This is a genomic window from Bacillus sp. OTU530 (genome assembly GCF_038440375.1).
Map to the genome: position 1 here is coordinate 1 of NZ_JASATP010000008.1, position 208913 is coordinate 208913.

Annotated in this window: 200 protein-coding genes, 3 tRNA genes, 11 pseudogenes and 3 other annotated features; of the genes and pseudogenes, 59 read left to right on the top strand and 155 right to left on the bottom strand. The window is 40.6% G+C overall.

The window, feature by feature from the left end:
- Positions 1–144: 144 nt before the first annotated feature.
- The 14 genes from rpmG to AAHB12_RS07935 form a co-directional block, all read right to left on the bottom strand.
- Complete coding sequence (gene rpmG / locus AAHB12_RS07870; protein ID WP_129727240.1) at positions 145–294, bottom strand: 50S ribosomal protein L33; 150 nt, start codon at positions 292–294, stop codon at positions 145–147.
- Positions 295–363: 69 nt separating this feature from the next.
- On the bottom strand, positions 364–2736 hold the full coding sequence (locus AAHB12_RS07875) for a sugar phosphate nucleotidyltransferase (protein ID WP_342044896.1): 2373 nt from the start codon (positions 2734–2736) through the stop codon (positions 364–366).
- A 5-nt stretch (positions 2737–2741) separates the two neighbouring features.
- Positions 2742–3923, bottom strand: a complete 1182-nt coding sequence (locus AAHB12_RS07880; protein ID WP_129727242.1) for a glycosyltransferase family 4 protein — start codon at positions 3921–3923, stop codon at positions 2742–2744.
- A gap of 268 nt (positions 3924–4191) precedes the next feature.
- Positions 4192–4848, bottom strand: coding sequence for a phosphate signaling complex protein PhoU (phoU, locus tag AAHB12_RS07885; protein ID WP_129727243.1), 657 nt, complete (start codon positions 4846–4848; stop codon positions 4192–4194).
- 28 nt (positions 4849–4876) lie between these two features.
- A complete protein-coding gene (pstB, locus tag AAHB12_RS07890; protein WP_129727244.1) occupies positions 4877–5692 on the bottom strand; it encodes a phosphate ABC transporter ATP-binding protein PstB in 816 nt (271 codons plus the stop codon).
- Between the two features lie 31 nt (positions 5693–5723).
- Positions 5724–6602 carry a phosphate ABC transporter permease PstA gene (pstA, locus tag AAHB12_RS07895; RefSeq protein WP_342044897.1) on the bottom strand — a complete coding sequence of 293 codons (879 nt, stop codon included), beginning with the start codon at positions 6600–6602 and terminating at the stop codon, positions 5724–5726.
- On the bottom strand, positions 6599–7555 hold the full coding sequence (pstC, locus tag AAHB12_RS07900) for a phosphate ABC transporter permease subunit PstC (protein WP_342044898.1): 957 nt from the start codon (positions 7553–7555) through the stop codon (positions 6599–6601). The genes pstA and pstC overlap by 4 nt, the downstream gene beginning before the upstream one ends.
- 165 nt (positions 7556–7720) lie before the next feature.
- The gene (locus AAHB12_RS07905; protein ID WP_129727248.1) at positions 7721–8638 is read right to left on the bottom strand and encodes a PstS family phosphate ABC transporter substrate-binding protein; all 918 of its coding nucleotides are present in this window, start codon (positions 8636–8638) and stop codon (positions 7721–7723) included.
- A 269-nt stretch (positions 8639–8907) separates the two neighbouring features.
- Positions 8908–11034, bottom strand: a complete 2127-nt coding sequence (locus tag AAHB12_RS07910; RefSeq protein ID WP_342045018.1) for a peptidoglycan D,D-transpeptidase FtsI family protein — start codon at positions 11032–11034, stop codon at positions 8908–8910.
- Positions 11035–11194: 160 nt separating this feature from the next.
- A complete protein-coding gene (locus tag AAHB12_RS07915; RefSeq protein WP_129727397.1) occupies positions 11195–12472 on the bottom strand; it encodes an MFS transporter in 1278 nt (425 codons plus the stop codon).
- 211 nt (positions 12473–12683) lie between these two features.
- On the bottom strand, positions 12684–13295 hold the full coding sequence (gene sodA / locus AAHB12_RS07920) for a superoxide dismutase [Mn] (RefSeq protein WP_129727252.1): 612 nt from the start codon (positions 13293–13295) through the stop codon (positions 12684–12686).
- Between the two features lie 340 nt (positions 13296–13635).
- Positions 13636–13721, bottom strand: a tRNA-Ser gene (locus tag AAHB12_RS07925).
- A 4-nt stretch (positions 13722–13725) separates the two neighbouring features.
- A tRNA-Ile gene (locus AAHB12_RS07930) sits at positions 13726–13799 on the bottom strand.
- A gap of 7 nt (positions 13800–13806) precedes the next feature.
- Positions 13807–13880: transfer RNA gene (locus tag AAHB12_RS07935), tRNA-Met, on the bottom strand.
- Between the two features lie 172 nt (positions 13881–14052).
- Here AAHB12_RS07935 and AAHB12_RS07940 point away from each other — a divergent pair.
- The 3 genes from AAHB12_RS07940 (at position 14053) to ispG (ending at position 16873) form a co-directional block, all read left to right on the top strand.
- Positions 14053–14829 (top strand): DUF1189 domain-containing protein, encoded by a 777-nt coding sequence (locus AAHB12_RS07940; protein ID WP_342044899.1) that lies wholly within the window; start codon positions 14053–14055, stop codon positions 14827–14829.
- A 69-nt stretch (positions 14830–14898) separates the two neighbouring features.
- Entirely contained in the window at positions 14899–15243 is a 345-nt protein-coding gene (locus AAHB12_RS07945) for a hypothetical protein (protein ID WP_129727256.1), read from the top strand.
- Between the two features lie 520 nt (positions 15244–15763).
- Entirely contained in the window at positions 15764–16873 is a 1110-nt protein-coding gene (gene ispG / locus AAHB12_RS07950; RefSeq protein ID WP_342044900.1) for a flavodoxin-dependent (E)-4-hydroxy-3-methylbut-2-enyl-diphosphate synthase, read from the top strand.
- 108 nt (positions 16874–16981) lie between these two features.
- On the opposite strand, the gene AAHB12_RS07955 is transcribed toward ispG, so the two are convergent.
- From AAHB12_RS07955 to AAHB12_RS07970, 4 genes are all read right to left on the bottom strand, one after another.
- Complete coding sequence (locus AAHB12_RS07955) at positions 16982–17395, bottom strand: Fur family transcriptional regulator (protein WP_342044901.1); 414 nt, start codon at positions 17393–17395, stop codon at positions 16982–16984.
- 13 nt (positions 17396–17408) lie between these two features.
- Entirely contained in the window at positions 17409–18242 is an 834-nt protein-coding gene (locus AAHB12_RS07960) for a metal ABC transporter permease (protein ID WP_342044902.1), read from the bottom strand.
- Positions 18239–19012 carry a metal ABC transporter ATP-binding protein gene (locus tag AAHB12_RS07965; RefSeq protein ID WP_129727262.1) on the bottom strand — a complete coding sequence of 258 codons (774 nt, stop codon included), beginning with the start codon at positions 19010–19012 and terminating at the stop codon, positions 18239–18241. The genes AAHB12_RS07960 and AAHB12_RS07965 overlap by 4 nt, the downstream gene beginning before the upstream one ends.
- 159 nt (positions 19013–19171) lie before the next feature.
- Complete coding sequence (locus AAHB12_RS07970; protein ID WP_129727264.1) at positions 19172–20053, bottom strand: YitT family protein; 882 nt, start codon at positions 20051–20053, stop codon at positions 19172–19174.
- A 178-nt stretch (positions 20054–20231) separates the two neighbouring features.
- Here AAHB12_RS07970 and AAHB12_RS07975 point away from each other — a divergent pair, with 178 nt between their 5' ends.
- Positions 20232–20486 (top strand): DUF2624 domain-containing protein, encoded by a 255-nt coding sequence (locus tag AAHB12_RS07975; protein ID WP_342044903.1) that lies wholly within the window; start codon positions 20232–20234, stop codon positions 20484–20486.
- A gap of 78 nt (positions 20487–20564) precedes the next feature.
- Here the strand turns inward: AAHB12_RS07975 and AAHB12_RS07980 are convergent, their stop codons facing one another.
- Together AAHB12_RS07980 and AAHB12_RS07985 are read right to left on the bottom strand one after the other, a co-directional pair.
- Positions 20565–21458 (bottom strand): deoxyribonuclease IV, encoded by an 894-nt coding sequence (locus tag AAHB12_RS07980; protein WP_342044904.1) that lies wholly within the window; start codon positions 21456–21458, stop codon positions 20565–20567.
- A 184-nt stretch (positions 21459–21642) separates the two neighbouring features.
- On the bottom strand, positions 21643–22947 hold the full coding sequence (locus tag AAHB12_RS07985) for a DEAD/DEAH box helicase (RefSeq protein WP_342045025.1): 1305 nt from the start codon (positions 22945–22947) through the stop codon (positions 21643–21645).
- 170 nt (positions 22948–23117) lie between these two features.
- On the opposite strand from AAHB12_RS07985, the gene vrrA reads away from it, so the two are divergent.
- Together vrrA and AAHB12_RS07995 are read left to right on the top strand one after the other, a co-directional pair.
- Positions 23118–24074, top strand: a complete 957-nt coding sequence (vrrA, locus tag AAHB12_RS07990) for a VrrA/YqfQ family protein (protein ID WP_342044905.1) — start codon at positions 23118–23120, stop codon at positions 24072–24074.
- A gap of 79 nt (positions 24075–24153) precedes the next feature.
- On the top strand, positions 24154–25095 hold the full coding sequence (locus tag AAHB12_RS07995) for a 4-hydroxy-3-methylbut-2-enyl diphosphate reductase (protein WP_129727274.1): 942 nt from the start codon (positions 24154–24156) through the stop codon (positions 25093–25095).
- A gap of 339 nt (positions 25096–25434) precedes the next feature.
- Here the strand turns inward: AAHB12_RS07995 and AAHB12_RS08000 are convergent, their stop codons facing one another.
- The 8 genes and pseudogenes from AAHB12_RS08000 to AAHB12_RS31695 all read right to left on the bottom strand — a co-directional run bounded on the left by AAHB12_RS08000 (position 25435) and on the right by AAHB12_RS31695 (position 32568).
- A complete protein-coding gene (locus AAHB12_RS08000; RefSeq protein WP_342045026.1) occupies positions 25435–25833 on the bottom strand; it encodes a DoxX family protein in 399 nt (132 codons plus the stop codon).
- Between the two features lie 291 nt (positions 25834–26124).
- Positions 26125–27246: a Nif3-like dinuclear metal center hexameric protein gene (locus tag AAHB12_RS08005; protein WP_129727276.1), complete on the bottom strand. Its 1122-nt coding sequence runs from the start codon at positions 27244–27246 to the stop codon at positions 26125–26127.
- Positions 27243–27950 (bottom strand): tRNA (adenine(22)-N(1))-methyltransferase, encoded by a 708-nt coding sequence (locus AAHB12_RS08010; RefSeq protein WP_129727278.1) that lies wholly within the window; start codon positions 27948–27950, stop codon positions 27243–27245. Before AAHB12_RS08010 ends, AAHB12_RS08005 begins: the two co-directional genes overlap by 4 nt.
- Positions 27951–28196: 246 nt before the next feature.
- Entirely contained in the window at positions 28197–28559 is a 363-nt protein-coding gene (gene cccA, locus AAHB12_RS08015) for a cytochrome c550 (protein ID WP_129727280.1), read from the bottom strand.
- 533 nt (positions 28560–29092) lie between these two features.
- Positions 29093–30211, bottom strand: a complete 1119-nt coding sequence (gene rpoD, locus AAHB12_RS08020) for an RNA polymerase sigma factor RpoD (RefSeq protein ID WP_129727282.1) — start codon at positions 30209–30211, stop codon at positions 29093–29095.
- Positions 30212–30270: 59 nt separating this feature from the next.
- Positions 30271–32070 carry a DNA primase gene (gene dnaG, locus AAHB12_RS08025; RefSeq protein ID WP_342044906.1) on the bottom strand — a complete coding sequence of 600 codons (1800 nt, stop codon included), beginning with the start codon at positions 32068–32070 and terminating at the stop codon, positions 30271–30273.
- 39 nt (positions 32071–32109) lie between these two features.
- Positions 32110–32391, bottom strand: a pseudogene (locus tag AAHB12_RS31690) (DUF188 domain-containing protein); the annotation flags it as partial.
- Positions 32392–32418: 27 nt separating this feature from the next.
- The gene (locus AAHB12_RS31695) at positions 32419–32568 is read right to left on the bottom strand and encodes a hypothetical protein (RefSeq protein WP_246040194.1); all 150 of its coding nucleotides are present in this window, start codon (positions 32566–32568) and stop codon (positions 32419–32421) included.
- A gap of 463 nt (positions 32569–33031) precedes the next feature.
- Between AAHB12_RS31695 and AAHB12_RS08035 the strand changes: the two genes are divergently transcribed.
- The 3 genes and pseudogenes from AAHB12_RS08035 to AAHB12_RS08045 all read left to right on the top strand — a co-directional run.
- Entirely contained in the window at positions 33032–33934 is a 903-nt protein-coding gene (locus AAHB12_RS08035; protein ID WP_342044907.1) for an ABC transporter ATP-binding protein, read from the top strand.
- Position 33935: 1 nt separating this feature from the next.
- Positions 33936–34211 (top strand): annotated as a pseudogene (locus AAHB12_RS08040) (ABC transporter permease); the annotation flags it as partial.
- Positions 34212–34213: 2 nt separating this feature from the next.
- Positions 34214–34591, top strand: a pseudogene (locus AAHB12_RS08045) (response regulator transcription factor); the annotation flags it as partial.
- A gap of 100 nt (positions 34592–34691) precedes the next feature.
- Here the strand turns inward: AAHB12_RS08045 and AAHB12_RS08050 are convergent.
- From AAHB12_RS08050 to AAHB12_RS08110, 13 genes are all read right to left on the bottom strand, one after another.
- Entirely contained in the window at positions 34692–35501 is an 810-nt protein-coding gene (locus tag AAHB12_RS08050) for a pyruvate, water dikinase regulatory protein (RefSeq protein WP_129727288.1), read from the bottom strand.
- Between the two features lie 26 nt (positions 35502–35527).
- Positions 35528–36166: a helix-turn-helix transcriptional regulator gene (locus AAHB12_RS08055; protein ID WP_205650895.1), complete on the bottom strand. Its 639-nt coding sequence runs from the start codon at positions 36164–36166 to the stop codon at positions 35528–35530.
- A gap of 266 nt (positions 36167–36432) precedes the next feature.
- Complete coding sequence (recO, locus tag AAHB12_RS08060) at positions 36433–37179, bottom strand: DNA repair protein RecO (RefSeq protein ID WP_129727290.1); 747 nt, start codon at positions 37177–37179, stop codon at positions 36433–36435.
- A 32-nt stretch (positions 37180–37211) separates the two neighbouring features.
- A complete protein-coding gene (locus tag AAHB12_RS08065; RefSeq protein ID WP_129727292.1) occupies positions 37212–37355 on the bottom strand; it encodes a YqzL family protein in 144 nt (47 codons plus the stop codon).
- A 258-nt stretch (positions 37356–37613) separates the two neighbouring features.
- Positions 37614–38522, bottom strand: a complete 909-nt coding sequence (era, locus tag AAHB12_RS08070) for a GTPase Era (protein ID WP_129727294.1) — start codon at positions 38520–38522, stop codon at positions 37614–37616.
- Positions 38515–38931 carry a cytidine deaminase gene (locus tag AAHB12_RS08075; protein ID WP_410776139.1) on the bottom strand — a complete coding sequence of 139 codons (417 nt, stop codon included), beginning with the start codon at positions 38929–38931 and terminating at the stop codon, positions 38515–38517. Before AAHB12_RS08075 ends, era begins: the two co-directional genes overlap by 8 nt.
- A 41-nt stretch (positions 38932–38972) precedes the next feature.
- On the bottom strand, positions 38973–39326 hold the full coding sequence (locus AAHB12_RS08080; protein WP_342044908.1) for a diacylglycerol kinase family protein: 354 nt from the start codon (positions 39324–39326) through the stop codon (positions 38973–38975).
- A complete protein-coding gene (gene ybeY / locus AAHB12_RS08085; protein WP_342044909.1) occupies positions 39323–39793 on the bottom strand; it encodes an rRNA maturation RNase YbeY in 471 nt (156 codons plus the stop codon). The genes AAHB12_RS08080 and ybeY overlap by 4 nt, the downstream gene beginning before the upstream one ends.
- Before the next feature lie 17 nt (positions 39794–39810).
- Complete coding sequence (locus AAHB12_RS08090; protein ID WP_342044910.1) at positions 39811–41949, bottom strand: HD family phosphohydrolase; 2139 nt, start codon at positions 41947–41949, stop codon at positions 39811–39813.
- A 421-nt stretch (positions 41950–42370) separates the two neighbouring features.
- Positions 42371–43330, bottom strand: a complete 960-nt coding sequence (locus AAHB12_RS08095) for a PhoH family protein (RefSeq protein ID WP_129727304.1) — start codon at positions 43328–43330, stop codon at positions 42371–42373.
- Between the two features lie 208 nt (positions 43331–43538).
- Entirely contained in the window at positions 43539–44762 is a 1224-nt protein-coding gene (gene yqfD / locus AAHB12_RS08100; protein ID WP_129727306.1) for a sporulation protein YqfD, read from the bottom strand.
- A 12-nt stretch (positions 44763–44774) separates the two neighbouring features.
- Complete coding sequence (gene yqfC / locus AAHB12_RS08105) at positions 44775–45077, bottom strand: sporulation protein YqfC (RefSeq protein WP_379952305.1); 303 nt, start codon at positions 45075–45077, stop codon at positions 44775–44777.
- 435 nt (positions 45078–45512) lie between these two features.
- The gene (locus AAHB12_RS08110) at positions 45513–46031 is read right to left on the bottom strand and encodes a DUF3231 family protein (RefSeq protein ID WP_129727310.1); all 519 of its coding nucleotides are present in this window, start codon (positions 46029–46031) and stop codon (positions 45513–45515) included.
- Between the two features lie 223 nt (positions 46032–46254).
- Here AAHB12_RS08110 and AAHB12_RS08115 point away from each other — a divergent pair, with 223 nt between their 5' ends.
- Together AAHB12_RS08115 and AAHB12_RS08120 are read left to right on the top strand one after the other, a co-directional pair.
- Positions 46255–46509: a WGxxGxxG family protein gene (locus AAHB12_RS08115; RefSeq protein WP_129727311.1), complete on the top strand. Its 255-nt coding sequence runs from the start codon at positions 46255–46257 to the stop codon at positions 46507–46509.
- Positions 46510–46877: 368 nt separating this feature from the next.
- Entirely contained in the window at positions 46878–47570 is a 693-nt protein-coding gene (locus AAHB12_RS08120) for a DUF421 domain-containing protein (RefSeq protein ID WP_246040195.1), read from the top strand.
- Between the two features lie 187 nt (positions 47571–47757).
- On the opposite strand, the gene AAHB12_RS08125 is transcribed toward AAHB12_RS08120, so the two are convergent.
- The 14 genes from AAHB12_RS08125 to gpr form a co-directional block, all read right to left on the bottom strand.
- Positions 47758–48204 carry a GatB/YqeY domain-containing protein gene (locus tag AAHB12_RS08125; RefSeq protein ID WP_129727312.1) on the bottom strand — a complete coding sequence of 149 codons (447 nt, stop codon included), beginning with the start codon at positions 48202–48204 and terminating at the stop codon, positions 47758–47760.
- Between the two features lie 14 nt (positions 48205–48218).
- Positions 48219–48392, bottom strand: coding sequence for a 30S ribosomal protein S21 (rpsU, locus tag AAHB12_RS08130; RefSeq protein ID WP_129727313.1), 174 nt, complete (start codon positions 48390–48392; stop codon positions 48219–48221).
- Between the two features lie 320 nt (positions 48393–48712).
- Positions 48713–49378 carry a deoxyribose-phosphate aldolase gene (deoC, locus tag AAHB12_RS08135; protein WP_342044911.1) on the bottom strand — a complete coding sequence of 222 codons (666 nt, stop codon included), beginning with the start codon at positions 49376–49378 and terminating at the stop codon, positions 48713–48715.
- 257 nt (positions 49379–49635) lie between these two features.
- Positions 49636–50988, bottom strand: coding sequence for a tRNA (N(6)-L-threonylcarbamoyladenosine(37)-C(2))-methylthiotransferase MtaB (mtaB, locus tag AAHB12_RS08140; protein ID WP_129727315.1), 1353 nt, complete (start codon positions 50986–50988; stop codon positions 49636–49638).
- 4 nt (positions 50989–50992) lie between these two features.
- Positions 50993–51742: a 16S rRNA (uracil(1498)-N(3))-methyltransferase gene (locus AAHB12_RS08145; protein ID WP_342044912.1), complete on the bottom strand. Its 750-nt coding sequence runs from the start codon at positions 51740–51742 to the stop codon at positions 50993–50995.
- Between the two features lie 12 nt (positions 51743–51754).
- Positions 51755–52696 (bottom strand): 50S ribosomal protein L11 methyltransferase, encoded by a 942-nt coding sequence (prmA, locus tag AAHB12_RS08150; RefSeq protein ID WP_342044913.1) that lies wholly within the window; start codon positions 52694–52696, stop codon positions 51755–51757.
- Between the two features lie 262 nt (positions 52697–52958).
- Complete coding sequence (gene dnaJ / locus AAHB12_RS08155) at positions 52959–54080, bottom strand: molecular chaperone DnaJ (RefSeq protein WP_342044914.1); 1122 nt, start codon at positions 54078–54080, stop codon at positions 52959–52961.
- 161 nt (positions 54081–54241) lie between these two features.
- Positions 54242–56077, bottom strand: a complete 1836-nt coding sequence (dnaK, locus tag AAHB12_RS08160) for a molecular chaperone DnaK (protein ID WP_129727319.1) — start codon at positions 56075–56077, stop codon at positions 54242–54244.
- Positions 56078–56099: 22 nt separating this feature from the next.
- Positions 56100–56642, bottom strand: a complete 543-nt coding sequence (gene grpE, locus AAHB12_RS08165; RefSeq protein WP_342044915.1) for a nucleotide exchange factor GrpE — start codon at positions 56640–56642, stop codon at positions 56100–56102.
- A 90-nt stretch (positions 56643–56732) separates the two neighbouring features.
- Positions 56733–57767 (bottom strand): heat-inducible transcriptional repressor HrcA, encoded by a 1035-nt coding sequence (gene hrcA, locus AAHB12_RS08170; protein ID WP_129727321.1) that lies wholly within the window; start codon positions 57765–57767, stop codon positions 56733–56735.
- Positions 57768–57860: 93 nt separating this feature from the next.
- Positions 57861–59006 (bottom strand): radical SAM family heme chaperone HemW, encoded by a 1146-nt coding sequence (gene hemW / locus AAHB12_RS08175; RefSeq protein ID WP_342044916.1) that lies wholly within the window; start codon positions 59004–59006, stop codon positions 57861–57863.
- Between the two features lie 207 nt (positions 59007–59213).
- Positions 59214–61037 (bottom strand): translation elongation factor 4, encoded by a 1824-nt coding sequence (gene lepA, locus AAHB12_RS08180; RefSeq protein WP_129727323.1) that lies wholly within the window; start codon positions 61035–61037, stop codon positions 59214–59216.
- 168 nt (positions 61038–61205) lie between these two features.
- Positions 61206–61562, bottom strand: a complete 357-nt coding sequence (locus tag AAHB12_RS08185) for a DUF3679 domain-containing protein (RefSeq protein WP_129727324.1) — start codon at positions 61560–61562, stop codon at positions 61206–61208.
- Positions 61563–61802: 240 nt separating this feature from the next.
- Positions 61803–62906, bottom strand: a complete 1104-nt coding sequence (gene gpr / locus AAHB12_RS08190; protein WP_129727325.1) for a GPR endopeptidase — start codon at positions 62904–62906, stop codon at positions 61803–61805.
- Positions 62907–63095: 189 nt separating this feature from the next.
- Between gpr and rpsT the strand changes: the two genes are divergently transcribed.
- A complete protein-coding gene (gene rpsT / locus AAHB12_RS08195) occupies positions 63096–63362 on the top strand; it encodes a 30S ribosomal protein S20 (RefSeq protein WP_129727326.1) in 267 nt (88 codons plus the stop codon).
- A gap of 156 nt (positions 63363–63518) precedes the next feature.
- On the opposite strand, the gene holA is transcribed toward rpsT, so the two are convergent.
- Positions 63519–64529 (bottom strand): DNA polymerase III subunit delta, encoded by a 1011-nt coding sequence (gene holA, locus AAHB12_RS08200; RefSeq protein ID WP_129727327.1) that lies wholly within the window; start codon positions 64527–64529, stop codon positions 63519–63521.
- 561 nt (positions 64530–65090) lie between these two features.
- Between holA and AAHB12_RS08205 the strand changes: the two genes are divergently transcribed.
- Positions 65091–65225: a YqzM family protein gene (locus AAHB12_RS08205; RefSeq protein ID WP_129727328.1), complete on the top strand. Its 135-nt coding sequence runs from the start codon at positions 65091–65093 to the stop codon at positions 65223–65225.
- Positions 65226–65306: 81 nt separating this feature from the next.
- On the opposite strand, the gene AAHB12_RS08210 is transcribed toward AAHB12_RS08205, so the two are convergent.
- The 3 genes from AAHB12_RS08210 to AAHB12_RS08220 all read right to left on the bottom strand — a co-directional run bounded on the left by AAHB12_RS08210 (position 65307) and on the right by AAHB12_RS08220 (position 68833).
- Positions 65307–67682 (bottom strand): DNA internalization-related competence protein ComEC/Rec2, encoded by a 2376-nt coding sequence (locus AAHB12_RS08210; RefSeq protein WP_342044917.1) that lies wholly within the window; start codon positions 67680–67682, stop codon positions 65307–65309.
- The gene (locus AAHB12_RS08215) at positions 67640–68200 is read right to left on the bottom strand and encodes a ComE operon protein 2 (protein ID WP_129727329.1); all 561 of its coding nucleotides are present in this window, start codon (positions 68198–68200) and stop codon (positions 67640–67642) included. The genes AAHB12_RS08210 and AAHB12_RS08215 overlap by 43 nt, the downstream gene beginning before the upstream one ends.
- A 66-nt stretch (positions 68201–68266) precedes the next feature.
- Entirely contained in the window at positions 68267–68833 is a 567-nt protein-coding gene (locus AAHB12_RS08220; protein WP_342044918.1) for a helix-hairpin-helix domain-containing protein, read from the bottom strand.
- A gap of 95 nt (positions 68834–68928) precedes the next feature.
- Here AAHB12_RS08220 and comER point away from each other — a divergent pair, with 95 nt between their 5' ends.
- The gene (gene comER / locus AAHB12_RS08225; RefSeq protein WP_129727331.1) at positions 68929–69753 is read left to right on the top strand and encodes a late competence protein ComER; all 825 of its coding nucleotides are present in this window, start codon (positions 68929–68931) and stop codon (positions 69751–69753) included.
- 134 nt (positions 69754–69887) lie between these two features.
- Here comER and AAHB12_RS08230 read toward each other — a convergent pair whose 3' ends face one another.
- The 8 genes from AAHB12_RS08230 to AAHB12_RS08265 form a co-directional block, all read right to left on the bottom strand.
- Entirely contained in the window at positions 69888–70640 is a 753-nt protein-coding gene (locus AAHB12_RS08230; RefSeq protein WP_342044919.1) for a class I SAM-dependent DNA methyltransferase, read from the bottom strand.
- Complete coding sequence (rsfS, locus tag AAHB12_RS08235) at positions 70637–70993, bottom strand: ribosome silencing factor (protein ID WP_342044920.1); 357 nt, start codon at positions 70991–70993, stop codon at positions 70637–70639. The genes AAHB12_RS08230 and rsfS overlap by 4 nt, the downstream gene beginning before the upstream one ends.
- On the bottom strand, positions 70990–71559 hold the full coding sequence (gene yqeK / locus AAHB12_RS08240) for a bis(5'-nucleosyl)-tetraphosphatase (symmetrical) YqeK (RefSeq protein WP_342044921.1): 570 nt from the start codon (positions 71557–71559) through the stop codon (positions 70990–70992). The genes rsfS and yqeK overlap by 4 nt, the downstream gene beginning before the upstream one ends.
- Positions 71513–72118 carry a nicotinate-nucleotide adenylyltransferase gene (locus AAHB12_RS08245; RefSeq protein WP_342044922.1) on the bottom strand — a complete coding sequence of 202 codons (606 nt, stop codon included), beginning with the start codon at positions 72116–72118 and terminating at the stop codon, positions 71513–71515. The genes yqeK and AAHB12_RS08245 overlap by 47 nt, the downstream gene beginning before the upstream one ends.
- Positions 72115–72405 (bottom strand): ribosome assembly RNA-binding protein YhbY, encoded by a 291-nt coding sequence (gene yhbY, locus AAHB12_RS08250; RefSeq protein ID WP_129727336.1) that lies wholly within the window; start codon positions 72403–72405, stop codon positions 72115–72117. The genes AAHB12_RS08245 and yhbY overlap by 4 nt, the downstream gene beginning before the upstream one ends.
- A 4-nt stretch (positions 72406–72409) precedes the next feature.
- The gene (gene aroE / locus AAHB12_RS08255; RefSeq protein WP_342044923.1) at positions 72410–73243 is read right to left on the bottom strand and encodes a shikimate dehydrogenase; all 834 of its coding nucleotides are present in this window, start codon (positions 73241–73243) and stop codon (positions 72410–72412) included.
- Positions 73244–73306: 63 nt separating this feature from the next.
- The gene (gene yqeH / locus AAHB12_RS08260) at positions 73307–74413 is read right to left on the bottom strand and encodes a ribosome biogenesis GTPase YqeH (RefSeq protein WP_342044924.1); all 1107 of its coding nucleotides are present in this window, start codon (positions 74411–74413) and stop codon (positions 73307–73309) included.
- Positions 74414–74416: 3 nt separating this feature from the next.
- Positions 74417–74932 (bottom strand): YqeG family HAD IIIA-type phosphatase, encoded by a 516-nt coding sequence (locus AAHB12_RS08265; RefSeq protein WP_129727339.1) that lies wholly within the window; start codon positions 74930–74932, stop codon positions 74417–74419.
- Between the two features lie 262 nt (positions 74933–75194).
- Between AAHB12_RS08265 and sda the strand changes: the two genes are divergently transcribed.
- A complete protein-coding gene (gene sda / locus AAHB12_RS08270; RefSeq protein ID WP_129727340.1) occupies positions 75195–75341 on the top strand; it encodes a sporulation histidine kinase inhibitor Sda in 147 nt (48 codons plus the stop codon).
- Between the two features lie 279 nt (positions 75342–75620).
- Here the strand turns inward: sda and AAHB12_RS08275 are convergent, their stop codons facing one another.
- Positions 75621–76406 (bottom strand): phosphatidylserine decarboxylase, encoded by a 786-nt coding sequence (locus AAHB12_RS08275; protein ID WP_342044925.1) that lies wholly within the window; start codon positions 76404–76406, stop codon positions 75621–75623.
- A gap of 105 nt (positions 76407–76511) precedes the next feature.
- Here AAHB12_RS08275 and pssA point away from each other — a divergent pair, with 105 nt between their 5' ends.
- Positions 76512–77051, top strand: coding sequence for a CDP-diacylglycerol--serine O-phosphatidyltransferase (pssA, locus tag AAHB12_RS08280; RefSeq protein WP_129727342.1), 540 nt, complete (start codon positions 76512–76514; stop codon positions 77049–77051).
- Positions 77052–77212: 161 nt separating this feature from the next.
- Here the strand turns inward: pssA and sigK are convergent, their stop codons facing one another.
- The 5 genes and pseudogenes from sigK to AAHB12_RS08305 form a co-directional block, all read right to left on the bottom strand.
- On the bottom strand, positions 77213–77926 hold the full coding sequence (gene sigK / locus AAHB12_RS08285) for an RNA polymerase sporulation sigma factor SigK (RefSeq protein WP_129727343.1): 714 nt from the start codon (positions 77924–77926) through the stop codon (positions 77213–77215).
- 304 nt (positions 77927–78230) lie between these two features.
- The gene (locus tag AAHB12_RS08290) at positions 78231–78641 is read right to left on the bottom strand and encodes a disulfide oxidoreductase (protein WP_129727344.1); all 411 of its coding nucleotides are present in this window, start codon (positions 78639–78641) and stop codon (positions 78231–78233) included.
- 2 nt (positions 78642–78643) lie between these two features.
- On the bottom strand, positions 78644–79336 hold the full coding sequence (locus tag AAHB12_RS08295) for a DsbA family protein (protein WP_342044926.1): 693 nt from the start codon (positions 79334–79336) through the stop codon (positions 78644–78646).
- A gap of 583 nt (positions 79337–79919) precedes the next feature.
- Positions 79920–79994 (bottom strand): annotated as a pseudogene (locus AAHB12_RS08300) (ABC transporter ATP-binding protein); the annotation flags it as partial.
- A gap of 132 nt (positions 79995–80126) precedes the next feature.
- A complete protein-coding gene (locus AAHB12_RS08305) occupies positions 80127–81161 on the bottom strand; it encodes a DUF3231 family protein (RefSeq protein WP_342044927.1) in 1035 nt (344 codons plus the stop codon).
- A 120-nt stretch (positions 81162–81281) separates the two neighbouring features.
- Between AAHB12_RS08305 and AAHB12_RS31700 the strand changes: the two are divergent.
- From AAHB12_RS31700 to AAHB12_RS08325, 5 genes and pseudogenes are all read left to right on the top strand, one after another.
- A pseudogene (locus tag AAHB12_RS31700) lies at positions 81282–81407 on the top strand (hypothetical protein); the annotation flags it as partial.
- A 155-nt stretch (positions 81408–81562) separates the two neighbouring features.
- A complete protein-coding gene (locus tag AAHB12_RS08310) occupies positions 81563–81715 on the top strand; it encodes a hypothetical protein (RefSeq protein ID WP_342044928.1) in 153 nt (50 codons plus the stop codon).
- 40 nt (positions 81716–81755) lie between these two features.
- The gene (locus tag AAHB12_RS08315; protein ID WP_342044929.1) at positions 81756–82025 is read left to right on the top strand and encodes a hypothetical protein; all 270 of its coding nucleotides are present in this window, start codon (positions 81756–81758) and stop codon (positions 82023–82025) included.
- Positions 82026–82527: 502 nt separating this feature from the next.
- Positions 82528–83241, top strand: coding sequence for a vanadium-dependent haloperoxidase (locus tag AAHB12_RS08320; RefSeq protein ID WP_342044930.1), 714 nt, complete (start codon positions 82528–82530; stop codon positions 83239–83241).
- A gap of 693 nt (positions 83242–83934) precedes the next feature.
- Positions 83935–84996 (top strand): LCP family protein, encoded by a 1062-nt coding sequence (locus tag AAHB12_RS08325; RefSeq protein WP_342044931.1) that lies wholly within the window; start codon positions 83935–83937, stop codon positions 84994–84996.
- A gap of 235 nt (positions 84997–85231) precedes the next feature.
- On the opposite strand, the gene ileS is transcribed toward AAHB12_RS08325, so the two are convergent.
- Positions 85232–88327 carry an isoleucine--tRNA ligase gene (gene ileS / locus AAHB12_RS08330; RefSeq protein ID WP_342044932.1) on the bottom strand — a complete coding sequence of 1032 codons (3096 nt, stop codon included), beginning with the start codon at positions 88325–88327 and terminating at the stop codon, positions 85232–85234.
- 55 nt (positions 88328–88382) lie between these two features.
- Positions 88383–88625, bottom strand: a binding site (T-box leader).
- A 771-nt stretch (positions 88626–89396) separates the two neighbouring features.
- Here ileS and AAHB12_RS08335 point away from each other — a divergent pair.
- The 3 genes from AAHB12_RS08335 (at position 89397) to AAHB12_RS08345 (ending at position 91683) form a co-directional block, all read left to right on the top strand.
- Complete coding sequence (locus tag AAHB12_RS08335; RefSeq protein ID WP_129727352.1) at positions 89397–90290, top strand: DMT family transporter; 894 nt, start codon at positions 89397–89399, stop codon at positions 90288–90290.
- Between the two features lie 314 nt (positions 90291–90604).
- Complete coding sequence (locus tag AAHB12_RS08340) at positions 90605–90895, top strand: hypothetical protein (RefSeq protein ID WP_342044933.1); 291 nt, start codon at positions 90605–90607, stop codon at positions 90893–90895.
- A 149-nt stretch (positions 90896–91044) separates the two neighbouring features.
- Positions 91045–91683 (top strand): hypothetical protein, encoded by a 639-nt coding sequence (locus AAHB12_RS08345; protein WP_342044934.1) that lies wholly within the window; start codon positions 91045–91047, stop codon positions 91681–91683.
- A gap of 136 nt (positions 91684–91819) precedes the next feature.
- On the opposite strand, the gene AAHB12_RS08350 is transcribed toward AAHB12_RS08345, so the two are convergent.
- Positions 91820–93235, bottom strand: coding sequence for an FMN-binding glutamate synthase family protein (locus AAHB12_RS08350; protein WP_129727354.1), 1416 nt, complete (start codon positions 93233–93235; stop codon positions 91820–91822).
- Between the two features lie 189 nt (positions 93236–93424).
- Between AAHB12_RS08350 and AAHB12_RS08355 the strand changes: the two genes are divergently transcribed.
- The 3 genes from AAHB12_RS08355 to AAHB12_RS31705 all read left to right on the top strand — a co-directional run bounded on the left by AAHB12_RS08355 (position 93425) and on the right by AAHB12_RS31705 (position 94970).
- A complete protein-coding gene (locus AAHB12_RS08355; RefSeq protein WP_342044935.1) occupies positions 93425–94171 on the top strand; it encodes a YqjF family protein in 747 nt (248 codons plus the stop codon).
- 249 nt (positions 94172–94420) lie between these two features.
- The gene (locus AAHB12_RS08360) at positions 94421–94603 is read left to right on the top strand and encodes a hypothetical protein (protein ID WP_129727356.1); all 183 of its coding nucleotides are present in this window, start codon (positions 94421–94423) and stop codon (positions 94601–94603) included.
- Positions 94542–94970 carry a CBO0543 family protein gene (locus tag AAHB12_RS31705; protein ID WP_425455865.1) on the top strand — a complete coding sequence of 143 codons (429 nt, stop codon included), beginning with the start codon at positions 94542–94544 and terminating at the stop codon, positions 94968–94970. Before AAHB12_RS08360 ends, AAHB12_RS31705 begins: the two co-directional genes overlap by 62 nt.
- Positions 94971–95042: 72 nt before the next feature.
- Here the strand turns inward: AAHB12_RS31705 and AAHB12_RS08365 are convergent, their stop codons facing one another.
- The 6 genes from AAHB12_RS08365 to AAHB12_RS08390 form a co-directional block, all read right to left on the bottom strand.
- Positions 95043–95552 carry a DoxX family protein gene (locus tag AAHB12_RS08365; RefSeq protein ID WP_342044936.1) on the bottom strand — a complete coding sequence of 170 codons (510 nt, stop codon included), beginning with the start codon at positions 95550–95552 and terminating at the stop codon, positions 95043–95045.
- 287 nt (positions 95553–95839) lie between these two features.
- The gene (locus AAHB12_RS08370; RefSeq protein ID WP_129727358.1) at positions 95840–95986 is read right to left on the bottom strand and encodes a cation transporter dimerization domain-containing protein; all 147 of its coding nucleotides are present in this window, start codon (positions 95984–95986) and stop codon (positions 95840–95842) included.
- Positions 95970–96758, bottom strand: coding sequence for an MBL fold metallo-hydrolase (locus AAHB12_RS08375; RefSeq protein WP_342044937.1), 789 nt, complete (start codon positions 96756–96758; stop codon positions 95970–95972). Before AAHB12_RS08375 ends, AAHB12_RS08370 begins: the two co-directional genes overlap by 17 nt.
- A 177-nt stretch (positions 96759–96935) precedes the next feature.
- Positions 96936–97310: a nuclear transport factor 2 family protein gene (locus AAHB12_RS08380; RefSeq protein ID WP_342044938.1), complete on the bottom strand. Its 375-nt coding sequence runs from the start codon at positions 97308–97310 to the stop codon at positions 96936–96938.
- A gap of 727 nt (positions 97311–98037) precedes the next feature.
- The gene (locus AAHB12_RS08385) at positions 98038–98472 is read right to left on the bottom strand and encodes an SRPBCC family protein (RefSeq protein ID WP_129727361.1); all 435 of its coding nucleotides are present in this window, start codon (positions 98470–98472) and stop codon (positions 98038–98040) included.
- Positions 98473–99022: 550 nt separating this feature from the next.
- Positions 99023–99136, bottom strand: coding sequence for a GNAT family N-acetyltransferase (locus tag AAHB12_RS08390; protein ID WP_342044939.1), 114 nt, complete (start codon positions 99134–99136; stop codon positions 99023–99025).
- A 363-nt stretch (positions 99137–99499) separates the two neighbouring features.
- On the opposite strand from AAHB12_RS08390, the gene AAHB12_RS08395 reads away from it, so the two are divergent.
- On the top strand, positions 99500–99694 hold the full coding sequence (locus AAHB12_RS08395; protein WP_129727362.1) for a DUF2187 family protein: 195 nt from the start codon (positions 99500–99502) through the stop codon (positions 99692–99694).
- A gap of 63 nt (positions 99695–99757) precedes the next feature.
- Here AAHB12_RS08395 and AAHB12_RS08400 read toward each other — a convergent pair whose 3' ends face one another.
- The 4 genes from AAHB12_RS08400 to AAHB12_RS08415 all read right to left on the bottom strand — a co-directional run bounded on the left by AAHB12_RS08400 (position 99758) and on the right by AAHB12_RS08415 (position 104175).
- The gene (locus AAHB12_RS08400) at positions 99758–100483 is read right to left on the bottom strand and encodes a MerR family transcriptional regulator (protein ID WP_342044940.1); all 726 of its coding nucleotides are present in this window, start codon (positions 100481–100483) and stop codon (positions 99758–99760) included.
- 540 nt (positions 100484–101023) lie between these two features.
- Entirely contained in the window at positions 101024–102040 is a 1017-nt protein-coding gene (locus AAHB12_RS08405; protein ID WP_342044941.1) for a Gfo/Idh/MocA family oxidoreductase, read from the bottom strand.
- Positions 102041–102118: 78 nt separating this feature from the next.
- Positions 102119–103030, bottom strand: coding sequence for a sugar phosphate isomerase/epimerase family protein (locus AAHB12_RS08410; protein WP_129727365.1), 912 nt, complete (start codon positions 103028–103030; stop codon positions 102119–102121).
- On the bottom strand, positions 103021–104175 hold the full coding sequence (locus tag AAHB12_RS08415; RefSeq protein ID WP_342044942.1) for a Gfo/Idh/MocA family protein: 1155 nt from the start codon (positions 104173–104175) through the stop codon (positions 103021–103023). Before AAHB12_RS08415 ends, AAHB12_RS08410 begins: the two co-directional genes overlap by 10 nt.
- Before the next feature lie 118 nt (positions 104176–104293).
- On the opposite strand from AAHB12_RS08415, the gene AAHB12_RS08420 reads away from it, so the two are divergent.
- The gene (locus AAHB12_RS08420) at positions 104294–105124 is read left to right on the top strand and encodes a helix-turn-helix transcriptional regulator (RefSeq protein WP_342044943.1); all 831 of its coding nucleotides are present in this window, start codon (positions 104294–104296) and stop codon (positions 105122–105124) included.
- 422 nt (positions 105125–105546) lie between these two features.
- Here AAHB12_RS08420 and AAHB12_RS08425 read toward each other — a convergent pair whose 3' ends face one another.
- From AAHB12_RS08425 to AAHB12_RS08435, 3 genes are all read right to left on the bottom strand, one after another.
- Entirely contained in the window at positions 105547–106209 is a 663-nt protein-coding gene (locus AAHB12_RS08425) for a VC0807 family protein (RefSeq protein ID WP_342044944.1), read from the bottom strand.
- 72 nt (positions 106210–106281) lie between these two features.
- A complete protein-coding gene (locus tag AAHB12_RS08430) occupies positions 106282–106782 on the bottom strand; it encodes a GNAT family N-acetyltransferase (protein WP_342044945.1) in 501 nt (166 codons plus the stop codon).
- A gap of 607 nt (positions 106783–107389) precedes the next feature.
- Positions 107390–107941: a DJ-1/PfpI family protein gene (locus AAHB12_RS08435; RefSeq protein WP_342045030.1), complete on the bottom strand. Its 552-nt coding sequence runs from the start codon at positions 107939–107941 to the stop codon at positions 107390–107392.
- Between the two features lie 355 nt (positions 107942–108296).
- Between AAHB12_RS08435 and AAHB12_RS08440 the strand changes: the two genes are divergently transcribed.
- Entirely contained in the window at positions 108297–109019 is a 723-nt protein-coding gene (locus tag AAHB12_RS08440) for a FadR/GntR family transcriptional regulator (RefSeq protein ID WP_129727371.1), read from the top strand.
- 190 nt (positions 109020–109209) lie between these two features.
- Positions 109210–109413: a hypothetical protein gene (locus tag AAHB12_RS08445; RefSeq protein ID WP_129727372.1), complete on the top strand. Its 204-nt coding sequence runs from the start codon at positions 109210–109212 to the stop codon at positions 109411–109413.
- Between the two features lie 291 nt (positions 109414–109704).
- Here the strand turns inward: AAHB12_RS08445 and AAHB12_RS08450 are convergent, their stop codons facing one another.
- Positions 109705–110121, bottom strand: a complete 417-nt coding sequence (locus tag AAHB12_RS08450) for a VOC family protein (protein ID WP_342044946.1) — start codon at positions 110119–110121, stop codon at positions 109705–109707.
- A gap of 439 nt (positions 110122–110560) precedes the next feature.
- On the opposite strand from AAHB12_RS08450, the gene AAHB12_RS08455 reads away from it, so the two are divergent.
- Complete coding sequence (locus tag AAHB12_RS08455; RefSeq protein ID WP_342044947.1) at positions 110561–110875, top strand: YolD-like family protein; 315 nt, start codon at positions 110561–110563, stop codon at positions 110873–110875.
- A 143-nt stretch (positions 110876–111018) separates the two neighbouring features.
- Here the strand turns inward: AAHB12_RS08455 and AAHB12_RS08460 are convergent.
- From AAHB12_RS08460 to AAHB12_RS08495, 8 genes and pseudogenes are all read right to left on the bottom strand, one after another.
- Positions 111019–111114: pseudogene (locus tag AAHB12_RS08460) on the bottom strand (winged helix-turn-helix transcriptional regulator); the annotation flags it as partial.
- A 166-nt stretch (positions 111115–111280) separates the two neighbouring features.
- The gene (locus tag AAHB12_RS08465; RefSeq protein WP_342044948.1) at positions 111281–112096 is read right to left on the bottom strand and encodes an SPL family radical SAM protein; all 816 of its coding nucleotides are present in this window, start codon (positions 112094–112096) and stop codon (positions 111281–111283) included.
- Between the two features lie 308 nt (positions 112097–112404).
- Positions 112405–113694, bottom strand: coding sequence for an MFS transporter (locus AAHB12_RS08470; protein WP_129727376.1), 1290 nt, complete (start codon positions 113692–113694; stop codon positions 112405–112407).
- A 350-nt stretch (positions 113695–114044) separates the two neighbouring features.
- Entirely contained in the window at positions 114045–115802 is a 1758-nt protein-coding gene (locus AAHB12_RS08475; protein ID WP_342044949.1) for a thiamine pyrophosphate-binding protein, read from the bottom strand.
- Positions 115799–116797: a zinc-dependent alcohol dehydrogenase gene (locus tag AAHB12_RS08480; RefSeq protein WP_446715529.1), complete on the bottom strand. Its 999-nt coding sequence runs from the start codon at positions 116795–116797 to the stop codon at positions 115799–115801. Before AAHB12_RS08480 ends, AAHB12_RS08475 begins: the two co-directional genes overlap by 4 nt.
- A gap of 114 nt (positions 116798–116911) precedes the next feature.
- Complete coding sequence (locus tag AAHB12_RS08485) at positions 116912–118351, bottom strand: aldehyde dehydrogenase family protein (RefSeq protein ID WP_342045032.1); 1440 nt, start codon at positions 118349–118351, stop codon at positions 116912–116914.
- A 1173-nt stretch (positions 118352–119524) separates the two neighbouring features.
- On the bottom strand, positions 119525–120556 hold the full coding sequence (locus AAHB12_RS08490; protein WP_342044951.1) for a LacI family DNA-binding transcriptional regulator: 1032 nt from the start codon (positions 120554–120556) through the stop codon (positions 119525–119527).
- Positions 120557–121259: 703 nt separating this feature from the next.
- Positions 121260–122132, bottom strand: a complete 873-nt coding sequence (locus AAHB12_RS08495; RefSeq protein WP_129727379.1) for a YitT family protein — start codon at positions 122130–122132, stop codon at positions 121260–121262.
- A gap of 97 nt (positions 122133–122229) precedes the next feature.
- Between AAHB12_RS08495 and AAHB12_RS08500 the strand changes: the two genes are divergently transcribed.
- Positions 122230–122625, top strand: coding sequence for a DUF4097 family beta strand repeat-containing protein (locus AAHB12_RS08500; RefSeq protein WP_342044952.1), 396 nt, complete (start codon positions 122230–122232; stop codon positions 122623–122625).
- Between the two features lie 131 nt (positions 122626–122756).
- On the opposite strand, the gene AAHB12_RS08505 is transcribed toward AAHB12_RS08500, so the two are convergent.
- Complete coding sequence (locus AAHB12_RS08505) at positions 122757–123797, bottom strand: NAD(P)-dependent alcohol dehydrogenase (protein ID WP_129727381.1); 1041 nt, start codon at positions 123795–123797, stop codon at positions 122757–122759.
- Positions 123798–124170: 373 nt separating this feature from the next.
- Here AAHB12_RS08505 and AAHB12_RS08510 point away from each other — a divergent pair, with 373 nt between their 5' ends.
- The 3 genes and pseudogenes from AAHB12_RS08510 to trmL all read left to right on the top strand — a co-directional run bounded on the left by AAHB12_RS08510 (position 124171) and on the right by trmL (position 125441).
- Positions 124171–124605 carry a MerR family transcriptional regulator gene (locus AAHB12_RS08510; RefSeq protein WP_129727382.1) on the top strand — a complete coding sequence of 145 codons (435 nt, stop codon included), beginning with the start codon at positions 124171–124173 and terminating at the stop codon, positions 124603–124605.
- Positions 124606–124727: 122 nt separating this feature from the next.
- A pseudogene (locus AAHB12_RS08515) lies at positions 124728–124829 on the top strand (integrase); the annotation flags it as partial.
- 141 nt (positions 124830–124970) lie between these two features.
- Positions 124971–125441, top strand: a complete 471-nt coding sequence (trmL, locus tag AAHB12_RS08520; RefSeq protein WP_129727383.1) for a tRNA (uridine(34)/cytosine(34)/5-carboxymethylaminomethyluridine(34)-2'-O)-methyltransferase TrmL — start codon at positions 124971–124973, stop codon at positions 125439–125441.
- 340 nt (positions 125442–125781) lie between these two features.
- On the opposite strand, the gene yeiL is transcribed toward trmL, so the two are convergent.
- Positions 125782–126453, bottom strand: coding sequence for a transcriptional regulator YeiL (yeiL, locus tag AAHB12_RS08525; RefSeq protein ID WP_129727384.1), 672 nt, complete (start codon positions 126451–126453; stop codon positions 125782–125784).
- Between the two features lie 85 nt (positions 126454–126538).
- On the opposite strand from yeiL, the gene AAHB12_RS08530 reads away from it, so the two are divergent.
- On the top strand, positions 126539–127711 hold the full coding sequence (locus tag AAHB12_RS08530; RefSeq protein ID WP_129727385.1) for an MFS transporter: 1173 nt from the start codon (positions 126539–126541) through the stop codon (positions 127709–127711).
- A gap of 205 nt (positions 127712–127916) precedes the next feature.
- Here AAHB12_RS08530 and AAHB12_RS08535 read toward each other — a convergent pair.
- Positions 127917–128233 (bottom strand): annotated as a pseudogene (locus AAHB12_RS08535) (family 1 glycosylhydrolase); the annotation flags it as partial.
- Between the two features lie 897 nt (positions 128234–129130).
- On the bottom strand, positions 129131–129985 hold the full coding sequence (locus AAHB12_RS08540) for a LysR family transcriptional regulator (protein ID WP_342044955.1): 855 nt from the start codon (positions 129983–129985) through the stop codon (positions 129131–129133).
- A 123-nt stretch (positions 129986–130108) separates the two neighbouring features.
- On the opposite strand from AAHB12_RS08540, the gene AAHB12_RS08545 reads away from it, so the two are divergent.
- Entirely contained in the window at positions 130109–130852 is a 744-nt protein-coding gene (locus AAHB12_RS08545) for an SDR family NAD(P)-dependent oxidoreductase (protein WP_129727387.1), read from the top strand.
- A gap of 2 nt (positions 130853–130854) precedes the next feature.
- Here the strand turns inward: AAHB12_RS08545 and AAHB12_RS08550 are convergent, their stop codons facing one another.
- From AAHB12_RS08550 to ilvB, 3 genes are read right to left on the bottom strand one after another with little or no spacing between them, the layout of a single operon-like run.
- Positions 130855–130998, bottom strand: coding sequence for a hypothetical protein (locus AAHB12_RS08550; RefSeq protein ID WP_342044956.1), 144 nt, complete (start codon positions 130996–130998; stop codon positions 130855–130857).
- Positions 130999–131026: 28 nt separating this feature from the next.
- Entirely contained in the window at positions 131027–131509 is a 483-nt protein-coding gene (ilvN, locus tag AAHB12_RS08555; protein ID WP_342044958.1) for an acetolactate synthase small subunit, read from the bottom strand.
- Between the two features lie 6 nt (positions 131510–131515).
- Positions 131516–133258 (bottom strand): biosynthetic-type acetolactate synthase large subunit, encoded by a 1743-nt coding sequence (gene ilvB / locus AAHB12_RS08560; RefSeq protein WP_342044959.1) that lies wholly within the window; start codon positions 133256–133258, stop codon positions 131516–131518.
- A gap of 203 nt (positions 133259–133461) precedes the next feature.
- Positions 133462–133731, bottom strand: a binding site (T-box leader).
- A gap of 86 nt (positions 133732–133817) precedes the next feature.
- Positions 133818–134087 (bottom strand) — a binding site (T-box leader).
- Between the two features lie 588 nt (positions 134088–134675).
- On the opposite strand from ilvB, the gene AAHB12_RS08565 reads away from it, so the two are divergent.
- Positions 134676–135923 carry an MFS transporter gene (locus tag AAHB12_RS08565; protein WP_342044961.1) on the top strand — a complete coding sequence of 416 codons (1248 nt, stop codon included), beginning with the start codon at positions 134676–134678 and terminating at the stop codon, positions 135921–135923.
- Between the two features lie 179 nt (positions 135924–136102).
- On the opposite strand, the gene argH is transcribed toward AAHB12_RS08565, so the two are convergent.
- Together argH and AAHB12_RS08575 are read right to left on the bottom strand one after the other, a co-directional pair.
- A complete protein-coding gene (gene argH, locus AAHB12_RS08570; protein WP_342045033.1) occupies positions 136103–137620 on the bottom strand; it encodes an argininosuccinate lyase in 1518 nt (505 codons plus the stop codon).
- 216 nt (positions 137621–137836) lie between these two features.
- The gene (locus AAHB12_RS08575; protein ID WP_342044962.1) at positions 137837–138916 is read right to left on the bottom strand and encodes a flavin-containing monooxygenase; all 1080 of its coding nucleotides are present in this window, start codon (positions 138914–138916) and stop codon (positions 137837–137839) included.
- Positions 138917–139484: 568 nt separating this feature from the next.
- On the opposite strand from AAHB12_RS08575, the gene AAHB12_RS08580 reads away from it, so the two are divergent.
- Positions 139485–140966 carry a SulP family inorganic anion transporter gene (locus AAHB12_RS08580; RefSeq protein WP_446715530.1) on the top strand — a complete coding sequence of 494 codons (1482 nt, stop codon included), beginning with the start codon at positions 139485–139487 and terminating at the stop codon, positions 140964–140966.
- A 38-nt stretch (positions 140967–141004) separates the two neighbouring features.
- Here AAHB12_RS08580 and AAHB12_RS08585 read toward each other — a convergent pair whose 3' ends face one another.
- On the bottom strand, positions 141005–141154 hold the full coding sequence (locus AAHB12_RS08585; RefSeq protein WP_342044964.1) for a hypothetical protein: 150 nt from the start codon (positions 141152–141154) through the stop codon (positions 141005–141007).
- Between the two features lie 260 nt (positions 141155–141414).
- On the opposite strand from AAHB12_RS08585, the gene AAHB12_RS08590 reads away from it, so the two are divergent.
- Positions 141415–142044: an NAD(P)-dependent oxidoreductase gene (locus AAHB12_RS08590; protein WP_342044966.1), complete on the top strand. Its 630-nt coding sequence runs from the start codon at positions 141415–141417 to the stop codon at positions 142042–142044.
- A gap of 217 nt (positions 142045–142261) precedes the next feature.
- Here AAHB12_RS08590 and AAHB12_RS08595 read toward each other — a convergent pair whose 3' ends face one another.
- The 3 genes from AAHB12_RS08595 to AAHB12_RS08605 form a co-directional block, all read right to left on the bottom strand.
- Positions 142262–142411, bottom strand: a complete 150-nt coding sequence (locus AAHB12_RS08595; protein WP_165350860.1) for a hypothetical protein — start codon at positions 142409–142411, stop codon at positions 142262–142264.
- Positions 142412–142527: 116 nt separating this feature from the next.
- Positions 142528–143151 carry a YcnI family copper-binding membrane protein gene (locus AAHB12_RS08600; RefSeq protein ID WP_129729933.1) on the bottom strand — a complete coding sequence of 208 codons (624 nt, stop codon included), beginning with the start codon at positions 143149–143151 and terminating at the stop codon, positions 142528–142530.
- 23 nt (positions 143152–143174) lie between these two features.
- The gene (locus tag AAHB12_RS08605) at positions 143175–144848 is read right to left on the bottom strand and encodes a copper resistance protein CopC (RefSeq protein ID WP_342045034.1); all 1674 of its coding nucleotides are present in this window, start codon (positions 144846–144848) and stop codon (positions 143175–143177) included.
- 973 nt (positions 144849–145821) lie between these two features.
- Between AAHB12_RS08605 and AAHB12_RS08610 the strand changes: the two genes are divergently transcribed.
- Positions 145822–146067, top strand: coding sequence for a glutaredoxin (locus AAHB12_RS08610; protein ID WP_342044968.1), 246 nt, complete (start codon positions 145822–145824; stop codon positions 146065–146067).
- A 123-nt stretch (positions 146068–146190) separates the two neighbouring features.
- Here AAHB12_RS08610 and AAHB12_RS08615 read toward each other — a convergent pair whose 3' ends face one another.
- Entirely contained in the window at positions 146191–146817 is a 627-nt protein-coding gene (locus AAHB12_RS08615) for a nitroreductase family protein (RefSeq protein WP_342044969.1), read from the bottom strand.
- Between the two features lie 123 nt (positions 146818–146940).
- On the opposite strand from AAHB12_RS08615, the gene AAHB12_RS08620 reads away from it, so the two are divergent.
- Positions 146941–147291 carry a winged helix-turn-helix transcriptional regulator gene (locus tag AAHB12_RS08620; RefSeq protein WP_129729929.1) on the top strand — a complete coding sequence of 117 codons (351 nt, stop codon included), beginning with the start codon at positions 146941–146943 and terminating at the stop codon, positions 147289–147291.
- Positions 147290–147394 (top strand): annotated as a pseudogene (locus AAHB12_RS08625) (VOC family protein); the annotation flags it as partial. The gene AAHB12_RS08620 and the pseudogene AAHB12_RS08625, both read left to right, overlap by 2 nt.
- Positions 147395–147511: 117 nt before the next feature.
- On the opposite strand, the gene AAHB12_RS08630 reads toward AAHB12_RS08625, so the two are convergent.
- The 6 genes from AAHB12_RS08630 to AAHB12_RS08655 all read right to left on the bottom strand — a co-directional run bounded on the left by AAHB12_RS08630 (position 147512) and on the right by AAHB12_RS08655 (position 154767).
- Positions 147512–148516, bottom strand: coding sequence for a DUF1835 domain-containing protein (locus AAHB12_RS08630; protein ID WP_342044970.1), 1005 nt, complete (start codon positions 148514–148516; stop codon positions 147512–147514).
- Positions 148517–148931: 415 nt separating this feature from the next.
- Complete coding sequence (locus AAHB12_RS08635) at positions 148932–149300, bottom strand: VOC family protein (protein ID WP_342044972.1); 369 nt, start codon at positions 149298–149300, stop codon at positions 148932–148934.
- Between the two features lie 228 nt (positions 149301–149528).
- A complete protein-coding gene (locus AAHB12_RS08640; protein WP_342044973.1) occupies positions 149529–150419 on the bottom strand; it encodes a YitT family protein in 891 nt (296 codons plus the stop codon).
- A gap of 1164 nt (positions 150420–151583) precedes the next feature.
- The gene (locus AAHB12_RS08645) at positions 151584–152942 is read right to left on the bottom strand and encodes an arsenic transporter (RefSeq protein ID WP_342044974.1); all 1359 of its coding nucleotides are present in this window, start codon (positions 152940–152942) and stop codon (positions 151584–151586) included.
- A gap of 360 nt (positions 152943–153302) precedes the next feature.
- A complete protein-coding gene (locus AAHB12_RS08650) occupies positions 153303–153659 on the bottom strand; it encodes an SET domain-containing protein (RefSeq protein WP_342045035.1) in 357 nt (118 codons plus the stop codon).
- Positions 153660–153681: 22 nt separating this feature from the next.
- Positions 153682–154767 carry a CotH kinase family protein gene (locus tag AAHB12_RS08655; RefSeq protein ID WP_342044976.1) on the bottom strand — a complete coding sequence of 362 codons (1086 nt, stop codon included), beginning with the start codon at positions 154765–154767 and terminating at the stop codon, positions 153682–153684.
- A gap of 282 nt (positions 154768–155049) precedes the next feature.
- Here AAHB12_RS08655 and AAHB12_RS08660 point away from each other — a divergent pair, with 282 nt between their 5' ends.
- The gene (locus AAHB12_RS08660; protein WP_342044977.1) at positions 155050–155265 is read left to right on the top strand and encodes a hypothetical protein; all 216 of its coding nucleotides are present in this window, start codon (positions 155050–155052) and stop codon (positions 155263–155265) included.
- Positions 155266–155691: 426 nt separating this feature from the next.
- Here the strand turns inward: AAHB12_RS08660 and AAHB12_RS08665 are convergent, their stop codons facing one another.
- Positions 155692–156354 (bottom strand): DUF2642 domain-containing protein, encoded by a 663-nt coding sequence (locus AAHB12_RS08665; protein WP_342044979.1) that lies wholly within the window; start codon positions 156352–156354, stop codon positions 155692–155694.
- A 527-nt stretch (positions 156355–156881) separates the two neighbouring features.
- Between AAHB12_RS08665 and AAHB12_RS08670 the strand changes: the two genes are divergently transcribed.
- The 3 genes from AAHB12_RS08670 (at position 156882) to AAHB12_RS08680 (ending at position 161233) form a co-directional block, all read left to right on the top strand.
- A complete protein-coding gene (locus AAHB12_RS08670; protein ID WP_129729916.1) occupies positions 156882–158210 on the top strand; it encodes an amino acid permease in 1329 nt (442 codons plus the stop codon).
- Between the two features lie 678 nt (positions 158211–158888).
- Positions 158889–159722 carry an undecaprenyl-diphosphate phosphatase gene (locus AAHB12_RS08675; RefSeq protein ID WP_342044982.1) on the top strand — a complete coding sequence of 278 codons (834 nt, stop codon included), beginning with the start codon at positions 158889–158891 and terminating at the stop codon, positions 159720–159722.
- Positions 159723–159937: 215 nt separating this feature from the next.
- Positions 159938–161233, top strand: coding sequence for a hemolysin family protein (locus AAHB12_RS08680; protein ID WP_342044983.1), 1296 nt, complete (start codon positions 159938–159940; stop codon positions 161231–161233).
- A gap of 154 nt (positions 161234–161387) precedes the next feature.
- Here the strand turns inward: AAHB12_RS08680 and AAHB12_RS08685 are convergent, their stop codons facing one another.
- Together AAHB12_RS08685 and AAHB12_RS08690 are read right to left on the bottom strand one after the other, a co-directional pair.
- The gene (locus tag AAHB12_RS08685; RefSeq protein ID WP_342044985.1) at positions 161388–161993 is read right to left on the bottom strand and encodes a DUF2238 domain-containing protein; all 606 of its coding nucleotides are present in this window, start codon (positions 161991–161993) and stop codon (positions 161388–161390) included.
- 430 nt (positions 161994–162423) lie between these two features.
- A complete protein-coding gene (locus AAHB12_RS08690; protein WP_342044987.1) occupies positions 162424–163281 on the bottom strand; it encodes a manganese catalase family protein in 858 nt (285 codons plus the stop codon).
- 218 nt (positions 163282–163499) lie between these two features.
- Between AAHB12_RS08690 and AAHB12_RS08695 the strand changes: the two genes are divergently transcribed.
- A complete protein-coding gene (locus tag AAHB12_RS08695; protein WP_129729906.1) occupies positions 163500–163925 on the top strand; it encodes a MarR family winged helix-turn-helix transcriptional regulator in 426 nt (141 codons plus the stop codon).
- Between the two features lie 133 nt (positions 163926–164058).
- On the top strand, positions 164059–164685 hold the full coding sequence (locus AAHB12_RS08700) for an FMN-dependent NADH-azoreductase (protein WP_342044989.1): 627 nt from the start codon (positions 164059–164061) through the stop codon (positions 164683–164685).
- Between the two features lie 81 nt (positions 164686–164766).
- Here AAHB12_RS08700 and AAHB12_RS08705 read toward each other — a convergent pair whose 3' ends face one another.
- The 13 genes from AAHB12_RS08705 to AAHB12_RS08765 all read right to left on the bottom strand — a co-directional run bounded on the left by AAHB12_RS08705 (position 164767) and on the right by AAHB12_RS08765 (position 177900).
- The gene (locus tag AAHB12_RS08705; RefSeq protein ID WP_129729902.1) at positions 164767–165519 is read right to left on the bottom strand and encodes a sulfite exporter TauE/SafE family protein; all 753 of its coding nucleotides are present in this window, start codon (positions 165517–165519) and stop codon (positions 164767–164769) included.
- A 230-nt stretch (positions 165520–165749) separates the two neighbouring features.
- On the bottom strand, positions 165750–166943 hold the full coding sequence (locus AAHB12_RS08710; protein ID WP_342044990.1) for an NAD(P)-dependent malic enzyme: 1194 nt from the start codon (positions 166941–166943) through the stop codon (positions 165750–165752).
- 64 nt (positions 166944–167007) lie between these two features.
- Positions 167008–168369 carry a 2-hydroxycarboxylate transporter family protein gene (locus tag AAHB12_RS08715; RefSeq protein WP_410776219.1) on the bottom strand — a complete coding sequence of 454 codons (1362 nt, stop codon included), beginning with the start codon at positions 168367–168369 and terminating at the stop codon, positions 167008–167010.
- A gap of 91 nt (positions 168370–168460) precedes the next feature.
- Positions 168461–169168, bottom strand: a complete 708-nt coding sequence (locus AAHB12_RS08720) for a response regulator (RefSeq protein ID WP_342044992.1) — start codon at positions 169166–169168, stop codon at positions 168461–168463.
- Positions 169165–170760, bottom strand: coding sequence for a DcuS/MalK family sensor histidine kinase (gene dcuS / locus AAHB12_RS08725; protein ID WP_342044993.1), 1596 nt, complete (start codon positions 170758–170760; stop codon positions 169165–169167). Before dcuS ends, AAHB12_RS08720 begins: the two co-directional genes overlap by 4 nt.
- 225 nt (positions 170761–170985) lie before the next feature.
- Positions 170986–171477, bottom strand: a complete 492-nt coding sequence (locus tag AAHB12_RS08730) for an HPP family protein (RefSeq protein WP_129729892.1) — start codon at positions 171475–171477, stop codon at positions 170986–170988.
- Positions 171478–171751: 274 nt separating this feature from the next.
- A complete protein-coding gene (gene cls / locus AAHB12_RS08735; RefSeq protein WP_342044995.1) occupies positions 171752–172975 on the bottom strand; it encodes a cardiolipin synthase in 1224 nt (407 codons plus the stop codon).
- Between the two features lie 382 nt (positions 172976–173357).
- Positions 173358–174155 (bottom strand): ABC transporter permease subunit, encoded by a 798-nt coding sequence (locus tag AAHB12_RS08740; protein WP_342044996.1) that lies wholly within the window; start codon positions 174153–174155, stop codon positions 173358–173360.
- Positions 174156–174172: 17 nt separating this feature from the next.
- Positions 174173–174970, bottom strand: coding sequence for an ABC transporter permease subunit (locus AAHB12_RS08745; RefSeq protein WP_342044997.1), 798 nt, complete (start codon positions 174968–174970; stop codon positions 174173–174175).
- Between the two features lie 4 nt (positions 174971–174974).
- On the bottom strand, positions 174975–175859 hold the full coding sequence (locus tag AAHB12_RS08750; RefSeq protein WP_342044999.1) for an ABC transporter ATP-binding protein: 885 nt from the start codon (positions 175857–175859) through the stop codon (positions 174975–174977).
- 15 nt (positions 175860–175874) lie between these two features.
- Positions 175875–176498 carry a TetR/AcrR family transcriptional regulator gene (locus AAHB12_RS08755; protein ID WP_129729882.1) on the bottom strand — a complete coding sequence of 208 codons (624 nt, stop codon included), beginning with the start codon at positions 176496–176498 and terminating at the stop codon, positions 175875–175877.
- Positions 176499–176840: 342 nt separating this feature from the next.
- A complete protein-coding gene (locus AAHB12_RS08760; RefSeq protein ID WP_342045000.1) occupies positions 176841–177299 on the bottom strand; it encodes a hypothetical protein in 459 nt (152 codons plus the stop codon).
- A 361-nt stretch (positions 177300–177660) separates the two neighbouring features.
- On the bottom strand, positions 177661–177900 hold the full coding sequence (locus AAHB12_RS08765; protein WP_129729879.1) for a spore germination protein: 240 nt from the start codon (positions 177898–177900) through the stop codon (positions 177661–177663).
- A gap of 172 nt (positions 177901–178072) precedes the next feature.
- Here AAHB12_RS08765 and AAHB12_RS08770 point away from each other — a divergent pair, with 172 nt between their 5' ends.
- Positions 178073–178501 (top strand): cell wall hydrolase, encoded by a 429-nt coding sequence (locus AAHB12_RS08770; RefSeq protein WP_129729877.1) that lies wholly within the window; start codon positions 178073–178075, stop codon positions 178499–178501.
- A gap of 106 nt (positions 178502–178607) precedes the next feature.
- On the opposite strand, the gene AAHB12_RS08775 is transcribed toward AAHB12_RS08770, so the two are convergent.
- The 3 genes from AAHB12_RS08775 to AAHB12_RS08785 all read right to left on the bottom strand — a co-directional run bounded on the left by AAHB12_RS08775 (position 178608) and on the right by AAHB12_RS08785 (position 181252).
- Positions 178608–179357 (bottom strand): SDR family oxidoreductase, encoded by a 750-nt coding sequence (locus AAHB12_RS08775; RefSeq protein ID WP_342045002.1) that lies wholly within the window; start codon positions 179355–179357, stop codon positions 178608–178610.
- Between the two features lie 194 nt (positions 179358–179551).
- Positions 179552–180994 (bottom strand): MDR family MFS transporter, encoded by a 1443-nt coding sequence (locus tag AAHB12_RS08780; RefSeq protein ID WP_342045003.1) that lies wholly within the window; start codon positions 180992–180994, stop codon positions 179552–179554.
- Between the two features lie 75 nt (positions 180995–181069).
- Positions 181070–181252, bottom strand: a complete 183-nt coding sequence (locus AAHB12_RS08785; RefSeq protein ID WP_342045005.1) for a hypothetical protein — start codon at positions 181250–181252, stop codon at positions 181070–181072.
- Between the two features lie 635 nt (positions 181253–181887).
- Here AAHB12_RS08785 and rhaD point away from each other — a divergent pair.
- Positions 181888–182337: pseudogene (gene rhaD / locus AAHB12_RS08790) on the top strand (rhamnulose-1-phosphate aldolase); the annotation flags it as partial.
- A gap of 43 nt (positions 182338–182380) precedes the next feature.
- Here rhaD and AAHB12_RS08795 read toward each other — a convergent pair.
- From AAHB12_RS08795 to AAHB12_RS08815, 5 genes are all read right to left on the bottom strand, one after another.
- Positions 182381–183988: an AraC family transcriptional regulator gene (locus AAHB12_RS08795; protein WP_342045006.1), complete on the bottom strand. Its 1608-nt coding sequence runs from the start codon at positions 183986–183988 to the stop codon at positions 182381–182383.
- Positions 183975–185792, bottom strand: coding sequence for a cache domain-containing sensor histidine kinase (locus tag AAHB12_RS08800; protein WP_342045008.1), 1818 nt, complete (start codon positions 185790–185792; stop codon positions 183975–183977). Before AAHB12_RS08800 ends, AAHB12_RS08795 begins: the two co-directional genes overlap by 14 nt.
- Before the next feature lie 8 nt (positions 185793–185800).
- A complete protein-coding gene (locus tag AAHB12_RS08805) occupies positions 185801–186850 on the bottom strand; it encodes an autoinducer 2 ABC transporter substrate-binding protein (RefSeq protein WP_342045009.1) in 1050 nt (349 codons plus the stop codon).
- A gap of 120 nt (positions 186851–186970) precedes the next feature.
- Positions 186971–187339, bottom strand: coding sequence for a sensory rhodopsin transducer (locus tag AAHB12_RS08810; RefSeq protein ID WP_129729861.1), 369 nt, complete (start codon positions 187337–187339; stop codon positions 186971–186973).
- 21 nt (positions 187340–187360) lie between these two features.
- The gene (locus AAHB12_RS08815) at positions 187361–188674 is read right to left on the bottom strand and encodes an MFS transporter (RefSeq protein ID WP_342045010.1); all 1314 of its coding nucleotides are present in this window, start codon (positions 188672–188674) and stop codon (positions 187361–187363) included.
- A gap of 283 nt (positions 188675–188957) precedes the next feature.
- On the opposite strand from AAHB12_RS08815, the gene AAHB12_RS08820 reads away from it, so the two are divergent.
- Positions 188958–189740: a DeoR/GlpR family DNA-binding transcription regulator gene (locus AAHB12_RS08820; RefSeq protein ID WP_129729857.1), complete on the top strand. Its 783-nt coding sequence runs from the start codon at positions 188958–188960 to the stop codon at positions 189738–189740.
- 161 nt (positions 189741–189901) lie between these two features.
- The gene (locus tag AAHB12_RS08825; RefSeq protein WP_342045011.1) at positions 189902–190066 is read left to right on the top strand and encodes a hypothetical protein; all 165 of its coding nucleotides are present in this window, start codon (positions 189902–189904) and stop codon (positions 190064–190066) included.
- 76 nt (positions 190067–190142) lie between these two features.
- Here AAHB12_RS08825 and rhaA read toward each other — a convergent pair whose 3' ends face one another.
- The 6 genes from rhaA to AAHB12_RS08855 form a co-directional block, all read right to left on the bottom strand.
- Positions 190143–191399 (bottom strand): L-rhamnose isomerase, encoded by a 1257-nt coding sequence (gene rhaA / locus AAHB12_RS08830; protein ID WP_129729855.1) that lies wholly within the window; start codon positions 191397–191399, stop codon positions 190143–190145.
- Positions 191400–191423: 24 nt separating this feature from the next.
- Positions 191424–192842 carry a rhamnulokinase gene (gene rhaB / locus AAHB12_RS08835; protein ID WP_342045012.1) on the bottom strand — a complete coding sequence of 473 codons (1419 nt, stop codon included), beginning with the start codon at positions 192840–192842 and terminating at the stop codon, positions 191424–191426.
- 242 nt (positions 192843–193084) lie between these two features.
- Positions 193085–194053 (bottom strand): AraC family transcriptional regulator, encoded by a 969-nt coding sequence (locus AAHB12_RS08840; protein ID WP_129729851.1) that lies wholly within the window; start codon positions 194051–194053, stop codon positions 193085–193087.
- A 66-nt stretch (positions 194054–194119) separates the two neighbouring features.
- On the bottom strand, positions 194120–194878 hold the full coding sequence (yidC, locus tag AAHB12_RS08845) for a membrane protein insertase YidC (RefSeq protein ID WP_129729849.1): 759 nt from the start codon (positions 194876–194878) through the stop codon (positions 194120–194122).
- A 24-nt stretch (positions 194879–194902) separates the two neighbouring features.
- Positions 194903–195187 carry a hypothetical protein gene (locus tag AAHB12_RS08850; protein ID WP_129729847.1) on the bottom strand — a complete coding sequence of 95 codons (285 nt, stop codon included), beginning with the start codon at positions 195185–195187 and terminating at the stop codon, positions 194903–194905.
- A 543-nt stretch (positions 195188–195730) separates the two neighbouring features.
- A complete protein-coding gene (locus AAHB12_RS08855; protein WP_129729845.1) occupies positions 195731–197800 on the bottom strand; it encodes a bifunctional aldolase/short-chain dehydrogenase in 2070 nt (689 codons plus the stop codon).
- Between the two features lie 735 nt (positions 197801–198535).
- Between AAHB12_RS08855 and AAHB12_RS08860 the strand changes: the two genes are divergently transcribed.
- Both AAHB12_RS08860 and AAHB12_RS08865 read left to right on the top strand, forming a co-directional pair.
- Positions 198536–198997 carry a hypothetical protein gene (locus tag AAHB12_RS08860; protein ID WP_129729843.1) on the top strand — a complete coding sequence of 154 codons (462 nt, stop codon included), beginning with the start codon at positions 198536–198538 and terminating at the stop codon, positions 198995–198997.
- Positions 198998–199002: 5 nt separating this feature from the next.
- Entirely contained in the window at positions 199003–199149 is a 147-nt protein-coding gene (locus tag AAHB12_RS08865; protein ID WP_165350859.1) for a hypothetical protein, read from the top strand.
- Between the two features lie 177 nt (positions 199150–199326).
- On the opposite strand, the gene AAHB12_RS08870 is transcribed toward AAHB12_RS08865, so the two are convergent.
- Both AAHB12_RS08870 and AAHB12_RS08875 read right to left on the bottom strand, forming a co-directional pair.
- Entirely contained in the window at positions 199327–199926 is a 600-nt protein-coding gene (locus tag AAHB12_RS08870) for a nucleotidyltransferase family protein (protein ID WP_342045013.1), read from the bottom strand.
- Positions 199862–200881, bottom strand: coding sequence for an XdhC family protein (locus tag AAHB12_RS08875; RefSeq protein ID WP_342045014.1), 1020 nt, complete (start codon positions 200879–200881; stop codon positions 199862–199864). The genes AAHB12_RS08870 and AAHB12_RS08875 overlap by 65 nt, the downstream gene beginning before the upstream one ends.
- A gap of 273 nt (positions 200882–201154) precedes the next feature.
- On the opposite strand from AAHB12_RS08875, the gene AAHB12_RS08880 reads away from it, so the two are divergent.
- Together AAHB12_RS08880 and AAHB12_RS08885 are read left to right on the top strand one after the other, a co-directional pair.
- Complete coding sequence (locus tag AAHB12_RS08880; protein WP_246040304.1) at positions 201155–201403, top strand: spore germination protein; 249 nt, start codon at positions 201155–201157, stop codon at positions 201401–201403.
- 22 nt (positions 201404–201425) lie between these two features.
- Entirely contained in the window at positions 201426–201668 is a 243-nt protein-coding gene (locus AAHB12_RS08885) for a spore germination protein (protein ID WP_129729835.1), read from the top strand.
- A gap of 119 nt (positions 201669–201787) precedes the next feature.
- On the opposite strand, the gene AAHB12_RS08890 is transcribed toward AAHB12_RS08885, so the two are convergent.
- The 5 genes from AAHB12_RS08890 to AAHB12_RS08910 form a co-directional block, all read right to left on the bottom strand.
- Positions 201788–203026 carry a multidrug effflux MFS transporter gene (locus tag AAHB12_RS08890; protein ID WP_129729833.1) on the bottom strand — a complete coding sequence of 413 codons (1239 nt, stop codon included), beginning with the start codon at positions 203024–203026 and terminating at the stop codon, positions 201788–201790.
- A gap of 58 nt (positions 203027–203084) precedes the next feature.
- Positions 203085–203474 carry a hypothetical protein gene (locus AAHB12_RS08895; RefSeq protein ID WP_342045015.1) on the bottom strand — a complete coding sequence of 130 codons (390 nt, stop codon included), beginning with the start codon at positions 203472–203474 and terminating at the stop codon, positions 203085–203087.
- 390 nt (positions 203475–203864) lie between these two features.
- Positions 203865–205028: an ROK family protein gene (locus AAHB12_RS08900; protein WP_342045016.1), complete on the bottom strand. Its 1164-nt coding sequence runs from the start codon at positions 205026–205028 to the stop codon at positions 203865–203867.
- A gap of 32 nt (positions 205029–205060) precedes the next feature.
- Entirely contained in the window at positions 205061–205600 is a 540-nt protein-coding gene (locus AAHB12_RS08905; protein ID WP_129729827.1) for a chromate transporter, read from the bottom strand.
- Positions 205601–205623: 23 nt separating this feature from the next.
- Positions 205624–206250 (bottom strand): chromate transporter, encoded by a 627-nt coding sequence (locus AAHB12_RS08910; protein WP_342045017.1) that lies wholly within the window; start codon positions 206248–206250, stop codon positions 205624–205626.
- Positions 206251–206642: 392 nt separating this feature from the next.
- Between AAHB12_RS08910 and AAHB12_RS08915 the strand changes: the two genes are divergently transcribed.
- The gene (locus AAHB12_RS08915) at positions 206643–207617 is read left to right on the top strand and encodes a ring-cleaving dioxygenase (protein WP_129729823.1); all 975 of its coding nucleotides are present in this window, start codon (positions 206643–206645) and stop codon (positions 207615–207617) included.
- A gap of 366 nt (positions 207618–207983) precedes the next feature.
- Here AAHB12_RS08915 and AAHB12_RS08920 read toward each other — a convergent pair.
- Positions 207984–208734 (bottom strand): annotated as a pseudogene (locus tag AAHB12_RS08920) (Gfo/Idh/MocA family protein); the annotation flags it as partial.
- Positions 208735–208913: the final 179 nt, after the last annotated feature.

The window sequence follows — 208913 nt, forward strand, 5'->3', positions numbered from 1 at the left end:
CTGGCAAGCCCTGCCTTTGGGCGAAGACAGAGGCGTAGTTGCCCTTATACTGTATTCCTAAAATTTTCCGCTATGTGGAACGATCTCCTAGCTAGAAATGTATACCAAAAGTGTAAAAAAAGAAGCAGTAGGAATCCCTACTGCTTACTTTGTTTCGCGGTGTACTGTCGCTTTTTTGTCTCTTGAACAATATTTTTTAAGCTCAAGACGCTCTGGATTGTTACGTTTGTTTTTCTTTGAGATATAGTTACGCTCGCCGCATTCTGTGCAAGCCAAAGTGATGTTTACGCGCATTCTTATTTCCCTCCAGTCATTGTGGCATAAATCAGACTTTACTATGATATCACCTTTTTTATAAAATTTCTAGACCTTTTGATATTGTCTTATTTTTTCAATTAAATGAGTATTTTTTTCCTTTGCCGCTTCTGGAGTGGAAGACTGGGAATACACGATGAGCTTCGGCTGACTGAGATCAGATACGATATAGGACCAGTCCCCATTTTCATACTGAAACCGAATTCCATCCATGACTTCCATCTCTTGATTCTGCATATCAGCTAGAAGCATACGCATGACTCTCCCTTTTTCTCCCCACGGACAAACGACCTCATCCCAAAATAAGTAGCATTGAGGATACGGCTCAAAAACTCCATGAAGCGGCTGTTTTCGAGAAGCGATAAGCTCCAATAGCTTTCCAATCCGGTATAAGGAATCGTGTTCAAACCTCTTATGCTTAAACTCTCCTTCTTGGCGTTCTTCTTTGACGGAGCAAATGACATAGCTTGCTCCATGTTTTAGTAATAAAGGATACAGTACTTCTTCTCCCTGGTGAAATAAAATATCCGGGATCGCAACATTCTCCTGCCCGATGCTTTTATATACGTTTCCAAATGAATCATATAGCTCAAACATTCTCCCTTGCTCATGAAATATAATACCGACATCTGCTTTGCTTGATTGCATGAGCGATTTAACATGACTCTCGTTCGCTTGTGAGTATACCCACGTAAGTGAGCAACCGAGAAGCTGCAGAAATGAAAGTACCATATTATGAAATGGATTCTCTGTTTTATTGACAAGAAGATGAAACTTCTCATTTCGGATGAGCGATCTATTTAAGGATTGCAGCAAGGAATATACATACTGCTCTTCGCTAATGTTTGCCTCGGTATTTATGCCAATGCTTGTTACGTTTACATGCCGATACAGCTCTGACATATATATAGATTCAATCTCTTTTTCCATCCGGACAGAAATAGGATAACCGTCTTGATCATAAAAACGAACAACCATTTTCTCTTCATGCTGTAAGACAGATAGAAATACACCTCCTACCACATCTTCCATCAAGGCGGCGTAACGAAAGCAAGAATCGCTCACAGGCTGACATTCCATTGTATGAATACCTGCCGCATGCAGCCCGCTCATAAACGCTTGTTTCAGAAGCTGTGAATACGGGTTCCAATCGCCTCCGATTAAAATGGAGGAGTGAAGAGGGAAAATAGATCCATATGCCGCAGCCAACTTGACGATGAACTCAGGGGTAATATCTAAATTTGCGCGCCCAGCAACTGTGCCTCTTTGCAGCAGGGAGAGTGCGTTCTCCTGCTCGGACATAAGAGATGAGCTTAATACAGAGCTTCCTTCGATGACTTTTCCAGGTGCAACCTTTATCTTTGCCTTAACAACAGTGTTTTTCCCTAACTTACAGTGGTCCGCTACAATGCTTTTTTCAAACAATGTCGAGCCATCCTCGATCACCGTTCCGGATGCAATCGTCGTCCCTGTTAGTTCGCATTGCTTTCCAACATACACATCATTCCATAAAATTGTTTTTTGCACGTGCGTATTTTCGCCGATTATATTATTTTTTCCAATAATAGAATACGGCTCAATGAGTGCACCGCTTTTTACAACAGCACCATCTCCAATAAGAAGCGGTCCTTGTATTTTCGTTCCATCCTCAATTGTAACATCTGCCCCCATCCAGACCATTGGCAATACTTCCGTAAATGGAAGCTGCACACTCACCTTTTTCATCAATAAATCAAAATGCGCCTGTCTGTATTGGGGAAATGTCCCGATATCAAGCCAATACCCCTCACTTAAATAGCCATATATATTTTTCTTTTCCTTGAGCAATCTTGGAAAAATATCATGGCTGAAATCATAGAACATATGACGCTCCATATATGAAAAAATCTCTGGATTCATAATATAAATGCCTGTATTCACAGTATTAGAAACGACCTCATTCCAGCCTGGCTTTTCGATGTATTTCACAATGCGCCCATCTTCCTCTGTAACAGCAAGACCGAAGTCAAGCGGATGAGACACCTCTTTTAAAAAAATAGTTACCAAACGCTCTTCGCTTCGATGGAAATCCATCCCACGAGATAATTGAAAATCCGTTAATGCATCACCGCTAATGACAACAAATGGTTCATCTAAAAAAGCTTCTGCCTGCTTTACACTGCCAGCGGTTCCAAGCGGGGGTGAATCTTCAAAATAATGAAGCTTCACTCCCCACTTGCTTCCATCTCCAAAATAATTTTGAATGGCATTGCCCATATATTGAACCGTAACAGCAATTTCTTCAATTCCATGCTGCTTTAGCAATTCTAGGCTGTATTCCATAACCGGCTTATTGAGCAGAGGCAGCATAGGCTTTGGGAGATTGCATGTTAATGGCCGTAAACGCGTTCCCTTTCCTCCTGCCAAAATGACTCCCTTCATTCCCCTCAACCCCCACTTTTAGAATGATGAACAGCTCCTCTATAAACACGAATTGTATTTTCTGCTATTGTTGTCCAATTGTATTTTTGCAAAACGTATTCCCTTCCATTTTCCGCTATTCTCGTTGCTTCCTTTGGATTTGTGACAATACGTTCAATCTGCTCTATTAAGCTCCCTACATCCCCAGGGTGCATCTTAAAGCCATTCTCACTATGAATGACAATCTCGCTTAAGCCCCCTACATCGGATACGATGGTTGGCTTTGCGGCCAGCATTCCTTCCAATGCTACGATGCCAAACGGCTCGTATAGGCTCGGAACGAGTACAATATCACTTTCCTGCAAAAACGCCCTTTGCTCCTCCTCGCTTATATGACCGACAAAGGAAATCACGTGTCCGAGCCCTCTTTCTGTAACGACTGAACGATAATAATCCAGCATAGGCCCTTTTCCCGCAACAATAAACATTAAACAAGAATAGCGTTTAGAAAGTTCAGGAGCGGCATCAATGACCGTTTGAAATCCTTTTTCATTTACAATGCGTCCAATTGAGAAAACAATGATCCGATCTTGCAGTGCATATGTGTTTCGTACACTTTGCCCCATGCTTAATTTAAAAAAGTTTGTATCAATTCCATTTGGAAATATGGCAATTTTAGACGGAGATGCATCTAAAATCAGCTCAATCTCATGCTTCATATATGTGCTGCATACGATTAAAACATCGGATTCTTTTACAAGTTCTTTTTCTGTCATATGTATTTCATATTGGAGTGATGTATGAATCCCATTATTGCGTCCATGCTCTGTCGCATGAATTGTAGTGAGAAGAGGGATGTGTTCCTGCCGCTTAATTGCTGTTGCGGCGCTGCATACGAGCCAATCATGTGCATGAATGAGGTCAAATGAAACTTCCTTACACAAAACCTGCGCATATTGCACAATTGCCTTGTTTAAGCCATCAATCCACGTATAAAAGTCTGCACGATTGTCATAGTGACTTTTCACACGATGTACATGTACATGATTAATTTGTTCATAAAACTTGAAGTCATCTACATGTGTAGTAATGACATGAACCGTATGACCTTTTGCAGCCACTGCCTTAGAAAGCTCATATACATGTCTTCCAAGACCGCCCACAAGCATTGGAGGATATTCCCACGCCAACAGAAGAATTTGCAACACTTTTCTACTTCCCTCCTGTCTCTACTAAAAGAGACTTATCTAATTATATAGACGTTGTAAGCACTTTCATGACAATAGTCAGAATAAATGGAATTCTCAATAAAATGATACCACCTGTGAATAAGAGTGACAACGTTGTAATTTGTCTAATTTTGGAACATGGCAAATAAAAAATCTGTATACCAGCAAAAAAACAAATTTCTGCTGATATACAGATTGTTTTGTTATATGATCACGGAGAATCTAAAGAGAGACCCATTCCTTCGTTTTACTCATTCAGTAAATAGTGCTTCCCTTTAACAAGATAAAACACATTTTCTGCAATATTTGTGATATGATCGGCAACACGTTCAATGTAGCGGGCAATCAAAGACATTTGTGTAATTTGTGCAATTTCCTGTGGATGCTCCGGAATATAGGCAATAAACTCCCGAATAGATTTTCCGTATAATTCGTCCACTGTATCGTCCATTTCTGCTACCTGCTTTGCTAATGTTAAATCTTCCTCTTTATAAGCTTGCATGACAGTAGATAACATTTCATAGGCATTTTGAAACATAGTCTCTAGATCTTCAAGTGTAACAGCCCGCTCTTTTTCGCCAAGACGAATTGTGGACTTCGCAATGTTCACTGCATGGTCGGCAATTCGTTCTAAATCTGTTGCAATTTTAATAGATACAAAAATCCGTCTTAAATCAACAGCAACGGGCTGCTGCTTTGTAATGAGCATTAATGCAAAATCGTTAATTTCTTCTTCCAAATCATCTGCCCGCTGATCATCATCGATAACTTGCAGCGCCAGTTCAATATTTTTTGAACGTAAACCATTCATTGCTGTATTAAGAGCTTCCTTCGCTAATTCGCCCAGCTCCATAACTTTATCCTGTAGTGTATCTAAGTCGAAGTGAAACTGTCCACGTACCACCTTACCTGCCTCCTTGACGGTGAAAGTATCAACCGAAACGTCCTGTAATGTAATCCTCTGTTCTCTTGTCCTTTGGTGTTGTAAACAATTGATTTGTATTTGTATACTCGACAACTTCACCGCTTAAGAAAAATGCTGTACGATCAGAAACGCGAGCTGCCTGCTGCATATTATGTGTAACAATTACGATGCTAAAGTTCTTTTTCAGCTCTTGAATCAATTCTTCTACCTTTAACGTAGAAATAGGGTCTAACGCTGATGTTGGTTCATCCATCAAAATCACATCCGGCTCAATTGCCAAGCAGCGTGCAATACATACGCGCTGCTGCTGTCCGCCCGATAAACCATAGGCGCTATCATGAAGACGATCCTTCAACTCATCCCAAATCGCTGCACCACGCAGGCTTTTTTCCACAATTTCATCGAGCTGCTTCTTATCACGAATACCATGAATCTTCGGACCGTATGCAATGTTCTCATAAATGGATTTTGGGAACGGATTCGGCTTTTGGAACACCATTCCTACGTGAGTACGCAGCTCTTCGACATGATAGGACTTATCGAAGATATTTCGTCCGCGATATTGAATCTCTCCCGTTGTACGAACAATCGGCACTAGCTCAACCATCCGGTTTAATGTTTTTAAATAAGTAGATTTTCCGCATCCGCTCGGTCCGATAATTGCTGTTACTTCATTTTCATAAATGCTGAAATCAATATCCTTTAGCGCATGATCTTCCCCATACCAAAGATTTAGTTTTTTCGTATCGAACACGATATTTTTCGGTGTCTCTATTTTTGTCGTCTCACCTTTTACTTTTACATTTATAGCAGTAGCTACCATTTTGAATTCCCCCTTCATCCATTTCTAACAGTCAATATCTTTTTTGCTTTCGGTTTCTTAGCAGTACAGCAATGGCGTTCATTGCGAGTAATAAAGCGAGCAGTACAAGAATTCCCGCGGCTGCTACAGAATGAAATTCCTCCTGCGGCCTGCTCATCCAATTAAAAATTTGAATAGGCAAAACGGTAAAGCCCTCCAGTGGATTAACAGGTATATAATGAATAAAAGCAAGCGCTCCAATTACGAGCAAAGGAGCCGCCTCTCCTACCGCGCGGGACAAGGACAGGATGCATCCTGTCAATATGCCCGGAAACGCTGCAGGAATTACAACAGATCGCAGAGTTCGCCACTTTGTAGCGCCAAGCGCATAAGAGGCCTCCTGCAAGGAACGCGATACGGACCGCAATGCCTCCTGTGATGCTACTACGATGGTGGGAAGTACGAGTAAGCTCATCGTCAATCCGCCTGCTAACAGACTTTGCCCTAAACCCATGCCATATACAAAAACGGTTAACCCGAGCAATCCAAAGACGATGGATGGAACACCAGCAAGAGTATGAATATTTAACTCAACAAACCTTGTAAATGCCGTTCTTGGAGCATATTCCTCCAAATATAATGCTGTTCCGACTCCGAGCAATAAGGAAACAGGGGTTACAATTGACATTAATGCTATTGTTCCCCAAAGAGCAGCAGCAATACCGGCATCCTCTGGTCTTCGTGACGAGAAATGTGTCACAAAGCCAAAATCTATATAAGAAATCCCTTGCTTCACAATTTGATATATCAGAAGCAGTAAAATCAGCAATGAGGCTACAGTAGCCAATACAAATAACAATCGCTGCAGCACATCGATTCGAAACCGTCTCTTCATCCGCTTCTGCATTGCTTTATGATCCAGCATATTCACGAATAGCCCCCCTTAAAGCGACGAGCGATGTGACGGGCAGCCATATTCATAAAGAATGTAAAGATAAACAGCACACTCCCCACCGCATACATGCTGTAATAAGCAATCGTGCCGTGTGGTGCATCTCCAAGGCTGACCTGCACAATATATGCCGTTAAAGTCTGAATCGACTGCATCGGATTTATAGACAACACGGGTGTCGCTCCCCCAGCGATGACAACAATCATCGTCTCCCCCATTGCGCGGGAAACAGCGAGCACAATGGAAGCGAGAATGCCTGACAAAGCAGATGGCAGCACAACTCTAACAGTTGTTTCAAAGCGCGTAGCTCCCAGGCCGAGTGAACCTTCCCGAAAGGAAGACGGAACCGCATGGATCGCATCCTCTGAAAGAGAAGCAATTGTCGGAATAAGCATAATCCCAATGACAATGCCTGGACTTAGGGCATTAAAGAATTGCAGTTTTGGAATGATGGTTTGCAGCATAGGTGTAACGAATGTTAGTGCAAAAAATCCGTACACGATCGTCGGAATCCCTGCCAAAATCTCTAACAGAGGCTTAATAATCCTTCTGAGCCTATCCGAAGCATATTCGCTCAAATATACAGCACATCCCAGACCAATTGGAATAGCTACCATCATTGCGATAGTCGTCACGAGAAACGTACCGCATACAAGAGGGAGCATGCCGTATTGCGCATTTGTTCGAAAAAATGGCAGCCACTCTTTTCCTGTTACAAAATGGATAATCGATATGTGCTGAAAAAAAACTGTCGTTTCCGTTGCAAGCGTCCAGACAATCCCAATCGTTGTTAGGATCGATAGGCTTGCCGCGGTAAACAACAAAACTGGAACCGCTTTGCTGAGCAGCTGTTCTTTTCTGTGATGTTTGCGGTTACGCTGAATAAGCATACGAACCGAACCGACAGAACGACTGCGTTTGGACAAAGCCAAAGATGAAAACCCCTTTCCATCCTCCAGACAAGATTATGTTTTTTCTCTCTTTACACTGTAAGAAAGTATAAATTTCCAGCTAGAAGCTAACTCGACATAGTCGGAAATTTTAGGAATACAGTATAAGTGCAACTAGGCCTCTCTCTTCGCCTAACGGCTCGCCAATCAGCGAGTTTTCTTTATTTCATCCAATCGCCGCAGCTGCTGTTCATACTTTTGGCGCGGCAGCTGTACATAGCCAACCTCTTCCGCAAGCTGTCCGCCATACCGGAAAGCAAAACGCAGATAATCGTACACGCATTCCTTTTCACGGATCGATGCTTTGTTTACATACATGTAAAGCGGACGGGAAAGAGGCTTGTATCGACCGGATTGAATCGTGTCCTTCGCAGGCAGCACTCCATTTACAGCCACCGCCCTCACCTTTTGCTCATTTAAGGAGTAGTATGCAAATCCTAAAAAAGCGATGGCATACGGATCACTCATGACTCCTCTGACAAGCACATTATCATCCTCTGAAAATGTAGCAAACCTTGTCATGTCGCGTTCTCCTAAAATGGTTTCCTGAAAGTAGTCGTATGTCCCGGAATCAATGCCTGGTGCATAAAAGTGAATTGGCTGCTGCGGCCAGCTTGGATTAATATCAGACCATTTCTTTTGTTTGCCGCTTTCCGCCCAAAGCTGCTTCAGCTCGCTGTCTGTTATGTGCGTAAGCCAGGTATTGCGCTGATTGACAATAATGGTAAGCCCATCATACGCAATCGGAAACACAGCATATTGTATATCATTTTGTTTTGCAGCTTCCTGCTCTTCTCTTTTAATAGGGCGGGAGGCATTAGTAATATCTATTTCTCCTTTGATAAATCGATTGAATCCTCCCCCTGTGCCAGAGATACTAATGGGTGTTTTCACATAGGACTGCTGATGCGCATATTCTTCTGATACGGCCTCCATAATCGGAAACACAGTAGAGGATCCGTCCATTGTCACACTTCCCCGTAAGTAGGGATTTGCATGCGCGTCGAACGCAAATACAGTACAAGCAAATAGCAAAGCAGCTATGCTTGTAAAGCCTGTTTTCATCGTTTCCTTCCTCCCATAAAAGTCCTGCGCACAGGACTACACGAATAAGGATAATACCTGACTATTAATGCGGTTTTAACCCTTTGTAAATCTTTTGTAAATGTCGACACCCTTCGATAAACACTGCACCTGTACAAGCAATCGGGCTATATTATTATATGAAGCTTGTCCAAAAAAAAGCACACAATTCCTTCGATGGAATTGTGTGCTTTTTACTGTTTTTCGTCTAAAGTGAACTACAGAAGCGAAACAAGCGATGCCTGCTCTTTTTATTGGTTCTCAGCTTCTGCTCCTGTTCCTGTTTCTCCGTATAGAGACGGACTTACTTCCATTGCGACTTCTTCCTTTTTCAACTGAAAATAGGCATCTAAAATACGGCTTCCTATTTTTTTGTTTACAGCATTTGAGTCATTTTTCATCCAAGGTACAACAACAGAAAATGCCACTTCTGGGTTCTCATCCGGCGCATAGCCGATTAATGTTAAGTTATAGACAGGCGTTGTTCGTAATGAATCGATAGGACCATCATAGAAGGTTTCAGCCGTTCCCGTTTTTCCAGCCGCCTTATATGCTGCATATGGCGCCTTCATAAACAGGGAAGCCCCCGTTCCACTTGGTGTTTGCATAACCATACGGAAGCCCTCCTGCACAACCTTCAGATAGCCGTCATCCATATCAATACGGTTCAGCACAACCGGTTCAGTTGATTCTACTACTTTTCCGATTTCCCCAGTCGTTGTGCTTGGTTCACGAATTTCCTTCATGATTTGCGGCTTAATACGGTAGCCTCCATTCGCAATCGTAGATACATATTGCGCGAGCTGCAGCGGTGTATAGGTATCATACTGGCCAATCGCAAGGTCCAATAGGAGACCTGGCTGGTCAGCTGTCCCTTTAAAGCCGCTTGATTCATTTGGCAAATCAATGCCCGTCGGTACACCAAGACCAAACTGGCTAAAATATAAGCGCATTGTATCAAAGGCCTTTTGTTTAATATCAAGAGTCCCGCCCGGTACATATTGTACGCCTGCAATATTCATCGCTGTTTTAAACATAAATACGTTGGAGGATTGTTGCAGCGCCGTCTGAATTCCAATACGTCCCATGTTCTTCCATGATTTTTTGACAGGAGTTCCTTTAATTTTGATCGGCTCATCCACTAGCGTTGTATCCGGCTTAATGGCTCCTGTCTGCAAACCGGTCAGAACCGTCGCTCCTTTTACAGCAGATCCCATCGCATAGGAGCTTGTCATTGTGCCAAGCGCAAAGTCCTGTACTTCCTGCTTGCCGTCCTTGTTCACGAGCTGTTTGCCGGCCATGGATAATATCTCGCCATTTTTCGGGTTCATCATCACAACAAATGCACGGTCGAGCATTGTCTCGCCTGTAGCCTTTGCAGCCTTCAGCTCTTCCTCAATAATCTGCTCTACCCGCTTTTGCAGCTCCATGTCCATTGTTAAGATTAAATCTTTTCCTCGGGATCCTTTGGAAACATAGATTGTATCTAAAATATTCCCCTTTTGATCCGTAACATTCTTCACTTCCGCCTTGGTGCCATGCAGCATATCTTCATATTCTTGCTCAATATAGCTTTTTCCAACGCGGTCGTTGCGGTTATAATCGCGGACTAAATAGTAATTCAGCCGGTCTACTGGCAATCCTTCATCAGCGCTTGACACATTTCCAAGAACAGTCCGGAATAAATTGTCGTACGCATAATTTCGATCCCAATCTGTTGTTGTATCAACACCCGGCAGCTTGTCCAGATTTTCGCTGATTACCGCATACTCCTGAGGTGTCACATCTTTATTTTTAATAATTTGCGGTGTATTCGTATAGCCGCTATCCATTTGCCGTTTAATAGCTAAAACTTCTAACTGGGCCGGCGTCAACTCTTGCAGCTCGGCATCCGTAATTCGTGCCAGCTGCCGTTTATATACTTCAGCATCATCAATTTTTTTATCTTTGAGCTCTTGTCTATCTTTTGCTGTAATTTTCTTTTTAGCACGGTCCTCATTCAACAGCATCCAAAAATCTTTTTTATCACGCTCAGTGATTTTATCAGTCGGCATGTCGATGAGCTGTGCCAACTGCTGCGCCACTTTCAAACGCTCCTCACTTGTGGATCCGCTCATTCTTGTATACGTAATCGTTCGCAGAGGCGTATTATCAACAACAATGCGATGATAGCGGTCATAAATTTTCCCGCGCGGTACCGCTGTACTTACTGTTACGTTCTCGGTACGCTCTACTTCCTTTTTATAATCCTCTCCGTATACAATCTGCACAACACCTAAGCGCAGGATAAGCGCTGAAAACATAACAAACACGAGAAAGAATAATAGATTTAATCGGAGCGGCACAGGACTTTTTTTCTTTTTCTGCTTCTTTTTCATTCTCATAAGGGACATTCTTCTGAAAGAGCGATCTTCCCTTCTCCCTCCTTTCATTCAAACGCAGCGCGATAGCTTTTAGAAGCAAGCGCCGGAAAAAGGGACACCTTGTAAGCAAGGTGTCCTCACGTAGTTCTTATTTTACCATAAAGCATGCGAGAAGTTAACCTTCCCCTTCCGTAAGTTCCTGCCTTGTTCGCGATACTTGCAGTCCTGGTTTCGGCTGCACTGTTGTCCCATACGCTACATTGCGAACTGTAAAATATATAAGAAGATGTCCCATTCCTAAAATGCCAAGTAAAACGGGCAAGCTTTGCTGCGGCTGAAAAAAGCGAACAGCAATCAAAAAAGAGACGATAGAGCAAATTCTTCCAGCATTTAAGAATAGCTCGCGAACAACGATATACTCCACACGAAGCTCCTTTGCCTGACGAGCCTTGCCAATCACATCATATGTCATGGACATATACGGCACGAGCAAAATAGGATAGGCAACGGCAATGCAGGCCGCATAAATAAGCAGCTTCGGATAGGTGACATCAATGATAACAAGATACACTCCTACGTACAAAAGCAGGCCCCCAAGAAGAATTGCCTTTTTTCGATACGCATCCTTAATGAGACGTGTTGCCAAATAGTAACAAAGAAATGAAATTGCTGAACTGACAAGCCCAAACTTCCCGATGGCAAGCTCACTTCCCGTTGTTATGTACACATAGACCGAGATAACAAATACGAAAGTCCCTTCTCGAAGTCCTTGGAAAAAGTGAGCCAGCGTCACTCGGTTCCAGTTTCGATTATGCCGTCGTTCTCGAATAATTTTCACAAGCTCATATTTCCCTTCACACTCCCTGCGTGACAAAAAAAAGCTCATGACAATCGCAATAGTAAATAAGGTTAATGAAAGAATGAAAATAAAAGTATATCCATTCCATCTTTTCATGTGAGAAATCACATATCCGGCCAAAATAGGACCGATCATGCCAGCAAGTGATGTTAGCAGCCCTAGAAAGCCATTGAAAAAATCTCTCGTTTCCGGCTCTGTAATTTCAAATGTAAGTAAATTAAATGCGAGCCAATAAAACCCATAGCCAATTCCAAGCATGCTTCCGATGAGTAAAATATATTGTGAGGCATTTGTTCCAGTCCATAAAACCGTAATAAAAAAAGCGGCAAGTGCGCTCATTCCTAAGCGCAAAATAATGATGCGATCCACATTTTTCGCCAGCTTCCCTGCACATGCGAACGTAATCGGCTGTGCTATCACAACAGCTAAATTATACAATCCAATGTTCAGAAAATCCTTCGTTTGCTTCCAAATGTAGATGTTCACGAACGTATTGGATAACGAAATAGCTAATGTGTACAACCCGCCGATTGTTAACAGCAACACGAGATCACGGTTGATTTCCACATCTCCAATTAAATGCTTTGTTTTCATCATTTAAAACTCCCCTTTACTTCAAAGCTTAGTCTTCCGAGTTAGGGGAGAATTATGTAAGAAAAAGGGGAGTTGATGAGGCGAAGACAGAGGCATAATTGTACTTACATTTAATCACTTAAATTACCAATTATGCAAAATTACCCTTTAACTAGAAATTTATACCTTCTTACAATAAAAAAACAGGCCGAATGAGCGGCCTGCTAAATCATTATTTTGCTTCTTGGTAACGTTTCTCAACAGCGTTCCAATCCACTACATTCCAGAATGCAGAAATGTAGTCAGGACGACGGTTTTGGTAGTTCAAGTAGTACGCATGCTCCCATACGTCTAATCCAAGAACAGGTGTTTTACCTTCCATTAATGGAGAGTCTTGGTTTGGAGTGCTTGTTACTTCGATTTCACCGTTGTTTACAACAAGCCATGCCCAACCAGAGCCGAAGCGAGTTGTAGCTGCTTTTGCAAACTCTTCTTTAAATGCAGCATAGCTGCCGAATTTTGCATTGATTGCTGCAGCAAGTTCGCCTACTGGCTCACCGCCGCCATTTGGAGAAAGAATTGTCCAGAATAAAGAGTGGTTTGCATGGCCGCCGCCGTTGTTGCGAACTGCAGTACGAATTGCTTCTGGTACTTCTTCCATGTTAGAGATAAGTGCTTCTACACTTTTCGCTGCTAATTCTGGATAGCTTTCCAAAGCTGCGTTTACGTTTGTTACGTAAGTGTTGTGGTGCTTTGTGTGGTGGATGTTCATTGTTTCCTTATCGATATGAGGCTCTAATGCATCATAAGCGTAAGGTAATTGTGGTAATTCATATTTTGCCATTTTGTAATTCCTCCCGTATATATGTACTCGGACGTAAGCTCGTCTGCCTATAGCCCATACTTATTGTACACTATTTTTTCAAGATGGAAAATAAATCTGCTGCCGGTTTGTACAATTTGAAATACGAATCCCTCGTAAAAAGCGTCTTGTACTAGGTAAAACAAAAACAGCTTTTATCGGCATCGCTGATTGGCGAAGACAGAGGCGTAGTTGCCCTTACACCGTACTCCTAAAATTTCTCGCTACGTCCAATGGTCTTCCAGCTAGAAATTATCCTTTCTTACAGTATAAAAAGCCCCCAATTCGGGAGCTTGCGCTGTTAGATATATGTATGGCAGAACGGAAAAGGTGGGATTCGAACTCACGCACGCTTGCACGCCTACCACATTTCGAGTGCGACCCCTTGAACCAATTGGGTACTTTTCCAAAATGGACCCTGTAGGACTCGAACCTACGACCGGACGGTTATGAGCCGTCTGCTCTAACCAGCTGAGCTAAGGGTCCTTGATAGTAGCGGCGGAGGGGATCGAACCCCCGACCTTACGGGTATGAACCGTACGCTCTAGCCAGCTGAGCTACACCGCCATGAAAGCCTTCACATTTGAGACATATATAAATTTATCATATGTAAAACAATTGTGTCAATCATAATTATTCCATATTCTTGTATATTTTTCCATAGCTATTCCTTGTTCTTCTTCTTCTTGCTGCGTTACAATAAAAGTGCCGAATTTTAAAATAATAAGGAAGTGAAATCATGTCAATATTCCAGCAGTTGTACAAAAGCTTATATTCTCCAAAAGTTATGGCACGCTATCGATTTCAAAAAATCGGAAAATCAATTTTATACATATTCCTCCTTTCTTTACTTATGCTTATTCCGGAAATGGTTCATTTGACAAATTTGGTACGTACAGAACTATCTCTTGTTGAACGAACTGTACAATCAGAAATTCCAGAATTTACAATCGAGCAAGGAGAACTAAAAGCGGATATACAGGAACCGATTCTAAAAAACGAAAATGATTTTGTATTCTTGTTTGACCCAAATAGCGAGGAACTTCCCTCTTCCCTCACACATCAGGATGGCTTATTTTTCTTAAAACATAAAGCCATTCTTGTCTCGGATGCAAACAATGAAGCATATACATATTCGTTACTAAACGATACTACGATCTCGAAAACGGATGTAGAAGAATTTCTTAGCATGATTAGAAGCATTTATCCGATTGCCTTAGTCGTTTTAGGTGTGCTTTTGTATTTATTTGACAGTTTTATCATGTTATTTGGTGTGACCGCTCTTGCTTTCATTGGCAGGCTTATTGCTGCTCAAATGAATCGCAATGTTAACTATAAACAGGCATGGACGCTGACAGCTTACAGCTTTACAATCCCAATCGTATTTTTTATGGTTATGAAGTTTTTAAGTATAACGGTCCTACATTCGTTTTTAATCTTTGTCGTTGTTTCGTGTTTTGTTCTTTTCTTAACATTAAAAGAAATTCCTCCTATAAAAGAGAAAAAAAACTTGTAAAAATGCCGCCTATTGCGGCATTTTTTTATAGGACAAGCATATATTCTCTACAAAGAAGGAGGAGAATGTATGAAACGCATCGGCATAACACTGTTTGTTTTACTCATTGGATACTCTTTATTTTACGATATAACTGTTGGCACACTGCCGCTTCTCAAACCAAAAGCACAGGAAGCAACTGCAAAGCCTGCGATGGGTTCCAGCACAAGTGAACAAAAACAAGCCGATGCTGCATACAAAAAAATCGAGGTCAAAAGCGGCGATACCGTTCTGTCCATTGTAGAAGCCATTAGCAAAGAAGGAACGTTACCTTCTGTAGATATGATTACAAATGATTTTAAAAAGCTAAATACAAACGAATCCCCATCTAAGATAAGAATAGGAAAGACATATAAATTCCCATTATATAAATGAAGAACCTCTTACTTTTATTCTTTATGCCTAAAAAACAGACCTTTAAAGAAAACTCGCCGATTGGCGAGCCCTGCCCTTGGGCGAAGACAGAGGCGTAGTTGCAATGATACTGTATTCCTAAAATTTCCCGCTACGTCGAATTGGCTTCCAGCTGGAAATTTATACTTTCTTACAGTGCAAGAAATGTGAAAGGCGCAGCCTGATGAGCAGAAAGAGGCTGAGTCGCTCTTTTACGTAGCAAAACAGTTATTTCTATAGTAAAATTAACTAGAACGACTCTACTGTGGTAGTAGTTGCGTAAATAGCACTCGTCTGCTGGCTATCGTTCGCCTACAGCATACAAGAGTCGCAAAGGAAACCGCAAAAAACTGTGGCGCGAAACTAAAACAAGAGTACGGGCTAGAATCCTCTATCTTCAATCGAAGGAGCTTCCTTTGGGAAGGCAGAGAGCTTAAGACAGTACTCATATGATCAGGAGGAAAGCAGCCATTACGGTTAACTCTTTTACAAGGAGAGCGATATGTTCGTGAATGAAATTACACATCGTACAAAAACCCGACCGGTGAAAGTCGGAAACTTAACAATCGGTGGAAATAATGAGTTAGTAATACAAAGTATGACAACAACGAAGACACATGATGTCGAGGCAACAGTGGCAGAAATTCTCCGTCTAGAGGAAGCAGGCTGCCAGGTTGTTCGTGTTGCCGTTCCAGATGAACGTGCTGCAAACGCCATCGCCGATATTAAAAAGCGCATTAATATTCCTCTTGTTGCAGACATTCACTTTGACTACCGCCTTGCTTTAAAGGCCATTGAGGGCGGCGTAGATAAAGTGCGTATCAACCCAGGAAATATCGGAAGACGCGAAAAGGTAGAAGCAGTGGTAAATGCCGCAAAAGCAAAAGGGATTCCAATTCGAATCGGTGTAAATGCTGGTTCTTTAGAGCGTCATATTCTCGAGAAATACGGTTATCCAACAGCGGACGGCATGGTAGAGAGCGCCCTTCATCACATTAAGATTTTAGAAGACCTCGACTTCCATGATATTATCGTATCCATGAAGGCATCTGATGTAAATCTGGCAATCGAAGCATATGAGAAAGCAGCGAAGGCCTTTCAATACCCGCTTCATCTTGGTATTACAGAATCAGGAACATTGTTTGCCGGAACAGTAAAAAGCGCAGCAGGTCTTGGTGCAATCTTAAGCAAGGGTATTGGCAATACATTGCGCATTTCCTTAAGTGCCGATCCAGTAGAAGAAGTAAAGGTTGCACGCGAATTACTGAAATCATTTGGCCTTTCTTCCAATGCTGCTACGTTAATTTCATGCCCAACGTGCGGCCGCATTGAAATTGATTTAATTAGCATTGCGAATGAAGTGGAAGAATATATCTCCAAAATAAAAGCACCGATTAAGGTAGCTGTATTAGGCTGCGCCGTAAACGGCCCGGGAGAAGCACGGGAAGCGGATATCGGTATTGCCGGCGCCCGCGGTGAAGGCCTCCTCTTCCGTAAAGGTGAAATTGTCCGTAAGGTACCGGAATCTGTAATGGTAGAGGAATTGAAAAAAGAAATAGATAAGATTGCTGAGGAATACTACGCTGAAAAAGCAAAACAAGAAACAAAATAAACAGCGGACATCCAGCATGATGTACAGACTAAACATAATCAATACAAGAAAAAGAGCTTGGAACGTCTTCCAAGCTCTTTTTCACACTTTAAGCAAAAGTCCCTTGTTTTATTTTACACAAACCGGACATTTCCCGTATATTTCGAATTTATGTCCTGTTACCTCAAAGCCTTCAAATCCCGACAAGGATACATCCATCGGGCAGAGGTGAACCTCCTTCGTTCGCCCACAGTCGAGACAAATAAAATGATGGTGGTGCTGTGTCGTTGAACATGTAAAGCGGAAATGCTTCTCCCCGTTCAATTCTGTTTGTTCTAAAATACCAAGCTCCACAAAAAGAGCTAAATTACGATAGATGGTATCAAAACTTAAGCCTGGATAGGTATCCTTCATATTTTCCAACACGTCTTTTGCCGTTAAATATTTATTATGTGAAGAAAATAGATTCAGCATATCTTCACGCTTTCCCGTATGCTTGAAGCCTTTTTCCTTCATTAGCTTTAACGCTTCTGTCAGATTCATGTCCATCCCTACTTTACGCTGTTTTTTTCTTTTTCCACATGATCGCTCCTACCAAAATTGCAACAGCAATCATCACAATTGTCCCTCCTGGAGCCAAATCCAGTTGATATGAAGTGATAAGTCCTCCCACAACAGCCAGTTCTCCAAAAAGAATAGAAAAGAAGATAGTCTGTTTAAACCCCCTTGCAATGCGGATACTCGCCGCCACTGGTAAGGTCATGAGCGATGATACAAGTAAAATGCCGACAACTCTCATAGATGCAGCAATCACAAGAGCCACCAGTACAATAAAAATGAAATGAATCCATTTCGCACGCAGGCCCGTTGCAGTTGCATACTCCTCATCGAAGGAAAGTAAAAACAGCTCTTTATATAGGAGGAAAACTGTTGCAAGAACAAGAACAGCTATGCTGATAATAACCGTAAGATCTCCCTTGCTTACCGCACTGATGCTTCCGAATAAATAGGAGAATAAATCGGTATTAAATCCATTAGCCAACGAAATAAAAATCACACCAATACCGATGCCTCCCGATAAAATAATCGGCACTGCCAGCTCTTGGTAATGCTTATATACAGCCCGCAACTTTTCAATGAAAAGCGCTCCGCCAATCGAAAACACCATCCCCATATATAAAGGGTTGATAAATCCGCCCGGAAATAATGTTTTCTCCAAAAGTAAGCTTGCGGCAATACCAGAAAGCGTTACATGGCTAAGCGCATCGGCAATAAGCGACAATCGCCGAATGACAATAAACACGCCAAGCAGTGGGGCAACAAGACCAATAAGAACAGCGGCATATAGCGAATTACGCAAAAAATCATACTGCAAAAAATCTTGTATCATCTTGTCCCTCCGTGGTGCTCATGACTATGTTCAAGCAGATGAATATGATGCCCATAAAATGCTGACAAATCATGGTTCTTCCGCTCCTCAAATAGCTCTGTCTCTCCATGAAAATGCAAGTGCTTATTCAAACAAGCAACATGCGTTACCTTTTCTGTAATAGCTCCGATATCGTGTGTAACAAGAATTAGCGTAATTCCCAGCTCTGTATTTAAATGCTCCAGCATACTGTAAAAATTTTGCACATTCTCAGCGTCAACACCTACTGTCGGTTCATCCAAAATGAGCAACTCCGGCTCACTTACAAGTGCCCTGGCAATAAAAACACGCTGCTGCTGTCCACCCGATAATTCTCCGATATTACGGTTCATAAATTCGCTCATCCCAACATCCGTAATGGCTTGTTTCACCTTTTTCTTTTGTGACTTATTCAAAAATCGAAACAAACCCGTCTTTGATACAAGCCCCATCGATACTACTTCAAATACAGTAGCCGGGAATCCAGAATTAAAGCTATTTGCCTTTTGTGATACATAGCCAATCTTATTCCAGTCTTTAAACTTGCGACTATCTATACCAAATAACCGAATCGTTCCCTGCTTTGGCTTTACAATCCCCAATATACATTTTAGAAGGGTGGATTTACCGGATCCATTTGGGCCAACAAGTCCAAGAAAGGAACCCTTACGAACATGTAAATGAATATCCTCCAGCACCTTTTGATCCTCGTACTGAAACGATAAATGATCAATTTCTATAATATGATTCATCATATCTCACCTTTATAATTCAGAATTCTTCCGATTTATATCTGTTCGAATTATAGTACAGTTCACACCAATTGTAAACTCATTTATCTTACACTAGACTAGATCTTTTCTATACTCCTGCCTGCCGCACGAAAAAACAAGAGATGGCACCATCTCTTGTTAATGAATTGCAGACTTAAACTTTGCACCTTTTGTTTCCTGCGTATTCATAATTGTAATAAATGCTTTTGGATCAATTTCGTGCACAATGCTTTTCAGCTTCGTTACCTCAAGGCGAGTAATAACCGCATAAATAACCTCTTTCTCTTTATCCGTGTATCCTCCCTTGCCAACAAGCTTCGTTGTACCGCGGCCAAGACGGTCCAAAATGGCATTTGACACATCCTCATAATAGTCTGAAACAATAATCACTGCCTTTGTTTCATCAAGACCTTGAATGACCGTATCAATGGTTTTAAATGCAATATAATATGTCATCACTGAATACATCGCCTGCTCAAGCCCAAACACAAATGCCGCCCAAGCAAAAATAAAGATATTCATAAACATCACGAACTCTCCAACAGAAAAGGGCAGCTTCTTTGTAAGCAGAATTCCTAAAATTTCTGTTCCATCCAAAGAACCCCCATGTCGAATTACAAGCCCAACGCCAACCCCAAGAGTTAAACCGCCAAATACAGTAGCTAAAATCGGATTTGTTGTAAATGGCTGAAAGTGATGAAGCACTCCTTCAATAACAGCAAGGCAGATGACTGCAAAAATTGAAGAAAACATAAATGTTTTTCCGATTTGTTTGTACCCGGAGTACATAAAAGGTAAATTCAGGAGGATTACTAAAGTGGAAAAGTTAAGCCACCAGACACTTTGCGGTACAATAAAGTCCAAAATGAGGGAGATACCAATGATTCCGCCATCAATAATTTTATTCGGAATCAAAAATAGCTCAATCGCTACTGCTGCACAAGCCGCCCCAATCATAATCATCACTAAACGATATAAAATATGACCTAAGCTTTCTTTTTTATGTTGTTTATTCCCCATCGCTTCTCCTTTACAAGATTACTATTTTATGCCTACGTGTATACTGCTATTGTGACATTTTACACAAAGTTAGATAAACTTTATTATACCATACTTTTCTTCAAGTTGGGAAAACAAAGGAATATGAACAAGCTTCCTTTACATATATTCCGTTAGATAGCGGAAAAGGAGGAAGCGTATGAACTTCATTCAGCAAATTGTAAATAAAAAGCTAAACAACATCACAACGAATGAATTGCTGAAATTAAGCAAGGAGTATCAAATTCCCATTACGGAAGACCAAGCACAAAAAATTGTTTCCCTCATAAAAGGGAAGAATATTAACATTTATAGTCACATAGAGCGAATTGAACTTATCAAACAAATCGCACAGGTAACCTCACCATCAACAGCGCAACAAGTAAATATATTGCTGCAAAATCTGCTAAACTAAAAAGGAGGAGTGAGCCCTCCCCCTTTTTGGTACATAAGGCTGTCTCCTCTTAAAAACTCGCCAATCGGCGAGTTTTCTTCACAACATGATTTTACTCAAAATCTCCGGGTCAAAGGTTCGGCTTTGCAGCATCTCAATTTCCTGCTTATATGGAGCTTTTTTATTATTTTTATCTTCTCCGACATAAGGTGTTTCAAGGATTTTGGGAATGTGCTGCAGCTGCGGGTGATGGACAATATAGCTAAGCGTTTCAAAGCCGATATGTCCAAATCCAATATTCTCATGACGGTCTTTATGCGTACCGCGTTCGTTTTTACTGTCATTAATATGCAGCACGCGAATGCGATCAATACCGATAATACGATCAAACTGCTCTAGTACCCCGTCAAAGTCATTTACAATATCATAACCGGCATCGTGTACGTGACATGTATCAAAACAAACAGACAGCTTCTCGTTATGCGTTACCCCTTCAATAATTTTAGCGATTTCCTCAAAACTTCTGCCGCACTCAGAGCCTTTTCCAGCCATTGTCTCCAAAGCAATTTGCACTGTTTGATCTACAGTCAGCACTTCATTTAAACCTTCAATAATTTTAGCGATGCCAGCATCTGCTCCTGCTCCAACATGCGCTCCTGGGTGCAGGACAATTTGCTTCGCCGCTTGCAATGCCTCAGTCCGCTCAATTTCCAGACGTAAAAAATCAACCCCGAGCTGAAAGGTATCAGGATTTTGCGTATTGCCGATGTTAATAATATAAGGAGCGTGCACAACAATCTCCTCAATGCCATGCTCCTGCATATGAAGAAGCCCCGCCGCTATATTCAAGTCCGCAATCGGCTTGCGTCTCGTATTTTGCGGCGCGCCCGTATACACCATAAATGTCGTAGCCCCGTAAGAAACGGCTTCCTCACTTGATGCAAGCAGCATTTTTTTACCGCTCATTGATACGTGTGAACCTATTTTCAGCATCTATATCACCTCATTTGTTTACTAAAGAAAACTCGCCGACTGGCGAGCCCTGCTCTTGGGCGAAGACAGAGGCGTAGCCCTACTTATACTGTATTCCTAAAATTTCTCGCTACGTCGAATTGTCTCTTAGCTAAAATTTACACTTTCTTACAGTATAAAAAACGAAACAAAGGAGCACGCCCCCTTATTTCGTTTTCTTACTGTATCTCCGCTTAATTTTCTCTCGTTCTTCATTTAATTTTTTCTTATATCCTGGCTTAACTTTAGTTGGCTTCTTGATAACCTTCTTCGCCATAACATCCATCTCATTTTCTTGCTTTTTGCGGCTTTGACGCTTTCTGCGCGGACCAAGGTCGACCCATTCACCGCTTCGCAAGTCAATATGATGGAATTCAATCTTGCGTTTCTCAAGCTTATCTAGTGCTTCTTCATCACTTGGTTCGTAAATTGTAATGGCGGTTCCAGAAAAACCAGCGCGTGCCGTACGGCCAACGCGGTGAATATAGAAATCCAGATCATCAGGCAGTTCATAGTTCACAACATGACTAACTCCTTCGATATCAATACCACGAGCCGCTAAGTCTGTCGCAACAATATATTGGTACTCTAATTCATGCACTTGCTTCATCATTTTCCGGCGTTCACGCGGTGCCAAATCACCGTGAATGCGGCCAACCTTTAATCCGCGCTCCGCTAGCGCCTGCGCAACTTCTTCTGCATTCTTTTTCGTATTTGTAAATATAATCGCCAAATACGGCTGATATTGCATCAGAATATCTTTCAATAGATCCTTCTTATTACGATGGCGCAGCGGTATAATCGCGTGCTCAATGTTTTGTGCGGCTGCCTGATTCGGATTGATATGTACATACTCTGGATTTTCCATATACTTTTTCAAAAACGGCTTAAGTTTTTCAGGAATCGTTGCTGAGAAAACGAGCATTTGTAATTTTTGCGGCATCCGCGCTGCAATTTTATCAACATCTTCAATAAATCCCATATCAAGCATTAAATCTGCCTCATCGACAACAATGGTCGAAGCTGTATGTACAAATAATGCCTGCTCCTCGACTAAATCGTGGATGCGTCCAGGTGTACCAACAACTATATGCGGCTGCTTTTTCAGCTTATCAATTGTACGCTGCTTGTCCGTTCCACCAACAAAGCAACGTGCGGTGATCAGCTGTTCCTCTTGGCAGAATTTCGTAAGCTTTAGAATTTCTTGATAAATTTGCTGCGCCAATTCACGTGTCGGCGCTGTAATTACAGCCTGCACTTCTTCCTGCTGTGGTTGAACTGCCTGTAAAATTGGAAGTAAGTACGCGTGTGTTTTACCGGAACCTGTTTGTGATTGACCGATAACACTATGTCCTTTTTTCGCAATCGGAAAAATTTTACACTGAATTTCAGTTGGCTCTAAAAAGCCCAGATCCTTCACAGCCTTTAATAAAAACGGCTGAAATACAAACTGTTCAAATGATGCTGTCATCTGTTCCACCTTCTTTCTCCTTATTTAACGCACAAATCAGGCAAGTTATCATTATAACGAATTCTACATGGAAAAGCTATTATTAGTTTGATGCTATGCTTGGAAAACTAACCTCTTTTCTTGTTGCTGCATATGGTAGTGTATACACCAACAAGAAAGGAGTGCTTTTTATGAGCCAGCCACAAATACCTCCCCGCCAACCGATGATGTACATGCCGCAATCACACCCATATCCAGCTGGAGGAATGAGAAGGGATACGCAGCAAAGGCGAACGCAGCAAATGCCGATGCAACAAATGCCAATGCAGCAAATGCCGATGCAACAAATGCCAATGCAGCAAATGCCAATGCAGCAAATGCCAATGCAGCAAATGCCAATGCAGCAAATGCCGATGCAGCAAATGCCAATGCAGCAAATGCCGATGCAGCAAATGCCGATGCAGCAAATGCCGATGCGGCAGATGCCGATGCAGCAAATGCCAATGCAACAAAAACGGCAAGGAGGAATTTTATCAAAGCTGTTTGGAAAGAAAAATAAAAATTCGCAAGATACCGGTTCACCCTTTATGCCAAACAACAACTACGGCTCCCAGACGCAGCAGCCTATGATGCATCCCCGTCAACAACCGGCAGCCCAGACAAATACCCGGATGATCCCGCAGGCTGCAGCAACAAGCGCTGCAACAGCAAGCAACACAGGAGGAATTGGCAGTTTTTTTTCTAACTTGGTCGCCAACCCTTCCGCTATCGTAGGAAATGTAGAAAAGATTGTGCAAGTTGCGCAAACTGTCACTCCCGTTGTGCAGCAATATGGCCCGCTTATGCAAAAATTCCCAAACTTGACGAAAATTTTAAGTGCACTTACCCCTAGCAGCAATAAGGAAACAACAACAGAGGCAGTAACAGAGGCAACAACAGAGAAAACAACAGAGAAAACAACAGAGAAAACAACAGAGGCGACAACACCGGCAGCACCAATAGCTGTACAAGAGGAAACGTCAAAACCAACAGCTAAGAAAGAAGAGAAGAAACAGAATAATCCAACAGTAGAAGACACACAAACGCCGCCACAGCAGCCAACTTCACCTGCTGCCACGAAAACATCATCACCAAAATTATATGTATAGCTTTGTCAAGGCTCCTCTCCTCCTTTATAATGAAGAAGACTAGCTGGTGAAAGTCCTTGCTAAAAAGGAGAGGAATACGATGAAGGTAATTAAAATTGCCCCACGCGGCTATTGCTATGGGGTGGTAGACGCGATGGTCATTGCGCGCAATGCGGCGCTTGATAAAGATTTACCACGACCAATTTATATATTAGGAATGATCGTCCACAACAAACATGTAACTGATGCATTTGAAGAAGAGGGCATTATTACATTGGATGGTCCAAACCGTCTTGAAATTTTAGAACAGGTAGAGTCTGGCACTGTAATTTTCACAGCGCATGGTGTATCCCCTGAAGTCAAAAGACGCGCGCAGGAGAAGGGGTTAACAACTATTGATGCTACATGCCCTGACGTCACAAAGACACATGATTTAATCCGCGATAAGAAGGAACATGGATACCATATTGTTTATATTGGCAAAAAAGGACATCCAGAGCCGGAGGGGGCAATTGGTATCGCACCTGATATTGTACATCTGGTCGAGAAGGAAGCGGACGTAACTGCTTTGAATCTGCCAACCGATCGAATTTTGGTTACAAATCAAACAACGATGAGCCAATGGGATGTACAAAATCTCATGAAAAAAATCCAAGAGCGTTATCCTACAGCAGAATTCCATAAGGAAATCTGTCTGGCAACACAGGTTCGTCAAGAAGCGGTGGCTGATCAAGCAAAAGAAGCAGACCTAACTCTTGTCGTAGGCGATCCAAAAAGCAATAATTCCAATCGGCTGGCTCAAGTTTCTATGGAAATTGCCGGAACAAATGCATACCGTATTTCAGATGTAAGCGAAATTCAGCTCGAGTGGCTTAAAGGTGTAGAAACTGTTGCGATTACAGCAGGTGCTTCTACTCCTACACCAATTACAAAGGAAGTCATTGCCTTCATTGAGCAATACGATCCATCCAATCCCGCAACATGGGAACGCAAGCGACAGGTACCGCTTTCTAAGATTTTACCCAAAGTGAAAACGAAGTGATCAGGAGCGCTAGCACACCTAGCCTTTGCTCTCGTAGTTGCCCTTATACTGTAGTCCTAAAATTTCTTGCTGCGTCGAATTGTCTTCCAGCTAGAAATTTATACTTTCTTACAGTGTAAAATAATCCACGTACAAAACGAGAGGTTCAGGAAAATTTGATTCATAGAAGCTTTCCATAGGGTTTTCACTGCTAACTGTTTTTTTCATAACACCGGAGAAGGGTATTCCGCGAAAGGGAATAGACCTTGGCTGTAGGGCGGCACCTAAAAAATTATATATAAAAAGCGGAAGAGAGGGCTCTTCCGCTTTTTAAGCTATTGAAAAACAAAATTGTTACAATTATGGTCGATAAAGCAATACGTAATCACCTGGACCTACTAACGCTACGCCAGCTGTCACCGCAATTAGGACCATGTTATACTCAAATCCATTATTTGTAAGCCAATAGCCATTGCGGCCATGCACTGTCACGATGGCATCAATCATAATGATAATGATAAGAATAGCCCCTAAGGAAGTGAGCTCTCCAGCAGCGAAAAGGATTCCTCCAACAAGCTCAAATGATCCAGCTAGAACAGCCCAAATCTTCCCTCCTGGCTTAATTCCGATAGATTCTAACCATTCTCCCGTATTGCTTACACCAGCCCCTTCAAACCATCCAAACAATTTTTGACAACCATGTCCAATAAATGTGATTCCCACTACTAATCGAATGATTAATAGTCCAAGATTTGCCATCGAATCGAAATGATCCATGCTAGCCCTTCTTTCCTTATTCTTTGGCAAGAATGCCCTCCCTGCGCTCGGCATCAATAAAAAGCAGGAACGGAGTATATCACTCGTTTTACTTCTTCCTAAAAAGGATTCTCTAGAGAAAAACCCCTACCCCCCTATCGAGAAAAGATTAGTCAACTTTATCTGTTTCTATAATGGGGGTACTTTTTGTTCATGGGTTCATTTTGCAACAGAGATTTGTTTTTTATGCATAACAAGAACTTTATATTGTAGTGATGAATGTAACAGCCCTGTCTATATAAATGTAAATGGCTCCGTATTAATCGTGGATGCGTGTACTGTAACAGCCAATTTCTTTTCTGTTGCTTTTTGCTGCAGCTGCTTCTGTACCCCTGCCTTCATAATTTTTTCTACATTATGTCCCGGATCCACAACATGTAACCCAAGCATCATGGCATCATGTGCGACGTGATAATACAAATCACCTGTAACATACACATCTGCGCCCTTAAACTTCGCTTGTTTGATGTATTTATTCCCATCTCCACCAACAACTGCCACCTTTTTCACTGTATCCTGCAGCGCTCCGACAACTCGAACAGCCGGGACGTCTAATCGTTCTTTTACATATCCGGAAAATTGCTCCAGTGTCATGGCCTCTGGTAAATATCCTATTTTCCCTAAGCCTAGCACATTTCCTTTATTCTCAAGCGGGTAGATATCGTACGCAACCTCTTCATATGGATGAGCCGCAAGCATGGCCCGTACCACTTTACGCTGCAGGGACGCTGGGAAAATGGTTTCGATCCGTACTTCCTCAACATGCTCAAGCTTCCCTGCTGTTCCAGTATAGGGGTTGGTTCCCTCTAGAGGTAAAAAGGTTCCTGTTCCTTCCACATTAAAGGTGCAAGAGCTGTAGTTTCCAATATGTCCTGCACCGCTATCTCCCAAAGCTTGCTGCACTGATTCCCGATGCGAGACAGGGACAAAAACAACCAGCTTTTTCAAATTTTCCTCGTATGTCGGCACCAAAACCTCCGTTTGCATTAAACCGAGCGCTTCAGCTAATAAATCATTTACCCCGCCGCTTGCAATATCAACATTTGTATGAGCAGCATATACGGCAATATCATGCTTGATGCACTTTTCGATGATTCGGCCATAAGCGGTATCTGTGTGAATCGTTTTTAATGGGCGGTATACAAGCGGATGGTGCGCAATAATTAAACCTGCCTGTTTCTCAATCGCCTCATCCACAACCTCTTCTGTTACATCTAATGCGATTAGTACATTTGTAACAGGACGGTTTAAAGCACCGATATGCAAGCCAATAGGATCCCCTTCCATCGCAAAAGCTTTTGGATACATTGTTTCAAATAAGCTAATAATCTCATGACCGTTTGGAATTTTGCTCATCCTAACGCCTCCTCAATAAGAGCGATTTTCTCAAGCAGTTCCTGCCGCTTTCTTTCTGTTTCCTCTGTTTCAGCCGCTTTGTTCAGCTGTTCATAAATCATTTTAAGACTCTTTAGCTCATGCTGCCACTTTTCTACAAACACGGTATTTTTCTCCGGCAATAAAAACGGCCCCATCAGTACTCCTGCTGTCTCTTGCTCCTCATAAGGCTGCATGGGATTTCCTTTTTCAGCACACAAAATTTCATAAATTTTTCCGTCCTCTTTTAAAATCTGTTCCTTTTTCAGCTCCCATCCATTTTCAATTAACCATTGGCGAATATTATGGGCTCCAATATTTGGCTGCAGCACGAGACGCTGCACCCCTTGCAGCTTCCCTTTCCCTCGCTCCAATATATCGCGAATGAGAGCACCCCCCATACCACAAATCGTAATCACATCTGCTTCCCCGCCAGCAAGAACTGACAGGCCGTCTCCTTTGCGTACGGAAATCTTATCTTCTAAATGAAGCTGTTCAACTGTCGTTTTTGCCGATTGATATGGTCCCTCTACCACCTCGCCGGCAATTGCAGAAACAATTCTGTTATGTAACACGCAATAACATGGCAAATATGCGTGATCCGATCCGATATCAGCTAAGACGGATTGCGGGATAATTTCTTCCGCAACGGCCTGCAGCCTCTTTGAAAGCTTTACCTCGTTCATTCTGTTCATCCTTTACTTGTTTTCTTCATCATAAGAATTTTTTTATACTGTTGCAAGCGACAGTAACGACTTATTTTAGCATAAGAAAGCCGGTTAGGTCATAATGAGGAAGGGAAATTAAACTCAACTGCTGCCCTTATACTGTATTTCTAAAATTTCTCGCTACGTCGAATTGTCCTTCAACTAGGAATTTATACTTAAAGTAAAAAAAACCCCTTTGTAAACATGTACAAAGGGTCTAATATATTATTTTTTTTGTGACAGCCATTCTGCTACTTTGGAAGCCTGATCAGCCGGAAGTAACCCAGCTGGCATGTTTCCTCTACCATTTAGAATAACACCTTGAATATCCTCTTTAGACAGTTTGTCGCCAACCTTTTGCAAGTTTGGACCAATATTTCCTTGTAGCTGGTCCCCATGACAGCTTACACAAGTTTGCTTCACAATATCTTCTGGCTTCGCAGCAGCTGTTTGCGTTGTTGTGCCACCATTTTTCTCGGCATCCGCCAGTTGTTCCGCCTTGTATAACCCTTGGAATGAAAGCAGAAACGTTAAAGCAATCCCTAAAGCTGCAATCAATGCGAACGGAATTAACGGGTTGCGTTTCATTTCTTTTCTCCCCCTCTATGTACCCCATTAACTATTTTTGTATGAACAGTTCTATTGTACTTGAAAACGCTCTATCGGAAAAGCATAAACTCCAAAACGGGAGGAAAATCCCCTAATTTTTTTATTTTTTTCCATAATTTATAAAATATGTATTTTTATTTTGACAAATGAAAGAAATATCCTCTAAATTTTTTTGCTAAAAATCTTCGAGATGTAGCAAAAACTCCTACTATTCAACTTAAATATTGTAAACCAACACAGAATTTGCTCGAAAAATAATAAAATGAGCATTTGCAAATCAATAGACAATTCTGTAAAATAAATTACAAGAATTGTAACTGGTTAGCATTTCCTTTCTCTACAAAAGCATGAGAGAAGTTTTCGAGGCAACGACAGAGGCATAGCTGCACTTACACCTTATTCCTAGAATCCCCTGCCCTGTCGAATGAACTCCTAACTGGAAATTTATCCTTTCTTAAGGCAGAAAAGAAAAAGTTTACTTCACCTGCAATGAAGTAAACTTTCTTAAACGGTTATTCTAAGAAATCCTTAAGACGTTTGCTGCGGCTAGGATGTCTTAATTTACGAAGTGCTTTTGCTTCAATTTGACGGATACGTTCTCGCGTAACACCAAATACTTTTCCTACTTCCTCTAGTGTGCGCGTACGCCCATCGTCTAATCCAAATCGAAGACGGAGCACATTTTCTTCCCGGTCTGTTAATGTATCAAGCACATCCTCAAGCTGCTCTTTTAGCAATTCGTATGCAGCATGATCAGCCGGTGAAGTAGCTTCTTGGTCTTCAATAAAATCACCTAAATGCGAATCATCTTCTTCGCCAATCGGTGTTTCTAATGAAACAGGTTCTTGTGCAATCTTTAAGATTTCGCGTACCTTTTCTGGTGCTAGATCCATCTCTTCACCAATCTCTTCTGGACTTGGCTCACGACCTAGATCTTGGAGTAATTGGCGTTGCACACGAATAAGCTTGTTAATCGTCTCAACCATATGCACAGGAATACGAATGGTTCTCGCTTGGTCTGCGATCGCACGTGTAATCGCCTGGCGAATCCACCATGTTGCATACGTACTGAACTTATAACCTTTGCGGTAATCAAACTTTTCGACCGCTTTAATTAATCCCATATTCCCTTCTTGAATTAAATCAAGAAACAGCATGCCGCGACCTACATAACGCTTTGCAATACTAACAACGAGACGTAAGTTTGCTTCAGCAAGACGGCGCTTTGCTTCTTCATCGCCCTCTTCAATACGTCTTGCCAATTGGATTTCATCTTCAGCGGAAAGCAAATCGACACGCCCGATTTCCTTTAAGTACATCCGAACCGGATCATTGATCTTCACGCCTGGAGGAACGCTTAAATCATTTAAATCAAATTCTTCTTCTTTTTCTAATTGATGAACATTTGGGTCTTCTTCAGCATCACCTATGAGTTCAATGCCTTGTTCCCCCAAGTATTCATAGTATTCATCCATTTGATCAGATTCGATTTCGAATCCGTTCATGCGTTCTGCAATCTCCTCGTATGTAAGAACGCCGCGTTTCTTGCCGAGCTCTGTAAGCTGTTCCTTTACCTGCTCGAAAGTCACATCAGTTTCCATTTCTTTAGAACGAGCTGATTTGTCAGCCATTTGTTCCCCTCCTTACGCGAGATACAAATAAAAATTATAACTTGTTATAATAGAAAAAGCTATTGTTTTGCTTTTCGCTTATTAATGATATGCTCTTGTGCGAACCTGGCTGCTGCTAAAGGATCTGTTCGTTCTAGGTTTCGCAGTTCAAAAACACGGTTCATTTGTTCTATCCTTTGCTTGTGCTTATAGAGAGAATCGAGATTCCCTTGAAGCAGCTCTTCGGAATACTCCGTATTAATCATTTCGTCTGTTGCGAGTTCTGCTACAATGTTTTTTAACGGCTCGTTCGAAAGCCAATTGAGAAAGTGACTGATGTCAGGTTCGCATCCTTTTTCATAATATGCATACAGTTCATATAAAATCCCTTTATGTTCCTCTGTATGAAAATATTCAATAAACGGTTGGACACGCTGAGTCACTTCTTCGCTTTGCAGCATATGGTAAATCAACTCTCGCTCAGCTCTTTCATAACCAGCAAACCTCGGCTTCGCCTTTACCGGCTGTGCGGCTTGCGCGATGGTATGGCGCTCCTTTTTTTGCTGCACTTGCTGCAGTTGGCGCAATTCATTTCGCAAGTCCTCAATATGGTATGGAAACTCTTTTGCAAGCAACTGTAAATAGGGCTGTGCTTGTACAAAAGTCGTTAACTTTCCAAGCTCTCGAACTGCGGCCTGTACATATTCTCCTTGCTCCTGCGGATCCTGCAAATTTCGTCCGAAGCGGAGATGCTGAAGCTTAAAGTCAATAAAGCTACCACTGTTCTCCACAAGATTCTGAAATGCAGCCTCACCGTGTGTTCGTACATATTCATCTGGATCAAGCTTGTCTGGAAGCATAACTACTCTTACTTGGCTACCAATGTTCAGCAAAACACGGCCGGCCTTTTCAGTTGCCTCTTGTCCAGCTTTATCTCCATCATAGCAAAGAACTACAGTTTCTGTATTACGGCGAAGAATCTTAGCCTGCTCTTCTGTTAATGCGGTTCCCATTGTCGCAACTGACTCCTCAAAGCCGCTGCGAATGGCAGCTAATACATCAGCATATCCTTCAAACAACAGCACTCGCTGCTGTTTCCGGATCGATGGACGCGCATAATGAAAATTGTAAAGCAGCTTGCTTTTTTGAAAAACAGGAGTTTCTGGACTATTCAAATATTTTGGATTATCTTGTCCGATTGCTCTTCCGCTAAACGCAACAGTCTTGCCTTGCATGTTCTGAATCGGGAACATGATGCGATTACGAAAGCGGTCATAATAGGAGCCGTCCTGTTCACTTTGTACGACAAGGCCGGCCTGTTCCATAAGAGGAAGTGAAAAGCCTCTTTTTTGCAGCACTTTAGCAGCATGATCTCGAGAAGAACTCGCATATCCGATTTCAAACCGAAGCATAATCTCTCTCGAAATCCCCCTGTCAAGCAAGTATTGAAAGGCTTCATTTCCTTCCCTTGTATTCACAAGAAGATGATGATAATATTTTTTGAGCAGTTCATGCGCTTCTACCATGCTGGAGGTGTAATCGGCTTGCGGCTGTTCTACCATACTGTCTTGTTCAGAAATATATTGTGTTACATCTACACCCGTTTTTTCTCCTAGCTTTTTCACTGCTTCTGTAAACGAAATACCATCCATCTTCATGAGAAATGATAAAGAATTTCCTCCTTCGCCACAGCCGAAACAGTGAAAAATTTGTTTATCAGCTGAGACGGAAAAAGAAGGTGTGCTTTCTCCATGAAAAGGACATAATCCAAAATAATTTCGTCCTTGCTTTCTTAATTGAACATATTCGCCTATAACGTCTACAATATCAACGGAACGACGAACTTGCTCTATTACTTCTTCAGGAATTCGGTTCGTCATAAGCTCCATCTCCGTATTGTATGTTGTATTCGATACAAATTAGTGAATTCCTTCATGATTCGACAATATTTTTTGTAAACTTTGTTGAAATTTCTTTTTGTCTTCTTTGGAAAATGCTTTTGGGCTTTTTAAAAAGGTTCCTTCTCTGCGCAATTTTGCAGATACATATCGGTTATATAAAATTGTATCCATCTGCTCATCCGTGATGATTGTTCCTCTTGGAGACAGAACATGTACACCTTTCTTCACGAGCAGGGATGCCAAACCCATATCCTGCGTTACGACAAGATCTCCTAGCTTCGCATGCTTGTAAATATGAAAGTCTGCTTCATCTTAAACAGAATCAACTTACATCCATGTTCCTCCGCCAAAGTTTGTTTGGTGGGCGTAAGATGCCACAAAGTAAATGGGAACATGAAATGCCTGACAGACTTGCACAATTTCCTCCTTAACGGGGCATGCATCCGCATCAACAAAAATCTTGCTGATTTTTGGCATATTTCTCTATTCTACATCCCTTCTTTGAATCCTTCCACAATACATGTTTTCTTGTCTAGATTTTTGCTCAACTTCTTTAAAAAGATGCTTACATCATTCTACCCATAGTTTATTCGGAAAAAACAAAGTCTAAACGTAAAATATATTGTTTTTATCACAATTTTTTATTATAATACATTTCCCTCAATTTCGCTATAACCCTTTTTATTTTCCTTAAAATATTTTTATTAACCGAGAAACTTTTTTATTTTCTACTACCATCATTCCCATATTTGGGATTCGTTATGGCATCTTTATATTCCCACATCCAAAAACATCTCATTTTTTAGAAGATTTCATGCGCTAATCATTGCAAAACCTCAACAATATGACATTTGTCACCTGACATTCATGACATCCCTTACTAAAATTCACCAGCTTTGGATCATACAATGAAATCAAGAAAACCGGAGGTGGTTTATACATGAACAAAGTTGTGAGCTTAAAAAATGTAACAAAGTCCTTTCCAAATAAAAAAGCCGTTAATGACGTCTCTTTTTCCATTAAAAAAGGAGAGGTAGTCGCGATTCTTGGTCCAAACGGAGCGGGAAAAACGACAACAATCTCAATGATTTTAGGACTCCTTACCCCAACAGCAGGTGAAATAAAGCTGTTCAATCACCAGCCTCGTGAAAAACAAGTGCGAGAGAAAATCGGTGTGATGCTGCAGGAAGTCAGCGTAATGCCTGGACTCAAGGTACGAGAAATTCTTGAATTGATCCGAAGCTATTATCCCAATCCGCTATCGCTTCAGGAATTAGTGACCTTAACAGGACTCACAGAGAATGATTTAAAGACGATGGCTGAAAAATTATCTGGCGGACAGAAGCGACGACTGAGCTTCGCCTTAGCGCTTGCAGGGAATCCGGAGTTAATTATTTTTGATGAACCGACTGTCGGGATGGATATTACATCAAGAAATCGCTTTTGGCATACGGTCAAGGTACTTGCAGAGCAAGGAAAAACCATTATTTTCTCAACCCATTATCTGCAAGAAGCCGATGATGCGGCAGAGCGAATCTTACTTTTTAAAGATGGCGTAATTGTCGCTGATGGAACGCCTGAACAAATCAAATCGAGGATTTCGAAGCAGTCTGTCTCCTTTAAGGTCGATCCTGAAGTATCACTTGAAAATTTGTATCTCCATCCAGAAATCAATGATATCTTTCGGAAAAATGATCGTGTTTACATCCAAACCAATAATACAGATAAGGTACTGGAATTGCTGTTCCAAGAAAAAATTGGTGCACGTGAGATTCAAATTGAAGGCGGTAAGCTAGAAGAGGCATTTAAGCAGCTGACGAGCGGACATAAGGAGGTCATATAAGATGAACACATTAAAATTGCAATGCAGGGCAGAAATTATCAAAGTGCTCCGAAATCGTTACTATGTCTTTTGGTCTCTGTTAATGCCGATAATCTTTTACTATATTTTTACCAATGTGGTGAATACGAATGTCGAGGATCAGGCTCAGTGGCAGGCGCATTATTTAATGTCGATGACAACATTTAGTGTGATGGGCTCGGCGATTATGACACATGGGATTCGGATGGTTCAGGAACGTGCCCAGGGCTGGTCAACATTTATAAGAATCACGCCGCTCCAAGCAAGGTAATTATTTTAACTACCTTCGCCCGACCTGGTTATTTTGAACGGGCATTAAAAATCGGTGTCCATGGTTACCTCCTCAAGGATGGAGAGATTGACGAACTGGCAGATGCGATTCGCAAGGTGATGACGGGAAAAAGGGTGTTCAGTCCCGAGCTAACCTTTGAAGTGATCCGCGAAGAAAATCCACTCACACCAAGAGAGCAAGAAATCTTGCGAGCAGCAGCCTTTGGAAAAACGACCAAAGAAATCACTGCTGAACTTTATTTATCCTCCGGCACTGTCCGCAACTACATCTCAGAAATCCTCCGCAAGCTTGACGCCAAAAACCGAATGGAAGCCGTCAGTATCGCTGAGAAAAAAGGCTGGATTTAATTGATGTGGTTCCCCTTTGGACAAATCACTCTTGTGAACATTTAGAGCGATTTGTCCAAAGGGAATAGACAGCTTGTTATTTCTTTTTCACCAATGCGTTCTATAGACTACGTTGATTTTGATATATATTTAAAATTACATTTGCCGATTCTTCAATTGCCTTATTAGATACATCAATTACCTTGCAGCCGATTCTATCAACGATTGCTTCGAAATGACGCAGTTCCTCTTTAATTCGCTCAATATTCGCATAGGTTGCTCCATCGCTTAAGCCCAATGTTTTTAAACGCTCTTTGCGAATATCATTTAGCTTTTCCGGATCGATTTTCAACCCAAAGCATTTTTCTTTCGGTACACGATACAGCTCCTCCGGAGGATCTACCTCGGGAACAAGCGGCACATTTGCTACCTTTAATCGTTTATGGGCCAAGTATTGAGACAATGGTGTTTTAGATGTACGCGATACACCAATCAGTACGATATCCGCTTTTAAAATACCACGCGGATCGCGGCCATCATCATATTTCACCGCAAATTCAATCGCTTCAATCTTTTTAAAATATTCCTCATCCAAAAGACGAACGAGACCCGGCTCGTAACGAGGCGTTGCCCCAGTCTGAGACTGAATTTGTTCAATTAGAGGGCCGATAATATCATATACTTGGACGCCCTCTCTAGCTGCCTCTTCCACTAAATAACTTCTCATCCACGGTTTCACTAGTGTAAAGCAAATCATCGCTTGGTTGCTTTTGGCGATCGAAATTACCTCTTTTAAAGTTCCTGTGTCCTCTACATACGGCACACGGCGAATATCCGGTACAAAAAGAAATTGCCCCATCGCAGCTCGAACAACTAACTCTGCTGTTTCGCCTACGGAATCCGAGACAACGTAGACTATTTGACTATTCATCCTATTCCCTCACTTCTGATATACTATTACAACAATTCATTATTTACTAAGTCGACAAATGCTCGTGAGATTGTTGTTTTTGTAATGCGTCCTATGACCTCAATACCCTTCTCCGATTCCTTCACGACTGGCATCGCGTCAATTTGCCTTTCAATGAGCTTTTTAGCAACCTCATAGAGGCTATCTTCTCTTCGGCACGTTGTAATATTAGGCATCCTTGTCATAATGATATTAACAGGTACAGCAGTTAATTCTTGTTTGCCCAGACTCGCACGAAGTAAGTCCTTCCTCGATAAAACACCGATAAGCAGTGCATCATGGTCGATTACAAATAAAGTGCCAACATCCTCTAGAAACATTGTGCAAATCGCATCATATACAGATACGTTTTTATCCACTACAACTGGCAGGGATTGATACTCTTTTACCACCAGCTTCTTAACTGCTTCTGAAAGCAGTTGTCCCCCTGTTTTCCCAGTGTAAAAATATCCGACACGCGGACGAGCATCCAGATAGCCAGCCATTGTCAAAATAGCCAAATCAGGCCGAAGCGTTGCTCTCGTTAAGTTTAGCTGATCCGCAATTGCCTCCCCTGTGATAGGACCGTTATCCTTCACAATTTGGATGATCTGTTCTTGTCTTTTATTTAGTTCTATGGTAATCACCACCTTCGCCACGCAGCATCCGAAATAAAATTATGTTGTCTTCTAAACATTATATACTAAATAGGGTGCCTGAAAAAGAACGCTATTTTGTAAAGGAGCATTTCTTTTTTTATACTGTAGGAAAGTATAAATTTCTAGCTAGAAGTGATTCGACGTAGTCAGAAATTTTAGGAATACAGTATAAGTAGGGCTGCGCCTCTGTTTGCGCCTAACAGCTTTCTGCAAATACAAAAACAGAACCTATTTCCTATAGGCTCTGTTCTTATCTATGTATGAAATTTGTCAAGCTGACTCAAAAATCGTCTCGATTTCAAATAAATCCCACAGTATTCATCATAATATGCGTACAGGATGGTCTGAATTTGTTTTTTTGTTTCTTCTTTCACCGATACTTTTCCAAGACGAGCTAAATCAAAATGATAAAATAAACGGAGAAGCTTGCCAACAGCCTCATTTACAGGAATACAATAAGGATCCTGCTTAGCATGAAGCTGACATAGAAATCCGCCCTCTCTTACAGAGAAGGCGGTAAGCTGTTCGTCTTGACCGCATATCGAACAAGCATCCCACTGTGGATAAAACCCAAGAACCGGAAGCATTTTTGTTTGATAAATGAGCGCTAAAATCTCTGGATCCACTCCCTCGTCCAGATAATGCAGCGTTTGATATAACAATTCAAACAAAAATGCATTTGGCTGCTTGTCCTCCGTTGCTTTATCTGTTAACTCTATTACAAAAGAAGCGTACGCTGTCACAATTAAATCCTCACGCAAATCCCTCATCGTAGAAAGAATTTCTCCTTGCTGTACTGTGCCGAGACCAGAACCAATTTGAATGAGGAAATAGCCGTGTGTAAAAGGCTGCGAAATGGCCGCGAGCCTACTTTTTGGTTTTTTTGCTCCCCTTGCTACAACACCTATTTTGCCAAGCTCCCGGGAGAAAATTGTGATAATTTTATTTGTTTCTCCATAGTCTGTGGTCCGAATAACAATTCCCTCAATTTTTTGAAACATGTTCGTCACCTCCGCGGGCCGAACAGCTAAGATCAAGAAATCGAAGAATCGAGTTCTGCTAGCTCCTCATTTTGCTGGTTTGGTACCTCTTCCCCGTTACTCTCAAGCTCTTTTAGGAGAAGATATGTTTCAATGTTGCCCGTATTTGCAAAGACATTCCAGGTAAACTTCAACATAAGAACCCACCTTCCTCAGTCAAACTAGCATATGTTTCAATTTCTTGTTATTAAAATGACCTTAACTGTCCAATTTCATGTGAGAAAAATTTTTCTAATTTTACTGCTTTCTCTACAGGTAAAGAAAACTCACCGATTGACGTAGGCAGCGGCATGGTTGCACGTATACTTTGTTCCTAAAATTTCCTGCTATGTTCAACTAACTTCTAGCTGGAAATGTATCTTTTAAGTGGAACAAGCTGCGGGAATGAAAGCTTTCTACAAATACTCATCTTCGCGGAAGCCGAGGTCTCGCAGCTGCGTCATTTTATTACGCCAATCCTTAATGACCTTCACCCAAACCTCCAGAAAAACTTTAGATCCCAAAAGCGCTTCAATATCCATGCGGGCCCGTTTCCCAATTTCCTTTAGCATAGCCCCTTGCTTGCCAATCACAATCCCCTTTTGAGACGGGCGCTCGACAACAATTGTCGCATTTACGTAAACGGCACCGCCTTCACGCTTTTGAATCGCATCAATCACAACAGCAACGGAATGAGGAATTTCCTCACGCGTTAAATGCAGCACCTTCTCCCGGATAAGCTCCTCCATAATGAAACGCTCCGGATGGTCTGTAATCTGATTAGATGGATAATACTGCGGCCCCTCAGGCAAATATTTTTTTACCGTTCTTGCAAGAGCATCCACATTATTTCCTTCTAAAGCAGAAATCGGGATAATCTCTGCGAACGGATACAATGTACGGTATTTGTCAATCAATGGAAGAAGTTCATCTGGATGAATTTGATCAATTTTATTGATAATCAAAAACACAGGCTGCTTCGTATGCTGCAGCTTCTCAATAATAAACTCATCACCGCGGCCTGGTCCCTCTTCAGCGTTGACCATAAATAAAACAATATCTACTTCTCTAAGCGTATTTTGCGCAATTTTCATCATAAAGTCGCCAAGCTTATGCTTTGGCTTATGTATGCCGGGAGTATCAATGAAAACGATTTGCGCGTCTTCCTCTGTATATACCCCTTGAATTTTATTGCGCGTTGTTTGCGGCTTGTCACTCATAATAGCAATTTTTTGACCAATCATTCGGTTAAGAAATGTTGATTTTCCAACGTTTGGTCTTCCGATAATCGAAACAAATCCTGATTTAAATCCTTCTTTATTCATGTAAATCCTCCGATGAAAATGCTCCTGGTAATAGCTCTGTGACACTCGTTTCCAATATATCTCCCCGTAAGTTTGACAAATATATCTTCGTGTCCGGCTTGCACAATTCTACCATAACTTGCCGGCATGCGCCACAAGGCGACACAGGACCGTTCGTATCCGCTACAACAGCGATAGCCGAAAACTCAGTATCCCCTTCTGAAACAGCTTTAAATAACGCAGTACGCTCTGCACAGTTCGTTAAGCCGTATGAAGCGTTTTCTACATTACAGCCCCTATATACCTTCCCATCCTTCGTAAGAAGCGCCGCTCCGACACTAAACTTTGAATAGGGTACATACGCCTTCTGCCGTGCCTCTATTGCTTGTTGAATAAGATCTTGAACACTCACAGCCCTCTTCCTCTCCATCGAAAATTATGTGCTACACTGCGGTCCAATGCAGCTGTAAGCTACCACAAATATGGAATAAAGATTACTAGCCCAATCACCACAGCAATACACGAGAAAACGAGTACGGCGCCAGCTGCAGCATCCTTTGCAATTTTAGCAAAAGGATGCCGCTCTGCTGTTATCAAATCTACCGTCTTCTCAAGCGCTGTATTTACCATTTCTAAGGACCATACCCCACCTATCGTTAAAAGCAGCACGAGCCATTCCATTTTTGTTACTCGAACATAGGTCCCCATTAATAAAACAAGCACAGTAGCCGCTGCATGAATTTGCATATTCCGCTCTGAACGTAAGCAAAATGCAATTCCTAAAAACGCATATTGAAAGCTTTTTAGCAGCTTCCCCTTTTTCATCTGTGCAGTCCGTATTCAGCTAAAATTTCCTTTTGCTTTGTGAACATAACAGCTTCATCCTCTTCTGTCATATGATCGTAGCCAAGCAAATGCAAAAAGCCATGTACAGCTAAAAAGCCAAGCTCTCTCATAAAGGAATGACCGTACTCCTCAGCCTGCTCTTTCGTTTTTGGGATGGAGATAATAATATCCCCGAGAATGCGCGGCATATCCTCGCCAACAATTTCATGTTCTCCTTCCCCTAGCTCCTCCATTGCAAAAGAAATTACGTCAGTTGGCTGATTCTTACCACGGTATTCATAATTTATTTCTTGAATGCGCGCATTATCCACAAATGTTATAGACATTTCCGCTTCTTCTTCAATTCCTTCCCGCTTTGCGGCAAAGTAAATTAACTGCTGCAGCGTTTCAAGATGCTCTGCAGCGATTTCCTTTGTTTCATCAAAAAAGTCAATTGTCACTCCCATATATGCCACCTGCTATCTTATAAGTTTGGATATTTAATGCGTGAATGAAAAATACCGTTCAATGTCTCACAAATTGTCTTCTCAATTGTTTGCAGTTCCTTAAACGTTAAATTACATTCACTGAACTGCCCGTCCTTTAAACGATCAGCAATAATCCCTTGTACCAGTTGCGCGATTTGCTCGGGCGTCGGTGCGTTCATCGAGCGGACTGCCGCCTCTACACTGTCAGCAATGCCGACAACTGCAGATTCTTTTGAGGATGCCTTCGGACCAGGATAACGAAACATATTTTCCGTGTAACGCTGTTCGTCTTCCTTCACCGCTTTATAATAAAAATATTTCAACAAAGTCGTACCATGATGCTGCGCGGTAATATCAATAATCTCCTTTGGAATTCGATGCTCCTCCAGAACCGCTACGCCATCACTCACATGGGCAAAAATAATATCCCTGCTTACTTCTGGTTTTAGAGAATCATGCGGGTTCCCCATCCCCATCTGGTTTTCGATAAACAAATGCGGCTGCATCGTTTTGCCGATATCATGATAATACGCCCCAACCCGTGCTAGCAAACCATCGGCCCCAATCGCATCACATGCCGCCTCCGCTAAGTTAGCGACCATGATGCTATGATGGTATGTACCAGGCGCCTCAAGCAAGATTTTACGCAGGAGCGGAGAGTTTGGGCTTGAAAGCTCCATTAGTTTCATCGCTGATACAATCCCAAGACCGCTTTCTAGATACGGCAGAATCCCGAGTGTGAGCACGGAGGAAACGATACCCGAGACAGCAGCCAGCAGCAAGTGCAGAGCAGTTTCTGACAGTGAGAGACTGCCGTTGCGAAGCAGCAGCAAAGCAATTAGAACAATAACATTTAAAACAGCAACAAGCGTACCTGCATGCAAAATCATACTGCGCCGCTTCTTCTCACGTAAGAAGACAGTGACAGAAAGCGAGCTGATGAGCAGGTAAAAGCCTACATGATAATTCAAGGAGCTCGTGATGCCCTCATTAAACATAATGCTGCCGCTTATAGAGAAAATGAGACTTGTGATAAAGACGAAGCGATCGCCGATCATCAGTTTTACAAGCATCGTACCCATCGCAACTGGAACAAGATAACCAAGACCGTTATACTCGATGCTTTGGAAGATGCTAATCATCTTCATCGTCAAAATAGTAATTGTTATAATAATAGTATAAGCAAACAGATACGGCTTATCGCTGCGCTGCTGTTTAGAAAATTGATCAAACTGCTTATAAATAAAATATAGGAGCACAGACAGAAGCAGAAACAGGCCAATGAAAGGCTGAAAGACACGGTGATCAGCTAGCAGGCCGACAAGCTCTAATTGCTCATACACCTCTCTCGTAATGGTGTCCCCTTCCTTTACAAGAATTTGACCTTGCAAAATAAAAACCGGATCCACCGCATCCATTTCGAGTTTCCTTCTTTCTTTTGTCGCAACTGGATCATAAAAGTAGTTCGGCACAACAGCATATTGACCGAGTGCTACGATAGCCGTTTTTAATCCCCCGCTGACACTGACATCCTGAAGCTCCTTTGCAATACGCTCCCTTGACCGGTCAGCCTCATTCATATCAATTTGGTCACTCATCGCATAGTTCACTGCTGTAATTGTCGATTCCCTGGCAACGGACAATTGATCCGGCGGGGCGTTTAACAGTGCCAGCAAAACTTGGTCAGATAAACTCTTTACCAGCTCCGCTGGCAGCTTCTTTTTCAGCTTCTGCAGCTGCTCCTGTTCAGATACATCGGGTTGTTCTGTTGGGTCTGTTTGGTCCGCCTGCGCAGCTTTTGTCTCCTCTTGTACCTCTTTTACAGCGCTAAATACCGATTCCACCACATTTACACGATTGCTTTTATACTCACTATGATACGTGTATTGATCCGGTACCTTTTGGGCGGCTTCGCGCTTTCGTTTCTCTGTTGTCACCTTATCTTCAATCGTAACAGGTGAATGAATAGAGTTCTTGGCGATGGACAATAACTTAATATCAAGCTTATCCGGTCTCACATTACCGATGAGAGTAAAAAACAACACAGCTCCTAAGAAGAGGTATAGTAAAGCGATAAACAATCTAGAATATCGCATCCTTCGAAACCATTGGGACAGTTTGCTTGACTTGGACATGATAAAAATATAAGCTCCTCTCCAAAAATTCGTAGCGTAAAAGATTTTTCTGGAAGAACCAAAATTCAGAAATCCCCTGTTCTATCCAGATCCTGCAAGTTGTTTACTAAGAAGAAGAAAAAGCAATACTGACAGGCAAAAAGGTTGTCTTCCTCTTTTATGATAGTAAAAAAATAAAGAAACGCCAACCTTTTCCGAATCGGAAGAAGAGAGAGCGATTGTCATTTCCCCTAATAGGAAGCTGTGTAGAACTTTCTGAAAGTAAAGAAAACTCGCCGATTGGCGAGCCCTGCCCTTGGGCGAAGACAGAGACGTAGGTGCACTTATACTGTCTTCCTAGCTTTCCAACTACGCCGAATTTGCTTCTAGCTGGAAAGCTATACTTCTTTTCTATAGTGTGAAAAAAATGACCCAAACTGGGTCATTCTGCTTTATCGTACGCCGCAATAATTTTTTGAACGAGTGGATGACGAACAACATCTGCTTGCTCAAGGATAATAAAGGAAATTCCGGATACGTTGCGTAAAATAGCGGATGCAGCAGAAAGGCCGGGCTTTACCCCTTTCGGCAAGTCCACCTGTGACGGATCGCCAGTTACAACCATCTTGGAACTGAAACCAAGGCGAGTTAAAAACATTTTCATTTGTGCACTCGTCGTATTTTGTGCCTCATCCAAAATAACAAAGGAGTCATCGAGTGTACGTCCCCTCATATAGGCAAGCGGGGCAACCTCAATTGTACCACGCTCAATCATGCGCTGCGTATGCTCCTGTCCAAGCACATCATGAAGAGCATCATATAATGGACGCAAATACGGATCAACCTTTTCCTTTAAATCACCAGGCAGAAACCCAAGACTTTCTCCCGCCTCTACCGCTGGTCTCGTTAGAATGATGCGCTTAACTAGGCCATTTTTTAATGCTCGAACAGCCATGACAACTGCCAAATACGTCTTCCCTGTCCCAGCTGGCCCAATGCCAAAAACAATATCATTCTTTTTCATAGCATGTATATATTGCCTTTGCCCTATCGTTTTAACGTGAATCGGCTTTCCTTTTGCGTTTCGGAAGATTTCTTCTTCATACAGCTCCTCAAAATGCTGTAACCGTCCACTCTGTCCAAGCTGGACAGCGTAAGCAACGTCCCGTTCTGTAATCGTTACGCTCTTTCGGATTACCGCAAGCAGACGCTGCAAAATTTCTTCAACAAGCTGAACCTGCTCGTCTGTTCCAGAAACTCGCACCGAACCGCCTCTTGTAATAATAGAAACCTGCAATTCCTGTTCAATAAGCTTCAGATTGGCATCATTTACACCAAAAAGAGCGGCTGCTTCATTTTGATTTTCTACTTGTTGAGTTAGTTCCACTAATTGTTCGGTCATTCGTTACGCTGCTACTGAAAATGTATACAACTATCTAACGCATGAGAAGCTATTGAGCTCCATAAACATCTATTCCAATTTAACTTAGCGTATATATCTTTCAGTAGACTTCCTTTCTTTAAATTTGGATGCTTTGCTTGGGCTTCACTCACTTCACAATGCAGGTACCCTACCCCGCGCCTGAATTGTGATTGCGTTTAATCCCATTTCATGATGATTTTTGTTTCTTTTTAGATTCCTTTTGGGTATCCGGTTTCGAAATTGGCTGGGTAGCAACGATATCCTCGATTACCTTATAGTGTAATGATAACTTTAATTTACCATTCTCTAGCCGCTTCTGTAAAACCTTTTCCCCAACAATCGTGGCTTTCTCATCCAACTTTTTCTTAAGCTCCTGCTGCGCCATTTCTTTCCCGGCCTCAATCGCCTGTTTTTCTGTATATTGTCTGTCTGCAGCTTCTTCCTCTCGTACCGAAACCTTTTCATAAGCAATCGGCAATGACCAGCGGAAAAACTTTATATTGTACATCATAGCGTCTTCCTTAAAACGCTTATATTTATTTTCTTCAAATCCCCAAACTTTTATCTTAAAATTCCCCAATTTGATATAATGCTTCACAAAAAACGCTCCTGTATATACTTGAAAAGTTGTTTTTAAAGGGACTTCCACCTCTGACTTGTACCAAGTTTCGCCAAAAATTACTCCCTTAGCCGGGACAAGTGTCGGATTGTCTTCTTTGCCATACATACCAGACACGAGCAATTGCCCCTTTTCTACATGATCATGCACCGCCACAGCCGGCTTCCCCTTCTCTACAAACAGCCTTTCAATCACTGCTTCCTTTTTAGCGATTAAATTACGAGGGGATAATGCTTCTTCTTCTTCCGGCTCGCTCTTTTCTACAACCTGCAAGTGATAGGTCGTACCTCGCAGCTCCACACCTACCCAGGTAATAGAATGGACATTATTTGTTAACGAACGCTGAATAGCATCTACATCAGGCATTTGAAATTGCAGCTTTCCTTTTTCCACACCTAGACGGTTCAGCTCCTTAACCAATAAATATTCGGTTTCCGGCTTTGCTCCCTCGATTTTCACATTCCATACCATGTTAGATAGGATGATAATACTCACAAAAAAGAGAACAAAGCCAATTAAAAAGCCGCTGTTACGCAGAAGACGCTTCTGCCAAAACGGAAAGCCGTACCGCCCTATAAACGCAATATCACATTCATTTTTACGGCGCACCCCGCGGAGTCTGCGCACATCCTTCAGCAGCATATGGAAGGTAAGGGCTTCGTTTCCTATTCGCTTTACATTCCAAACAAATATCCCTCTACGTACGCACTCATTTACAAAGCGCTCGCTGCCGCGGCCTTTTAATCTCACCTTTACGTATCCCAAAAAGACGGTAACCCATTGATTCTTCATGACTCTCCTCCATTACTCGTTCAAAAATAGAACTTGTTCTATTGTTCCTTCAAGCAACAGTTCCTCCGGAAGAATCGTCTTGATGACAAACGAGTTGCCCCTTATAAGTAATTGCCCCTGCTTCAGCAGCAGACGCACCTCTGTGTCCGAGAATACTAACAGTCCTCGATGATTTTCTATATAAATGTGAATTTGTCCAACCAGTGTAATGCGAGGAAGATCCATGAGGACGTCAGCAGGCAGGTCCATCTTCTTAGTAATCCAACTTTTCATTTGTTGCTGAAGCTTTCTCACCGAAGAATCCCCCCTTCTCATCTCATATGTATGAGTTTTCTTACAGGTGGTTGTTATGCTGTAATGACTTCACTAACATAACTATATTCTGAAGGAGTTTGTATCATGTTAACTAAAACAGTCGCTATATACAATCGCATTTCTCGGGACAAGATGATGTTCTCCTTAATCACAGAACCGCTAATACAAGACTATGCGAATCAAAGGGATATCAGTACAAGTTACATGAAGAGAGAAAGGCTAATAAGGAATTGAAAGAAAAATTCAAATTGGATACAAGTAAAACTATCATTTATGAAAATTAAAGCAGCCATTCGGGCGTTTTCTTTTTGTCCACACAACAATAAAATTTTCTGTTGTGGTGACAAAACTTAAAGGAGAGTATGCAACTAGGTGAAATTAAGAATGCTACCCTAATAATCAAGGTAGCATTCATTCTCAGACGTACTTAGCTAATTAAACATGAGCAAGCTCAGGGGTTTGTACATGAAGCGGGGGAGGGACTAACCATCCTTTTTCTTTGTTTATCCGTAACAATCTTCCACCAAATTGGACCTTAGTGGCATGGAACTGTCCAAACATCATCGCAACGTCTTCACGAATACTTTGACCAATCATTTGGCTACATGCAACTAACCCTGTAGCAATGTCCCTTCCTACACTAGCAGAAATCTCAGGGTCGTTAAATCTTGCCCCTGCAGGGATACTTTCTAACGCAGCGATTGGACGTTCAGGAGGAGAAGGCGGCAAGCCAATTCCATTTACTTTTAGTAAATTTTCGACCTGCTCGATTTCCTGTTTCATACTTCGCATCATATCTTCAAGGAAATTTTCTAAATCTCCATCGCCAGTATGGTTATAGAGCGTTTGATATCCAACCAGTAATCCACGAGTTGTTGCAAGGTAACCCCATACACCAAAAACTTCACCATAGTGCATTGGCTCATTTGTTGGATTTCCACTTAATATTCCCATGATTGTCCTCCTTATTTCAAAAACATTCATTGAGCGACCTCCCTTTCTCAACGTTCGGTCACGTTGTTATAATCTCTAAAAAAACTGATGCTATGCGTCATTCCTAATGATGGTTATTAGAGGTATATCTCGCAATTTTAACCTAAGTAGTTCTGTCTACAACTTAATGAATAGCACCTAATGAAGCTGGAGACATTAAGTATTGATGAAAGGAGAGAGAGCCATGAAGAAAAAGCTATCTTTAATAACTTGTACTTTAGCTTTAGCTGCAATGACTTTAGTAGCACCTGTTCATGCTGCAAATAATAACAATAACAACGTGGATAGAGTTAATTACAATGACAACTTAAACACTCGAAACGTCACTACAACAACAGACATTAATGATGATAATGATACAAACTGGGAATGGCTCGGTTTATTAGGATTAGTAGGTCTGCTTGGTCTTAGAAGAAGAAGAGAGGAAAACGTTCGTTAATACAGATAACTGTTTGTTTTTATTATTCAGTTACTTTAGTTTCACAACGAATGATAAAGAACTTGGAAACTCTCCAAGTTCTTTTTAATGTCAATTACAAAGTGATTACTTGAGTAATTTAATCTGCTGTTTTCCTCCCTGTTTCTGTTTTACACCTTAAACTGAATCCGATAAGCTGAAGCATAGTGCTTCCATTTTACTGTTTCTAAATTATGCTTAGTGAAATAAGGATTCCCAACAACCGTCTATAAAAAAATTCATATGCATGAAGAAAAGGCATGTTCTAGCACCGAAAAAGAAAAAGGGCTCTGTTTTACATATATGGCAGGAGAAGGTGAAAAATATATAGAGGAAAGGGGGAGCAACCATTGTCTATCTTTTTGGGACATAATCATCTTACTTTGCTGCAATGGCTTGAGCGCGGTGTAATCATTTATGTCTTCTTGGTACTTGTGGCCAAATTCATGGGCCAACGATCTATATCGCAATTACGTTTCCTTGATTTTGTGATAGCTCTTTTGCTTGGCGGGCTATTAGGAAATCCTCTTGCCGATCCCAGCCTTGATGTTTGGGATGGGATGATTACAAGCTCTGTGCTCGTCATTCTGCATGCTGGCAGTGCTTTTTTGGGCTTAAAATGGGAAAGATGGAGAAAATTCCTCGAACCGCCTCCCCTAATTTTAATCCGAAATGGACGATTTCTCTTATCGAACTTAAAAAAAGCAAGAGTCTCTATCGATTATGTTTTATCAAGCCTTCGTCTTCAACAGATAGAGGACATCCAAAAGGTAGCAGTTGCCCTGTGGGAACCTGGCGGCACGATTTCCGTCTTCCTAAAAAGTGAATACGAGACCCCAACAAGGAATGATATGAATATAAAAAGTGAAGCATTTTCATTGCCGACAGTTGTTGTTAAGGAAGGAAAAATAAGAAAAGAGGCGCTCCTTTCCTTAGGAAAAGATGAAGCTTGGCTGCAGCAGCATATAAAGGAACCTATTCACATGATTTTGTTTGCAACTCTAGATGAACAACATCGCCTACAACTTATTTTTAAGGAATAAAGAAAACTCGCCGATTGGCGAGCCCTGCCGTTGGGCGAAGACAGAGGCGTAACCCTACTTATACTTTAGTCCCAAAATCTCTCACTACGTCGAATTGTCTTCTAGCTAGACATCACCCCGAAAAGTTATATTTTCTTATCTTGTCAAATATCATAAAAAAACGTCTCGGTTATACCGAGACGTTTTTTTATGATAGCAATTGTGAAACAAGCTTATTCACTAAAGAGCCGTCAGCTTTCCCTTTTACTTTTGGAATGACTGCACCCATGACTTTGCCCATATCAGCTTTAGAAGCTGCACCCGTATCCGCAATTGCTTGCTTAATAACGGCTGTTAGCTCCTCTTCGCTCAACTGCTGTGGTAAATACTCTTCTAAAACTGCAATTTCGCCTTTTATTTTATCCACAAGGTCTTCACGACCCGCTTTTTCAAATTCAAGGAGGGAGTCTTTGCGCTGCTTTAATTCACGAGTCAATACTGTTAGCTCAGCCTCTTCAGACAAGGGTTGTTGCTGCAGCTTAATGCCTTCATTTTGTAAAGCAGACTTTACCATCCGAATGGTGGTAAGCTTTTCTTTTTCTTTATTCTTCATCGCTTGTTTCATATCATCGTTTAAACGATCGAGAAGACTCATAAATACACCCTCTCTTAGAATTTACGCTTTCTAGCTGCTTCAGACTTCTTCTTGCGTTTTACGCTTGGCTTTTCGTAAAACTCACGTTTTCTTGCTTCCGCAAGCGTACCAGTTTTAGAAACTGCTCTCTTAAAACGACGAAGCGCATCCTCCAAAGATTCGTTTTTGCGAACGACTGTTTTAGACATCCTTCTTTCCCTCCCTCCGAAACATCCACTTACATCTTAGATTCTAGGGCATGCAAAAAAGAAACACTTCTTCAGCATGTCTTTTAAGATTATAATACATTGCTTCCTTTCTGGTCAACCATATTGTAAAGAAATTTTGACTGACAGGCACCCATGCGTAAAGAAAACTCGCCGATTGGCGAGCCCTGCTCTTGGGCGAAGACAGAGGCGTAGTTGCACTTATACTGTATTCCTAAAATTTCCGACTACGTCGAATTTGCTTCTGGCTGGAAATTTATACTTTCTTACAGTGATCAATATCCCTAGCCTGTCGGGGCCTCTTAATAATCTGTTTTTGCTGCCTGTCCGCTAATCAGCGCTACACCAGAGCTTGTTCCAATCCTAGTTGCCCCTGCCTGTACCATCGCTTCCAGACCTGCAAAGTCGCGAACCCCTCCTGATGCTTTGACACCGATAGCAGGTCCAACCGTCTTTCTCATAAGAGCGATGTCCTCTACCGTCGCACCGCCCGTTGAGAATCCGGTTGACGTTTTTACAAAATCAGCTCCCGCTTTGACGGCCAATTTGCAAGCACGCACCTTCTCTTCTTCCGTTAACAGGGACGTTTCAATAATAACCTTTGTCAGCGCTTTCCCTTTTGCCGCCTCTGTAACCGCACGAATATCTCTTTCAACAAGTTCGTCATTTCCATCCCTTAACGCCCCAATATTGATAACCATATCCACCTCTGTTGCACCCTTCGCAATTGCATCGCTAGCTTCAAATGCTTTTGTTTCGGGTGTGTTTGCCCCTAGAGGAAACCCAATAACTGTACATACAGCCACATCTGTTCCGTGAAGAAGCTGCGCGGCCGCCTCGACCCAAGTCGGATTCACACACACAGATGCAAAGTGATGCTGCTTTGCTTCCTCACATAGTGTTATGATGGTTTCCTTTTTTGCATCTGCCTTCAGTAATGTATGATCAATCAATTTTGCATAATTCATTTGTTACCCCTTTCCGCACCGCCATGTACGAAGTTCATTATCTGACCACTGCAATTAATCGGATTATATCATAAGATATATGCCTTTCCTATTGTTAAGTTATCCGCGTTTTATGATTTCATTCCTTCGCTATCGCAACTTTATCCTGTACTTGGAACGTTAGGCGGCTTAGGTGGGGGCAACTGCACGGACACTGCACGCCTAAAATTGCCGACAGTGCAAAAAAGCATGCAAACACCCCGTTTGCATGCTTTTTATCACGCGCTGGCAGCCTCTGTTTCAACTGCAGCCTCAACAACGCGGACAAATTGTCCTTCATTATATGGATAGCCAGCCTTTGTAATTTTCACTTTTACAAGCTTGCCGATCAAATCTTCCGTGCCTTCAAATACTACCTTTAGGTAATTATCTGTATATCCAACAAGTAATCCGGTTTGCTCTCCATCCTTGAATGCCTCTTCTGGGATGATTTCAAGCACTTCACCCTCAAACATAGAAGCATATTCCTTCGCGAGCTGATCAGATAACGCAATAAGCTTATGCACACGCTCATTTTTGACATCCTCAGCTACTTGATCATCCATACGAGCGGCAGGCGTACCTGTACGCTTGGAATACGGAAATACATGCAATTCAGAGAATTTATGTGCTTGGATAAAATTAAAGGTTTCCATGAACTCTTCTTCTGTTTCACCCGGGAAGCCAACGATAACATCCGATGTAATCGCAAGACCCGGAAGTGCTTCCTTCAAGCGATCAAGACGCTCTCCGAAAAACTCCATTGTATATTTGCGGCGCATCCGCTTTAGTACTGTATTCGATCCTGACTGGATCGGAATATGCAGATGGCGCACTACAATTTTAGAATCGCGCAGTACCTCAATTACCTCATCTGTAATTTGGCTCGCTTCAATTGAAGAAATACGCAGACGCTTTAATCCTTTCACTTGTGCTTCCATGTCACGAAGCAGCATCGCAAGATTATAGTCCTTTATGTCTTCACCGTATCCGCCTGTATGAATACCGGTTAGGACGATTTCCTGATAGCCTGCATCCACAAGCTGCTGCGCTTGGCGAATAACCTCCTGCGGATCACGTGAACGCATTAAGCCACGCGCCCATGGAATAATACAGAATGTACAGAAGTTGTTGCAGCCTTCTTGAATCTTTAATGATGCACGTGTACGATCTGTAAAATATGGAACATCCAGCTCCTCATACACACGAGTTTTCATAATATTGCGCACCGCATTGATCGGCTGACGCTCGTTTTTATATTGCTCAATATATCCAAGCATGCTGCTGCGATCTTGTGTTCCAACAACAATATCAACACCAGGAATAGCCATGATCTCGGCTGGAGATGTTTGTGCATAACAGCCTGTTACACAAATAACAGCGTCTGGATTTTGACGGACCGCGCGGCGAATGATTTGCCGGCTCTTTTTATCTCCTGTGTTTGTCACTGTACATGTATTAATCACATACACATCTGCCGCTCTTTCAAATTCGGTGCGCTCGTAGCCTGCTTCTTTAAACAGCTGCCAAATCGCTTCTGTTTCATAATGGTTGACTTTGCACCCTAACGTATGAAACGCAACTGTTGCCATATAATCACCTCATTAGTTCAAAATGATAGGAAACAGCAGACAACGCATAAAGCGGTGCTGTTTCTGTTCGTAAAATTCTCGGTCCTAAGCTGCAGGAAACGAAAGTATGTTCACACAAACGCTGCACTTCATCCTCTGTCAAGCCGCCTTCTGGACCAAATACAATTAGAAGACGCTGTCCAGGCTGAAGCTTCTCAAGTGTTTGCACAAAATTTGCTTTTTCACCTTTTCTTGCTTCTTCTTCATACGCTACGATACATGCATCATATTGCGCGCTTGCCGCAAGCAGCTCCTTAAAGGAAAGTGGCGCTGTTACCGACGGCACAATGCTCCGATGAGCCTGCTCTGCCGCCTCCTTTGCGATTTTTGCCCAACGCTCTACCTTCTTCTCGCTCTTTTTGCTATCCCATTTTACAATCGAACGAGATGCCTGAAACGGCAAAAAAGCGGCTGCCCCAAGCTCGGTACCCTTTTGTAAAATGAGCTCAAGCTTATCTCCCTTTGGCAGGCCGCTTGCAATTGTAATCGCAACAGGCAGTTCGCTACGCTCCTCCACCCATTGTACAACAGCCACTTTCACAAATGTATTGGTAATTTCAGCAATCGTACAAATCACTGTTTTTCCGTTTAAGCAGCAATACAATTCGTCCCCTGGCTCCATGCGCATCACTCTGGTAATATGATGCGCATCGTCACCTTCTATTGTAATATGATTGTTGTTTACCTGCTCCTCATGTACAAAATAACGCTGCATTTGCTCACACCCTTACGCCTTGTTGCGGGCAATGATTGCAACCCAGTCTTCCATCGTCATAACTTCTTCAATTGTAAAACCGGCTTGTTCCAGTCCTTCACTCACATCCTGCTGCTTCGCTGCAATGATGCCGGATGTAATGAATAATCCGCCTGGCTTTAACACTCTTGCCGCATCATGCGGGAATAATAAAATAATATCTGCAAGAAGATTTGCGACAATCAAATCAACCGGGCCGTCAATATTTTGCAGTAGATTGTTTTGTCCAACTGTGACAACATCGTCTGCTTTATTGAGCTCCACATTCATTTGGGCACTCTCCACCGCTACCTCATCCAAATCATACGCCTGTACAGCGGCAGCGCCAAGCTTGGCAGCCGCAATGCTCAATATGCCTGATCCAGTACCGACGTCAATCACGAGATCCTCCGGCTGCACTGCTTTTTCAAGTGCCCGGATGCACATAATCGTTGTTGGATGTGTACCCGTCCCAAATGCCATCCCAGGATCAAGTTCGATAATCCGCTCTGTTTCTACCTCAGGTGTATATTCCTCCCATGTTGGCACAATCGTAAACGTATCAGACACTTTAATCGGATGGTAATATTGCTTCCACGCCGTTGCCCAATCCTCTTCATCAACCTCTGACGCAGTTACAATGTTCGCGCCAATATCAAGCCCAAAGGCTGAAAGAGCACTAACAGATACGCGGATTTGCTCTAATAGCTGATCGAATGTGTCATTGAGCGCAAAGTACGCCTTAACTCGCACGCCTTCCTCTGGATACTGGTTCGCATCTACCTCGTAAATTTCACCGAAGCGGTTGTCACGCTCCTTTGTAAAGTCCATTTTATCTTCAATTGAAACACCACTTGCCCCTGCTTCATGCAAAATGTGGGAAACTGCCTCAACAGCCTCCTGTGATGTATGAACTGTAACCTCTGACCATTTCATAATCGATCTTGTCTCCTATGCTTTTTTAGCACTGTAAGAAAGTATAAACTTCCAGCTGAAAGTCAAATTGACGCAGTCGGAAATTCTAGAAATACAGTGTAAGTGCGACTACACCGCTGTCTTCGCCTAATGGTGAGTTTCTACAGCACACAAGCCCCCTGTCTATCAAGGAGGCTCATGTGCGCTAAAAACCAAATTCTCTTTGCTTCCCCCGTCTATTAGGAAATAAACGAAATAGGAAACCTTTCTATATTAACCAGTATTACCCTTTAAATGCTCTTTTAAGCTTAGCAAATAAGCTGTCGTCTTTATGCAAATCCTCATGCCCATCCTTCGCAAGCTCTGTTAATAGCTCCTTTTGGCGGGATGTAAGTTTTGTCGGTGTCACAACCCGTACAATGACATACTGATCACCTTGACCATAGCCTCTTACATTCGGTGCACCTTTTCCTTTTAAACGGAATTCTGTGCCCGTTTGCGTACCAGCCGGAATTTTCAGCTTCACCTTACCGTGAACGGTCGGTACCTCTACCTCATCGCCAAGCGCGGCCTGTGCAAAAGTGAGTGGCATTTCGCAAATGACATCATCACCATTACGCTCAAAAAATTCATGCTGCCTCACGCGCACAACAACATATAAATCTCCCGGAGGTCCACCGTTTATTCCGGCTTCTCCTTTGCCAGAGATGCGAATTTGCTGACCATCATCAATCCCGGCTGGAATTTTGATATTAATCTTTTTACGCTTACGCACCTTTCCTGCGCCATGACATGTCGTACATTTTTCTTTAATAATCTGACCTGTTCCACGGCAATGCTCACATGCACGGCGATTTACAATACGGCCAAACGGTGTATTTTGCTGCACACTCACCTGACCCGTTCCGCCGCAATGCGAACATGTATCCTTTGAAGTTCCTGGCTTTGCGCCAGAGCCATGACATGTATCACAATTTTCGTCGCTCGCAAGTTCAACCTCAGTTTCTTTTCCAAAAATAGCCTCTTCGAAGCTGAGCATCATTGAATATTGAAGGTCTGCTCCTTGACGAGGCGCGTTCGGATCACGGCGTCTGCCGCCACCGCCGCCAAAGAATGAACTGAAAATATCCTCAAAACCGAAGCCTCCAAAATCTCCACCATCAAACCCGCCGCCAAAGCCCTGATTCGGACCTGCATGACCAAATTGGTCATATTGCGCACGCTTCGTATCATCACTGAGAACCTCATACGCTTCCTGTACTTCCTTAAACTTCTCTGTTGCATCCGGCTCTGTACTTACATCCGGATGATATTTTTTAGCCAAACGGCGGTATGCCTTTTTAATCTCATCTTTAGACGCTGTTTTGCTAACACCCAGCACCTCATAGTAATCTCTCTTACTCATAATGTAACACCCCCGACTCCTTTCACATAAACGTAATTGTAACACCTAAAGAAATACCTTTGCAAATAGGAAAAGCGGACACGGCCCAGTTTTGCTTCCCTAAGTTACAATCTAAGAAAAAAGCCAAAGCCAAGGTATACTTGACTTTGACTTTTGTCATCTTACTTATCGTCTTGTACTTCTTCGTACTCAGCGTCTACGACGTTATCTTTTTTCGCACCTGCACCTGCTTCAGCTTCTGCTCCTTGTGCTTGCTGTGCTGCTTGCGCCGCTTGCTCATATAGCTTTACAGATAGCTGCTGCACGATTTCTTGCAACGCATCCTTTTTCTCGCGGATTTGCGCTAAATCATTTGCTTCAATTGCTGCTTTTAAAGCATCCTTCGCTTCGTTTGCTTTTGCTACTTCGGCAGCGTCTACTTTTCCTTCTAAATCTTTCACTACTTTGTCTGTTTGAAATACAAGCTGATCTGCTTCGTTGCGAATCTCTGCTTCTTCCTTACGCTGCTTATCTGCTTCCGCATTCGCTTCTGCCTCACGTACCATGCGATCGATTTCGTCATCAGATAGGCTTGTAGAAGACGTGATTGTGATTGTTTGTTCTTTGTTTGTTCCTAAATCCTTTGCACGTACGTTTACGATACCATTTGCGTCAATATCAAAGCTAACTTCAATTTGCGGAATACCGCGTGGCGCTGGTGGAATATCACCTAATTGGAAGCGGCCAAGCGTTTTGTTATCAGCTGCCATTGGACGCTCACCTTGCAATACGTGAATATCTACTGCTGTTTGGCTATCAGCTGCAGTTGAGAATACCTGCGATTTACTTGTTGGAATTGTTGTATTGCGATCAATTAGCTTTGTAAATACGCCGCCCATTGTTTCAATACCAAGGGAAAGCGGAGTTACGTCGAGCAATAGAACGCCTTTTACGTCACCTGTTAATACGCCGCCTTGAATCGCTGCGCCAAGAGCTACAACTTCATCAGGGTTTACACCTTTGAATGGTTCTTTTCCTGTTTCGCGCTTAATCGCTTCTTGTACCGCTGGGATACGTGTAGAACCGCCAACAAGGATAACTTTATCAATTTCGCTTGCAGAAAGGCCAGCATCCTGCATCGCACGGCGAGTTGGACCTAATGTTCTTTCTACAAGACCTGCAGAAATCTCTTCAAATTTCGCTCTTGTTAACGTAACCTCTAAGTGAAGCGGGCCAGCCGCGCCTGCGCTAATAAACGGCAAGGAAATTTGTGTGCTTGTTACACCAGAAAGATCTTTTTTCGCTTTTTCTGCAGCATCCTTTAAACGTTGCAATGCCATTTTGTCTTGAGATAAATCAAGACCGTTTTCTTTTTTGAATTCAGCAACCAAATAGTCGATAATCACTTGGTCAAAGTCATCACCGCCAAGACGGTTGTCACCAGCTGTTGCCATTACCTCGAATGTACCTTCTGCAAGTTCAAGTACAGATACGTCAAATGTACCGCCGCCAAGGTCGTATACGAGAATTTTTTGCTCTTCGTCTGTTTTATCTAGACCGTATGCAAGCGCTGCTGCTGTTGGCTCATTGATGATACGCTCTACTTCAAGACCAGCAATACGGCCTGCATCCTTCGTTGCTTGACGCTCTGCATCGTTGAAGTAAGCCGGAACTGTAATAACAGCTTTTGTTACTTTTTCACCTAGGTATTCTTCCGCATAAGATTTTAAATGCTGCAGGATAATCGCAGATACTTCCTGCGGAGAATAATCCTTGCCCTCAACGTTTACTTTGTAATCTGTACCCATGTGACGCTTAACAGACATAATTGTGTTCGGGTTTGTGATGGATTGACGCTTTGCAACCTCACCTACTTGACGCTCCCCATTTTTAAACGCTACAACAGACGGTGTTGTGCGGTTTCCTTCTGCATTGGCGATTACCTTCGGCTCTCCGCCCTCCATGACAGCAACGCAGGAGTTTGTTGTACCTAAGTCGATACCGATAATTTTACTCATAGAGAATCCCTCCTATGTAATATTATTGATTTACTTTTACCATTGAAACACGAATAACCTTGTCCTTCAGTTTGTAGCCCTTTTGGAACTCCTCTACAACTGTGTTAGGCTCATATTCGCTATCCTCTGTCTGCATTACGGCTTGATGCTGATATGGATCAAACGGTTTGCCCACCGATTCAATTGCTTCTACCCCTTCTTTTTGAAGAGCTTCCATCATTTGACGGTATACCATTTCCATGCCTTGCAGCAGCGCCGAACCAGATTCATCCTTTACTTCTACCTTTAATGCTCTCTCAAAGCTATCAAGAGCCGGCAGTAAATCACTTACCAGACTTTGCGCTCTATATTTCTCAGCTGCTTCCTTGTCAAGCTGAACACGACGACGATAGTTATCAAAGTCCGCTTGCAGACGAAGCATACGATTTTCCGTATCAGTAAGTTTTGCTTGCAATTCATTGATAGCTTCCTCTAAAGGAGATACCTCAGTGCTTGCTTGCTCCTCTACCTGCTCTTCCTGTTGTTCAATCGTTTCTTCAACTGTTTGCTCGTTACGTTCTTCCATTGCTTTCACCTCCCTCAAAGAGTGTTCTTCCTATTTGAGCTACGCGGAGAAGAATGTTCTCCCCGCAGCCTCACCTACCTTATTTTCCCATCATTCCTTCGTTTGATGCAAGCCTTGAAATACTTTGGTCAGTTGACCTGTAAATAGCTGCAGCAAGCTAATAACACGAGAATAGTGCATTCTAGTTGGTCCCAAAATCGCAATCGTGCCAAGCTGTTCTTCCCCTATCGAATACGTAGCTGTAATTAAGCTGCAATCCTCCATAGCGGATGAACCGTTCTCGCGGCCGATTCTTACTTGAATACCTGAATGCTTATCACGCAGCATGCTGTACAGCTCCTGTTCGTGCTCCATCATCATTAAAAGAGAACGAATTTTATTAATATCATGGAACTCCGGCTGCGATAGCATATTGGTTTTTCCGCCTAGATACATCTTTTCTGATAACGGAAACTTGAATGTGCCATCGAGCATTTTCACCACCGCATCGTAGCTTTGGATATGCTGACGAAGAACAGTGACAATTTCTTTAAAAATCTTATTGTGCAATTCGGAAATGGGAATACCTACGAGCTTGTCGTTTAAAATATTTACCATTTTCTCTAAATCACTGAGCTCAACGTTAGCTGGCACAGTAATCGTCTTGTTTTGCACATGGCCTGTATCGGTAACAATAATAGCTACAGCTGTTTGCGGACCAATTGGAACAATTTGCACGCTTTTCAGCCTATTCTCGCCCACCTTTGGTCCAAGCACAATCGAGGTATAGCTCGTTAGGTCAGACAAAATCTCTGCCGATTGCTGCGCAAGCTTTTCCATTTCAAAAATCTTCTCGGCGAACAATCCTTTGACCTGTACAATTTCCTGTTGCGGCAAGTGCTGCGGCGCAAGGAGGTGATCTACATAAAATCTGTATCCCTTCTCAGAAGGAACACGCCCAGAGGAGCTATGCGTTTTTTCAATAAATCCTAACTCCTCTAAATCAGCCATCTCATTTCGAATCGTCGCAGAGCTGAAGGTAATTTCCTCTTTCTTAGAAAGTGTGCGCGACCCGACAGGCTGTGCCGAACGAATAAAATCATCAATGATAATTTGCAAAATTAAGAGCTGACGGTCGGTAAGCATGTACAATCACCTCTGTTAGCACTCTATTCTTTCGAGTGCTAATTCTAATACTAAATTACCAAAATTAGCGCTCCGTTGTCAATGCAAAAGCTATTAAGATTCATCAATAAGAAAAGACTGAAATACTTCATTTCCAAGCAGCTTGCCCTTCCGTGTCAATCGAATGGCCTCCGCTGTCTCCTCAATTAATCCAAGACGCGTCTGCTTTTCAATTTGCTTTTGAAATATAGCGTCTAGGCGCAGGCCAAACTTTTGCAGGAATGTATCCTTACTTACACCCTCTGTTTTCCGAAGGCCTAAAAATAATTCCTCCTCCATTTGCTCCTGCTTGGTCACCGGATGTGCGCTCACATACGGAAAACCTGTTTCATCAATTGCGGTGAAATATTTTTTTAACGGCCCTGCATTTTGTGTACGCTTTCCAGCCGTATACCCGTGCGCTCCTGCACCAAATCCATAATATTCCTCATTGTTCCAATACGTAAGATTATGACGGCTTTCATATCCCGCTTTTGAAAAATTGCTAATTTCATATTGATGATAACCGTTTTTCTCCATCTCATCCATGACGATTTCATACATTTGGGCCTCATGCTCTTCGCTTGGCAACGGCAGCTTTCCTTTTTGCATCATGTTGTAAAATACCGTTTTTGGTTCAACAATTAACGAGTAGGCTGAAAAATGCGGCACATCTAATGCATATGCTTCCTGAAGCGTTTCCCGAACGTCCTGGATAGTTTGTGTCGGCAACGCGTAAATCAAATCTAGATTTATGTTGAAAAATCCGGCAGCTTTTGCATCCTCTACCGATTTCACTACGTCCTGCCTCGTATGCGTGCGCCCAAGCTTTTTCAGCAGACTCTCCTGAAACGTTTGTACACCAAAACTTAGACGATTCACACCGCCTTCAATTAATAGCTTCAGCTTCTCCTTCGGTACATCACCGGGATTGGCTTCAAATGTCAGCTCATACTCGGTCGCTTTAGGTCGCAAATGCTTATCAATAATGGAAAGAAGGCGCTCGGTTTGCTTCATGTTAAGAGCAGTTGGTGTTCCGCCGCCAACAAAAATCGTTTGCAGCTGTCCAAACGGAACCTGCTGCACCGTATTTTCAATCTCTTTCTCCAAGTAATCCAAATACTGATCCACCGGCTGTCGGTCAATAAACATTTTATTAAAATCGCAGTAATGACAGATATGCTGACAAAACGGAATGTGGATATAAGCGGATTGGATCATCAAATCTTCTCCTTCCTAATGGTTACGAGCAAAGCCAGCTGTACTCGTAACGAAAAGAAGCCGCAGCTCGTGCGGCTTCCCGATTTCTATTTACACTGTAGGAAAATATAAATTGCCAGCTAGAAGAAAACTCGACAAAGCAGGAAACTTTAGGAACACAGTGCAGGTGAAACTACACCTGTGAATTCGCTAAAACGCTGATGAATTTTACTTCTCATCCATTCGTAAAACAGCCATGAACGCCTCCTGCGGCACCTCTACAGAGCCGACAGACTTCATGCGCTTTTTACCTTCTTTTTGCTTCTCTAACAGCTTACGCTTACGGGAAATATCACCGCCATAGCATTTTGCCAATACGTTTTTGCGCATCGCCTTAATGGTCGAACGAGCAACAATTTTATTTCCGATTGCCGCTTGAATCGGTACCTCAAATTGCTGCCGTGGAATAAGCTCCTTCAGCTTTTCAACGATTACCTTACCACGATCATACGCAGAGTCGCGATGCACGATAAAGGACAAGGCATCCACCGTCTCTCCATTCAATACGATATCCATCTTCACAAGCTTAGACGCCTTATAGCCAATAAGCTCATAGTCAAAAGATGCATAGCCTTTTGTGCTGGATTTCAGCTGATCAAAGAAATCATACACAATTTCTGAAAGCGGAATTTCATATGTCAGCGTCACACGCGTTTCATCCAAATATTGCATATCAATGAACGTGCCGCGTTTTCCCTGACAAATCTCCATCACCGCACCGACGAAGTCATTTGGCACCATAACAGTTGCTTTTACATACGGCTCCTCTACACGGTCAATGGCTTGTGGATCCGGCATATTAGACGGGTTATCTACTGTGAGCTGTTCTCCATTTGTCAGATGTACTGTATAAATAACGCTTGGTGCGGTTGTAATTAGATCAATCTTAAACTCGCGCTCAATGCGCTCTTGAATAATTTCCATATGAAGCAAGCCTAAGAAGCCGCAACGGAAACCAAAGCCAAGCGCTTGAGAAGTTTCTGGCTCAAATTGAAGGGCAGAGTCGTTCAGCTGCAGCTTTTCGAGCGCCTCGCGCAAGTCATTATAACGAGCTGTATCAATTGGATAAAGACCACAAAACACCATCGGGTTCAGCTTACGGTATCCTGGAAGCGGCTCCGCTGCTTGACGCTTCGCATGCGTAATCGTATCCCCAACGCGCGTATCGCCGACATTTCGAATAGATGCAGTTAAGAAGCCTACATCTCCAACTGATAATTCATCGCGTAAAACCGTTTTAGGTGTAAATACGCCCACCTCGGTTACTTCAAACTCGGCTCCTGTTGCCATCATGCGAACTTTATCGCCAACCTTCACCGTACCGTTTACAACACGAATATACGCGACAACGCCGCGATACGCATCGTACAGGGAGTCAAAAATCAGCGCTTGCAGCGGTGCCTCTGGGTCACCGGCAGGAGCTGGTACCTTTTCTACAATTTGCTCCAAAATTTCTTCAATACCGATGCCAGCCTTTGCAGAAGCAAGCACCGCCTCGGACGCATCTAATCCAATGACATCCTCAACCTCTTGACGAACCCGCTCAGGATCAGCACTTGGTAAGTCAATTTTGTTAATAACAGGAAGGATTTCAAGATTGTTATCAAGCGCAAGATATACGTTCGCCAATGTTTGCGCCTCGATCCCTTGTGCCGCATCTACAACAAGAATCGCTCCTTCACACGCCGCCAAACTGCGTGATACCTCGTACGTAAAGTCGACGTGACCAGGCGTATCAATTAGATGCATAATATAATCTTGACCATCTTTTGCTTTATAGTTTAACTGCACCGCATTCAGCTTAATTGTGATTCCGCGTTCGCGCTCCAAATCCATAGAATCCAACAGCTGCGCCTTCATTTCACGCTGCGATAGCGCATTTGTTTTTTCTAAAATACGATCCGCTAACGTAGATTTCCCATGATCAATGTGGGCAATAATGGAAAAATTACGAATGCGGGATTGCCTATTTGCTCGTTCTTCTTGATTCATTGTTTCTCACTCCTACTAAAGTCGCCAACATACACTGCTTTTGATTATATCAATACGATTGTAAAGATTCAACGAAAAGTAATGGAAACGGTACCCCTACCTATATGATATGCTCGTTTCATGTAAAAAGAAAATGCGAAGAATTAAGATGTGATCGCCTTTTGGCTGTTACTTCCTGATTTCTTGAAAAATATCTTGAACCTTCTGAGCAAATGCATTCATAGAGACCTGCGCAGCTTTTTGTACCCCGGCCGTTACTCCCTCTCCTAGTCTGGAAAACACATTAAAGGTTTTTAAACGCTCCAGCTCCTTTTGCTTTTCTTCAATTATAAACGTATTGCCAAGAAGCGTAGCCTCTACATTCCCATTTTCTGTACCCGTAATATGGGCAACCTGTTCATAGGTTGGATCATTATAGCCTTTCATTCTCTTTAACCCATCATTCGCAAGCTGCATGCCGGCGAGCACAGCTACGAATAAAATGCTTATTAAGATTAAGCATCTCATCAAAAATGTCTTCATCATCGCACCTCCTTAAGAAAAGCGGACAAGGCCCGCCTTTTATGGCAGTGGAGGTTCAGCCCTACGATGCCATTTTGGGCCTTGGGAGCTAGACATCCCCCCGAAAAGTTATACTTCCTTATCTTGCTAAGAAAAAAATAGCTGATTGGCGATCCCTGCCTTTAGGCGAAGACAGAGGCGTAGTTGCCCTTATACTGTATACTTTCGTACAGTGTAAAAAAACCGTGTTGCTGCAACACGGTTTTAATGGGTATAGGCGCCCGCATTATCTTGATCAATTTGATGGTGCAGGGCAGCGTTTAAGCCGCTTGCAATCACATTAGCCATATCCTCAATAAAAGTATCCACTTCCTTCGGTGTTACCATCAAGTTATGTCCTAACGGAGAGAGCACCTCATGAATGAGTCGCCGTTTCTCCTCTTCTTCGAGCGTTCCAACGACACCTAGAAACATATTTCGCTCCTTTTCACCCGGCATATCGTCCTCTGTCAGCTTTTTTCGGCCACCGAAAGAAAAGCCTGCCGGAAGTAACGAACGTGACGGCTTATCGCCTTCCTTCATTTCACGCCCGAAATGCTTTAAAATAAAATCGATTGTATCACTTGTAATGGAAACCGCATCAACAACGGTCGGCACACCGATTGCAATCACCGGAATACCTAGCGTTTCTTTACTTAATTCCTTGCGTTTATTTCCAATGCCGGAACCGGGATGAATGCCAGTATCCGAAATTTGAATCGTACTATTTACCCGCTGAATCGAACGTGCCGCCAATGCATCAATCGCAATTATAAAATCCGGTTTTGTTTTCTCAACAACTCCAAAAATAATATCGCTCGTTTCAATACCGGTGATCCCCATTACGCCAGGACGAAGCGCACTCACTGGCCGAAAGCCCTCCTCGATCTGCTCAGGCTGAAGCTCGAACAAATGACGTGTGACAAGCGTATTTTCCACTACAATCGGTCCAAGTGCATCAGGGGTAACATTCCAATTACCAAGTCCAACAACCAAACAGCTCGCATTATCGCTAATCCCAATCTCTTTTAAAAAGTGCGCAAATTCCTTCGCAAATACTTGCTCCACCTTTTGCTGCAGTTCTGTGTCCTGCTGACGAATTCCTTGCACTTCCAACGTTAAATAGTTCCCCGGCTTTTTCCCCATTGCCTCAGTGCCATTTTCATCAATTGTTACCTTTGTGATGGTAATGCCGTCTTCGTCCCGCTCCTTTACGATGACACCATTAATAGAGCGTTGTGCTTCCTCCTGCTCCATCAGCATCTCATGTGCTTCCACCGCCAAATCAGTACGAACAGAATACTTGCTTAAATCGAGAGATTCACTCATTGCTAATTCCCCCCCTAATATGAATAAAATTAGAATTTCCAAAAACAGCAAGAAACATTCTTCGAAAAAGTCTCTGTTTGTACAAAATTCATTTCGTTTCACTATTGCATTTATCCAATACGTTTGATAGAATGTTCCTTGTTCTATGTAAGAATCGAGTTACTCGATTGCACCAGGGAGGTGAAAGATATGGCAAACATTAAATCTGCTATCAAACGCGCTAAGATCAGTGAAGAGCGTCGTGCACAAAATGCTTCTCAAAAGTCTGAAGTTCGCACAGCGGTTAAGACTGTTGAAGCTGCACTTAACAATAATGACTTAGAAACTGCAAAAGCTGCTTTCGCAACTGCTGCGAAAAAGCTTGATAAAGCTGCTACTAAAGGTTTAATCCACAAAAACGCTGCTGCTCGTAAAAAATCTCGTCTAGCGAAGAGATTGAGCGTACAAAACGCGTAATGTACAAAACGACGACCTCATATAGGTCGTTTTTTTCTTTTTAACTATGAAAATCTAAAAATTTCCTGCTACATCGAATTCGCTTCTAGCTGGAAATTTATACTTTCGTACAGTGTAAAAAAGTTCATGCGGCAGCTCCGCATGAACTTTTTTTCTCTATTTATGACTCAAGCGCATTAAAAAGATTTCCAGTACAAGTCGCTTATTCAGCTTCCCTGTTTTCATATCATAATCTGCATCGGCCAAGTGATCTATAATACTTCGCAGCTCTTGAAATGAAAAGCGCTGCGCCTGGCCCATAGCCAGCTTTACCCTATACGGATGCACACCAAGATGGGACGCTGCTTGGTTTTGAGCATATCCCCTCTGTTGCAGCTCCTTTACTTGATACAGGAGCCGGAATTGATTTGCCAAAAGCGCCAATATTTTAATTGGCTCCTCTTGCTGCATAAGCAGCTCCTCCAGCATTCTCATTGCCCCGGCAATATCCCTCTGCACTACCCGCTCTACAAGTGAAAAAACGCTTTGCTCCGCCGATTTTGGAACAAGCTGCGCCACAATTTCCCGGTTAATTACACTGTCTACACCAGCGTATAAAAGGAGTTTTTGTATTTCCTGCGATAACAGCAGCATATTGTTGCCAACAAGCTCAAGCAGCAAATCTATCGCATCGCTATCTATTTGCACACGCTGCTCGGTTCCTTGATTCGCAATCCAAGCTCGTATATCTTGTCCTTGCAGGGCATTTGCTTCCAGCACTTCTGCTTCCTTTTTCAGCAGCTTTGTAATTTTTTTTCGTTCATCCAGCTTTTCAAACGGAGCAATAAACACCAAAATGGAAAATGGTGATGGCTCACTTATATATTTCTCAAGCACCTTCACATTTTGCTCTAGCTTTTCCTTTTGTGAAGTTAAAAAATAAGGCGACTTCACAAGAATAACCTTTCGTTCTCCAAAAAATGGAAGGGTATGGGCATCTTCAATAACATCTTCTAAATAGACTTCGTCTAAATCATATGTAACAGTATTTAGTTCGCGATCCTCTTCCTCAAGCGCTTCTGCTAATAGTACATTTATCGTTTCATTGATAAAATATATTTCTGTACCATACAGCAAATATATAGGTACAAATTGCTTTTTCTTGAAATTTTTATGTAAGTCGTTCATGTGCCTCTCCTCAACTTGTTACGTATATATGTATACTACCTATATATTTTTCCTTTTACAATAAGAAAGGCAAATACGTTCCATCTGTGCTTCCATAGCAAGTAAAGTCTATTTTACTGAAGCCCGCATTTGTTCCACTGCAAGAAAAGATAAATTTCCAGCTCGAATTGAATTCGACGTATCAGGGGATTTTAGGAACAAGCTATAAGGGCAACTACACCTCTGTCTTCGTCCAAAGGCAGAGTTCGCTCATCGGCAAGTTTTCTTTATCCATCGTAGAAGACATTTTTTGTCCTGCAAAGAGAGGCTAGAAGCAAGTGATATACTCTTATAGTTGGATAAAGGAACGGGCGAAGCACCCGTTCCTGCATCTATATAAAAACGCTACCGAATAAGTCCCGGGCTTCTTATGCAGTAACGGTAATGATGTACTGTTATTGTTTACTCCTGCTTTATAAGTATAAGTGACAACAGTTTACAGGCATGGAAAGAAAAAGGTAAATTGTAGATTTTTTTCTGACAATATTTTATACTAAAATTGACAAGTTGGGAGGGGTCAAGATGAATGAATTTGAAAAGAACGTTCAAAGCAAACGGAATGACGCTACTGACTCAGGGGTAGGTTTTGTTGTCTCTTTCGGATTCTTTGCAACGGTATTTATCATCGCAACCGTTATTAAATTCATCGGCTCGTAAAAGACTGCTCCATGCAGTCTTTTTTTGTTTTAGGAATAAAGTGCAACTACGCCCCTGCCTTCGCCAATTGGCGTGTTTTCTCTATCTCCCACCTGCTGTGCTTTCATCATATGTAATCCTTGTGCGAAACGTTCCCTTCCCTTTTGAAAAAATATATGTGATTGCTCCGTCCTCATCCGTTCTCCAAATCGCCGCTCCATGCCGCCTAAGCCTTTGTAGCACCTCCTCATGCGGATGACCGTATCGATTTTTGCGCCCGACGGAAATAATCGCTACACGCGGCTGCACGGTCTCTAACAGCACATCTGACGTAGAGGTTTTACTTCCATGATGACCAACCTTTAGCACATCGGCACTTAGATTGTTATATGATGTGATTAACTGCTCTTCTCCCCTCTCCTCTAAATCACCCGTAAACAGCCATGTAAGTCCGCCGACTCTTGCGCGCAGCACAACGGATTGATCATTCTCTTTCTCTTCCTCCCCAAAGGGGGATAGCACCTCAAAATACGCATCGCTGTTCCTCCACTTCATTCCGTTTCCTGCCAATACAATCCGCACTCCTTTTTGCTGCGCGCCCTGCAAAATCTGCTGCTCCATATCGGAATAGCTGTTTTTTCTTCCAAGCACGACTTCTCCCACCCGTACAGAGGATAACACTTCCAAAGCAGCACCAACATGATCTGCATCGCCATGAGTCAAAATGAGCTTATCTATCCTGCGAATTCCCTTGCTTTGTAAATATGGAACGACAATATCATCTCCCACTGAGAATTCATTTTTCCGCTTTTGCCACGCTTGCTTCGGTAACGCAATGGCACCTCCTGTATCAATCATATATGTCCCTTTTGCATAAGGAAGCTGGATTAAAATCGCATCGCCTTGTCCCACATCCAAGAAAGTAATATTTCCATATGGATTGAAGTAGGGAAACAGATACTGCGCTGTTAAAAGCAATATCAAGCCTCCTCCAACTGGCAGAACGTATCTTTTCCTCCGCTTGTCCTCCCATGCTGTGAAAAGAACTAAAATAACGATGCAATAACATACTGTCAGCCACGCAGGTGCTTGGCCAAATATGAGCTTGTTGTATGGCAGCTTCTCAGAAAGAAATAGTACTTTATTAGAAATGGACAAGAGCAAGGAAAGCACCGTTTCAATCCATTGACTAACGAAAGGAAGGAACATAGACAAAAATAACGCACAAAGACAGAGGGGCAGGATAATAAATGACAAAAACGGAACGTAGATGAGGTTAAATATAATACTATACGGGGAAATTTGTCCGAAATAGTGAAGAGAAATCGGGAGAGAAGCAAGCTGAGCCGCTACAGCAACATTCCACATATTATGCAGCATAGATTTTTCCGATGATAAAATAGAGGTCGATGAAAGAAGCAGGACAAAGGTTGCGGAAAAAGAAAACTGAAAGCCGATATCGAACAACACATACGGATCGAACATAAGCATACAAATTGCAGAAAGACTAAGCGCATCTATACCTGATATGCGCGCAGAAAATAATAAACATGACAACACCACAACAGCTGTAACGGAAGCGCGCACAACAGAGGGCGATGCGCCCGCCATATACATATACAATGGAATGACGATAAGCAATAATACCGTTGCTGTCTCTCGTGTACTACCAAGACGAAGCAGCACATAATAGCATGCGGCAATCAGGACCGTAATATGGGATCCAGAAATGGCAAGTAAATGAATAAGACCGAGTTGTTGATAGCTTTCCTCTATCTCTGATGATATAGCCTGCCTATCACCGTATACAAGCGCGTTAATAAAGCTGGCTGCGTCCCCAGAGAAGTTGTCCTGCACATATTGTACAGCCTGTTGGCGGATGGAGAACAGCCATTGCCAAAAGGAAGGGTCTTCATAACAGGAGGAAAAAGCGGAGATGTTATAGATGGAATGAATATGTTGCCTATGTAAATACTCCTTATAGTCAAAGGAACCGAAATTTCGGGCAGGCTGCGGAGCATCCCGTTCTCCTGTAAACATACAAACCATTCCGGCTCGCATATCCTTTAATGCTTCCTTTTCTTCAGGCGATGAAATAGTATAAACCATGCGAAGCTTTTCCTGCTTCGTTGTTTTTGCAGTAAATGAGAGCTTGTCTCCATCTATTATGGGAGAAGATACAATAACAGCGGATAGCGGGGCCATAGATGAGGAGTGGGAAGGTTGATTATTTCTCTCAATTTCATTTGTATAAATAAAACATACACATAAGCTTATAAGACAGATAATAAAAGGTCCTTTTCTTAGCCTCCAAAAGCAATATACAACGTAAGCAGCGGCAGCTGTAACAGAAACCGCCGAAGCATGAGAGCAGGCTGCCGCAATGCCGAACATAGCAGCAATTGCGGCATACCCCCATTGATTGCGCAACTTGTTCACCTCTTTAGCAATTGTTTTGCTTCCTGTAGCAGCCTCCACAAGTCCTCCGGCTCTGTTTGTTCATCTACAGTAGATAGCAAGTCCCTAAGCTGTGAAGCCATATCCTTTTCCTCCAGCGTTGTAACTGTATATGCAAGCGGAACATGCCGCACCTTTACCCCCGCTTGCTGAAACAATTCAACCGCATATGGATGATTTTTATACTCCTGTGCATAGTATACCGCTGTAATCCCACTTTGAATAATCGCCTTGCAGCAATGTAAGCATGGGAAATGCGTAACATACATTTCCGCTCCCTCGGTTTTCGCACCAAATTTAGCACACTGCAACAGTGCATTCACCTCAGCATGCACAGTACGGACGCAATGGTTATCAATCACGTAGCATCCTTCATCTGCGCAATGTACCCCTCCGGCAATTGAACCATTGTAGCCGCCGGCAATAATACGTTTATCACGCACAATCGTTGCCCCAACGGCAAGACGGGTGCAGGTACTCCGTAATGAAAGTAAATGGCTTTGTGTCATAAAATACTGATCCCATGAAATTCTGTTCATCTTGCACACACCTTATAGTAGTTTGTTTCCTTTAGTGTACAGAGAGCATCTTAAGGCGTCAATCATTCACGGAACGATAATCTCGTCCTTCAGCTTCTCCAGCGATTTCTCACCAATCCCCTCCACTTCTAGCAAATCCTCAAATTTCTGAAATGAACCGTGCTCCTCACGATAGCGCAGAATGCTTTCTGCTTTTTTTGGTCCAATTCCTGGAATTTTCTCCAACTCCTCCTTTGTCGCAATATTAATGGCCACCTTTCCTCCCTCGCTAGAAGGAGGAAAAAGCGGCTGCTCCCCTTTTTTTGGCACAACAATCATCATTTGGTCGTGCACTAGTTGTGCTAAATTGATGCTTCCTGTTTCCGCATCCGGCAGCAGGCCGCCTGCTCTTTCAATTGCCTCCTTTACGCGCGAACCATTTGGCAGTTCATATACGCCTGCATTTTTTACCGCTCCTTTAATATCAGCAATAACGAAAGATGTCTCCGGCTCCGCTGCTTCTGTTTGTTGCTCCTGCTTTGAAACAATTGGAAGGGGATCCTTTTGTTTCTCCCGATCCGTTTGCCAATAAAACAAAAACAAAAGCAGAAGGATAACGGCAGCAAGTACACCCCATTTTGTATATCGTTCCATTTTTTCGTGCTCCTTTCCGTTATTCGAAACTCATAAATCGTGAAAACAACTCATATTGTTTAGGAGAAAGCTATTGCAAAGGAGGGGATGGAGCAATGAACATAGGAATGATTGGGACCGGAAATATGGGGCGCATTCTCATTGACGCATTCATTGAAGCACGTATGGTCAAGCCTTCGTGTTTTACGATTATTAACCGAACACAAGCAAAAGCATTTCTCATAAAAGAAAAATATCCGACCATTAGAGTAGGGGAAACGGTAGAGGATGTAATTGAACAATCCGATATCATTTTCATTTGTGCAAGACCTCTTGAAATATATCCCATTTTAAAGGAGGCTGCTTCTTCCTTTACAAAGGATAAATGTCTTGTCTCCATTACAAGTCCCATTAGTACAGAGCAATTAGAATCCCTTGTCGACTGTCACGTGGCTCGCGTCATTCCAAGCATTACAAACCGGGCATTATCCGGCGTTTCACTTTGTACGTTCGGGGAACGATGCTCAAAGAAATGGAAGGATACCATCATCACCCTGTTCTCAGGTATCTCTGCTCCCACAATCATTGACGAGGATATTACACGCGTAGCCTCAGACATTGTCAGCTGCGGTCCAGCCTTTTTTAGCTATTTATTACAGAGGTTTGTCGATGCGGCAGTACAGGAAACAAACATTACGCAAGAGAAGGCAACTCTATTAGCTAGCGGGATGTTAATTGGGATGGGGAAGCTGCTCGAAAAGGAAATTTTCACACTCCCGACATTACAAAAGAAGGTTTGTGTTAAGGGCGGTATTACTGGAGAGGGAATTAAAGTGCTGGAGGAGGAATTAGGAGAAGTATTTGAGCATGTGTTTCAGCGCACCCATACGAAGTTCAAAGAGGATATAGAAATGGTAAGTGAGCAATTTGAGGACTGCTAATTATATGTACGACAAACCTGTCGCATTTCCTTCTACAAAATTTAAAAAAGACGAAAAATTCAATTCAAAGGGTCGACTGCATTCTCGTTACTGATGCACCGACCCTTTTTACTAACCATAAAATGTGCCTATTGCTACGCACGTTTTTTTTGCGCTGTAAAGAAGACGCGCTCAGTTGTATCAGTAACCGATCCTTTAACTTCAAAGTCTCCCGTGATGCCTATCAGCTGAAATCCAGCTTCCTCCAGCCAATGCTGCAGCTGCTCTAGCTCGTATGTACGCTGCACATGAAACTCCTCAAAACGCCGATAGATATCCCCATCATCCTTTACGAAAAAGGTAAGCTCGTGCTCCACACTGTTTGGTTTTTCACCCTCAAAACAATGCCAAATAAGTGCGACATCCTCTTCATTAATGGTATACGTTTCATTTAGAAAAATATGGTGCATTTTATAGAGAGAATGAACATCAAATAAAAACAAACCATTTTCCTTTACATGACGGTATACGCGAGAGAACGTTTCTTTCACGTCCTCTTCTTCTGTTATATAATTTAAGGAGTCACAAAAGATCGTCACAATGTCAAACGTCTGCGGAAGCTCCAGCTCTCTCATATCCTGCTGATAGAGCGAAAGGCTTACTTCTGCTGCAGCTAGCTTTTGCTGTGCGATTGTGAGCATATCATCCGATAAATCCACACCTGTTACTTGATAGCCAGCCTTGGCAAGCGGCAATGCAATATTGCCCGTGCCGCAAGCAAGATCCAACAAGGAAGTACCGGATACTCCTGCTTCTCTCCGCCTCGCGTCGACAAATGCAACCCACTTGTCATAAGGCATATCGCTCATCAGTTCGTCGTACAGCAGAGCAAATTGTCCATAGCTCATTGACTCAACGCTTCCGTTATATCCTCGCGCGGAACATCGCCCCAAAGTCTTTCTAAATTGTAATAGCTTCGTTCCTCCTTATGAAACACGTGTGCGATGACATCACCTAAATCAACAAGAATCCACTTTGCTTCATCAAATCCTTCAATACGCTTTACATGAAATCCATGTTCATGCGCTTTTTCCTTCATTTCGCGAGCAATCGCTTGTACTTGCTTGTCAGAGTTACCATGGCAGATTAAGAAATAATCCGCAACCGGCGAGACGCCTTGCATATTTAAAACAATAATGTCCTCTGCTTTTTTATCATCAGCTGCTCTAGCTGCTACTGTCAATAGTTGTTGTTCATTCATTCAGCTTGTTCCTCCTTGAGCAATGCATTATACGTGTAGAACGTGAGCGGATAAATCGTTTGGTCTTTCTTCATTAGAAACCCAATCGTATTCTTTACCGCCTGCAGGAGTGCCGCCCGCAAATTTGTGCGAGCCAACACTCTCACGTCCTCAACCCCGGAAAATTTCCGGCCTGGCTCGATATAATCAGCCACGTAAATAATAGTATCTAGCAGCGTCATATTCTCGTGTCCGCTTGTATGATACGTAATGGCCTGTAAAATTTCATAGTCAGTTATGCCGACTTCTTTTTCCACCAGATAGGCACCAACAGGAGCATGCCATAATTCCTTATTATGCTCCAATAAATCTTGCGGCATATTCTGTTCCTTGATAATTTGTTCCATTTCCGCAATCGGCCTGCACTTTGCGTAATCATGAAAAATGGCAGCCAATTCCGCCTTTTTCACATCAGCCCCATATATTTCGGCAAGCTCAATGGCCGTTTCCATTACACCGATTGTATGAATGTAGCGCTTTTCATGCATTTGCTTGCGGACGATTTCCAATGCTTGCTGCCGCTCCATATACCCCATTCCTCTCAATATAATCCTGAACCTTTTCCGGAAGCAAATAACGAGTTGTTCTCCCCTTCATAAATCGTTCGCGGATTAACGAAGAGGACACGGAAAATTCCGGTATTTCCAGTGTAACTATATCATATGGAGACGACAATGTGTATCCAGGGCGCGTCACTCCGACGAAGGTGGCGAGCGCAAGCAGCCCTTCAACCCGATACCATTTCGGCAAATATTCCACCATATCGCCGCCAATGATAAAGTAAAAGCTAGTATCTGGATGTGCTTCCTTAAGCTCTAGCATTGTATCGTATGTGTAAGAAGGTCCTTGACGCTCTAATTCGACAAGACAAAGGGAGAAATACGGCTCCCCTTCAATCGCAAGCTTCAGCATCTCAACCCGATCATGTGTGCTTGTCACATGCTTCTCCAGCTTATGCGGCGGGGAAGCATTCGGCATAAACCACACTTCATCCAACCGCAAAGCATCGTACACCTCGTTAGCTATCAACAAATGCCCATTATGCGGCGGATCGAACGTACCGCCAATTATACCAATTCTCTTCATGGCAGAACGATTTGTTTATGATCCTGCGATTCCTTATATAACACAATCGTACTTCCAATTACCTGCACCAGTTCCGCTCCCGCGCCGCTAGACAATTCCTCCGCAACCTCGTGACGATCTTCCTCGCAGTTTTGCAACACACTTACCTTAATTAACTCTCGTGTTTCAATTGCCTCTTGAATATGCTTAATCAAATGCTCGTTCACGCCGCCTTTACCGACTTGGAAAATCGGTGTGAGATGGTGCGCCTGCGAGCGCAAATACCGTTTTTGTTTTCCTGTTAACATAAATTTATCCTCCAAGCTTTGTTATGACAATTTGTTTCATCCGCTCTACATCCGGCCATTGACTTGTCCACATTTCAAACGCCATCGCGCCTTGATATACAAACATATCAATGCCGTTTTGAATCACTGCTCCATGCTGCTGCGCAGCTTGAAGCAACGCTGTTTGGCGTGGATTATAGATAATATCTGAAACGATCGCGCCTTCTTTTAGCTGTTGCAGCTGTAAAGGAGTATCCTGTACATGCGGATACATCCCGAGAGTTGTCGTTTGAATAATAATATCATATTCATGATGACGATCTTGCGCCTGCTGCATTGTAAGCGCCTCGGCTTGTATGCTGTAGCGGCACGATTGAATGAGCTCTGCAGCTTTTTCAAGCGTCCGATTCGCAATATCAACAACTGCAACGCCCATTGATGCAAGCGTGAAAAAAATGGCACGGCTTGCTCCGCCCGCTCCGATAATTAAAATACGCTTTTGATGGAGCGGCTCCTTACTTATAGACTGCAACGAACGAACATACCCTATTCCGTCCGTATTATAGCCTATTAGCTTTCCATCGCGATTCACAACCGTGTTCACCGCACCAATTTGCCGCGCTAGCTCATCAATTTCATCTAAATATTGCATAATATTCACTTTATGAGGAGTTGTCACATTGAAACCTGACAGCCCAATGGCTTTAAAGCCCTTCACTGCATCCCCAAGCTTTTCCTCCTCAATCGCAAACGCATGATAATGCGCATCAATTCCTAAAGCAGCAAATGCATCATTGTGCATATGCGGTGATAAAGAATGCCCAATTGGATTGCCAATTACACCGTATAGCTGTTTCATATTCTTCTCTCCATTTGCCTATTTGTATTTTTTGCAAGAAGATCATCAGAATTCTAAAAGGTATTAAATCAAAGACCTCCGCAGTGAAGCACCCACACCTTTTGGCACATGTACAACAACCTTCGCGCCCGGTTCATTTACTGTCACCCAGCCTAATCCAGAGAATACAATATCCGTTTTTCTTTCATGAATTGTAAATTCATGCTTTACAAGCTCCGGAAACTCCTTCAATTCTTCTCCTGATGGAGGTGTTAGCAGTTCCCCAAGATGATTTTCATATAGATCGTTCGCTTTTTCCAGCTTCGTACGATGGATTTTTAGATGATTGGACATATAACAAACGAAAGAACGTCTGCCGCCGCTCACATAATCCAGACGCGCCAATCCGCCAAAAAAGAGCGTTTGCTGTTCATTCAATTGAAACACCATCGCCTTTACTTCCTTCGTTGGTGTAATCACCTTTAAGCTTTTCTTATCTACAAAATGGGCCATTTGATGATGGTTAATAATTCCCGGTGTATCATACATGGAGGATTCATCATCTAGCGGAATATCAATTAAATCGAGCGTTGTTCCTGGAAAATGCGATGTTGTAATCACGTTCTCTGTTTCATCACTAAACTGCTTGATCATACGGTTAATGAACGTTGATTTCCCAACATTCGTGCAGCCGACAACATAGACATCTTTTCCCTCGCGATAATGCTCAATTGCACCCGCCAATTCCTCAATACCGTTTCCCTTCGCGGCGCTAATTAAAAATACATCCTCAGGCTTGAGTCCAAGCTGCTTAGCACTATACTTCATCCAATGAATTACTTTTTCCGCCTTCACAGATTTCGGGATGAGATCCGCTTTGTTTCCAACAAGCAGCACTTTATTGCCCCCCACAAAACGATGCAAACCCGGCAGCCAGCTTCCGTTAAAATCAAAAATATCTACAATCTTTACAACAAGCGCATCCGTCTGACCAATACCATTCAAAATGCGAAGAAAATCATCATCTGTTAAGGATACATCTTGAATGTCGTTATAATGCTTTAGACGAAAACAACGCTGACATATAAGCGGCTCCTTCTCTAAAGCCGATGGCGGCGCATAGCCGATCCCTTGTTTATCCTCCGTTTGAACTAAAACGCCGCACCCGATACATTTCATTGCTTCTGTCAATCGTTATTCCTCCCATTGAATTAAACCTTTTTGTCTTAAATTCCGCATAATCTGCCGCTCAACCTTCCGATTAAACCGCGTCACGAAGCCATCTGTCTGCGCCACAGGCACAACAAGAATCGTATATAAACCGAGACGGTTGCCTCCAAGTACATCTGTAAGCAGCTGATCCCCGATTACAACAACATCCGACGCCTGAAGCTCCATCGTAGCTAATGCCTGTTTAAAGGCGCGGTTCATTGGCTTACGAGCGCTATGAATAAATGGAATGAGCAACGGGTCAGCGAAATCCTTTACTCGTTGTTCATTATTATTAGATACAACCGTAACCTTAATGCCGTTCTCCTTCATACTTTCGAGCCATCGTTCCAACTCTGGCGTAGCATTCGGTCTATCCCATTCGATAAGCGTATTATCAAGATCCGTAATGATGCCCTTTATACCGCGTTCTTTCAATGAATAGGGCGAAATTTCATATACATTCTTCACATATTCGCTCGGCAAAAATAATTTAAGCATACTTTCATCTCTTTCAAAGGAATTTTATGTAAAAATTTTTCGACAGCATTTTTTGCAAATCTCTCTGTGGATAAATATATACACAGTTTCCACTCAAACGCTTTCTTTCAATTCTAACATTACACACAATTTTTGCACAGATTGCCCACACCAAGGTGTGGATAACCGAGGCGTTGTGACACTGGAATATTTTTGATACAGTATACTCAACCAAACGATACAGACAGCTTCTCTATCATTTCTTAGGAGGTGGCATGGAACTATGGAAAAATTATCAGATGAATTACTTGCTGAATCTTATTATAAAGCAAAAGAGCTGAAATTAAATCCTGAGTTCATCCTGCTGATTAAACAAGAAATTATTCGCCGTTCCTTAGAGGACAAGCTTGATCAAAAGCGTTCATCATAGATAAAGAAAACTCGTCGACTGGCGATCCCTGTCCTTGGGCGAAGACAGAGGCGTAGTTGCACTTATACTTTATTCCTAAAATTTCTCACTACGTCGAATGGTCTCCCGGCTAGAAATTTATACTTTCTTAAAGTGTAAGAAAAGCGGACAAGGCTCACCATTGCTCCCGTAGTAACGCAACTGGCGAACGCCTAAAAAACTTTCTACTCTCATAAAGAAAACCGAAAAAGAGCCATCTAAAAAGAGGGCTCTTCTCTTTCTAACACAAAATCGGCATCTTTACAACCTTTTCTGCACTGCCAGCCGTTGTCCTACCCGGATTTGCTGTCCCCGTTGCAAAGCTGGATTCACTTCCACCATGTTGCGCTCGAATAAAAGGACAACGGTTGAGCCAAATGTGAAGTAAGCCATTTCTTCTCCTTTTTGTAAAGCATCATTTCTATGCAGTAATTCGATGCTGTTCACGAACATCGCACCAACCTTGACGATAGCAACTTGCTTCCCTTCACTCGCAACCTCTGTGACTACCCGATAATTTTTTGAGAGCGGCTCCCTTCCGTACGCAAGGCCAAGCCTGTTAACCGGATAGGATTTTCTCCCCAGCTCAAACCTCCTTAGCACAACGCCGCTAATCGGACTATGAATCCGGTGATAGTGACTCGGACTTAAATATAGTACGATATATGTACCGCCTCGATATACAGAAGCCGCTGCCTCGCTGCCCAGCATGTCGATAAGGGAATAACGCTTGCCTTTTACAACAAAGTCAGTTGATTCTTCAATTGGACCATAAGCCTCGAACACTCCATCAACCGGACTGCTAATCACCAACGGATCGGGATCAACAGGACGCACGCTCTCCTTTAGCTTTCTTGTAAACAGCTCATGCAGCGTGCGGTAGTCCTTTAATTCTTTTTCCATCTCACCATGTTGTATTTGGAATACTCTTGCATATGATGGTATTATCATGGCGCTTAGGCGGGACTGTGCAAACTTGCGTAGCAAATAGGATGTGATTCGCCCGTTTGTTAATTCAATCAAAAATCGATACAATGTACGCCGCAAATATGAAACCTCCCAAAATTTGTCTTTACGAATACGTGTTTCTTCTTTACAATATTGCTATTATATTCTAAAATCTATTCTCAATCTATAAGGAGTGAACAGCCTTTGTTTTTTCTAGAAAATCTAGATGCTACACTTAAGAAGCTCAAATCCCAGACCGCCAATATCTTCACTTTGCTTAACTTATCATTAGGAAGCGCTTCCATATTATTTACCGTCCGAAACGAACTGAATCTTGCTCTTATTTTTATTTTTTTGGCTGCTTTGTCAGATCGTTTTGATGGAATGATCGCTCGTAAATTAGGCATTGAATCAGAGCTTGGTAAGCAGCTCGATTCGCTGTGTGACCTCGTTTCCTTCGGTGTGGCCCCCGCCCTCTTGCTATATCAAGGAGCACTGCACGAATATAGTGCACCAGCTGTATTTTTCACTACATTATACATAGCATCCGGCGCCTTTCGCCTCGCGCGCTTTAATGTATCCGAATCAAATGGCTATTTTCAAGGAGTTCCGATTACTGTAGCTGGTTGTCTCGTGACGCTCGGCTATTTCCTGATTGGCTTTGTACCAGGCTGGGCTCTCCTATCTTTGCTGCTGCTTCTTTCCTTTTTAATGGTGAGCAGCTTCACAGTTAAAAAGGTATAAGGATTGGCGATCCCTGCCCTTGAGCGAAGACAGCGGCGTAGTTACGTTTATATTATTTTCCTGAAATTTCCTTCTGTATCGAATTGTCTTCCGGCTAGAAATTTATCTTTTCTGAAAGAGTAAAAAAGGCGCCCCCAACAAGCTCTGGGGAGCGCCTCTTTTTACTCTTTCGCCTTCTTTTCCTTCTCTGCCCTTACAAACTCATGAAACATCTTCATAAGCGCACGCTTTTCAATCCGTGATACATAGCTTCTTGAAATACCAAGTGCCTTGGCAATTTCCCGCTGCGTCTTCTCCTTCTCCATCCCAAGACCGAATCGGTTGACGACAACCTCTTTCTCACGCTCATCCAGCACATCAATATACTCCCTAATTTTCTCAAGCTCCATACTAAGCTGAATCGTATCAATTACATCCTCAGACTCTGATTTCAAAATATCAATTAAAGAAATTTCATTTCCTTCTTTGTCCTGGCCAATTGGATCATGAAGCGATACATCCTTCTTTGTTTTCTTTAACGCACGCAGGTGCATCAGAATCTCATTTTCAATACACCGTGCCGCATACGTTGCCAGCTTCGTTCCTTTTCCTTGTGAAAAGCTTTCGATCGCTTTAATTAAACCAATCGTTCCAATCGAGATCAAATCTTCTGCATCTTCCCCAGTGTTTTCAAACTTCTTGACAATATGCGCCACCAGCCGAAGATTATGTTCTATTAGCAAATTCCGGGCATTTGCATCACCTTGCTCCATCAATTCCAAGTATCTTCTTTCGTCATCAGGCGAGAGCGGTTGCGGAAACGCATTGTTCTTGACATAGGAAACGAACAGCAAAAGTTCTTTCAGCATATAAGCAATCGCTGCTAATAACCCCATCCCTTCACCTCCGCGAAAATAGTGTTCGTTATTATATGTATGCGGGGATAAGGGTGTTTTTGTTTGTACTAGGGGGATTTTAAGGAACTTGGTTATACATTCGTCCATTCATCCTACCAAGCACTGAAAAGGCATACAGGTCGCCCTGCATGCCTTTTCAGTGTAAGATTCTTCAAATGATAATAACATCGCCTGACAGGTCACGATACTTGCATTCTCCGGGAAATAAGCTTGTCCATTGATCACTAACTCCAAGCGGACATAGACATCTCCAAGATGTTTTCAACTCCTGATTTTTTTCCTTTTATGCCTCATTAGACTGCTTTCGGAGCATTAGCATAGTGATTGTAATAATAGTAAATGCACAAAATGCTAAAAATGGTATCGTAATAAATCCCAACCAATTTATATAATGTCCTGAACAAGGAACACCACTTGTACATATCTCGATTTTTTGAAGAAAAGGGATCTTTTGTAATCCATAATGATAACCGGATACAAGCATTCCAGTGATAGAAAGCGGAAGAACATACTTATAGATAGTTCGCTCTTTATTATAAAAAGCAATTCCAATAAAAACAGTCAATGGGTACATTAAAATCCGTTGATACCAACAGAGGGTGCAAGGAATAAAGTGCATAACCTCGCTAAAAAATAAACTCCCTAATGTAGCCACGATAGCTGTCAGCCAGGCTACGATGAATAATGGATTCATTGTTATTTCTTCTCCTTCGCCGCATCCTCTACCATCTGGTTGAACTCATCCCATGTATTCCCTTCAAATTTCTTTCCATTGATAAATAAAGTTGGTGTCCCATCCACTTTAAGATTTTTGACATGCAACAAATCCTGTTCTAAAGCGGATTTTGCTTTTTTCTGCTGAAATGCCTCCATAACCTTATTGGTATCATCATCATTAGCGACTTCTTTCAATGTGTCTTTGAGAAAAGATTCTGTATATAAGTCTATTGCTTCATATTTAGAATCCTCCGGCTGTTTGCTGTATAATTGGTCATGAAACTTCCAAAAGGTCTCGTTGCCAAGTTCCTGATAAACAGTTTCAGCAAATAGAGCAGAACGATTAGAGTCTGTATTGATAAACGGATCATTCATAAAATAGAAGGTCGCGATTCCAGTTTCAACATACTTTTCCTTAATTTGCGGGAAATTTGTAGCATTAAAATTCTTACAAACCGGACACTTATAATCTCCAAATTCAACAATTTTTACTGGAGCAGCCGCATCCCCTATATAAGGCTGGTTTTTATAGTTAATCGCCGCCTCCGTCTTAGAGAAGTTCCCTATAAGCAGCAAGCCTAACACACATAGACTAAAAACCCCTACAATCCAAAAAAACCACTTAGGAGAAGCTTGTTTAGATGCAATCTTCGATTTTTTCTCTGCTTTCAACTATTCCCACTCCATTCTCGTAGATTTTATATAAAGAAAACTCACCGATTGGCGAGCCCTGCCCTTGAGCGAAGACAGAGGTGTAGTTGCACTTACACTTTGTTCCTAAAATTTCCGGCTACGTCGAATGTCGAATGATCCCCCAGCTAGAAATTTACACTTAAAGTGCAAGATAACTACCAGTGATAATTGAAGGGAAAAGATTCATTTTCCCTTTCTTTCTTCTTATTTGCACTACATAAGGTAGTGCAAAAGGTTAAAAGCTTCAGTCTAAATATTGCCTAGTTATTAGGTTACGTATGTATTTACCAAAAAACAGCGAAAAACAGTGCCCCCTATCAGTGTTAGATGACTGCTTTTAACTATTTTGATAGGTTACTAAGTCCGACGAACTCCCCCATTTATACATAGCATGTCTAACCCTAAACACTACAAATTGTAGTGTTTAATGAGGAATAAGTCAAATATTAAATACTCAATTGGTAATGGATGTTAAAAAGTTACTTTTCTCACTTGCTCCAAATGCAGCCATGGCAAGGAACACAAATCCCCTGCCACACGCTCAATAAACATTCAATCATGTGGATACGAGAAGGACTGTACCTTCATATACCTTTAAAAAGCGTTCTAACGCTTCAATACAAAAAACATCTAAAAAGCATCCCGCCAAACACACTAAGGAGAATTCCAATACGGGATGCCTTACTCTTCTTGTTGAACCATTCCCATTTTCTTATAATTTTGTTTCAGAACACAAAATATTAGTTCATGCAAGAATATGGGAAAGGAATTAGCCAGATGCTAACTTTTCTCTATCAGCCGCTGCTGGTGGTTGTTCCATCCACCCGTTCTCGATCATAAGTTCGGCTGCATCTTTAACAAATCCGGAAATTTTCAGGAACGATTTACTATAAAGCAGCCCTATGTCCTGCCTGCCATTTACAGCCACTGAATTTCCGAACGCTCTTATTTTCATTGAAAACATATCCATCTTATGAAATAACATGAGTTTATCTGAAAAGGGAGCAAATGCAGATGTCGTAACTAAATGATCAACAAAAGATGGCGAAGGTAAATGTTCATCATGTAGCTTCTGCATATAGTGTTCAATATTTATAGCTGTAAGCTCTCTACCTTTCTCAAACAATTCCCGAATTTTTTCATCCTTTGCTACTTGGGCAAATGCCATAATGAGCGCTTTACTTGTTACATTATTTTCAATATTATCATACAAATGGGCAATTTCTAATGCGTGTAGAGGTCGTACATGTCCAAGGAAGCCATTTAAAAAATTTTGATGAGCAAATTCCACTTTATCTGGTATGGGAATAAAAGGCGGTTTTATGATGAATCCTTTATTCATTAATATAGCCTTGATTTGTTCCATTAGAGCCATAGTAGCATCCATACAATACAAATAAAATTCTCTTATATCCTTCCTATAAACCAACGGTACTGCTACGTTATAGATACTCATTCCTGCTTTCGCGGCATATTTCAAATAATGAACATAGAATTCATCTTCGAATAATCTAGGAGCACCAAGATTTACGTCTTTTTCTGTAAAACCGTGAGGAATGGGGACGTTTTCCTTTATGAAAATTTCTTTGGTTGTTTTCATGAATTCATTGGATAATTTTAATGAATTTTCCAATAAACGCTTAATATCAGCGTCCTCAACATGTTGAAGATAGTAGCTTAAAATACATTTTGACATGCTGTTTCCCATATAGGTTGCCCAAAGCTTTCCCATTTCTGCTGATGTTAGTTTTTCTTTAGGATTTGATGTATCTAAACTTATGTCAGTTGTTTTAATCGTTTCCATAATCAAATCTCCTCTTAATCAAATCTCCTCTTAGTGTTTTCCTCTAATCAAAATATATTCTGAACTTACATGGTCGAATTATTATCAGAACTCAATAATTCTACTAACCGAAGAAATCCCTCAAGAATCGAGGCACTTTATGGAGTTATCAAGATATGGGTTCTCGTTATAGCAGTTGATTTGTGTATCACTGCAAGTTATTTTATTTGGCCTAAAAAAGAGAAAGGAATCAATCATTCCTTATGAGCATATCAGCACCTAATCGGGAAGGGGCTTTATGACCTTCCTCATTAGGAATCCCCCTCTCCGTTTTAGTAAGAGAATATTCCCTTACCAGAACTCTTTTTATATCCGCTTTGTTTTATCAAAATAGGGAATGCTATAAAGCGGAGGTGCGGATAATGAACAATACAGAAAAGGTAGAAAAACTTCTTCGTGACTATGGTTATCCCGAAAAAGCCATTCCGCGTTTAGTAAGGGAAATAGGGCCGATGAGCTACGAAAAGGTAGCGAAGCTCATCATGCCTTATCATGATATCACCGCTGGCAAATAAATCTGTATCGAAAGCAGCGCTGCTTGAAAAGGAGGCGAAAATGGAAGAGTTAAACGAAAAAAAGCATAGTTTTAATATGGAGGACAGCACCGGTCGTTTAATTGTAAAAGGAGAAATTATCGGTGAATCAGAACTTGAATTTTATGATGATTTGAAGCTAAAAGCCGTTATCGCTCTCATAAATTCCGTCGATAAGCAAAACTTCGAGACGGCGGGGAAAATGGATGTTTTCAATGACTATATGAGAGAAATTGAAGAAACACTTAGTGAAGTAAAGAAACATAGCCGTTTTCAGGGAGACATCATATAAAGATTCCGGTCTAGAAGCGGCTCTAAGCAGCCTTGAGCAGTGACAGTATTTTCTTCCAAAGGCGCTTTAGCATCATAGAAATGGTTGCCCTGAAAAAATAAATTTATTTTTAGGGCTATTTGTGTTTGAATCAATTTCATAAAGAAAACTCGCTGATCGGCGAGTTTTCTTTATGTGAAAAGTGCCTCTATCCATGAATCTTTCCATCTCCCCATTCTTTGTATAGGATCTTCATTTCAAATTTCTCTAACATTACCCTTCATCAAAAACATTAAAGCGAAGGAAATTCCAAATCTTGTCCAAATATATGCAGTAAAGTTAACTGGATATCCGCCACCTACTCGCTAACGCCTCTTGAAGAAGGGGTATTCTCGCCTATTTTTGATACAATCCGTTCTTGGCAGTTATGTCTAGCAAATCATACAAGCTTATAACAAACTGCTATATTTTATTACCCTTACTCATAAAGAATAAGTAGGAATAAAATAAGGGGTTGGATTTAATGAGAACAAATTATCGGAGATGGTCAGCATATCCTTACCAAGGAGAACAAACTTTACCTAAACCTTATCCAGCACCAGCATATTTTCCAATGTTTTTTATTTTTAGGGAAAGAAACAATGAATTCCTAGATCCCTTTCGGCAGCGGATTAATTGGAAAATTAAACATCCTATTGAGATCGAGTGGGGAACAGAGTTATCTATTGTAGAACAAACATTATCATCCATAACTCCTCAACAAATACGCAGCGCACAATACTGGGGGACAGTTGAAGCAACTCAGAATATGATTCCAATGATTTTTAATTTAGCTACAAAATACAACCTAGGATCACCGCGTATTGCCAGAATACTTGGATATTTTCACGCTGCTGTTAATGATGCTTTTGTGATGTCATGGTATTTTAAATATCTGTGGGATGTGGCACGCCCAAATCAATATAGCAGAAACTTATCCACTGTGTTGACTACACTGCGTTTTCCATCTTACCCTTCTGCACACGCCACTGTTGCAGGATGTGCAGAATCAGTGTTAAGTTATTTCTTTCCATCAGAAGCAGGAATAAAAAATATAATGGAAGAGTGTGCTTTATCACGTTTGTACGCTGGCGTACATTTTAAAGTAGATAATGATGAAGGCTTGAGATTAGGCAGGCAAATCGGAAATATGGTTGTAGGTGTATTGAAGGCACAAAATCTCAATGATTCTCAATAGGATAAAGAAAGCTCGCTGCTTGGCGAGCCGTTAGGCGAAGACAGAAGCGTAGTTGCACTTACACTTTATTCCTAAAATTTCTCGCTACGTCGAATGATCTTCCAGCTAGAACTTTATACTTTCTTAAAGTGTAAAATGATTAAACTTCCTTTCACACACAATATAGGCTAAAAGTTGTGCAAGGAACGGGTAGTATTTTTTTCGTAAAGTCAGCGAAAAAATCTCCACCCTCAACAGTTTTTTCAGCCCGGTGTGATTCTCTCACCAAGCCGACAGACAAAAAGCAAGAGGATATATGATTCACTTGTAAGATACATGTAACAATACTTGAAACGAAATATGTTATTATAATACATGCAGGAAAATTTAGAAATACAGTATACTTTCATGGCTACCAAGTCCGAAGTGAACGAGCCATTTGTCATTTTTAGATCATCGCCCAGTTTACGTATATGTGCGATGGATCTGCGGAAGACAACCTTTTCGCTTGCGATTCTAGAAACCTGAGCGCGGAAAATGGGAAATATCATTCAGTTTATATATCAAGAATCAACAAACAGCATATCCCTTGACCTGATTAAAAAAGAGTTACAAGTAGCATAGGGTATCTGTCATTTCCATTTGGATGGTAATATTTCCGATTTAGAATGCTCATTTTTAGTTATGTATAAAATAGTAACAGGAGGATTACTAATGTCTCACAGTTTGCAACATCGCTCTAAACGAAAAAAACGCAGGAGAAGAATCGCTGTATTCTTGATACTCCCCCTTCTTTGTATTCTCATTGGGGGAATAGGTTATGCAGCGTATTTATATATAAAAGCAGAACATGTCGCGCAAGCAGCCTACAAGGAATTAGATCGCGGTAGTAAATCTAGCAAACGCCTAGAAGCGGTAAAACCCTTAGAAGACAATATTTCTATCTTAATTATGGGTGTGGATGAAAGCGAAGCACGGAAAAAGGATACAAAAGATTTTGGAGGTTCTTTCCGAACAGATGCATTACTTTTAGCTACATTAAACAAAGATGATAAATCTATTAAATTAGTAAGTATTCCTCGTGACACATATGTCTACATTCCAAGTAAGGAACGAAAAAATAAAATCGCCCATGCCTATGCATATGGTGGTGCAAGCGGTACGATTCAAACCGTAGAAGACTTTTTAGATGTACCGGTTGATTATTACGTAAAAGTAAACTTCGATTCCTTTATAAAAATTGTTGATACTTTAGGCGGCATTGACATGGATGTCCCGATTTCCGTTACCGATTTTAACAGTAAAAAAAGCGGTTTTGTGACAGTGGAAAAAGGGCAGCACAAGTTGAATGGAGAACAGGCACTTGTCTTAGCAAGAGCACGTCATATTGATAACGATTTTATGCGCGGACAGCGTCAGCAGCTGATCATTGAAGCAATTGCAAAAAAAGCTCTTTCCCTTAATTCTGTTACCAAAATGGCAGATTTAATCGAGGCAGCAGGAAGTGAAATGGAGACCAACTTGACTTTTGATGATATGATCGGCGTTGTAAAAACCATGCTTGGAACACAGTTAAACATGGAAAAACTGCAGGTTAAAGATATTGATGAGTATATTGACGGCATTTATTACGCGAAGCCTGATGAACAGAGCGTAAAGGAAATCAAAGAAACTTTAAAACAACATCTTGGATTAACATCCGCCACAGATGAAGATGAAGCGACCGATGAAGCAACAGATACAACTCAACATACAGATGAAGAAGAAAACCAATAATGGTTTAAGAAACAAAAGAGGCAAATGAGAGTGATTTCATTTGCCTCTTTTGCTCTGTAAATAGGGGAATCTCACTGTTTCTACGGTAAATGGTCTTCCATTTAGTTCTAATCGATCCATTCTATGTGGTGTAGTGGATTCCTCCTCGATAATGGCTGTCGAGCTATATTTATATCCCACAGTAACTGCAAGATGATCCATATTATTGAGACTGCTTGCAGTGCTTTATATAAAACTAATATTTCAATGAAATCTTTACGGCCTCATCACCAAATTTCACTTCAATATGTTGTTTGGAATCATTTAGCATTTCAAAACTAATGTGGTGAACAAGTACGTTTTCTCTAATTAGTCCTTCAAAACGTTTAATTTTTTCTTTGCTATCATCCGCTGCTAAAATATTGATTGAAATATACTTTTCGACTGGTAAATCTAATTTTTTACGAGTATCTTGTATAGACCTAATTAATTCTCTAACTTGACCTTCGTCCACTAGTTGGGGTGTGAGTTTTAAATCTAATATCACCTTTAATTGCTGATCGCCAGCCATCTCAAAGCCGGATGTAACTAGATATTCGACATTTATGTGTTCTTTCTGTAATGTTACCGTGTGTCCCTTTACATCGATTTGTAGTTGCCCATTATATAATAATGCCTTCTTCTCGGTATCAGGGATATGATCAATATATTCTTTTACTGCGTTTACCAACTTACCGAATGCAGCACCCGCAGTTTTAAAATTCAATTTAAAGACAGTTGATTCATATTGGGATAAATCTTGTGTATAAACAACATCTTTAACATTTAGTTCGTCTTTAATGATACCTGTATAAGCCTCTAAAAGACGTTCTCCTTCACTGCGCCATACAATTATTTGCTGTAAAGGCTGCTTAACTTTCAAGTTTTTAGCATTACGAATACTACGGCCGAGTTCCACTATTTTTAGAATTGTTTGCATGTCTGCCTCTAAATTAGGATTAACCATTGAATCATTACATCTTGGATAGTCTTGCAAATGAACACTATCTTGATGTAGCTTCAAATGGATATCTTCTGCCACATAGGGTACAAAAGGAGCTAACAAGCGACTGATCGTGGTAAGTGTCTCAAAAAGTGTTGAATAGGCAGCTCGTTTATCCTCTGAAAGTCCAGAAGCCCAAAAGCGGTTTCTAGATCTTCGTACATACCAATTGCTCAGTTCATCAATTAATGCGGCGATTTCGCGTGTTGCTTGAGTAAATTGATAGCGATCCATATAGCCAGTAACGAGCTTGATTGTACTATGCAGACGTGAAAGTATCCACTTATCTAAGAGTGTTCTCTTACCTGTTTGCTGCTTATCATACACAAATCCATCAATTTTCGCATACATGGCATAAAACTTATAAGTGTTTTCTAACGTGTCGATTAATTTTGATTTGGCATCCTGCACAATCTTTTTTGAAAAACGTTTCGGATTCCATGGTGAACTATCAACTAAAAATGCCCAACGAAGTGCATCTGCACCATATTCCTTCATAAGTTCCATAGGGTCCAAAGCATTCCCCTTACTTTTAGACATTTTTTGACCATGTTCATCAAGCACGTGTCCAAGAGACAAAACGCTTTTATATGGTGGTTTACCTGTGAATAGGGTCGAAACAGCAAGCAGGCTGTAAAAAAAACCTCTTGTCTGGTCGATTCCCTCAATTATGACATCTGCGGGGAATTGTGATTCAAATTTATCTTTATTTTCCAATGGATAATGATATTGTGCAAATGGCATGGAGCCACTATCAAACCAAACATCAATGACTTCAGGTGTTCGTTGCATAACGCCCTTACATTCTGGACAAGTACACTGTACTTCATCAATATAGGGCTTGTGCAACTCTATATCCTTTGCTATCGGAGTTGTTACTAATTTTTGTAGCTCCTGGATACTGCTAGGCGATTCTTCGTGATGACAATTAGAACATATCCAAACATTTAAAGGTGTACCCCAGTATCGGTTCCTACTTATATTCCAATCAATGAGATTTTCAAGAAAATTACCAAACCGGCCATCCTTAATATGATTTGGATACCAATCAACAGTTGCATTGTTTGCAAGCATTTTATCTTTTAAAGACACCATCTTAATAAACCAGCTATCTGTTGCGTAGTAAAGTAAAGGAGAGTCACATCTCCAGCAATGCGGGTAGCTATGCTCATATTTTTCTTTATAAAAAAGTGTGCCTTGTTCAGAAAGCATTTTAATAATGTCTACGTCACAATCCTTCACAAACCTTCCCGAAAGTTCGGTAACATCGGCTGTGTAACGTCCTTGTTGATCAACTACATTAATAAAGGATAAGCCATTCTGTTGAACAGTTTTATAGTCATCCTCCCCGTAAGCAGGGGCAATATGAACAATACCTGTTCCACTATCTTCTGTAACATAGTCTGCTAATACTGCATAATGTCCTTTCTCAACAGTCACATAATGGAATGGTGGGGAATAATGTACTCCTTCAAATTCATGACCACTATGTTCACTTAATACATTTACATTATCACCAAGTACTTTTTCTACTAAGGATTTTGCAACAATATAAACCTTATTCTGTTTTTGTACACGAACATACGTTAAAGTTGGATTCATAGCAAGGGCAACGTTGGCAGGCAATGTCCATGGTGTTGTTGTCCAACCTAAGAAATATTCTTCCTCTGCATCAAGACGTTTAAATTTTACGGTAGCCGATAAATCTTTTACATCTTTGTAGCCTTGTGCTACTTCGTGCGAGCTTAAAGTGGTTTGACAGCTAGGGCAGTATGGTGATACGCGGTGGCCTTTATACAATAGGTCATCTTTGTGAACCTTGCTCAAAATATTCCATACACTTTCAATATAATCATTACTTAACGTCAAATAAGGACTGTCCATATCTACCCAATAACCTAATTCTTCTGTAAATGAACGCCATTTCTTCTCGTAGGTAAATACGCTCTCCTTACATTTGTTGATAAAAGGCTCCACACCATAATGTTCAATGTCTTGTTTCCCCGAAATACCAAGTTGTTTCTCAACACCAAGCTCGACAGGAAGACCATGTGTATCCCAGCCAGCCTTTCTCTCCACTTGAAAGCCTCTCATGGTTTTATAGCGTGCTACAACATCCTTAATTGTTCGCCCAAAAGCATGGCCTACATGGGGTAGACCATTCGCAGTGGGTGGTCCTTCATAAAACACAAAAGGTGTCTTTCCTTCTCTTAATTGAACAGATTGTCTAAATGTTTTTTCTTCTGTCCAATAATTACGTATACGGTCCTCACGCTGCCCAACACTTTCCTTACTCTCGTTAACGTTCATAGATATCGCTCCCTATACAAAAATGTACAAAAACATACAAAAAACCCCGTCCCAAGCAAGGGACGGGGTTAACCGCGATACCACCCTAATTCTATTGATTCAATCAATAGCACTTAGCAACGTACAATCATACGTGTTCCTTGTAACGGTAGACACCCGGCTAGACTTACTCTAAGATTTATTCAGTCCAGCTTCTCAGAGAGGATTTTCACGTAACACTCGAACACTGACTTGCACCGGAATGTCAGCTCTCTGTGGATCAAGACGAAACGCTACTCTTTCTCATCAACGAATTTGTATGCTTTTATTGGAATTAATTGTAACAGTCATAAAAGCAACTGTCAAATAATTCCTTAAAGTGATAAACATTATAAAAACGTATTGAGGTCCTGACGCATGCCCATCAAGATAATCATGTGTCTCCTATACGAGGAATACGTTATTCTTTTCGTAGAATCATTGAAAAGGATGGCGTTTTTTTATGGATATTTCACTCTCAAAGGAATTGCAGCTCCTTTCTCAAGAACTATATCGTCATTTATCTCCTCAGACTCTTGAAAGAGTGGCAAAAGACACAGGTTTTGTCCGACAAACCAGTGTAAGTATGGCGGGCAAGATCTTGCTTGGTATCATTATGTGTCTGGCTCAGTCAAGATGTCACATCTGCCCCTCTCAATGATTGCTGAATATCACTATTAAAACATGGTTATCAACATTTAAATGGGAACTTCAAGCAAAGCCCCCTTTCGTTGCGGAAGATATTACACTCCTCCTTAAGAAGGTACTTTCCCAGAAGTTTAATAAAACCACTATTTATAAAAATATCCAATTCAAAAAATGATATCGTACTGTATAATTGATACTAATCGTTCTTTAAGTACTATATTTGAATAAAAAATTAACACAAACAGGAGGTTCATTATGCCATTATCATATACAAATCCATACGTTAGAAAGCCTGTTTCAACATCACCGCCACCACCGATTACTCCTTTAAACTCGCTTATATTTACAACAGATTAAGAATCTGCGAAATATAAGCTGTTTCGCAGGTTCGAAGGAGTAGACGATGAAATCTAACATTCAGTTTATATTATCAATGATTATTTTCGGTACAATTGGTTTAATTGTAAGATACATTGATTTATCTTCGAGCGAAACGGCTTTACTAAGTAGTTCAATCGGATGTCTATTTTTAGTGTTCGTATTTTTTGTAATGAAAAAATCCATCCCATGGAAATTAGTGAAAGCTAATGCTTTCGTCTTATTTCTCTCTGGTATTGCATTAGGAGGGAATTGGCTTTTTCTGTATCAATCCTACGATTATACAACAGTCACTAACGCAACATTAGCGTATTACTTTGCACCTGTGTTTGTCATGATTCTCTCACCAATTATCCTTAATGAACAATTATCTATCAAAAAGATTGTTTGTATTGGTGTAGCGATATTAGGTATGTTATTGATTGTTGGAAATGGCATACGTGCATCTGGAAAAGGTGATCTGCTTGGGATCTTTTTTGGATTAATTGCAGCTGCATTTTACGCTGCATTAATGCTATTAAATAAATTTATTCAAAACATGGCCAAGTTAGAGATTACCATCATCCAACTTGGAACAACCGCTTTACTTCTCTTGCCATATGTACTTTTTACGGAGGGATTCGGTATCTTGGAAGTATCAAGATCATCTATTCCCTTTATTGTGCTGTTAGGGGTTATTAACACTGGTATTGGATTTTGGTTATTTTTCTCGGGTATGCAAGGGTTAAAGGGACAGAGTATTGCTATGCTAAGCTATGTAGATCCATTTGTAGCTATACTGATTTCAGGAGTAATCTTACAAGAGCAAATGACTATTATTCAAATGCTAGGTGGTGTACTCCTTTTGGGCTCTACATTTGTTAGTGAAACTAACTTTATTAGGTTATCAAAACAGAACACAAAAATTTTATCAAAATAGGGAATAAGAGCAGTGGGTCATTGTTACCACTGCTCTTATTTTATGTTATCTAAAAAGCTACAGTTACTCTATGTGCAAATGAGGAAGCTAATCTCATTTAACCCGCTTAAAAAATGTTTCCTCTAAGCAAGAGAGTGCTTCGTCTCTTGTATAATATTGGGTTTGTTACTCCACTATATAATACAAAGATAACAAAATGAATGTTAGTTCTTATCGGCTTCATTGTGTATCTTACACACTTTAACAAGTTTGAGGAAGCATATATCGCAAACTGGTTGTTCAGAAAAGGCTAAGGAAAATAGAGGGATGTAGAAATGAATCAGTATTTTTATTATTTGATAATCGTAAACATGGTAGCAAATATTGTGGCATGCGTTCCGAAAATTTTATTAGAAGCTAGAGTTTCCATGATTCTCGCCCTCATTATGGGTTCTATAGTTACTTATATAATAGCCCATTTTTTTAACAAATTCCCTGGTAAAGGACTGCCTGAACTACTAAAAGAGTACACTTCGAAATGGATTGCAATTCCACTTCTTATGCTGCTTACAGTTGGCTGGTTTTCAGCAGGATTAACAACTCTTATTAACTATTCCTTTTACTAAAAAGATTTTTAACTCCAGATATGCCTTTACAATGGATCATTTCCATTTTTCTATGCTTTATTTCATTTGGCATATTAATGAGTTCCAAAAGTGTGTTATATACGGTTGAAGCCGTTCTGGTGTTCAACATTCCGCTGGTAGTCCTTATTATGACAAAAGCGTATACAAGCGAAGGCATGGAATGGGACTTTGTGAAGGAGTCGATCATGTACATCTATCACACTCCTAGCTACTCTGCATTTTCTGCTGCGTTATTTTCAGCTATAGGTGCAGCAAATTTAATTATTTTCAATCGTGTATTTACGAAAAAGCAAAGGATGACCTTGCTTCAGCTTGGGCTCATTTTCTTCACATTGACGGGGAACTTGGCCACTACCTATTTTGTCCCAATGGGATACATTGGATTTAATCATATCGATAGAATAATTTATCCTTGGGTTGCCACGAGTGATGCCCTGCGGCTGGGGTTTGGCTTTATTGAACGTGTTGCATTCGTTTTTTTAGTATTATATCTAGCTGTTTCATTCTTAAGTATTTTAATTCATTGGCATGTAGTAATAGAGCTTTTAAAAAAGCTGATGTGGTTGGAACGGTTCAAATGGAAAGAACGGAACCTTACGTCCTATCTATTTGTTAGTGTGCTCTGGTTAATTAGTTTGCAAGGAGCCGCCTACCTAACAGAATATCAGGTCACCTTGTATACAAGCTATTTTTTTAACTGCTTGCCGGCTTGTCTTATCGCTCTTGTTCTCGTATTATCGTTCATAAACAGAAGGGCAAAGGTATAAATTTACACTTTAAGAAAGTATAAATTTCTAGCTGGATGCCAATTCGACGTAGCGAGAAATTTTAGGAATAAAGTATAAGTAGGGCTACGCCTCTGTCTTCGCCCAAGAGCGGGGCTTGCCAATCGGCGAGTTTTCTTTATATATCGTCTTTTTGTTTGTCTTCCCATGGTTCAAAGGAAAATGGAATTCCAATCATTTTAGCAGTCAATTCATCATAAGACACTAAATCTTTTTTTGACAACTCTTTTAAAGAGCGTTTTCCCATTGCTCTTAATGCCATTTTCATTTCTTCTATGCTTGCTGTTAAGAATTTCTCGGCTGATTTTACCCCTTCTTCAATCTTAAATTGATCCTTGAATTTCCCTTGATTCCAAACAACTTGTGTAGGCGGTTCAAACGGAAGGGAATTCAATGATTGAGAATGTGCGACGGTAAATAACATAGCAGAACCTACATACACTGCATCAGCCCCGAGTGCAAGCACTTTTAAAAAGTGTCCAGGTACTAGCAACCCGCCAGAGGCAATTAAACTAATTTGTCCCTTCATGTTTCTCTTTTCTAGATGATTAGCAGCCCTGACAATCGCATGCAGGGTTGGGATTCCAACGTCATCAGATAAAATAGGTGGTGCACCGAGTGTGGCAGCTTGTCCCCCGTCTACCGCAATATAATCAACACCAATATCAATTAAATGATCAATATCTTCTTCAATTTTCCCGCCAGCTCCTATTTTGGCCCCAATAGGAACTCCGCCAGACATCTCCCGAAGTGCTTCAACAAGTTCTTTCAAATCCGTTAAGGTTTGGTTCTCAAAAAAATTATCATAAATCACGGCATCCTCGTTTTCCTTTAGTCCCATCACTTCACGGGCACGGCCTGTTAAATTTTTAGGAGAAATTTTCCCTCCCGTTCCTGCCAATGCGCCTTGTCCAAGTTTAATTTCAATCATATCAGCCCGCTTAAATAATTCTTCCTCCCTTGACCAATCTGTTTTTGAAAACTGTAAAATATACTTTCCAGCTTGGTTTAATTCTTCAGGTAAGACTCCGCCTTCCCCAGAGTTAATCGCTGTTCCAACATTATGAGCTGCTTCTGCTAATGAAAGCCTAACTTCTTCACTGAGTGCAATCCCATAGGCCATCCCGCTAATCATAAGTGGAATTTTTATTTTCATTGGTTTTTTTGCCTTTGGCCCAATGGTAACGGCAACATCTACATCTTCCTCACCGTCAATCGGAAATGGTGAGGTTTGCGCAGGAATAAAAGTAATTGGGTCTAAATGCGGCCATTTTTTGGAAGATCCAAGCGGACGATGAAGGACATCTCCTGTTTCTGCACGTAAGCTATTTTCCAGCATATTTTGGATGCCCATATGCCGAAGTCCTGGCATCAATTCCATCAAATTTTCCTGATAACTGTCAGTTAAAAGGATTTTCCCCATTTGTTTCACTATTCGTTTCATGATCCAACGCCAACCAAGAAGTATGAATAAAAACGAGGCAAATATAATTGCCATCATTATAAAGGTCAAATAATAAAAAATGTTCGACATATTTATTGCTCCATATTCAGCATATTTTCAATAAGGAATTCTACCTCTCTTATTTTATCCAAAAAAAGGTAAAACATATAAATATCAAGGTAATGCTTTGAAAATAGCTGAGCTTTTTTGTATTCCTAATCGTATTAAATTTTCATTTTCCACCAAACTATGGACATATAAAAACTGGGGGCTGATTTCATGAATATAATGAATGATATTGCTCATCGTTCTTGGCCATTACCTTCGAAATATTGGATTATGCGACAAACTTGGAGAAATTTATTATTTTTGCATTGGCCTATTCCACTTGAAAAACTACGGCCACATATTCCTTCTCCTTTACAAATTGACACCTTTAATGGCTCCGCATGGTTAGGCGTCATTTTATTCGTTTTAGAGGGAATCTATCCCCGTGGAATATCAGCTGTTTCCCTAACCCCTAAATTTCCAGAAATCAATGTAAGGACATATGTTACATACGAGGGCAAACCCGGTATTTATTTTATGTCTATTGATGTGGAGAACTGGGCTTCCTTAAAAATTGCAAAGAGATGGTATCGTTTGCCCTATCATTCAGCGCAAATTTCTTTTCAAAAAGAAGGACAAACCTTTCATTTCCATAGTACTCGAAAAGGAAACCCGAATACTCCTATATCATTTAAGGGCAAATATGCTCCCGTATCGGAAATTTATTTTCCGAAAAAAGGAACGGTGGACCATTGGCTTACTGAGCGATATTGTCTCTATAGTTCGAGTGACAGAGTCAACATCTATTGTGGGGAAATACACCATCGGCCTTGGCCGTTACAAAAAGCAGCGATAGAAATAGTTAGGAACACCCTTTTTACAGCTTTTCATTTTGACCTTTCTGAAGTAAAACCAATCGCTCATTTCTCCACAGGTGTGGATTCACTAATGTGGAACATTAAGAAGGAATTCAGCTGAGGCACAAGCCCAAGGAAAGCATGCGATTCCAAATAGTGACGCTTATAATTATGCAGAAACCATTTGGTATTAATAGTGAAATAGATTTTATTGGCTGACCTTTATAAGAGGTCAGTTTTCTTTTTGAGAATTCACGTTATATTTATACACAAAATCCCCTAACAGCTTAAATTTAATATAGTATTGGAGCTCTCATTTTTTAAACTACGTCGTTTTCCATAAATAAACTTTTTTCCAGGTGGAATAATAATGATATGGATAAACAATGAGGTGTTATATGCGATTATTTATGTGGTTACTATGGGGCTTCGCTGCTTGGAAGTGGGGAGATTGGAGAAATTGGCAAAAGTACCAAGCTACCATCCTTTATATGATATACTTCAATGCGATCTACGGATTATTATGTTACAACCATCTTATGTGGAAGTTTGAATATGATAGATCTGTTCCCTTTCTTATCAATCATACATTGATTTCTATTGGAATGGGCCTACTTCTGTACCCATCCATTATTTTAATTTTCCTCGGAAGATACCCAAATGGGAATTGGAAAAAAAAGTTAAGCTGGCAACTCCTATTTGTTTTTTTGTTTTCACTTGCTGAATTTATTATGTTTAAAGCCGGTAAGATTACTTATTATAATGGTTGGTCTTTGGGCTGGAGTATCATTTTTAATCTAAATACTTTTTTCATGCTTATTCTTCACTATAAACGCCCGTTACTAACATGGATACTCTCTATATTTTGTGTTATTTTTTATGTTTATTATTTTAAAGTGCCATTGGGTCAATTGAAATAATAAAAAAACATCCCTTTAGATAACCATATCCAAAGGGGTAAAACAGTGGTTTTTAAGGTGTATGTATGAATATTAAGCAGCATCTGTTTTTTTATTGGTTTTGTTGGCAAATAGCTTTTCTTTAAGAATTGGCATAATCATACCATCTGCTCCATATCGTCCTGCATTCATCGCAGAAACGAGGATAAACACAGATAATAAAGCGAGTTGTGGATTCGTACTCGTCGTACCGCTAAACATATAAGAAAAATTCATCATCATTCCAAAAAAAACTGCTGTTTTTGTGAAACAACCAATTAACAGACCGGTTCCGACGAGAAATTCTCCATAAGGAATTAAAGTATTGAATACATCCACATTAGGGATGGCTACATTTTTCAAAAATACAGCCCACCATCCTTGAACAAGTGGATGCTCTCCAGTTGCTTTTGCTACTGCTCCTTGTAAAAAGCCAGAAGCATCAAAGTTTCCACCTGCTATTTTCCCCCAACCAGCTACTAGCCACGTATACCCAACATATACCCGCAACACCGCCAAGAGTATAGAGATACGCTTATCCCGTCTTAAAAAATTAATAAACATAATATTCCTCCTAATTAGGTAAGATAATAAATTCCAATAGTTAGAATAACATATATGATAATGATTTTCATTATCATACATGTTAATTTTTTGTAAAAAAAATATGAATATATAAAATAAAAATGAATATTGTACACAGAGCAAATTAATCTAGATTACTGAATTCAGCATATTTTGGAAACTACCAAAAGCCCTCCAGTTAAGTTGATTTGGAGGGCTTTTGTGTCTCTATAATTTATCTTGCCAGTGTTTCATGTATTATAAGGCAAGTAACGCTATACCAATCTTTAATGTGGTTCTACATGAACATCATACACATCATGTTTGCGAGATAAGGCATTTTCCACTTGTGTAAAAATATCATGAGCATTCCGTATATCTAAATTAGGACTTACAAGGATAATAACATCTACGACATCACACCGGTAAGTCAATTTTTAAACCATCATAAGCAAATGACACACCTTCAGGCAGAAGCAGTTCATAATGAGGAATATCGATTTGATGTGAAAGATGAGTCAATATCATTTGCTTTGCCTTTAGTTTTTCTTTCAACTCCAATGCTTCTAAAACATCATAAACAGATCTTCTGGCTTTATCCTGCTTTTCTTCCCAATAAGACGTCCCTAAGATAAGTAAATCCAAATCATAAAAAGGACGCCATTGTTCTTCAGATACTTGAAAAGAATCTGGCATATACGCCCACTTCTTATTGTTTTCTCCTTTAAATAAAATCGCATAGGAGTAACCGTTGAAGCCATGGTTTACTCTATGGAAAGAAATGTTAGCATTGCCGGCATTCCATGTATCCGCTGATATGAATGAGAATCCTTTCCTATGGAATTGGTAAGAAAAGCGTTGTTCCAAAGCATCCATCACATCAGGTGGACTAACTATTTGGGCTGTTCCTTGCCCATTCCAGAAGCATAGGTCCGCAAAATCACCGAGACCGTCGACATGATCATGATGCGCATGCGTAATCAATACAAGAGGGGGAATTCTCTTGTTGTTATAGGTTATAAATTGCTCTTGGAAATCGGGGGAAATATCGATCAAGATTTCTTGTTCCTGCATCTGTAAATATACGCTTGGCCGTTTTCGTTTATTTTTGCTTTCAGTCTGTGCACAGACACTGCAGCTGCACAGCATTCTAGGTACGCCCTGAGCGTCGCTTGTCCCGTAAAAAACCAATGTTGACATCATCATCACCCTTTATTGCTTTATGAATTATCTACAGGTCTTGAGGTTGTGAATACTAAAAATTAATAGCATAAAAACTCACTTGCAAGTTATTATTGCAAATGAGTTTTCTATCACAGGCTGACATCTAGCTTTGTTTTAATTGAAAAAATGCCCCCGTTAGTATAACAATAATATCCTCCATCAGAACACGCCATTCTCATTGGGAGAGTTCTCCGGTATAGGCTGACCCACATCCCAGAGTTCGACGATGAGGTCGTTATGAAAGCGGAAGATATGGACCACAGCTCCCCCAAGGTCATCTTGCTTTTGCTTTACATGGGAGTGAACCGCAACGATATCCCCTTCTTCGATGACACGCTTTACTTCAAGGGTTTTGTAAGGATTCTTGGCGGCGTTCTCTTCCATTGCGAGCATAAGAGAGTCAGCATCTCCAGGGAAAAAGGGGTTATGATGGCGGAAATCTGGACCAATGTACCTATGGTATGCTTCATGCACTTCTCCCGACGCAACCAGTTGCAAAAATGACACTGCCATCTCTTTTAGAGAATTCTTCATTGCAAACCATCCTTTCTTCACCTCGTTATGTAATTAATCTAACTAGCTTTTTAAGCTACAAGCTTCTGCTTTACGCAAAACTAATTGTTAGTTAACATTATATATCCAATTTGTTGATATCACTAACTTAAATGGTATCTATTTGTGTAACCAGCCATTAAACTAATTGTCCGTTGAAGAACAGACTACCTGAAAAAGAGAATTAGACAAATGAGACATATTTGGATTGTATCTCATTCAGTTGAATCTAAGAAATTGTAATTTAGAATTCCAACATAAAGAAAACTCGCCGATTGGCGAGCTTTGCTCTTGAGCGAAGACAAAGGTGTAGTTGCCCTTATACTGTATTCCTCTAAAATTTCCGACTACGTCGAATTCACTTCTAGCTGGAAATTTATCCTTTCCTACAGTGTAAACAAGCGATTGCTTTATCTAACAATCGCACTCTGTTGAAGAAAAACAAGAAAAGTACCCGCAATATTATGTTTTATTTGCGGATTACGGTATTCCGCTTACGGTCTGGTAATATACTTTTTTATACCTCTTGACGTATAATCTCTAAACTTTAATTTTGTTAGCATAAAAACCTTCCAAAAAGGAAGATTTAAAATTAACAGATTTTCCGGAAAGAAGTCCCCTTGTGGGAAAAACGTGCTAACGTTTAAGTGGTGGGTGGTTGACAATTAACTATTTAGTATACTACCCAACATGCATGTCTGATTCATTTTTAGATTTCCTGAGAAAGTTCGCTATACTTTTTAAAATTGTCTAGAAACGCCTGCCAGCCTGCTTGTTGCTGCTCAATGGAATGGGTGGCTTCTGCTTCAAAAGCTTCAATTACCTTAGTGTCGTTTTCTTGACTAATAAAAGTAACCGTAACTTTTCTTCCATCTCCAAGAGTGTAAGAAATCAATTCGTTTATTCTAACTTCATCATAAACTCCACCAAAATCAAATCCAAAGCTTCCATCCTTTGCTTCCATTCGTGTAAGGAATTTTCCGCCAACCCTTAAATCATTTTCGGCATTTGGTGCATGCCAATCATCAGAAGCAAAGGACCATTTCGTTATATGCTGTGGTTCTGTCCAATATTCCCACACTTTATTAACTGGTGCATGAACTGTGGTTTCTACCGTTATTGTTACTTTTTCACCTGTTTCCATTTCCAATACCACCTCGCTATATTTAATTTACATTTATCTCCGGGGTCTCGCCCGTTAATTAAACAAGATACACGCGTGTAAAACTTTTTTACTCTGATTCAACACATGATTCTGAGGTCTCCTTCCAGCCATACGCAACATCCTCTACTACGGTTCCTCCAAACGTACTAGTCCTATGAATATATTCTTTTCCTGGTTCAAAAAACTTACCAAAAGTTATTGTTACGCACGAAACTAGAAGTTTTCTATCTTTTTTATTGCTTGTAGCCGTGTCCGTTTCACCCCCCTTCCACATAGAACATACGTTCTGTCATAAGGTATATACTAACAAAAAAACAAGTTGAGTTCAATAGGGAATTTAACTCGTTTTGCATGTATTTTTACATGTAGGATTCAATCATTTTAAATAACTTTCGGTCATTTTTTAGAAGCTGTTATAACCTCCCATATGTTCATAAAAACCATGTCCAGATTTATTCTGTTTCATTATCCAAACTATCATAGAACAAATACCTTTTTCTTTAAAATGCTTAGCATTAGCTGAAACAAGCTACCTACCAACACCTAATCCTCTACATTCCTGTAAGAGATAAAGCGAATATAGTTCTCCAGCAAAATTCTTCTCATCCATACTTTTACCTGATGCAAAACCTATAAGAGACATAAGTTAAAAACCTTTCTAGGCTGAAGTAAATGCAACAATAAGGGTTTCTCCCATTTTGCCGTAATCTCCTCCTGCCCTTTTACATTACACTCGGTACTTATAAACTTTTTTCTCTGTTGTTAAACTGTTATTCTTCATTAACTAAACTGTAAACAAGTTATGATATGTTAGAACTACAAGGTATTCTCCAGCAAAAAGGCGGCAATCCTTTATAAAAAAAGGGTAAAACGACACAACAATAAAACTATTTAAATTTAGCAATATATTGTTAAATTTTGTGTACTATATCTTCACCCATTGCAAGAAGAAAAAAATCAAACAATAACAATCTAGAAAATGTACTTGTTTAAGTGGAGGGAAACAATGATACTAAACGTAGAAAAGATAGCACAAATAGGAGATCATATCCTTTTTAAGGATGGAATCAAAGGGATCGTAGAGAAAATCAATAAAAATTCGGTTATTGTAAATGTAACCGAAAATAAGACAGAATGGGAGTTTGAGGGAAATAGAACGGTTGTAGCACATAAAAATTATAAGGTTATTGATTATGCATGAAGTAAAAAAATGCCTCCGGTAAAGCGATTCGGAGGCATTTTTTTCTGTAGTAATAAAGATGATTTAAATGTGTGACATTGCCTTCTTGATGTATTCAGAAAGCTGTTGATCTATCCCAAATTTCTCTCCTATTTCAGGATTCTCTCTATAATAACGTTCAGCTGCTTTGGATATCTCAGGATCCGCAAAAGTCAACTTATTGACGAATGCATTCCATTGTTTTGCCAATTGTGTTACGTCTAGGTTTTCAGGTGGTGTCCCCTTCTCATATTCCACACGTATCTTTGCAGTTATTTTAGCCCATTCACTTACATACTGCTTTCTTTCCTCTAGTCCAAACTGCTCGAACATTTTTTCCTGTTGCTCCTGAGTAAAATATTTATCTTTATTCATATTAATCACCTCAATTAAATTTATAAATTGTTCAGGCGTCACTTCTTGTTGACTATTAAGCAATTCGTATATTTTCTCTAACCGGCTGCATAACAGTTCTTGTAGCCGAATGCGTTTTTTTACATCATCTAACTGTACTTTGATAATTTCAACCGGATTGAAATTTCGATTTTCCATTATCTCTTTAATCTCCTCCAAAGCAAAACCTAACTGCTTAAGTGACATAATTTGCTGTAGCCTGACTATGTCTGACTCTGTATAAAGTCTATGGCCCGTATCTGAATACTGCGAAGGAGAAAATAGGCTAATTTTATCGTAATGATGAAGCATTCGTACCGTAAGTCCGGTTTGTTTAGCTAATTCGCCAACCTTCCAAGTTTTTTTATTCAGAATCAACCCCTCATTTCGTACGAATTATTTTTGCCGGCAACATTACTATACATCCTGACATAGTGTTAGGTTCAAGTGCCCTTTTGAAACTTTTTTTGGTTGTTTAATTTTCAATAAAAAAGGGCGCCTTCTAATGTAAGAATAGCGCCCTTTTCTTGCAATGTAAGAAAGGATAAATTTCTAGCTAGGAGACAATTCGATGTAGTAGGAATTTTTAGGAATACAGTATAAGTACAATGTCTAAAGAAGAGGTAAGAGACAAAAACACCTCCGCTTGATTCGTCTTTTTTAGTATGCAAATCAAGGGGGTGTTTTTGTCCTGTTTCAAAAGAATGGGAGTTGTTTTTTCATTTTATTTACATATGTGTTCTCTGGTAAAGATAAGTTACAGCTTTAAAATATGTCCCTTTTATTTTCATCATCATTTTAGGCTACAAGCAGTTTTAAAAATAATGTAATTGGGACAGGGACTTACCGTTTGCTGTAGTACTTTTCAATTTGTAAAATGTATACGATATTGTGTAGCCACATGATAGATGAGCTATTCTAAACCTGTTGGATAGCTTTATTTGCATTCGCTATTCTCTCTAAGTATTGAATGACTTTTGCTGCAGATTCTTTTGTAACTTCTGGCTGTTCGCCTAAGCGAATGGCTCTAGCCATTTGTGTATAGAACATTAAATAATTTCCTTTGATGACGCGTCTTTTTTCCATTGTACCGTCTAATTTATAATAATCATATAAGGAATTGTCACCATAATCGGGATCAAGAGGGCGTACACCTTGGATTAATTGCGGCTCCTGTTCCCCCATTTTATGAAATTGATAGGTTCCTTGATTGGTCTGGATTGTATATCGAGGCTCTTCGATGAGAGCTGCGCAGCTATGTTTTATTCTTGCTACATAATCGCCGTAATCAAAGAGTACTTCAAACCAATCATCGACCTTCGAGCCTTCCCTTACTTTTTTCGAAATAGAATATAGATCTTTAGGCTCGCCAAATAAATGTAGGGCTTGATCAATAAAATGTGCACCTAAATCAAATACAAAGTTCGCTCCTTCATAATCCTGTTCACGCCAGTTTTCCTTTTGTACTGGATAATTAAAATCCCAAACCATGCTTACTTCATACAGCTTTTCAAACATACCCTGCTTCTTTAGTTCAGATAGAGTTAAAAAGTCTCCATCATATCGTCTATTCTGATATGCTGAAATAAATAAGTTCTTTTCATCTGCGATTCGATTTAATTCAACAGCCTGCTCATATGTTGCTGTATAAGGCTTTTCAATCAGAACATGCTTATTCTTCGCTAATGCTTGCTTTGCATGTTCAAAATGTAGATGACTTGGTGTCGTGATTACAACGAGCTCTATTTCTTCATCATCTAAAAGCTCTTGGTAATCTTTTGCTACATGAATATAGGGATAATCATCTTTTGCTGTATTTGCATGACGTTGTACGACCGTTTTTAGTTCAAAATGTTCATGAGCATCAATAAATGGACAATGAAAAATTCTCCCTGAAAATCCATATCCTAACACGCCAGTAACAATCGGTTTCATATATCCCTCTCCATATCATCTATTTATTTTTACACTTTAAGAAAGTATAAATTTCTAGCTGGATGCCAATTCGGCGTATCAAGAGCAGGGCTCGCCAACCAGCGAGTTTTCTACTAGACCTATCTCCTGAAAATATTCTAATGTTCGCTTTGCAATCTTAAAAGGAGCATCAGCAGGGGCAGGGTACATATCCTGTTCTACCACTGCTTCACCAGTAAATTGGATATCCCTTAGTACTTTTGTGAGTTGAATAAAATCAACATCCCCGGATTCAGGATCACACATTACCCCTTCTTGAACACCTTGGGCAAAGGAACAATTATTTTCTATCATTTTCTTGCGAATATGTGTATTACAGTCCTTTAAGTGTAAGTATTTAATCCGGTCTGCATGCTTTTTAATAAATGAAAGAGGTTCTCCTCCGGCATAGAGATGATGTCCTGTATCCAAACATAGATCGACATCAATGTCCTTTAACAGTCTTTCAATCTCTTCTTCCGTCTCCACATGTGTTTCCGCGTGCGGATGGAATACGACCTTAATGTCCGCTTTGCTTTTTACGTAGTCTACAATCTTTTGAATGTTTGTTATCATTTGCTGCCATTGAACATCACTAAGCTCTTTTTCTGCAATATGTTCTCCGGTAAATAGATCTGTATACATCCCATCAATCAATACTAAATATGATGCAGAAGAAAAATGCTGTTGTAAGGATAATATTTGGTCCAATGTTTCATAAATAGGCTGTAAATCCTGTACAAACACAATATCCGTCATTAATGTGGTTGCAACGAGCTCTAAACCTCGTTTAGACAGCTCTTCCTTCAACTGAACAGGATCCGTAGGGAGATATCCCCACGGCCCTAGCTCTAACGTTTTATAACCCGCTTCCTTCATTTCATCTAAGCATTGCTGCCAAGGAATTTGTTTTGGATCATTCGGAAACCATATTCCCCAGGAATCCGGAGCGGTTCCTATTCTTATAGACATATGGAAGTGCTCCCTTCCTTTACCTTTTCCCATTGTCCTGTTTCTGCAGATGCTAAGATCGCTTGAATACATGTATCGATTTTTGCACCAAATTCAAAATCACATACGTATTCAGCATGATTCGTAAATGCATCTAACACTTTGGCAGCTTCAATAACTTTCATATCATTAAAGCTTATATTAATACCTGAAGCAGGTTGGAATATTCCATAATCTCCATGCTCTGGCCCTAGTAATACATTTCTGAACCCGCGATGTGTACTTTCTTCATTGTGGAAATAGACATTTACTTCATTCAATCTCTCCAAATTAAATGTAGCAGTTCCTAACGTTCCTTGAATTTCAAACGCTAAGTAGTTCTTTCTTCCTGTTCCAACACGGCTCGTTGATAATTGACCGATGGCACCGGATTCATAAACAGCTGTGAATGCCATATAATCCTCGGTTTCAACCTGACCCATTTCGGTCGATCCTGCTTTTACAGGTCTTTCCGGAAGATAAATTTTTGAAACGGCGTTTACAGATTCAATGTCCCCCATAATATATTGGGACACACTTAAAAGATGTGAACCTAAGTCTCCTAAAGCCCCGCTGCCAGCCTGCTTTACGAGATGTCTCCACGTAATAGGAATAGATGGGTCAAGAAGCATGTCTTGGTCGTAACGTCCATCAAAACGCATGATTGTACCTAGTTTGCCGGATGATACTAATTGTTTTATATATTCAGTAGCAGGGTTCATCACATTATTAAAGGCGACATAATTCAAGACACCTTTTTCTTTTGCAATTCTTGCTAATTCATTTGATTCTTCTGCACTTAAGGATAGCGGCTTTTCACAATAGACATTTTTGCCATGCAATAAAGCTGCTTTTGCTATTTCGTAATGAAATGCATTTGGTGTAACAATATCAACAATATCTACTTCATCTGATTGGATAATGTCGAGCCAATTTGTCGTCCATTCTTCAAACCCAAAGGTTTCAGCTGCCTTTTTGGAAACGTCCTCATTTACATCCATAATTATTTTAAAAACAGATTCGCCTATTTGTTCTCCATATAAACGGTATGCAGTTGTATAGGCATTAACGTGTGATTTGCACATCCATCCGGCTCCAACCATACCAATTCTAACTTTTTTCTTCATTTCGATCCCAACCTTGTCAGTTATTTGCTATCATGTGGTTAGTATAGTATGTTTTCATATCAAGAGTCATCCGATAATATTGCTCATTAAATATCAAAATATTGCTATGGAGGCCATCATGAAAATCAATGAACCTGGGGTTCTGCCAACATCGGAATTTTTTATCCATACACCTAATGAATTTTCAAGAAAGCATTTATTTACAATTCATTTTGCAGGCCGGTATGATTGTGATACGGATTACCTTATTGAGAGAACTTTTCATGACTATTATTTAATTCTTAAAGTCATTCATGGACAGCTGCGGCTAGAGTATGACCAACAAACATTTCTTGTAAATGCCAATGAATTGCTTCTATTTGATTGTCGTATTCCTCATAAATACTATGCAACGACACAGATTACTTTTGAGTATATTCATTTTAAGGGAAATGCAAGCAAAGAATTATATGAGATGATTACTCAACTCTATAGTCCGGTCATCCCTCTGTTAAATGACATTGAAATAATGAAATCCATTGACACAATTTTGAGTATGCTAGAACATCAAAGAGTCAGTGATACAAAGGTTTCGTATGAAATCCATAAAATACTTAGTCTTTTACTGGAGCAAAATCAATCATCATCTTCAATATCAAATTTAAAGGAAGTAATTACGTACATAGATGAAAACAGTGAAAAGCCTTTAAATATTCATGATTTGGCTCATTTAGCATCACTGAGCATCTATCATTTTTCGAGAAAGTTTAAGAAGTTTACGGGTTTATCACCACATGAATACGTCATTGTTAAACGATTAACACGTGCTAAATCCTTACTAAAAAATACAGAGTTCTCTATCAATAAAATCTCTGAAATGGTTGGTTTTAGTTCGCCATCCCATTTTATTGCTACTTTTAAAAAACACACGCATATGACTCCAAAAGAATTTAGGGATTTTCGTTTTTAGAAGAAGTATACAAAGCCAACGTACACACTGCCTCAGTTAAGGATATTTCTGTGTTCAACAATTTCTCCTTTTTATAGAAGATCAATATAGCCTCTATTAGCTGGTTAGTTAAAGAAGTTGCAAACATAAGCTTTGGAAGCTTGTACTCATACTTTTCAAGTACGGAAGAAATATTTCTAAAAATTTTAGAATTCTCTCGTACAGAAGAAGATTTCAAAGAAAAGAAATTATTAGGGACAGCGTGAGAAAATATCGAATTGTGTTTAGACTCCTAAGCAGTAAATCTTGAAATGATTCAACATAGCATTGTCCCTTTTTGACTGACGAACCCCGAGTACGTTTGCTGAGATAGACTTGGGTAATTAACAAGTTAATAATGTTGGAAAGATACACAGAGAGCAGGAAAGCCAAGGTGATTGTCTTCAACCATGCGTTTTGTTAGAGATAATTTCCTTGAATTTTTTCTGAGAGTGTTTTCGATAAATAACAGTAAACACTATCGCAGCTCCTACAAATCCGTACATAACGAAATTCGAAACAGCTAAGAATTGAGTGACAGATAATTTAAAGACAAGAATCGAACGCACTGCGGATTCTCCCAATAATGCTCCCCCCCAAACAACGGTCATTAATCTTAAAACAAATCGAAAGTAAGCGTATTGCCAATTATCAGCAAAAGCCGATGTTTTATCTGGATCATTTCCAACCGTAAAACGAATAGCAAAATAGAAAATTAATGGTCTAGGGAATAATAGTGAGACGAGGAAAATAATGCCCAAGATCCCCGTTACAAAAGATTCCCGAATTAAGAGCAAACGTTCACTTCCTCCAATACACATCATAATAATGCCTAGTAAGAAGCTGACTAACATAAAAACAGCAAACACATCCATTTTTCTTCTTTTAATAAAGCTGAACAAATTATCAATTAAGGGAATAACGGTAGCAATGGATAGAGCTGCTATGCTTGACATGTGCGATCTAAGTACTTCGTAAACAACAAATGGAACCGCGCCGTTAATAAGAAGTGTAATGACAATGCCTCTAATAATTTCTTTTCTTGAAATCGAACCTGTTTGGTTCATGTACAACCCCGCCTTTTATATTGGTGTTTTATTACTAAAATTGCGTATTACTTCAACAGTTAGTTAACTAGCTTATAAAATCTTTTCAAAGCACTGATAGGGATGCTTACGGAAAGGAAATCGTATTTGTCCTACTGGGTTATAACCTGCTCTTTCATACATCGTTATAGCAGCAGGGTTTGCCGTATAGGCATCTAATCGAATACTTGTGTATCCTTGGGATGTAGCCAAAGCCTCTGCATGCAGCAGAAGCTGTTTACCAATTCCTTTCCCCCGTGAATCAGGATGCACCGCTAAACGATGGATCACGGCAGGTCTTCCTTCTTTATCACTCCATGGAAGACCTGCATATTTGAAGCTTTGATCTTCATTCAAAACTACGACACCTATGCAAAATCCATCATTCAATATAGCATGGAGATGCCCACCTTTCAGGTCTTTACCGATGACAAATTCATTTAGGTAAAATCGATCCCATTGATCCACTCCATTATTTCTCAAATGCTTGGTAACAGTAACGTATAAAGACTTTATAGATTTCAAGCTATTTATAGAAGCGATTTCTATGTTCACATTTTTACTCCCTTTTCATTTGTTTTATGAACTCAGGAACAAATCCTCAGTAAACATTCCTTGGAAACCAAATGGAATATAGTGCGACACCAATGCCCTTCCTATTTAAATCCCTTCTAATCAAACATAACAAACCGACTAGCGGTTTGTTATGTTTTAAAAAAATAACTGCCTAGAGTGTTCCCTGCTTCAATTGAAGTTCTCGTCAATACCTTTTTTCTTCTGCCTGTAGTGCTTCATAATTATTTCTCAAGATATTTCATAAATACCAACGGTCGACTTGTAATTTGATTATACATACCGCCGGTCGGTCCGTCAATGGGGTTTGAATTTTTTTCCAAATATTTGAGTTAGTAAAAAGGAAGGCTACGCGGGAAGCAGCTACACATTGAAAGCCTAGAAAAAGAGATTTGTATGGAATAGGAGAAGTAACGAAAGGGGACTCCAGTGGGTGGAAAAAATATCTCAAGGAATCCAAGACTAGTGTACGGAACTGGAAGCAGAAAAAGCAGTTTATGTGGTCCTGACGCATACCTAATTTCGTTCCACAGGGAGGGGGAAGGTGATTATTTACTTCAAAATCCTTGCCTTCCCCTCAATAATAGCCTTATGAATTCAGTTGTTTAATAAACTCCTTCATAAAGCCCGGAAGATCCGGCCATGCATGACCGGAAATTAGATTCCCTTGAACATGAAGGTGATTTTCAATATAGGTTGCACCACATGCCTCCACATCCGGCTTGCAGGCGATATAAGCAGTCAACTCACGGCCTTCTAAGTATTGACGAACCGTTGTTAACACAAGGCTGGCATGGCAGATGGCCCCAACAGGTTTATTCGCTTCAAAGAAGTGAGCCACAATCCTTGGGACATTTTCATTTAAACGAATATATTCCGGAGCTCTTCCTCCTGGAATAATCAGACCATCATATTCTGCAGGATTTACATCCTCGAAGGCTAACTGTGATTCAATTAAGTATCCTTTGCTCTCCGTATAAGTATCCCAGCCGATAAAATCATGAACAACCGTTTGCAGCTTCTTTTTTGATGGAGCCGCTATTTGTACATCGAATCCTTCTTCTAAACAACGAAAATATGGGTAGTAAACTTCCAAGGCCTCAACAGCATCTCCTGCTATGATTAGAACTTTTTTTGACATAGAAATAATTCCCTTCTCTTCAAAATTAGGATTTACCTTCAAAATATTATACATTCTCCATATTACCATTAATTCCCTCCTCCGGGTCGCAATCCATCTTCATCAACTTAAAATAAGATATGGACATCGCTTGTTTTTTCACTAGGCTAATCAAGAGGTTCAAGCACGGAGTCTGCCATTTTGGGCCTTGGAGCTAGACATCACCCCAAAAATTATATTTTCTTACAGTGCAAGAAAAATTAATGCATTCCAAACTAAAAATAAACAGCTTGACGATTCAGATTTATCTACATATAATTCACTTGATTGGGCTATCCAACAGCCCAGGTGATTAACTAAACCTGGAGGTCGATTCATGAGTAATGAAATTTTCTCGGGCTTGCGTAATGAAAGACTATACGAAAAAATAGTGGTACAAATTAGACAATTGATACAGGATGGAAAGTTAAAGCCAGGAGATCGTTTACCAGGTGAACGTGAGCTAGCACAAACTTTAGGCTGCAGCCGCACCTCCTTACGTGAGGCTTGCCGCGTGTTAGAGTCAGAGGGGCTCATTATTTCCAAGCCTGGTGGCGGGCGATTTATTCAACATGTGGATCAGAATATGATGCCAGGGTATCGCTTTAATCCTATAGACATGCTTGAAAAGACAGCTATTATTTACTTCTTGGAGGCAAGAGAAACTCTTGAACCAAAAATCGCGGAGTTAGCTAGTCAAAGGGCAACTGTAGAAAATATAGAAAAGATGGAACAGATCTTATTAAAAATGGAAGATCAGCTGAAATATCCAGATCAAAAGGTAGAAGCAGATAGCAGCTTTCATTTAGCTTTAGCTGAAGCTACGCAAAACTTTGTTTTTGTATCCATGATGGAAACGAATTTAAACATGATTCGCCAGATTCGAAAACAAACTTTGAATTCAAAAGAACGCTATCCTCAATCTCTAGCAGAGCACCGAGCTATTTTAGAGGCAATCAAACATCGTAAGACGTCCGAGGCTGTTGAAGCCACTTATATCCATCTTCAACATCTGCGGGATAATATATTAAAAAATTATCCAGAACAAGAAGAGAATTAATTCAATTAGTAGGGAGAACACTTGTATTGGGAAAGTACCGAGAGATCGAAAGAAGCGGAAACCAGACCTTGTCGTTCCAATACGGATGGACAAGGTCGCTTACTGTTGTTTTATGCGCCTTTCCCTATTGAATAAAAAACATTTAATAACCAATACTAAATTGATTAACTTTGGAAAGGTTGTGTTTTTATTGAATCAAGAAACAAAAGTAGCTAATGAGCTCCAAAAAATGATGACCTGGAACCTAGTCCCTGTATCAGCTCAAGAAGATATAAACGAGATTTGCGACAGTTTAATGAATGGATCTGTCACACTGACTGAGTTGGAAAATCGAGATCCCTTTGTGGTAGAAATCATTCATAATGCAATGCATCGAGTAGGAAAAGAACACTGATCGAACTGTTGGAAAGCGAAGAATGAAGCCCAATTTCTCAATTTAATGCTGAGAAATTGGGCTTTTTTCGTTACTTCAGAAAAGCGCCCTATTCCGGAATAGTCCTTTACTAATATTACTTCATGAAGCCCTTTTCACTTTTCTTGTGCTTTTTGTCCCCAGAATAGTAGTTGAATACAGAACAGTTGGGGTAAGCATAACATACATCGAGACAGCTGCCACTGCACAGATAATTGCTACGCCCTACAGTCAACTCAAGCCTCGGTGAACTGTGAATGCTGACAGCGAAGGTCACGCTTTTCTAGTCGAACTGAGAACCTCCAAATAGTGCTGATTGTACATAATGCCTAGGATGTTCCCAAAGGGATCGACCACGGAAGCAGTGATGAATCCTTCGCCGCGCTCTGTGGGTGCCTCGTACTCTTTCGCTCCCATAGACAGCAGCTTCTTGAAAGTTGCTGTTACATCATCGACGTGCCAGTACACTACAGCACCGGCCGGGCCGGTCGCGGAACCATCAGGCGCATAGCGGCTATCGATCAGGCCCAGCTCGTGCTGGTAGTCGCCGAAGCGAAACTCGACATATCCTGGACGTTCAAAGTATGGTTCGATGCCCAATAGTTCGGTATACCACTTCTTTGCCGCTACTAAATCCTCCGTCCAAAAACTAACTGTGGTGAGTCCTCGCAAAGTCTGGATGTCGCTCATAATCGATTTCCTCCTTAATGTTGAGTAGTGCTAAACTAAAACTAAATAACATCTTCTGATTAACTTCGATTTACTTACGAATACTCCCTTCTCTTATTCAAGAAAATGGTCCGATTGTTGAACAAGAAAAATCCTGCATTTCAAGCAGGATTTTTGATCAAACTTTTTTATAAACGGTACGACTTTCTTATAACCAGTACAACTTTATTTCAAGCCAACACAAACTGGACGCTGATTAATCAGCGTCTTTTTGCTACCCCGATATTTCCTGAGCACGTCCACGCTAGCCCGTCAGGCTGGTAAAAACAGAAAGAAAGCAAAAGATTTAACGGTGGGAAGATGCTATTTCAGAAGTATTCGATTAACCTCCACTTGCATATTGCTTATGTCTAGAGGTAAAATAAGAACGTAAGTTCTGTTTCGGGAGGTGGTTATCGTAATGAAGGAATGGCGGCCGACAACATTTATATCGGAGCAGATGGCCATGCTAGATGGTTTGCCTCTCACAAGAACACAGGTCAACCAACCACAAATGGATGACCAAGCGCTAGAACAATTTGATGCGATGGTAGACGATGCACTGGAGAATAACAACCTGCTGTACGTCGACTTCTGGCGAAATGGATATATAGCGCACGTTAGCGGACATGTGCATTACTACGATACACAACGAAATCAACTTCGCATAGTTGACATTAAAAGAAAGGTGCGTTACATAAACGTAAAGGACATCGTACATATATCTATGGATTAAGCGTTAGGAGGTGACGCCTTTGATATTGCATATCGTATATCAATTTTTACATTGTTATAGATTGATTTAAAAACAAATGGGAGGTTTCACTTGTACAATTCTATATAATTTATAACTAATGCAACTCTAGATGCGGCTGCTTATCCTATCAAATGAACTTTCTCTCCTAGTTCTTTCATAGTAATACGACTATTTTTAGATAACTCTTCTAATATTTGCATGTCTGTGTAATCCAACATGAAATTAACTCCTTTCAAAAATAGGGAGTATCAACTTTTTATCATGTTTCCCAAGCTAAGTCTGAACTCCTTGATGAATAAGCAATTCCCTAAAATGTTTATTTAGCGTGGATTTTACATCAAAATGTTAGTTGGCCCCCCTACTATTGGGGAGTGTATTGAAGTTTCAATCTTCATTGAATACATCTATATTGTTAAACTCTTCTTCTAATATAGCCAAAACCTTTTTATAGGCATCTGGTTCGAACCACTGTAATAAGTTCAATTGTTCATAAATTTTTCTTATGCCCATTCGTTCGGTTCTTCTACCTCTGCTTCCGTCACCCAAAAAAAAGTCATCTAATGCTACGTTATTTGTTACGTTTTTTAAAGTTTTCGCTATATGTTTGCTCAGAGGTAGCATCGGAGAAATTGATGCTCTCGTCGGCACGCCTGCTTCTGTAATTGCTTTTAGTGCATTTAATCTCGCAGGAATGGGAGGGGCTGAAGGGGTGAAAATTTTTCTTATCTTTTCTAAGTCCGTTTCTATAGTCATACTAATAATGATTTTATCACCAAACTTCTTAAATAAATCTATATCCCTTGTTACCAAAGGTGAGCGTGTATGCACTAGTAAGTTGTCAATATCATCTTTTAGCATCAACATCGTTTGAAGAAGTGAACGTGTTAATTTTGTCTTCGCCTCTATTCCTTGATAAGGGTCTGTTGCAGTGCTCATAAAAATAGATACAGGAGTACCTTTCTTCTTCGCTTTTTTTATTTCCTTTTCCAATAACTCCGCAGCATTCGTTTTTATATCTACGTATTTACCCCATTCTTGTTCTCTGTATTTAGCTGCTGGCATTTCTCTTACATAGCAATATTTACAACCAAATGAGCAACCCACATATGGATTCAATGTAAATGTAAATCCACTTCCGTCTAACAAACCATTTGCAGGTGTCAAAATTGACTTAGAGTTTATATGTTTAAATTCAACCATAGTCTTTGTACTTCCATTTCGAATTCTATAATTGGCTTTGACTTCTTTTTTAAACAGTTTCTAAGTAATTATAGCCCTCAACTGTAATTGGACGCAACACGGAAGTCTTTCGGTAATTCCTGAAGCATATTTTCTTCGACCGCGATATCAAGAAGCATTTCTTTCATAGTAATCTTGTTCTCAAGACTCATTATACCTATTCCCTAATCCACTATATCAACAGAACGATAAACTAACACCTGATAAAAAATGAATAGCAGCCTCGTTTGAGACTGCCCGTTCTCTTAATTCTTCTTTATAAAATTACTTCATGCTGAATGCTGAGATAATTTCGTGTCGGCAGCTTCAATCGGTTCTAGATCCGTAAGCAGGAATGCATAGCTCAGAATCCCAATGACTAGAAACGCTGCTGCTATTAGGAACGCATACATAAAGGAGCCTGTGGCTTGAACAATAAATCCTGTCGTAATTGGTGCCACGATTGCCATTGCATTATTTCCAAAGGTTAAAAGTCCTGTCAAAGTTCCCACACTTCCCTTAGGTGCAATAAATGTTGGAATGCTGTAGGCAACCGCCGAAGTAACTACAAGCCCGCCAAGTGCCATTGAAATCCAAAATACAGCCATATTTGGGTTATGTGTAAACGCCGCGCCAATGATGGACAAACCGAGAAGCAGACCGCTCACTAAAAAGATTTTGCATACACGAGTTCTATTATAGCCTTTATGGATAAGACGATCGACGAGCCAGCCACCAATGACCAGTTCTGTAATCGTGCCCACAATCCACGGTATCGCCGAATACCACCCCGATTTCAGGATAGACATGTGCATCTCCGTCGCAAGGTAGCCCGGAAGCCAGGTTAGAAATAAAAACCATGAATATCCATAGGCTGCAAATCCAATGAATACTGCCCATACTTTTCGTTTAGTTAATAGATAACGTATATTTTTGATGGCACTGCCTGATGCTTCCTCTGAACTTTGTGAACCGCCCTCGGTAATGTATTTATACTCTTCTTTCGTCAATCGTTTATCTTCATGAGGTTCACGGTACCATATCCAATACACAATGGCATAAAGAAAACTGAGAATCGCCGTTGCAAGAAAGCCGCCGCGCCATCCCCATTCGGTCACAATCAAAGCTAGTATCGGAGCACCAATTGCATTGGAAAGTTTAGACTGTGAATCATAGACAGCTACGGCTCTCCCTCGTTCATTTCGAGGAACCCAATGACTGACTGCTTTGGCTGCAGATGGGAAGAATGGAGCCTCCCCAACCCCCAATAAGACTCTAGACAAGATAATTAATCCCCATCCATTAGCTACTGCGGTTAAAAGGCAAGCTACTGTCCATATAACTGTCGCCACTCGTGTTACCCATTTAACTCCTATTTTATCCAGTAAAGGTCCAATGGGAAGTTGAAGAAGAGCGTACGACCATGCAAAGGCAGATAAAAAGATCCCCACCTGTCCCGGCGTCAAATTAAATTCCTTTTGTAATAACGGCATTGCGACTGACATATTGATGCGATCAAAATAGTTCACCACCACGCCAAATGCAATTAAGATTACAATTGACCAACGATGATTTTTCATACGTTCCCTCCACTCACCAAAATATTCATCTATTTATAGATACGCACTTTCATTTCTTGTGAATAATCTATAGTAGAGTTTTAATCATCAATGGTATACGCCCGCATGTAAGATCATCTGTCTGTAACTGATACACATTGACTCTAGGAGTAGTCATCTCCCTTTAAAAATTGGCATCGCTTTCATTTTTCTAACTATTCCTTACATAGCAAACTCTATTTATTTTAACAGATATGGCAAACTGAATGATGGAATGCCTCTATCAAACGTAGAGCTCCATTCATGTACTTTCTTCAGTCATTAGATAATGGCAAACATCTCCTGACTTATGATAATCTCACCATTAAAGATTAAACGGATACGTGATGAACCTTCTTATTAGGCGAATAGATATCCATGATGTTCCAGTGTCCAGCAGTTGGAACCGGATTATTTAACATGGCCACATCAATAACAAACGGTTTGTTAGACTCAATAGCTCGTTTTAATACAGATTTAAATTCTTCTGCTGACTGAATCTTAACCCCTTCCACCCCGTATGCTTTTGCGATACTTGCAAAGTCTGGGGAATACGGTTCTCCATCAATTTGGAACACAGTACCAAGGGTTGTGCCGTAATGAGCTTTTTGTAATCCTGCAATTGTACCGAACGCATAGTTGTTCATAATAACCCAAACCACCGGGATATTTTCTTCGGCGGCTGTAGCAAGCAAAGCAGGATTTTGTCCAAAACCGCCATCTCCTACTAATGAAACGACCACTTTATCTGGTTGTGCGATCTTTGCTCCTAATGCAGCTGGAGCTCCGAATCCCATTGTGGCAAAACCGCCAGGAGTTAAGATGCTGCCTGCTTCGTAAATCGGGAATTGCTGCCCGACCCCATTTTTATTCCAGCCTACATCAGTGGTGATAATCGCATCTTTAGGAAGTACTTCACGAACTTCTTCCAAAATACGCTGCGGTTGCATCGGGAATGAATGATCCATGAGATATTGTTTATTGCTGTTTTTAAATTCTTCCCGATAAGCTGCAATCTCTTGTGCGAGCTCCTCGTTTTGTAATCCATGCGGCAAAAGCTCTTTTGCTACACGGTTAAGAACTGCTAGAGCCTGTTTCAAGTCAGCAACAATCCCAATTTCCACTGGATAGTTCCTACCAATTTCACTCGGATCAATGTCAATTTGAATTAATTTGGTGGGCGGGAAATTAAACGTATATTCCGATTCCCAAGAACTGCAGTCCGCTTCAGCAAAACGAGTGCCTAATGCGAAAATATAATCTGCCGCTTTGCATTTATCATTAATAAACCTTGTTCCCCAGAACCCTGTCATTCCTAATGTTAACGGATGGTCATCGGAGACGGCACCTTTCCCCATCAGGGAATGAGCTACTGGAATACTCAAGTGCTCCACCAATTCTCTTAACTCTTTAGAAGCATCAGCTAGCATAATTCCCCCGCCAACATAGAATAGAGGATTTTTAGCGTTTGCAAGCTTTTCAATAATGTTTCTAGCTGTTATATCGTCAATGGAAGGCTTGTGAAGTGTTTTCGTGTTATGATTTAATTTTTCAAATAGAGCTACATCAATTTCTTTAGAGAAAATATCCATCGGGACAGATACTAAAACCGGGCCAGGATTTCCGCTTTCAGCAAGTTGGAAGGCCTTTTCAATAATTTCCGGAAATAAATCTGGGCGATCTACACGCCAAGCGCGTTTTACAAAAGGACGATAAATTTCATACTGTGAAGCATCGGCATGCAAATTGACTTCTTGATGTGGATGTTTTCCATAGTAATGACTCGGGACATCACCAGCAATAACAACCATTGGAATAGAATCTAGTGCTGCATTGGCAACTCCTGTAGCAGCATTTGTTAATCCAGGACCTAAATGGCTTAATACAACTGATGTTTGTTTTTTCGCTCTCGCATATCCGTCAGCTATATGGGCAGCGATTTGCTCGTGTCTGACATTCACAAATTTGATGGAGCTGTTTTCCAAAGCCGTTAAAACCGCAATGTTTGTATGTCCACAAAGACCAAAGATGTGTTCTACTCCCCTGTTTTCAAGGTATTTCACTAGTTGATGAGAAATCAGGCCTTTCATTGCTTATGCTCCTCCTTAAAATTTAAGATGATTTTTCCATACTGCCCTGAAATAGCCGCTTCATAAGCTCGTTGATAGTCTGTGAAATGGATAATCTCCGAAATGATCGGTTCTACATTAAAGTTATCCTGCATTAAATACTCTAAGGTCTGTAAAAAGTCCGATGGGAAGTTATAAATGATCGTTCCATGTATATTCAATTCCTTCCTTACAACCTGCGCAACAGGAAAGTTAGCTTCTGGTGCAAGGCCAACTAAAACCACAGAACCTCCAGGACTCGCTATTTGTATCGCTTGTTCAACCGACTGTTTTACTCCAGCTGCTTCTATGACAACATCAAAGGTCTCATCCTTAATGTCTTGTGGATGTGCTGTCCTTGTCACCCCAAAGCTGCTTGCCTTATCTAGTTTCGTTTGGCTAATATCAATTGCCGTTACCCGAGCTCCTAAATAAGTTGCTAAAGCCACAGCCAGCATCCCTTCGGTACCACAGCCAATGATTGCAACAGAGGTATCTTTCGTGATATTTATCTTTTTAAAAGCATGGACGATCACCGCAAAAGGTTCAATTAACACAGCTCTTTCATCAGACATTTCATCAGGGATTGGCAATACATATTTTGATGAAATAGTAAACTCCTCTGAAAATCCCCCATTCGTATTAATGCCTAACGATTGTTTATGACGACAAATATTTGTCTTTCCTTTTACACATAAATCACATTCGCCGCAAAATGAATTCGGCTGGACAACAATTCTTTTTCCCACTTCATATTTTGCAGCTTTACCTGTCTCAATAATTGTCCCTAGTAATTCGTGACCAGGTCTGATTGGATAAGAGGCATGATTAATCTTCCCTTTATAGACCCCAATATCTGACCCGCAAATCCCGCCATAAATTAATTTAACTTTTACTTCATCATCTTTTAGGGGAGGCGTAGATTGAACTTCTCTTAATTCTAAATCACCTGGTTTGCTTAAATATAATTCCAACATCTTCTTCATCACCAATCCTTCAGTTATTTTCTAATTCTCTTTAAATAATGGGATTGCAAATCAGCTGTTGCTGTCCCGTATTTTTCAACTGTTTTTGTCTTTGGGCTTCTGTACTTATTCATTAATAGGCAGCTGCAACACGATCATCTTAGTTTCCGTCATATCCTCAATTGCATAACGAGGACCCTCGCGTCCAATTCCACTATTCTTCACACCGCCATATGGCCAGTGATCCAATCTGAAATTCGATGTTCCGTTAATCACTACCCCACCAACTTCCAGTGAATGGGCTACTTTATAAGCTAAATCCATTTGATTCGTAAAAAGTCCTGCCTGAAGTCCAAAGGAAGAGTCATTTGTTTCTTCGATTGCTTCTTCAATGCTTTCATAAGGAATGATACTAACGATTGGTCCAAACACTTCTTGGCAAACAACTTTACTATTTTTGGGTGGATTTAACAGAATAGTCGGCTCCACTGTCGCACCATGCTGTTTCCCGCCACAGATAAGTGTCGCACCTAAATTTACCGATTCGTGAATCCATTCCATAATCCGCTTTGCTGCGCTAGTGTCTACTAAGGTACCCACATCTGTATCCGGCAATAAAGGATCCCCGATTTTCAGCTTTAATACCTCTTCTTTTAAACGTTCCGTAAACGTCGGAACAACTGCTTGATGCACATAGATCCGTTGGACTGAAATACAACTTTGTCCTGAATTACTGAAGCCTGTTCTCGCACACATCGTGGCAGCTCGTTTTAAATCTGCATCTTCATGGACGATAGTAGCAGCGTTTCCACCTAATTCAAGAAGGACTTTTTTCATGCTGGCTAATTCGCATATATTTCTAGCGGCTACTACCCCACCAGTAAAGGAAATCACATTAATACGGTCATCTTTTACAATTTGCTGTCCGATTTCTACTCCGCCAAGAACCATATTGATAGCGCTTTCAGGAAGACCAGCCTCTAGCAATAACCTTAAAAGTTCAGTAGCAATCAGCGCTGTTTGCGGCGCCGGTTTTAAAATCACACTATTACCTGCTGCAAACGCTGGGCCAACTTTATGGCAAACAAGATTAAGCGGAGCATTAAACGGTGTAACGGCTGCTACAACACCAACTGGTACACGGAAAGTAGCAGCAATTGCTTTTGTTCCTCTTTCAGAGGCATCACCAGGTAACGTTTCCCCCATTAATCGTTTGGCTTCTTCTCCTGACAGCTCTAATGTTTCGATGGAACGTGACACTTCATCAAGCGTGTTTTTTAACGGTTTTCCTAGTTCAAGAGAAATAAGCTGAGCGAATCTCTCTTTCTCTTGTTCTAGTAACGCGGCTGCCCGTTTTAAAATCTTTGCTCTTTCATAAGACGGTATTTTAGCAATCTCTTTTTTGGCTGCATAAGCTGATGCCAAAGCGTTTTCGACATCGCTTGGTGTTGCCAACACTTGCTCACCAATTACTTCTCCTGAATATGGACTCCTCATAGAAATGATTTCACGTTCCTGAGAAATCCATTCTCCATTAACATAAGGTTGAGCCTTTTTAACTGTCATTTTTATCAATTCAATCACCTACTTTTTTAAATGTTGAAAGGAATGCTCTGAAATAGCGGGTCTCATTTAGAACTTAAGGATTGTACATTTGTTTATTAGATCGATCCACTCTAGCTTTTAGACAACGATTACCTCATGATTGGATCACTGAGCGGACGTAGGAGATCAAAAACAGTTTCATTCTCCTTAACTGTACTATTTCTATTAGATCGATCCAATACTAAACCTTAAAGAATTATTACCTCATGATTCGATCACTGAGCAGGCATAGGGGATCGAAAATAGTTACATTTTTATTGATTTTATGCACATTTACTAGATCGATCTAACACTGAACCTCAAACAACGATTACCTCATGATTCGATCACTAAGCAGGCATAGAGGATCAAAAATAGTTACATTCTTATCGACCCCATACATACTAGAAAATGTTTATAGTTCATACTCCAAATTTCCTTACAAACACATCGTTTTTAGCTTATCTCTTCCTCCACATCAGTTTATAATAACCCATTAGAGTTACCGCTTTCAGAGAATAGTATTTATTAGATCGATCTAATAATTTAATAAAATACTAATACTCCATGATTCAAGCGTGAGGAAGACTCCAGCTGATGTTTAGACTTTTTCATTTTTTGGCATTGATTCCGCTTACAAAATATTATATGCGACCCAATAAAGATATTTCAAGTCCTTACGAGGAAAAAAGAATATTTTATACGAATTGGATCGATACTGCCCGCAAAGAATTTCGGTCTTTTGGCCCAAGCTCTATTCCTCAATAAAATTGTAGATCCAAATAGTTTCTAACTATTTGAACTATGCGTATACTTAATACGTTTTCATCATCTTACAACAAATCCCAAGGATTCGCAATATTGTTTTTTTAATATTCCAAACTTTTTAAGGGTATGAGATTTCGGAGCTGCTCTTAAAATAATCTGATAATATTTCTTTTGATATTCTACCGTGTGTAGCTTTATGCTATTATTCAGTAAAATATAAAGTGCATATTAATAGGACAAATAGTTAAGTACTTTCTCAAAAAGGCCTTAGTCATTTGTCCTATCAAAGAAAACTCGCCGATTGGCGAGCCCTACTTATACTTTATTCCTAAAATTTCTCGCTACGTCAAATTGGCATCCACTATGTTAGAATTCTTTAATAGCATCCTACTTGCCAACAACCTGTTGAGAAGAATTTCGAACCGCCAGTTCAGGCTGTAGAATAACCCGCTGCTGTTCGTGGTCAGAATTTGCAATGCGTTCATGCAAGAGACCCGCTGCATGTTTTCCAATAAGTCGTGGAAATGAAGAGACAGTAGTTAGTGAGGGGGTAACTGTTTCTGCTTCTGGAACATTGTCGAATCCAACTATAGCCATGTCTTGACCCGGAATCAACCCAGCATTTCTCAATTCCTGCATAACGCCAAATGCTACCAAATCGCTAAAACAGAAGATAGCAGTCGGAGGATCTGGATGATTAAGAACCTGTTGCACTGCAGCCACTCCACCCTCTCGCGTAGGCGGGCCATCTACAACTAGGGATGAGTCAACCTCTAGTCCGGCTTGATGAAGGGCATCGTAATACCCTTGCGCACGCTCTTTCCAAGTAGACGACTCAGAGCGTCCACCTAAAAATGCAATTCTGCGATGTCCCTTCTGAATTAGATGACTTACAGCCATTTCTGCTCCAACCTTGTAGTCAACACTAACGTAATCACAATTTGCCCCTGGAAGTTCCCTAACTGCAAGCACTATTGGAATATCCAACTGATTGATTCGGTCGATGGTTTCTTTTGAAGTTTCCGAAACAGGACATAAGATTACTCCACCAACTCTATGTTCCAGCATCGTTGAGAGAAGATGATTTTGCTTCGTATCCGAATCAAAGGTAGTCCCTAAGAGAACTGTATAACCTTCCTCTTCCAATGTCTGATGAACACCTATTAGCAATTCGGAAAAGAATGTATTCGCTATATCTGTAATGATTAACCCTACAGTTGACGAACGCTGTGAACGCAGATTAGCGGCAACTCGATCGTAAACGTATCCTAATTCACGCATAGATTCTAAAACCTTTTTACGCGTAGCTTCAGAAATATGAGGACTATTACGAACAATAAGTGAAGCGGTCGCGCGAGATACACCGGCATGCTCTGCTACCTGTTGCAAGGTAACGCGTGATTGCTTTTTTCGTTTCATATTTAACTCACCTGCTAACTGCATATTTTGGCTATTAATAAATATTCTTGCATCTTTAAATGTTTTGATCTAGCTTCATCACATGAGTTAAAGATAGGGAGAAATTATCAAATGATATAAGAGTTTAAAAAAATCTACATATATTTATCTGCTCCTAGCTTGTTTCTAAGTAGTAGAAAACTTTTGCATCGAAGCAATCACCGAGTTCTAATCATTGTGCAGCTTCTAATCTCCTTCTATTCCCCATGATCTTATCATTTCAGCTCAGATCACCCATATAAAGAGCAAGACCTAACTGTAAGGAAGAAATGATTGAGCTCATTCTTTCTGTTTCTCTTTACATCATTATACACAAGGACGGAGTTAGGAAATAGAAACACTACAAAATTCAAGAAGAATCCTAACCATTTCTTTATAATTTCTGAATATTTTATAAGTATAGCATGTATATAAACATCATTTAATCTTTCAACATCTGAACTACGCCCATTCTTTGGAGCACCTTGTCTGAAAACGAGGCAAGATACTCTAAAAATGAAAGAACAGAAGCTTTCCAAGATTCATGTTTTCTTTTTTTTATGTTATTGCCTATAACAACAGAAGGGGATAGCTGTACTCTTTGAAACAAAAATAAAATCACCTTTTAGCAAAACTAAAAAGGTGATTGTTTATGTAATCTTATTATAAATTTACCAGTTTCTATCTAATGAATATTATGCTTTCTGAAATTACCACCCTTAACTTCTGCTACGTCATATACCGTAACAAAAGCACCTTCGTCAATTTCATTAATTATTTCTTTCATTTTGCTTTCTTCTAAGCGGTTAATAACACATGTGATTTCCCTAAATTTTTCATGGGAATAACCACCGTAAACTTCGTTATATGTCGCACTTCGACCTAAGCGATCACGTATGGTCTCTACCATTAATTTGGGTTGAGTTGTAATAATTTTAAAGGTTTTAGAGCCGCTTAAGCCTTCTTCAACGATGTGAATCACTTTAGAAGCAATAAAGTAAGCAATTGCCGAGAGAATTGCTCCTTGTAGACCGAATGCAGTTGAAACGACAATAAATACAAATGCGTTTAAGAAAAGAATGAAATCACTTGTCCCAAACGGTAATTTTCGAGAAAGCAGTACGGCTAGCATATCAATTCCATCTAATGCGCCGCCATTGCGCAATGCTAACCCCATCCCCAAACCGAGGATAATACCACCAACAACGGTAACTAATAAAGTATCCCCTTCAATAATTGCTGGAGTATGGTGCAGGAGGCTTGTACCAATCGCTAGTGAAGCTATTCCGATAATCGAATAAATCGCGAAATTTCTACCAATTTGTTGATAGCCTAACCAAATAAAAGGAATGTTTATAACCGCAATTAGAACCCCTAATGGTAATCCAAATAGCTCTGAACCAACGATACTAAGACCTGTTACACCACCATCAGATACGTTGTTTGGGATTAATACGGCCTCTAATCCATATGCTGCTATAAATCCTCCAATAATGACCATTAATCCTCGTAAGATCATTTTTAGTTTATTAGGTTTATTCTTTTTGACTGTACTCATTTAATTCCTCACCTTCAAATATGTTATCTTATTATAAGTTTATCATAAAACTTTTTCTTTCGTTATTCTGGTGATTGTATAAAGTCTCTCATTTCAAATGAAAATGGAAACGAGCAGTGGTGATATCGCAGCAAAAGATAACGAAGCTAAGATAATCGATTTATTTTCTAGCAGCGGTGATATTACTTCATACAATCAAGTTTTAGAAGATACTAAAATGGAGACATCTTCTGGTGATATCGATGTAAAAACTGAAGAAGTCAAAGGGAATGTATCATTGGAAGCTAGTAGCGGTGATATCGATGTAAAACTGACAAAAGCACCAGCTTCATTAATAGTTGATTACAAAGGTGGTTCAGGTGATGGCACAGCAAATATAGATGGAATGAACTTCTCTGAGAAATCAGAAGATCGAATTGTGGGTCAAACTAGAGACGGGAATTTTAAGTTAACAGCAAGAACAAGTTCAGGTGATTTTAAAATTAAAGACTGATCGTGTTCAAAAAGGAGTAACCTTAGGGTTTACTCCTTTTTTTCACTTTAAGAAAGTATAAAAGGATGTCCCAAAAGCTAGGCTTTTGGGACATCCTCGAAATAACCATTAGAATGTATCATTTACGCAACTCACATTGTGCTGATATCAATCACGAATCGATACTTCACATCTGAAGCTAATACGCGTTTGTAGGCTTCGTCAATTTGGTCGGCTGAAATGACTTCAATCTGAGGAACAATGTCATGTTTCGCACAGAACTCCAACATTTCCTGAGTTTCACGAATCCCGCCAATCATGGAACCTGCAAATGAACGGCGATGACCGATGAGAGAAAACACATTTACTGACAATGGCTCTGCGGGCGCACCAACGTTTACTAGAGTACCATCTAGAGTTAACAGTGAGAAATAAGCATTAATGTCGATTGTTGCACTTACCGTGTTAATAATTAAGTCAAAGGTTCCGGCAAGTTTCTTGAATGTTTCTGGATTGCTTGTGGCATAGTAGTTGTCTGCGCCGAATTGCAAGCCATCGTCTTTTTTGTTCAATGTTTGTGACAGAACAGTGACCTCGGCACCCATCGCATGTGCAATTTTGACAGCCATATGACCAAGACCGCCCATACCAACAACCGCTACTTTCTTTCCTGGACCAGCCCCCCAATGATGTAATGGCGAATATGTTGTAATACCTGCGCAAAGTAATGGTGCTGCGACATCAAGCTCAATGCCATCAGGAATTCTCACTACGAAGTCTTCAGTTACAACAATATGGGTAGAATAGCCACCTTGAGTAGGCTCACCGTATTTATCAACACCAGCGTAAGTTGGGACATTTCCTTTAAGACAGTATTGTTCTTCTCCTTTACGGCAGTTCTCACATTCGCCGCAGGAGTCAACCATACATCCAACCCCTACCCGGTCACCGACCTTGTACTTTGTGACCTCTGCTCCTACATCTGTGACAATTCCTGCAATCTCGTGTCCAGGTACGAGTGGATAGTTCACGGGACCCCATTCACCGTGAGCAGTATGGATATCAGAATGGCATATGCCTGCATATTTAATTTCAATTAGAACATCATGCGAATCAAGATCGCGTCGTTTAATTTCAGCTGCTCGAAATGCTTTGTCCGGACCGTCAACAGCTCGTGCTTTAGCAGTTATCATAAAAAGACCTCCGATAATTTATATTTTTCAAGGGAATGCGATTGTACCAGTGTAAATGAAAAGCCAGGTTAAAATTCCCCTTCCTTCATTTCCCTCAATCCTTTTTCCTCCTGCAAATCAATGTTAATCCTTATAGTTAACTCTAAGTCAAGCGATTAATTTATATTTCTTTTGAGATCCCTGCCCATACAGATTTCATTTCATCTATCAATATAGCCTACATTCTTTTTTTAGTAAGTACATCTCCGTTAAGCAGAGTCAATTTTTACTTTCCCTATAAGGTGACTTTGACATTCAGCAAATACCTTGATAAAATCCCCTTATATTATAGAGTTAACTCGAAGTCTATATCATTAAGAATAGGGGATAAATGATGAAGACATATTCTATCAGCGAAGTTGCAAAAGAATTGAATCTTACACCATATACCTTGCGTTACTATGACAAGGAGGGACTTATGCCTTTTGTAGAACGGACATCCAGCGGAACACGATTGTTTAAAGAATCCGATATCGGTGCTTTAAAAGTAATTGAATGTCTAAAAGCCACCGGGATGCCTATCAAGGAAATTAAAAAATTCATTGATTGGTGTTCTGATGGAGATTCCACATTGCAGCAAAGATATGACATGTTTATGGAACGAAAAGCTACTGTAGAAGCACAAATGGAAGAACTAAAAAAAACAATGGAAGTCATCGAGCATAAATGCTTATATTACCAGACTGCATTGGCTGCCGGAACGGAGGATATTCATAAAGAAAACTCGCCGATTGGCGAGCCACGCTCTTGGGCGAAGACAGAGGCGTAGTTGCACTTATACTGTATTCCTAAAATTTCCTCCTACGTCGAATCGACTTCTAGCTGGAAATTTATACTTTCCTACAGTGTAAAAAGAGTAAAATAGGAATTTCCATTACTAATTAACAGAAGGCCACCCATTTATTGAATAATGGAGCGCCACTGGATGTTATTCAGAACGAGAAAAGTGAAACCACTCGTATTTACGCCCAACTAAGCGGGAATATCAGATAGGACCTATACAGGAAATATTTTTAGACTATGGAAAGATGATGCTTCTTTAAGTATCGTCCCCGTTAGCGTAAGTACATATCTTTACAATTTAATCTGTATGCTATAATTTGAAGGGTAAAATAAAGATAGAGGTGACCATCCTTGGCAATACATGTTGTACTATATCAACCAGAAATTCCGGCTAATACTGCAAATATTGCACGTACTTGTGCCGCAACGGAAACAGCCTTGCATTTAATCCGACCACTTGGCTTTTCAACAGATGAAAAGATGATAAAACAAGCTGGTTTAGATTTCTGGCAACTTGTAAACATAACGTATTATGACTCATTAGATGACTTTTTTTCAAAAAATCAAGGTGAGTTTTACTATATTGAGACGTTTGGTGAAAAACCACATTCATCCTTTGATTTCAGTGATGTATCAAAGGAACATTATTTTATGTTTGGAAAAGAAACAACTGGTTTACCAACAGATTTACTAGAAAAAAATAAAGATCACTTTCTGAGAATACCAATGAATGATAACGCTCGATCACTGAACCTTTCGAATACAGCTGCTATATTGGTATATGAGGCTTTGCGCCAGCAAGGATTTCCCCATTTAAAATAAAAAAATCTTCCGTCTTGGAAGATTTTTTGCACTGTAAGAAAGTATAAATTTCTAGCTATATAAGTTGAATTTAATTCTTGCACCTTTTGAATTTAGTTGCTCAATCATCATTCAAATTGTCTTTGCAGGGCAATACATTCTGTATGAATCTGTGCTGCGATGGGGTTATGGGAAAATATTTAGCTCAACTTATATAGAAGCGAATTCGACGTAGTCGGAAATTTTAGGAATACAGTATAAGGGCAACTACGCCTCTGTCTTCGCCTAACGGCTCGCCAGTCGGCGAGTTTTCTTTATTTTTACGATTTGGTTACTGCACAACATACTTTAGTCTAAATGGTTACTTATGCTTCAATACCTGAGCAAGTTCATATAGGGACTGGTACTGTTTAATTTGATAGTTCCGCCCTTTCTTTTGCAAATACCTTTTATCGCAAAATTGTGTAAGTACATGCAATAAGTGCCGATAGGATACGCCTAAATAATCACAAACCGTTACGTGTTTCTCCTTATAGACCCCTTCATCTTCAGTTTCCAAAATAAAATCCGCAAGCCGGTTTTCAAGCGGGAAGGCAAGACTTTGAGAATACTTTGCAGCCATAAGTGTTGCCTTTACACTTAGAAACTTGGTTAATTCACGTAGAAATTTCGCATCTTCCAGTAATTGTGTGCGATAGTGATGAATAGGAAGCGCAAAACAAATAGTCTTAGTTGAGGCTTGAATCCCTTTTGTATAGTACACGTCATTTAATAATTCCATTTCCCCAATGTAGTCATTTGCGTTGATAAAATTAATTAAGGAAACTTTCCCATTTTGATGTGTCACATATATTTTTGCTTTTCCTTCCATAACATAAAATAGAAAATACGGTCTCATGCCTTCTTGAATAATCCATTCATCACGTTGATATTCGTGAACTTGTAAAAACTCTTCGATCGGAAATGAAAATAAATGTGCAATGGAGTATTCTTCCAGATAGCGTTGTCTTTTCCCATTTTTATAAATTTCCATAGATCACCTTTTAGATAAAATATGAGATATCTCATATTATTGTAAGTATCTCCGTGGTATTATACAACCAATGGAGGTAATAAAAATGAACACACAACGTTGGATGAGCAGTCGGTTTTTTAGTTTTTTTATAACTTGGGGCATTTTTCTACCATATTGGACCGGGTGGATGATTCATACAAAAGGGATTACCGTTTCACAAGCCAGTTTGATTATGAGCTTAGGATTGGTTGCTAGAGGTCTCTCTACTTTAGTCGCATTTCCTTATTTCGCGGAAAAATTCAGTAGTAAAACATTATTAAATGTAATGACCATTGGGACAATCATCAGCCTTTTGAGTTATATCCCGGCAACTTCCTTTACTGGCTTACTTTTGGCTACCTTGCTTTTACAGTTCTTTTATCCAGCATTAATGCCAGCTTTAGATAGTGCAGCCGGTACACTTGTGCAAAATAAACAATTAAGGGATTACGGCAAAAGCCGCTCATTTGGTTCAATCGGATTTGTTGTAGCTGGCATGATCTTAACTTTGTTTACAGGAGCAATGGGTGATAAAGTAATCTTATGGGCCCTGTTACTTGGGACACTGATATTCCTATTTCTAGGTTTTATGCATTCGCCCGTTGTTTTATCGGAAACACCGAAAATGGATCAAAATAAAAAACACGGAATGATGAGTTTATTCCGCATAAAACACTTTGGGTCAGTGCTTGTAATCGTGATTTTATTACAAGCAGCACACGCCTCTTATTACAGCTATGGCTATATCTTTTTACAGGAAATCCATGCACCAAAGTACTTGATTGGACTAATTCTTAACATTGCCGTAATCGCAGAGATCATTTTCTTTTCCATTGCCGACAAACACTTTCAGCGGTTTTCAGTTGGCTCCTTGTTGGCAATGGCGGCACTAGGTTCAACCATACGATGGTTACTAGTATTTTCTTTTCCGAATGTGATTGTATTCTGTATTGCACAAACCTTGCATGCATGCTCATTTGCAATGGGACATTATGCCTTTATGAAATATTTGATCAAAAATATTCCACCTGCGCAGATTCCGAAAGCACAAGGCATGTATTCAGCGCTTGCACTTAGCTGGAGCACTGCAATATTCACATTTTTTGGTGGCTATTTATACGAAATCGGACCAAGATATGCCTTTATCGGCATGATTGTTTGTACCATACCATCAATGGTGCTTGCGCTTGTATATCGAAAACTGGAACTTAAAAAGGAAGTTTTAATTTCTATTTAGACCTTTATCTAGAGCTTCAAAAGAAATGCCGGCAGCCATAATAGGCTTGCCGGCATAATGATTATTTTTATTTACACTGTAAGAAAGTATAAATTCCCAGCTGAAAGTTCATTCGACGTAGTGGGGAATTTTAGGAATACAGTATAAGGGCAACTACGCCTCTGTCTTCGCCCAAGGGCAGGGCTCGCCAATCGGCGAGTTTTCTTTATAATTGCTCACCATTTGTGGCGATAACATTTTTATACCAGAAGAAGGACTTTTTCTTCTTACGCTCTAATGTGCCGCTGTCATCATTATGCTTGTCTACATAAATGTATCCATAACGCTTAGACATTTCACCAGTAGATGCACTTACTAAGTCGATACAACCTCAAGAAGTATATCCCATTAGCTCGACACCATCTTCAATTGCTTCTCCCATCGCTTGATATGATCGCGAAGGTAATCAATGCGATAATCATCATTGATTGAACCATCTTCTTCTATTTTGTCGTATGCTCCCAAGCCGTTTTCAACAACAAACCATTGTTGCTTCTGCCCTTCCTTTTTTCGTACCGTTCTTAACTACTCACTATTCCTTCACATATTCTTAATTATTTTTCTGAAAATTTATAACATTTATAATATTTAGTATTTACAAATTTCGACCTATTGTGTATGATAGGAACAAGTAATACAGAGGAACCCAAACACACTAGAAAAGGAAGTGAGTCCAGTGCGATAGAGCAAGGCGAATGTACAATTCACGTACAGGGATACAACCAAACTCTATTAAAAAAGAGGGTGAGTCCAGTGCGATAGGGTCAGGCGAATGTACAATTCATGTACAGGGGATACAACCAAACTCTATTTAAAAGAGGGTGAGTCCGCTGCGATAGGGAAAGGCGAAATGTGCAGAGATGTACATGGGGGATTACTAGAATCCATTCAAGGAAAGGTGATTCCAATGAAGTAAGTAAGGCGAAGGTTTAATTACATAAGCCGGGTAGAAACCTAGACATGAGTTTTGAAAAAATCTCGAGTCAAGAGGTGATTATCCTACAATCAAGAAATATTGAAAGGACTTCGAAAAAAAATGAATGAAGAAATAGTGTAAGCGACCTTGTCGTTCCAGTATGGATAGACGAGGTCGCTTACTGTTGTTTTAGATGATTCTTCAATTTAATTGACATAAGAGTCGAAAGATAAATCGCAACAATGGTTCCTCACCTGCCAAATACATTTTATGAAAATCTCCCCCTATCCCTTTAGTTCAAGAAAACTCGCTGATTGGCGAGCACTGCTCCCCTAGCGAAGACAGAGGCGTAGCCCTACTTATACTCTCGCCAGGTCGAATTGTCTTCCAGCTAGAAATTTATACTTTCTTAAAGTGTTAAATAATCCAGAGAGATTTTTTGCTCACAAAGCAGTAGGTTATAGCTATGCGAGGGGAGATTGATCTTCTAAGAAGCGAATAAATTGCTTGAGACTTTGTCGTTTTAGCTTTCTTTTTCTTATGACAAAATCAATTTGAATTGCTTCTGGCAGTTCTTGATATTGAAACACTTGTAGCTCTTTTCGACTATACGCAACATCTGCTGGTACGATGCTGATCCCAAGTCCATCATGAACAGCTTGCAGAATAGATTCAAGTGAGTCAAATTCCATAATAATTGGTTGATCGAAGTTATTTTCCTGAGAAAACTTCAACAATTTATCCCTATATACGCAATGTGGATCACTATTGATAAGCAATGTTTGATTATTTTTCTCCTCAACCCCATGATATTCAGGAGAAATGAGCACCATTTTCTCCAAATAGCTATAAACAGTTTCAAACTGTGAGCGATTAGCTGTACTGATTAAAAAAAGTCCATCAATTTCTCCGTAGGAAAGCATTTCTTGTAACTTTCGGTTAGTAGCTGTCTTTACCTTGACATCTATATGTTTATTTTCCTTCAAAAAAGAAGAAAATAGCTGCGGGATTTTAATTGCAGAAATTGTTTGGGGAGCGCCAATAATTAAAGATTCTCTCCACTTACTAGGGTTAACTTTTGATTTGGCTTCATCCATTAAAAGCAAAATGTGATGTGTATACTCTAATAACACTTTCCCCTCATCAGTTAATGTTACTCCTCTATTAGTACGAGCAAGTAATTTAGTACCTAGTTCCTCTTCTAAACCTTTGATTCTCTGGCTAATATTCGGTTGGACATATCCTAATAATTCGGCAGCTTTGGATATCGACTGCAACTCTGCAACATGCTTAAAAATTCGTAAATCATGACTTTCCAAGGATCGATCCCTCCTTTGATATCATTTAAAATGATACCCCTCTCATTATCTAGTATTATATCCTTTACCTAAATAAAAATATAATAAAGCATATTAGATAAAACAAAATAAGGATGATGCAAAATGGAGCAATTAAGAGATAAGACATTCATTATAACTGGCGGCGGCACTGGCATAGGAAGGGCAACAGCTTTGAAGTTAGCGGATGCAGGAGCAAAAATTGTCGTAAATTATAGCCGCTCGGAAAAGGAAGCAGCAGAAGTCGTTAGGGAAATTATCCACCGGGGAAGCAAGGCATTTGCCTATAAGGCGAATGTAGCAATAGAAAAAGAAGTCAATGAAATGGTATCTCAAACTGTCACCTCTTTTGGGACAGTAGACGGTTTAGTAAACAATGCAAGCATTACAGCTCAGATACCAATGAATGATTTAGAATCTGTAACTAACCAAGTATGGGATTCTTTATTTGATGTAAATGTGAAAGGGATGTTCCACTGTATAAAAGCAGTTGTCCCGTATATGAAGAAACAAAAATCCGGTGTTATTGTTAACTTGGGCAGTGTAGCCGGAATGACAGGAATTGGTTCATCTATCCCATATGCAGCAACAAAAGCAGCCATTCACACTATGACAAGGTCATTAGCAATTGCATTGGCACCTGAGATTCGAGTGAACAGTATCTCTCCAGGCGCAGTGGATACAAGATGGTGGTCCGGCAACGAAGAAAAGATGTACCAGCTTGCAGGAAGCTTACCCCTTCAAAAAATTTCAACACCTAACGATATCGCAGATGCTATTCTTTTTCAATTGATGCAGGAGTCTGTTACAGGGCAGGTATTTACAATTGATAATGGACAAACACTCTGACCCTATGGAGTTGCGTATCGTTTTTGTAAATTCAATATTTTGATTTTTATATGAACGCTCCTTGTAAATACAGTATAAAAAACAGGTCTTCTCGATGTAAGAAGACCTAGCTTTTCTTCATTTATTTTACTATCAATTCTCGTCATAATAATTCCTCTTATTAATAATATGGCTTCAACTCCCCTTCTCCATCGCCATCACTCCCGTACGTGACAATTGGGACATTCCATATGGCATCAATTGTTCTACTATCGCGTTAATTTTTTCTGTGTCTCCCACAGCTTGGATAATCATTGTCTTTGTACCGATATCTACCACGGTCGCTTGATATCTTTCCACTATACCTGCAAGTTCCTCATTCTTGCTTGGGTCTATATTCATCTTCATAAGGGCTAATTCGCGTGTAACTGTTTCTGCTGGTCGAAGAAGTGTTGCTTCGTAGACATCAACTAATTTTAATAGTTGATTTAGGATTTGCTTAACTAAGCTATCATCGCCAGTGGTAACAATAATAATTCGTGACGCGCCGGCTTCTTCTGAGGCACCAACTGTAATGCTTTCCATATTAAAGCCACGTCGAGTAAATAAACTTGTTACTCTCTGCATAACCCCTGGATGATCTTTGACTAATAGCGAGATGGTTTTTTGTTGTTCCATGACTTGTTATTCCTCCTCCATCATCATTTCACTAAGCGTTTTTCCTTGTAAAACCATTGGAAGAACAACCTCACTTGTCGGCACTACAAAGTCAATTACTACAGGACCTGGTGTCTCCAATGCTTCTTGCCACACACGGTGAGCTTCTTCTTTTGTTTGTGCTCGAAGCCCTTTTACTCCATATGCCTTAGCCAATTGAACAAAGTCTGGACTTCCTGATAAATCGATTTGGCTATAACGCTCTTCATAAATGAATTCCTGCCACTGACGAACCATGCCTAGCACTTGATTATTGATGATTACTACCTTAACGGGGATATTATGAATCGCACAAATAGCTAATTCCTGCGAACACATTTGCATACCGCCGTCACCATTGATGGAAATTACTAGACGGTCTGGGTTTCCCATTTGCGCTCCTATGGCCGCTGGGAACCCAAAACCCATCGTACCTAGCCCGCCGGAAGTAATTAAAGATCGAGGATGATTAAACTTATAAAATTGAGCTGCCCACATTTGATGTTGTCCTACATCTGTGGTTATAATGGCTTCCCCCTTGGTTGTTTCGTGAATCATCTCGATCACATACTGTGGCTTCAGTACCGCATCGTCATCTTTAAATTTAAGCGGGAACTTCTGTTTATTTTCCTTGATTTTGGAAATCCAAGATTCAGTTTGAGCAGGTTTTGCAGCTTCATTAGCTAATGCCAACACTGACTTTATATCACCAACGCACGGGATATGGGTCTCGACATTTTTTCCAATTTCGGCAGGATCAATATCAATGTGCGCAATGAGCCTTGCCTTTGGAGCAAAGCCCTCCAAGTTCATCGTCACTCGATCATCAAACCGTGCCCCTATACTAATCAGTAAGTCACACTCTTGTATAGCTGTATTTGCGGTATACGTCCCGTGCATCCCGGGCATCCCCATCCATAAAGAATGGGCACTTGGAAAGCCGCCCAACCCAAGCAGTGTAGTAGTTACGGGTATTTGTGTTTTGTTAACAAATTCCAAAAGCTCGTGATGTGCCCCAGAATGAACAACACCAGCTCCAGCTAAAATGACAGGACGTTCCGCTTCTTCTATGGCCTTCAACAATTTTTCTACCTGTTGTTTATTAGGATGTTCGATTGGTTTATAGCCGCGTATTTGGATTTCCTCTGGATAAGTAAAGGTCGTTTTATCAGCCGATACATCCTTAGGAATATCAATCAATACAGGACCTTTTCTACCTGTAGAAGCAATATGAAATGCTTCACGAATAACTCCAGCTAAATCCTCAACCTTGCGAACTTGATAGCTATGCTTTGTAATGGGCATGGTGATTCCCATGATATCCGCTTCTTGAAAGGCATCCGTACCAATGAGAGACGTAGCTACATTACCTGTGATAACAACAAGAGGAATGGAATCCATATGAGCCGTAGCAATCCCCGTGACAAGATTTGTAGCCCCCGGACCCGATGTAGCAATACACACACCTACCTTGCCTGTCGACCTCGCATATCCATCTGCTGCATGAATTGCCCCTTGCTCATGGCGTGTCAACAGGTGATGGAAATCCTCGTTTCCATACATGGCGTCATACATATACAATACGGCTCCCCCTGGATAACCGAAGACGCAATCTACTCCTTCTAATAACAAGCATCGAAGTAAAATTTCCGAACCTGATAGGTAATCAGGCTTTAATAACTTTTCTCGAAGACCTTCTTTTAGTAAAATAGCTGAACTTTGAGCACTCATTTGTAATCCTCCTTCAAAAAATAGGTTGTGTTCATTTAAAGAAAACTCGCGATTGGCGGACCATTAGACGAAGACAAAGGCGTAGTTTCGCTTACACTTTATCCTTGGGATTTTCTACCACAACGAATTCGCTTTTAGCTGGAACTTTCTTAAAGTGTAAAATAAAAAAACCTCTTTCATCCCAGTGCACGCACTTATTGCGTCACAGGGACGAAAGAGGTTGTCTTCCGCGGTACCACCCTAATTTGTTACACGCCTCACAGCGTATAACCTCAGTAGGTCTCTAAATGAAACCTTTGACACAATAACGTGTGTCCTTCCGGTCTTCCCTACTGGCAAGATTATTCAATCCCTCGTTCAGGAAAACAGCTCAGAGGCGACAGCGAAAGTAGAGATTACGGCAAAGGTCTCAGCAAATCCTTCGCTCTCTGTACATAAGCGCTCTATTTCTTAATCCTCTTCATAGCTAACTTCTTTTTCAGTTTTCACCAATTAATCACCTAACAAAATCATTGCATATAAAAAACCTCTTTCATCCCAACGCACGCACTTATTGCGTAACAGGGACGAAAGAGGTTGTCTTCCGCGGTACCACCCTAATTTATTACACGCCTCACAGCGTATAACCTCAGTAGGTCTCTAAATGAAACCTTTGACACAATAACGTGTGTCCTTCCGGTCTTCCCTACTGGCAAGGTTGTTCAACCTTTCGTTCAGGAAAACAGCTCAGAGGTGACAGCGAAAATAGAGATTATGGCAAAGGTCCCAGCAAATCCTTCGCTCTCTGTACATAAGAGCCCTATTTCTTAATCCTCTTCGTAGCATAGAAGTATTAATATTCTGAATCTTATTATAACTCTGATAAAATGTCAATAATGATTTATAAAAAATTTCTGACGCATGCTTATCGAGTTCATTTGAATATATATGACAGTCGCTATCCTTTTAGTAAAAGTATTGATAAGGATAACGTTTTTTATACATGATTCATTTTCTAGTTAATAGCATGCCCTGTTGCTTTGGAAAATCGTGTTAGTTATGATTCTATATTTAGAGGGTAAGATACCAACTCTTCAACAATAGCCCCTCCACAAGCTTTTCTAAAGGCCAGGTGATCAAATTTAAGAACTTATCCTTTATTTAACATAAAATAAGCTTGTACGTATTGATTTGAATTGTATTATAAGATAGTATGAAATTAACAATTTACGGAAGGGTGACAAAGGGCGATGATCTACTAATCCTTATTTAGAAAAACAGGCGTAATAGACTTAACTACGAGCCATTTTTCTGGATTGGATTAGTTTTGCCTTTTGAGAACAAAAATGAAGCATGAAACTGCCCATCGGGTATTTTCTGTCTTCTTTTGTGCCCAAAACAAAGCCTCCTATCCAGAAATGGAAAAGGAGGCTTTTTTATGGAAATAACGCGCAATGAGAAATTAGGTATGGGAGCATTGTTTCAAAACCAAGTAATCCGAACCATTTTGCTGTCGGTGTTATTCCTTCAAATTGGGATTTGGGTGAGAAACTATTCAATTCTTTTATATGTAATTGAGAAGACCAATGAAAATCCGGTTGCGGTGTCTTTAATATCTGTTGCCGAATTTGCCCCAATCTTTCTATTTTCGTTTATAGGCGGAACATTTGCTGATAGATGGCGGCCGAAGAGGACGATGGTTTGGTGTGATGTGTTAAGTGCCGCTTCTGTCTTTATCGTTCTGCTCACTTTGTTTTTTGGCAGCTGGAAAGTAATTTTCTTTGCAACGCTTGTTTCATCTATTCTCTCGCAGTTTTCACAGCCGTCCGGCATGAAGCTGTTCAAGCTGTATGTGCCTGCTGAGCTTATTCAGATGGGTATGTCCATGTATCAGACTATCTTTGCACTTTTTATGATTTTAGGTCCAGTTCTAGGCACCTTCGTCTATCAGCATTTTGGTATCTTAACAGCTGTCGCTATCATGGGTATTGCTTTTCTATGTTCAGCGGCCGTTCTGCTGATGCTGCCAGAAGACCCTGCGCCGGCGGAAGAGAAACCGAAAACGACCTTGGTGGAGGAAATGAAGGAAGGTTTCCGCTATGTATTGAACAGCAGACCATTAACCTTGCTTGGCGGCTGTTTTGCGGCAGCAGGGCTGGCTATTGGACTAACGCAGCCGCTCGGTGTATTTTTGATCACAGAGAGATTGGGACTGCCAAAGGAAGATTTACAATGGCTTATGGCTGCCTTTGGGATTGGTATGATTCTCGGCGGCGGAATTACAGTAGGCCTTTCGAAAAAAATGCCGCCGCAAATGCTTTTGGCAATCGGTATGGGGGCAAGTGCTATTGGATTTATTGGCATGGGTTTATCCAGTGCATTCTGGTTGACTCTGACCGCACAGTTTTTTTCAGGTGTATTTATGCCTTGCATCCATATAGGAATTAATACAATGATTTTGCAAAATACAGAAGAAGCCTTTATCGGCAGGGTAAATGGCATATTAACTCCTCTATTTATGGGGGCGATGGTCATTACGATGTCAACTGCTGGATGGCTGAAAACCCATCTTTCTATTGTTTACATCTACGAAGCAGCAGCACTGCTTCTTGTGATCGGAATTCTAAGTCTGTTGCCTTTAATGAAAAAGGACGCAGTCAACAAGGGAATTAAAGAGGAAATATAGTAAGCAGATAAAAAAACAAAGGCCGCGAATACCGATGACTGAAGTCATGAGTATTCGCGGCTTTTTATCACTGTAAGAAAGTATAAATTTCTAGCTGGAAGACAATTCGACGTAGCGAGAAATTTTAGGAATACAGTTCGGCAAGTTTTCCTTAAAAAGTATGATGTAAGGGGTTCTACCTAGCTATTACACCACTCTTTCAATACCTCATCTAAATGTCGAAGCGATTCTGAAGATTTCTCTTTCGCTGCCTTTAGCCAAGACTGATGATCACCGTACTGCCCTCTCCGCAGCGCAATCATTCTTCTTACCTCGTCTCGATTTGGGCCACCCGGCAACGAACGAATGTCTACAAAATACTCGGGATCAAGGGATTGCTGCAGTTTAACCTCATCCAGCAGTAATGGTTTGCCTATGACACCGACGGCCGCTTCATTGACGAGAGTCAGCGTGACCTCATGTGCGGCGATACCTTGAGCTATTGCGGCCTTTACCACATTGCTTGCAATGTGATGTGCTTTGCGGAAGGAGAGGGCGTCTGTTCTCACTAACGTATCCGCCAATTCCGTGATAGTAGCGAAGCTAGCTTTAGCCCGTTCACGCAGCACTTCTTTATTCACTTCAGCAGTTGCGATTACACAGCCCATCAGTCTGCATAATTTGTCTAATAGATCTAGGCTTCTCCAGGCATACGGCTGCATATCGTCCTCTGTATCAACAATATCACCAAAAGGTGTGTTGTGAATCATCGTCAGTACCGTCTGGGTATTACCCACACAGCTAGATAATAAAGAACGTAAATGCTCTAGAGATACCGGATTACGCTTTTGGGGCATGATAGAACTCGTTTGTACGTAAGCATCTGAAACACGCAGCACCCCGTACTCTTGCGTACTCCACAACAACAAATCTTGAATGAAGCGCCCGAGGGTGATTGCGGTAATTTGAGTGGCAGTCATGACCTCAGCGATATAATCAGCTCCCGCAATGGCGTCATAGGAATTTTCAATTAGCCCATCAAAGCCAAGCAACTCCGCCATTCGCTCCCTATTAATGTTAAACCCGGAAGTCGTAAGGGCTGCTGCTCCCATCGGACTTTGATTACAATGTTCATACGCCAGCATCAATCGCTGTACATCACGGTTTAATGAATCAATGACAGCTAGAATATAATGAGCCAATGTGGTTGGTTGAGCCTGTTGTGTATGGGTATACCCAATCATGAGCGTATCTACATGTTTACTGGCAAATTGCAGTAACTCTTCTTTCAAAAATAATACGGAAGATAATGCAGTTTGCATTTTATCGCGCAGTGTTAATCGGAACATTGCGATACTCATATCGTTACGGCTCCGAGCGATGTGCAGGTTACCGGCAATATCCCCTGCTTTATCTAACAGCTCATGTTCAACCTGAAAGAATAAATCTTCAAATTGACCGGAGTACTGAGAGATGCGCAAGGACTGTAAATCTAGCATTCTAATAGCCTCGGCGATCTGCTTCCCCTCGTTGCGGGAAATGAGTTGTTGTTCATCCAGCATGATAAGGTGAGCTTTATGAATCGCCATCATTGGTTCTAATAAATGCCGCTTTGCTTCATCGTATGCAGGTGCAAGAACAACCTCCATATAGGCTTTCCCTGGGAATGTATGACCCTCCTTTTGAACAATTTGATCGCGATTGTTCCCCCCATTCATTTCCTTCCTGTTTAATGTATCCAATTGCTTCTTCCCCCTTGGATTGTATACTAGCTATCATTTTTTCTAACGACTATGCATTTCAGTAAACTATGCAATTACATTGTATGGACTGTGCTCATTTCACCTCGTTCATTATGAAATATTGAATGTCTTTGGTATCTATCATACGTTGAACTCCATGTCCTGGTCTAAAATTAAAAACTTTTGGCTCTTTCATACAATATATTTCTCTAAGCTGTCTATCTCTGCCTTACGTAATGCGTCTTTGATAAAAGAAAGCAAATATTCTGCATCACGCCCAACACCGCAAACAAGTGCTGAGCCCCTTTGTCGTTGCCATGGCAAACCGATAAAGAATAATCCCTCCACAGGACTGACTCCCCTATAGTGAAGAGGTTCTCCCTTCTCATCTAATGCTCCGTTTACCTCTAACCACTTGTAATCTGGAACAAAACCTGTTGACCAGATGATATTTTTCACGTCCATGCTGCTACCATCTTGAAAAATCGTTCTTTCTCCCTGGACATCCACTACTCTCGATTTCACTCGTACTTTTCCACTTCGAATCAAATTCCTACACTCAACACCCAAAATGCGATCACCTTTCTTGCGAAACCAGACGCCCCGTTTTGTATCTGTACCGGCGTATAAAAATCCTAATATTTCAAGCCAGAAGAAGATACTTTTTCCAAAGAAGTGCAAAGGCAAAAATTTGAATGGATGACTGATTGCGATAGTTACCTCTCGATCCTCCGCAAGTTCTGTTGCAATTTGTGCTCCGGAATTCCCCCCTCCTACGACCAAAACAGGGCCCTCAGGAATTTGCTTTGGCGAGATATACGCCGAAGAATGGATTTGAAACACATCCTTCGAGTATTGTTGTGATGCAGGAGGCAGAAATGGAGCTTGAAAGGCACCGGAAGCTATTACGATTTGTTTACTGTATAAAATTTCTTTGTTGGTAACTACTTTAAAACCTATATCGACCTGCTGCACCTTTTGTACATGCGTACGCAATTGGATTGGCAGAGAAAAATGCTCAGCGTATGTTTCTAAATAGTCCGCCATCTCACCCTTTGAAGGAAATGCATCCTGATCTCCTTCAAAGGCCAGACCCGGCAATGCACTATATGATTTTGGCGTAAAAAGGATCAAAGAGTCATATCGCTTTCGCCAACTGTCCCCAACTCGTTCTCCCGCATCTAGCAGCAAAAACGAAACCTCCTGCTGTTTTAAGAAAAATCCCATACTGAGCCCAGCTTGCCCCGCTCCAATAATGATGACATCTAGCATGTCCGTGTCTCCTCCCTCTTTGTAAGCTACCTAGTCTATATATCATGATAGAAAATTTCCTCACCACCCCTTATCAAAGAAAAAGCCTAGCTCTCGTACGATTTCCAGATTTCCAAGAGCCATAAATAATTTTGCGGCGTTATACAGCTTTTCATTATCGGGAGCAGCCTGTTTCACCTTTTCAACAATTTCTCTATAAAGAATTCTTTTTTGTATATTTCACTGCAAGTTTTTCCATTACGGATTTCCTTCACACTCTTGAACATATGAACAATCATTCATATGTTTGATTCCATTATATGAATCTTTTTCTCAGAGAGTCAATGAATCTTGAAGAAATTTCTAAAAATTAGGAATCGTTAGCCATAAAGTTGTAAAACGAGTATTCCGGGTTGAATCATAAAATTAAGATAAAAGCCAACACTCGGTCCATATTCTAACAATCTTTAAAATTTATTGTTTGTTAAAACCTGAATTGTTATGTATAATTTCTTCTGTTATGTCGGTCCGACTTTCATGAGGTGAAGGTCATTGAACTGCAAAAACTAAATAAATAGAAAGAGGTGCTATTTTGAAGCAGGGACTAAAACAAGAATGGTTCTCTCATGTGCGAACGGATATATTAGCGGGGATTGTCGTAGCATTAGCTTTAATACCAGAAGTAATTGGCTTTTCTATTATCGCCGGTGTGAATCCTATGGTCGGTTTGTACGCTTCGTTTTGTGTAGCAATTGTAATTGCTTTTGTTGGGGGACGCCCAGGAATGATTTCAGCCGCTGCGGGTGCCATGGCATTGGTATTGGTCGGATTGGTGAAGGACCATGGCATCGAGTACATGCTTGCAGCCACTATTTTAACAGGAGTACTTCAATTTTTACTTGGCGTTCTTCGAATCGGAGAATTGGTAAAATTTATTCCTAATTCTGTTATGGTCGGTTTTGTAAACTCATTGGCTATTTTAATTTTCACATCGCAATTACCTTCATTCTCAGGTGAATCCTGGCCGATGTATGCTATGGTAGCTGGCGGATTAGTGATTATTTATTTATTCCCTAAGATAACGAAAGCTGTTCCTTCGCCGCTGATTGCGATTATTGTGATTAGCGCCATTTCAATTTATACTCACAGTGATGTGAGAACAATTGGTGATATGGGGAGCATTTCAAACACATTACCGCATTTTTTAATTCCTGATGTACCGTTTAACCTAGAAACCCTTCGTATTATTTTTCCATACGCGCTTTCATTGGCTCTAGTTGGTTTGATTGAGTCTTTGTTAACAGCTCAAATTGTGAATGAGATGACGGATACACAAAGTAATAAAAATAAGGAATGTAGAGGACAAGGAATTGCCAATATTATAAATGGATTTTTTGGCGGTATGGCGGGCTGTGCTATGATTGGACAATCGGTCATTAACATGAAATCTGGAGGGCGCGGACGTCTTTCTGCTTTTGTTGCCGGTGCTTTTTTGATGTTTCTTATTATTGTTTTAAATCAAATTGTAGTTCAAATTCCTTTGGCTGCTCTTGTAGCAGTTATGATCACAGTATCCATCAGTACGTTTGACTGGGGTTCTTTAACACGACTGCACAAGCTGCCGAAAACAGATGCTGTTGTAATGGTTACAACTGTTGTTGCAATCGTGCTTACTCATAACTTAGCAGTTGGTGTGATCCTAGGAATTGTATTAAGTGCAATTTTCTTTGCTTCCAAAATTTCAAAAGTTAAGGTAACTGAAACAGCTTATCCGTCCCTTCAAAAGATGGAGTATAGAGTAGAGGGCCAGGTATTCTTTGCTTCTGTAACGGATTTCCTTTCTTCTTTCAACTTTAAGCAAGAGCATGTCAAAACTGTTGATATCGATTTATCTCATGCTCATATATGGGATGAATCAGGCGTTACGGCGATTGATAAGGTTGTACTCAAGTTTCACCAAAACGGCATACAAGCTCGTATTCTTGGTTTAAATGAGGCAAGTGCAACGTTACTGAACCGTATCGCAGTATTTAATAAACCAGGTGGCTTAGATCAGAATATCGGTCATTAATAAAAAATTCCCCTTCATAATAAAGAAGGGGAATTTTTTTATACGAGTGATTGCCATAATAGAATAACAACACCGATAAAGACAATTGAGTAGTTGAATAATGTATTGTTTTCTTGTTCTTCGCATCGATTCTTTGTTAGTTTTTCAAAAGCCTGCATACGTAATTTGGTTTGGTGAAGGTACATCATGATCCCTCTCCTTCTGAATACGAACACAATTTTGAAAGCGTTTTCTTTATTATATAATATTCTATAAAAAAAGCAACCAACTGCCATAAGGAGTTGGTTACTTTTTGTTCCACATACTTATATAAAACAACAAAAAAAGGCTGTCTTAATGTAACTTTTACAATTCTATGAAGTGTTCTCGTAAAGCCATAGCGCTTTTTTAGACTTTCTCATGATAAAATGGAGATAAAAGGAAAATCGTGATAGGAGGCCCACTCTAGATGAAATATACGATTGCTATTATAGGAGGAACTGGAAAAGCAGGTAGATTTCTAGCAGAAACAGCAATAAAAAAAGGCTATAAAGTGCGCATGCTCGTCAGAAATCCAGAAAAAGTGTTAATAGCCAACAAAAATATAGAACTTATTAAAGGAGATGCTCAAAGCTCAGAGTCCATTGTCTCTTTGCTTAAAGGATGTGAAGCTGTTGTGAATACATTTGGACAGCCTAACAGAGAAGCACCTTTATATAGTGAAGTTACGAAATTGGTAATTGCCACTATGTCAAAGATGGGGATCAAACGATACATAGGAGTAACGGGAGGTTCTTTGGATGTGTATGGAGATAAAAAGTCCTTAACAAATCGGTTCGGTGCCATTGTCTTCCGCATGATGTATGCTGAGATGATTCAGGATAAGAAAAAAGAGCTTGCCCTTCTCCAAGAAAGCGGGATCGATTGGACGCTTGTTCGCTTACCATTTGTTTTTGAAAAAAGCGGTAATAAAGCTATAAAAGCAAGTCTGTATGATATGCCAGGACTGACTATTACCAACCGTGATATTGCAGATTTTTTGATTAATGAAATTTCAGATTCTAAATATTTGCGTCAAACACCGTTTATAGCAAATTAGATAAAACGAAACTACCCATAAACTGGAACATGCAGATTAACCCCTATTCCAACTAAAGAAAACTTGTCGATTGGCGAGCCCCGCCTTTGGGCGAAGACAGAGGCACAGCCCTACTTATACTGTATTCCTAAAGTTTCTCACTACGTCGAGTTGGCTTCCAGCTAGAAATTTATACTTTCTTACAGTGCTAAAAAACCTGGCACAAGGCCAAGTTTTTTTATCGTTTATTCATTTGCTTACCGCTTTTCTTCTGGCTCTGATACTGTGCATTTCCTTGCTCAGCGCCAAACTCCACATCGTTATGTGTGCCTTGCTGGCTCAATTGCGCTAGTTTTTGGTTTTTGTTTTGCTTTCCTGCTCCGCCCATTGTTATCCCTCCTTTATCTGTAATCGTTACTACTATGCTCTTTTATCCGTTTTTTATACAAACAAGGAGACGAACATTGGGGTTTGCAGAAAAGCAATGCTTAGTACTGAGTGGCTCTATTTTTTGCGTCGTAATGCACTAATTAACGCTGCAATCGAAACTAACAGAGAAATAATCGATACGACCGTTGGGATTGTTTGTACACCGCCAGTATTTGATTGTGTTTTTGTTGTATCCGTTACTGTCTGGTCTTGTTTCTCAGTTGAAGAAGCCGCGCTAATCTCAGTAATAGAATGCGGTGTGTCACTTCCTTCCTCTCCTGCCCATTCTACAATACTGCCGTCTGTATAGTATTGGTACGCATCCCAAGCGACCTTCTGCCCGCTAGCCGGGTTTTTTGCTACAAAGGTGAACTGTTGAAATTGCCCTGATAAAATACCTTCACCAGTTGCTGTCCAGGTAATGGATGTTGCTTTTCCAGATGCATCCTTCTGTTCACTAACTGTCCATCCAGGTACAGGTTGATATTGTTCAAACTCTACTCCATCAGGAATTTTCAAGGTAACTTTTGTTGTTGGTACATCTTTTTCAACGGGGACCTTCATCGTATATGTTTCCCATGCCTCAGTTGTAGAAGTGCTGGGCTTTACCGATACGTGAGCACTTGCAGATACTGAAAAAAGAAATGTTGCCGCTATTGTTGGTATAAGTGCTGCCATTAACCTTTTGCTTTTTGTCATGCTTCATAATCCCCTTTATCCTCTTATTGTCGACTGCCTACCGTCGAACGAAAATCTATATCAAAACTATCAAGAGATGTTGCCAGTCCATGAACCTTTATGGTCCATTGTCCTGTCATATTTAAATACATTCCTTTTGTTTGAAACTTTCCTGTTGATACAGCTGGAACTCTAAATGTCTCTTTTCCCATCTCCATATCTAACGAAGAGACTGTCAATGTAAGTTGTTCTATATCAGTAACAGGCTGTCCATTTTTATCATTTAACTCAACATCAAATGTATTCATCCCCACTGCATTAGGACTAATGCTTAAAGTGAGCTGATTGCCATTATCCAGCTGCCTGGTTTCATGAAAAGGTCCTGTTGCCGGTATCGGAGGAGTCGGCAAATTCGTTAAAAATGCTGCAAGTACCATCACAATGATTCCTATGCTCCATTCAACACCTACTGTAGCCCCGATCCCTTTCTTTCGACGCAGCTTACCTTTCACAAAATGAACAATCCCTAATATCCCCATCACTACAAATAAAATAATCTTTGCGAACAGAAACCTCCCATAATTTGTATCAAAAAGAGAAGTGATTGTTGGAACAAAAAATGTACTAGTGACAAGTCCCGTGAAAAAAATGATTGAAACAGCAGCCATCGCCCAAGGAGAAAATCGACGAATTGCATCCCAATATCGTGACCAATCTCTTTTATCATGTTCTGCACCAGCATGATCTACAGGTAATAGAAAAGCAATTCCAAGCAACCCTCCCAACCATAAGGAGGCAGCGAATAAATGAAGAAAATCCATGGGTATTGCTATCTCTTTATACTTAGAAGCAGCTGCATGACCAATGAAGGCTTTCGTTATCAGCAGTCCCACCACGAGCATCACAGGGATTACCCATGCTTTCCACGAAGTAAAACTTCCTCTTTTGATAGCTACATAGGTTGCCACAGAAAGCAAAGCAACGAGAATCATCTGAATAACCCATATATGTCCAAAGCCAGGAAGCTCCAGAGTTTCTCTCAACAATGAGAGCTGAAACGCCTTCGACCACGATACATCTGCATTTATTTTTGTTTGTAAAGGAAGATTGAACAACAAGCTAAGGGAAATTCCAAGCAGCGATAACCAAAGGATGATCCGACTTCTTGATTGAACCTTAGTAGACTGCTGGTTATCTGATTTTCGAATAATAAGATTAAAAAATATAACACCTATATAAAGAGAAAAACCCGTATATAAGAGCCCACGTTCAATAAGCATATCCAATTTCGGTATATAACCGGTTGTGTGTGCTTGTGAAGCATTAGAATCTTCTCCCGCAGTCCCGATATGAAATGGAATTACCCCTTGAACAGGATGCCCATCTGCTGAAATCACTTTCCAATGAACGGAATAAGCACCATCTCGTATATTAGGTTTCACTCCAGCTTCCATCATCCTTGGATTCTCTTTATTGATATGAGCATTTTTTAAGTCTACCCGCTTTCCTGAAGCATCCATCACAATAAGGGAAGCAAAGCTAGAAGACTGAATCCTCTCATCAAACTCAATGCTGACAATAGAAGGTGCTTTAGGCAAAATTTCGTTTTCCGCAGGGGTTGCTTTAGTAATATAAGCATGCGCAGATGTAAAGATAGGCGATAACATGCTATATAAAAAGAAAAACACCATCCATAATCCAAACCTTTTGATATACATTAAATACTGTCCACCCACTCTACCCTTTCCCTCCCTATTCCCTGGGAGATACTGAAACTAAATATAATATAATTATGGCACCAAAATGTGAGGAAAATGCGAAAACCTTGTGAATAATGTTAGATGCTTCATACTTTTATAGTGATTAGAGAAAATGAGCAGAGTTTTTGGCGTTTATTCACGCAGCTATGCTGAAAAAGCATACAGTATGGACATAAAAATAATTCTTCTCTTTCCATCTATCACAACATAGGCATCAATTAAAAATTTAACGTTTTTCTGGAAAGAAGTCCCCTTCCTCAAGGAATGGGAAGGGCGCAGCCCAATATGAGTAGGTGGGGGATGAATTTCTAGTAGGCGAAAGCCTACTTTATTATTTTTCTGATTTCGCTGTTGAATACAGAACGTATGTTTGGTGCAATGAACCTAACAAAATGATAGAGGAATCTATTGAATCACAGGCATAGACAGAAAGGAGAAAAAATGTGTACAGAACCCTAAAAACAGGATTTAGAACAGACCAAAACACTTTAGATCATTTGTTTTATGTTTGAAAAATGACAGGTCAAATCTGGAACGACTGTGTACAGTTAGGCAGGTATTATTTTCGTTTAGGGAAAAAAGGGATTTCAAAAAGCGAACTGCAAGCAGAATCGTCGAGAGACTCATTCGTTTGTACTTGTGTTGCCGAAGGTGGGAGTTTTTTCTTCAGAGAAAGTGTTATGACCACTACAAATGTTGTTTTGTACGTTTGTCTAGCAAGTCCTTTCCTTTTTCTATTCATACCTTCGGGTGTGGGTAACAATATTCCTTCAAGGTATGTTGGTAAAAACTGAAAGGGTGTTGTCTAGCGGAAACCCCTTCTTCAAGCCGATTGTGTTTGCAATCGGATAAGGAGGGGAGATTCATAACTGTATTGACTCCGTACCAACGTACAGAGTTTATAGTGAAGAAAAAGAAGGAGAGATTCATATTGGCTAAAAAAATTGAAGTTTTTACAGCTGGCAGTTATTTATGTGATGGTGTAGTGGAACAAGTCAAACAGTTAGCTTGTCCAAAATGCGAAGTCGTCGTTTATGATTTAAACAAAAACAATTCCACAACCGAATGGGAACAAAAATCTAAAGCCTATGGAATTCAATCTATTCCCTCTGTCGCCATGGATGGGAAAATCATTGACCTTACTAAGTTAAAAAAGCAAGATGAGATCAACTGTTGAACAGAATCCATTAAAATAGATTCTGCTTGTATTTTTTCTATTTAATTTTTATGAATAAAGGTTGTTCATGATTAAATAAGACGTCATTTAACACTATTTTTCTCATAAATTTGAAGAAAACCATTACTGTATTTCATTTCTATAAACTACTTTATGAACATCATGCCTAACCGTTTTATGGCCAGCTTTAATACCTTTCCCAATCGCTATGAGCATAACATCCAAATACCTCTCGGAAATATGCAATATCGACTTGAGCTGTTTGGAATCATACCCTGACATTGTGATGGTTTCAAGCCCAGCTTCATTTGCCAATAAAAGTAAAGACATGGACGCTAGACTCGCATCCCTCGTTAATTCAATTTTTAAATCCTCTTTTGATTTATTCGCGTAGTAATTTATAGCAGCATTCGCCAAGTAATCTCTCATTGATGCATCAAAAAAACCTTGCTGACATCCCTCTTCATGTATATTTATAATATTTTCTTTCCCAAAGGCTTGATAATCCCCTAGCACAACAATTAATGCGGACGCTTCTGTTACTTGCTGTTGGTTAAAAGCTACCGGCAATAATAAATCCCGCAGATGTGGATCATCGATGACTAAGTATCGGGTTGCTTGTATATTGTTTCCATTAGGTGACTTACTTGCACTTTCAATCAATGAAGCCAACATCTCTGAACTGACTTTATAGTTTGGATCGTAATGCCTGACCGAACGTCTTTTTTCTAAAACTTCCTTTACACTCATCGTATCCACTCCAAATATTTTATTTGCTACACCGTCGATTATAATGGAAAATAATACATGAAAAAATAACGCACTTAAATGTGGCATAGCCACATTTAAGTGCCTATTTAGGAGGAATCAAGAATGGGCAGTCAAAACACGGGAATCAATATTTTCATGAATACTGTAGGCGGCAAATGGAAATGTTTAATTCTCTTTTTCTTGAGCCAAAAATCAATGAGGACGAAAGAATTTTATGAGCTAATCCCAGCCATTACCCAAAAAGTTTTGACAGATCAATTAAAGCAACTGGAAAGAGATGGGCTTGTCCGAAGGGAAGTATTTAAAGAAGTGCCTCCAAAAGTGGAATACAGCTTAACGAAGTTAGGTGAATCATTTGTTCCAGTATTAAACACAATGTGTGAGTGGGGCAATACTTATGCTGTTATAAAAGATATAGACAGAGACGAGCAAATCTGCTGTAACCATAAATAGGTCGAACGGCGTTGAATTTCCAGGAGAGCCTCAAAAAATGCAGTGGGGAGCATTTGTTCAATTCAAGAACGAAGATGATAATGTGGTCTTATTAAAACAATAGTATGTGAGGCAGATTCACGGAACTGAATCTGCCTCATTCGTTGTAGCCTCTACCAGTTCGAAAAATAAATTACTAGCGTATAAAACTACAGAATAGGGAAAGAAGACATTTTAAAAACTATTTCCCTTCAACAGCAACGAGTGTTTTCCGCTGTCCATCCCAACGCCAAGGAATCCTATGGCCCTGCAAGTGGCAGCCGCCAAGCCACTGATCGACCCCGTTCATGGCTACCCAGTCCCCTTCTCCTGTAAGAATGCGGCTCCCTATATCAGTCAGGCTGAAACGGCTATTATGGAATTGTGAGATATCATTATTATCAAAAGAAGCTAAGGATGCACCCTCGATTTGTATTAACGGATATGGAGCTTGACACATCCTCTTCAAGATTCCCCAATACTGTAAATCTCCCATACCGTACCAAATTTCTTGCAGTCCTGTTTGATGAAAGAGATCCCAGGCGTAAGCAGGGCTATTATGTAGATGTGCTAACGTTGTTTGTTCCACCTTCCCAAGTCCATTATAAATCGAAGGAAACCTTGACAAGTGGAATTTGAACGCTTCCTGCACAAATGGAAATGCTGATGTATCCTCTTGAAGGAATTCTACAATCTTATGCGGATCTGGAGATGTGTAGGCTTCCCACGCCTTTTTGCCTATCTCCAGCTCCTCTTGTCCGATCGGACGCCATGTACCAACTAATGTGTTCAGTTGTTCCACCGACAATTGACCAAGACCCAAGAAGGGATCAATACCAGGGAATGTGCCAATACATAATAGATTCAGCCCGACCCCGTTCAGCGATTGCTTTGAAAACCAGTTCAGCAAAAAACTCAGCATAGTCTGATCAAAAAGGTCATGCTCAAACCACAACACTACTTCATCGTATTCTTTGAAGGCTGCAAGTCTCTGTTCTTGCGAAACACAACCTGCAGTAAATTCGTCACAGCGTATACCTAATGTTTTTTCCAAATTCTTCGCGCGAATCAATCGATTGGATGAGTTGGCAAGATCCAGAAAAACAGGTCCTTCTGAGTAAATTTCCCTCCATACGAGAATATCACCGTGGACAACCCCTTGCTTCAGCTTTTCAGCCACTGAGTCTCCATTCACAATATGCAGCATTTCACCTTTCCCCTTTCATATATGTTTAGTATCCCCATCTTCTGCACCGTTTCTTTTTATGACAACTATAGTAATAGCCTATAAACAAACAAATGTTCCCTTTTCATTTTAGCTAAAAAAGCTATGGATGTCCATAGCCAATTACCCAATAAGGTATCTGTTAAAAACCTCTATTTGCATGATTTACTTCCATAGCATTTGCTTTTAATGCCCCTCTCTACTTTATTCCTTAAAACATAGAAAACAGCAAGAGGGGGAGATCCTCTTGCCGTTTTTATCTATTGTTCATGATTTTATACAGTTTTTACAGCAGCCTAACGAATCCAATCAAACAGTTGTACAAGGCTATTCTTTCCCGAATTCTTTTGTACTTCCAGCTGTATCAATTGGCCAAACTAACTATTCCGTTCTTCTACTAGCTGCAATATTTCTCCGTTCGGCCCCTAAAACGACTCGTCTTGCGATCATTGATCCCGCGTTTTGGTTCACTTGTTTCAAAAACGATTCCTTTTTGTCTACAATAGGAGATTACTTGTTCCATGTTATCAACGACAAATGCTAAATGGTTCACCAATCCATGTTCCGCATACAACGTAGTCGGCTGTAAATCACGAATCAGTTCAATTTCAAATCCTAGTAATCCATCATGAGCCAAAAAAACAATTTCCTTTTGGCCATTGTTTACTCTCACACGGATTTTAAACTGAAAAAGAGTTTCATAAAATCGAATGGACTCATCCATATCGGAAGCCATAATCCCGACATGCTCTACCCTTTTAATCATTTGCTACCCCCACACGCTTTTTCCTAAAATTATAGTTGTTACTGGAGAGTGATTGCAAAAATTCCAATCTATCGCAACTAATCTCGAAAGCTTTGCTAAACTCTCAAACGGAAGTTACATTTATGATAAGAGATAATAAAACGAACTACAAACAATGTAGTTCGTTTTATAACTATTATATGTCTTGCTTTCTTTGATCAAAAAAGGCGGTTTGCAGCCCTTTCCGCTTTAATGAATATCCTTCTTCTTAAAACGTCCGCCCCGTACTTCAGAGATGTTAGCAACCGCAAAAAATGCTGATGGATCAATATCCTCTACAATAGATTTCAGCTTGGATTCCTCTAAACGAGTGATAACAACAAAAATCACTTTCTTATCATCTCCCGTATAAGCGCCCTCACCGTTTAAGTACGTAACACCACGTCCTAAGCGTGCTAAAATAACATCCCCAATCTCCTTATGCCGCTCGCTAATAATCCATGCTGACTTAGATTCATCAAGTCCTAAAATTACAACATCAATCGTCTTAAAGGCAATGAAATATGCCATAAGGGAATACATAGCCCGATCCCATCCAAATACAAAACCAGCAGCTCCTAAAATAAAAATATTAAAGAACATGATGATTTCACCAACAGAAAACGGCATCTTTCTATTGAACAAAATAGCCATAATTTCCGTTCCATCCAATGATCCACCGTTTCGGATAACCAATCCCACTCCAACACCAAGGATAATTCCCCCAAACACTGTGGCTAACAATACATCTTCTGTTAGCCCCGGCACCGGATGCAACAGAGTGGTAGCAATTGAAAGAACGATAATCCCAAATAATGTAGAAACAGCAAACGTTGTCCCAATTTGTTTCCGTCCGATAAAGAAAAATGGCAGGTTTAGCAGGAAAAGAAATATTCCTAAATTAAGACCTGTTAGATGAGATAACATAATCGAAATCCCTGTAATCCCTCCGTCAATTACATGATTTGGAATCAAAAAAATCTCAAGCCCTACTGCCATCAATCCAGCTCCTATGGCTATTAAAAAAGCTCTTTTAGCCATGCTGGTCTTCGTCAATTTTTTGTGTTCCACCTTCTGTTTGATTTGTTCTGCGAGTTCCATGCAGGACTCCTCCTTCCCCTCCTGTTATTTATGAATGAAATGCCCCCTGTACCATTACAGAGACTACATCCAAATACTTACAAAATCTAGTCAACTAATCTACATATCTAGTTCATCCGAGATAGCTCAAGCAAAGCCACAGCACTGTTAGTAGAACAGAACAATCTGTATCAATTCTCTCGTCCTTTTTATTATAACAGATTTTCTCCACTTTTCCGAGTAAAATAGTGAGAATTAAGCAATAATATTCTTTGTTTTCGCATATCCCCTATACAAGAGGATTACGCAGCAAAAATAAAATTATGTATAGTTCGTCTAACATTTCACGTAATCTCAATCCATTAAAAATAGTCTACTGCAAAACCTGACTTCCTTTGATAAAGAAAACTCGCCGATTGGCAAGCCCTTCCTTTGGGTGAAGACAGAGGCGTAGTTGCACTTATACTGTATTCCTAAAATTTCTCACTACGTCGAATTGTCCTCCAGCTAGAAATTTATACTTTCTTACAGTGCAAGATAATTTTTATAACAAAACAGTGTTACAGATCACTATCGATAAAAAACGTCAAAACATTATGTTTTTTTAGAAAATTTATAATATTTTGCATTTACAAATCACGACATTGCTTGTATGATAAATACAAGCAATACCTATTACATCAAAAAAGAAGGTGATACCGCTTAAGTAGCAAAAGCAGAGCGACAAACAAGTCAACTAAAGGGAAAGGTGATTCCAGTGAAGCGAGTAAGGCGAAGGCGTGTGACACATGAAATGGGGCACAAAAGTCATTTTTAGAAAAACTCTCTAGCTAGGGGTGATCTTCCTAAGATAAAGACCATTGAAGGGATTCCAACAAAATGAATGAAGAAATAATGTAAGCGACCTTGTGACTCCTTAGAGGATGAACAAGGTCGCTTACTGTTGTTTTATAGCTTTGAAACAAGACAAAAATCCCACAAAATTATAGTCTCCATTCATGAACGCTCTCCTTACACTTTCTAAATTCTCAAAAAAGCAAAAATACATGAGGAAGTGCTGATTTTCAGTTGATCAATTGGCTACTTGATGCGAACAATCCTGACTCAGCCTTCCCCCTTCGAAAAGAGAGTGCGATATCCTCCTTGTTAATGTCCAAAATAGTTTCATACTTTCCTTCAAATCGATTATGATGCAAAGAATAGCTGCAACCAATTATATAACAAGAATAGCATTACAATTACTGTTATCGGAATTACGATCAATGAGACGCTTAAATAATCCTTCCATTTCACCTTGATTCTATGTTGCTTTAAAATATGCATCCATATTAAAGAAGCGAGTGTCCCGATAGGCAACAGCAACGATCCTACGTCACTTCCAATAATACTTGCTAGATACATCGTCTGTAATGTGAAGGAATCCAGATTCATTTCTGTTAATGCAATAGTTCCAACTAATAAGGCTGGATGGTTATTAAACAGGTTAGATAAAACAGAGATTAATCCTCCCATGATAAAGCTTGCTTCAAATAATCCTTGCTGTACAATCGGTTCGCACATTTTCACTAGAAGTTCTGTTAGTCCCGAGTTATGCAGACCATAAATGAGCACATACATGGAAAAAGCAAAAATGAAGATATGCCAAGGAGTTTTTTTCAAGATATCAATAGGTTTTGTACGTAGGTAATACCATCTCCATATAAGCAAAATGAGAGAGCCAAGTACCGCAACAAATTCAATTGGGATTGAGAAAAATGATGCTATAAAAAGGGAGGTGCGCATGAGAAAAACAAAGAGTAAAATCTTTAACATAAATTTTGTACGCTGCCGTTTGGTTTCAACTACAAGATGTCCTTTTAACGGATGAAAGTTTTTCGTGAAAAACATTTGTTCAATGTCATACGCTGAGTTTGGCAATCGCTTAGGAAGCTTTCGTTTTACCAATATATACATTAGCCAGGACATAAATAGCAGGCCCAACGCTGTTGGAATAAACATCATTGCTGTCTGCATATAAAGGGTCAGATGAAGAATCTTCAATGCGATTAAGTTCACGATATTACTTACACCAATAGGGGTGCTTGAAGCTGTGGCAATTAAAGCTCCAGTTAAAAGGTATGGAATTTGATGGTGTGGTTTGAGCTGAAGATTTTTGAGGAGTAAAATTAAAATAGGAGTGGTAATTAAGATACTGCCATCATTATTAAACAAAAGTGTCATTAGAAAACATAGTAGCTGAATGTACCAGTATAAGCGGTATCCTGAACCTTTTGCTGCACTTGCAAGTCGTGCGGCTGACCAGTGGAAAAAGCCGAAGCTTTCCAGTATAACTGCCATAACAATCGTTGAGATGATCGTAATTGAAGCGCCGCCAATTTTTTGTAGAATGTCTAGAATATCAGCACGGGATACAACGCCTGTTAATAGAATAATGGTTGCACCAACTGCAGCTGGCCAAGCTTCGTTCATTCCCCTTGGTCTCCAGAATATCACTATTGTTGTCATAAGGAATACGAGTACTGAAATTATGATATGAATATCCATTGTTATATTGTCTCTTCCTTTTTGGAATCGCAAATCACTTAGTATTTGCTTGTCTGATTCTTATCATACTATAATATATGCAAATCTACGAAAACAGAGATAGACAATAGACCTGATAGGCGCTCAAGATGTACGCTTGTCCTCTATGCTTTATTACAGATTTATTACATGTTTGCGGATCATATAAAGGTCTTCCTGTTATGAGCAAGTCCTCTGTACACATGAAGATACGCTTCTCCATATCGCACGGTCAATCTAAGGGTTTCCTCAATTCACTCTTTAGTTGGATTGCCATTAGCTAAAAGACTGCGCATAAACATAAATGCTCTGAGAATTCATCTCAGAGCATGACATCACATTTCACTCGATGACTTCAAACCATAATGGGGAGCGATCCTCGGGGTCACCATTATAGTTGACTGTAATTTCTTCTCCCTCCTGAATATCTTCCCTGGCATAGAACTCAATCGAGTTGTTTTCAATATTTCTAGCATACCTTGCATTTGGGGTATAGGAGTGATTGTATAAAGAACCATACCCTAAAGCGAGAGCTTTATTCTCTCCCCAATGGAAAATATAGTTTAAAAGAATGCTCTCCCTCATTCGATCCCATTCTATTTTAGGGATAATGATTACAGGTGCTTCCTCAATCAATTCATCTTTCTTGATGGCACGTGTTGAAAATATCCCTCGACCATACTTCTCTGTATTTTTCATACTAATCAAAGTATTACCTCCTTTATGTCAAATCCTTAAGATGACTCCGAAGATAGCTATTGCGATCTGAAATGAAACGAAGGATCAAATCTGGTTCATTATCAAACATATCGATAGATTTCTTTTTATAAGGATCTACAGATAAATAGGGGCGCAATTGCTTGTGGAGATTTGTAATTCTTGATTCTAAAGCTGCAGCTGTAAACGAAGTTTCCAAGATTTCTTCAAGGAAAAGTCGGTATTGCTGGCGGATCTCCTTTACATCAAGAAGACGTGCAGTGAGTGTATTATATCCTTTAATTGGAACGTAATCATATTCCATAATACCTCCATTACAGTCCCTGCCCCATGTTGCGTCGTAATCCCAAGGGATCATCTCATACAATCCCGTCTCCCCATTTCGATACAAGGTATAATTGTGAGTGAAAGCATCATAGTTTTGTGTACAAATCACACCACATAGCCACAACAAATATTTTTTGACATCCATGTACCTTATAATTTCTTTACCAAAATCACCGCGTGGAATCGTATTCACCTTACATATGAACATCTCTAAGTCAAGATTATCCTCATCATTCCCTAATTTCCGCTCATACCCGGATAGAAGGGAAGATTTCGGCTTATGCTTTGGGGTTAATAAAGAAAAATTGGCATGGTGATTCGATGCATAAAAGATAGGGCCATACGGAAGTTTCCTTTTATGTAAAAACAAATCATCGACTGATTCAAGCTGTAAATAAATACCCATAAGACTTCCGTTAATCGCCACAAAAATATGCTTACACTCAGGTGAAATTCCTCCAATGTCCTTAAAAAAATCAAAGGATAGCTTGTTTCGGATTAATGAGGGATCACAATATTCAGCATTAAGGTGAAGTTCACGTCCTTCAAATATCTCGTTGTATTCGCCAAAGTCAATTCTATACGATTTTTTACGGAATTTGCGTGTGAGATCCCCACGATAAGTAATGCCTATTTTGTAAGGAATGTTGTCTACTACCAATTTAGAAGCAATAAGTTCCTCATTCCATACGTTGCTTTTCAATACTTTAAGGAGCTTGGGCTCAATAAAAATACTGAGTGTAGGTAAAGCATCCTGCTGCATAACATCACCCCTCCCTATTTTTCTATATCATCATATGAGAAAGGGGGTGCAATTGATAATAAATTCAATAAAGAAAACTCGTCGATTAGCGAGCTATTAGGTGAGGACAGAGGTGTAAGGTTACTTATACTTTATACGTAAAATTTCCCAACACATCAAATGACTTCCTAAATTAGAAATTTATCATTTCTTAAAGTGAAAACCGGAACAAGTGAAAATAGATTTACATAAAATACAATGCTTTAAACTTTGAGGAATGCATACTGAAAGGTGGCTTTATACATGGGAAAAAATCAAATACTTGAGTTAGTGGAACACGTAAAGAAATTAGGACTTGATGAGTTCTTAACGCAAGACCCAGTGGCAGGGGGAAAATCATCGAGGAAAAAATCACCAGGCAAAAAATCACCAGGCAAAAAATCGCCAGGCAAAAAATCACCAGGCAAAAAATCACCAGGCAAAAAATCACCAGGCAAAAAATCACGGAAGAAAAAGTAACAGGGAAGGCATTGGTTATTACTGCTAATCGCGTATAAACAATTTGTGCTCAATTGAACTGAACACTTTTCTTCCAGCTAGAGCATCTGTTTAACAAGGAGCAGCATATATAATGAGTTGGTTAATTCTGGTGTAAAAGTATGATTTGTTCGGCTGCTTCAAACCTTTGAATCCTAGCATAGGATGAAATTGGTTCTTTATAAGGTGACGAGCTTGCTCTGCAATGCTATTCAAGTACTTCTATTGTCTCAGTTAGTGCTGACTCAAAAGGGAGACAATACCTTTTTTAAACACATATAAAAATGGACCATCAAAGAAACCTTTGTAAAATCAAAGGTTTCTTTGATAATCCATTTCACATTCTTTCTTCAACTCTTATTCCTTTTGGGACTTTCGAATCAGTCCTGACCTGCCCTTCTGTGTACGTTACGGTACATGAGCAGACTTGATATGAGAAAGTTTTAAATACACTGTTTCGCCGCCTGCAATGACAAGCTCAATAATAGAATCCCTCACTTTCTTTACCAACCCGATCTTCGCTGGATCCTCTCCTATATCAAACACTACAAGCTCTCCTTCCCATTTTTTTACTTGTTCCTCGAATGATCGAAGTAATGGGGCGGCTGCTGGAATGACAGGAAGCTTTTCAGTGCTTAAAGTATACGGAGGCGTTTTTAGATTATAAGGAATCAGCCATTTTAGATGCTGTAAGGAAATCAGCATCGTTTTGTAAACAGGAGAGTAAAAAGCAAAATAATCACTGCGAACGCTCATAACATATCCGTGTAATGATATATTGCCTGTCACATAAATTTCAGTAAACAGTCCTTTTGCATTTGTTAAAATGGTACGATACGAAATGGCTTCTACATCTTTTGCTAAAGAAATTTCAGTAGGGTTACTAAGCTCATCATTTATAACTGGGCTAAGATTCACCCGATGGACATGCAACAAAGGGATATATACAAATCTTTGTCCATCAAACAATACAAGAATATCTTTCCCGGTCTCAATCAATATTCCTTGAAAAAAGGCATTTGCCGATATGACTACATCAACTTGCTTGCCGCACAAGGCTGTTATACTCAAGAAGAACCCCCCTCACGCTGAACACAGGATAGTGGTACATTATATACAGAAACAGTACATTTTAGAAAACATTATTGCAATTTTACGAAACAATATAATATTTCTTTTCTCTGTACTGTATAGAATAGTTTCTTCAAATGAAAAGAGCATGTTCGGGACAAAGGATTTTGTACATTGCACTTAAGATTGTGTTCTATACCATGAGTAAGTGTTAAGATAAGGTTACAGGATGTATCGAACGCGGGAACGGATGAAAGATGGGGTGGTCTGTTTTATACAATATCCCCACGTTTTCTACGTTGCGTTTTTCTACACATCACTGCCAAAAGAAGAAATGCACACCCTTGACAATCTTCCAACCCTATCCTTATAATCAAAATCGGACATTATAGCAGAATAAATTATAGTAAAAGCACTAAAATATGAGCTTTTATTCCTACTTCAGGTAGTGCCGTAAAGTTTTTTCGTCCCTGCTGTTATCAGTGGGGATTTTTCAATTGTCATTACTATAAAAGGTGGAATTTTACATGAAAAAAAATAGTTTACAACGTGGGCTGCAGCCTCGCCACGTCCAGCTTATGGCAATGGGCGGGATGATTGGAACTGGTATTTTTAAAGGAAGCTCGGATACCATTTCAGCCGCCGGCCCCGGCATTATTGTTTCATATTTGTTTACAGGTTTTCTGCTTTTGATTGTTATGACCGCTTTAGCGGAAATGGCAATTGCTTACCCAGGTTTAAATATTCAAGGAATGATCCAAAAGGCTTTTGGCTCTCGCTTTTCCTTCGTCGTCGGTTGGCTCTATTGGGTAAACTGGATTTTGGTTATTATTGTCGAAGTATTGGCGGCGGCAAGCTTTTTGCAATACTGGCTCCCAGCAGCTCCATTATGGCTGCTCAGTTTAATATGTACCATACTCATTCTGTCAGTTAATTTAATCAGCGTCAAAATGTACGGAGAGATAGAGTTTTGGCTTGCAGGGATTAAGATCATCACGCTCATATTATTTATTGTCATCGGGGCTGCTCTATTATTTGGGCTCTTCCCAAATCAAGAAGCTGTATATTTTGGGAACTACATAAGTCACGGCGGCTTCCTTCCAAAGGGATGGGGAGGTGTTTTTGCAGCTCTCTTAATCGTAGTTTTCTCCTTTGGAGGTTCTGAATTAATTGGATTAACTGTAACAGAAATGAAACATATGGAACAAACGCTTCCGAAGGTAATCAAGGGAACTATGTTCCGCGTGATTTTGTTTTATACACTTCCTATTCTTGTTATTTGCGGGCTCATCCCTTGGAATGAAATCGGAACGCAAGGCAGTCCTTTCGTTCAGGTTTTCTCTGCGACCGGACTACAGGGCGTTGCTCATATTATGAACTTTGTATTATTGACTGCCTTGCTATCTGCTGCAAATTCAGGAATGTACGCTACATCTCGCGTGTTGTACTCCCTAGCGCAGAATCAAGAAGCGCCCGCTTTATTCTCTTTTGTAACGAAGCGCGGTGTTCCTATTTGGGGAATTATCGTCAGCGGTATTGCTTTACTTATTGGTTCTTTTATCGCTTATCTTACACCAGAGCATGTTTTTTCATATTTAATGTCTATTCCAGGTTTTACGATTTTGTTTATTTGGACCAGCATCTGCCTTGCTCAATTGAAACTGCGCAAGCAATATCCTAGCACCCCGTATTTTCGCTTATGGCTGTTTCCATATAGCACATTATTTGCAGCAGTAGCCTTAGCTACCATTTTTTTCTTTTTCTTGTTCACGGGAAATATTATTAACTCTGGTATATGCATCAGTATTCTAGTTCTTTTATCCCTCTTATCCGTTTTGATCGGGAGAAAGAAATAAATAGAAACTGTTTAGGCCTCTCCACAGGATGATAGCCTTCGTTTGAAGAAGAGGACATTCTTTTCTAATTAAGCCGCATCCAGCGGCTTTTTCTGTTTTACACTTTAAAGAAGCATCGATTTCTAGCTGGAAGACAACTTGACGTGTCTGGGGATTTTAGGAATAAAATATAAGAGCAGGACTCGTCAATCTGCGAGTTTTCTTCGTATTGCTCAACTTTTTCCTGTACTTTATTGTTATAGACACCATTAAAATCTAATCAGATGAATATTCAACATAAGAAATGGCATTCATATGGAATTGTAAAAATTAAAATACAAATCTAGAATTCGATTGGCTTTTTGCCAATATTTGATACAATACAATAGGTGCCTTATGAAGGAAGAAATTTGGGATGCTGAAAGATAAAGAAAACTTGCCAACTAGCAGGCGAAGGCGTAGTTTCACTTACACTGTATTTCTAGCATTTCCGACTACGTCGAATTAGCTTCCAGCTGGAAATTTATACTTTCTTGCAGTGCAAAAAACAACTAGGCAGCTTATAAAATCTCCCGATGTGCTGCACAGTTGCGTTTATTAGCTTTTTACATGCACATTTCCTTATATCTCTTCATTTGTTGCCATGACGTACGAGCTTTATCTAAGTACGAATAATGAACTAAGGGGTAGTTGAACACAATGGATTTTCTTACGATTTTAAAAGCTATCATTTTAGGAATTGTAGAAGGATTAACAGAATTTGCGCCTGTTTCATCAACTGGCCATATGGTAATCGTCGACGATATGTGGCTGCAATCCGAACAATTTCTAACAAAGTATGTTGCAAATACGTTTAAGGTTGTTATTCAGCTCGGTTCGATTTTGGCTGTTGTAGTTATCTTTAGAGACCGCTTCATTGAACTATTAGGATTAGGCCGCCGACATAAAGGTACCAACGCTCACCAGCCGCAGCGCCTTAGGCTTGCACAAGTTCTTGTAGGTTTAATTCCTGCTGGTGTTTTAGGGGTATTACTGGAAGACTATATTGATGAATATTTATTCTCAACTGCTACTGTTTTAATCGGTTTAGTTCTCGGTGCTATCTTTATGATTTTTGCCGATCGCTTTGGGGGAAAGGAACCAAAAGTTCAGACTGTTGACCAAATTACCTACAAGCAAGCATTCGCAGTTGGGTTATTTCAATGTCTCTCCTTGTGGCCGGGTTTCTCTCGATCAGGCTCAACAATTTCAGGAGGTGTTTTGCTCGGAATGAGTCACCGAGCAGCTGCTGATTTCACCTTTATTATGGCAGTTCCTATTATGTGTGGTGCAAGCTTGCTATCCTTATTGAAAAATTGGCAATACTTCACAATGGATGCATTGCCGTTTTTTATCGCAGGCTTTCTCAGCGCCTTTATATTCGCGCTAATCTCCATGCGCTTCTTCCTGAAGCTAATCAACAAAATCAAACTCATGCCGTTTGCAATTTATCGAATTGTTTTAGCGGTTCTTATCTATATTGTTTACTTTTAATGAACTGGGCTTGGTCTTTTGACCAAGCCCATTCCATTAAACATGGATAAGATTTCGAAATAAACTATAGGGAGAGTATTATACAGTCCGGCTAAAAACTACAAATAAACATTATTTATATTCCCGCAAAGCTAATATTTCCTTTTTTTCAAATACTCTCCTATTCCTTGTAATGGTATAATGAAGGAAAATGGTTTGGAGGAGATTCGCCACCTATGGAAATCGCGATATTGCTTTTACTGGTTTTCCTCAACGCGTTTTTTGCAGCATCCGAAATCGCCCTTATTTCTTTAAATGATAATAAAGTAAAGTATATGGCGGAGGCTGGTGATAAAAAAGCAAAGATGCTTCGCAATCTACTCAGTGAGCCGAGCAACTTCCTGGCAACAATTCAGATTGGGATTACCCTTGCTGGATTTATGGCAAGTGCCTTTGCCGCAGGAAGCTTTGCAGAGCAATTATCTGCTCTTCTTGTTGAAATCGGCATACCCCTCCCAAAAAATATTCTCGAAACAATATCTGTTATCATCATCACCTTGTTTCTCTCCTATTTTACATTGGTGTTAGGCGAACTAGTACCAAAGCGTTTGGCCATGCAAAAAGCCGAGCTTATTTCAATGCTTGCCGTCATTCCTTTAACAATACTCTCTAAGATCTCGGCCCCATTTGTAAAATTACTAACATTCTCCACGAACCTAATCGTCCGCTTTTTCGGCGTTGATCCGAATGCGGAGCCGGAAAAAGTCACCGAAGAGGAAATTCGCATGATGATTGATGTCGGTGAAGAAAAGGGAACCATTCAACCGACAGAAAAAATGATGATTAACAATATCTTTGAGTTTAACAATAAAACAGTTTCAGATTTAATGACGCATAGAACAAATATCGTCGGCATCCCAATGCAAGCTACATTAGACGAACTTCTAACAATCATGAATACAGAAAAATATACCAGGTTTCCAATATACGAAAATAGCTTAGATAATATTATTGGTATCCTTCACGTAAAAGATGTCATTCCGCGTCTTGAAAAACTATGCAAAAGAGAATTTAGCCTGCAGGAAGTGCTACGAAAACCATACTTTCTTCCGGCGTCAAGAAGTACAGACAAAGCCTTTCGAGATTTGCAGAAGGATAAAGTCCATATTGCAATTGTCATCGATGAATATGGCGGAACATACGGACTTATTACGATTGAAGATTTAATTGAGGAAATCGTCGGCAACATCTTCGATGAGCACGATGAACCAGAAGAGCAACAGCAGATTAAAAAATTAGGAGAAAATGCCTTTGTAATCCATGGTCTAGCAAATCTATATGAGGTTGAAGATGTGCTCAAAATTAATTTGCCTACAGAGGATTATGATACGTTAAGCGGATTTCTAATCGGTCAGCTTGGCCATATCCCAGATAAGGATACAGTCTCGACTATCGAATATAATGGTGTGCAGTTCCAGGTGGAGAAGGTACAGAATAGACGAATCACGAGAGTAAGGGTAGAACGAATATAGTAAAGAAAACTCGCCGATTGGCAAAGATACGGGCCTAGTTGCTCTTATACTATATTCCTAAAATTTCTTAAAGTGCAAAAAAGCAATTTCCTTTGTGAGGGAATTGCTTTTTTTTCTAAGCGTGAAGATGAAAAAAGCAGCCCAAGAACTGCGCTTAGCTCTGTTGCTTCATCGCATTATCTTGTATTCTGCTAAAAAACAGTGCTGCAATAGCCCCTATGAGTGCTAGTGTCATATCCCATTGGGTATCCCACACATCTCCTTGTGTACCAAGAAATGCTTCAGCCGCCGTCCCAGTCAGCCTAGCAACCAAAAATTCCAACAATTCATAAAAAGCGCTGAATGCTAAGCAAACCGAAACAACAAGCACGGCCAACCAACCGTGTTTCGTAACACCGACATGCCTCCGCAGTATTTCTCTTGCCATTAATGCTGGTACGAACCCTTGGGCAAAATGCCCCAGACGGTCATAATAGTTCCGATCTAAGCCCCACTCATGTTGTATCCAGTTGAATAACGGTACCTCTGCATATGTATAATGTCCGCCAATCATTAAAATAAGCATATGCAGCCATATGAACGTATACGTCATGCTTGTAAACTGAAATGAGCGGTAGGTTCCTATCAGAACAAGTATCAAAAGAATACCTGGTAGTACCTCCAAAAACCATGTGAAATAATCATGCGGACGAATGGCTGAAAGTGCCAAGCAAATAAAAAACACAACTAGCAATATACTAACATAGGTTTGTTTTGACAAAGTTACACCCCCTTAATAGTTAATCTTCAATCCTAATACACTACAGTTTTGCCCTTCCCGTTCATTAGAGAACAATTTTATAAATTAACGCATCAAAGAACCCTTATTTTACCCGATCTTTCTCAACAGATACAAAAATTAATATATATCACTCTCCTTCATAAGCTAAAAATAAAATACTATGCAATCTGTGCTATACTCTTGCATCTCTTTATGACTCTAAAAACCCGGAAAATATTATTCATCCACGAAAAGCTCAGCAACTAATACATTTCTATATATACAAAAGGTAAATGAGCGCTATTCATATGTATTAACGAAAATACGTCGAATGGGCCTCCTGCTAGAAATTTATACTTTCTTAAAGTGCAAGAAAAAGCCCCTAATGAAAATTAGAGGCTGCACATCCTATTCTTAAAGCTCCAATCCATTAAAAATCCATATCCCGCAGTCCAGGGCTATGCTCGTTTGGCATCTCAGGAAGCTCGGGAACTGGGAAGCCCTTTGGTGGTTCTGTTACCGATAACATTCCTCCATTTCTGCTTGGAGTCTGCCCTTGAAAAATCTCTCCGATTTTCGTTTCATCCAATCTAAAGTTAAACTGTGCATTATGGAAGCCCATTTCTACGTACTTTCTGCATTCTGGATATTTATTGATATCATAGTTCGGAACAGGAAAAAGCTTCGCCCATTCAACACCTAATGTTTCTAGTGCTTTGGCAAAGGCATTTTGATGCGCATTGTCGCGCACGATAAGAAACCCGAGCGTTTCACGAAGCGTTTGGTTTGAGCTCATTTCGTAAATTCTTGTTTTTTGCAGAACGCCAGTAGACTCCAGAATAAGATTATTCATCAGATCAGCAATTAAGTTGCCATGATTGTATACCCATGACCCGTTCCATGGGTTTCCGCCCGCATCTACGGGAAGGGAACTTTGTGCCCCCACAATATAGTGATGCGGGTTAGCATGCTTAATTGCTTCGTCAAGAGGAGCACCGTCCACACCACCAGCTCCTACTTCAGAAGAAGCACCAGAATCATTCAGTAGTTGATTGATTGTACTTTGCACAAGCTCCACATGGCTAATTTCTTCTAGGAACACTCCACGAATTAAGTCACGATATGCCTTTTTCTTTCCTCTAAAGTTAGAGCTTTGAAAAAAGTATTGCATCATCGTCCGCATTTCCCCGAATTGTCCGCCGAGCGTCTCTTGCAATACTTTAGCAGCTGCCGGATCTGGCTTGTCCGGTTTAATTATATTAATCAGCTCTTCCTTATAATAGTACATAAGCATGCCTCGCCTTCATAGGTATAGATTACCTTGTTTATACTTTACAGGACTTGAAAACTTATTCATTAATAACTTATTATCATTAATTCTAAATAAAACATAATCCCGAATATACTGTTACTTCACTCTTTGTTCCATGTGTAACTCTTCCTGTTATTGACAATCGCAATTCTTTTACATATAATGCGTACAGCATGGAACTGCGGAGGATTTATATGAAATTAACTTTAGATGATTATATTAGTATCTTCATTCATCAAACAGACTTAGCCCTTACAAGCTGTGTAAAGGATCGGCTTGCTCCTTTTAATATTGCTCCTGAACAAAATCTGATTATGATGCTTCTTTGGGAGCAAGATGGATTAACTCAAAATGAGCTTGCTGAAAAATTAGATAAGGATAAGACAAATATTGCCCGCATGGTTGCTAATCTTGAGGAAAAGGGCTTTATTCGGCGAGTCGTAAATCAGCACGATCGCCGCTCGTTAGAAGTATACCTGACCGAAAAGGGAACAGAGCTTGGCAGTTCTGTTATTCCAATTGCGGAGGAATTTCACAATCTTATTTGTAATGGAATTACAGATGAAGAGTTAAAAGAACTCAGAAGAATTTTGACTAAAATGCGCGCGAATGTAACATGACCTTCAGCGCATTGTGAGGAATTTTAGTTGCTGTAACAACTAATCCCATGATACAATCAATCCCATAAGCTCAGCTTTATTTATTAGTTGCTATAACAACTAATAAATTAGAGGAATAATAGGAGGAAACATAATGACAAACGTACTATTTGTAAAAGCAAACTCTCGCCCGGCAGAACAAGCTGTCAGCGTTCAACTGTATGATGCATTCCTTGCAAGCTATAAAGAAGCACATCCACAGGATGAAGTAGTAGAACTTGATCTATTTGCAGAAAACCTTCCGTACTACGATACAGATAAAATCAACGGTATGTTTAAGCTTGGCAGAGGTCTTGAGTTAACGGCCGAAGAACAAGCAGCAGCAAATCTTGTCAACAAATACTTAAATCAATTCTTAGCAGCTGACAAGGTTGTATTTGCATTCCCGCTTTGGAACTTTACGGTTCCTGCTGTACTGCATACTTATCTTGATTATCTCAGCCAAGCAGGGAAAACTTTCAGCTATACAGCTGAAGGTCCGGTTGGTCTCTTAACTAATAAAAAAGTCGCTCTTTTAAATGCAAGAGGCGGTGTGTACTCTGAAGGTCCTGCAGCAGCAGTAGAAATGTCTGTAAAATACGTGCAAACAATTTTGGGCTTCTGGGGCGTACAAGATATCACAACTGTTATTGTTGAAGGCCACAATCAGTTCCCGGACAAAGCAAAGGAAATTATTACAGAAGGAATCCAAAAGGCTGTAACAGTTGCAGCAGCATTTTAAGCTTAAAGGCTCTAAAAAAATCCCTCTTGGCTTCTGATGAAGCCAAGAGGGATTTTTTTACGTTGCAGATAATCATATACTTTAGCTAATAAGCATAATCGCCGCAGCAGTGATTGGTGTAAGAACCATCGCGCTCTTTAGCAAACCTTGTGGAGCATAGTTCGTAAACCTCGCTCCGATATAGGATCCTATCATCGTTCCAATCAATACTTGCAACAGCAGGACCACATCTAGGTATCCCTCGGCATAATAGCCAATCCCGCCAGCAAATGCAATCGGCAAAATAACCAGCATCGTCGTTCCTACGGATTGCTTAATTGAGAGCCCTAGCACAGTGAGGAGTCCAATCTGAATAAATGGAGCCGAGCCAATTCCAAAAGTGCCCGCTAATATTCCTGATATGATTCCTACTAATACTGCTTTTGGAAAAATCCATGGAACATTTGCAAGCTCAGTTTTTCGATTCTCAAATCTTTTCTGTACGATAAATAATCGAATTAAAAGAACAACAGCAGATAGAAATAACATTCCTGCTGTGAGCCAATGTAAGGAATGCACCGGAATCCATCCGGCTGTCTGAGAGCCGAAATAAGAGCCAATAGCTCCAAATATCCCAGTAAGTAAACCGGTTTTAAGCGAAATATTCCCTTGTCGAAAATGACTATAAGCTCCCGACAGCGTCGTAAAGGCCATTGCTGCCAGCGAGGTTCCTAAAGCAGTATGAATGGGAACTCCAAATAGAACAGTTAAGAGCGCAATAATAAAACCAGCTCCTCCCGCTCCGACAAATCCTAATAAAATCCCCATCGCAAACATTGTTAACGCAATTGCCAACTGTATTCCCTCCAGTGCAAGAATCGATAAAGTATCTCCTGCTAAATTATTTTCTATTTTTCTTACCTAGATAAATATTATCTTTTGCTATTTTCTCAAACAATTGATATCCCTTCAACTATTTGCACACAAAAAGCCCGGAGTGATTTTTCTAATCACCCAAGGCTTTTCTTTCTATATGACCTTTCATGAAATGCATAAGCCGTTCACACTGTTTCGTTCATCATGTATTAGTGCTGCACACACTTGGAAACATGTGCTACTCCCGCCGCAATTGCTGCTTTTGCTACTGCCTCCGCAACGGCTGGAACAACACGTGCATCAAGCGGGTTAGGAATCACATAGTTCGGGCTTAGCTCTTCACCCGAAATAATATTGGCAATCGCATAAGCAGCCGCCAGCTTCATTTCTTCTGTCACATCCGTTGCGCGTACATCAAGAGCGCCTCGGAAAATTCCCGGAAATGCGAGCACATTATTTACCTGGTTTGGATAATCCGAACGTCCTGTTCCCACTACCTTCGCTCCAGCCGCTAACGCTTCCTCAGGGAAAATTTCCGGTGTTGGATTTGCCATCGCTAGTACAATCGCATCCTGATTCATCGTTCGCACCAATTCTCCCGTTAATGCGCCTGGTCCGGAAACACCGATGAATACATCCGCACCGCTAATGATGTCTGGTAATGTCCCTTGAATCTTATCTCTATTTGTAAGCTTCGCTATCTCTTCTTGTGCAGGATTCATCCATGCTTCCCCTTCACATACAACACCTTCTAGACTAACAAGTGAAATATGCTGTACACCTGCCTTAAGGAGGAGCTTCGCGATAGCGATTCCGGCAGAGCCCGCTCCGTTAATAACGAGCTTGATCGTCGCGATGTCCTTTTTTACAACCCGAAGCGCATTTAAGAGTGCAGATAATACTACAATGGCCGTCCCATGCTGATCATCGTGAAAGACAGGAATGTCCAGCTCCTTACGCAGACGCTCCTCAATTTCAAAACAACGTGGCGCTGCGATATCTTCAAGGTTGATGCCGCCAAATGTTGGCTCTAGCGCTTTTACAACCTTAACAATCTCATCTACATCCTTCGTTGCTAGACAAAGTGGAAATGCATCTACACCCGCAAACTTTTTAAATAAAGCACATTTTCCTTCCATAACTGGCATTGCCGCCATTGGACCAATGTCCCCTAATCCAAGTACAGCTGTTCCATCCGTTACAACTGCCACCATATTCCCCCGTGCGGTTTGCTCATAAACAGCTTCGCTATTTTCCGCAATGTCCTTACATGACTCTGCTACCCCTGGCGTATAAGCGAGACTCAAATCATACGCAGAGTTTAGCTCTACCTTGCTTACAATCTCAATCTTCCCAACTAAATCTTTATGAAGCTGCAGGGCTTGTTCTTCTATCTTTCCCATTATCCTCTCTCCTCTTCCGATCCTGCGAAAGACCGTCCTTGTTGTCTTATCTGTCTTGGTGTAATTAACTTAACAACTGCAGTAATAAAGTAGCTAATACAATCGTTCCCGCTCCACCAAGTCGAGTAGAAACCTGTGCGAACGGCATTAATTCCATTCTGTTTGACGCTGACAAAATGGCTACATCACCTGTGCCACCTAAACCGCTATGGCAGCCAGTAACAATTGCCGCATCAACTGGATACATATTCATAAGCTTTCCAACGAGATATCCACTGCTGATCATCGCAACCACGACCGATGCACAAATAACAACATAAGCTGGTGTTACAACATCTACAACCTTATCAAGCGGAATATACAGCAAGCCTAATCCGACCATAAGCGGCCATGTTAAGTTTTTCGATACAAATTGATACAAATGGTAAGCTCCCTGTTCCATCTTCGCTGGCATAATGTTGGTATATTTAACTGCTGCTGCCGTAAAAATCATAATAATAGCTCCCGAAACTCCAACAAATTTATGTGCCAGATTTCCAAAAACGAAGAAGCTGCAAGCAATCAGCAAACCTGCTCCCATCAAGGAGAAATCAACTGGCTTGTCTATACTTTTTGCTTCTTGAATATCTCGATCTGCATTTGTTTTGACTAATACACCATTTCCAGTAAGCTCTGGCTTTTTCTCACCTAATTTTTTCATTAAAGCGGCGCCGATAATCGCAACCACATTGCCAATCACCGCAGCCGGAATCATGTGAGATACAAAATGCTCAGCTGGCTGATTTAAAATTTCAGAATAACCGATGGAAAGCGGTAAAATCCCTTCTCCAATTCCCCCGCCAATAATGGGAACAACGATAAAGAAAAGCGTTTCCTTTGCTTCATATCCAAAGAGAAGACCTACTCCCACTCCAGCAACGGCTGCCGCAATCGTACCGACAATAAGTGGAACAAACATCCTCATAAAGCCTTGTATAAGCACTTTACGGTTCATCCCAAGTATACTCCCTGCTACTAAGCAAGAAATATAGAGATATAAAAAGTTTGACGTTTTCATTAAAGACGTAACCGCTGCCATGGAAGCCGGATTCATCCAATTAAAAAATAGCATAATAGATGGAACAAATAATGACAAAATCGCTGGTCCGCCAATATCTTTAAGCACTGGAATTCTCATTCCAACATGTCCTAGAAAAATTCCCATAATCATAATTACTGCAAAGCCGCCGATCATGTCAGCAGGAAGCTGATTATACACAGATGCCGCATAAATAACAGCCGCTAGAACGATATATAGCGGTAATGGGATTACACCTATTTTCGTATTAACAATTTTTGAAAACATAGTTTCTTTTGACTCTGAATTCGTAAGCGTTTGCAGTTTTTTTACTGATTGCATACTGTATACCTCCTTTTTCATATTCACAGCTTAACCTTTTTACAAACGCTTTCATAGTTTTTGTAATTTTTCTCAAGAGTTTTGTAATTAAAATAAGTAAACGACCCATGTAGGCCGCTTACAAAAATTGCTTGATCACGCTCTCATTTTCTTCATCATACTGATACTGATAAACAGGTCTGCCAATTGTACCGTAATGAACCTTTACCCCAAGAAAATGTATATCACTCAAAAATTTCAAATATTTTCTAACGGATACCCTTGAAATGCCTGCACGCTCGGAAATATCCTCTGTAGAAAACGGTGATCTGCCCATGCTTTGCACTGCTTCTGCAATTACTTGAAGGGTACCCCTTGTTAATCCCTTGGGCAGCTCTTCTGTAATAGCCTTCGCTTCCTTCTGAAGAATTTGCCGATCAAGCTCCGTTTGACTCAAGGTATGCTGATTTTTCATAAAGGCAAACTTTTCACGATAGGCGGATAATGCCTCATTAAATCGTTCAAACTCAAACGGCTTAATTAAATAATCGACCGCTCCATACCGCAGCGCAGTTTGAATTCGTTCCATATCCGAGGCAGCTGTAATGAAAATAACATCCGTTTTCCGGCCTGTTTCCCGAATATGCCGCAGTAGCTCCAGTCCCGTTTTCCCTGGCATAAAAATGTCCATCAGCATTAAATCGACCACTTCTTCCTCAAGTACACGCAACGCTTTATTTACAGAAGCAGCGATAGAAACAAGCTGAAATCCCCCCACCTGCTCCAAATAACGTTTATTAAATTCCGCAACCATTGGATCGTCCTCTACAATCAGTACTCGTATCACCTTGCACCATCCTTTCCATCATATGGTATATAAACAACAAATCTCGTTCCTTCTGATGGCTTTGAGGAAACCTCTATCTCTCCACCAAGCCTGTCCAAGCTTTGCATCACTAAAAATAGACCGAAGCCCCGGTCTTCTCCCTTTGTGGAAAAGCCTTTTTCAAACATCGTGTGCTGTGTTTCTTTATCGATACCAGCCCCTGTATCACGTACCTCAACAGTTAAAATATCATCACCATAATCAAAATGCACGTCAATTCTCTTAATAAGAGAGCTTGATACCGCATCTAATGCATTCTCAATTAAATTTCCCAATATCGTAATCAACTCGTGAGATGTTTGAGAATGGAGCGGCTCCGGCACTTCTCGTTCGCTTGAGACGAACAGCTCGGCGCCTGCTTCACGCGTATAACTCAGCTTGCCAATTAAAAATCCAGCAAGCACAGGATCTTTCATATATCTCGAGATTGCTCCAATCTCATTGTTACGATGCTGTACGAGCTCACTTATATACTGCGTCAACTGATCATAATAGCCCATATGCGCCATCCCTAAAATAACATGCAGCTTATTCATAAACTCATGGGACTGCGCTCGCAGCGCCTCAGCGTACGAGCGTACACCTGTTAGTTGTTCAGCAAGCTGCTGCACTTCTGTTTTATCACGAAGCGTCGAAACAGCCCCAACGATTCTGTCCTGCAGCATGACAGGAACACGATTGGCAACTACCGTAATTCCATTTAACTCCATCTCCTCATCCAGTTCCTCTTGTCCGGTTTCCAATACCCGTCCAAGCTTCGAGTTTGGCAAATACTCTTCCATTTTCATGCCAAGCGGCTCCTTTGCAAGGCCGGCCTTTTGCAGCAAACGAAGTGCTGCTTTATTAATAAGTGTAATCCGGGACTCCTGATCAACAGCGATAATTCCTTCCCTTACGGACTGTAGAATAGCTCCCCGCTCCTGCAGCAGCTTCGCAATCTCAAAGGGCTCCAGCCCAAACAAAATACTCTTAATATACCTTGCTAACAGAATGGCACCAAGCAGACCAGCTACTACACCGAACAATGTACCCATGTATATATCTTCACGAGCTTGACCAACAGCCTTGTGCACATTATTTAAAGAAATGCCAACTGCTGCTACCCCAAGCTGCTTGCCATTATGATCGAAAATAGGTATGAAGGAGCGAAGCGAAATACCTAATGTCCCCTTTGAGATTGAAACATGTTCCTTTCCTTTAAGTGCAAGATACTCGTCACCGCCAACAAAGCGCTTTCCAATCTTGGCCGGATCGGGATGTGATTTGCGAATCCCGTTCATATCCATTACAACAATAAATTGTACATTCGTCAGTCCTCGTATCTCCTCTGTAAATCCTTGGATATCACCATTTCCCTTTTCCAAAGCATCTATCACAATGTCCGAATGTGCTACCACACGTGCCACATTCGTTGCTTTTTCCCGTTGGCTTTTCTCAATAGAATCAGCAATTGTTTTACTAATACGTGCATCCGTTACAAGCAGGCAGACTGCTACAACGCAGCAAACAAGCACGGTTATAGTCGCCTGCAATCCCCACTTTTGTTTCTTCACACGCTTCACTCCCCCTTCAACACATAAAAAAGTTAAACTAACTGTGCAAAGCTCCGTTTCAATCTAAAATGTAAGGTATGTAAATATACTGTATTCCTAAAATTCCCCGCTACGTCGAATTTTCTTCCAGCTAGAAATTTATTCTTTCTTAAAGTACAAAAAAAGATGACCCTTCCAATTAGGTCACCTTACAAACATAGATAAAACATTTCTACTACTGTTACGCTACAATGTTTCTTCAAAACTTTTCCCTCGAACTGAAGGATATAACCTTGCTTTCTCTTTCCAAGTAATCCATCTTGCTTCCACTAGCTGTGAGCCCCATAATACAAGAAGCAGACCGCTTAGCGAACAAAGGACTGAGACAGGAAGAACCCAAAATGAAGGGGTTTTTGAGAAAAAAGGAATCAATGAAACTGCTACAACTGGAGCAGCGTGTATCTTTAAGATACGCAATAGAGCAATCGCAATCAGGCAAGTAATTAAAAATGTTATAATACCTGCGCTTAACATATGAAGCCTACTGCCACATGTTACGCCAATCACAGCAGCAAGAATCGTTTTAAGAGACTCCGCTTTGCTCATGCTTCGGCTGACAAAAAAGTAGCTAAAAGCGCCTAATGTTGGATAAAATAGTACATTATCTACAGAGATATGAGAAGATGCCCAATACACAAATGTAAGATACAAACAAATCGTAAACAGCCGAACCACCACGAACAATTTCCCTCCAATATGTTCAAACTTTCGTTATAATAACTATAGCTATAGTAATAAAAATTCGCTTATTTCGTCAAGCTAATTTAGGAAATAGTTACTGGTCTGAGGATGTCTTTCCAGTACTTCCATCTGGAAACGTCTGCTTTCTTACAGTGCAAACAGAAAACAAGCCCTTGCAGCATTCGGCGTTTACCCCCTGTTTGTTTTACATAATGTGCACCCTCCATTACAGCTATTTAGTTGACCAACACCTCGGACATCAAATACTAGTTCACAAATAATACTCTACTAATTTGGCCAAGCGCTCCTTTAGCTTTTCTTGCAGCGGCAAATTATTAACATAAGAGGAATGAATCTGCTTCGAACGTTGAAAATCTTCATGAACCTTTTTGTTTAATACCTGCTTGATAAAAGCAGTATCATATATATAACAGTTGAGTTCTTTATTTAGGTGTATGGAACGCGAGTCTAGGTTGGCACTCCCTACCATCGCTACCCTTTCATCAATGACCAATACCTTGCCATGAAGAATCCCATCCCGATACCCATAAACATGCATACCATGTTTTAAGGCTTTCCGAATATAAGGATAGGCGGCCTGCTTAACAAGAGGAGCGTCTGATTCCGGAGACCACAAAATGTTTATCTCTACCCCTCTTTTTTCAGCATCAATTAACGCATGCCAAATAACTTTGTTATTTGGTATAAAATACGGTGATAAAATAGTGATCGACTTTTGCGCCTGATGAAACAAATTCGCATAGTCATATGCCAAATCCTTTCCGCTGTATGCCTTAAACCGAAGCGCAGTTGTTCCTTTTTCAGTGGAAGTATGGGTTTTCCACACTGTTTCTCGGTCGTTCTTTACCCAATCCAGCTCAAACTCCTGTTCTAGGTCCTGTACGCCTTCCCCTTGAATGCGAAGATGATAATCTCTCCAACTTCCCAGCTTTTTGTTTTTTCCTAAATATTTTTTTCCAATATTAAATCCACCTGCATAACCTATCGTGCCATCAATAACTGAAATCCGCTTATGATTCCGGTGTTCTAAAGAAGAAAAGAAATATGGAAAATCAAGCTTATTGTAATAAGTAAAATGAACTCCTGCTTTTAGCAAAGCTTGTTTATCCTGTTCTTTTAATAAAACGCCCCCTAGCCTGTCTACAGCGTAATAAACCTCGACCCCTTCTTTACTTTTTTTCTTTAAAAGCTCCTCAAAACGATGACTAACCGCATCATCAGCAATAGAGAAAAAGCTGATATGTATATATTGCTTCGCATTCGCTATATCATCTAATAAGCGGTCATAAAACTCTTGTCCATCTGTGTATAAGGTTACATCGCTTTTACGAATCGGATATTGGACAGACTCCTGATCGAACACCTTCGCTCTCACCGCCAAGGTTCGATCCGCCTTATCCCAAACAAGTGAAACAAAACATAGACCAATAAATCCAAATAGAAGTATACGAAGGATTTTCCGTAATTTTTTCACGTATGTATCTCCCTTACACTTTTTTCCTTGATTAGCTTTTGTTATTATAGAAAAACTATCCTCCCCTTTTAATCATGTATTTATTTATTCATTTTCTTTAATACGAATTTTTGATCAGGTCTTTCATGCGGGATGCTTTATTGCTAAAATTTCCGGCTACGTCGAAGCCACTTCCATATGGAAATTTATACTTTCCTACAGTGGAATGAAAAGGACAGTCCCATTTCGAGGACTGCCCCTTTCGCTGTGTATTTTAATCTATACGTCCATGCCTGCTTTAACACCATATCTGCTTAAAGAGCGTTGGCATATAAAGTGAATGATGCTCCGATCTTTTTAAGTATGTAAAACAGACCGGTTGTGCCAATCGGCCTGTTCCCACCTACACATTCATATCTCTTTTATTAAAGGAAACATATGTGGCCAGCAGTAGGAGAGCAATCTCCACAACCGACAACGTGACAAAAACTGAATCTAACCCCCGAGAAGCTAATATTTGCTTTGCTGTATAATATTGAAAGGGTGTTAAATACTTGAGAACTTCTATCTTGCTGTTGATATCAATCATTAGAGATAAAATAAGCATAGCCAAAAGAATGAATATGCCAATTGAAACAGCAGTCTTCGGATGCTTATGGATTGCTGCAATTCCCGCCCCTAATGCTCCAAAGATCAGCTGCAGGAAAAACATCCCTATCATCAAAACGATAATATCATGTGTCTGTGTTGCTCCCTTACTGTAATAGCTAACCATTTGAATAGATGTAAGCATTGTGATTCCATTTAACACTACTAGATTGACACATGCCGCCATCAGCTTTGCGGTTACAATTCCAGATCTGGAAATCGGCTTTGCCAATAGGAATTCTGCTGTTTTATCACGTTCTTCCTTTACAATGATCGTAGCACCTAGCGTTAAAGCATGAATGCCCGCCATCAGAACTAAATATAAAAACAAGAGACCATAGTAGCCAAGAGCTTTTGATAGATCAAAAGCTCCCATCCCCATAATCGTTTGCAATGATTTTGGCATTTGCGAGACAAGCTCGTTCATAGACTGACCGGATGCAGAGATAGCTTCATATTTATTCATTCCACCGGCTACCATCACAATCATGCTTATACTCCAGATAATTAAGGATTTTCGGGTTGCCCTCATCTCTCTCAAAAATACATTCATCGCAAGCCCCTCCTTCATTAAACCGCATGGATATCTTTTTTCAAATAGATAATATAGCTAGTAATCGCAGCTGCCAAAATGAACACAATTTCGACGATGATAAATGATACCTCATAAGCCGAATGCTTGATAATGTAAGCGCTATCGTAGTATTGAAATGGCGTCACATATCGGATTGCCGTTTCACCAAGCACAGAGCCAAACATGCTAATAATAAAAAAGGCAAATACAATACTAAGCGAAAGAGACAGCACGGCTTTGATTTTCGGAGCAAGAACCGAAACCAGCATACCAAGCGTAAGAAACATGAATCCAACAAAAAAGGCGGTAAGCGAAATCATGATGAACGCTGTAAAGTCAAACGATTGCTTTGACACCCTGAACGCCACTGTACTTGCAGCAGCGGTATAAATAACATTCGTGATCAGCAAAGAAACGATTGCGGCCGAAAGCTTAGCTGTTACGATTTGTGCTCTCGTTACAGGCTTTGTTAACAGAAAATCTGCTGTTTTCTCACGCATTTCCTTTGAGAAAATGGAGACTCCAATATTCATAGCCTGGATAGACCCACACAGCAAAACATATCCAAACACATAGGAATAAAATCCAAGCAAGGAAGAAATGCTATCAATCGAAATGCCCAGTGCCTTTCTAACAGATTCCGGATATCCCTCAAGGAGTTTTTTGAAGGCTGCTGCGTCACTTGAAAAGGCCGGAAACATCGATAAAAAGAGGACAATTAACGCAACCAATGATAGTGTCCAAATAATGGTCGATTTTCGATATGCCTTAAGCTCATGCAGAAACATGTTCATAGCCTCAGCTCTCCTTTTCATAATAATGCATAAAAACCTCTTCCAAATCAGGCTCTTCAATCAAAAGATTCGTCAGCTGCAATTCAGCAAGCTTTTTCATGATCACATTAATATTTCCTCGAAATAAAAAGTTCACAATCTGATCTCGAATCTCGATTTTACTTACGCCCGGAAGATTAAAAAACTTATCATTGATAGATTCCTTTGTTTCAAGCTTTATCTTTTTATAGTTATTTTCTTGCAGTGTGCTGATTTTTTCGAGTGCAATCAGCCGACCTTCCTTAATGATTGCCACACGATCACATAATCTCTGAACCTCGCTCAAAATATGAGAAGAAAATAGAATTGTCGTTCCTTTCCTATTTTCTTCCTTTAATACATCAAAGAATTTCTGCTGCATGAGCGGATCTAGGCCACTTGTTGGCTCATCGAGGATAATCAGCTTCGGCTCATGAAGCAAGCCTTGGACGATTCCCACCTTCTTTTTATTTCCAAATGACAAATCATCAATTTTTTTATTTACATCCAAATTCATAATCTCTGCTAATTCATGCATCCGTTTGCTGCAATCCTTTTTATAAAAGCTCGCAGAATACTTTAATAAATCCTTTACCTTCATATTGTCGTAATAAAAAACCTCAGAAGGCAAATAGCCAATTTCCTTTTTGATTTCAGGAGCATATTTTACAGCATCCTTACCAAAAATAGTGACACTGCCGTTCGTTGGATAAATCAGTGATAATAAGGTGCGAATGGTCGTGGACTTTCCTGCCCCGTTCGGTCCAATAAATCCAAAGATTTCCCCTTCCTCTACCACAAAACTTACATCCGTAATGCCTCTTGCATTACCGTACGTTTTCGTTAGATTCTTAACCTCAATCACATTCATCTGTATAGCCCCCCGTTATTTATAGAAGCATTTTACAAAAATCTCAAAGTATTCATTTGCAGCAATAAAGCTTTGTTCATAATCAATTTCATGAGCAGAGGATTGCTTTGCCTTTTGCAGCTCCTCTTCTCCAAATTGTTCAAATGTCCACATAATAATTTTAAAGGTCTTTTGAAGGTCAATATCATCCCGAAACCGAGACGTATCAATCCCCTCAAAGATTTTACTCCTATGAATTTCCGTAAGCTCCTTTTTCTTTTGCTGCAGTTCTGCCTTGACCTCATTCGCATCTTCCATATAAGCGCTTTCAACAAATCGAAAAATATGAGGATATTGATTCAAAAGCTCCATTTTGATTAACACCGCTTGTCGTACTCTTACAAAAAAGTCAGTTTCAGTAAAATTAATTTTCCCAAAAAACTCCTGTACTAGGATATCGATGCAATAATCATACAGCCACACATATAGCTGCTTTTTATTTTGAAAATAATGAAATAACAGTCCCTTTGATATCCCGGCTTCTTTGACAATTTCATTTGTTGAGGACCTTTCATAACCTTTTTGCGCAAATTCCTTGAGAGCCGCATTTATGATCCGGTCCTGCTTTCCCTTTTCTAAATTGAAAAACTTTGAAAACATGCTTGATGCCTACTTTCCTTTTTAAAGTTACCTAATAAATTGACCACATCGGTCAATTCGATTATACCCCTCATTGACTGATGTGGTCAATTTATTTCATACTTTATTTCCCGAAATTTTATTACAAATTATTACAGAAAATAAAGAAACCTCGCCGATTAGTGAGCCCCGCCTTTGGGCGAAGACAGAGGCGTAGTTGCCCTTATACTGTATTCCTAAAATTTCCGAATACGTCGAATTCACTTCTAGCTGGAAATTTATACTTTCTTACAGTGTAAAACACCCCTTCCACAATCATGTGGAAGGGGTGTTAGCGAGTAAGTGGAGGGTAGTTCAAGCAATTCAATCTTGCCGAAACGAAAAGCTTTGCTTAAATTTTTGTGCTGAATCCTTCTGCTCATTTTCCATCATTCTGCTAGGCTCCTCTCTCCAAGTCACCACAATCTCTATCATTTTGGATTTTACAGATACACCAAGGTTCTGATGCTCGAAAAAGTTCTGTGTCTTTGGGATGTCATATGTACCTAGCCGAGATTTTGTTTGAGTCACAGGATCGTCTTGATATACTTCTATGGTGGCATCATAAACGTTTTCACCAATGTTTGTCACGTTCACTTTATATAAATCAGCAACCCCTTTTGGAGGCTGCATACCATCTAAAACGGGCTCCTCAATGGTGACCTTCCAATGATCAGAGGACTGAGATATGGGGAGCGTTTTGGGTGAAAAGGCTTGAGCAGGCAGGGAATGAACGACCATACAAATGAATACACTCGAAACTAAACCTAGAATATGCTTCATTCTCATTTCCTCCGTTTTTACATTCTCCGTTTACTATACCCATTGAATAATTATTTATTCTGAATAAAAAGATGTACTTAGGAAAAGCGGACAAGGCCCAAAATGACAGCGTAGGAGTGGGCCGGAGTCTGCCATTTTGGGCCTTGGGAGCTAGACATCCCCCCGAAAAGTTATACTTTCTTGTAAAGAAACTCGCCGATTGGCGGGCCCTGCTCCCCGGACGAAGACAGAGGCGTAGTTGCACTTATACTTTGTTCCTAAAATTTCTCACTACGTCGAATTGGCTTCCTGCTAGAAATTTATACTTTCTTAAAGTGTAAAAAAAGAGCTGCCTTGGACCACACAAGCAGCTCCTTTCCTATTACTGTTGCTCTGGAGAAGAAATGTCTATTTGACCTTGATCACTGAAAACCGTACTCTTTACCCAGTTATACATTATACATTTTGCTTGTGAGAAATCTCCTATTGTAAAGCAAGCCCCGAAATACTTACTATTTGCGGTATGACTATTATGAACAATAGAACCCTCACTCACATTTAGACTCCCGTTTTGCGTCACACCATTAACGTCTATTCTGCCAACTCTAATATATCCAGCCACGGAGTAAGCCTCCTTCCACGTAATCAGACTTGTACAATAATGTATGCATGTACAAGAAAAGGGTTAACAAATAGAGGCATTTTACTTTTCATAAGAATAGCAGCAACGGTCATTGTACTACCTAAAAGAGGCATACATATAACCGAGGTGCACACATAACGGAGGTGAGATTATGGGAGTTGTCAGTGCTACAGAAGCACATGTTGATCTCTTAGCAAGATTACTAAGAGCAGAAGCTGAAGGAGAAGGCAACACCGGCATGCTGCTTGTTGGAAACGTAGGAATCAACCGCATTCGGGCAAACTGTTCTGACTTTAAAGGGCTTCGTACCATTCCGCAAATGATCTATCAGGAGCATGCATTTGAAGCCGTTCAGCACGGTTACTTCTACCAACGGGCAAGAGAGAGTGAAAAACGCTTAGCCCGGCAAGTCATTAATGGGCAGAAACACTGGCCTGCAAAATTTAGTTTATGGTATTTTCGGCCACCAGGCTCTTGTCCAAGCCAGTGGTATGACCAGCCTCTTGTAGGACGTTTTAAAAAGCATTGCTTTTATGAACCAACAGCTGCAACCTGTCAAAATGTGTATAACACCTATTAGGGAATGGTAAGCAAAAATCAGCAGTAAAACCATGAATCTAATGTTGTTATTTAAAACAAAAAGGGGCTGGTCCTAAATATGCAAGCCTGCCCCTTTAGTATGTTCCTTATCTTACTCGATTGTAAATATTCTTTACAGCTTCATTAATTTCATCCCGCGACATACGCATCGCTTTTTCAGATGTACCATAACCAATTTCATTCTTTCCTTCCTCTAGTCCTTTAAAAATGCCATCAGCAAATTCATCTACAGGAACTCCGAACGTATGTAGGCCTACCCCGCCTAAATCTGTATTTACCGCAGGAGGGGCCACTTCAATCACCTTGACTGATGTACTTGAAAGCTGATAGCGCAAGCTCATGGAAAATGAGTGCAGCGCCGCCTTAGTAGCCGAATAAATGGGCGCAATCGCCATCGGAGTAAATGCCAAACCAGATGTGACATTAATAATGGCCGCATCTTCTTTGTTTGCAAAGTATGGGGCAAACAACATAGCAAGATGAATGGGGGCCTCCACATTTGCGGTAATCTCCTTGCTGAAATAGCTCCAGTCCTCTTTCGCATTCGCTTCTAGTATATTATATCGCTGCTGAATCCCAGCATTATTCACAACTACGTTCAATTCAGGATACTGGCTTGTTACCCATTCGAATAAAGCCACACGTTCAGCTTCAATCGTTACATCACACACACGAGTAATGAGCTCAGGGAACTTTTTTGTTGCTTCTTGCAGCTTTCCTTCCCTTCTTCCGCAGACAATGACCTTGCTTCCCGCTTTGAGAAAACGCTCTGCAAAAGCGAGGCCAATTCCTGATGCGCCACCTGTAATAAGGATTGTATTTCCTGACAGTTTCATCCATATCCCTCTTTTCCATAGTTGATATATGAAGCTATTGTGCACCTCTATATCTTATCCTGGTATATCCCAGTTCCAAACAGCTTAAATAACCAATGTACACAAAATTTGGAGAAAGATTAGGGAGGACAGTCCCCAACCTTCTATGTTCGAACCATAATTATAGTTTTCTAGAATATCCAAGAATAGGACTGTCACCCTGCTCCTTTTACACTAGCTGTTTCAGCAGGTTGCTTTTTCGACTGCGCACGCTTAATATAAAACGACAATCCTAACCCAAGAACCGCAAACGCTTCGCACACAAGAAAAGCAAGATTGATGCCATGGACAAGTGCCTCATTCATTGTTTTCCCTTCCGCATGTGCCGCACCATTCGTCATAATTGTAACGAGGAGAGCCGTTCCAATGGATGCTCCAACCTGACGCATCGTGTTTGTCATCGCCGTTCCATGCGGCAGCAAATGCAGCGGCAGCTCATTTAATCCCGCTGTATTTACGGGCATAAGCAGCATCGAAACACCGGCCATCCGCACCGTATACATCACGCATATGAAAATAAAAGAAGTGTGTGCTGATAAAAGCCACAGCGGGATTGTTGTCACCACCACAATGCTCATTCCGATTGTCGCAAGCGGGCGCGCACCGTATGTATCAAATATCCGCCCAGCAATCGGCGACATAATTCCCATTGCAATCGCACCCGGCAACAGTAACAATCCGGATTCAAACGCGGACGTACCGCGCGTGCTTTGCATATAAATCGGCAGCAGCATTTCGGCCCCAATCGCCGATGAAAAGGCAATGACGTTAATCATCGTCGTTAACTTAAAAATTCCGTATTGAAATACGCGAAACTCAAGCATCGGCTCCTCCAGCCTTAGCTGACGCCATATAAAACAAATTAAGGTTGCGCCGCCAATTATCAAAGACAACTCAACCTCCGCACTTGACCAGCCGCTCGCACCAGCGCTGCTAAACCCATAAAGCACACCACCAAAGCCAAGTGAAGATAGAACAATAGACAGGACATCGATTTTCGGAAATGTTCGTTTTGTCACATTTTTCAAATAAAAAAAGGCAAATACAAGATCAAGAAGCGCAATCGGAAGTACGATAAAAAAGAGGATACGCCAGGAATACTGGTCTACCAACCAACCAGCAAATGTTGGACCGATAGCCGGTGCAAAGGAAATGACGAGACCAACCATCCCCATCGCTGCACCCCGTTTTTCCCGTGGGAAAATTGTTAGAAACACCGTTTGCATGAGCGGCATCATAATACCTGCACCGCACGCCTGCACAATTCTTCCCAGCAATAGCACAGGAAACATGTTCGCTGTTCCAGCGATCAAAGCTCCTATTGAAAATATACTCATTGCTGCAAAAAATAGCTGCCTCGTTGTAAATCTTCGTAGTAAAAACGCAGTAATAGGAATCATGACCCCATTTGTCAGCATAAACCCGGTTGTAATCCACTGCACCGTGCTTGCCGATATATGAAACTCCCGCATAATTGACGGCAAAGCGGTAATAAGCAGCGTTTGATTTAAAATGGTAACAAAGCCGCCCGTAAGAAGCAGCGCAACAATAGGCGCCCGCTTAAACTCTAAAGATGACTCTTCAGATATCCCACTCATTTGTCTTCCCCTCTCTATATTTTCGTCTCTAGCCACGTACACTACATCGGAATCGCAGATGTCTTCTCCTTTCTTTTACGTATCTTCTCTTAAATCGTCCCCATTACAAGGCATAGAAGGATAAATATCACCACTGAACCAGCAGCGGTGCGGCACATCATCGCATAGCGCTGCATGCATGATATTCGCTTCGTTCCCAAACAACGCTAGAAAGCTAATCATCCCGGCAAATGTGACAGCTAGACAAACATGAAGCACAGCCGTAAGAAAACGCTTTCATCCTAATAGCTTCGGTTTACACTGTAAGAAAGTATAAATTTCCAGCTAGAAGTGAATTCGACGTAGTCGGAAATGTTAGGAATACAGTATAAGGGCAACTACGCCTCTGTCTTCGCTCGGGGAGCAGGGCTCGCCAATCAGCGAGTTTTCTTTACTGGAGGGCTGCACGTTGCGAGAGTGCATTGCTGCTTGCGGCGCTAGGACACGAATAAGCAATACAAGCGAAAAAATAGTTAATATAGTGAAGAAAGAAGCAGCAATGAGTGCTCCAAAGCCTTGTTCGTAAAGAAGCCACAACCTGGCCACTGAACCAGTCGACATTGCGAGGGAGGAAGAAAATCCAAAATACCCCATCCCATCCCCTATTCGGTGTACAGGAAGTGTGTAAGAGGCCATCGTCGGAAAAGATTGTACTCGTCAAGTAAAAAACCACACCGTACAAAATACGCAGAAGCAGCTAAAAAAATACACTGCCGCACTAATAATATCCGGCGGATGAAACAGCCATAATACATAAACCAACGATTCATTAGCTTCCAGTTAAAAATTTATACTTACAGTGTAACAAAAAGCGAGAGAACCCAAAAGGTAAATGCTCACCGTTTGCATCCTCCCGCTTGCAGGTAGATAAGGATCATCGCATTATTATGCATAACCATGCGACAAACATTATTGCAATGACCTTTACACATGAACTCGATGAAAAAAGCTTTACAAAAACACTATGGCAAATGTGCACTGAATGCGTTGTCGTTTTCCCTGACGGAATAGCCTTGCTTCCGTGGATGGTTCCGGGCACCGATACAATCGGAGAACAAACAGCAACAAAAATGAAAGAGCACCGCTTAGTCGTTTGGCCGCATCATGGTATTTTCGGTGCTGGCACTTCGATGGACGAAACATTTGGTTTAATTGAAACAGCGGAAAAAGCAGCGCAAATTTATATGCTCATTAGCTCCCATCAAGGCGGCGTGAAACAAGTCATTACAGATCAGCAATTGTCGGATTTGGCAAAGACGTTTGGCGTAACACCATTAGAGGGAGTATTAGCTGTAGAAGAATAGGACAGCAACAAGCCCAATCACTCCTTGATTGGGCTTGTTCTAGCTATTCCCGATTTACATAGTGCTCCCGATACTGAGAAGGAGATTGACCAATCCACTCTTTAAACAAGCGGCTAAAATATTTTGTATCCTGATACCCGACCTCTGCGGAAATATCATACACCTTAAGATCTGTCATTTTTAATAATTTCTTCGCTTTCTCCAGACGGTTTCTGATGACATAATCTAAAACAGTTTCGCCTGTTTGCTTTTTAAAGGATTCACAAAAATACGTAGGGTTCATATACACATGATCGGCAATTCTCTTGATGGTAATATTCTCGCTTAGATGATCCTGGATAAATTCCTTTGCTTGCTGCATAGGATTGGAATCATGATGTATGAGCATTTTATTTTTCATACGCAACACCCAGTGCTTCACACCATCCTTTAATTGAGCAAAATCTCCAGCATGCTGTGTAAGCTGCAGCGCCTCAGTAAACACATGTGGATCTTCCTTAAATCCTTGGTGCTCCATCCATCTATTTATGATGCGGATGCATAAGTAATGCACAGCCTCTTGGAGAGCAGCAGGCAATGATAGGGATTGGATTTCATGAAAAAACAGCTGTAACGCCTTCTCCGTCTCTTCGTCTGGTTTCTGTTCTAACGCATGTAGAATTTGATGTGTGCTTTTATAAATAGCAGTTGAAATTCCCCTAGGTGCCTCATCTGTCACGTCTTGCATAGAATCCAGCTGAAAAATTTGATTTCCCCCTTGAATCATACGAAACTGTAATAGGGATAGTAATTGGTCTCTTATACTAGGTAGAAAGGATACATCCTTAAACTCATTGCCAAATGCCACCGAAACGGTAAAAGGGGTAAGACGCTGGATCGATTGCTTAAGCTGCTGCAGAGTTTGCTTCGTTTCTGTGGAACTCACCACTTGTTCTTCATCAAGCAGCAATAACCAAAAGCTTAGCTTTGTCCCTCTCCACCACCAATACCTTCTATGGTCGTCTTGCCATTCCCTCCCGAACAATTCTGTTATTAGCTTTTCAATAGCAGCCCTCCAAGCCTCCCATTCTTCACTCTTTGTTTTTGATAGCTTTTGATCAGTGCTCACATATATAAGCCGATATGTCCCCTTTGGAAATTCACGTGTCCAGTTTAATAAGGATACATCCGTATCATGATTCCATGTGACCTCGCTTAGCAGCTGAACTTGTTTGGTATATGTCAATTGCAGCTCTTTTTCCTGTACTTCCTTCTGTTCACTGCGCTGCTTGATAATCCTCTCCTTTACCTCCTCTATTTGTTCCCGAAACTTCTCTCGATCAATTGGCTTTAAAATATAGTTCATCGCCCCTTCCCGCAGGGCAGTTTGTAAATATTGAAAATCATCAAATCCGCTCACAATCAAAGAGGAAAAGGAATGCGTCTTTTTAAGCTCCTTTACTAAAGTTAAGCCGTCCATTTCAGGCATCCGCACATCCGTAATTAACAAATCAAATGATTGATTTTCCTGCATCATCGCTTCATATGCTTCTTTTCCATCAGCAAACATCCCCACAATCTCCCATTCCTCTCCACAGGAGCGAACAAGTCGTTCAATTCCTCTGCGGATTCGCGCCTCATCATCTACAATAATCGTTTTAATGATGTCCATTGTCTTCTCTCATGTCTCCTCCGTTCAAAAACTGTGCTGCTTCTTTCTGTGCAATCATCGGAATTCGAATGATAACCTCTGTTCCTTGCCCCTCCACACTATGAATTTGCAGTCCATACGAGTCTCCGAACATCATGGCAACTCTAGCGTGAACATTGATAATGCCGAATCCTGAATCGCGTCCGGTCATTGGATCTGAGTGCAGGAGCATGTGTAATCGCTCTAATGTTTCAGTTGTAATACCTGGCCCGTTATCCCGAACCATCAGCACAATATCCTGTTCCTCCTGTTGAACGTCAATTTCAATAAAAATCCCCCTCCGTTTTTCCAACCCATATTTAATGGCATTCTCCACAACAGGCTGAAGGACAAACTTTGGTGTGTAATAAGACGCACTGTCGACGTTCTCACGAATTTGAAAGGACAGGCGCTCCTCAAACCTAAACTTTTGAATACGCAGGTAGTCCTTAATATGAAGAAGCTCTTCTGAAATCGGTAAAATCCGGTCTTTATTGCCCAGCGAAAAACGAAGCATTCTCCCAAGCAGCGTTACCATATCTACAACCATTTCCGATTCCCCGTCTTCTACCGCCATGCTGATCGTTTCCAATGTATTGTACATAAAATGTGGATTAATCTGGGATTGCAGAGCATATAGCTCAGCATTCTTTTGCCGCAGCTCAATATGATAATTCTTTTGAATCAATTCACGGATTTTTGTGATCATCGAATGAAAGCTGCGTGCCAACATCCCGACTTCGTCCTGTGATTGAATTGGAATATCGACCTGAAAGTTTCCACTCTCCACCTGCTTCATTAATCGGCTCAGCGTATGAATGGGTCTTGTCACAGTCCAAGCAAGAAAAATGGATATCACAACTGTAACAACAGCAAGTATGATAAAAATGAGGATGATTGCATTACGCACAAGATCTATTTTTCCAGTTAAATATTTCAACGGGATTTGGTGAACAAGAACCCAATGATGCGTCTTCGATTCACTCACACTAATCAGTGTCCGTTTCCCATGCAGCGTTGTGCGAAAGCTTCCGTTTAATAGAGGATACTCATCGGTCTCCTCCAGCACCGTACCGATTTTAGATGCATCTGTATGATAAATCACTTGTCCATGCTCATTCATCAGCCACATCACCGCGTTGTTTTGTTCATCTAAGTCCTTTAAAATTTTTTCAATAAATGTTACCTTCACTGCGAGAAATAACGTTCCGAGCGTTTTTCGATTATCAAAATCTGTAACCTGTTTCATAAGTAGCAAATAAGGCGGATGTCCTTCAAATGTTAAATCGACTCCATTTGGCGGAAGAATTTGCATGTTGCCTTCTAAATCAAAATCTTCCCCATAAGGAAATGGATTTTCCGTTAGATGAAAGCCGCTATATGCAACACGCGAGCTGGCAAATAAACGATTTTTGGATAGAAGGAATGCTCCTAATATTTCCGAGTTGTTATTCAGGTACGTTCTTGCCAGAAAGTTTTTTACTACAAATTGATCCTGCAGCAGTTCAGATTGACTCTGGTATCCACTATCTCTCAGCACAGTCATAATATCGCTTGAGCTGTATAGCAAATCCGGCAAGTCCTCTAGTTTACTCATTTCATTTTCAATATTTTGATTGGCCTGCTTAAGCAGCTTAGGAACATATCTTCCTACTTCCTCTTCAATAGATTTCGTATATTGGGAATACGCTATATAGCCTAAGAGAGTCATCGGGATAATCGTTAAAAGAATATACGTAATAATGAGTTTGTTTGTCAGCTTAATATTTTTTAGTTGTATCATCATTCTGTACATTAAAAATCATATTGATCAATATTCTCTTTTGTAAAATCAATTGGCTGCCCCATAATGACCATATCTCCCTTCACCTCTATATCACCAATATTTTTAATATACTTCCCATCTTGTGGCGCATTCCCTTCCAATAGATCCTTTGCCAAACGTACTGTTAAATACCCCAGCTTTTTGGGACTCCAAAGTGTTACAATTTGCGCGGCTCCACTCTTTAAGTCCTCTCGCATTAAATTGGGGGTAGACAGTCCCACAACTGCAACCTTTCCTTGCTTTCCAGCCTCCTGCACAGCCTGGGCTGCTGCTGGAGGTCCAACAGATGAAAGTCCGATTATGCCGGTAAGCGTCGGATACTTCTTAAGCAGCCCTTTGGCAACTTCATACGCTTCTGCAGGTGCATCGTTTGTCGCTGCAACTTCAACAAGCTTCATATTCGGATAATACTTTTGCTGCTGCACCTTGGTCCATTTCATCCATTCATTTAAATTTGCTGCATTCAAAGATCCTGTCATAATCGCATAGCTTCCTTGCTCCCCTAAGCTCCTTGCCAGCGTATCCGCCAAATGTCGGCCAAGTGTTTCAGGATCTACTGTATTAATAAAAAGCTCTCTGAATGCAGAGTTCGTATCTGAGTCCCACGTAATCACCTTTACTCCTTTCTTCTGAGCTTCCTCTAAAACAGATCCAAGCTTATTTGGATCGTTAGCAGAAACCGCAATCACATTCACCTTTCTCTGCACCAGTTCTTCGATAATCTTTGCTTGATGCTCCCAATCCGCAATGGTCGGTCCCATATAGAGAACATTCACACCAAGATCCCGTCCTGCCTCTAATGCACCATCCTTTACAGCATTGAAATACGGAATACCGCTTACCTTTGGCACGACTGCAATCGTATACTCATTGGTATAGTTACCCTGATTTTGTTTACTCTGTTGGCTTTGTTTGCTCTCACCGTTATAAATAATCTCATATTTCGGTGGATTACTTCGCGAAGCGCAACCGCTTACACTAAATAGTACAAAGATACAAATCAGCAATTTATAGAGCACACTGCTCCCTCCTCCAAGCTATTATACCAAAACTACTGACTGCTAAATCAAACGGCAGAAAGCCCCCTCTCCGCCAAACTATAGATGCAGCTCGGCGGCAAGGAGACATTCTTTCTAAATTTATAATGGATACGCTATTGTTGACATTAACGCAAGCTCAGGCTGGGTTGCATCCAAACGGCTGTATTGTACAATTACAGCAATATCACTTTCCACTTCAAGTGCGTACGGAACGCCGACTGGAATATACTCAGAGTCCTTTTGAAGGGAGCTGGTACGAATATGGTTTGTTCGTTTTCCCTTTACCACTACAGGAATATTCTCTAATGGTGGGCGATCCTCAAAGTAAACGGTCACCATAAGATTTGCATCCTCTGTATTACAATTGAGTACACAGATCGATTCGTGACTGAGCAGCTCTCCTGAACTCACTGGCGGAATATATCCGTCCGGAATAACCCACTGTGTAGCTCCTTTTACATGTTTCATTTTTCTCTCTCCTATGATCAATTATAAAGCGCGGCTGCTTGCCTGAACCTCGGCAGCTGCCTCATCTCCGTAACGCTCTCTTTCAATTTGCTGCAATGTCTTGCCTTGTGTGCGAGGAGCATAGACAATGCCGATAAAAGCTGCCACGATAAGGAATGCAATCATAATTCCTCCCGCAACCGCAAATCCAAGTTTAGAAATAACCGTTGGCATAACAGCAGTCCATAGCCCTACTCCGATGCGTGCTATAAAGAACATAATGCCTTGCGCTCTTGCGCGGTATTTTGTCGGGAACAGTTCACTTGCCCATAAACCGTAGAAGGCTTGTGCCCCAAATCCTGCGGAGCAGCCCCATAGTAAAACAAAGACGAGTAGAACCGGCATTGTCATTTTTGCATACACGAGTAAAACCCAAGCAAGAATTGCCATAATCGCAGATACCGCATAAATCGCGCGACGGCTCTTTTTATCTCCTAATTTCATAAAGACAGCATATGTGCAAATTACTGTAAAGATCCAAAGAACCGATTGTAATAAGTTTGCTGCGCTTGCGGAAAGGCCGCCGACAGTTTCATAAATGTAAGGCATAAAGAATCCCATTGCTCCAGCTGTTAAATTCCAGAATAGATACACGCCAAGCAGAAGAAATAATGCCCTTCTGTTTACCTTTTTGCTAAATAGTTCTTTTACAGAGCTGGTACTAGCTTGGCCAGTCTGTTGCTGCTTTTTCTTTTCTTCCTTCCATAGAGAAGACTCCGATAAACCTTGTCTGATATACCATGTGATGAATGCGATTACAAGTAAGTGCGCAAAAATAATCCGGCTGCCAAGAAGACCTAATGGTGCTAATAATACAGAAAGCAATAATGCAAGCACAGGTCCGAGCGACCAAGCAAGCTGTGCCATCCCTGTATGCGCTGCCCGTTTATCAGAAGGAGCTTCTTCAGCGATATACGTCCAGGAAGCTGGGACTCCGGCACCAACTGCTAATCCTGTTATAATGTAGCCGATTAATAGCATCGGGAAGTTTACTGAGCAAATCGTAATGAGCATCCCCAGCATATAAATAAGCAGATCATACGTATAAATAAACTTGCGTCCATATTTATCGCAAAGATATCCGCCAAGCAAGGCACCGATTGCAGCGCCGAAAGCATTGGCACTTACTGCACCCAATAATCCAATTTTAATGTCATCGAGATGTAAATACTCTACCCAAAGTGACAATCCGCCTGCGCCGGCCACGATAGAGCCAGCTTCAATATAGTTGGCCATCGCAACAGATGCCGTTGCTTTCCAGCCTGTCGTTTTTTTACTTCCAAACCCTTTTGCCATCCTTCTCTCTCCCCTTTCTCAAAGTGAAGCGGTTACAAACTTTCCTGTGAAATTTTGATGTGAAGCTCTCTTGATACTTTAACTATACAGAAGGATTGAAAGCGCTTGTAGGAGGCTATTATCAGGTAGGGGGGAGATTCTTCTGATTTGACCAGAAATATTTTAGAAGATTATTATATCTAATAAACAAAAAAATGGTATACTAGAAACAAACATAAATAAAAACAAACAAAAACAAAATTCACAAAATATCCTAGTCTATCGAACAGAAAGGAAGTTCAAAATGCTTGTAGCAGAAAGACACCAAAAAATTGTTGAACTCGTTAATGAACGATTAAGCATTCGTGTAAGTGAACTTAGCAAACTATTCTCTGTAACGGAAGAAACCATTCGCCGTGATTTGGAGAAGCTAGAGAAGGAAAATAAACTAAAACGAAGCCATGGTGGAGCTGTCAGTGTTCAAGAAGAATCGGAAACAGATGTATCTGAGCGGGAAATTACAAATATGGCCGAGAAAAGGGCAATCGCCTATGAGGCGGCTAAACACATCACAAGCGGTGAGCGTATTATCCTTGATGCCAGCACAACAGCTTGGTATTTAGCAAAGGCACTTCCGGATATGCCGCTCACGGTCATTACCAACTCCATCAAGGTAGCTGTTGAACTGAGTAAAAAAGAAAAAATTCAAGTCATTTCAACAGGAGGCATGTTGCTTCCGAAATCCTTATCTTATGCTGGACCTTTAGCAGAACGCTCCCTTGCCGCATATCATGTGGACAAAGCCTTCCTCTCCTGCAAAGGCTTTCACTTGGACAGCGGCTTAAGCGATTCAAATGAATGGCAGGCACTGTTAAAGAAATGCATGATCGACAGCGCAGATCAAACGATTGTAATGGTTGACTCTAGTAAATTTGGCGTCCGTACCTTTGTGCAAACCGCACAAATAAGTGACATTACTCATATTATCACTGATTCCTGCGTAGAAAATACAACCAAGCAAATACTGGAGGAAAAAGGAATTAAATTGACTACAGTACAGCCTAAAACTGAGGCTTTTTCGTTATAAAGCTCATCCCCGCCTTTTATGAGGGCGGGGGTATTTCCTATTGTAATATGGTATAAATTTACATTTAGGAGCCCGTTCGACGTAGTCAGAAAACGATAAACGATACTGTATACTGCCATGTAAAGTATGCAAACCTAAAAAAAAACAATGAGGTGCTGATTGTGAATTTCCTCCATCAATCCAAGTCGAAGCTGACTTCCGCAGAGTTTGCTGCTTTTTGGACTCAGTATATCAACGAAACGGCAGGACTTTGCTTTCACAAACACATGCTGGAACAACCTCATTTAATAGAAGATCGAACGGCATTAGCAATGAAGGATAAATAATGTAATATTTTCATTTCCATTTTCGAATAATGCAAAAAAACGGACTCCCTCCAGTGAGGTGAGTCCGGTTTCTCTATTATCGTTTTGCTAATACTTCTTTCTCGTACTGCTTTACTTCCTCTAACCAAGTTTCTTTCACAGGCACACCTGCTTGCTCGCAGTAGTAATCCCAAATTGCGCCGAACGGATATGTTTTGAATTCTTCCATAAGCGCCAATCGTTCTGTGAAATTACCATCTTCCTGCAATTGCTTTAAATATGCATTTGGCGTCAACATCGCATATAGCAACGCTTTAATCATGTTGCGCGTTCCAATTGTCCATGCAGCTACACGGTTGATGCTCGCATCAAAGAAGTCAAGACCGATCATTACTTTATCAGCTGCATCGTTGCGGACGATTTCAAGTGCAATTTCACGCAGTTCATCATCTAAAATGACAACATGGTCGCTGTCCCAACGCACTGGTCTGGAAACATGCAGCGCAACCTTGTCACTGAACATCAGCATGGAGGAAATTTTATTGGACACTGTTTCTGTTGGATGATAATGTCCTGTATCAAGCAAGCATAGCTTATTGTTTTTCAAAGCATAGCCCATATAAAATTCATGTGATCCTACTACATAAGCCTCGGAGCCAATACCAAATAGTTTACTTTCAACTGCATCGATATTGTACTGTTCATCAATCTCTACCGCAAAAACTTTATCTAAAGACTCTTTTAAACGCTGTCTTGGAGTCAGACGGTCACTCGGAATATCTTTATAGCCATCCGGAATCCAAACATTTGTCAGACATGGAGTTCCTAGCTCTTTCCCGAAGTACTCCGCAATTTTACGGCTCGCGATGCAATGGCGAATCCAAAACTCGCGAATTTCTTCATTTGGATGAGATAGAGTAAGGCCATCTCCGGCTTTCTCATGAGAGAATAATGTCGGGTTAAAATCTAAACCGTGGAGTCCCTGTTCTTTTGCCCAGTTCACCCAGTTCTCAAAGTGCTTTGGCTCTAATTGGTCACGCTCTACAGCCTCTCCGTTTGTTTCCGCATAAATTGCATGCAGGTTCAATCGGTGTTTCCCTGGGATTAAAGAAAGTGCTTTTTCTAAGTCGCTTCTAAGCTCCTCAGGTGTTCTTGCTTTCCCTGGGTAGTTTCCTGTTACATCGATCCCACCGGATAGTTCGCCTTTGTTTACTTCAAATCCTGCTACATCATCGCCTTGCCAGCAATGGATGGAAATTGGTATATTCTTTAGCTGCTCTAAAATCGCATCAACATTAACGCCCCACTTTTCATACTGCTGCTTCGCCAATTCATAGCTTTGTTTCGTTGTCATAGTCCTCATTTCCCCTCTGCGCTCTTAATTTATACAAGCCTCTATTTTTTCAAATGTTTTTACTTCAAATGACTGCTGAATGAGTTCTCTTGCCTCGTTCAAGCTGTCAATCTCACCTAATGCCATCAGCTGTGCGACAAGATTCCCAATCGCAGTTGCCTCAACAGGCCCAGCATATACCGTCTTATTTGTTGCATCAGCAATCTTTTGGTTTAACAATTCATTTTGACAGCCGCCGCCAATTATATGGATTGTTTTAAATTCTTTTTCAAAAATTTCTTCAATCTCACCAATAGCCTTCTCATAGCTGGCCACTAAACTGTCAAATACACACTTCGCAACTTCTCCTACTGTGCTTGGCACCGCCTGCTCTGTTTCACGGCAATAGTTTTGAATCGCCTTAATCATATTGTCTGGCTTCAAAAACCTTGCATCATCCACATTCACAATAGAACGGAAATCTGCAGCTTCCTGCGCCAATTGCACAAGCTCGGCAAAGGAATATTGATTGTTATAATTTCTTCTCACTTCCTGAATCATCCAAAGCCCCATAATATTTTTTAAGAAGCGATAGCGATAATCCATTCCGCCTTCATTTGTGAAGTTATAATCTAACGCCTTAGGCACACAAATCGGAAACGGATTTTCCACACCGATTAATGACCATGTACCAGAGCTAATGTAAATAGTATCCTCTAATGAAGGAACAGATAGAACTGCTGATCCTGTGTCGTGTGTTGCCGGCAGGACAACCTTCATATCAAAGCCAAATTCCTCTACAAGCTCTTCTGTCAAATTCCCTAAGATTGTCTTTGGCATTTGAATATCTTGAAACATATCAGGATTAATGCCCAATTGCCCCAAAAGCTCCTTATCCCATTTCTTTGTAAAAGCATTTACAAGCTGCGTGGATGTCGCGTTTGTATACTCATTTGCCTTCTTGCCTGTTAATAAATAGTTAAAATACTCTGGAATCATCAAGAATGCTTTTGCTTTTTCTAAAATCTCCGGATTGCTTTGCTTCAAGGCATACAGCTGATAAATGGTATTAAACTTTTGGAACTGAATCCCTGTCTCTAAGTAAAGGCGCTCCTTTGAAATGATGTTAAAAACCTCTTCCATCATCCCGTCTGTTCTTGGATCACGATATGAAACAGCATCCGTTAAAGGATTTCCATCTTCATCCAGAAGCACAAAATCTACCGCCCAGGTGTCAATACCGATGCTCTCTGGCTGTAAACCGAGCTCGCGGCATTTATGAATTCCCTTTTTAATTTCCGCAAATAACGTATCTACTTCCCAGCAAAAATGATTCCCTTTTTGCACAATTTTATTTTCAAAACGATGCACTTCCCGTAGTTGCAGGGTGCCATTCTCAATATGACCCGCGATGAGCCTTCCGCTTGATGCACCGATATCAACTGCTACACAATGTTTTGTCATTTTTATCACCCTTTACACTGAAAGCGTTTGCTTATGTTTATAGGATAAAGGAAATAAGGAAAAAAAATAATAACGTGAGTAGCCTTTTTATTGTCCTTATTTGCACATAACTTATTATTAATTTAGCCTGTAAACTCGGAAAGAAATCATCACAAACAAAGCTGTTATATTCCTTTTTCTATAAAATTAGAAAGCTATATATTTGCCTCCCAAAAATAAGGGAGCAGCTTTCAAAAAGAAAACTACTCCCTTACTTCACAATCTCGCCATTCCTTTGGTGTTCGGCCATATTTGCTCTTAAAAATACGATAAAAATAACTAATATTATCATAACCTACTTGCTCAATCACTGAGGAAATAGGCAGATCGGTGCTTTCTAATAATTCCTTTGCTTTACTCAAGCGCTTCTCCTGCAGCAGCTCTTTAAATGTATAATTTGTAGCCTTCTTAATATGCTTGCTGAGACCATAATGAGATTGATTCAGCTTTTCTGCTAATTCATATAGAGATGCATTAGGAAAGTGCTGATCAATATATTTTAACGATTCAACAACTAAAAAGTGCTGGAGAGAAGACTCTTTCTTCTGCTCTACCTTATCAGCGTGCTTAATCAGTTCAATCATGAAAAGCCCCATATATAGCTTAATTGTGGATTCCGATAATAAGGAGGGATTCATAATTTCCCTAATTATTTTTTCAAGCATCTCTTGAATTTCACTAACCTCTGCCACTTTAAAATACATAAATTGCCCATTTTGCGTATTGTTATATAAGCTGTTAATTAAAAAATCGCTTACAATATTTTCGGATGTTAAGTAAGAGAAAATAAAATCAAAAAATTCCGCGCGTATAATGAAATTGATAACAATGTCCTCTTTTGCACAAGCCTCAATCTCGTGTTCTATATGCTGGTTCAAAATAAGGAATTCGCCTCGCTTTAAAGTAATTGATGTACCGCCTACCTTTTGCTTTAGCGTTCCGTTATATACATAATTCATTTCAATATAATCATGCTTATGCTTTGGGAAGTCAACAAAGCGTGTATGCTTTCGAACCATAATCATTTTTTCTTTAGTGAGAAACTTATCGCCTTCAATAATAAAATTGGTCTGACTTGTGTAAAGCTCTCTTCGCACTTCTTGTTTTTGCTGGAGGATGGCTTGTTCCTCCTCTGTTAATTCCATTAACTCCTGCAGTAAATCGAAGGACATCCAAATTCCCCCTAATCTATTATAGATAAGAGAGCATTCTGCTCTAACAGAATGCTCTCTTCACTCTTATGCTGAAGCTGTCTCGTTTCGGTACAGCTTTTTCAAAACCGTATATTGTGCAATCATAAAAATACTACCTGTCAGCCAATAGAGCACAAGTCCCGATGGTGAAGCGAATCCAAACATAAGAACCATGACCGGTGACATCAATTGCATCATTCTAACCTGCGCCATCTGTTCTGCTGGGACATTCGTCTGAACGACCCTTGCTTGTATATACGTCATACATGCCGCAAGAAGCGGAAGCACATAGTACGGATCAGGATGTCCAAGGTTTAGCCATAAAAAGGAAGCACTGCTAATCTCCTTCGTCTGTCGAATAGCATAATACACAGCTGAGAAAACTGGGAGCTGCACGATAAGAGGAAGACATCCCATCATTGGATTGGCCTTATTCTCTTGCATGAGCTTCATCATTTCCACCTGATATTGCTTTTGTTCCTCCGCATGCTTAGATGAGTACTTTTTTTTCAGCTCCTTGAGCTGCGGCTGAAGCCGTTTCATGTTCAACTGATTCTTATATTGCATAACATTGAGAGGCATGAGAAGCATCCGCACACCAACCGTTACAATCATAATGGCAAAGCCAAAGCTTTGAAATATCCACGCCTTCGCAACATGAACAATAAGCAAAGACATCGGATAAATAAAATAATGGTGCCACAAGTCCGTGTTTGGCCCGGAAGAAGATGCGGCTGCGCTGCATCCCGCAAGTATACCTATAAATAACAATGTTATCGATAAAAGTTTTATGAGTTTTGACATATATGTCCCTCCAATGTTTTTCTGTTATGCGAAAAACATTGAGAGATACGGACCTTCATCGTCTTGCTCTCCGGCAGATTCTTGTCTGTGGACAGAGCAAGTCATTTTATATTTAAAATAAATAGACGGCACAAGGTTACAGTTAGAGCAAACATCAGTCTGTTGTACAATACACAAGCTTCCTTGTCGAAGGGCGGCTTGCTTATGTACAGTCTGAGTTGCAGCAAATTGTGATGCCATACATAGAAAAAACGTTGTCAGCAAGACAAATGCTATATACATAGAGCCATCCGGTATAAAAAATTCCACAGTTTCACATCCTTCTAACCCCATTATAACACAAAGAAAGAAAAACAACCTTTTGAATAGAAAAATGAGCTGCAACAATGCTGTGGCAATTGAATACAGCAGATACAGAAATCCGTGATCCTCGTTCATTATGCTTTGTATTCGTTATAGCTAATAACATCCCCTTCATATCCATATGACCAATTTTGATATTATACAACCTATAAGCATTTTTCTATCAGACTTTGCTAGAATAGTACCCTACTTCAATTTTGTGAAGGGCGTAGGTGAAGTAATTCAATGATAACATTGAATTACTCGATAAGGGATCCATGGAATTCATTACTAAAGAAAACTTGCTGATGGGCGGGCCCTGCCTCCGGGCAAAGACAGAAACGTAGTGGTACTTACACTCTGTTTCTAAAATTTCCTGCTACGTTGAATTAGCTTCTAGCTGGAAATTTATACTCTCTTAAAAGGCTAGAAAAAGGACGAATCCATGGTTTCGGATTCGTCCTTTTTGCTTCTTTATTTATAGGGGCAAATAAACACTATTACAGCTTCTTATCGAGTAAATGCTGCTGGTACACCGCCGTCAACTGTAATCATGCAGCCTGTTGTTTTCTCTGCCTTGGAGGATGCGAAGAATGCGATAGATTCCGCAATATCCGATGGGTAGATATTAACAAGCAATGTTGTACGTTTACGGTAATGCTCTTCTAATTGATCAGGCTCAATGCCGTATGCTGCGGCACGTTCGTTACGCCAGTTTGATCCCCAAATTGCTGAACCTTGTAATACTGCATCAGGCAATACAGAGTTTACGCGAATGCCATATTCTCCGCCTTCTGCTGCAATACAACGTGCCAAATGTGTTTCAAGTGCTTTCACAGAGCTGTATGCTGCTGCGTTTTTGCCGGCATACACAGAGTTTTTAGATCCAACGAATACCATGCTTCCGCCAACACCTTGCACTTTCATTTGCTTGAATGCTTCACGTGCTACTAAGAAATAGCCTGTTCCAAGCACGTTCATATTCAAGTTCCATTCTTTAAGAGATGTTTCATCGAATGGGCTGGATGTTGCAAGACCTGCGTTATTGACGATAATATCTACACCGCCGTATGCTAGAGCTGCTTCTGCGAATGCTGCTTGTACTTGCTCTTCGCTTGTCACGTCCATTTTCACGCCAATCGCACGGCCTTCACCATACTTTTCATTGATTTCAGCCGCAACCTTTTGTGCGCCTTCAAGATTCAAGTCAGCTAATACAACATGCGCACCTTCGGATACAAAACGACGTGCTGTTGCGCTGCCGATTCCGCCTGCACCGCCTGTAATAAAGGCAATCTTACGAGAGAATTCAGCCTCAGCTGGAGCAAGTGTTAATTTGTAAAGCTCTAATGGCCAGTATTCTACGTTGTAGGATTCATTTTCGTTTAAGGATACAAATTCACCTAATGCTGTAGAGCCCTTCATAACTGCAATTGCACGGTGATACAGGGCTCCGCTTACATGTGACATTGCTAAATTTTTGCCTGTGTTCACCATACCGATACCAGGGATTAGAATAACACGCGGAGCTGCTTCAAACATTTTGTCGCCTTCGTGTTTATTGCGTTCAAAATATGCTGCATACTCTTCTTTAAAGCTTGCAACGCCAGCCTTCACTTTTTCAATTAGGCTGTTTACATCTTCAGTTTGTGGGTTCCAGTCAATGTACAATGGTGTACGTTTTGTATGCACAAGATGGTCAGGGCAAGCTGCTCCAACTTGGGAAAGCTCAGGTGCATTGTGGCTGTTTACAAATTGAAGTACATCTTCTGCATCGTCATAAGATAAAATCATTTTCTTTTCGTCGCTTACCGCACCGCGGATAACAGGCATAACTTGTGCCAAGATGTTTCTACGCTCTTCAGCAGCAAGTGCTCCGTATTTTTGACCGCCAAATACTTTCTCTTCTTCAATGCGATCGTTAATATATGCTTCAGCTTCATTAATAATTGCGATTGTTTTTGCATAAGCCTCTTCGGACGTTTCACCCCACGTAACAAGACCGTGCTTTTCCATTAATACAAGCTCAGCGTTCGGATTGTTTTTTACACCTTCCGCAATCATTTTGGATAATGTGAAGCCAGGGCGAATATATGGTACCCAAACGAAGCGATTGCCGTAAATTTCTTCCGCCAGCTGTCTGCCGTTATCTGCGCAGCAAAGGCCGATGATTGCATCTGGATGCGTATGGTCTACATGCTTGAATGGCAGGAATGCATGCAATAATGTTTCGATGGATGCGCGTGGATGCTTGCTGTCAATCATACAGTTTGCCAAGTATGCCACCATTTCCTCATCCGGCATTTCGTCACGCTCGATCAGTGGACGAATATCTTCCATACGCAGGCCAGTGAAATGTTGAACCTTCATTGTTCCTAAATCGGAACCGCTTCCTTTTACCCACATTACTTCTACATCGCGGCCGCGGAAGTCCTTCTCGATTGTTTTCATTGATGTATTGCCGCCACCCCAGTTACATACAGAACGATCTGTTCCAATTAAATTGGAGCGGTATGCTAATTCTTCTACCCCTTGCTGCAATTGTGCTGCTTGCTCTGCTTGCCATAGGCTTTTTACCATTTTGATTTACCACCTTTGTTTATGTTTGTTTTTTAATTTTTATAGTTTGTTTATGTTTGAATTCATTATATAACAGATCTTTTTATTTTTAAATACCTTTTTTTGTTTTTGTTAACTTTTGTTTACTTGTCTGTTTTATCCTTGTTTAAATCCCTTTTATTCTCTCCTAAACAGTTAGAAAACATAAAGAAGACTCGCCGATTGGCGAGCCCTGCCTTTGGGCGAAGACAGAGACGTAGTTGCACTTATACTTTATTCCTAAGATTTCTCACTACGTCGAATTGTCTTCTAGCTAAAAATTTATACTTTCTTAAAGTGTAAAAAAAGCCCCTGCTGGATTTCAGCAGGGATATGCTTGATTATAGCTTGTTGTAAAACCGATGTATGTACTGTTCATTCCACATAAAAATAGGTTAATAACACGAATCCATTTTCAGCATAGAATACAGTATCCCACCTTGAACTGCCCACCACCTGCTCGCTAATGCTCCTTTCCCACAAGGGGATTTCCGTTGGTCTAAGGTGGGGGATTCCGTATCTTCTTCCTAGGAAGCGAAATACAGAGTTCTCATAGGGCAATAGGGAGAGCTCACACTCCCTTACAAGGAATGATGGATGCTTCTCTTTTTTCACCCTATACGTGTTGCGATGGTGTTGCACATCTCCCAATTATCACTGGGTTATGCCCATTACAGGTTTGAAACGGGAGTCTTCTGCTGGAAACTAATAAAGGATGTGGTAAATTTGGAAAACAACGCCCTAGAAAAAGAGAAACAAACCATTAGCTTCATTCAGCGGAACATTGATGTCATAACAGCCATATTATTATTGACTGGCCAAATTACAATTATAGGCGTATTTGTTACCCCGGGAGGATTTCGCATTTCAATAGGAGGACCGCTCACCGGAATTAGCCGGCTAGAGGGTAAACAAAAAAATCGAATAGCTAGTTGGTTTATTGATATCATAGATATTATTATAGCTGCATTATTGATTCACGATCAGATTCGAGTATTAGGAACATTTACTTCTTCAAAAAGATTCACACTTACTGTCAGCGGACCTATCTTTGGGGTTTCGAGAACTGAACCGTCCGCTTTGAGTCAGGTAAATAAAGAGTTTAATTCTTTCCAAAAGATTGTATCCCAGCATTTTTATGTTGACCCTGCACTAGTGGAAAAACTAACAAAGGAGTGATATCGATGTCTTTAACGGACCTTCCAACGATTAAACCATCTGAAACTACTATTTTCTTCATGGCGGTGCTCATCATTTCCTTCATCTTTTTCTTCACTCAGCCTAAAGCGAGTGACGTTGCACTCATTTCAGAAAGCACTGTTCATATATAAAACAAAATCACTGCAAAGCCTTCCTGTTTTGCAGTAATTTTAGTTTCACTGTAGGAAAGTATAAATTTCCAGCTAGAAGCAAATTCGACGTAGTCGGAAATTTTAGGAATACAGTATAAGTAGGGCTACACCTCTGTCTTCGCCCAAGGGCACGGCTCGCCAGTCGGCGAGTTTTCTTTAAAAAAAAGAACGGCTAGCTGCATGATAGTCCTCCCATGTATCTACATCATAAAACAACCTTGCATTATCATACGGAAGGACCTTCCCTCGAAACGAAGGATCAGAAAAAATGAAACGGGCTCCTTGATCGCCCTTCAGCTTTTTCAAAACCGGAAAAATATTGCTGGAAAATAAAACAGGAGGTCGCGGAATATCTTGATAGGCTGCTGCTACATACTGTAATTCCGGACACTGCTGGAACTCCCGTATGATTGTATTCAAAGTTTCAACTGTAATAAACGGCTGATCGGCCAGCAGGACCATTGCCCCATCCGCCTGCAGGCTTTCCGCTTTCTCAATCCCTTGGCGCAAGGAATAGGATTGCCCCAAGGATGCGTTCTGACAGGAAAGAAGATGTATCCTTTCCTTCTGTCCCCCTCCCAAAATCCAAGAGGAAAAATTTGTAATCACTATCACTTCGCTCAAACTCGAGGCAAGAGCAGTATTCAGTGCCAAATTTCCAAGCGATGTCCCCTTCATAGGAAGACAGAGCTTATGCATTCCTGGTCCCATTCTCCTGCTGCTTCCCGCTGCCAAGTATATTCCTACTATTTTCATTATGCTCCATCCTCACTATTTGTATCATTTCTGCAATGATGCTTACAGCAATTTCCGCGGGCCCCCGCGCTCCAATGGGTAAACCGACCGGGGCAGATATCCACGCGGGCTTTTCCATTTCTCTAAATAACCGGGCGGTACGCTGCCTAGATCCTAGGATCCCCAAATAACGGCATGTTCTCTGTAAGAGAAGTGTTAGAATTTCTTGATCTCGTTTGAAATGATGCGTCATAATCACCACAAAATCACGTTCTGTAATGTCTAAACGAGGCATGACTTCTCTTGGGAAGCCAACTATGCAAGAGTCTGCCTCAGGAAAGCTTAACGGCGTACACAATGCCTCACGCCAATCATAAACTGTGGTGAAAAAACCAGTTTCCTTCGCTAAACGAACCAGGGGCTTTGCATCTTCACCCGCGCCAAAAATAAATAAACGCTGCTGGGGCTGAAGGCACTGCATGTATATGTCCTTGTAAATCCCATTTCTCAGCTCTAAAACGGAAGGAATGTCTTCCGCCCAGCTTCCAAATATATCTCCGTTTTCACTTATAAAAAGAGTTTTGGATTTTATGAGATGCTTCACCATCCAAACATACAGCCCTTGATCCATATACGTTTTTGCTCTTCGTAAAGATTCTCGATAAAAAGGATCCACCTTCTCCAACAATATATGAAGTATTCCATTACAACCGATTCCCCATGATAAATCGTCCTCTTCCCCCGTATCAAACTCATGGATAGACCATTTGTCGAAGGTGACATCCTGAGAGTGATGATAAAGATCCTCCTCCACACAGCCTGCGCTCAGCATACCAAGCCGCATGCCATCTTCTCTCATTACCATCATTGTGCCTTCCTTTAGATATGACGATCCTTCCACACGAATAAGGGTTGCGAGTGTACACGATTCAGATATAGTTGTAACGGCTTCTATAATATCATACAAGGCAGCCACTAGATTTCACCCTGCTTTCCATTTTGAAGCACAGATTGTACAGCCTTTTTCATTTCCTGATAGCTTACGCAGCAATCATTGATGCTTTCTCCAATCAAACGATACTGGTTCATATCAGACCTCCTCTCACAGCTACTTTATCATATTAGTTGTCTAGAGCCTTTAGTACTGACATATTGAGGATCCGCTGTAATCCTTCCTAATTCTTTAACGCTTTTCAAACAACTTCATATACTGTGGTAAGTGTAACGGAAAAAGATAGGTGGGTAAATTATGCTTCTAATAAACATCCAAAATGTAAAAATAAACAGCATGGCAAGCAACGCCTCCATCAATATTGGTCCTGCTTTCCATAATAGCCACTCTGCCCATAGCAAATTTTTAGGGAATTCCACCTCAGTGGGTGATACGTCCCCGATACATGCAAATATGGATTTAAATGTACAGGACCCCGATTTTGTAGATCAATCTGATATCGGTACTACAGAATCACCAATTGTTGAGCAACAACAAAACACTTAAGAAAAATTAGGAGGCTTATTTCATGCCATATGCAATAAATGTCTTTAATATTAAAGTCAACGGCGTAACACAAAACGGTAATATTGATATCGGTCCAACCGTTCATAACAGTCACACTGCCAACAGCAAAATGATGGGTGCTTGTTTTACGTTAGGCGATTTATCCTTTGCGAATAGCGTGATGGCAACCGGTGTGAATGATTCTGATATCAGCGATCAAGGTCAAGTGGCGAACCCATCTTCACCTATAGCTACACCATTGTAAGTAAGGCGAATTCCATGTTGTAATACTAGAAAAACATAATGCACCCTAATCTACCGAAGTAGATTAGGGTGCATTTCCATTTACAACAGTGTGATGCTATTTTCGATCCTCTGTTATGATCAGATGGAGTTCTCACGTAATGCTTCTGATTTTTTCACTAAAATCAGATAAGATAAAACAGCACCAAAACCTAAGGCCGCAATAATAATACCCATCGGAACAGCAGACTTCTCACCGCCCATTCCGACGAGAGGTGCAACCATCCCGCCAAAGGCTAACGAAATCACCCCTAGCAAAGCCGACGCACTGCCCGCTGATTTGCCTTGCTTTTGCATAGCTAATGAAAAACCAGCTGCATTTACCATGCCAACACTTGCAACGACAAAGAACAAGGGAATCAATACGACATATAAGCTTGCATGAAGCAATAATACAAGAAGCAATGCGATGCCTCCTAGCGAGGATGCACATAAGCCAGTGACCAGAAGCCTTGTCTCCCCTACGATATTGGCTAATCTGCCAGTTATTTGACTAGCCAGCATAATTCCTATCCCATTTATCGCAAAAATCAAGCTGAACATTTGCGCAGACGCTCCATAAATATTTTGTACAACAAACGGTGAACCCGAGATATAGGCAAACATTGCGGCAAATACAAGACCTTGTGACAGTGCATAACCGATAAAGCTGCGGTCACGAAGAATATTTCCAAACGTAAGAAGCGTATTTTTCACACCGCCCGCTAAACGACGCTCATTTGGCAATGTTTCAGGCAAACCGAACATAACGACAAAAAACATGGCAAAGCCGATAAAACTTAACACGATAAAAACTCCCTGCCATGGTGCGATTCGCAGCAATTGTGCGCCAAATACAGGTGCCAAAATAGGAGCAATTCCGTTTACTAGAGAAAGCAGTGAAAAAAACCTCGTGAGCTCCGAACCAGAGTAAAGATCCCGGACAACAGCACGGGAAATAACAACCCCGGCTGCTCCTGCCATGCCTTGTATTAAGCGCAATACAATAAACGCCCAAATAGAAGGACTAAATACACATAAAATAGAGGCAACAAAGTAAATGCTAAGTCCAATGAGAAGCGGTCTTCTACGTCCGTATATATCACTAAGCGGACCGGCAAGCAGCTGTCCTGAAGAAAGGCCTAGTAAGAAAAAGGTCAGGCTAAGCTGTACAAAAGAGGGACTAGTATGAAAATCTTTTGCCAAGTCCGGCAAAGCTGGTAAATACATATCAATTGATAACGGGCCGAATGCAGCCAAGGTGCCTAATATAACCGCAATCCATAATCGCTTAGATTTTGATAGATTGCTATCTACTGAGTTTACTAAAGAATTCCCCATATTCAATCATTCCTTTCCTAACTAAAAGCTACTACGAAAAAACAAAAAGATTGCCACATTACATGCGTCGGATCAAAAGCCGGATTGCCTCAGAAATATCAATATTTTGTTCCATACAAAAATGACTGAGCTTTTGATATGTTTCCTCATCTAACCGAACGTGGATTGAATGCTTAAGCTTTTCACATTCTGACTTCCTCGGTCTGCCTCTGCCAATTTTCCGTTGCCCGCTCTCATCTCTCCAAACAGCTATCGTCACATAACCATCTTTCTCAAGCCATGTCTGGCAGTCGTGCTCTTTCCAAATACGTGCCGCATCATTCTCATGCTTCCGCAAATACTCAGTCAAAGCATCACCTTGCAAGCCTCTTTTTCTTGCTTTATGCGCCATTTTTTCTTTTATATATTGCTCATACTGCTCAAATGATGTGAATGTCAGCTCTTTCATATGTTCTCCTTAGATTTTTTGTTCTACAAAAAATCATAAACCATTTCTAATGGGAAAACAATTTTTGTAGCACAAAAAATATACAGTGATTAGATTTTCAAGTAAAATCAAAAAATGCAACCGAAAGCTTGATTCGGTTGCATAACATACATATTCTCCTTTAGAACACTTAATATTTTACAGCACCACTGTCATATCAGCTTCTTTCTATCATTTTCAGCATTTAATATGTATCAAGCCCTACCAATTAGCGAAGACAGATGCGTGGTTGCCCTTATACTGTATTCCTAAAATTCCCTACTACGTCGAATTGACTTCCAGTTGGGAATTTATACTTTCTTAAAGTATAAAAAAGAGTGTTGGAAAACACTCTGTCCAAAGTTTCGCTATTCAAAAATATGACTGAAACGCCAAAACAGCTGCCCCTACAGCTGCTGCATCCGACTTTAGCACACCTTGGGTAAAAGTAACATGCCCCCGCTCTATATCGTGCATATGCTGCAAAGCTGCATGAATAACAGCATTATAGTATTCTGGATAGCCGTATATCAATGCGCCGCTTAACATTACAACATCCGGTTGCAGCAAATTCACCATATTCGCAATTCCAACTCCATAATAATAAGCAGAATGCATCACCGCTTGTACAGCAGCAGGATGCCGCTTCTCGATCAGCTTCATCATCTCTTCTGCTGTAATAGAACTCCTGTTCAATAGCTGACCCAGTTCTTGTCGAATCGCCTTGTGCGACATATAAGAGGTGATACAGCCTTTTTTCCCACATACACATGGACGCCCGTTTACCTCAATAATCATATGATCGTAGGCGCTCACATCTCCGGTTTTATTTTGGATCAACTCACCATTGGTCATTACGCCGCAGCGAAGACCTTCGCCGCTTATACAGTACAAAATATTCTCCCCCACAAAAGGCTCTTGATAGGATTCCCCAATAATAGCTGTATGCGCCCCATTGCGAAGAAGTACCTGAACAGGAAATGCTTCCCGAAGCTGCTGAACAATAGGTACTTGCACCCAGTTAGATGCGTAAAAGGCTTCTGGACGCAAAATCACCCCTGCGTTCCGGTCAAGCGGTCCAACCGCGCTGATTCCAATGCCCAACAATTCCTCCAGCGCAAATTGATAGTTCTTCATGAATCCGGAAATAATGCTCTTGATTTCGGAAACCGTTCTCTCTGGCGTATGTTCAGCCGTCATCGCAAACGATTTTTTCTCTATCTGCTGAAGATGAAGATCGGTTAACACCACACGTGTTTGAATACGGGTAATATCTATTCCAATGATAAAATGATTGCCTGCATCAACATCATATAAGGTAGGCGGTCTACCTCCGCTCGACTCACCGAATCCGCACTCGCGAATCAACCCCTTGCCAAGAAGCTCATCCATCATTCTTGTCAGTGTCGTTTGCTTCATTTTCGTTTGCTCAAGCAACCAGACCTTTGTAGTCGGTCCCTTCTTATGAATGAGTTGATACAATGCTTTTAGCTCTTTATCTTTTTTCAAGTCTGCTTGCAAAAAGTGCTTCAGCATCAAGCATCCTCTCCTTCCTCTCCCCTATTTGACTAGGAATATAAGGTTACACCGACTAATCCTGCGAGGATAATCACGTAAACAGGATGCATACGCAGACGCATTAAAGCAAATAAGGATAGCGCAAATAATAAGAAGGCACTGATAGAATAATAAGAAATAGAATTCATCATTCCATTAGAAAGCGCCAGCTTTATCGCTGCATAAATAATCATACCGACTACAACAGGCCGTAATCCGTAAAATGCCGATTGTACCGTTTTATTTTTATGAACTTTGTTAAAAAAGACAGCAGCAAGTAAGATAATAACGACGGAAGGCAAAATCATGCCAAGGGCAGCAACAGTCGCTCCTAGAACACCGGCTGTTTGGTACCCAACGACCATCGCACTATTCGTTGCGATAGCGCCAGGCGACATCCCGGCAATCGCAACAGCATCAGTAAATTGCTGGGTCGTCATCCAGCCGTTTCTTGAAACCTCTGTTTCAATGACAGGAATCATCGCATAGCCTCCGCCAAACGAAACGAGCCCGATCATACAGAACGTTTTAAACAGCCCCCATAAAAGCATACTCTCTCCTTCTTTCCATCTTCTTATATACCTGCGCCCATAAAATAATGAATATCAGGAACTTCTTCTGTCTTCGGTTCATCTAAACGAGTCGCATATCCTAACTTTTCTTTTACCTTTACAAATCCAATTCCCGCTGCTGCTCCGCACATAATTATAAAAACAGGATGAACATGTAGGACTAATAAAAAGAAAACCGTTACACAAACTGTAACGAATGTTGTTTTATCAAAAACAGCAGTCTTCCAAATTTTATATCCGGCGAATGTAATTAACGCAACAATTGCTGGCCGGATACCCTTAAAAGCAGCAGTCATTTTTGGGTTATCTTTTAAATAGAAGAAGGAAAGGCTAATCGCAACAACAATTAAAAAGGTAGGAACTAATACTCCCATCATAGCGACCATTGCGCCGCTAACTCCCGCAATGCGATAGCCAGTGAAGGTAGCCGCATTAATTGCAACCGCCCCAGGAACAGAACCCGCTACAGCGAACACATCCGTCACATCCTCCGCCTTCAGCCATTTCTTTTCTCGGACAACCGCCCTTTCAATGGCAGGAATCATTGCATATCCTCCGCCAAACGTAACAGGACTGATTTTTAGAAAAACTAAAAAAATTCCCCACAACACTTTCAAGTCCGTTTTCATACAACTCCCCCCATGTATGCGGCTTCGTTATTATTATCATAGCATACTTTTCTCCATTTTGGATAAAAGTGTGTAATGAAAGTTTTGTGCGAAACTAAAGAAAACTCGTCGATTGGCGAGCCCTGCTCCCTGGCGAAGACAGAGGTGTAGCCCTACTTATACTGTATTCCTAAAACCTCCGATTACGTCGCATCTACTTCTAGCTAGAAATTTATACTTTCCTACAGTGGAACAAATATACTACTTCCTGACCATTACATATAAAGGTTGACATAACAATCCCATAATAGTATATTAACTTACATAAAGTTAGTTAATTTCAAGTCTTCTTCTTTATATAAAAATTGCACAGAACTATTACATGAGTGAAAATACAGCTAGGAGGAATTTAAATGGAATTAAAAGGAATTCACCACGTATCCGCCATTACAGCTTCTGCTCCGAAAAACTTTGAATTTTACACAAAAACTCTCGGACTGCGCTTAGTGAAAAAAACAGTAAACCAGGACGATACATCCGTCTATCATTTATTTTATGGAGATGAAAAAGGAAACCCGGGAACAGAACTAACATTTTTTGAAATTCCAAGAGCTGGGCATAATTATGAAGGGATTAACAGCATCTCAGCACTTTCTCTTCGTGTAGCGAGTGATGAGGCATTGTCTTACTGGAAGAAACGCTTTGAAGAAGCGGGTGTCGTACATGAAGAGATTAAGGAACGGGCAGGTCGTTCTACTCTTGCATTTAAGGATTTTGAAGGACAGCGTCTAATTCTTGTATCAGATGAAGCAAACAAAGGTGTAGCAGGCGGCATCCCATGGGAAAAGAGCCCTATTCCGCGCAAGTATGGCATTCTTGGCTTAGGACCTGTTCAATTAACCGTGCGCCAAGCTGAACATACAATCACTGTCTTAACACAGCTAATGGGCTTCCGACAAGTTGGACAATATCCATCCTCCGTGCCAAACCAGCCTGATATTATTGTGTTCGAAACAGGAGAAGGAGGAACAGGTGCTGAGGTGCATGTAGAGGAACGGACAGACCTTCCGCCAGCGCGTCTCGGTCGCGGCGGCGTTCATCACGTTGCCTTCCGCGTGGATAACGATGAAGAGCTGCGCGCTTGGATTGAACGGATTAAGAAAGCTAGATTTGGAAACTCTGGCTTTGTGGATCGCTTCTATTTCCACTCCCTCTACTTTAAGGAGCCAAACGGCATTCTATTTGAGCTCGCAACAGATGGGCCTGGCTTTGATACAGATGAAGAGCTAGAGCATTTAGGTGAATCCCTCGCACTGCCGCCATTTTTCGAGCCGCAGCGCAAAGAAATTGAAGCACGCTTGAAGCCGCTTGATACGAAGCAGGGCTAAAGAAAACTCGCTGATTGGCGAGACCCGCTCTTGGGCGAAGACAGAGGTGCAGCCCTATTTATACTGTATTCCTAATATTTCCGACTACGTTGAATTGACTTCTAGCTGGAAATTTATACCTTATACAGTGTAAAGGTAAAACCCATTGGAACAATGCAGCCAATGGGTTTTATTTTTGATAAGATAAGAAAGTATAACTTTTCGAGGTGGGGTCTAGCTCCCAAGGCCCAAAATGGCAGACTCCGGGCTGAACCCCTGCAAAAGGCAAAAAGCGCCTTTTACTCCGGCTCACCCCTACGCTGCCATAAAAGGCGGGCCTTGTCCGCTTTTCTTATACTTGTAAGCAAAAATTTGCTATCCTATCAATCAGCTATCCAGCGCGTCGGCCGGTAAATGCAGCGGCAGCGCAGCTGGTCGTTCGCATGTACTCTCCATCAGATAATGTTTTCCTTCCTTTGACGCATCATGAAAGCCATGCATTGCTTCAAGTACATGGTACGCTAAGCCTCCGTTCGCCCGATGCTTTCGTCCCGTTCGAATCGCATACGCCATATCAGCAACGCCTAATCCGCGGCCTTGCTTGGTAAAGCCATGTGTTAATGGCACTTCGCTCCAATTGGCATCTCCGTTTCGTCTTACATACACCGGACCATCAAATGTATTGGGATCCGGTACCTTGAGTGAGCCTTCGGTACCGTAAATTTCAATATACGGGAATGCAGAAGAACCGCCTTTAATATCAAAGCTTGTAATCAGCGTCCCGATTGCGCCGCTTGCAAAATCAATGACTCCGGCAATATGCGTTGGCATATTAACTGTAATTATGGTTCCATATTGCGACTCGCTTGTAATTTTTCGCTCTGGAAATGAAATCCGTGCAGAACCTGTTACACGTCGGATTGGGCCTAATAAATTCACTAACCCTGTTAAGTAGTACGGTCCCATATCAAACATCGGACCGGCACCTTCTTGATAGAAAAAATTTGGATCGGGATGCCATGACTCCGGTCCTTTTCCCATCATAAAAGCAGTGGCCGCAATAGGTGTGCCAATCCAACCATCATCAAGAAGCTTGCGGCATGTCTGCATACCACGTATCAGGGGCAGAACCGACTAACTAGGATAGTAGCAATCTGCTCCCTTGTCCACTAAAAATAGACATTTTTCTAGAAAATATAAATGATTTATACAAAGCAAAAAAAGCTGATGGATTATATTCCATCAGCTTTTCAGCTGCCTAGCGACGTCCTACTCTCACAGGGGGAAACCCCCAACTACCATCGGCGCTGAAGAGCT

Excerpts from the sequence above, each read along its gene's own strand:
- rpmG (WP_129727240.1), bottom strand. The coding sequence starts at position 294 with ATGCGCGTAAACATCACTTTGGCTTGCACAGAATGCGGCGAGCGTAAC.
- AAHB12_RS07875 (WP_342044896.1), bottom strand. The coding sequence starts at position 2,736 with ATGAAGGGAGTCATTTTGGCAGGAGGAAAGGGAACGCGTTTACGGCCA.
- pstB (WP_129727244.1), bottom strand. The coding sequence starts at position 5,692 with ATGGTAGCTACTGCTATAAATGTAAAAGTAAAAGGTGAGACGACAAAA.
- AAHB12_RS07905 (WP_129727248.1), bottom strand. The coding sequence starts at position 8,638 with ATGAAAACAGGCTTTACAAGCATAGCTGCTTTGCTATTTGCTTGTACT.
- AAHB12_RS07910 (WP_342045018.1), bottom strand. The coding sequence starts at position 11,034 with ATGAAAAAGAAGCAGAAAAAGAAAAAAAGTCCTGTGCCGCTCCGATTA.
- AAHB12_RS07915 (WP_129727397.1), bottom strand. The coding sequence starts at position 12,472 with ATGAAAACAAAGCATTTAATTGGAGATGTGGAAATCAACCGTGATCTC.
- sodA (WP_129727252.1), bottom strand. The coding sequence starts at position 13,295 with ATGGCAAAATATGAATTACCACAATTACCTTACGCTTATGATGCATTA.
- AAHB12_RS07940 (WP_342044899.1), top strand. The coding sequence starts at position 14,053 with ATGTCAATATTCCAGCAGTTGTACAAAAGCTTATATTCTCCAAAAGTT.
- AAHB12_RS07945 (WP_129727256.1), top strand. The coding sequence starts at position 14,899 with ATGAAACGCATCGGCATAACACTGTTTGTTTTACTCATTGGATACTCT.
- ispG (WP_342044900.1), top strand. The coding sequence starts at position 15,764 with ATGTTCGTGAATGAAATTACACATCGTACAAAAACCCGACCGGTGAAA.
- AAHB12_RS07955 (WP_342044901.1), bottom strand. The coding sequence starts at position 17,395 with ATGAATCTGACAGAAGCGTTAAAGCTAATGAAGGAAAAAGGCTTCAAG.
- AAHB12_RS07960 (WP_342044902.1), bottom strand. The coding sequence starts at position 18,242 with ATGATACAAGATTTTTTGCAGTATGATTTTTTGCGTAATTCGCTATAT.
- AAHB12_RS07965 (WP_129727262.1), bottom strand. The coding sequence starts at position 19,012 with ATGAATCATATTATAGAAATTGATCATTTATCGTTTCAGTACGAGGAT.
- AAHB12_RS07970 (WP_129727264.1), bottom strand. The coding sequence starts at position 20,053 with ATGGGGAATAAACAACATAAAAAAGAAAGCTTAGGTCATATTTTATAT.
- AAHB12_RS07975 (WP_342044903.1), top strand. The coding sequence starts at position 20,232 with ATGAACTTCATTCAGCAAATTGTAAATAAAAAGCTAAACAACATCACA.
- AAHB12_RS07980 (WP_342044904.1), bottom strand. The coding sequence starts at position 21,458 with ATGCTGAAAATAGGTTCACACGTATCAATGAGCGGTAAAAAAATGCTG.
- AAHB12_RS07985 (WP_342045025.1), bottom strand. The coding sequence starts at position 22,947 with ATGACAGCATCATTTGAACAGTTTGTATTTCAGCCGTTTTTATTAAAG.
- vrrA (WP_342044905.1), top strand. The coding sequence starts at position 23,118 with ATGAGCCAGCCACAAATACCTCCCCGCCAACCGATGATGTACATGCCG.
- AAHB12_RS07995 (WP_129727274.1), top strand. The coding sequence starts at position 24,154 with ATGAAGGTAATTAAAATTGCCCCACGCGGCTATTGCTATGGGGTGGTA.
- AAHB12_RS08000 (WP_342045026.1), bottom strand. The coding sequence starts at position 25,833 with ATGGCAAATCTTGGACTATTAATCATTCGATTAGTAGTGGGAATCACA.
- AAHB12_RS08005 (WP_129727276.1), bottom strand. The coding sequence starts at position 27,246 with ATGAGCAAAATTCCAAACGGTCATGAGATTATTAGCTTATTTGAAACA.
- AAHB12_RS08010 (WP_129727278.1), bottom strand. The coding sequence starts at position 27,950 with ATGAACGAGGTAAAGCTTTCAAAGAGGCTGCAGGCCGTTGCGGAAGAA.
- cccA (WP_129727280.1), bottom strand. The coding sequence starts at position 28,559 with ATGAAACGCAACCCGTTAATTCCGTTCGCATTGATTGCAGCTTTAGGG.
- rpoD (WP_129727282.1), bottom strand. The coding sequence starts at position 30,211 with ATGGCTGACAAATCAGCTCGTTCTAAAGAAATGGAAACTGATGTGACT.
- dnaG (WP_342044906.1), bottom strand. The coding sequence starts at position 32,070 with ATGACGAACCGAATTCCTGAAGAAGTAATAGAGCAAGTTCGTCGTTCC.
- AAHB12_RS31695 (WP_246040194.1), bottom strand. The coding sequence starts at position 32,568 with ATGCCAAAAATCAGCAAGATTTTTGTTGATGCGGATGCATGCCCCGTT.
- AAHB12_RS08035 (WP_342044907.1), top strand. The coding sequence starts at position 33,032 with ATGAACAAAGTTGTGAGCTTAAAAAATGTAACAAAGTCCTTTCCAAAT.
- AAHB12_RS08050 (WP_129727288.1), bottom strand. The coding sequence starts at position 35,501 with ATGAATAGTCAAATAGTCTACGTTGTCTCGGATTCCGTAGGCGAAACA.
- recO (WP_129727290.1), bottom strand. The coding sequence starts at position 37,179 with ATGTTTCAAAAAATTGAGGGAATTGTTATTCGGACCACAGACTATGGA.
- AAHB12_RS08065 (WP_129727292.1), bottom strand. The coding sequence starts at position 37,355 with ATGTTGAAGTTTACCTGGAATGTCTTTGCAAATACGGGCAACATTGAA.
- era (WP_129727294.1), bottom strand. The coding sequence starts at position 38,522 with ATGAATAAAGAAGGATTTAAATCAGGATTTGTTTCGATTATCGGAAGA.
- AAHB12_RS08075 (WP_410776139.1), bottom strand. The coding sequence starts at position 38,931 with ATGGAGAGGAAGAGGGCTGTGAGTGTTCAAGATCTTATTCAACAAGCA.
- AAHB12_RS08080 (WP_342044908.1), bottom strand. The coding sequence starts at position 39,326 with ATGAAAAAGGGGAAGCTGCTAAAAAGCTTTCAATATGCGTTTTTAGGA.
- ybeY (WP_342044909.1), bottom strand. The coding sequence starts at position 39,793 with ATGGGAGTGACAATTGACTTTTTTGATGAAACAAAGGAAATCGCTGCA.
- AAHB12_RS08090 (WP_342044910.1), bottom strand. The coding sequence starts at position 41,949 with ATGTCCAAGTCAAGCAAACTGTCCCAATGGTTTCGAAGGATGCGATAT.
- AAHB12_RS08095 (WP_129727304.1), bottom strand. The coding sequence starts at position 43,330 with ATGACCGAACAATTAGTGGAACTAACTCAACAAGTAGAAAATCAAAAT.
- yqfD (WP_129727306.1), bottom strand. The coding sequence starts at position 44,762 with ATGAAGAATCAATGGGTTACCGTCTTTTTGGGATACGTAAAGGTGAGA.
- yqfC (WP_379952305.1), bottom strand. The coding sequence starts at position 45,077 with ATGAGAAGGGGGGATTCTTCGGTGAGAAAGCTTCAGCAACAAATGAAA.
- AAHB12_RS08110 (WP_129727310.1), bottom strand. The coding sequence starts at position 46,031 with ATGGGAATATTAAGTGGAAATCCAACAAATGAGCCAATGCACTATGGT.
- AAHB12_RS08115 (WP_129727311.1), top strand. The coding sequence starts at position 46,255 with ATGAAGAAAAAGCTATCTTTAATAACTTGTACTTTAGCTTTAGCTGCA.
- AAHB12_RS08125 (WP_129727312.1), bottom strand. The coding sequence starts at position 48,204 with ATGAGTCTTCTCGATCGTTTAAACGATGATATGAAACAAGCGATGAAG.
- rpsU (WP_129727313.1), bottom strand. The coding sequence starts at position 48,392 with ATGTCTAAAACAGTCGTTCGCAAAAACGAATCTTTGGAGGATGCGCTT.
- deoC (WP_342044911.1), bottom strand. The coding sequence starts at position 49,378 with ATGAATTATGCAAAATTGATTGATCATACATTACTGAAGGCAGATGCA.
- mtaB (WP_129727315.1), bottom strand. The coding sequence starts at position 50,988 with ATGGCAACAGTTGCGTTTCATACGTTAGGGTGCAAAGTCAACCATTAT.
- AAHB12_RS08145 (WP_342044912.1), bottom strand. The coding sequence starts at position 51,742 with ATGCAGCGTTATTTTGTACATGAGGAGCAGGTAAACAACAATCATATT.
- prmA (WP_342044913.1), bottom strand. The coding sequence starts at position 52,696 with ATGAAATGGTCAGAGGTTACAGTTCATACATCACAGGAGGCTGTTGAG.
- dnaJ (WP_342044914.1), bottom strand. The coding sequence starts at position 54,080 with ATGAGTAAGAGAGATTACTATGAGGTGCTGGGTGTTAGCAAAACAGCG.
- dnaK (WP_129727319.1), bottom strand. The coding sequence starts at position 56,077 with ATGAGTAAAATTATCGGTATCGACTTAGGTACAACAAACTCCTGCGTT.
- grpE (WP_342044915.1), bottom strand. The coding sequence starts at position 56,642 with ATGGAAGAACGTAACGAGCAAACAGTTGAAGAAACGATTGAACAACAG.
- hrcA (WP_129727321.1), bottom strand. The coding sequence starts at position 57,767 with ATGCTTACCGACCGTCAGCTCTTAATTTTGCAAATTATCATTGATGAT.
- hemW (WP_342044916.1), bottom strand. The coding sequence starts at position 59,006 with ATGATCCAATCCGCTTATATCCACATTCCGTTTTGTCAGCATATCTGT.
- lepA (WP_129727323.1), bottom strand. The coding sequence starts at position 61,037 with ATGAATCAAGAAGAACGAGCAAATAGGCAATCCCGCATTCGTAATTTT.
- AAHB12_RS08185 (WP_129727324.1), bottom strand. The coding sequence starts at position 61,562 with ATGATGAAGACATTTTTGATGAGATGCTTAATCTTAATAAGCATTTTA.
- gpr (WP_129727325.1), bottom strand. The coding sequence starts at position 62,906 with ATGAGTGAATCTCTCGATTTAAGCAAGTATTCTGTTCGTACTGATTTG.
- rpsT (WP_129727326.1), top strand. The coding sequence starts at position 63,096 with ATGGCAAACATTAAATCTGCTATCAAACGCGCTAAGATCAGTGAAGAG.
- holA (WP_129727327.1), bottom strand. The coding sequence starts at position 64,529 with ATGAACGACTTACATAAAAATTTCAAGAAAAAGCAATTTGTACCTATA.
- AAHB12_RS08205 (WP_129727328.1), top strand. The coding sequence starts at position 65,091 with ATGAATGAATTTGAAAAGAACGTTCAAAGCAAACGGAATGACGCTACT.
- AAHB12_RS08215 (WP_129727329.1), bottom strand. The coding sequence starts at position 68,200 with ATGAACAGAATTTCATGGGATCAGTATTTTATGACACAAAGCCATTTA.
- AAHB12_RS08220 (WP_342044918.1), bottom strand. The coding sequence starts at position 68,833 with ATGGAACGATATACAAAATGGGGTGTACTTGCTGCCGTTATCCTTCTG.
- comER (WP_129727331.1), top strand. The coding sequence starts at position 68,929 with ATGAACATAGGAATGATTGGGACCGGAAATATGGGGCGCATTCTCATT.
- AAHB12_RS08230 (WP_342044919.1), bottom strand. The coding sequence starts at position 70,640 with ATGAGCTATGGACAATTTGCTCTGCTGTACGACGAACTGATGAGCGAT.
- rsfS (WP_342044920.1), bottom strand. The coding sequence starts at position 70,993 with ATGAATGAACAACAACTATTGACAGTAGCAGCTAGAGCAGCTGATGAT.
- yqeK (WP_342044921.1), bottom strand. The coding sequence starts at position 71,559 with ATGGAGCGGCAGCAAGCATTGGAAATCGTCCGCAAGCAAATGCATGAA.
- AAHB12_RS08245 (WP_342044922.1), bottom strand. The coding sequence starts at position 72,118 with ATGAAGAGAATTGGTATAATTGGCGGTACGTTCGATCCGCCGCATAAT.
- yhbY (WP_129727336.1), bottom strand. The coding sequence starts at position 72,405 with ATGTTAACAGGAAAACAAAAACGGTATTTGCGCTCGCAGGCGCACCAT.
- aroE (WP_342044923.1), bottom strand. The coding sequence starts at position 73,243 with ATGAAACAGCTATACGGTGTAATTGGCAATCCAATTGGGCATTCTTTA.
- AAHB12_RS08265 (WP_129727339.1), bottom strand. The coding sequence starts at position 74,932 with ATGCTTAAATTATTTTTGCCGAGCGAATATGTGAAGAATGTATATGAA.
- sda (WP_129727340.1), top strand. The coding sequence starts at position 75,195 with ATGGAAAAATTATCAGATGAATTACTTGCTGAATCTTATTATAAAGCA.
- sigK (WP_129727343.1), bottom strand. The coding sequence starts at position 77,926 with ATGGGGTTATTAGCAGCGATTGCTTATATGCTGAAAGAACTTTTGCTG.
- AAHB12_RS08290 (WP_129727344.1), bottom strand. The coding sequence starts at position 78,641 with ATGAATCCATTATTCATCGTAGCCTGGCTGACAGCTATCGTGGCTACA.
- AAHB12_RS08305 (WP_342044927.1), bottom strand. The coding sequence starts at position 81,161 with ATGGAAACGATTAAAACAACTGACATAAGTTTAGATACATCAAATCCT.
- AAHB12_RS08310 (WP_342044928.1), top strand. The coding sequence starts at position 81,563 with ATGAACAATACAGAAAAGGTAGAAAAACTTCTTCGTGACTATGGTTAT.
- AAHB12_RS08315 (WP_342044929.1), top strand. The coding sequence starts at position 81,756 with ATGGAAGAGTTAAACGAAAAAAAGCATAGTTTTAATATGGAGGACAGC.
- AAHB12_RS08320 (WP_342044930.1), top strand. The coding sequence starts at position 82,528 with ATGAGAACAAATTATCGGAGATGGTCAGCATATCCTTACCAAGGAGAA.
- AAHB12_RS08325 (WP_342044931.1), top strand. The coding sequence starts at position 83,935 with ATGTCTCACAGTTTGCAACATCGCTCTAAACGAAAAAAACGCAGGAGA.
- ileS (WP_342044932.1), bottom strand. The coding sequence starts at position 88,327 with ATGAACGTTAACGAGAGTAAGGAAAGTGTTGGGCAGCGTGAGGACCGT.
- AAHB12_RS08335 (WP_129727352.1), top strand. The coding sequence starts at position 89,397 with ATGAAATCTAACATTCAGTTTATATTATCAATGATTATTTTCGGTACA.
- AAHB12_RS08340 (WP_342044933.1), top strand. The coding sequence starts at position 90,605 with ATGAATCAGTATTTTTATTATTTGATAATCGTAAACATGGTAGCAAAT.
- AAHB12_RS08345 (WP_342044934.1), top strand. The coding sequence starts at position 91,045 with ATGACAAAAGCGTATACAAGCGAAGGCATGGAATGGGACTTTGTGAAG.
- AAHB12_RS08350 (WP_129727354.1), bottom strand. The coding sequence starts at position 93,235 with ATGTCGAACATTTTTTATTATTTGACCTTTATAATGATGGCAATTATA.
- AAHB12_RS08355 (WP_342044935.1), top strand. The coding sequence starts at position 93,425 with ATGAATATAATGAATGATATTGCTCATCGTTCTTGGCCATTACCTTCG.
- AAHB12_RS08360 (WP_129727356.1), top strand. The coding sequence starts at position 94,421 with ATGATATGGATAAACAATGAGGTGTTATATGCGATTATTTATGTGGTT.
- AAHB12_RS31705 (WP_425455865.1), top strand. The coding sequence starts at position 94,542 with ATGATATACTTCAATGCGATCTACGGATTATTATGTTACAACCATCTT.
- AAHB12_RS08365 (WP_342044936.1), bottom strand. The coding sequence starts at position 95,552 with ATGTTTATTAATTTTTTAAGACGGGATAAGCGTATCTCTATACTCTTG.
- AAHB12_RS08375 (WP_342044937.1), bottom strand. The coding sequence starts at position 96,758 with ATGATGATGTCAACATTGGTTTTTTACGGGACAAGCGACGCTCAGGGC.
- AAHB12_RS08380 (WP_342044938.1), bottom strand. The coding sequence starts at position 97,310 with ATGAAGAATTCTCTAAAAGAGATGGCAGTGTCATTTTTGCAACTGGTT.
- AAHB12_RS08385 (WP_129727361.1), bottom strand. The coding sequence starts at position 98,472 with ATGGAAACAGGTGAAAAAGTAACAATAACGGTAGAAACCACAGTTCAT.
- AAHB12_RS08390 (WP_342044939.1), bottom strand. The coding sequence starts at position 99,136 with ATGTCTCTTATAGGTTTTGCATCAGGTAAAAGTATGGATGAGAAGAAT.
- AAHB12_RS08395 (WP_129727362.1), top strand. The coding sequence starts at position 99,500 with ATGATACTAAACGTAGAAAAGATAGCACAAATAGGAGATCATATCCTT.
- AAHB12_RS08405 (WP_342044941.1), bottom strand. The coding sequence starts at position 102,040 with ATGAAACCGATTGTTACTGGCGTGTTAGGATATGGATTTTCAGGGAGA.
- AAHB12_RS08410 (WP_129727365.1), bottom strand. The coding sequence starts at position 103,030 with ATGTCTATAAGAATAGGAACCGCTCCGGATTCCTGGGGAATATGGTTT.
- AAHB12_RS08415 (WP_342044942.1), bottom strand. The coding sequence starts at position 104,175 with ATGAAGAAAAAAGTTAGAATTGGTATGGTTGGAGCCGGATGGATGTGC.
- AAHB12_RS08420 (WP_342044943.1), top strand. The coding sequence starts at position 104,294 with ATGAAAATCAATGAACCTGGGGTTCTGCCAACATCGGAATTTTTTATC.
- AAHB12_RS08425 (WP_342044944.1), bottom strand. The coding sequence starts at position 106,209 with ATGAACCAAACAGGTTCGATTTCAAGAAAAGAAATTATTAGAGGCATT.
- AAHB12_RS08435 (WP_342045030.1), bottom strand. The coding sequence starts at position 107,941 with ATGTCAAAAAAAGTTCTAATCATAGCAGGAGATGCTGTTGAGGCCTTG.
- AAHB12_RS08440 (WP_129727371.1), top strand. The coding sequence starts at position 108,297 with ATGAGTAATGAAATTTTCTCGGGCTTGCGTAATGAAAGACTATACGAA.
- AAHB12_RS08450 (WP_342044946.1), bottom strand. The coding sequence starts at position 110,121 with ATGAGCGACATCCAGACTTTGCGAGGACTCACCACAGTTAGTTTTTGG.
- AAHB12_RS08455 (WP_342044947.1), top strand. The coding sequence starts at position 110,561 with ATGAAGGAATGGCGGCCGACAACATTTATATCGGAGCAGATGGCCATG.
- AAHB12_RS08465 (WP_342044948.1), bottom strand. The coding sequence starts at position 112,096 with ATGGTTGAATTTAAACATATAAACTCTAAGTCAATTTTGACACCTGCA.
- AAHB12_RS08470 (WP_129727376.1), bottom strand. The coding sequence starts at position 113,694 with ATGAAAAATCATCGTTGGTCAATTGTAATCTTAATTGCATTTGGCGTG.
- AAHB12_RS08475 (WP_342044949.1), bottom strand. The coding sequence starts at position 115,802 with ATGAAAGGCCTGATTTCTCATCAACTAGTGAAATACCTTGAAAACAGG.
- AAHB12_RS08480 (WP_446715529.1), bottom strand. The coding sequence starts at position 116,797 with ATGTTGGAATTATATTTAAGCAAACCAGGTGATTTAGAATTAAGAGAA.
- AAHB12_RS08485 (WP_342045032.1), bottom strand. The coding sequence starts at position 118,351 with ATGACAGTTAAAAAGGCTCAACCTTATGTTAATGGAGAATGGATTTCT.
- AAHB12_RS08490 (WP_342044951.1), bottom strand. The coding sequence starts at position 120,556 with ATGAAACGAAAAAAGCAATCACGCGTTACCTTGCAACAGGTAGCAGAG.
- AAHB12_RS08495 (WP_129727379.1), bottom strand. The coding sequence starts at position 122,132 with ATGAGTACAGTCAAAAAGAATAAACCTAATAAACTAAAAATGATCTTA.
- AAHB12_RS08500 (WP_342044952.1), top strand. The coding sequence starts at position 122,230 with ATGAAAATGGAAACGAGCAGTGGTGATATCGCAGCAAAAGATAACGAA.
- AAHB12_RS08505 (WP_129727381.1), bottom strand. The coding sequence starts at position 123,797 with ATGATAACTGCTAAAGCACGAGCTGTTGACGGTCCGGACAAAGCATTT.
- AAHB12_RS08510 (WP_129727382.1), top strand. The coding sequence starts at position 124,171 with ATGAAGACATATTCTATCAGCGAAGTTGCAAAAGAATTGAATCTTACA.
- yeiL (WP_129727384.1), bottom strand. The coding sequence starts at position 126,453 with ATGGAAATTTATAAAAATGGGAAAAGACAACGCTATCTGGAAGAATAC.
- AAHB12_RS08530 (WP_129727385.1), top strand. The coding sequence starts at position 126,539 with ATGAACACACAACGTTGGATGAGCAGTCGGTTTTTTAGTTTTTTTATA.
- AAHB12_RS08545 (WP_129727387.1), top strand. The coding sequence starts at position 130,109 with ATGGAGCAATTAAGAGATAAGACATTCATTATAACTGGCGGCGGCACT.
- AAHB12_RS08550 (WP_342044956.1), bottom strand. The coding sequence starts at position 130,998 with ATGACGAGAATTGATAGTAAAATAAATGAAGAAAAGCTAGGTCTTCTT.
- ilvN (WP_342044958.1), bottom strand. The coding sequence starts at position 131,509 with ATGGAACAACAAAAAACCATCTCGCTATTAGTCAAAGATCATCCAGGG.
- ilvB (WP_342044959.1), bottom strand. The coding sequence starts at position 133,258 with ATGAGTGCTCAAAGTTCAGCTATTTTACTAAAAGAAGGTCTTCGAGAA.
- AAHB12_RS08565 (WP_342044961.1), top strand. The coding sequence starts at position 134,676 with ATGGAAATAACGCGCAATGAGAAATTAGGTATGGGAGCATTGTTTCAA.
- argH (WP_342045033.1), bottom strand. The coding sequence starts at position 137,620 with ATGAATGGGGGGAACAATCGCGATCAAATTGTTCAAAAGGAGGGTCAT.
- AAHB12_RS08575 (WP_342044962.1), bottom strand. The coding sequence starts at position 138,916 with ATGCTAGATGTCATCATTATTGGAGCGGGGCAAGCTGGGCTCAGTATG.
- AAHB12_RS08585 (WP_342044964.1), bottom strand. The coding sequence starts at position 141,154 with ATGATGTACCTTCACCAAACCAAATTACGTATGCAGGCTTTTGAAAAA.
- AAHB12_RS08590 (WP_342044966.1), top strand. The coding sequence starts at position 141,415 with ATGAAATATACGATTGCTATTATAGGAGGAACTGGAAAAGCAGGTAGA.
- AAHB12_RS08595 (WP_165350860.1), bottom strand. The coding sequence starts at position 142,411 with ATGGGCGGAGCAGGAAAGCAAAACAAAAACCAAAAACTAGCGCAATTG.
- AAHB12_RS08600 (WP_129729933.1), bottom strand. The coding sequence starts at position 143,151 with ATGACAAAAAGCAAAAGGTTAATGGCAGCACTTATACCAACAATAGCG.
- AAHB12_RS08605 (WP_342045034.1), bottom strand. The coding sequence starts at position 144,848 with ATGTATATCAAAAGGTTTGGATTATGGATGGTGTTTTTCTTTTTATAT.
- AAHB12_RS08615 (WP_342044969.1), bottom strand. The coding sequence starts at position 146,817 with ATGAGTGTAAAGGAAGTTTTAGAAAAAAGACGTTCGGTCAGGCATTAC.
- AAHB12_RS08620 (WP_129729929.1), top strand. The coding sequence starts at position 146,941 with ATGGGCAGTCAAAACACGGGAATCAATATTTTCATGAATACTGTAGGC.
- AAHB12_RS08630 (WP_342044970.1), bottom strand. The coding sequence starts at position 148,516 with ATGCTGCATATTGTGAATGGAGACTCAGTGGCTGAAAAGCTGAAGCAA.
- AAHB12_RS08635 (WP_342044972.1), bottom strand. The coding sequence starts at position 149,300 with ATGATTAAAAGGGTAGAGCATGTCGGGATTATGGCTTCCGATATGGAT.
- AAHB12_RS08640 (WP_342044973.1), bottom strand. The coding sequence starts at position 150,419 with ATGGAACTCGCAGAACAAATCAAACAGAAGGTGGAACACAAAAAATTG.
- AAHB12_RS08645 (WP_342044974.1), bottom strand. The coding sequence starts at position 152,942 with ATGGATATTCATATCATAATTTCAGTACTCGTATTCCTTATGACAACA.
- AAHB12_RS08650 (WP_342045035.1), bottom strand. The coding sequence starts at position 153,659 with ATGAAAAATACAGAGAAGTATGGTCGAGGGATATTTTCAACACGTGCC.
- AAHB12_RS08655 (WP_342044976.1), bottom strand. The coding sequence starts at position 154,767 with ATGCAGCAGGATGCTTTACCTACACTCAGTATTTTTATTGAGCCCAAG.
- AAHB12_RS08660 (WP_342044977.1), top strand. The coding sequence starts at position 155,050 with ATGGGAAAAAATCAAATACTTGAGTTAGTGGAACACGTAAAGAAATTA.
- AAHB12_RS08670 (WP_129729916.1), top strand. The coding sequence starts at position 156,882 with ATGAAAAAAAATAGTTTACAACGTGGGCTGCAGCCTCGCCACGTCCAG.
- AAHB12_RS08675 (WP_342044982.1), top strand. The coding sequence starts at position 158,889 with ATGGATTTTCTTACGATTTTAAAAGCTATCATTTTAGGAATTGTAGAA.
- AAHB12_RS08680 (WP_342044983.1), top strand. The coding sequence starts at position 159,938 with ATGGAAATCGCGATATTGCTTTTACTGGTTTTCCTCAACGCGTTTTTT.
- AAHB12_RS08690 (WP_342044987.1), bottom strand. The coding sequence starts at position 163,281 with ATGTACTATTATAAGGAAGAGCTGATTAATATAATTAAACCGGACAAG.
- AAHB12_RS08695 (WP_129729906.1), top strand. The coding sequence starts at position 163,500 with ATGAAATTAACTTTAGATGATTATATTAGTATCTTCATTCATCAAACA.
- AAHB12_RS08700 (WP_342044989.1), top strand. The coding sequence starts at position 164,059 with ATGACAAACGTACTATTTGTAAAAGCAAACTCTCGCCCGGCAGAACAA.
- AAHB12_RS08710 (WP_342044990.1), bottom strand. The coding sequence starts at position 166,943 with ATGGGAAAGATAGAAGAACAAGCCCTGCAGCTTCATAAAGATTTAGTT.
- AAHB12_RS08740 (WP_342044996.1), bottom strand. The coding sequence starts at position 174,155 with ATGAATGTATTTTTGAGAGAGATGAGGGCAACCCGAAAATCCTTAATT.
- AAHB12_RS08745 (WP_342044997.1), bottom strand. The coding sequence starts at position 174,970 with ATGAACATGTTTCTGCATGAGCTTAAGGCATATCGAAAATCGACCATT.
- AAHB12_RS08750 (WP_342044999.1), bottom strand. The coding sequence starts at position 175,859 with ATGAATGTGATTGAGGTTAAGAATCTAACGAAAACGTACGGTAATGCA.
- AAHB12_RS08755 (WP_129729882.1), bottom strand. The coding sequence starts at position 176,498 with ATGTTTTCAAAGTTTTTCAATTTAGAAAAGGGAAAGCAGGACCGGATC.
- AAHB12_RS08760 (WP_342045000.1), bottom strand. The coding sequence starts at position 177,299 with ATGAAGCATATTCTAGGTTTAGTTTCGAGTGTATTCATTTGTATGGTC.
- AAHB12_RS08770 (WP_129729877.1), top strand. The coding sequence starts at position 178,073 with ATGGGAGTTGTCAGTGCTACAGAAGCACATGTTGATCTCTTAGCAAGA.
- AAHB12_RS08775 (WP_342045002.1), bottom strand. The coding sequence starts at position 179,357 with ATGAAACTGTCAGGAAATACAATCCTTATTACAGGTGGCGCATCAGGA.
- AAHB12_RS08780 (WP_342045003.1), bottom strand. The coding sequence starts at position 180,994 with ATGAGTGGGATATCTGAAGAGTCATCTTTAGAGTTTAAGCGGGCGCCT.
- AAHB12_RS08795 (WP_342045006.1), bottom strand. The coding sequence starts at position 183,988 with ATGGACATCATTAAAACGATTATTGTAGATGATGAGGCGCGAATCCGC.
- AAHB12_RS08800 (WP_342045008.1), bottom strand. The coding sequence starts at position 185,792 with ATGATGATACAACTAAAAAATATTAAGCTGACAAACAAACTCATTATT.
- AAHB12_RS08810 (WP_129729861.1), bottom strand. The coding sequence starts at position 187,339 with ATGAAACATGTAAAAGGAGCTACACAGTGGGTTATTCCGGACGGATAT.
- AAHB12_RS08815 (WP_342045010.1), bottom strand. The coding sequence starts at position 188,674 with ATGGCAAAAGGGTTTGGAAGTAAAAAAACGACAGGCTGGAAAGCAACG.
- AAHB12_RS08820 (WP_129729857.1), top strand. The coding sequence starts at position 188,958 with ATGCTTGTAGCAGAAAGACACCAAAAAATTGTTGAACTCGTTAATGAA.
- rhaA (WP_129729855.1), bottom strand. The coding sequence starts at position 191,399 with ATGACAACGAAACAAAGCTATGAATTGGCGAAGCAGCAGTATGAAAAG.
- rhaB (WP_342045012.1), bottom strand. The coding sequence starts at position 192,842 with ATGACAAAACATTGTGTAGCAGTTGATATCGGTGCATCAAGCGGAAGG.
- AAHB12_RS08840 (WP_129729851.1), bottom strand. The coding sequence starts at position 194,053 with ATGTCCTTCGATTTACTGCAGGAGTTAATGGAATTAACAGAGGAGGAA.
- yidC (WP_129729849.1), bottom strand. The coding sequence starts at position 194,878 with ATGTCAAAACTCATAAAACTTTTATCGATAACATTGTTATTTATAGGT.
- AAHB12_RS08855 (WP_129729845.1), bottom strand. The coding sequence starts at position 197,800 with ATGGTAAAAAGCCTATGGCAAGCAGAGCAAGCAGCACAATTGCAGCAA.
- AAHB12_RS08865 (WP_165350859.1), top strand. The coding sequence starts at position 199,003 with ATGTCTTTAACGGACCTTCCAACGATTAAACCATCTGAAACTACTATT.
- AAHB12_RS08870 (WP_342045013.1), bottom strand. The coding sequence starts at position 199,926 with ATGAAAATAGTAGGAATATACTTGGCAGCGGGAAGCAGCAGGAGAATG.
- AAHB12_RS08880 (WP_246040304.1), top strand. The coding sequence starts at position 201,155 with ATGCTTCTAATAAACATCCAAAATGTAAAAATAAACAGCATGGCAAGC.
- AAHB12_RS08885 (WP_129729835.1), top strand. The coding sequence starts at position 201,426 with ATGCCATATGCAATAAATGTCTTTAATATTAAAGTCAACGGCGTAACA.
- AAHB12_RS08890 (WP_129729833.1), bottom strand. The coding sequence starts at position 203,026 with ATGGGGAATTCTTTAGTAAACTCAGTAGATAGCAATCTATCAAAATCT.
- AAHB12_RS08895 (WP_342045015.1), bottom strand. The coding sequence starts at position 203,474 with ATGAAAGAGCTGACATTCACATCATTTGAGCAGTATGAGCAATATATA.
- AAHB12_RS08900 (WP_342045016.1), bottom strand. The coding sequence starts at position 205,028 with ATGCTGAAGCACTTTTTGCAAGCAGACTTGAAAAAAGATAAAGAGCTA.
- AAHB12_RS08905 (WP_129729827.1), bottom strand. The coding sequence starts at position 205,600 with ATGCTTTTATGGGGGCTGTTTAAAACGTTCTGTATGATCGGGCTCGTT.
- AAHB12_RS08910 (WP_342045017.1), bottom strand. The coding sequence starts at position 206,250 with ATGAAAACGGACTTGAAAGTGTTGTGGGGAATTTTTTTAGTTTTTCTA.
- AAHB12_RS08915 (WP_129729823.1), top strand. The coding sequence starts at position 206,643 with ATGGAATTAAAAGGAATTCACCACGTATCCGCCATTACAGCTTCTGCT.